We start from the raw sequence: 230,686 nt of genomic DNA on the forward strand, positions 1-230,686 counted from the left end.
AGCGCCACCCCGTCCACCTGGATGACCACCAGCATCCGCTCCACGCGCGGCAGCGAGTGCTCCACGCTCAGGCGGCGCGCCACGTCCAGCACGCACAGCGCCTCGCCGCGCACCTCCACGTATTCGCGCAGGTACGAGGGCGCCGTGGGCAACGGCCGCGTCGCCGGATGCAGCAGCACCTCGCGCACCGCGTCCAGCGGCACCGCGAACTCCAGCGTGCCCACCGTCACCCGCAACACCAGGAGCGAGCCGGTGCGCGCGCGGCGGCGCGAGTTGGCCAGCGCCTCCCCCACCGCGTGCAAGAGCTCATCCGCGCGGAAGGGCTTGGCCAGGAACGTCTCCGCGCCCAACCCCAGACACGCCTCCGCGCGCGACTTCTCCGAGGAGATGATGATGACCGGGATGTCCGACGTGGCCGGGTCCGCCTTCATCCGCTGGAGGACCTCGTCGCCGTCCATCTCCGGCATCGACAGGTCCAGCAGCACCGCGGCGGGCCTGAGGCGGGAGACCTTCTCCAGCGCCTCGCGGCCGTTGCTCGCGGTGTGGATGGTGTAGTGGCCGGAGAGGATGGCGCGCTCGAGCGCCAGGATGGCGTCGCTGTCGTCGACGAGCAGCAGGGACGGCAGGCTCACGGCATCAAGCCTTGGTCAAGAACTGACGGACGGTCTCCGTCAGCTCGTGGTGGGAGACCGGCTTCTGGATGAACGCGTTGGCGCCCGCCTCCGTGCCCCGCTGGCGCAGGGCAACGTCCTTCTCCGCCGTCAGCAGCAGGATGGGCACGGTGCGCAGCTGCGCGTTCTTGCTGGCCCGGACCTCCTTGACGAAGGTGATGCCGTCCATCCCGGGCATGTTGATGTCCGCGATGACCAGATTCACCGGGACGAGTTTGAGGAGTTGCAGCGCACGAGATGCATCTTCCGCCTCCACCGTCCCTACCTTGAGGTTCATGAGGTAGATCTTGACGATGTTCCGAACGGTCGGGCTGTCGTCCACCAGCAAGATGTTGGTGCTGTTGGTGCTCACGGTGCCACGGCTCCTGCGCAGGGGTTGGGCCAATGCGGCCGTCCCCTGCGAAACGTGGGAGGACTCTACCGTGAGCGCTCTCACGGGAGAAAGCGGGGGGACCTGTCCGCATTCACGGCGGGCGGGCAGGTGTCGGATGACCTCGACGCCGGGAGCGGGTGGCGCCTACTCGCTCGGAGGCTTGGTGCCTGCGGGCTGGGCTCCCGCCACGGACTCCGGGGGCACCGGTGGCGCACCCACGGCGTGATAACCACCGTCCACGTGGATCATTTCGCCCGTGGTGGAGGGCAGCCAGTCCGACAGCAGGGCACACGCCGTCCTGGACACCATGTCGTGGCTGTCCTTGGCGCTCCAGCCCAGTGGGGCCTGGGTACCCCACCCCGCCTCCAGCGCCTTGAAGCCCGGGATGCCCTTGGCGGCCATGGTGGACAAGGGACCCGCCGCCAGCGCGTTGACCCGGATGCCCTTGGGGCCCAGGTCCCTGGCCAGGTAGCGGACGGTGGACTCCAGCGCGGCCTTGCACACGCCCATCCAGTCGTAGATGGGCCACGCGACGCGGTTGTCGAAGTCCAGCGTCACGATGGAGCCGCCCGGCGGCATCAGCGGCACGCACGCCACCGCGAGCTCCTTGAGGGAGAACGCGGAGATGCGGAACGCCGTCTGGACACTCTCCCAGGGCGTGTTGAGGAAGTTGCCGCCCAGGGCGTCGTCCGGGGCGTAGGCGATGCCGTGGAGCACGCCGTCCACGCGGTCCCAGCGCTGCTTGAGCGACTCGGTGAGCGCCTTGAAGTGCTCGGGGTTCGTGACGTCCAGCTCCAGCACCTCGAGCCCCGGCTTGAGGCGCTTGGCGCTGCGCTCGGTGAGGGACTTGGCCCGACCGAAGCCCGTCAGGAGGATGTCCGCGCCCTGCTGGAGCGCGTGCTCGGCGATGCCATAGGCGAGGGACTGGGGGGTGAGCACCCCGGTGATGAGCAGCTTCTTGCCCTGGAGCAGCATGTGAGGCGGCCTCTTGGGAGGGAGAAGGGGTTGGGGGAGCGGGCTGTCTAGCACTCCTTTCGACCGAAACGGGACGAAACGGGTGCTGGGAGTCCCCGGGTGTCGGGGTGTTCCCAGGTGAAGCTGGGCTCAACAGCGGCATGACTTGGCCTGCTCCCCTGAACAGGCCCCTCCCCTGGGGTGCCGCCAGGGCCCAACAAAGACGCCTCGAAAAACCCCCAACGGGGCGGTCATCCAGTAAAAGACGACACCGCCATGGCGAACTTCCAGGACTCGTTCCTTTCCGGCGCCAACATCGACTTCATCGAGGGGCTCTACGCCCGCTACCTCGAGGACCCCGCCAGCGTGGATGCAAGCTGGCGAGAGATCTTCGAGCGAAACGATGGCGCCGGCCGTCCCATCTTCAGCACGAAGCTCTTGGAGGTGCCCGCGGCGGCCGTCGCGCCCGGCAAGGGCAACGGCAAGGCCGCGGGTGCCGCCCAGGCCCCCGCCGCCGCGCCGGCCGCGGCCCCCGTCGCCGCCCAGAGCACCGCCCAGGCCCAGGCGCTGGAGCTGCAGTCCAAGGTGGACCAGGCGCTCTTCGCGTTCCGGCTGCGCGGCCACCTGCGCGCCGACCTGGATCCGCTGAACCGTCCGCGTCCCGCGCTCGCCCACGTGGCGGACGTGAGCATGGTGGATGACGGCCACTTCTCGCCCAAGGAGCGCGAGCAGGAAGTGGAGACGCACAACGTCTTCCCGCAGCAGAAGGTGAAGCTGGACGAGCTGCTCGCGCGCCTGCACCGCACGTACACGGGCAGCGTCGGCGTGGAGTTCATGCAGATCCTCGACAGCGAGCGCCGCCGCTGGCTGATGCAGCGGATGGAGCACAGCGAGAACCGCACGGCGTTCTCCGTGGAGGACCAGCGGCACATCCTCACCAAGCTGTCCTACGCGGAGGGCTTCGAGAACTTCCTGCACACCAAGTACGTGGGCGCCAAGCGCTTCAGCCTGGACGGCGGCGAGGCCCTCATCCCCATGCTGGACGCCATCGCCGAGGTGGGCAGCGGCCTGGGGCTGAAGGAGGTCGTCATCGGCATGGCCCACCGCGGCCGCCTCAACGTGCTGACGAACATCCTGGGCAAGCAGCCGGGACAGATCTTCAGCGAGTTCGACGGCCCCAAGGACCCCCGGGCGTACCTGGGCCGCGGCGACGTGAAGTACCACATGGGCTTCTCGTCGGACCACACCACGCGCCAGGGCAAGAACGTGCACCTGTCGCTCGCGTTCAATCCCAGCCACCTGGAGGCCGTCAACCCGGTGGTCGAGGGCCGCGTGCGCGCCAAGCAGGAGCGCTTCGGCGACACCGAGCGCGTGGGCGTGATGCCCCTGCTCATCCACGGCGACGCGGCCTTCATGGGCCAGGGCGTCGTCGCGGAGACGCTCAACCTGTCGGGCCTCAAGGGCTACACGACGGGCGGCACGCTCCACGTCGTCATCAACAACCAGGTCGGCTTCACCACCGACCCCCACGACTCGCGCTCCTCCATCTACGCCACCGCCATCGCGCAGATGCTGGACATCCCCGTGTTCCACGTGAACGGCGATGACCCGGAGGCCTGCGTGCACGTGGCGCGGCTGGCGGCGGAGTACCGCCAGACGTTCCACAGCGACGTGGTCATCGACCTCATCTGCTACCGCCGCTACGGCCACAACGAGGGCGACGACCCCTCGTTCACCCAGCCGGCGATGTACGACATCATCCGCAAGCACCCGACGGTGCGCACGCGCTACGCGAAGGCGCTGGCGGACGCCAACCGCATCAGCGCGGAGGAGTCGGAGGCCATCAAGCAGCGCTGCCTGGCGGAGTTCGACGCGGCGCTGACCCGCGCGCGCCAGGAGAGCGAGTTCAAGGAGCCCAGCGCGCTGGAGGGCCTGTGGAAGGCCTACCAGGGCGGCTCGGTGAAGAACGCGCCCCAGGTGTCCACCGCCGTGGACAAGGCGAAGCTGCGCGACGCGCTCCAGCGGCTGTGCACGGTGCCCGAGGGCTTCCACGTGCACCGCGACGTGGAGCGCACCGTCATCAAGAAGCGCCTGGGCATGCTCGACAGCGAGGAGCTGCAGTGGAGCGAGGGCGAGTCGCTGGCGTACGCCACGCTGCTCTCCGAGGGCCACCCGGTGCGCCTGTCCGGCCAGGACTGCGAGCGCGGCACGTTCAGCCACCGCCACGCGGTGCTGCACGACGTGCAGACGGGCGCCAAGTACACGCCCCTGCAGCAGTTCTCCACCGGCCGCGCCAGCTTCCAGGTCGTCAACAGCGCCCTGTCGGAGATGGGCGTGCTCGGCTTCGAGTACGGCTACAGCCTGGACGTCCCGGACGGCCTCACCCTCTGGGAGGCCCAGTTCGGCGACTTCGCCAACGGCGCTCAAATCATCATCGACCAGTTCATCGCCGCCGCCGAGAGCAAGTGGCGCCGGCTGAGCGGAATCACGCTGCTGTTGCCACACAGCTACGAGGGCCAGGGCCCCGAGCACTCCAGCGCGCGCCTGGAGCGCTTCCTGGACCTGTCCGCCGAGGACAACATCCAGGTCTGCTACCCCACGACGCCCGCGCAGATCTTCCACCTCCTGCGCCGTCAGGTGGTGCGCCCGGTGCGCAAGCCCCTGGTCATCATGTCGCCCAAGAGCCTGCTGCGCCGGCCGGAGGCCACCAGCAAGGTGGACGAGCTGGCCACGGGCGGCTTCCAGGAGGTCATCCTGGACAGCGTGGCGCCCGCGGGCGTGACGCGGCTGCTCTTGTGCAGCGGCAAGGTGTACTACGACCTGGTGAAGGCGCGGAACGAGCGCAAGGACGACAGCATCGCCATCGTCCGGGTGGAGCAGCTCTACCCGTTCCCGGCGGACGAGCTGGCGAACCTGGTGGCGAAGCTGCCCAGGCTCGCGGAGGTCTACTGGGTGCAGGAGGAGCCCCGCAACGCGGGCGCGTGGCACTTCATGTTCCCGCGCCTGCATGACCTGGTGTCGTCGCGCTCGCAGCAACCCGTGAAGTTGGGCTACATCGGGCGCGCGGAGGCCGCCAGCCCCGCAACCGGCTTCCCGAAGACTCACGAAATCGAGCAGCAGCTCATCATCGAGGAAGCCATCTTCCGAGGGACCAAGAATGGCCGTTGAACTGAAAGTACCCCCCCTGGGCGAGTCCATCACCGAGGCCGTCGTCGGCAAGTGGAACAAGAAGCCGGGTGACGCGGTGTCCGCGGACGAGCCGCTCGTCGTCCTGGAGACCGACAAGGTCACCATCGACGTGCCCGCGCCCGCGGCCGGTTCCCTGGCGTCCGTCGCCTTCAAGGAAGGTGACAAGGTGCGCGTGGGCGACGTGCTCGGCCTCATCGAGGCCGGTGCCGGCGCCGCCGCCAAGCCCGCGGCGGCCGCCGCTCCCGCCGCTCCGGCGGCCGCGCCCGTCGCCGCCGCGCCCGCGCAGGACGCTGCGTCCGACGCGCGCATCACCCCCACCGCCAGGAAGATGGCGGAGGAGAACAAGGTCGACGTCAGCCAGCTGAAGGGCAGCGGCGCCGGCGGCCGCATCACCAAGGAGGACGTGCTCGGTCAGCTCAACCGCCCGGCCGCGCCCTCCCAGCCCGCCGCCCCGGCCCAGCCCGCGGGCCCCCGCCCCAACGCCGCGCGCGAGGAGCGCGTGCGCATGACGCCGCTTCGCAAGCGCGTCGCCGAGCGCCTGGTCCAGGCCCAGTCCAACGCCGCCCTGCTCACCACCTTCAACGAGGTGGACATGGGCGAGGTGATGGCGCTGCGCAAGAAGTACAACGACAAGTTCCAGGCCAGGCACGGCGTGAAGCTCGGCTTCATGAGCTTCTTCGTCCGCGCGTCCATCGAGGCCCTCAAGGCCTTCCCCCAGGTCAACGCGGAGATCGACGGCGAAGACGTCATCTTCAAGCACTACTACGACATCGGCGTGGCGGTGAGCGGCAGCCGCGGCCTGGTCGTGCCGGTCATCCGCAACGCGGACAAGCTGTCCCTGGCGGAGCTGGAGAAGGGCGTGGGCGACCTGGGCACCCGGGCGCGCAACGACAAGCTCACCCTGCCGGAGCTGCAGGGCGGCACCTTCACGATTACCAACGGCGGCATCTTCGGCTCCATGCTGTCCACGCCCATCATCAACCCGCCGCAGACGGGCATCCTGGGCATGCACAACATCGTCGAGCGCCCCGTCGCCCGCGACGGCCAGGTGGTCATCCGGCCCATCATGTACGTGGCCCTCACCTACGACCACCGCCTCATCGACGGCCGCGAGGCCGTCCAGTTCCTCGTGCGCGTGAAGGAGTGCATCGAGGACCCCGAGCGGCTCCTGCTCGACGTCTGAGGCCGCCAACGCGACGCGTCAGTATTGACTGAGATGCCCGGCCTCAATGCAAACCGGGCATTTCAGGTCGCTGGCTGGACTTCCAGGCAGGCGTTTCACTAAAACCGGACATGTCTCCCGGTCGTCGGGGGGCGGGAAGAACGGGCGACTCTCACGCGTCGCCCCGCGAGACTGAAGGAAGTGCAATGGCAACCGGTACCGTGAAGTGGTTCAACGACGCGAAGGGCTTCGGCTTCATCACCCAGGACGGCGGTGGTGAGGACGTGTTCTGCCACCACACCGCCATCAACATGGACGGCTTCCGCACCCTCGCCGAGGGTCAGAAGGTGGAGTTCGAAGTGACGCGTGGCCCCAAGGGCCTGCAGGCGCAGAACGTTCGCGCCGCCTGAGACGTCGTTGCGATGAGCCCTTCCCCGCGAGGGGCTCACGAACGGAGGCCCGGCCCCTGTCCCCAGGGAACCGGGCCTCTTGCTTTCCGGAGCGTCCCCCGGGCGCGCGGACGCGCCCGGGCCCGCGCCCGTCACAGGTTCTTCTTGAAGTGCTCCATCACGCGCTCCCACTGGCGCTGCTTCACCAGCGGGTCGGGCACCATGTGCGTCAGGCCGCTCAGCGGGAGCAGCTCGTGCGGCTTGCCGGCGCGGAACAGGGCGTCGCTCAGCTTCAGCGTGTGGAAGAAGTAGACGTTGTCATCCGCGGTGCCGTGGATGAGCAAGAGCTTGCCGATGGGCTTGTCCGCCTTGGCGTAGGTGAGCAGCGAGCTCTTCTCGTACGCCTCGGGGTGCTCCTGGGGCAGGCCCAGGTAGCGCTCGGTGTAGTGCGTGTCGTAGTCGAGCCAGTCCACCACGGGGGCGCCGGACACCGCGGCCTTGAAGACGTCCGGGCGCTTGAGGGCGGCCAGCGCGGCCATGTAGCCGCCGAAGCTCCAGCCCTGGATGCCCACGCGCTTGAGGTCCAGCTCGGGCAGTTCCTTGGCCAGCGCCTGGAGCGCGTCCACCTGGTCATCCAGGGTGACGGTGGCGAAGTCGTACTTCACCTCCCGCTCCCAGGCGGCGCCGCGCAGGGGGGTGCCGCGCACGTCGAACTTCACGACGAGGAAGCCCTGGTCCGCCATCCACTGGGACATCAGGTGCGCGGCCATGCTGTGGTGCACCACGGTGGTGGTGGGGCCGCCGTAGATGTCGACGATGACGGGCAGCTTCTTGCCGGGCTTGAAGTCGCGCGGGCGGGTGATGGACGCCCAGTAGCGCTTGGGGCCCACCTGCCTGAGCTCCGTGTTGGGGACGAAGGGCGGCTCCTGCGCCACCTCCGGCAGCTGGCCCACGCGCGTGCCGTCCGCGCGCAGCACCTCCGTGCGGCTCATGCTCTTGAGACTGGACGTGTTGACGACGAACACCCCGCCGTCGCGCGAGGCGGAGCCACCCTCGATGCCCTCGCCGTTCTTCGTCACGCGCTCGGGCACCCCGCCGTCCTTCACGCGCCAGAACACGCTCTGCGTGGGGTTGGGGCCGCCGTTGAAGAACAGCGTGCGGTCCTTCTGCACGAAGCGCGTCATGCCCCGGAAGCCCGCGTCCGGCTTGACGAAGCTCTTGTCGAGCGAGCCGTCCGCCTTTCGCAGCTCCACCTCCGGGCCGCCGTTGCGCTCGGTGTACCAGAGGAAGCCCGAGCCATCGTCCAGCCACAGCGGGAAGTCCTGGTCCAGGTTGAGCCAGGCCGAATCCTTCTCCACCAGCAGCTCCCGCGTCTTGCCCGTGGCCGGGTCGACGGCGAGCAGCTGCTGCTCCGTCTGGACGCGGTTCTGCACCAGGATGGTGAGCGGGCCGCCCTTGGGCCACACCACGGTGGCCAGGTACGGGTACTTCGCCGCGTCCCACTGCACCCACGTCGTCTTGCCACCGGTGACGGCCGTGACGCCCAGGCGCACCTTGGCGTTGGGCTTGCCGGGGCGCGGGTACGCGAAGATTTCGCCGCCGCGCTCGGGGTGCATCACGTCGACGATGGTGAGCTTCTCCACCTCCGAGGTGTCGGATTCGGTGTAGGCGACGCGCCTGGCGTCGGGGCTCCACCAGTAGCCGGAGAAGCGGCTCATCTCCTCCTGGGCGACGAACTCGGCCACGCCGTGCGTCTTCTCGGCGGTGCCTCCCTTCGTCACGCGCTGCTCCTTGTTCGCCGCGATGTCGATTCGGTAGACGTCGTTCTCGCGGACGTAGGCCACCTGCTTGCCGTCCTGGGAGAAGCGCGGGTCCAGCACGCCGGGGCCCGTCTTGAGCTCGGTCACCTTGCCGCTCGCGCGCTCGACGACATAGAGCCGGCCGGAGAGCGGGACGAGCAGGCGCGTGCCGTCGTCGGAGATCTGGTACGAGGTGAAGCCCCGGGCGCTGACGCGCATGCGCTCACGGCGGGCCTTCTCCTCGGGGGTGAGCGTCTCCTCGGTGCCCTTGAGCAGCGCCTCGGGGGTGAGCACCTCCTTCACCTCCCCGGTCGCCACGTCGAACGCATAGAGCGTCTGGACGTTGGAGGTGTCCTGGGTGCGCAGGAAGAGGACCTGCTTCTCGTCCGGGGTGACCCGTACGCTCACCGGGCGGCCGCTGGAGAAGTTGCGGGTCTCCGACAGCTGCCTCAAGAAGGGGTCTTGCGAGTGCGCCGTCTGGGGCATGGTGAGGGGCTTCATCTCCTGGGCGTATACGGGCGCGCTCACGAAAATGAGCGCTGCGGCGAGGACCTGGCGCATGCGTAGTCGAACTCCCGCCAGCGGCGGGGCTCCTTTCACGGAAAGGTGCGGGGAAGCCTACACTCGGCCGCCGCGCAAGCTGAGCAAACCCGCGACGGACGCGAGGATTCCCGAGGCATGAAGACCGACGACGACGCCCTGCTCCACCTGCGCCTGGCGGGCATCATCCGGCTGGGGCTGGGAGGCGGCCGGGGGCCGACGGACGCGTACGTCTTCGACCCCCACCGGCTCGCCCTGCCCTCCTGGGCCATGGCCCTGGGGGACACCGGGCCCGCCGCGCTGCTCGTCACGCTGGACCGTCACCTGGACGTGGTGGTGCCCCGGAGGCCGGAGGCGGTGCCGGACCGCTCGGCGGGCCTGCGAGCGCTGGATGAGCACGCCCGGTGGGAGTTGGACGTGCGCAACTACGACCACATCCTCGCGGCGATGGAGGCGGGGCTGGTGGCGGATGCGTTGTTCATCGCCCGGACGCGGCCCCGGGGCGCCTTCGCGGGGGACACCTACGTGGACACGCGAGGCCGCTCGCACCGACTGGTGGTGGTGCCCACGGTGGACCGCGCGTCCGAGGCGTGGAGCCACCCTGCTCCGGGTGACGCGGTGCGGGACGTGCTGGAGGACGCGGAGCGGGTGCTGCTGGACGTGGACCTGGACTGCTTCACCTCGCTGAGCGACGCGGACCCGACGACGGTGCTGCCCTGGCCGCGCGCCATCATCCGAGAGTTCCTCCTGCCCGACGGCTCCGAGCCCTTCTGGGACGCGGTGCTCCAGCGCGCGGTGGCGCTGACGCTCGCGAGGGAGCCGCACCACTGCGGCGGACTGCTCGCGTCCGGGGAGCTGTTCCGGGATGTCGCCGAGGTGTTGTTCCGGGAGCTCTTGCGCGTCGAGCCGCCGTGAGCGGCTACAGCGGTGAGTCGAGGAAGCTGGGGCGCAGGTCCGTCACCTGGCCGCCGGCGAACGTGAAGCGGCTGCCGATGGGAGGCCGGTCGCCGTTGAGCACGTAGCCGAAGTCGATTCGGAACGGGTTGACGTTGAACTGAGGGAAGAGCAGCCGCAGGCCCACGCCCACGGACGTCACCATGTCCGGCCTGTCGTTGAACGCGCTGCCCGAGTCGAGGAAGAGCACGCCGCCCACGTGCACGGTCTTGATGACCAGCGGCGCGGTGCGGTACTCCACGTTCACGAGCAACATCCGCTTGCCGGAGTACTCGTCCGCGGACGCGCCGCGAAGGCCGTTGCCTCCACCGAGGAGCGTCACCCGGTCGAACAGGTCGTCGATGTTGACGTCCAGCAGGCCGCGCGCGACGAAGCGTCCTCCGAGCACCTTGGGCGACACCTGCGTCAGCTCCGCGGCCCAGTGGCGGTTGTTCCAGGTCGCCGCGTCGCCCATCTGTCGACGGATGGAGCCGGAGGCGGCGACAGTGGTGAGCGCCTCGCCCCAGCGCAGGCGGTAGCGCGCGGCCAGCCCTGCCTCCGTGAAGTGCGTGTCGTCACCGAAGACGGGCGGCGCGTAGCGCAGCGTCGCGGAGAGCCAGTGCCCCATCTGGTAGTCCTCGGAGAGGACATAGGAGTCCACGTCGCGGAGGACTTCGTAGCGGGCCTCGAAGGCGCGCAGGGACATGGACACGTAGCCCGCGTCCTCGGCGCGCGGCAGGTAGTTGCGCCGGAACCAGGCGGACTGGTCCTCGGTCAACATCGACGACCTCGGCGGGTCGTAGGCGTAGTGGTACGCGCCCACGGAGCCGCTCAGGTTGAGCTTGTAGCGCAGGCCGAAGGAGCGCGTGTACGAGGCCGCGCCCGCGACCTCCTCCGTCCGGTACACGTAGGGCACCGTCGGGCCACCGGGGAACGGGAGCTGCCAGATGTCCGCGCCCCGGTAGACGCGATTGGTCTCCACGTTCCACGCCACGGATGAGCTGACGCTCCACGGCGTCGACAGCGAGTAGAGGGGCCGGCTCACGGAGACGCTGCCCCGCGAGCCCTCGGCCTGGCCGCTCTCGCGTCCGATGATGATGGCGGCGGACTCGGTGAACGACCAGCGACTGCCCAGCACGCGCGGGTCGGTGTAGCTCTGTCCGAGGCTGAGCGTGTCCAGGCGCAGGATGAAGTCCACCGCGAGCTTCTTGCCCCGGCCCAGGAAGTTCTGCTCCGTGCCCTGCAGCCGCAGGTACTGGAGCAGCGAGCCGACCGCGGAGAAGTCGCTGTTGAGTCGTAGCGACCAGATGTCCTTGGTGACGACGAGCAGCGACACCGTGCCGGGCGTCTTGCCGACGAGCGGGACGACTCGCACCACGGAGAACAGGCGCAGTGCGCGCAGGTTGCGCGCCGTCTCCTCCGCGAGGCGCGTGGAGTAGGGCTGACCGAGCGGCAGCAGCACCTCGCGCCGGACGACCTCGTCGCGCGTGCGCACGTGGAAGATGTTGAGGAAGTCAGGATACGGGTCGCTCTCGGCCACCACCTCCTCGGTGTCCACGAGCACATCCGAGAGCGGCTTTCCTTCCGGGGAGGGGGCCACCTGGCGGCCATGCCGGACGAGCGACTCGACGACGAGGGCCTCCTCGTAGTTCTCCTGCGTCAGCCCGGGTGCGCGCGCGGGTGGAGGCTCCACCGTGGCGCCCTCGGGCTGCTCACCCTGCTGTGTCGCGACGGGCGCGTCCGGCGGCGGAGTCGCGACGACGGGAGCCGGTGTCTCGGAGACGGGCTCCGCCAGTTCGCTTTGCTGCGTCACGCCCAGTAGCGGCGACGCAACGGCGGGAGTCGGGGTCTCCGAGACGGGCTCCGCCAGTTCGCTTTGCTGCGTCGCGACGAGCGCGACCCGTGGCGGAGACGCAACGACAGGCGCCCGCTTCTCGGGGCTGGGGGCCGCCTGCACGCCCTGTGGCGTCGCGACAAGCGCGGCAGGTGACAGCAACGCGACGACAGGCTCCGCCTGGAGTGGAGTCAGGGCAAGAGGAACGACGATGAGGGCAACCAGTGGTAGCGCCACCCCACCATCCTGGCATGCGCCGCATTCCTGGCGAGCATCTTCATCGCGGGAAGCTCGGATGGCGCGGTTCGTCGACGTCGGCCCCCTCCGTGATGTCCGGGCTATCGCTCGGGCGAGAACCGCCCAGGTCCAAGGACCCCAGACAGCACCACCACGTGCACGGAGCACCGCCTTCGGTGCGGCTCCTGGCGCGGGCCTCTCGGTGGTGGCTGTCGCCCGAGTCGCAGGACGACCAGGGCCCTGTGTCGGAACCGAATCCGCCGCGCGGAGCCTCCCGAGCAACGGGCCCGCTGGCAGCACGCTCGCCGTCGAAAACCCTCGGGAAATGCCGCTGTAATACCGCGCGAAAGGTGGCGTCTTCCTCGATGAACGGTGGGTCGCGGCTCGTGGGTCCTCGAGCGCTCGCCCCCGGAGCCATCTATTCCTGGAGGTCCCTTTCCCCATGTCGGGTTCACACAGCCACGCGCCCACGTCACACGGCCGAGCCTTCGCGCTCGGCGTCACGCTCAACCTGGCCTTCGTGGCCATCGAGGCGCTGTACGGCTTCCTCTCCGGCTCGCTGGCGCTGCTCGCGGACGCGGGCCACAACCTGAGCGACGTGCTGGGGCTCGTGCTCGCCTGGGGCGCCAGCATCCTCGCCCGACGCCAGCCCACCGAGCGGCGCAGCTACGGCCTGCGCGGTGCCTCCATCCTCGCGGCCCTCTTCAACGCGCTCATCCTGCTGGTCGCTGTCGGCGCCATCGGCTGGGAAGCCCTCCGCCGCTTCGGCGAGCCAGCGCCCGTCGCCAGCCTCACCGTCATGAGCGTCGCGGGCATCGGCGTCGTCATCAACACCGCCACGGCCCTGCTGTTCTGGAAGGGGCGCAGGAACGACCTCAACGTGCGGGGCGCGTTCCTGCACATGGCGGCCGACGCGGGCGTGTCGCTCGCCGTGGTGCTCAGCGGCGCGCTCATCTACTTCACGGGGCAGGCGTGGCTGGACCCGGTGGTGACGCTCGGCATCGCGCTGCTCATCCTCGTCAGCACGTGGAGGCTGCTGGTGGACTCCTTCAACCTCGCGCTGCAGGCCGTTCCCGCGAACATCGACCTGGGCGCGGTGCGAAGCCTCATGACGCAGGCGCCCGGCGTCACCGGCGTGCACGACCTCCACGTCTGGGCCTTGAGCACCACCGAGTCGGCCCTCACCGCCCACCTCGTGGTGGATGCGCCGTCCGGTGACGAGGCGCTCGCCCCCTCGCTGAAGGCCCGGCTGCACGACACGTTCGGCATCGAGCACGTCACACTCCAACTCGAACCCGCGCTCGCCGCGACCTGCCACCCCTGCGCCCCTGGTGACACCCGCCACGCCGCATGCGCCTGACGGCACCGTGCGAGTCCGGCCCCGCCGCCGACCTCGAGTCCCTCGCCCTGAAGATGCCCCCCTCGCCAGCGCCCCGCCGAGACCTCCGATGACCCCGACCCTGCGAACCCACTTCGACCTCGAGCTGCGCCGCGCCGAGCAAGCCCATGCACGCGGTGCCCATCAAGACGCCTGGCGCTTCCTGGAGCGCGCCCACATCCTGAGTCAGGCCCATGCGTGGCCCCACCTGCGCGTCCACGGCGCCATGTTCCGTTGGGCCGTTCGACACGGAGACTGGCGGGAGCTGCTCGGACAGTTGCCGCGACTCATCCTGGCCGCGCCGGGCTCGTGGCTCGGTCGCGCGCCGCTGGGCAACACGGGCGGCGCCAACGTGGGCATCTTCACACCCATGGACATCCCCGAGGACCTCCGCGCCATCCTGACCGCGCGATAACTCCCCGCGTCGAAGTGACATCCCGCGTCGAACGGCCTTCGACCAAGGCCCGTGACGAACGCGGCACGCGATGCGGGCACGGACTGACGCTAGGCTCCCGCGCGGGTGGAGTCACTCCACCTGGGGGGCACGCCGCATGACCACGTCGGACGCCGCGCACCGTCAGCCATCATCTCGCCTGCCGAAATCGCTTCCGGAGCTGCAGGCCCTGCGCGCATGGCGCGAGCCCATCTCCGGCCCCGCGCACTTCCACGTGGAGCCGACAGACATCTTCGTCGCCACCTATCCCAAGTGCGGAACCACGTGGACGCAGCAAATCGTCCACGGCCTGCGCACGCGCGGCGACATGGGCTTCGAGGAGATCTCCCTCGTCGTCCCGTGGCTGGAGAGCCCACCCCTCCCGGGCGTCGACCTCGCGGGGCCCCAGGTCGCCCGCCCCCGCGCGTTCAAGACGCACCTGCATTGGGAGCGGGTGCCGAAGGGCGGGCGCTACATCCACGTGATGCGAGACCCGGCGGACACGCTCACGTCCTTCTACCACTACGTGAACGGCTGGATGTTCGAGCCCGACTCCGTCAGCGTGGAGGAGTTCTGCTTCGGCATCTTCCTGAAGGACGCGCGCTTCGGCCGCTATTGGGAACACCTGCGCGCCTGGTGGAGCGTCCGCGAGCGCGACGACGTGCTGCTGCTCGCCTACGAGGACATGAAGGAGGACCTAGCGTCCGCGGTCCGACGCATCGGCGCCTTCATGGGCATCCCCCTGGACGACGCGCTCGTCGCTCTCGTGACGAAGCAGTCCACCTTCGAGTTCATGCACGCGCACGAGTCCCAGTTCGACGACCACCCGACGACCGAGGCCGTCAATCGACTCACCGCGCTCCCACCCGAGGTCCAGACCACCAAGGTCCGAGCCGGCCGCGTGGGAGACTCCTCGGAGCTGTCCGCGGCGGTGCACGACGCGCTCGCCGCGACCTGGCGCGCGGACATCGAGGTGCCACTCGGAATCCCCTCCTATGCACGGCTTCGCCAGCAACTGCGGTCATCCCCACCCGCTCAAGCCCGGACGAGGCGCTCGTAGCCCAGCGCCTCCAGCACGTCCTCATGACCCGCGAGCGCCGTGTTGATCTCCTCCAGGTCCGCGGCGCTCATGCGTCCGAGCGAGTCCCCGTTGAAGTCACGGATGGTGCTGCGCTCGCCCATGATGTCGAACGCGCGGCCGACATCCAGCCGCCCCAGCTCCGGGATGTACTCGAGGATTCTCGCGGCGATGGTCTCCGGGGACTGACAGAGGTCCTCGTACCGGAAGAAGAGCGAGCCTCGCAGCACGGCCCGGTTGCGGAGCTGCAGCCGGCTGGAGCGCACCCAATGCGCCGTCGCGACGGACAGCGGATAGCCGCGCTTGCGCCGCACGCCCTCGGCGAAGGCATACGGACTGCGCACCGAGACGATGAACCGCGCGGGCGCGAACTGCTCCTGCAACAGCGGCGCGGCCATCACCATGGGCGGGCTCTTCTCCACGAGCACCGCCTTGCCCAAATCCCACGCGCGATGCCAGACGGCCTTGATGCGCTCCCAGTGGTAGCGCTGGGGGTCCGCGAACTTCGCCTCGTTCGTCGTCCAGTTGCGAAGCTCGTCCGACTCGGTGTCGGGGATGGGCATCGCCTCCGGGTCATCCCGGTGCACCAGCCACTGTCCCTCGTGGTTCATCGAGTCGAAGACGGAGACCTGGTCCGACGTGGCCAGCAGCCGCACCAGCAACGTGCTGCCGCTGTTGTTCGGACAGATGACGAATGTGTACAGCGGCGACCTGCGCACCACCTGCTCCACGAATCACCCCCGGGACCGGAGGGCAGGCGTCTCACGAATCGAGCACCCACGTCATGACGAGACGCGGCGAACCCTCGCGAATCCCCGCTCCCGCGCCGCCAGTCGCGTGACGCCCCAGAACCCCAGCGCCACGGCGGCGATGGTCGCCCCCTGCACGCACACGCCCACCCAACCCGCGTGCGCGAACACCACCGTGGACGCGAGCGAGCCCGCGCCACTGCCGATGGAATAGAAGACCATGTAGCCCGCCACCAACCGGCTGCGCGCCTCCGGGCGAACCGCGTACAGCTCGCTTTGGTTCGTCACATGCAACGCCTGGATGGCCAGGTCCAGACCGATGATTCCCAACCCCAGCGCCCACAGCGACTGGTGCGTCTGCGTCAGCACGATGGGAACCCACGACACCAGCAGCAGCCCGAGCGCGAACAGCGTCGTCCGATTCCCGAAGCCCCGGTCCGCCAGCCGCCCCGCCCTCGACGCCCCCAGCGCGCCCGCGACCCCCGCGAGGCCGAACAGGCCCACCTGCGTGTGCGAGAGCGAGAACGGCGGCGCCGCCAGCAGCAGCACCATCGGCGTCCACAAGGTGCTGAACGCGGCGAAGCCCAACAGCGCGAGCACCGCGCGGACCCGCAGCACGGGCTCCTCCACGAACAGCGTGAGCACCGAGCGCAGCAGCTCCGGATAGGACAGCCGCGTGCGCGCACGCTCGCGAGGCAGCACCCGCAGCAGCGCCAGCGCCACGAGCAACGTCGCGCCCGCCGACACGAGATAGACGGAGCGCCACCCGGCGACATCGGACAGGAAGCCCGCCACGGTGCGCGCCATCAGGATGCCTATCACCACCCCGCTCGTCACCAGCCCCACCACGCGGCCCCGCTCGGCAGGCGACGCGAGCGACGCGGAGAACGCCACCAACACCTGCGTGACGACCGCGAGCAGCCCCACCACCGCCAGCGCGCCGAGCAACACCGCGCCCGAGGGCGCCAGCCCCGCCAGCGTCAACGCCGCCACCGACAGCAGCATCTGCAGGGCGACCAGCCGACGCCGCTCCACCAGGTCTCCCAGCGGCACCAGGAGCAACAGCCCCAACCCGTACCCCACCTGCGTGACAGTGACGACCACGCCCACCGTCGCGGGTTGCAACCCCAGCTCCCGCGCCATCGCATCCAACAACGGCTGCGCGTAATAGACGTTGGCGACGGCCAGCCCGCAGGCCACCGCCAACAACCCCGTCACCGCGCCCGACAGCCCGGGCGCCCCCCTGCCCGCAGGCTCCACCACCTTGGACTCCCGTCGCATCCACCACCTGCCCGCATCTGGTTTCAAAATGAAACCAGCGGGGAGTTAACGGGCCGGAGGGGATGTGGCAACCTCCGTTTCCGAATGGCGCAGCGAAAACCCCACAGCCAGGCCGAGTGCCCCGTCGAGCGGACCGTGGACATCCTCGGTGACGAGTGGTCCCTGCTCATCCTCCGGGACGTGTTCGACGGCCTGCGCCGCTTCGGAGAGCTCCAGAAGAACCTGGGCGTGGCGCGCAACATCCTCTCCGGCCGCCTGCGCAACCTGGTCGCGCACGGCATCCTGGAGACGGTGGCCGCGTCCGACGGGAGCGCGTTCCACGAGTACGCGCTGACGCCCAAGGGCAAGGACCTGTTCCAGGTCATCGTGGCCCTGCGGCAGTGGGGCGAGCACCACTGCTTCCAACCCGACGAGCCCCGCTCCCGACTGGTCGACACGGAGCACGGCAGGCCGGTGCGCCCCCTGGAGCTGCGCGCCGAGGACGGCCGGCCCCTGGCGTGCTCGGACGCCGTCGTGAAGAAGGTGTCCGAGCAGAAGCCGCGCAGGAAGCGCTGAGCGCTACGCCTCGGACTGCACCTCGATGGTCGGCTCCATCACCACCTCGGCGGTGATGCTCTGGCCGATGAAGCAGTACTTGTGCGCCTTCACGAACATCTCGCGCACCTTCTCCACGTCCGTGCCCGGCGCCACGCGGATGAGCGGCGCGAGGCGGACCTTGTTCACCCGCTTCACCTTCTCCACCGTGTCGAGGAACACCGTCACCTGGTCCTCGTACGAGCGCACATCCAGCCGCAGCTTCTTCGCCAGCGCCAGGAACGTGAGCAGGTGGCACTGCGCCACCGAGGCCCCTAGCAGGTCCTCCGGATTCCAGCGCGAGTCCTCACCGCCATACCCCGTCCCCGCGCTCACCAGGATGTCCGGCTTGCCATCCGTGCCAGCCACCGCGTTGCGGCTGTACTCGCTCGCGGTGGAGCCCTTCCACGTGAGCCTCAGCGGAAATCCTTCCACGTCCTGCCTCCTTGCGTTGCGTGTGTCCTCGGGCCCGAGCATAGGAGCCCCGCGTCGTTCCGGCTCGACTGTCGCACCGGCTCACTCCATCGAGGGAGCCCGTCCCCTACGCGGCGTCCGGACTTCCGTCATCCGCCGCGCAGGTCCGCGCCCTTCGGCACGGGCAGCTTCTCCCCGCGCGCAATCGCCGAGACGATGCGCGCGAGCTTCTCCACGCCGTCCGACAACGCCGCGGGGCCCGGCTGCAGGATGAGGCTGCTCTTCACCTCGTAGAGCTGGTCTTCCACCACCGCCGTCACCTTCTCCCAGCCCGGACGCGCGGCAATCTTGTCCCGCTTCGCCTTGCGGCCACACCAGCTGGCGATGACGCCGTCGGGGTTCCTGCGCGCCACCTCCTCGGGCTCGAAGATGCGCCCCTTCGCGCCCTGCGACGCGCGCGACTCGCGGCACACGTCCTCGCCGCCCACCAGCTCCACCAGCTCCGAGCACCAGCGGATGCCGGAGATGAGCGGCTCGTGCCACTCCTCGAAGAAGATGCGCGGCCGGCGCGGCAGCGCTTCCGCCGCGTCCGCGTGGCGCGTGAGGTTCGCCGTCAGCTCCTCCGCCAGCTTCTCCGCCGCCTCCGCGCGCCCCACCAGCGCGCCCGTCAGCCGCACCGACTGGAGGATCTCCGCCACCGAGCGCTGGTTGAACAGGTACACGGGCACGCCCCGCTTGCACAGCTCGCGGCCCAGGTCCGCCTGCAAGTCGGAGAAGCCCAACACCAGGTCCGGTTTGAGCTCCAAGATGCGCTCGAAGTTGGCGTCCAGGAACGACGACACCCGGGGCTTCTTGCGCGCCTCCGGCGGCCGCACCGTGAAGCCAGACACCCCCACCACCAGCTCCCCCGCGCCGATGCGGTAGAGCACCTCCGTCGTCTCCTCCGTCATGCACACCACCCGCCGGGGGTAGGCGGGCGCGCTGGAAAGCAACTCGGTCAGGTGGACGCTCATCCCGCCACCCTAACCGCGCGCACCCTCTTCGCGGAGGCTTCATGAAATCCCGAAAACCTTGTTCCACACTCCGAGTCGCTCACGCTCCCGCCCCCCAGTCCGCGTCTGCCGGCTGATCCACCGGCCGCGTGTCCGGTGCCGGACGTTGCGGCGCCCGGGCCGGTTTCTCGGCCGTTGATGCACTGCGCCAACCTGGCAGGTCGCTTGGGCAGTGGACGATTGCGGTGTTAGCATCCGCACGCATGTTCGACCGGAGCGTCGTGTGCCTTCCCGGTCGGTGGGGGCAGACATGATTGAAAACAACGCCCCGACGAATGGCGCGCCGCCCGACATGGTGGATCCGCTGCTGGGGCGCGTCCTCAACGAGCGCTTCCGCATCCTGGAGACCCTGGGCGCCGGAGGCATGGGCCGCGTCTACAAGGCGGTGCAGGCGCCGCTGGACCGGCTGGTCGCGCTGAAGGTCCTCAATCCCCACTACAACGACGAGGGCAAGGACCCGGGCTTCCAGAAGCGCTTCTTCCTGGAGGCCAGCGTCACCGCGAAGCTGCGCCACCCCAACACCGTCACCGTCATCGACTACGGCAAGACGGACGACGGCATCTACTACATCGCGATGGAGTACCTGGACGGGCTCACGCTCGGCCAGCTGCTCACGCAGGTGGGCCCGCTGCCGTGGGCGCGCGCGCTCAACATCACGCAGCAGATCGCCCGCTCGCTGCGCGAGGCGCACAAGGTCGGCCTCATCCACCGCGACCTGAAGCCCGCCAACGTGATGGTCCTCAACCAGGAGACGGACCACGACATCGTCAAGGTGCTCGACTTCGGCCTGGTGAAGTCCTTCATCGGCGACGCGGACGTGCCGCAGGACACGTCGCTCACCCAGGCGGGCATCATCCTGGGCTCGCCGCAGTACATGGCGCCGGAGCAGGCGCGCAACGTCGCCGACCCGCGCAGCGACGTGTACAGCATGGGCGTGGTGCTCTATCAGATGCTGATGGGCCAGCCGCCCTTCCTGGCCGCGCAGAGCATCGACGTCATCGTCAAGCACATCAACGAGCCCCCTCCCGCCTTCGGCGCCGTCTGGGCCAGCCATGGCGTGCCCGCGGAGGTGGAGGCGCTCGTCATGAAGTGCCTCGCCAAGATTCCCTCCGAGCGCTACCAGTCCATGGACGAGGTGCTGGAGGCCATGCGCCGCCTGTCGCACGTGGTGGGCGTCAGCGGCGTCTTCAGCGGCCCGCGCCTGACGGGCACCGGCAGCGGTCCTCGCAGCGGCCCCATCAGCGGGCCGGTGAACGCCGCCGGCTCCGGCCCCAGCACCATGGCGCTGGACATCGCCGTGGAGGAGCCGGCCGCGAAGTCCGGCAAGGGCCTGCTGCTGCCCCTGGCCATCCTCGGCGGCGCCATCGTGATTGGCGGCGGACTCTTCGCGGTGGCCATGATGATGCGCGAGCCCAAGCTCAAGCCGCTGCCGCCCGACTACGCCGCCACCCAGGCCGCCCTGCCCAAGGCGCCCGCCGCGCCCGCGAAGACGGCCCCGGGCCCGGCGGCCATCGCCGTGGACGACGAGCTGGCGCTGGCGCCGCTGGTGCCCGGCAACGTGCCCTCCGTGGTCTTCACCATCGAGAGCGAGCCCATGGGCGCCCGGGTGCGCGCGGGGAACAAGGACCTGGGTGTCACCCCCGTGAAGTACAAGGTCCGGCAGGACGGTGAGGGCCTTGCGAGCGCGGAGCTGACCTTCACGCTGGAGGGCTACCAGCCCCTCACGGTGAAGGCCGAGGGCACCGGCACCGAACAGACCATCCGCCACAGGCTCAAGAAGAAGCCGACTGCGCCGGCCCGCCCCCAACGGCCCGCTGAGTCGCGCGACAATTTCAAGGACAACCCCTACTAGTGAAACACTTCAAATCCCTTCGTCGAGTGGGCCTCGTGGCGCTGTGTCTTTGCGCGTCGCAGGCCCTGGCGGACGCACGCCTGGAAGCCCGTCGCCACTTCCGCACCGGCATGAGCCTCATCGCCCGGAAGGAGTACGACCAGGGCATCGCCGAGCTGGAGCAGGCGTACGCCATCAAGCCGCACCCCAACGTCCTCTTCAACATCGCGCGCGCGTACCAGGACGCGGGCCGCTCCGCGGAGGCGCTGGAGACCTACCGGCGCTACCTGGCGAGCAACCCGCCCGACGCGGCCACGGTGGAGACCACCGTCGCGGCGCTGGAGGCGAAGCAGCGCGAGGCGGAGGCCGCCGCCGGCGCGACGGACAACTCCGCGCTGCCCATGCCGCCGCCCCCCGCGAGCGTCCAGTCCCAGCAGCAGCTGGCGGGGCTCCTGGAGCGGCTGGAGAAGGCCATCGAGCGCGCGGAGTCCATGCCCTCGGGCCCCGCGACGCCCGCGCCCTCCACGTACGTGCCCTCCGTGCTGCCCGGCGTGTCCGAGGCGGCCACGGGCGACGACGGCGCGGTGCCCTACGAGGAGCGCGTGGTGACGGCCAGCCGCCGCGCCCAGTCCTCGCTGGAGGCGCCCAACGCCACCACCGTCATCACCGCGGAGGACATCCGCCTGTCGGGCGCCACCAGCCTGCCGGAGCTCCTGCGGCGCGTGCCGGGCGCGGACGTGATGTCGCTGGGCATCGGCAGCGCCAACGTGTCCATGCGCGGCTTCAACCAGCGCATCGCCAACAAGGTGCTCGTGCTCGTCGACGGCCGCACCGAGTACCAGGACTTCCTCGGCCTGACGCTCTGGTCGTCCATCCCCATCGGCCTGGATGAAATCGAGCGCATCGAGGTCATCCGCGGCCCGGGCAGCGCGCTCTACGGCGCCAACGCCATGTTGGGCGTCATCAACATCATCACCCAGGCCCCCGGCTCCGGCCCCCGCGCGCGCTTCACCGTGACGGGCGGCACCGGCCACAGCGTGGCGGGCTCGTTCCTGAGCCACGGCAGCTCCGGGGCGCTGCGCTACCGCGCGTCGGTGGCGTACTCGCAGGCGGACAAGTGGAGCCGCGACTACGCCAGCGACCGGCCGGACATCGTGCTCAGGGACCCGGACCCGGACATCGGCATGCGCGGGGCCCGGGCCACGCTGTCCACGGTGTACAGCTTCGCGGAGGGCCGCACGGTGGGCCTGTCCGGCGGCGTGCACCGCTACGCGACGGAAATCTACCCGCTGGGCCTTCTGCGCAACTACTTCATGGACGGCCTCAACGCGTACGCCAAGGGCGACGTGGAGCTGGGGCCGCTGAAGCTCAAGACGTTCTGGAACCACATCTCCGGCAGCGCCGGTCCCCAGTACGAGCCCATCGGTCAGCGCTCGCTGGGCACGGAGGTCAGCTCCAACCTGTTCAACGCGGAGCTGCTCTTCGCGCGCGCCTTCCACCTGGGCGGCGAGCACCAGCTCAACGTCGGCGTGGAGGGCCGCCTCAAGCGCGTGGGCTGGGACTACCTGGGCCCCTTGCGTGAGGAGGTCCACGCCGCCGCCTTCGTGCAGGACGAGTGGCGGCTGGCGGACCCGCTGCGCCTCATCGCCAGCTACCGCGTGGACCGCCACCCGCTGCTCGACGGGGGCTCGCCGGGCCTGGCGCACTCGCCTCGCGTGTCCGCGCTGTTCATGCCCGTGGAGGGCCACGCGTTCCGCATCAGCGCGGCGTCCGCCTTCCGCGAGCCCACGTTCCTGGAGAGCTACACGCGGCTGCTGGTCCCCGTGCAGGGCGTCAACGGCGCCAGCGCGCTGACGACGGGCAACACGGCCTTGCGCCCCGAGCGCCTCACCGCCTTCGAGCTGGGCTGGCGCGGCGAGTCCGCGGAGCTGGGCATGGACTGGGACGTGGCCCTGTACCAGAACCGGGTGAAGGACCTCATCGGCCTGTCCAACTTCGAGCGGCTGCCGGTGGGCGAGTCCTACGACGCGGCCACGGGCAACTACCTCATCGGCCGCTCGCGCTTCGTCAACGAGGACTCCATCTACACCGCGCGCGGCGCGGAAGCCGGCCTCACGCTGGCCCTCATCGACGGCCTGGGCCTCAAGGCGAGCGCCGCCTTCCAGACGGTCTCCTCGGACCTGGAGGACAAGGCGGAGTGCGGCCCGTGCAGCCAGGTGCCGCAGCTCAAGCTGTACGGCGGCGTCACCTACCGCACCCAGGCGGACCTCGAGTTCGGCGTGGACCTGGCCTACACCTCGTCCACGACCTGGATTGAGCGCGAGCCCGCGGCGGCGGACCCGACCCGCATCGAGCTGGCCTCCAACCCGCTGGGCGCCCACACCATCATCAACGCGCGCGTGGGCTACACGGCGGTGAAGAACCTGGTGGACGTGGCGCTCATCGGCAGCCAGCTGGGCGCCGCGCACTCCCAACACCCCTTCGGCAACCGCATCGAGCGGCGCGTCTACGCGACGCTGACGGTGACTCCATGAGCCGCACCTCCTCGTTCAAGCACTCCGCGCTCGTCGCGCTCGCCTCGTCCCTGCTCGTGCTGGGCTGTGAGTCCCCGTCCGTGGTCCCCACGGCGGACGGCCAGCAGGCCCTGCACACCGCCCGCATCGAGGGCAGCCTCGTCGTGCAGTCGGCCCTCCGGGGCAACGCGGTGGTGTTCCTCTACGACGTGGAGAAGCGCCCGCTGCCGCCGCCCCAGGGCAGCGGTCGTCCGGTGGCCTTCACCGTCATCCCCGCGGCGCAGCTGTTCGGCCCGGCGCTCGGCACCCACTCGCCCGGCCCCTTCACCGCGCCCTTCGCGTTCAGCCTGGTGGGCGCGGGCAAGTACATGCTGCGCGGCTTCATCGACGTGGACACCTGCGCGACGGGCGTCACGCCCTGCCACGTCCCCGACTTCAACCCCTGGTACGGCGTCACCAGCGAGCCCAACACGGGCGACATCGGCGGCGCCGCGGTGGACCTGACCAACGGCCAGCCGCTGGTCCTGGAGGTCACCAAGGACGAGGAGGGCCATCCGCAGCCGCTCACCAACGTCACGGTGAGCTTCTCGCAGGCCACCGCGCAGGTGCCGGTGGACCGGCCCGCCTTCCAGGTCACCGTCGCCGGCGGCGGAGACAACACCCTGGCGGCGGGCGGGCCCATGAAGGTGCTGCGGCTGACGCCGCAGGTGGTGGAGGCCAGCCCGGTGACGCAGCGGCCCAAGGCCTTCCTCGTCAGCTACGTGGACGCCAACCGCGACGGCGTGCCGGACGACGCCAACCGCGACGGGGTGCCGGATGTCTGGCCGCGCGTCGTGGTGCGCAAGCTGGCGGATGAGCCGGGCCTGCTCGAGGACAACGACAAGGACCGCGACAGCGTCCTCGACGCGGACGGCATCGACTACCTGCGCGCCGACGGCACCCGTGACGGCAGGCCGGACCTGGTGGTGCTCGCGGCGGGGCTGGTGATGGACCCCATCATCGCGGCGCTGACGGATGAGAACGGTCAGCCCCGGATGACGCCCGTCCCCCTGGCGGAGCTCCAGGTGGCCGTGCAGCCCATCGCCCTGGATGCCAGCGACGCGGCCGCCCCGGCCCGTCTGGACGGGCTGCCGAAGGGTCGCTACTCCGTGGTGCTGATCCAATCCACGGGGCAGACGTGGCGGGTCCCCAACGAGCTCGCCCCGCCGCTGGCGGCGAGCATCGGGATTCCGGGCGTCGAAAGTCAGGCCTTCGTGCTTGAGGTCCCCTGAGCCCCACCTCGTGGCGAGTAAGGGTGTGCGGCGCCCCACATCGGGAAAAAAGAGAGGAAGGACGGTGCTTTGACTTCGCCATGTCCTTCCGTCAACATGCTTGGGTCTGCAGGGGGACAGCCCCACCTGAGGTCGTGATCCGATGAAGGCCGGTACCCTTCCCTCCCCAGAGCCCGTTCCCAACCGCACCACGACGGACCCGGCGCGCCCTGGTGGAAGCCGGACCGCGACGGGCGGCGCGCCGCAGCGCGTGCTGCTGGTGGACGACAGCCGCTCCATCCGGACGCTGCTGAAGATCTACCTCATGGCGCGCAACTTCGAGTTCCTGGAGGCGGAGTCCGCCGAAGAGGGACTGAAGGTCGCCGAGGCGGAGGGCATCGACCTCATCCTCACCGACTTCCACATGGACGGGATGAACGGCGCCGACTTCGCGGCGCAGATTCGCGCCAACGCCAACCCCCGGCTGGCCAAGGTCCCCATCCTGATGATGACGGGTGACCCGAACGTCGCCGAGGTGCGCGCGCTGGGTCAGAAGGCCGGCATCAGCGCCTTCGTCCGCAAGCCGGTGAGCTGCGCACAGCTCATGACGCTGGTGGACACCATCCTCCCGCTGCCGCGCAAGTAGCACCTGGGGCCCCGTCCTCACGACGGAGCCCGAGCCGCAGAAGCAGCGCGAGCCCCTCGGCGGGTGGGCGCCTTCCTCCCGAGACCTCGCGAGCAGCACACCGGGCGAGCCGACCTTGCGTCAGGCTCCGAGCCACGGAAGCAGCGCGAATCCTTCAGCGGGTGGATGCCTTCCTCCCGAGACCTCGCGAGCAGCACGACGGGCGAGCCGCCCTTGCGTCAGGCTCCGAGCCACTGATGCAGCGCGAACCCTTCAGCGGGTGGAGGCCTTCCTCGCGAGGCCTCGCGAGCAGCACGACGGGCGAGCCGCCCTTGCGTCAGGCTCCGCGCCACTGAAGCAGCGCGAACCCTTCAGCGGGTGGAGGCCTTCCTCCCGAGACCTCGCGAGCAGCACGACGGGCGAGCCGCCCTCACCTCACGCCGGGGTACGGGCCGCCGCAGCGGCGCGGGCCCGGCGTTTTCGCATCGCCTCACCCACGCGCACCGCGAAGAGCAGCGCGAGCACCGCGCCGTAGATGAGCGGCTCGGTGACGTCCTGCTTCACCCGCCACACGAAGTGCACCACGCCCAGCACCGCGGCCACGTAGGCCAGCCGGTGCAAGCGCTGCCAGCGCGGGAAGCCGAGCCTCCTCACCCAGCGGTTCGTGGACGTGACGGCCAGCGGCACCAGCAGCACCCACGCGGTGAAGCCCACGGTGATGAAGGGCCGCTTCACCACGTCCTCCCCCAGCGCCCGCCACGCCAGCCCCTGGTCCAGCACCGCGTAGGTGAGCAGGTGCGCGCACGCGTACGTGAAGGCCAAAAGCCCCAGCGTGCGGCGCACGCGCGCGGGCCACGTCCACCGCGTGAGCAGCCGCACGGGCGTACACGCCAGCGACGCCAGCAACATCACCAGCGCGAGCAGCCCCGTCTGGTTGAGCGCCGCCTCGATGGCGTTGGGGCCCAGTTGTCCCAGCGGCCCCTGCACGGCCAGGAGCGCCAGGGGCAGCAGCCCGCCCACGGTGAGCGCGGGGTTCAGCCACGGATGGGGAGACGAGGCCATGGCGTCAGAAGTTCTCGCGCAGGTCCATGCCCGCGTAGAGGTGCGCCACCTGCTCGCCGTAGCCGTTGAAGGGCAGCGTGGGCCGGCGCTCGAAGTCGCCGATGCGCCGCTCGGAGGCCTGGCTCCAGCGCGGATGGGACACCGCGGGGTTCACGTTGGCGTAGAAGCCATACTCGTGCGGCGCCGCCATGTTCCAGGTGGTCATCGGCATGGTGCGCGTGAGCGAGATGCGCACGATGGACTTGCCCCCCTTGAACCCATACTTCCACGGCACCACCAGCCGCAGCGGCGCGCCGTTCTGCGCCGGCAGCTGCTTGCCGTACAACCCCATGGCCATGAACGTCAGCGGATGCATCGCCTCGTCCAGCCGCAGCCCCTCCAGGTAGGGCCAGTCCAGCACCGGCCGCTTCTGTCCGGGCAGCTGCTCCGGGTCCATCAGCGTGGTGAACGTCACGTAGCGCGCGTGGCTGGTGGGCTTCACCCGGGAGAGCAGCGCGGCCAGCGGAAAGCCCAGCCACGGAATCACCATGGACCAGGCCTCCACGCAGCGCATCCGGTAGACGCGCTCCTCCATGGTGAACCAGGACAACAGCTGGTCGATGTCCACCGTCTTCGGCTCGTGCACCTCCCCGTCCACGGTGACGGTCCACGGCCGGGGCTTCAAGGAGTGCGCGAGCCGGGCCGGGTCGTTCTTGTCCAGGCCCAGCTCGTAGAAGTTGTTGTACGTGGTGACGTCCTCGTACGGGGTGCGCGGCTCGTCCGTGTCGAACGCGCCCTTCGCCTTCACCACGGGCCCGGTGACGGCGCCCGCGTCCGGGACATACGCGTCCATGAAGCGGCGCTGCTTGCGGGTGAGCAGGTACAGGCCCCCCGCCACGGCGGCGGCCGTGCCCGTGAACAGGCCCGCGTTGCGCAGGAAGTCCCGGCGGCGCAGGTAGAGCCGTTCGGAGGTGATTTCGGAGCCGGGCGGCTCCACGGGCGGCTTGTCGCTCATGACCCTTTATAACGGCCCAGCGTCCCCGGCCGTTACATCGCCCGCCCGCTGCGGCACGGCGCGAGCATCCTTGACGCGCCACAGTCGCCACCAGGGCGTGCCGGGGGACTGGTGGTGCTCCCAGTGGTAGCCGAAGAAGTAGCAGGACAGCATGGCCCACGCGTGGTTGCGCGGCAGCGTGCGCGCGTGGTGCGGCGCCATGTCCGGCGTGTCCGGGCGCCGGTGCGGCAGGTAGGTGCCGAAGTAGAAGAGCTGCAACGTCCCCAGCACGGCCGGCACCACCCAGAACACCAGCACGCGCGGCTGGGACACGCCCAGGAAGACGAGGACGTTGAACTTGGCCGCCATCACCCCCAGCTGCGGCAGCGTGGTGTAACGAACCATGAACGTCCCCAGCCACGGCCAGAAGGACTGGGTACGGGTGGAGAAGTCGGGGTCGTCGTCGCCCGTGGGGTTCTGGTGGTGCGCGTGGTGGTTCAGCACCAGTCGCCGGTAGGACAGCCCGGCGAACAGGAAGCAGGCGAGCGTCCCCACCGTCTCGTTCACCCAGCCCTGCCGGGCCACCGTGCCGTGCATGGCGTCATGGCCGGTGATGAACAGCCCCGTGCACAGCCACGCCTGGAAGGCGACGTGCATCCACGTGAGGGGCGAGTCCAGGGGCAGCCACCCCGGGGACATCAGCATCCACGTCAGGTGCGCGCCCCACGCGCCGATGATGACGAGCGCGATGACGACGCCCCAGGGGCCGAGCGGTGGTGCGCGATGACGGGCCGTGGTCTCCATCTCACCTGACTCATGGGGATGACGGCGCCGCCGCGCACGGGAAAGCACCCCGGCGCGGCGAGCGGGCCGTCGGCCGTGGCTACTTCCGCACGCCGGCGTCGGCCGCGGGGGCGGAGGCCTCGCGCACCAGCTCCTCCGCGGTGACGTAGCGCGGCTCGATGTCCACCGGCACGTCCTTGAGCCGCTCGAGCACCTTGCGCACCGGCGGACGAATCACGCCCATCTTCGCCAGGAGCGCCTCGGCCGCCTTGCGGTCACCCCTGGCCTGAATCTCCATCAGCTGCTTCGTCAGCGCGGTGACGGACTTCTTCATCGTCTCCGGCACGACGGAGAAGGTGCCGTCGGCGGCGACCTTCACGGCGCCGGAGTCCAGGAAGTAGTTGAGCTGCAGCGCCACGCCCTTGCCGTGCGCCTCGTCGATGCCGAAGCGGATGGAGCGGAACGCGGAGGCCAGGAACGTCGTGTACATGGTGCGGCCCATCGCCTTGTCGATGACGCCCGTGTCCATCAGTCGCTGCAGCGCCCACAGGCCGGAGACGTCCGCCTTGGCCTCCTCGAGCGCGCTGGAGGACACCTGGAGCGCCTGGCGCACCGTCGTCGCCTTGCCGCTCACGGTGATGTTGTGCGGCCCCAGCCCGTGCATCAGCTCGTGCATCAGGATGTGCGTGAAGAACGCGTCGAAGGCCACGTCCTGCTGGTCCCTGGCGGACAGCGCCACCTTGGCGATGGGCACCAGCACGCGCTGGAACTTGGCCTCCTGCACGTTCTTGAGCATCACGCGCTTGGAGCCCATGGCCTCCGTGACGCGCTCGTCGTTGGGCAGGTTGTACGCGGCCGTCTGCACGCCCCGGTTGGCGTCACCGGCGGAGAACAGGCTGTTGACGACGCGGATGGGGGCCAGCGCGCCCAGCTTCGGGTTGCGCAGCTTCGCGTCGATGGGCAGGTGGTTCTCCAGGTCCTGCAGGTGGTCGCTGAACTTCGCGAGCTTCTGCGTCTCCGCGTCGTCGCGCAGGCCGACGAAGGCCTCGAACGCGGCCTTGTAGTTGAACCAGCCGTCCTCGTAGACCTCGTAGGGCCCCACGGTGGGCTCGATGCTCGCGTCCAGCTTCATCCACGCGACTTCGCTCGCGTAGTAGTCGTTCGAGCCGAACGCGTCCGCGCGCGACTCCAGGAACGCCTTGAGCGTGGGCTGCTTGGTCAGCTGCGCGGCCTCGCGGAACAGGCGCGCGGCCTCGGCCAGCTCCCCCTGGTACTCGATGCTGTACGGCACGGAGACGAACTTGCCGTCGGTGCCCCGGCGGATGGTGGTGTAGAAGCCCGTGGCCTCCTTCTGCTGGGCCTCCGGCAGCGACTTCACCCACGCCTCCACCTGCTCCTTGGTGGCGCCAGCCGGATAGAAGTTGCCGGCCTCCGGCTTCGCGGGCACACCCGGCAGGAACGGCCGCCCCTCGTCCAGGCTGTTCCACGGGCCCTTGTCCAACACGAACGCGTGCAGACGCGCGCGGCCCAGCGGCGAGTCGTCCCGCGTGAGCCCCAGCAGCACCGTCTCGCTGCCCGCCCAGCGCTGGCGCAGGAAGAGCGCGTCCATCAACTGCGAGGCCTGGACGATGCGCGCGAGCGCCTGCCGCTCGTTGGCGGGCAGCGCCTTCAAGTCCACCTTCAGCTCCACCGGAGCGAAGCGCGCGGTGAGGCGCTGCAATTCGGCGGCGTCGGGCAGGGCGACGGGGGCGGCGGCGTGCTCGGCGGCGAGGGCGGAGCCGGACAGCATCGCCGCACCGAGCACGGACAGGAGGGTTCGGTTCATGGCCCTTCCCTACCCCAACGTCGCGCCCCCTCCCAGCGCTCCCGTGCTCCTGTACGCATCGGAACATTCCAGCCAGGACGGTTTGGCGGCGCGCGTCGGAGCCGGCTGACAACATGCGCAAGCCTGGATTTCCCGGGCAACCCAGGTGCCCTTCAACCCGGGCACGCGAGGACTTCTCATGACGACGACTCGAACCGACCCCTTGGCCCGCCGGGGCGCGCTGCCGGGGCTGCTGGTGGCCCTGTGCGTGGGGCTGTTCTCCTCCTCCGCGCTGGCGGCGGACGAGGTGCGCCTGCTCAAGGCGGTGAGCACCGTGAGCAGCCGCTATGGGCAGACGTGGCAGGACGTCACCTACCTCCTGGTGGTGAAGAACCTGGCCTACGAGAAGCAGGTCGCCATCCATGACAAGCAGCCGGACGGGACGTGGCTCGATTTGGAGGCCAGCTACGCGGGCGACGCGGGCGCGGGCCACGAGCTGTGGAAGGTGACGCGGCAGTACCAGAGCTGGGGCACGTCCCCGCAGCCCACGCGCGATCTGGAGTTCGTGGCGAAGTACACGGTGAATGGCCAGACGTACTGGGACAACAACGGCGGGGCCAACTACCAGCTGGTGCGCACCAACGGGCCGCTGCTCCCGCGGGCCAACGTGCTGGTGGGCAGCAGCTACTGGCAGCCCACGGGTGAGGTGGACATCGGCATCGACGTGAAGAACCTCGCCTACACCAAGAGCGTCACGGTGGTGTACACGACGGACAACTGGGCCACGTCCCACGAGGTCGCCGCGTCCTTCGTCCCCGGCTACTCGGTGGGCTACGCGTACATCTCCAGCCCCAACGCGTACGGCGTGGAGCGCTGGCAGGCGCGCATCCCGGCCGTGTCCGGCACGCCGCTGTACTACATCCGGTACGAGGTGAACGGGCAGACGTACTGGGACAACAACTTCGGCTACAACTACCCGCCCATCTACCCTCCCCTCTAGCCCTCCCGAGGGCCGACCCGGGGGCCTGGCCGTCCAGCGCCGGGCCCGCCGGGGGGCATTCGGGCGACGGCCCTCGACAGGCCGGTTTGCATGGTTATGGGGAGACGACGCTTCGCGCCCACACGGGGCGCCCCGGAGGCCTTGAACCCATGACCGTCGACGCTTCCCCCCAGCGGGAAACCCACGCCTTCCAGGCGGAGATCAACCAGCTCCTCAGCCTGGTCATCAACTCGCTCTACAGCCACAAGGAGATCTTCCTCCGGGAGCTGGTCTCCAACGCCTCGGACGCGCTCGACAGGCTGCGCTTCCGCGCGATTACGGAGCCGGAGCTGCTCGCGGACGCGCCGGAGCTGGAGCTGCGCATCATCCCTGACGCCCAGAAGAACACCCTCACCATCGAGGACACCGGCGTCGGCATGTCGCACGACGAGCTGGTGAAGAACCTGGGCACCATCGCCCACTCCGGTTCGCGCGAGTTCATCCAGGCGATGACCCAGCGCGGCCAGAAGGACATGCAGCTCATCGGCCAGTTCGGCGTGGGCTTCTACAGCGCGTACCTCGTCGCCGACCGCGTGGAGGTCATCAGCCGCGCCGCCGGCAAGGACAGCCAGGCGTGGAAGTGGACGTCCGAGGCGCACGGCACCTTCACCGTGGAGCCCGCCGAGCGCGCGGCCCGGGGCACCTCCGTCATCCTCCACCTCAAGGAGGACCAGAAGGAGTTCCTGGACGAGTGGCGCGTGCGCTCGCTGATTACCCAGTACTCCGACTACGTCGGCCACCCCATCAAGCTCCAGGTGACCAAGACGACGGGCACGGGGGACGACGCGAAGACGGAGAGCTCGCTGGAGGTGGTGAACAAGGCGAGCGCCCTGTGGCAGCGCGCCAGGTCGGACATCACCGACGAGCAGTACCAGGAGTTCTACAAGCACCTGACGCACGACTGGGAGAAGCCGCTCGCGTGGACGCACTTCAAGGCGGACGGCAACCAGCAGTTCACCGGGCTGCTCTTCCTGCCGAAGAACCCGCCGTTCGACCTGAACGCGCAGCAGCAGCGCGGGGTGCGGCTGTTCGTCAAGCGAGTGTTCATCATGGACCGCTGCGAGGAGCTGGTGCCGCAGTGGCTGCGCTTCGTGCGCGGCGTCATCGACTCGGATGACCTGCCGCTCAACGTGTCGCGCGAGCTGCTGCAGGACTCGCAGGTGGTGCGCGCCATCCGCAAGCACGTGGTGAAGAAGTCGCTGGACCTGCTCGAGAAGCTCGCCAAGGACAAGCCCGAGGACTACACGACGTTCTGGAAGGCCTTCGGCACGGTGCTCAAGGAGGCGCTGGCCACCGAGGCCGAGCACAAGGACAAGGTGGGCGGCCTCTTGCGATACGAGAGCTCGCGCGACGAGGGGCTCACGTCCCTGGCGGACTACGTGTCGCGGATGAAGGAGGGCCAGGAGGCGCTCTATTACATCTACGGCGAGTCCCGGAAGGCGGTGGAGGACAGCCCGCACCTGGAGGCGCTCAAGCAGCGCGGCTACGAGGTCCTCTTCATGACGGACCCGGTGGACGAGTGGGCGGCGCAGGGCCTGCGCGAGTTCCAGGGCAAGCCGCTGGTGTCCGCGCTCCAGGCGGACCTGAAGCTGCAGTCCACGGACGAGCAGAAGAAGGAGCACGAGGAGAAGAGCGAGGGGCTCAAGGGGCTCACGTCGCGGATGAAGGACGTGCTGCAGGACTCGGTGCGCGAGGTGCGCGTGTCGGACCGGCTCACGGACTCGCCGGTGTGCCTGGTCGTCCCCGAGGGCGGCTCGCCCGCGTACCTGGAGCGGCTGCTGCAGCAGCGGGGTAAGGGAATGCCGAGGGTGAAGCGCATCCTCGAGGTCAATCCCAAGCATCCGGTCATCGAGCACCTGAAGACGCTCCACGCCCAGGACCCGGCCCAGGCGCAGGTGGCCGAGTGGATTGAGCTCTTGCATGACCAGGCGCTGCTCACCGAGGGCAGCACCATCTCCGACCCGAACCGCTTCGCGCGCCGGCTGACGACGCTGCTCACGCAGGTGGCGGGGCAGGCGGTGAAGGCGCCGGTGTCCGACGCGCCGAAGCCGGAGGCCCCGGCGCAGGCCGCGAGCTAGGGCACGGTACTGGGGTGAAAGGGCCTCCACTCGCGAGGGGTGGAGGTCCTCGTGCACCGGGCGCGGGAGGGGCCTTTCGCCGCCTTTCGCGCGATTCGCCGGCGCACAATTAGACAGCCTTGTGAGCGATAGGGAATGATGGCTGGATGTCCCAGACCTCCTTCGCCGTCTTCACTTGCGACATCCTCCCGACGGCGGACGCCTCTGTCCGCTCCGCCATCCAGGGAGTGGTCCGCGCGGAGCTCAGCAAGCCCCACCGTCGCGTGCGTCAGCCGCTCGGCAACCAGTGGCTGGTGCGCTTCGACGACGGTGGCTTCAATGCCTTCGTGCTGGTGCTGAGCACGCTGCGCGCGCGCTACCCGGAGTCCTTCCGCTACCTGGTCGTCGGCTGGAACGACATGGGCTCGGTGGCGCTCTATCCGTTGGGTGGGGCGACGCCCACGACGCTGAGCCTGGTCACCGCGATGGCCGCCGTGGCCTCGGGCGCGGACGAGCTGGCGGCGCCGCTGCTGCTCGCCTCGGGCCCGCTCACCGCGGACGACTTCCCGCTGCAGTGGGCGGACGAGGCCGGTGAGGCGCAGAGCCTCCTGGGCGCGTCGGCGCGGGCCCGGCGCGTGGCGACTCCCGGTCCTCGTCGGAGCGTGACTCGGAGGGCCCGCGCGGCAGCGCCCGTCATCAGCGCGGCGCCCGTGCAGGCCGAGGTGGTGGTGAGCGCGGTCGAGGTGGCGCCCGCGCCCGTGGTGAGCGAGGCCCCCGCGACGGAGGCCACCGAGGCCACGAGCGGCGGACGCAAGGGTGCGCGTCGCAAGGGCGCGCGCAAGGCTGGCACCGCGCGGGCGAAGAAGGCCGCGGGCGGCAAGGCGCGTGGGAAGCAGGCCGCCAAGGTGGCCCGGACGGAGCGCACGGAGGAGGCCGCGAAGCGTCGGCGTCCCACCGCGACGAGCAAGCGGACCGGTGGCAAGCGCCGGGGCACCGCGGTCAGCGCGAAGCGCTCCACGTCCGGCAAGCCCAAGGCGGCCAAGGCGAAGACCAAGACCGCTCGCGCGGCGACGAAGCGCAAGGGCAAGAAGGGCGCTCGCTGAAGCGAGGTCTGTGACGCCGCGCGCGGCTGACGTGCGCGGCGGCTTGCTTCACAACCGACGGTGGCTTCATGCGCTGGAGAGCCGGGCGCGCCTCCATGGTGTGCTCTCCGCGCGGCACCTTCGCGTTCACTCGCACCATTCGCGGCGCATCGCGCAGGGATGCTTCGCCGCGCGAGCCCACCCCATCACAACCCCATGTCGAGCAGCACCGCCTCCGCCGCGCGCCGCCCCGAGCCGAGCGCGCCATGGATGGACGCGCTGTCCCGGTGGTCACCACACACGTAGAGCCCCGGTGACAGTCGCACCGGCCGATGCGGCGGCTCCAGCGCGGCCATCGTCTGCGCCGGCAGCGCGAACGGCAGCGAGTACGTGCGCAGGTGCCGCCAGTCCGCCACCGCGGCGCCGAACCACTCCGCCAGCTCCACGCACACCTGCTCGCGCAACGCGGCCTCATCCGAGTGCACGCCCAGCACCGACACGGACACGAGCGCCTGTCCCGGGGGCGCATATGCGGGCGACACCTCGCTCATCACCGCGACGTTGTTCACCACGCCCTTCCCGTCACCATTGAGCAGCAGCCACGGCCCCTCCACCGGCGGCTCCGGCGCGGCGAAGTACAGACACGTCACCGCGTTCATCATCGGCACCGGCATCCCGGGGAGCAGCCGCGCCGCGGCCAACGGGTCCGTGGCCACCACCACCGCCTTCGCGCCCAGCATCTCCCCGTCCTCCAGTCGCACCCGGTGGCCCCACACATCGGCCACGGGTGCATGCCTGCGCAGCGCGACAGGAGGCAGCTTCGCGGCGAGCTGCTCCGCAATCACCCCCATCCCCTGCTCCGGCACCCCGGCCTCGCCCGAGGCGAACATCCGGAAGACGAACTCGAGGAAGCGACTGGACGTGTTCAGCGAGCGGTCCAGGAAGACGCCCGCGAGGAAGGGCCGCAGGAAGCCCTCCACCATCTCCTCCGTGAAGCCCAGCTCCTCCAGGTAGCGCCGCGAGGTGCGCTGGGGACGCAGCCACACGTCCTCGTCCTCGCCCGAGCGCGAGAGCTGCCGCAGCTCCAGCACACGCAGCTTGTCGCCGAACGTCCCGGGCACGTCGAGCAGGTGCGAGAGCGCCGTCACCGGCTGACGCAGCGGGTCCGCCACCGTGCACAGCCTCCCCTGTCGCCACACCTTCGCGCCCGGCATGAAGCGCCGCAGCCGCAGCGCCTCCAGGTCGAGCAGCTTCCGCCCCTCCGGGTAGGCCGTCAGGTACACCTGGAACCCACGGTCCAGCAGGAAGCCCTCATGAGCATCCGTGCGGACGCGGCCCCCGGGAGCATCCCCGGCTTCCAGGACCACCACTTTCAAGCGGGATTGGACGAGCGCTCGCGCGCACGCCAGCCCCGCGAGACCCGCGCCCACGACGATGACGTCCGGGTTCGACACGCGCTCTCCCACATCCACGCTGGCTCCCCTCCATGCTGGTGCGGCGAGCGCGCGGGCCGCAACCCGTACCGTCGTCCGGGTTGCTCGGGAGCGAACACTTGTGCAGAACTGGGAGGCGAGGCGCCACATGCAAGAGCCTCGAAACGCCGGGCTTCCCGGCGTCACCTGAGTGGAGAGAAGGCGGGTTACCCCATGTTGATCGTGATGCGACCAGACGCGACGGCCCAGGACATCGAGCGTGTGAACGACGAGATCCGCCGCCGTGGCTGGCAACCGCACGCGATTCCAGGGGGCACTCGCACGGCCATCGGCATCACCGGCAACCCCGGCGCGGTGGAGCCCGAACCCTTCCGAGTGCTGCCCGGCGTCGCGGACGCGGTCTCCATCTCCCAGCCGTTCAAGCTCGTCAGCCGTGAGGTGAAGCCGGACGACACGCAGCTGCGCGTGGGCAACCTCACCATCGGCGGCGCGTCCTTCCACGTCATCGCCGGGCCGTGCTCGGTGGAGTCGCGCGAGCAGATTCTGTCCACCGCCCACGCGGTGAAGAAGTCGGGCGCCACCATGCTGCGCGGCGGCGCGTTCAAGCCGCGCACCAGCCCCTACGAGTTCCAGGGCCTCAAGGGTGACGGCCTCGCGCTCTTGGCCGAGGCGCGCCAGGAGACGGGCCTGCTCGTCACCACCGAGGTGAAGGACACCGCGACGCTGGACGCGGTGGCGGACGCCACGGACATCCTCCAGATTGGCGCGCGCAACATGCAGAACTTCAGCCTGCTGGAGGCGGTGGGCGAGCGGCGCAAGCCCGTGCTGCTCAAGCGCGGCATGAGCGCGACCATCAAGGAGCTGTTGATGGCGGCCGAGTACATCGTCGCGCGCGGCAACACCCAGGTCATCCTCTGCGAGCGCGGCATCCGCACGTTCGAGACGATGACGCGCAACACGCTGGACCTGAACGCCGTGCCCATGCTCAAGCAGCTGTCGCACCTGCCTGTCTTCGTGGACCCCTCGCACGGCATCGGCGTGCGCAAGGCGGTGCCGGCGATGATGCGGGCGGCGGTGGCGGTGGGCGCCGACGGCATCATCGTGGAAGTGCACCCCGACCCGCCGCGCGCGAAGTCGGACGGCGCCCAGTCGTTGGACTTCTCCGAGTTCGACAAGTCCATGAACGAAGTACGGGCGATTGCACAGGCCATGGGCCGTGAAGTCGTGCGGTTGGGATAGCGCGCGATGACCCTCAAGGAAGCGCTGGGCAAGGTGGTGGGCCGGCGCGACCTCACCCGCGAGGAGATGGCCCGGGTCATGGGCCTGATGCTCGCGGGCGAGGCTTCGCCTGCTCAAGTGGGGGCGCTGGCGACGGCGCTCAAGATGAAGGGTGAGACCGAGGACGAAATCCTCGGCGCCGCGGAGGCCATGCGGGCCTGCGCGGCGAAGCTGTCTCCGCGCGCGCAGGTGGTGCTCGACACCTGCGGCACGGGCGGGGACGGCGCGCACACCTTCAACATCTCCACCGCGGTGGCCTTCGTGGCCGCCGGGGCGGGGGTGACGGTGGCCAAGCACGGCAACCGCGCGGTCTCCAGTCGGTGCGGCAGCGCGGACGTGCTCGCCGCGCTGGGTGTGTCCATGGAGCGGCCGCATGAGCGCGTCGCGCTCGACATCGACGAATACGGCGTGGGGTTCCTCTTCGCGCCCTCGCATCACAGCGCGCTCAAGCACGTGGCGCAGGCGCGGCGGGACATGGGCTTCCACAGCATGTTCAACCTGCTGGGACCGCTGACCAACCCGGCCGGCGCGCGCTATCAGCTGCTGGGCACCTTCGACGGCAAGCGCGTGGAGCAGACGGCGCGAGTGCTGGGGCGATTGGGCAGTCGGCGCGCGTGGGTGGTGCATGGCCACGACGGGCTGGACGAAATCTCGCCCTGCGCGCCCACCGAGGTGGCGGAGCTACGCGAGGACGGCACCGTGCACTGCTTCACGGTGCGGCCCGAGGACGCGGGGCTCGAAGTGGTGCCGCGCGAGGCCATCGCTGGCGGTGACGCGGACGAGAACGCGAAGCGGCTGCGCTCATTGCTCGACGGTGAGCGCTCCGGACTGCGCACGGCGGTGCTGCTCAACGCGGCGGCGGCGCTCGTCGTGGTCGGGCAAGCGAACGACTTGCGCGAGGGCGTGAAGAAGGCGGAGCACGCCATCGACTCGGGCGCGGCGTCGCGCAAGCTCGCCTCGCTCATCCATGGGGCCGTGTCGTGAGCGGGGGCCAGCACGGTAGCACGTCGTCTCCGGTCGCGCCGGGGACGCTGGACCTCATCATGGCGCGCAAGCGACGGGAGCTGGCGGAGCGGCCTCCCCTGTCGCCGCGCCCCCGTCCCGAGCCGCGTGACTTCGCGGGCGGCCTGCTGCGACGAGCACCGGGGCGCCCGGTGAGCGTCATCGCGGAGGTGAAGCGCAAGAGTCCGTCCGGCGGAGCGTTTCCACACGCGGACGTGGTGGCAGTGGCGAGGGCCTACGAGGCCGCAGGCGCCAGCGCCATCAGCGTGCTGACGGACGGGCCGGACTTCGGTGGCGCGCTGGAGGACCTCGTCGCGGTGCGAGCCGCGGTGTCGGTGCCGGTGCTGCGCAAGGACTTCCTCGTCGCGGCACGCGAGGTCGAGGAGAGCGCGCTGTGGGGCGCGGACGCGGTGCTGCTCATCGCGGATGCGCTGGAGGACGGAGAGCTGCGCGAGATGCTGGCCACGGCGCGCGCGGTGAACGTCGCCGCGCTGGTGGAGGCGCACACGGAGGCGCACGCCGAGCGGGCGCTGGCGGCGGGCGCGGAGCTGGTGGGCATCAACAACCGGGACCTGGCCACGTTGAAGACGGACGTGGGCACGGCGCTGCGGGTGATGCCCAGGCTGCGCTCGCGGGCCCGCGTGCTCGTGGCGGAGAGCGGGCTCAAGTCGGTGACGGAGCTGGTCGCCGCGCGAGAGGCCGGCGCCGACGCGGTGCTGGTGGGCGAGTCGCTCCTGCGCGACGCGGAGCCGGGACGGGCGCTCACGCGGCTGCTCGGACAGGAAGGCACGCCGCCGTGAGTGTCCGGGTGAAGGTGTGTGGGGTGACGCGGCTCGAGGATGCTCGGGCCGCGTGGGACGCGGGGGTGGACGCGCTGGGGCTCAACTTCTATCCGCCCTCCCCTCGATATCTGGACCTGGCCACGGCGGCGAAGCTCGCGCGCACGCGGCCGCCCCTGGGCGCGCTGATTGGGGTGTTCGTCAACGCGGCGGCGGAGGACATCCGGCGGGCGGTGACGGAGTGTGGCCTCACGGCCGTGCAGCTCCATGGGGACGAGCCACCGGAGGCCTGCTCGGGGTTCGGGGTGCCGGTCATCAAGGCGCTGCGGGTGCGCGGCGCGGATGACGTGGCGCGGACGCGGGCGTACGTGGGAGTGGGCGACGTGACGGGGTTGCTGCTGGACGGGGCGGCGCCTGGGTATGGCGGTGGGGGCGTGGGGTTCGACTGGTCGCTGGTGGCGGGAGTGTCGGGCAGCGGCGTGCCGGTGTTGGTGGCGGGAGGGCTGAAGCCCTCCAACGTGGCGGAGGCGGTGCGCGCGACGCGGCCTTACGGAGTGGATGTGGCCAGTGGGGTGGAGTCGGCCCCGGGCATCAAGGACATGGACGCGGTGCGCGCCTTCGTGCGGGCCGCGAAGTCCATCAACCTCTGGGAGTGACAGGGATGAACACGGAGACTTCCACCGGCCGCTTCGGCCGCTTCGGTGGGCGCTACGTGCCGGAGACGCTCGTCCCGGCGCTGATGGAGTTGGAAGAGGCGTATACGGCCGCCAGGGCGGACCCGACGTTCGACGCCGAGGTGGCGCGGGTGCTGCGTGAGTTCGTGGGTCGTCCCACGACGCTGACGCCGGCGCGCAGGCTCACCGAGGCGTGGGGCGGCGCGAACGTGTGGCTCAAGCGCGAGGACCTGGCGCACACGGGCGCGCACAAAATCAACAACACCGTGGGTCAGGTGCTGCTCGCGAAGCGGATGGGCAAGAAGCGCATCATCGCGGAGACGGGCGCGGGCCAGCACGGCGTCGCGACGGCCACCGCGTGTGCGCTCTTCGGGCTGCCGTGCGAGGTGTACATGGGCGCGCTGGACGTGGAGCGGCAGGCGCTCAACGTCTTCCGGATGCGGGCGCTCGGCGCGGTGGTGCGGCCGGTGGAGTCGGGCTCGCGGACGCTGAAGGACGCGATGAACGAGGCGATGCGCACGTGGGTGTCGCAGGTCTCGGACACGCACTACGTCATCGGCAGCGCGGCGGGGCCGCACCCGTATCCGTCGGTGGTGCGCGACTTCCAGTCCATCATCGGGAAGGAGCTGCGCACGCAGGCGATGGCGGCGTTCGGGCAGCTGCCGGATGCGATTGTCGCGTGCGTGGGGGGCGGCTCGAATGCGATTGGCGTGCTGCATCCGTTCATCGGCGATGCGAGCGTGCGGCTCATCGGCGTGGAGGCGGGTGGGCACGGGCTGGACTCGGGCCAGCACGGGGCGTCGTTGACGCTGGGGACGGAGGGCGTGTTGCACGGCTCGCGCTCGCTGGTGCTCCAGGACGCGGATGGACAGATTCAGGAGGCGCACAGCATCAGCGCGGGTCTGGACTATCCAGGCGTGGGGCCGGAGCTGGCGCACCTGGCGAAGATTGGGCGGATGGAGGTGCGCACGGCGACGGACGACGAGGCGTTGGCGTCGTTCTACGAGGTGGCGCGCATGGAGGGCATCCTCCCGGCGCTGGAGACGTCGCATGCGTTCGCGCGAGGCAGGGAGCTGGCGCGGGAGCTGGGCGCGGGCAAGTACCTGGTCATCAACTGCTCGGGTCGAGGGGACAAGGACGTCGCGACGATTTCGGCACGCGGGGTTCCGCCGGCGGTGGGGGTGAAGGCGTGAGCGGCGAAATCGCGAAGGCGTTCGCGCGGGCGAAGGCTCGGGGCGAGGGCGCGCTGGTGGCGTACGGGATGGCGGGAGACCCGGACCTGGCGCGCTCGGTGGAGGTCTTCACGGCGATGGTGGAGGGAGGCGCGGACATCCTCGAGGTGGGCGTGGCGTTCAGCGACCCCATCGCGGACGGGCCGGTCATCCAGGGTGCATCGGAGCGCGCGTTGAAGGCGGGCTCCACGCTCAAGCGGGTGCTCGACGAGGTGGTGCCGGAGGTGCATCGGCGCTGCCCGGAGACGCCGCTGGTCATCATGACGTATGTGAATGTCATCATGGCGATGGGCGAGGAGCGGTTCGCGAAGCTGGCGCGGGAGCGCGGCGTGTCGGGAGCCATCCTGCCGGACCTGCCGCCCGAGGAGAGCGGGGCCTTGCGCGCCACGTTCGACGCGGCGGGCGTGGACCTGATTCCGCTGTGCGCGCCGACGACCCCGCGTGCGCGAGCCGAGGCCATCGCGAAGGATGGGCGCGGCTTCGTGTACTGCGTGTCGGTAGCGGGAGTGACGGGCATGCGCGCGGAGCTGCCTCCGGACCTGTCGCAGCGGCTGGACCTGGTGCGCAAGGCGTCACCGGTGCCGGTGGTGGCGGGCTTCGGCATCTCCAGCGCGGAGCAGGCGCGGACGCTGTCGGCGCACGCGGATGGGGTGGTGGTGGGGAGCGCGCTCGTCCGGGCCGCACACTCGGATGGACCGCAGGCCGTCAAGGCGCTGTGCGCGGACATCAAGCGCGGATTGAAGCGCTGACGTCGACGGGACACGGGCACGGAAGCACCACTCCGTGCTCCGTGGCCCTTCTCACGAAGCTTCACGCGGTCGACGCACCACCGCGAACCCGAGCAGTCCCAGGAACGTCATCGCGGAGACGCCCAGTCCCCACCGCGCGGCAACATCCCGATAGGTCAATGTCACCCGATGTCGCCCAGCCTTCACGGGCACCGCGCGCACCGCGACGTTGGCCGGGAGAATCGGCGTCTCCACGCCATCCACCATCGCCGTCCACCCGGGGAACCACGCGTCGTTCACGATGAGCACCGCGTCGCGAGGACTCTCCACCTCGAAATCCAAGGTCTCCGCCTCGTAGCGCTCCACCTTCACCTGTCCCCCCACGGGAGACGTGTCTCCAGAGGCAAGCCCGGCCCCACCCTCGCCACACTCGACCAACGCCACCTGTCCGGCACGAACGAGCGGATCCGCCAGCCCCGGCATCGCGGCCTCGTACGACGCGACACAGCGCGCATTCGCCAGGAACACCCGAGGCAGCACCCCCGGGTGCTCCACCAACACCGCCTTGATGGACCGGTCCGTGACGGCGTTCTTCTTCCCAGCCGCCTCCAGCGCCTGCCACTCCACGAGCGGATGCACCGAGTACGCGACGGAGAACAGCGGCGCGCGCTCCAGGAACCACGGCGTCACATCCCAGACGACCGCACGCACCCGTCGACTCGTGGCGGGCAGGGTCCCATCCGCGCTCTCCATGCCCCACAGCCCCGGTGTGTCCGGCATGAGCGTCTGCGCCGCGACGAGCGTGCGCCACTGCCGAGCATCCATCCCCGGGATGAGCGACGTCACGCCAGCGACGTCGTAGTGCGAGGCCACCCGGATGGGCACCCGTGAATCCTCGCGAGGCTGCGAGAGGATGTGCTCGGCGAACGGAGGCGGCGTGGACAACACCTCCGGCGTGAGCAGCTCGTAGCTCCCGAACCCCACCACGAAGCCCGACACGAACTGCGTCACCAACAACACCCCGGCGCTCCCACGCGTCCACAGCACCCCACCCACACAGAGCACCGCGCTCACCAGCGCCACTCCACTGACGAGCACGAACTGCCGCGACAACAACTCGCGCAGCTCCCCGGGCATCTCCGGCCAGCGAGGCACCAGCAGCAACGCCGTGAACCCCCGCCCCAGGGACTCGCCCACGATGAGCACCAGACACCCCACGCCCACCGCCGCCGCGAGCCGGAGGAACACCCGCCGGCCCTCCCCCTCGAACACGTGCTTCCACCCCAGGGCCGCCAGGAAGCAGACCCCCAGCCCGAGGAACGGAACGAGCTTGGTCGGATAGCGAAACACACGCCACGGAGGCACCCACGTGTACAGGGCCTCGTAGAGCGGCAGCGCGGGCCCCAGCGACAGCCCCAAGACGAACAGCCACACGCCGCCCCAAAACCACAACATCCGGGAGCGGCGATTCAACCATGCCGCCACCCCCGCGAGCAGCAGCACGGGCACACCCAGATACAGAGAGCCAACCCAGAAGCTCGCGTATCCCGAGGGCGCAAGCTTGGTGACGATGGCCAGCGTCACGTCCGGCCGCTCGTCCGGAAGCTCCAGGTAGGCCCCCAGCAACGGCTCGAGCAGTCGAAGCGGATGCACCGCGTACTCCTGCGCGATGTCGAGCGTCCTGCCTCCCGCCTGAGCCGTCCCCATCAACGCCGCGGACGAGAACAACTGCGGCGAGGCCAGCAGCGTCGCCACCCCCAGCACTCCCAACACGGACACGAGCCGGGCCCGCCGCGACTCCACAGGCGACGAGAGCGCCAGCAACACCACCAACCCATACGTCACGCAGAACGCCTGCACGTCCCCCGCGAGCAGCACCAGCGCCAGCACCAGCCCCGCGAGCAACAACCTCCCCGCCCCCGGCGCGCGAAGCTGACGCTCCGTCGCCCACAGCGCCCACGGCACCGTGGCCGCGGCCATCAGGTAGCAGAGGTTGTTGGTGATGCAGACCAGGTAGCCGCTGAAGGCATACGCCATCCCCGCGAGGAACGTCCCCGCGCGAGGCACCTCCCACAACCGCGTCAACGCATACATCCCCAGCAGCGCGACCGGGAAGCACAGCAGGATGTTCGCGTTGAAGGCGTGGTTCAGCGAGAGCAGCAGGTACAGCAGCTTGCTCGGATGGAAGGGCGCGACGACCAGCGTGCCCGCGAAGGGCTGACCGAAGCCATCCAGCGTCAGCCACTCCGGAATCCGCCCGCCCAGCACCGCCTCGCGCCAGTAATGGAACGCCGGCAGGTAGACGTACAGTGAGTCGCGCGCGCTGAACATCTCGCCGGTGGCGAACACCCGGGAGAAGTAGAGCGCCGTCAGCGCCAACGCACAGGTCACCAGCAACAAGCACTGGGACACCCGCGCGTCACGCGGCGGAACACTCGGAGGCAGGGCGGGGGCAGGAGGCTCTGGAGAAGACACGCGAGCCACGAGCATACCCAACCCCGCTCACGGCGTGGCGGAGCGCGTCTTCTCCCAGATGGGCCGGTAATCGTACGTCGGGTAGAACTCCGTGCGGAACGCGCCCCACGCGCCCTTCTCGAACGCGAGGTTCACCTCGCGCAGCTTCTCGGGAGGCAGGCGCACCGTGACGACCTGCCCCACGCCCATCATCACGTACCAGGACACCACCTCCACGCCCGCGGGCGGGAAGCTCTTGCGAAAGCCCGTGCGGTCCAGGTGCGCGTTGATCTCCTCCAGCGTCTTGCCCTGGTCGTGCTTCATGAAGATGGTCAGCAACATCGTGCCGTCCGTACCGCCACCCTTCGCCGCGGCGGACTGCGCGTGTCCGGGCAGGGCCAGCGTCAGCGCCAGGAACGACGCGAGGACGAACGACACATGGGGAATCGAACGAAGGGAGTGCATGGCCGCGAGGCTACTGTCCGATCGCCACCGCGTGTTTCATGAAACGCGCGCCCTGCCCTCTCCGGGTGGCACAATCCGGCCCCTATGAAAACGCGCGGTCCCCAGGTGGTGCTCGTTCGTCACGGAGAGACGGCATGGAGCCGGGGTGGGCAGCACACGGGACGCACCGATGTCCCGCTGCTCGAGGCCGGCCGGACGATGGCGGCGAAGCTCGGCGAGCCCCTGCGCGCGTGGGACTTCGCCCAGGTGTGGACCAGCCCCTTGAGTCGCGCGTTCGAGACCTGCGCGCTCGCGGGCTACGGCGAAGGGGCCGTGCGCCGCGACGACTTGATGGAGTGGGACTACGGCGACCACGAGGGCCGCACCGGCGCGGAGATTCGCGTGGAGCATCCCGGCTGGACGGTGTGGAAGGACGGCGTCCCCAACGGCGAGACGGCACAGCAGGTGGGCGCTCGCGCGGACCGCGTCATCTCCGACCTGCGCCAGCAGACCGGCGACATCCTCATCTTCTCCCACGGCCACTTCCTGCGAGTGCTCGCGGCGCGGTGGCTGGGGCTCGCGCCCTCCGAGGGGCGCCTGTTCCTCTTGAGCACCGGCTCCATCAGCGTGCTCGGCGCGGACGGGCCGGATGCCGCCCAGCCGGCGCTCGCCGGCTGGAACGACACCACCCATCTCAAGCCATGAGGCTCAGCAGCCGCAGCTCAACACCCCGCCGCTGGTCTGCTCGTAGTCGGTGCACGACGCACCCGCCGGATTGAAGCAGACGCGGTAGCGCTCCTGCGTACCGATGAGCGCCGGGTTGGGCTCGCGATAGAGGATGCCGCAACACGGGGGCAGCAGCTCCTGGCCATCCTTGGACACGGTCGCCTCGGGAGCCACGCCGTTCGGACAGCCCCAGGGGTCCTCCTCGCAGACCCAGGTCGAGCCGCAGGTGCTGGCGTTGGCGCCGCAGTAGCTGCCACCCACCGCGTACCAGGGGGACCAGTTCGCGCAGGAGTCGTAGCCCGGGCACTGGCCCAGCGACGAGTCCACCGTGGTCAGCTCCGCCTCGTCCATCGGGACGCCCGCGCCGGCCTCGGCGGACGGCTCCCCACCACACGCGCCCAGCACCAGCGCGCCGAACATCGCGACCAGACCGCGAGACATCGCACTTCGCACGTTCATCGTGGGCTCCTCCCGGCGCCGACTCCTGGATGGAGCCTCGGTCGCCGGAAGGGCCCACGCTATGCGTGTGGTTTTTCCGTCAAGAACGTCGGAATTGTCAGGCTCCAGACAGTGTCGTCAGCCCGACAATCCCCTCGTACCCCAGGGCGATGTCCCCTCTCAGAGACGCCCCTCCAGGAAGTTGCGGACCAGGGTGGGGCCCTCGGGGGTGAGCACGCTCTCGGGGTGGAACTGGAAGCCCACGACGGGCCGCTCGCGGTGGCGCAGCGCCATGATGAGCCCGTCCTGACTCCACGCCGTGGCCTCCAGTGATGCGGGCAACGAGGACGCCTCCACCACCAGCGAGTGGTAGCGCGCGGCCAGGAAGCCCTGGCTCGCGCCGGTGAACACGCCCGAGCCCTCGTGCCGGATGCGCGCGGACTTGCCATGCACGGGCTCGGGCGCCCGGATGACGTTGCCGCCGAAGGCCGCGCCGATGGACTGGTGCCCCAGACACACGCCGAGCACCGGCACCTTCGATTGCGCGATGGCGGCCACGCTGACCCCGGCCTCGTGCGGCGTGCAAGGCCCCGGGGAAATCACCAGGTGCGACGCGCCCTCGGCGGCGATGGCCTCCACCGTGAGCGCGTCGTTGCGCACCACCTTCACCTCGGCGCCCAGCGTGTAGAGGAGCTGGACGAGGTTGAAGGTGAACGAGTCGTAGTTGTCGATGACGAGAATCATCGCCCACCTCCCTCGCGAGCCAGCCGGAGCGCGGCGGCCATGGCGCCGGCCTTGGCCTCCGTCTCATCGGCTTCCTTCGACGGCACCGAGTCCGCGACCAGCCCCGCGCCCGCGGTCCAGAACGTCTTGTCACCGTCGACGAAGAAGGTGCGCAGCGCGATGGCCACGTCCAGCGTGCCGCAGAAGGACAGGTAGCCCACCGCGCCCGAGTACGGCCCGCGTCGCTGCACCTCCAGCTCGTCGATGATCTGCATCGCGCGAATCTTCGGAGCCCCGGACACGGTGCCCGCGGGGAACGTGCTGGCCAGCGCGTCGAGCGCGTCGAACTTCGAGTCCAGCTTGCCGCGCACCTGCGAGACGATGTGCATCACGTGGCTGTAGCGCTCGATGACCATCAGGTCCTCGACGCGCACCGAGCCGGGCGCCGCCACGCGGCCGACATCGTTGCGGCCCAGGTCCACCAGCATGATGTGCTCGGCGCGCTCCTTCTCGTCCGCGAGCAGCTCCTTCTCCAGCGCCAGGTCCTCCGCCTCGGAGGCCCCGCGTCGACGCGTCCCCGCGATGGGCCGCACCACCACATCCCCATCTCGCACCTGCACCAGCAGCTCCGGGGAGGCGCCCACCAGCGCGCGCGCCTCGCCCATCTCCACCAGGAACAGGTACGGCGAGGGATTCACCCGTCGCAGCGCGCGGTAGAGCGACAGCGGCGGAGGCGCGCCGCGAGCCTCGAAGCGCCGGGCGAGCACCACCTGGAAGATGTCACCCGCGCGGATGTACTCCTTGGAGCGCTCCACCGCGGCCTCGTAACCGGCGCGGTCCCAACAGGCGATGGGCGCCGAGTCCCCCTTCATGCGAGGCGACGGCACGTAGGCCTCCGGAGGCAGCGGCTTGAGCAGCTTCTCCGCCATGGCCTGCGCGCGCTCCTCCGCGTCCTTCAGGGCGTGGGCCACGCTGCCATGGAGCGACGGCCGCGCAATCGCGGTGACCTTGAGCGTCCCGGTGCGCGAGTCGTGGGTGACGAAGTCCTCGCAGATGAGCCACTCGGAGTCCGGGAACGAGGTGTCGCGCGGGTGCCGGTCCGGGACGGTGGGCTCCATCCACGAGATGCAGTTGTAGCCCATGTACCCCACGAGCCCGCCCAGGAACGGGGCCTCGCCCGGCAGTCGCGCCACGGCGAGCTCTCGCCACAACGTGCGCAGGACGTCCAGCGGCTTGCCCTCGCGGCGCTCCTCGCGCGAGCCACGCCACAACGTGGCCCCCCGCGCGTCCAGCCGCACACGCCCCGCGGCGTGGGTGCCCACGTGGCTGTAGCGCCCGAAGCGCTCGCCGCCGTAGCACGACTCGAGGATGAAGCCGCGCGAGCCTCCGCCCAGCTTCAGATACGCCGACAGCGGCGTGTCGAGGTCCGCCGGCAACTCCACCGACACCGGCACCGACTCGCCCTGCTCCGCGCGTTGGCGATACGCCGCCTTCCGCTCCTGTGCATCCATCGTCATGACCTTTCCCCCGCGACCAGTATCACCCGTCCCGGACAGCGACGGGGAGCCGCGCCCGCGCCTCACTCCTCGCGAGCAGAAACCACGGTTCGCGACGGCCCCACCGGTGTAGCGCGGAGCCCCGCCCCGGGCGAGGGACATCGCGCCCTTTCACGACGACGGGATGTTTCCGTGCGCGGCAAGCCGGCTCGGGCGATGAGCGCCTGGCGAGCATGCCGGCGAGCGACCCAGGTGAGAGGCACGCGCACCCTGGGTGGTCACCCCTGGAAGCCCTCGTTATTTCAGAAGGACTGTGGACGCCTCCGTCTCCTTCAATCCTCGAAGGCCGCTCGTCACGGTGACGCCCCAGGGCCTCTTCTGTGAGCCCGGGGGCTTCCACATCGACCCCTGGCAGCCGGTGGAGCGGGCCCTCATCACCCATGCCCATGGCGACCACGCGCGCTCCGGTCATCAGCGCTACCTGGGCGCCCGAGCAGGCGAGTCCCTGCTGCGGCGTCGCGTGGGGGCCACTTCCGCCATCGACACCCTGGACTATGGCGAGCCGCTGAAGATTGGCGACGTCACCGTCAGCTTCCATCCCGCGGGCCATGTGCTGGGCAGCGCGCAGCTCCGCATGGAGCACCGGGGCGAGGTGTGGGTCGTCTCGGGCGACTACAAGCGCGCGGCGGACCCGACGTGTGCGCCGTTCGAGGTGGTGCGCTGCCACACGTTCATCACCGAGGCGACGTTCGGCCTGCCCATCTTCCGCTGGGACGACGCGCGGCTGGTGGCGGAGGACATCCTGCGGTGGTGGGACGCCAACCGCGCGGTGGGGCGCTCGGTGGTGTTGTTCTGCTACGCGCTGGGCAAGGCGCAGCGGATCCTCGCGGAGCTGGCGCGACTGACCGACCGCCCCGCCTTCATCCACGGGGCGATGCACGGCCTCGTGGATGCGTACCGGGAAGCGGGGGTGAAGATGATTCCCACGCAGCTCGTGTCGGAGGTGGAGAAGGGCACGTCCTTCGCGGGGGCGCTGGTGCTGGCGCCACCGAGCGCGGGCGGATCCACGTGGATGCGCCGCTTCGGGGAGATGGAGACGGGCTTCGCTTCGGGGTGGATGCGGGTGCGGGGCAACCGGCGCAGGCGCGGCTTCGACCGGGGTTTCGTGTTGTCGGACCACGCGGACTGGCCGGACCTGCTGCGCACGGTGGAAGACACTGGAGCGCAGCGCGTACTGACCACGCACGGCTCCGCGGAACCGTTGGCGCGATACCTCCGAGAGAAGGGTGTGGATGCCTCCCCGCTGGCCACGCCCTTCGAGGGCGAGGCGGAGGACTGACGCGTGCGAAGACTCGCGGACCTGTACGAGCGGCTGGACCAGACCATGTCCACCAACGCGAAGGTGGACGCGCTCACGCGCTACTTCACGGAGGCGCCCCCGGAGGACGCCGCGTGGGCGCTGTACTTCCTCACGGGACAGAAGCTGAAGCGGCTGCTCACCACGAAGCTGCTCGTCGGATGGACGCAGGAGCTGACGGGCATCCCCGACTGGCTCTTCGCGGAGGTGTACGCGTCCGTCGGGGATCTGGCCGAGGTCATCGCGCTGTTGCTGGACAACCTGGAGCGGCCCGCCGAGCCGGAGGAGCTGCCGCTCTCGGTGTGGCTCACCCAGCGACTGTTGCCCTTGCGCGAGTTGGACGTGGCCGAGCAGCGCGAACAGGTCGTGTCCTGGTGGCGCTCGATGCCCCGGCGCGAGGTGTTCCTCTTGAACAAGATGCTCACGGGCGAGCTGCGCGTGGGCGTGTCCTCCACGTTGGTGGTGCGCGCGGTGGCGAAGGTCGCGGGGCTGCCCGCGCCAGACGTCGCGCATCGACTGATGGGCACCTGGACGCCGTCGCGCGAGTTCTTCCAGCAGCTCATCTCGCCGGATGTCTCCGACGCGGAGAGCTCCAGGCCGTATCCGTTCTATCTGGCCTCTCCCCTGGAGCAGCCGCCCGACGCGTTGGGTGAACTCTCGGACTGGTTGGTCGAGTGGAAGTGGGACGGCATCCGGGGCCAGCTCATCCACCGCCACGGAGACGTGTACCTGTGGAGCCGGGGCGAGGAGTTGCTCACCGAGCGCTTCCCCGAAATCACCGAGGCCGCGAAGGCCCTGCCGGAAGGCACGGTGCTGGACGGCGAGGTGCTCGCGTACGAGGACGGCAAGCCCCTGCCGTTCGCGCGGCTCCAGCGTCGCATCGGCAGACAGAAGCTGACGGCCAAGGTGCTCGCGGAGGCCCCCGCGGCCTTCATCGTCTACGACCTGCTGGAGCACGAAGGACAGGACATCCGCTCGTTGCCGCTGCAGGAGCGCCGCGGGCGACTCGAGACCTTGCTGAAGACACATCCCCGCTTCCCCATCTCGCCCTCGGTGGAGGCGGAGTCGTGGGAGGCGCTGGCGCACACGCGAAGCGAGGCCCGCGAGCGCAACGTCGAGGGCTTCATGCTCAAGCGCAAGAGCTCCGCATACCTCACGGGCCGCAAGCGGGGCGACTGGTGGAAGTGGAAGATCGACCCGTTCACCGTGGACGCGGTGCTGCTCTACGCGCATCCGGGACACGGGCGACGCTCGTCGCTGTACACGGACTACACCTTCGCGGTGTGGAACGGGACGGACCTGCTGCCGGTGACGAAGGCGTACTCGGGGCTGACGGACGAGGAGATTGGCAGGCTGGACCGGTGGATTCGCTCGCACACGCGGGAGAAGTTCGGACCGGTGCGCTCGGTGGAGCCCGAGCAGGTCTTCGAGCTGCACTTCGAGGGCATCCAGTCTTCACCGCGTCACAAGTCCGGCGTCGCGCTGCGCTTCCCACGCATCGCCCGGTGGCGCACGGACAAGAAGCCCCAGGACGCCGACTCACTGGACTCGCTCAAGGAGCTGCTCCATGCCGGCGCGTAGGTCGCCTTCGCTGAAGGCGCAGCTCCAGGCCCGACGCAAGGCGCTCCGAGGCGAAACCGAGACACCCTCCCCTCCGAAGCGCCGCAAGCGGACGACCCCACGTGAGCGAGTCACCGGAGGCCCGCCGCCGATGGAGCGGCTGCGCGCCTGGTTCTCGTCGAAGGGTTGGACGCCCCATGCGTTCCAGGAGGAGTCCTGGGCCGCGTACGCGAGAGGCGACAGCGGGCTCATCCACGTCCCCACCGGCGCGGGGAAGACCTATGCCGCGTATCTCGGCCCGCTCGCGGACGTGGTGGAGCATGGCGAAACGGGGCTTCAGATTCTCTACGTGACGCCGCTGCGCGCGGTGTCGCGAGACGTGGAGCGGGCGCTCCTCGAACCCTTGAGCGTGCTGGACACGGACCTGGACGTGGAGAGCCGTACCGGTGACACCTCGTCATCCGTGCGTCAGCGCCAGCGCGAGCGGCTCCCCGAGGTGCTCATCACCACCCCGGAGTCCCTCTCCGTGATGCTGTCGAACGAGCGGGCACCGGAGCTGTTCTCCTCCCTGCGCGCCGTCATCGTCGACGAGTGGCACGAGCTGCTCGGCTCCAAGCGGGGAACACAGACGGAGCTTGCCCTGGCGCGGCTTCGGCACTTCGCGCCGAGACTTCGCACCTGGGCCCTGTCCGCGACGCTGGCCAACCTGGACGAGGCCGCGCGCCATGTCGTCGGCACCGGGCCCCCCCCCACGCTCATCAGCGCGAACATGGAGCGACCCGTGGAAGTGGAGACGCTCCTCCCGGAGACGGTCGACAGCTTCCCCTGGGCGGGGCACCTGGGCTTCACCATGCTGGCCGGCGTGGCGGCGAGGCTGGACCCGAAGCAGTCCACGCTCATCTTCACCAACACGCGCTCACAAGCGGAGCGCTGGTACGAGGGCCTCCGCTTCGCCCGTCCCGAGTGGGAGCACCTGCTCGCGCTGCACCACGGCTCCATCGACAAGGAGGAGCGCGAGCGCGTGGAGCGCGGCCTCAAGGACGGCACGCTGCGCTTCGTGGTGTGCACCTCCTCCCTGGACCTCGGCGTGGACTTCGGCCCCGTGGAGCGCGTGGTCCAGGTCGGAAGCCCCAAGGGCATCGGCAGGACGCTCCAGCGCGCGGGACGCGGAGCCCACCGTCCTGGCGCCACCTGCAACATCCTCTTCGTGCCCACGCACGCGCTGGAGCTGGTGGAGATGGCCGCTGCCAGGGACGCCCTCGCGCGCAAGGAGGTCGAGCCACGCCTTCCGCCCCGCAAGCCCCTGGACGTGCTCGCGCAGCACCTCGTCACGTGCGCGCTCGGCGGCGGCTTCACCCGCGAGGCCCTCCGAGAGGAAGTCCGGAGCGCCACCACCTACGCCAGCCTCACCGACGAGGAGTTCGACTGGACGCTCACGCTGGTGCGCGAGGGCGGCCCCACGCTGAGCGCCTACCCCGAGTTCCGCCGCGTGGAGGAGCACGACGGCCGCTTCGTCGTGAAGGACCCACGCGTCGCGCGGCTGCACCGGCTCAACATCGGCACCATCGCCTCGGACGCCATGGTGGAGCTTCGCTACTGGACCGGGGGCCGCCTGGGCAGCGTGGAGGAGTCCTATGTCAGCCGCCTGCGCCCGGGAGACACCTTCCAGTTCGGCGGCAAGAAGCTCGAGTTCAACCGACTCCAGGGGCTCACCGCCTATGTGCGCCCCGCGAAGGCGAAGGTGACGCGAACGCCGCGCTGGGGCGGGAGCCGACTGCCGCTGTCCACCTGCCTGGCGGCCGCGGTGCGCCGCACGCTCGATGCCGCGCGCCACGGCGACGTCACCTCCGATGAGCTGGCCGCCGCGTGGCCCGTGCTGGAGACCCAGGAGAAGCTGTCCCGCATCCCCGCGGCGAACGCGGTGCTCGCGGAGCTGTGTCACACGCGCGACGGCCACCACCTCTTCCTCTATCCCTTCGAGGGCCGACGGGTGCACGAGGGCCTGGCCGCCCTGCTCGCCCTGAGACTGACGCGGCTGCAGAAGGCCACCTTCAGCGTGTCGGTGAACGACTACGGCCTGGAGCTCGTCACCCCCGCGCCCTTCCCCTTCGAGGAGGCGCTGCGCCCCGCGCTCTTCACGCGCGAGCATCTGGAGGAGGACGTGCTGGAGAGCGTCAACGTGGGTGAGCTGACGAAGCGCCAGTTCCGCGACATCGCCCGCGTCGCCGGGTTGGTGCTCCCGGGCCTCCCCGGAGCCCGCAAGTCCACGCGCCAGGTCCAGACGAGCGCCGCCCTCCTCCACGACGTCTTCGCCCGCCATGACCCCGGACACCTGCTGCTGCTCCAGGCCCGACGCGAGGTGCTCGAACAGCAATTCGAGCAGGGCCGCCTGGAGCACGCCCTGGAGCGACTGGAGGCGGGCCCCGTGGAGCAGGTCCATGTCCGCAGGCCCACGCCCCTGGCCTTCCCCCTGGTCGTCGAGCGCATCAGCGCCAGCGTCTCCAATGAATCCCTGCTGGAGCGCGTGGAGCGAATGAAGGAGCGATGGACCCGCGACGATGCCAGGTCCGCGTAGGCGGCACCCCGTTGGAGCTCCTCCCGGAGCGGGCCCTCTTCTGGCCCGAAGCCCGCACGCTCGCCGTGGCCGACCTCCACTGGGGCAAGACGGAGAGCTTCCAGCGCCACGGCATCCCCCTCCCCCTGGGCGTGCTCGACGAGGACCTGGCCCGACTGTCCTCCGCGCTCAGCTCCACCGAAGCGCGCCGGCTGCTCGTCCTGGGCGACCTGGTCCACGCCCGCGAGGGCCTCACCCCCGCCCTCGTCCAAAGACTCGCCGCCTGGCGTGAGTCCCACGCCGACGTGACGATGGTCCTCATCCGGGGCAACCATGACCTCAGGGCCGGCCCGCCGCCGGACGCGTGGCGCCTGGACGTCCACGAGTCCCACCTGGATGAGGGGCCCTTCCGCTTCGCCCATCACCCCACCCCCGAGACAGGTCGCTACGTGTGGGCGGGGCATTTGCACCCCACGGTGCGGCTGTCGGCTGGCCGGGACAGGCTGCGTCTCCCATGCTTCCACCTGGGTCGGGATGTGGGAGTCCTCCCGGCCTTCAGCGCCTTCACCGGCGGCTTCGACATGACCCGCCGCCCCGGCGAGCGTGTCTTCGCCCTCGCCGGCCCTTCCGTGGTCGAGGTGTAGGATGAGTACCGCCAAGCGCCGCAGGATCCTGGGCATCATCGCCACGGACCTCACCTTCGAGCGCACCGAACACCGGGGACGCGAGGCCTGGCTGGGCAAGTGCCTGCACTGCAACGCCCACCTGTTGGTGGGCCTGGATGGGGAGCCCATCAGCCGGGCCACCATCGAGCACATCGTCCCGCGGACCGCCGGCGGCACCGACACCCTGGAGAACCTGGCCCTGGCGTGCGCCCGCTGCAACCAGGGCAAGGGCACCCGCCACGACCCCCACTACCACCGCGATGCCCGCGCCCGGGAGCTGGTCGAGAAGCTGCTCGCCCGCCGCCGCGAACGCTGGCGCGCACCGGATGGGGGCGACGAGGACTCCGACCCGGAGTGAGCCAGCCCACGCACCCGCGCGACACGACCTGTCTGTGAGGGCCGACACGCGCATCCGGGGGCGGCTGAAACAGGGGAGTTGATCCGTCTCAGACGGAAACGACTCAACGTCGCTTCCGCCCGCCAGAAGAGAGATTCATCGCTTCCGGACCGCGATTTCCCGCCTCCGCGCGAGGAAATGGTATCCCACGGCCACAACATCAGAATGGTTGACACTGCGGTGTCGATGGTCAATGGTCCCGCGCCGCGCTGGGTTGGACAGGAGGAGGGACCCGCCCGCGGCAACATCCATAGAGGTTTCGTTGGACGTGACTGCTTCGTCTTCCGCGCGCCAGGAGCCGCCCCCCCGCCCCCACGGGGCCGGGATCGTTCCGCCGCTGTTCGCGTCGAGTCACGCGTTGGCCTCTTCCTCCTCCTCGTTCACCGTAGTCGTTGAAGCCCCCTTGCCCATGGTCCTGGTATGAGCGGCCCTCTGTTTCCACGCTGGACGAACACGGTGTCTCGGCTCTCCGCCGCGGCGCTTCTTGCCGTGCCCGCCATCGGCATCGGCGGCCTCATGGCGTACGTACGGTCTCCGTACGTCACGAACCAGCAGATGCCCGTCGAACAGCCGATCGAATTCGACCACCGCCACCACGCGGGTGACGAGAAGATCGACTGTCAGTACTGCCACTGGTCCGTGGACAAGGCGCCCTCCGCGGGCATCCCGTCCACCACCGTGTGCATGTCCTGCCACGCACAGGTCTGGAACAAGAGCCCGTACCTGACCGAGGTGCGCAAGGCATTCTTCGCGGACATGCCCATCCAGTGGGTGCGCGTCCACAACCTGCCCGACTTCGTCTACTTCAACCACGCCATCCACGTGAACAAGGGCGTCGGTTGCGCCACGTGCCACGGCCGCGTGGACCAGATGGGCGCCATCGAGCAGGCCGCGCCGCTGACCATGGCCTGGTGCCTCGAGTGTCACCGCAACCCCGAGCCGAACCTGCGGCCCGCGGAGTTCATCACGTCGATGACGTGGACTCCGCCCAAGGACAAGGCCGAGGCCGCCGCGCTCGGCAAGAAGCTGAAGGAAGAGTACGACGTCCACTCGCGCGAGAGCTGCTCCACATGCCACCGATGAACACGAAGCGCGACGGCGCCCCGTCGCAGGAGTCCTCTTCCTTCGCGCTCCCGGTCGTCTCGGACCGGCCTGCCCCGGCGCCCGACGCCGTGGGTGAGGCGCTGGACCACGCCGCCCGGCACGCGAACTCCTCCGAGCACGGCTACGGCCAGACGTACTGGCGCAGCCTCGAGGAGAAGCTGGGCACCTCCGAGTACATGGAGGAGACCCGCCCCGAGTTCCCCGCGGGCGCGGACCTGCCCCCCTCCGGCTTCGTCCGCCGCGAGTTCATGCAGCTGCTCGGCGCGTCGCTCGCGCTGGCCGGCGCCACGGCCTGCAGCACCCGTCCCCAGGACGAGAAGCTGCTGCCGTACACGAAGACGCCGCCGGAGGTCACCCCCGGCAACCCGCTGCACTACGCGTCCGCGATGACGCTGTCGGGCCACACGTCCGGCCTGCTCATCACCGCCCGCGAGGGTCGCCCCGTGAAGATCGAGGGCAACCCGGACCACCCCATCAACCAGGGCGCCGCCTGCACCTTCGAGCAGGCGTGGCTGTTGTCCCTGTACGACCCCAGCCGCGCCCGCGTGCTGCGCCAGGGCAAGAGCCCCCGCGCCCTGCGCGTGCTCAACGAGACCCTGGCCGGGCTCTCGACCAAGGCGGCCAACGGCGGCTCGCGCGTGCGCTTCCTCACGGAGGCCGTGGGCTCCCCGCTGACGGGTGACCTGCGCAACCGCATCCTGAAGAAGCTGCCCAACGCGCGCTTCTTCAGCGCGTCCTCCAACCAGGACAACAGCGCGGACGCCCTGCGCACGCTGTTCGGCGGCCAGCACGTCACCGCGCTGTACGACTTCGCCAACGCGGACGTCGTGCTGTCGCTGGACGCGGACTTCCTGGAGAGCTGCCCGGGCAACCTGCGCCACATCCGCGAGTTCGCGGACCGCCGCGACCCGCGCAAGGGCAAGCTCAACCGCCTCTACATGGCGGAGGCCCGCTTCTCCATCACCGGCGGCATGGCCGACCACCGCAAGCGCCTGAAGTCCCGCGAGATCCTGGGACTGGCCGCCGCCGTGGCCCAGGCCGTGGGTGGCAGCGCCGCGTCGCTCGCCGGTCCCGCCGCCGCCAAGTCGGAGCTGCGCGGGGACATGGGCAACTGGGTGCAGGCGGTCGCCGCCGACCTGCGCGCCGCCGGTCCGGGCCGCTCGCTCGTCATCGCGGGTGAGCGTCAGCCGGCCGCCGTGCACGCGCTGGCCCACGCCATCAACGACGCGCTCGGCAACGCCAACAAGACCGTCCGCTACGTCCAGGCGTCCATCGCGGAGGCCACCGGCCTGTCGCAGGCGCGCGCCCTGGTCGAGGACATCGAGGCGGGCCGCGTCGACACGCTGGTCATCACCGCCTACAACCCCGTCTACACGCTCCCCGCGGACGTGGGCCTGGCCAAGGTGCTCAGCAAGGACCACCCCAACCGCGCCAAGCTGAACGTCATCTACACGGGCCTCTACGAGGACGAGACCAGCGCGCACGTCGACTGGTTCATCCCCGCGGCGCACCCGCTGGAGACGTGGAGCGACGGCCGCTCGGTGGACGGCACCGTCTCCATCGCGCAGCCGCTCATCCAGCCGCTCTTCGCGGGCGTGCCGGAGGCGGAGCTGCTCGCCATGTTCCTGGACGAGCCCTTCCGCCCCGCCTACCAGCTCTTGCGCGACTACTGGCGCGGCCAGTCCGCCAACGCGGCGGACTTCGAGGCGCGCTGGGAGACGTGGGTGTCCCAGGGCTTCATCGAGAACACCGCGTCCGCCGCCGTGGCCACCGCCCCGGACTTCGGCGCCGCGGCCTCGCTGGTCGCGGGCTACACGCCCCCGGCCACCGGTGACCTCGAGCTGAACTTCATCACGGACTACAAGGTCTACGATGGCCGCTTCGGCAACAACTCCTGGCTGCAGGAGCTGCCCGAGCCCATCACCAAGATGACCTGGGACAACGCCGCGCTCGTCGGCCCCGACACGGCCAAGAAGCTGAGCCTGTCCCCTGGCGACCTGGCGGAGCTGTCCTACGCCGGCCAGAAGCTGACGGTCCCGGTGTGGGTGGTCCCCGGTCACGAGGACGACACCGTCACGGTGGCGCTGGGCTACGGCCGCGACGGCCTGCACGAGCAGGTCGCCAAGGGCGTGGGCTTCAACGCCAACCTGATTCGCACCAGCAAGAACCCCTGGTTCGACGGCGGCGCCACGCTCACCAAGGTGCGAGGCACCCACAAGTTCAGCCTGACCCAGACGCACTGGCGCATGGAGAACCGCCCCATCGCGCTGGACATGCCGCTGTCCGAGCTGGAGAACCCCTCGGTCGCCACCCAGCACACCCTGCACCGCGTGAAGGGTGAGCTGAAGCTGGGCATCCAGGACAACCTCGAGCCCTTCGAGTACAACGGCTACAAGTGGGCGATGGCCATCGACCTGTCGCGCTGCACGGGCTGCAGCGCCTGTGTCATCGCCTGCCAGGCCGAGAACAACATCCCCGTGGTGGGCAAGGCCCAGGTGGCCGTCAGCCGCGAGATGAACTGGCTGCGCATCGACCGGTACTTCGAGGGTCCGGAGAACGACCCGAAGATGGTCATGCAGCCCGTCGCGTGCGTGCACTGCGAGAAGGCGCCTTGCGAGTACGTGTGCCCGGTGAACGCCACGGTGCACTCGGACGAGGGCCTGAACGACATGGTGTACAACCGCTGCGTCGGCACGCGGTACTGCTCCAACAACTGCCCCTACAAGGTCCGCCGCTTCAACTACCTGCACTACACCGCGGACAAGACGGCCACCGAGAAGATGCTGATGAACCCGGACGTCACGGTGCGCAACCGCGGCGTCATGGAGAAGTGCACGTACTGCGTCCAGCGCATCGAGCGCGTTCGCATCGACGCGCGCGTCAAGAAGGAGCTCATCAAGGAGGCCGACCTCAAGACGGCCTGCCAGCAGACGTGCGCCGCCCAGGCCATCGTCTTCGGCTCCCTCCACGACGAGAAGCAGCTCGTCTCGCAGCTCCATGAGGACGTGCGCGCCTACAAGCTCCTCCACGAGCTGGGCACCCGTCCGCGCACCGCGCACCTCATCCGCGTGCGCAACCCGAATACCGCCCTCGAGCCGGCCAAGGCCGCGCCGCAGGAAGGGAGCCACTAAGCCATGGCCGAGACCGCTGCCCACCACCCGCTCGACCCGCTCGAGCCACGGGACCTCGTCGCGCCGCACCACGACGACAAGTCACTCAACGAGACGCTGCTGGACCATGTCTGGCGCAAGCCGGGCAAGGGCTGGTTCATGCTCTTCGGCCTGTCGCTCAGCGCGCTGGGTCTGCTCGTCATCGGTGTCACCTACACGCTGGCCCGCGGTATCGGCGTGTGGGGCAACAACCAGCCGGTCGGCTGGGCGTTCGACATCATCAACTTCGTCTGGTGGGTCGGTATCGGCCACGCCGGTACGCTCATCTCCGCCATCCTCCTGCTCTTCCAGCAGAAGTGGCGCACGAGCATCAACCGCTTCGCCGAAGCCATGACGCTGTTCGCCGTCATGTGCGCGGGTCTGTTCCCGCTGCTCCACACGGGCCGTCCCTGGTTCGCCTTCTGGCTGTTCCCGTACCCCAGCACCCTGGGCGCGTGGCCGCAGTTCCGCTCGCCGCTGGTGTGGGACGTGTTCGCCATCTCCACGTACCTCACGGTGTCCGCGCTGTTCTGGTTCGTGGGCCTCATCCCGGACCTGGCCGCGCTGCGTGACTCGTCCAAGACGAAGCTGCAGCGGACCATCTACGGCCTGTTCGCGCTCGGCTGGCGCGGCTCCGGTCGTCACTGGCACAACTACAAGATTGCGTACCTGCTCCTGGCCGGCCTCTCCACGCCGCTGGTCGTGTCGGTGCACACCATCGTTTCGTTCGACTTCGCCGTCTCCCTGCTGCCCGGCTGGCACGCGACCATCTTCCCGCCCTACTTCGTGGCCGGCGCCGTGTTCAGCGGCTTCGCGATGGTCATCACGCTCATCGTCCCGGCGCGCAAGTACCTGGGCCTGCGGGACGTGATCACGGACCGGCACCTGGAGAACATGAACAAGGTCATCCTGGCGACGGGCCTGCTCGTCTCCTACGGGTACCTGATGGAGCACTTCATCGCGTGGTACTCGCAGAACCAGTACGAGTTCTGGACGTTCTACGTGAACCGCGCGACGGGCCCCTACGCCGGCGTGTACTGGCTGATGATCGCCTGCAACGTCATCACGCCGAACATCTTCTGGTTCAAGAAGTGCCGGACCAGCATCCCCATCATGTGGGTCGCCTCCATCGCCGTGAACATCGGCATGTGGTGCGAGCGCTTCATCATCATCGTCACGTCGCTGAGCCAGGACTTCCTGCCGTCGTCCTGGGGCATCTACTCGCCGACGTGGGTGGACTGGAGCATCTACGTGGGGACGCTGGGCCTGTTCGGCACCCTGTTCCTGCTGTTCCTGAAGTTCGTGCCCGCGGTGGCCATCAGCGAGGTGAAGGAGCTCCAGCTCGAGCTCAAGCACGCCGCCCACCACAACAGCCACGGAGCGCACTAGAGTCATGGAAGCCAAGGTCCTCGATTCCTGGGTGCTGGCCGAGTTCGCGACGCCAGACATCCTCGTGGATGCCACCCGCCAGATGCGGGAGAAGGGCTTCCAGGGGATGGATACGTACTCCCCCTATCCGTTGCACGGCGGCTCGGAGGCCCTGGGCCTCCCGCCGTCCCGCGTGCCCTTCATCGCCCTGTGCGGCGGCCTGACGGGCCTGGTGACGGCGCTCTCCATGCAGACGTGGATGAACACCATCGACTACAAGCTGAACATCGGCGGTCGCCCGCTGCTGTCGCTGCCGGCGTGGGTGCCCATCACCTTCGAGCTGTCGGTGCTGTTCGCGGCGTTCGGCATCTTCTTCGGCCTGTTGGGGCTGAGCCGGCTGCCGCAGCCGTACCACCCCGTCTTCGAGTCCGAGGAGTTCCGCACGGCGTCCACGCACGGCTACTGGCTGAGCGTGCCGCACGCGACGGGCCAGGACTCCACCGCCGTCATCGACCAGCTCAAGGCCCTGGGTGCCACCCAGGTGACCGTCGTCACGGGAGAGAAGGAATGAGGTGGCTCATCCCCGCCGCCGGACTCGTCGCGCTGTCGGGCTGCGACGTCCCCTCGGAGTTCCTGCAGCGCATGGAGCACCAGGCCAAGTACGAGTACTACGAGGCCTCGGACTTCTGGGCGGATGGCCGCGCCATGCGCCAGCCCCCGGCGAACACCATTCCGCGTGAGCGCTTCGCGAGCGTGTCCGAAATCAAGGACCCCATCGCCCGCCAGACGGCCGTCACCGGCCGCGCCAACGGCCAGCCCACGGCCACCATCCCCGTGACGGTGGATCAGGCGCTGCTGACGCTGGGCCAGCGCAAGTACAACATCGTCTGCTCGCAGTGCCACGGCGTGCTCGGCGACGGCAACAGCGTGGTGGCGGAGAACATGGCCCTGCGCCTGCCTCCGTCGCTGCTGGAGCTGGAGACCAAGCCGGCGGGTCACTTCTACACGGCCATCAACGAGGGCTACGGCGTGATGCCGTCCTTCTCCGGCGAGCTCGACGTGCGCGAGCGCTGGGCCGTGGTCGCCTACGTGCGAGCCCTCCAGGAAGCCCGAAACATCCGGACGGCCGGTCAGCAGCCCGTCCCGCAGGAGAACCGATGAGCCCCGCAGCCGAAGCCTCCGTTCCCCTCGAGCGTTACACCGGCACGCCGAAGTACATGGTGCCGGCGTTCGGCGTGGGCGTCCTGGGCATCCTGGCCACCCTGGCCATCTTCTTCGCCACCGACGCGAAGGGCATCGCCGCCCACAGCTACCTGCTCGCGTTCACCTACTGGGTGGGCATCAGCGTGGCGTTCATCATCATGATCGCCATCTTCCACACGGCCAAGGCCAAGTGGCTCATCCTGCTGCGCCGCACGATGGAGACGGGTGCGTCCACCATCCCCGTCTTCGTGGCGCTCATCATCCCGCTGGTCTTCATGGCGGGCTACCTGTACCCCTGGTGGCCGGGCTCGCCGCTGGCCGCGAGCATCACCGGCCTGGAAGCCGAGCACCTGTCGCACAAGATCCACTGGTACCTGCGCCCGGACTTCATGGGCATCCGTCACGTCATCTACTTCGCGGTGTGGATCTTCGCCGCGTGGAAGCTGCGCAAGCTGAGCGTGCAGCAGGACACCGAGGGTGGCCTGGACTTCACCCGGCGGCTGCGCCGCTTCTCCCCGGGCATGCTCCCTCCCCTGGCGCTGACCATCACCTTCGCGTCCTTCGACTGGCTGATGAGCCTGACGCCGCTGTGGCAGTCCACCATCTTCGGCGTGTACTACTTCGCGGGCAGCTTCCTGTCGGCGTTCTGCATCCTGACCATCGTCGCGACGTACGCCCGGGGCCAGGGCCTGTTCGGCAACCTGGTGACGACGGCCCACTTCCACAACCTGGGCAAGCTGATGCTGGCCTTCACGGCGTTCTGGGCCTACATCGCCTTCTCCCAGTTCATGCTGGTGTGGATCGCCAACATCCCGGAAGAGGCGCCCTGGTACGGCCTGCGCATCTTCGGAGCGTGGAAGCCGGCCTCCATCGCCCTGTTCTTCCTGCACTTCGTGCTGCCGTTCTTCACGCTGCTGTCGCGAAATCTGAAGCTGCAGCCCCGCAAGCTGTCGCTGGTGGCCTTCTACCTGCTGGCGGTCCACGCGTTCGACCTGTACTGGCTCATCTGGCCGGCGCTGACGGGCAATGCCGGGCCTCAGCTGCTGGCCAACCCGCTCAGCATCATCACGCTCGTCACCTCGTTCGTGGGCGTGGGTGGCATCGCGGTGGGGTTCGCGCTGAAGAACGCGAGCAACAGCTACACGATGCCGGTGAAGGACCCCTACATCGCGGAGTCCCTGAGGTACGTGCAGCCATGAAGAAGACCCAGGTTGAGCTCGAGTCGCGTGTCATCGTCGGCGCCCACGGTGTGGCCGCCGAGGAAGACCACATCGTCATGAGCAAGGTGGTGGGCATCGGTGTCGGCTCGCTCGTCATCTTCGCGGTGGGCATCGTCTGGGCCTACGCCATCCAGGTGCGCACCATGAAGGAGGCCCAGCCGGACGGTCCTCCTCCGATTCCCGCGGCCATGGGGCAGTACGAGGTGGGCATCGTCAACCAGCGCCTGTTCGAGCAGGACTGGCACGCCGAGGAGAAGATCGGCGGCCAGCAGCAGGCGCTCAAGGCCGGCTGGGGTGACCAGCCGGGTGTCAAGGCCCATCCGTCCCTGGACGAGGCCATGAAGACGGTCATCACGAAGCAGAACGCCCCGCCTCCGCCCGCCCCGGCGCCGGCCCCCGAGCAGCCCCAGGAGCCGACCCCGGCTCCTCGGCAGTAGCTTCCGCCGCCAGCATCACGTAAGAGCCGCTCGCGATGATGTCCCTCTTCTCCCACATCCCCCAGTGCGCCCCCCGCCTGGGGATGCTCGTCGCGGTGGCCCTGGTGCTGGGCACGGCGACCCCGGCCCCGGCGATGCCCGGCGGTGGCAAGACGCCCCGCTCCATCGTCGAGGCCCAGCAGGACGCCCCGCCCCAGTTGAAGGGCGTGGACGTGGAGGAGCACCTGGGTGACCCGGTTCCTCCCCTCACCCGCTTCCTGGACTCCAATGGCCAGGAGGTGACGCTGGGGACGGTGCTGCCCAAGACGCTGCCCACGCTGCTGACGCTCGTCTATTACAACTGCCCCATGCTCTGTAACCTGGTGCTCAACGCCCAGGTGAAGACGATGCGGGAGCTGGGTCTGGAGCTGGGCCGCGACTACGAGGCGGTCACCATCAGCGTGGACCCCGAGGACACCCCGGCGATGAGCAGCGAGCGCCGGCGCAAGCACCTTCAGTCCATGGGCAAGCCCGAGAGCGCGCCCTGGCACTTCCTCACCGGGACGGACGCGGAGATCCGCCGCCTCGCGGACGCGGTGGGCTTCAAGTACACGTACGACGAGAGCACCAGGCAGTACGCCCACCCCGCGGTGGTGATGGTGCTCACGCCGGAAGGGACGCTGTCGCGGTACCTGTACGGGACGGACTTCCCTCCCAAGGACATGAAGCTGGCGTTGCTGGAGGCGGCCGGCGGCCGCGTGGGTACCAGCTTCGACCGCGTGGTGATGTCCTGCTTCAAGTATGACACCGCCACCCGGCGGTATGGCTTCTACATCTTCGGGTTCATCCGCCTGGGCGCACTGGCCGTCTTCTTCGCCCTGGCGACGATGCTGATCTATTTCTGGAGGCGCGAGCTGAAGAAAGGCGCGGCGGCATGAGCGAGCTTCTCAACAACCTTCTGTTCCTCCCGGAGAGCGCGTCCACGTTCGCGGAACGGGTCGACCTGCTGCACCACTTCGTCGTGGGAACGACGATGGTGATGTCCACGGGTGTCGGCCTCGCGGCGCTGTTCATGTTCTTCCGGTACCGCCGGCGGCTCCCCGCCCAGGCGACGGAGTACGTCGTCCCCACGCTGAAGACGGAGTTCCTCTTCGTCTCCGTGCCGCTGGTGTTCTTCCTGGCCTGGTTCGGTATCGGCTTCCGGGACTTCACCTGGGTCACCACCCCGCCCAAGGACGCGATGGACGTCTACGTCATGGGCAAGCAGTGGATGTGGAAGTTCTCCTACCCGGAGGGCCCCAACGGCGTGAACGTGATGCACGTCCCCGCCAACCGTCCCGTGCGCCTGCTCATCACGTCCCGTGACGTGCTGCACTCGTTCTACGTGCCGGCGTTCCGCATCAAGATGGACGCGCTGCCGGGTCGCTACACGCAGATCTGGTTCGAGGCGACCAAGCCCGGCACGTACCAGGTGCTCTGCACCGAGTACTGCGGCCTGTCGCACTCGAAGATGCTGGCCGAGGTCGTCGTGCTCCCCGAGGAGGAGTACGAGGACTGGATCAAGGAGCAGCGCCGCGGCCGGCTGCAGGACCGTCAGGACGCGCTCGCGGACACCTCGCTGGTGCCGCCGGTCGCCCGGATGGTCGAGCAGGGGCAGATCCTGGCCGGTACGCAGGGCTGCCTCAAGTGCCACTCGGTGGACGGCTCGGCGCACATCGGCCCCACCTTCCTCGGCATGTATGACCGCGTGGAGAAGCTCGACGACGGTCAGGACATCCGGGTGGACGAGGCCTACATCACCCAGTCGATGATGGACCCGGGAGCCCACCTGGTGGCGGGCTACCAGAACGTGATGCCGACGTACCAGGGCAAGCTGCAGGGCCCCGAGACGGCCGCCATCGTCGAATACATCAAGTCGCTTCGCACTCCGAACGTCCGCGAGGGCGCCTCCGAGGGACCCGCCTATGACCCCATCCAGTAGCATCGACACGGCGGGGGCCGCCCCGCACGACGAGCACCACGACCACCACCCGAGCTATCTGGTGGACGGCACCACCATCAAGAGCTGGCTCTTGACGGTGGACCACAAGCGCATCGGCCTGATGTTCCTGTTCTGGGTCCTGCTCTTCTTCCTCGTGGGCGGCATCTTCGCGCTGCTCATCCGGGTGGAGCTGCTCACCCCGGGCCCGACCATCATGGACGCGATGACGTACAACCGTACGTTCACGCTCCACGGCCTGGTCATGATCTTCCTGTTCATGATTCCGGCGATTCCGGCCGTCTTCGGCAACTTCATGCTGCCGCTGATGCTGGGCGCCAAGGACGTGGCCTTCCCGCGACTGAACCTGGCCTCGCTCTACATCTACCTGGCGGGCGCGGTGCTGGCGCTGTGGGGCATGCTCAACGGCGGCCTGGACACGGGCTGGACGTTCTACACGCCGTACAGCACGCACACGACGACGACGGTGGCGCCCGTGCTGTTCGGCGCGTTCATCATCGGCTTCAGCTCCATCGCCACGGGCATCAACTTCATCGTCACCTGCCACACCATGCGGGCGCCGGGCATCACCTGGTTCAAGATGCCGCTGTTCGTGTGGGCCATCTACGCGACGAGCTGCATCCAGGTGCTCGCGACGCCGGTCATCGGCCTGTTGCTGGTCCTGGTGACGGTGGAGAACCTGTTCAGCTTCGGCATGTTCGACCCGGCGCGCGGCGGCGACCCGGTGCTCTTCCAGCACCTGTTCTGGTTCTACAGCCACCCGGCCGTGTACATCATGGTGCTGCCGGCCTTCGGCGTGATGAGCGAGATCGTCAGCACGTACAGCCGCAAGAACATCTTCGGCTACCGCGCGGTGGCGTACTCGTCCCTGGGCATCGCCTTCGTGGGCTTCTTCGCCTGGGGCCACCACATGTTCGTGTCCGGCCAGTCCACCTTCGACGCCGGCGTGTTCGGCGTGCTGACCATGCTGGTGGGTGTGTTCACCGCCATCAAGGTCTTCAACTGGGTGGGCACCGTCTACAAGGGCGCGGTCGACTTCAAGACGCCCTTCGCCTACTTCTGCGGCTTCCTGTTCTTCACCGTGTTCGGTGGCATGACGGGCATCGCGCTGGGCACGGTGTCGCTGGACGTGGCGTGGCACGACACGTACTTCGTCGTGGCGCACTTCCACTTCATCATGGTGGGCGCGACCATCATGGCCTTCCTGGCCGCCCTGCACTACTGGTTCCCGAAGATGTTCGGGCGCACGTACCACGAGGGATGGGGCCTGGTGTCCGCGGCGCTCATCATCCTGGGGTTCAACGCCACGTTCATCCCCCAGTTCCTCTTGGGCAACAACGGCATGCCGCGCCGGTACTATGACTACCCGGAGCGCTTCCAGGCGCTGAACGTCGCCTCCACCGCGGGCGCGACGCTCTTGGCCTTCGGGTTCATCATCATCGCCATGTACCTGGCGTACGCGCTGGTGTACGGCAAGGCCGCTGGCAAGAACCCGTGGCGCAGCAAGGGCTACGAGTGGCTGAGCGAGTCTCCTCCGCCGACGCACAACTTCGTGGGTCCTCAGCCGACGTTCCCCGAGGAGCCCCACTTCTACGTCGACCCGAAGAAGGCCGAGGTTCCCGATGCAGTCTAGCGCTCACACCGCCGACGGCGCGGCCAACACGCCGCGCCTGGCGATGCACTTCGCGTCGCTCGAGGTGCAGAACCACGCCGCCCGTCTGGGGATGTGGCTGTTCCTGGCGACGGAAATCCTGCTCTTCGCCGGCCTCTTCGTCTGCTACGGCTGCTACCGCTTCCTCTTCCCGGAGGCGTGGGCGGCGGGCAGCCGCAGCCTGGACCTGACGATGGGCACGGTGAACACCGTGGTCCTCATCACGTCCTCGCTGACGGCGGCGCTCGCGGTGCATCATGCGAAGCACGGCGAGAACAAGAAGGTGGGCGTGATGCTGGCGCTCACCCTCCTGATGGCCGTCGCCTTCCTCGTCATCAAGTACTTCGAGTACAGCCACAAGTTCCACGTCGGGACGCTGCCGGGCCGCTACTACAGCTACCCGGACATCCAGCTGCCGGGCATCTCGCTGTACTTCACGGTCTACTTCTGCTCGACGGCGCTGCACGGCCTGCACGTCCTCATCGGAATGGGCGTGCTGACGGTGGCGATGATTCGCGCCTTCAAGAAGGGCGACTTCGGTCCGAAGAACTACACGATGGTCGAGCTGGGCAGCATGTACTGGCACCTCGTCGACCTGGTGTGGATCTTCCTGTTCCCCATGCTGTACCTGGTCTGAGGGCGACACCACCATGGCCATCGCCAACGAATCCCATCAGGAAGAGAAGAACATGACGGAGCACCACGGAGCGGGCCGCTACTGGCTCATCTGGGGTGTCCTCCTGGTGCTGACGGTCGTCACCGTCGTCACCGGCCGCATGCACCTGCCGTCGTTCGGCCTGCTGCTCGCCATCGTCATCGCGACGGTGAAGGGCACGCTGGTGACGCTGTACTTCATGCACCTCGCGGAGCACCAGGGCGTCAACCGGCTCATCTTCGCCGTGTCCATCGTCTTCGTGATTCTCGCGCTCGTCATCCCCATGGCGGACCTGGGCACGCGCTTCCGCGGCGCCAACCCGCCGGGCTCGCAGTACAGCGACCTGCAGCCGCCGGACATCGGCACGGGTGAGCAGCGCGGCCGCTTCGGCGGCGGCATCCGCTCGACGGACGTGAAGGACTCGCCGCCTCCGGCGCCGAGCCACTGAGAACCACCGGGGGCAGCAGCAGCCCCTCGTATCAAGCCGCGGCGCCGAGGACCCTCCCCGGCGCCGCGTTGCTTTTGCGGGCTACAGCGCGACCTGGACGTTGAAGGCCAGCGCGGTGTCGGTGGGCACCTTGCCCTCGGGCGGCTTGCTGTCGTGCTTCACCAGGAAGCTGACGCCCAAGGAGAGCGCCTCCGTCAGGTTCACCGCCAGCTGCGTCTGGCTGTTCACCAGCACGCGCGAGTCGCCGATGACGCTCAGGAGCACCTCCGCGTCCTCCTTGAAGAGCACGTCCTTGGTGATGCCGTAGCGGAAGGCGACACCGAAGCGGGGGCCGCCGATGTCCACGTCCGGCAGGTCCAGGCGCGAGGGGTAGTACTGGAAGCGCGTCTCGCGCGCGTAGCGGAAGGCCAGGTCCGTGCGCAGGTAGGACTCGCGCTCGTCCTTCTTCTTCTCGTCCCACCACAGCACGCCCAGACCGCCTTCGCCGATGGTCCGCGACTCCACGCTCTTGACGTGGTCCGTCTCGGCGCCCGTCAGCAGGTAGCCGCTGAGCATCTGCGTGAAGCGGCGGTCTCCGCGCAGCTCCAGGCCCGCGTTGAGGGCGACGAGCTGCGACTCCTGCTCCTCCCCGGCCACCTCGGGCGGGCGGCTGCGGCCGTAGTTGCCGTAGCCCCGGATGCCGACAATCCAGTGCTCCGTCGTGCGCTGCGCGCTGGCCAGGCCGCTGAAGGTGAGCGTGGAGGCGTTGCCCGTCAGCGAGATGAGGCCCAGGCCCAGGGTGATGTCCCACTCCTCCTTCTTCTTGTCGTCCGCGGGGGCGGCGGCGCCCGGGGCGGCCGGGGTGCCGGCGATGACCCCCGCGGCGCGCTCGGCGGCCTCGGCGGCGCGGACGCTGGCCTCCGCGGCGCGCTCGGCGGCGGCGGCGGCGCGCTCGGCGGCGACGGCGGCGCGCTCCTCGGGCGTGGTGGCCTGCGCGGCCGCGACGGGGGCGGCGGGCTCCTGCGCGGCGGGCGTGGGCGCAGGCGTCTGGGCCTGCAGGGAGGTGGCAATCAGAAGGGCGGCGGAAAGCATCGGTTCTCCAGTCGTCTCGGTGCCGCCGGACCTGGATTCGGGGCGACGCGAGACGTCCTCGGCTCCCCCCGGGCCGGCGCGCCTCCTTCCTGCTCCAAACACGCTCGGTGCGGCAATGGTTGATTCGCGGGTTGTGCTTAATTCCGGGGCGGGGCTGGCTTCACCCAGGAGGACTCCCACCATGCACCTCGCCCGCATCGCGTCGCTGTGCCTGCTCTTGTCCCCCGTGGTGGCCGCCGCGCGGAACGTCACGGTGCCCGTGGACGTGGGCGTGGGGCCCGCCGCGTTCCTGTTCTTCGGGCCTGTCTTCGACGACCAGCCCATCCACACCGGGCTGAAGCTCTCCGTCGAGGCGGTGCTGGACAAGGACTGGCTGAAGAAGAACCAGCGCGCCATCCCGTCCCGCTACCGCAAGTACGCCAAGAGCGTGGACGAGGTGCGCATCTCCCCGTCCATCTTCATCCCCGACGCCCTCATCATCTCCCCCAAGGTGCGCGACACCGGCATGTATGGCATCACCTGGAAGCCCCTGGGGCTGGGGCTGCCGTTGACGTCCGGCCCGGTGCGGCTGGCGGTGGGTGGCGGGGTGCTCTTGACGTATGCGTACCTGCACTCGGACACGCTGGCGGACACGCACTTCGTGAGGCCGGGCGCGGAGCTGGGCGTGGACCTGGAGCTGCAGCTCTCCAAGAGCTTCCTCATCAGCCTGGGCTGGGAGTCCGCGCTCTACGTGCCGCAGGAGCTGGGCGGGCTGGGGCTGCCGGACCGGGTGCGCGACGGCATCTTCCACGTGGGCCAGGCCTACCTCCAGTTCCACGTGCGCTTCCCGTACAGCACGCGCCTGTGAGGCGGACGGACGGCCTCGCGGGAACCGGGTGATGCACGGGATGGCCGGGTGGCGATACCCTGGCGTGACATGCCCTTGGTCCTCGCCACCGACGCCCAGAAAGCCGAGCGCGACCGCGTCACCCATGCCGCCTGGGGCTCGCCCCTCACCGTGGAGCAGTTCCACCAGCGCGAGGTGCGGCTGCGCGCGCATCCCTGGTGCCGCGAGGGCATGCGCACCTGGCTGCTCGTCGACGACGGCGGACAGGTGCTGGCCTCGTGCGAGACGTTCCGCACCGACAGCCACCTGCGCGGCCCGGACGGCGTGGCCACGCCCGGCGTCAGCGAGGCCATCGCCAGCGTCTTCACGGTGCCCGAGCTGCGCGGCCACGGACACGCCACGCGGCTGATGGACCAGGTCGCCGAGCACGTCGCCCAGGAGGGCCCGGACCGGCACGCGGCCCTGCTCTTCTCGGACGTGGGCGCGCCGCTCTACCGGCGCTCGGGCTATCGCGAGGCGCCCGCGTGGGACTGGAACCTGCCCGCCATGGGTGGCCTGTCCACGCACGCGGTGGACGCGCTCCTGTGCGACGGGGACGTGCCGGAGGTGATGGGGCGCCTGCCGCGTCCGGACGTGCCCTTCCTGCTGTGGCCGAGCCCGGCGCAGGTGGACTGGCACCTGGAGCGGGAGCGGGTCTACGCGGAGCTCTTGCGTCGCCCCCGGCCGGAGGCCTGCGGCGCGGTGGTGGGCCGCTCGTTCGCGCTGTGGGCGATGATGGCCCGCTACGGCGAGCTGGTGGTGCTGCTGTTCGACGCGGAGTCGCTCGAGGACTCCATGGCCCTGATGGAGGCCGCGCGGGGCGTGGCGCACCGGGCGGGCCTGTCCCGCGTGGTCGTCTGGGAGGAGCCGGGCACCCTGCCCTGGCTGGCGCGCATTCCGGGCGCCACGCGCGTGGCCCGGGAGGGCTCGCTGCCCATGCTGCGTCCGCTGAGGGACGGGCTGCCGCCCGCCGAGCGGGTGACCTTCTCGCGCGCCCTCTGGGTGTGACGCGCGGCTAGGATGTCCCGACATGGCCAAGCGCACGCGCATCATCGAAGGCACCTGGAACTGCACCTCGTGCGACGCCAAGGACATCCTCGCGCGGCACAAGCGCTGCCCCACCTGCAACAACCCGCGGGAGCTGTCGGGCGACGAGTCGGACTTCGACTTCGGCGACGTGGACGCGGCGAGCGGCAGGTCCCTGCGCGAGGGCGTGACGGACGAGAAGGCCGTGGAGATGGCGAACGCGGGCGAGGACTGGTTCTGCGCCTTCTGCGGCGCCGCCAACCGGGGTGACCATCCCCGCTGCAAGCACTGCAACGCCGAGCGCGAGTCGGACTCGAAGGTGGGGCCCCGGAAGGATTTGTCCGGTCCCGCGCCCGCTCCCGCCCCTCCCCCGAAGAAGAAGCCCCGGCTGGGGTTGTGGCTGTTGCTGGGCGCGCTGCTGTCGTGCTGCTTCGGGACCTGTGTGTACTCGGGCTGGTCGAACCAGACGCACGACTACCCGGGTGAAGTGACGGGCACGTCGTGGAAGGTGGCGGTGGTGCAGGAGCGCTTCACCCGCGTGGAGAAGGAGGGCTGGGCGGACGAGCTGCGCCAGGCGAGCGCGCGCATGCCCGTCAACGGCGCGGGAGAAATCGCCGGCGTGGAGAACGTGCGCGGCTGCGTGGAGCGCCAGCGCGGCACGCGCAAGGTGGCGGACGGCACCGAGCGCGTGTGCCGCTCCAAGACGCGCAAGGTGGCGTGTGGCACCGAGGAGAAGTGCCGCCGACGCGACAAGGGCAACGGCTTCGCGGAGGAGGTCTGCGAGGACGTGACGAAGTACTGCAACGAGTCCTACGAGGACTGTCAGAACCAGACGCGCTACCGCAACGAGCCCGTCTACGCGCGGCGGTGCACCTATGACACGCACGAGTGGCGCAAGGTGGACCGGCGCGAGGCCTCCGGCCAGGACGGCGCCCCGCGCTGGCCCACGCTCCAGGTGGGACCGCAGGACCGTCAGCGGCGCGAGGAGGCGTACGTGGTGAACGTGCGCTACGAGGACGACGGGGTGAAGGAGCAGGTGCTGGAGCCGAAGACGGAGGCCGAGTTCCTGTCGTGGAAGAAGGGCCAGGGCGTGGTCCTCACGGTGACGAACGGCGGGGAAGTGAAGAAGGCCGTCCCACGTTGAGCCCACGAGGCTGAGGCCCCCATGGAATGCACCCTCTGTGGCGCCTGCTGCGTGGCGCCGGACATCGCGGCGCTCGACAAGCCGCTCGGGCTCAGGTGCCCGCACCTGCTGCCCGACAACCTCTGCGCCATCTACGAGCAGCGGCCGAGCATCTGCCGCGACTACCAGGCCGACGAGGTGTGCCGCCTCATCGAGGCGCCCACCCTGGACGAGCGCGTGCACAAGTACCTGGCCCTCTTCGATTTGACGGAGGAGGCCCGCGCCGTGAAGGAGCAGGGCTGCCCCTCCATGAAGCGCGCCCGGCAGGCCGCCGCCAGGCTTCAGGCCGGAGCGCCCGGTGGAGAACGCCCGGACGAGCCGGCCTGACACGGCCCCTTGTCCCCCGCGAGCCGGGGCGCTATCCCCCGGCCGTGAGCTTCCAGCCGACCGAGCCCTTCGTCGCCGCGCCGGGCCTGACGAACGAACACGCGCAGACCATCTACGCGAACTTCGTGCGTCCCCGTCACGCCCCTCCGCTGAAGCGCCAGCGGCGCGAGCTGCCCGACGGCGACTTCGTCGATCTGGACACCTTCGACGGCCCCAGCGGCGCGCCGCACGTGGTGGCCCTGCATGGGCTGGAGAGCTCCTCCCAGGCGGGCTACATCACCGCCATCCTCCGGGGCGCGGCCCAGCGCGGCTGGGGCGCCACCGCGCTCAACTTCCGCTCCTGCAGCGGCGAGCCCAACCGGCTGGCGCGCACGTACCACTCGGGCCACATCGACGACGCGCTCGGGCTGCTCCGGGACTTGCGCGCCCGCGTCACCGGGCCACTCTTCGCCGTGGGCTTCTCCCTGGGCGCCAACGTGCTCTGCCGACTGCTCGAGGACCAGGGCGAGGAGGCCCCCGTCCGCGCCGCCGCGTCCATCAGCGCGCCGTACGACCTGGACGCGTGCTGCGCCAAGCTGGATGGTCCCGGCCCGTTCCACCGCATCTACCGCGAGCGCTTCCTGCGCACGCTCAAGAGCAAGGCGCGAGCGAAGCTCAAGCGCTTCCCCAACGCCTTCGACGGCCGGGCCATGGAGGCGGCGCGCACGGTGCGCCAGTTCGACCACGCCGTCACCGCGCCCCTGCACGGCTTCAACAGCGCGGAGCATTACTACGCCGAGTCCTCGTCGGGCCCCAGGCTGCACGCCATCCGCAAGCCCACGCTGCTCATCAGCGCCGAGGATGACCCGATGCTGCAGGCGCCCGTCATCCCGCCGGACGCGAAGGACAACCCGCACCTGAGCGTGGTGTTGACCCCGCACGGCGGACACGTGGGCTTCGTCGCCGGCAAGCTGCACCGTCCCCGCTTCTGGGCGGAAGACCAGGCGCTGGCCTTCTTCGACACCTTCCGCTAGCCGAAGTTCAGGATGAAGCCGAGCTTCGCCGTGGGGCGCACGGTGCGCAGCATCCACGACCGGTCCTCCGCGGGCCCGACGGTGCCCCGGAGCGGCTCGTCCAGGTCCTTCAAGCTGGGGCCATACAGCTCCATGAAGCTCACCCCGCCGCGCACGAAGAAGGTGATGCTCCGGGGCATGCTGACCTCGAAGCCCACCAGTCCGCTCGCGTACGTGTAGCCCACGCGCTCGAGCGACGGCAGCGGCGGCAGTGACAGGTCCGCCAGCCTGCGCTCCAGGGCGCGCACGTCCGCGGGCTGCGCGTGGCCAATCTCCACGCTGAAGGCGGGCGACACCCGGCTTCGCAGCGGCAACAGCGTGAGCCCCGCCCGCGCGCCGGCGCGAACTCCGTTGTGCGTGGCGCCCAGATGCAGCCGCACCACCCGCGCGGGACGGAACGAGATGGACAACCCCGCGCCTTCCGTCACCCCCGCGTCCAGCATCAACCCGAAGGGCGCGACCCGCTCGGGGTCCTGTGTCGCCCGACGGCGAATATCCCCTGCCTCGAATGCGCTCGCCATCGGTGCCACGAGCAGCACCACCAACGCGAGCAGCGTGGACCGCGTCCCCATGCGTCGAATCCCCACCCCAAGCCGCCGCGACGCTCCGCGGCCCCTGACCTTGCCAACCGTCGTCATCGGGGCAACCCACCCCCGCCGACCAACGGTGCGCATGGCCTCGCCACCCTTCAACGAGGTGGACCAGGCTCCGGCGGATGCCTGCTTCGTTCCACCGGAGCCCGCCTCCTCGCCCCCCGCCCTTCCCCCTCCACCCGCCACGCCGCTCGCGTCGCCCGAAGCTCCGCCGCGCTTGACGTCCTGCTCCCCCCGACCGGCCCCCATCCCTCGTCCCACCGACAAGCCCTGCCTCCCCACTCCAGGCACCGACTCGTCCCCGCCCTTCCCCTCGCGACGACGCGCTCGCGTCCCCCCCAGCGCCCCCCACCGACCCGCCCCCATCGCCCCCACCGACCCGCGTCATCCCCCGCGGCGCGTGGCCATAGCATCCGCCGTGCCGTCCCTCGGACGCCGCTCGAAACCAATGACTTCGAGGGGTTGCGAAGGAGCCCCCGTCCCGCGGGATGGCCTGGGGGACCGAAACCGGAAAAATCTCCGGACCTCCGGGGAGGGCGTCCTAACGTGCGCGACTTCGCAGCCGAAGGGGAGGGAGCGCCTTGCGCCTGACAGCCATCGCCACCGCCGTGCTCGTGCTCGGTGGGTGCTCGCGAACGACGGAGGGACCCACGCCCGCCGTGGAGCGGGTGGTCAATCCGCGAGCCCGCGTGGGCGAGCTCACCCGACTCTGCAACGCCCAGGGAGGGGCCACGGGCTGGAGGCTGGAGCTCCAGGGCCGGCGCTTCTCCCCCGTGCCGGGCGAGGTGCTCACCGACGCGCCCACGGTGGAGCTGCCGGAGGTCACCCTGCGCGGCCCGTCCACGTACACGCTGACGCGCGAGCAGGTCTTCTATGTGCGGCCGGAGCTGCTGCTGCTCGACGTGCCCACGCGCGACAGCTCGCCGCCGGTGGAGCTCTCCCCGGGCAGCTACGCGGTGGAGGTGGCCAATCCCCTGGGCGGCACGGGCCGGCTGCCGGACGCGCTGCTGGTGGTGGAGCCGCCCTCGGTGGCGCGGGTGATGCCGCCCGCGGATGGCTACTCGGCCGCGGACTCCAACCCCATCGTCATCGAGGGCCAGGGCTTCCAGCCGGGCACCAGCCCGCTGCTCTCCCTGCGCCGCGAGGGCGTGGAGGATCAACCGCTCTTCTTCGTCACCGTCGTCTCGCCCACGCGCGTGGAGTCCGAGCTGCCGCCGGGCACGCCCGAGGGTGTCTACAGCCTGGTGGTCGCGCATGGAGACGGGTGTGAGGCCGTGGCGACGGGCGCCCTCGACGTGCGCTACCCTCGCCTGGGCACCCTCACCGTGTCACCGCGCTCCGGCGCGGAGCGTGGCGACACCACCGTCCTCATCCGCAACACACCCACCGGCGCCCAGCGCGCGTTCAGCGCCGTGCCCGAGGTCTACATCGTGGCCCCGGTGAAGTCGGCGCCGTCCCAGACGCAGCGAATCCCCCTGCGCTCGGTGGAGCTGGTGTCGCCGCAGGAGCTGCGCGCGGTGGTGCCCACGTGCTCGGGGTTCGACGAGCCCGGAGGTGACCCCACCTGCCCTGGCGGCATCGTCGTGGGCGGCCCCTATGCGCTGGAGGTCCTGGACCCCGCGGGCGCGCTGGGCGAGGTGCCCGCGACGGAGGGCTTCACGGTGGTGGGCGGACCTGGCTTCACCTCGGAGCAGGCCGCGCCCCTCGACGTCCCTGGAGCCGTGCAGCCATGAATGCCCTCGTGCTCGTCGCGCTCGCGGCGCTCACCTCCGGCGCGAAGCCCGCCCCCACGGAGGGAGGCAACGTGCTGCTCGCGCCCAAGGTGGGCTTCTTCAAGTCCACCACGTCGCTGGGCGGAGACCTCTACCTGGGGCTGGAGCTGGGCTACGTCACGCCCTGGCTCGAGCGACGGTTGGCCGTGACGCTGGAGGTGGGCTACCACCGCCCGCAGACGTCCGGCGTCCTCACGGACCCGCAGCTCGGAGGCTTCGGCGCGCCGCCGCCGGATGGCCGCTACACGCTCGCGGTGCGCGAGGTGGCCTTCCTGCTGTCGGCCGTCTATCGCTTCGAGCGGGCCTTCGGCTCGCTGACGCCGTACGTGGGCGGAGGCCCCGGGCTGTACCTGCACCGCGCCACGTCGGACCTGTTCGGCGCCACGGCGTCGGAGAGCGGCGGCGGACTGGGGCTCCAGGCCCTGCTCGGCGTGGAGCTGCCGCTGGGTCCAGGGGGCCTCTTCCTGGAGGCGCACTACCACCTGGCGCCGCTCGACTTCGTCACCACGGGCGACGTGAATGTCGGCGGCGTCCTCGCGGGCGGACTGGGCTACCGGCTGCGCCTGTGACGGGCGCTCAGGCCCGCCCCACCGGCGTGCGCAGGACGCGCAGCAAATCCTGCGCGACCAGCTCGCGCACCGCCGTACGCAGCGACTCCAGGAGCTGGTGGAGGGACTCGGCGGACTCACCGGGCGCGTCCACGACGCGCTCGCGGACGCCATCGAAGATTCTCATCCGTCCGGGCACCAGGGCGATGACGGGCAGCGTGGGGTAGCGCTTGCGCAACAGCCCCAGGAAGAGCGGGTGGTCCTCGTCCTGCCGGCGCAGGTCCACCACCACGAGCGCGGGCTGCGAGGACGCGATGGCGGCGAGCGCGTCGTCCGTGTCGCCGGTGGCGGAGATGGACAGGCTCTCGTCGCCGACGGCGAGCACGCGGCGGAGCAGCTCCCGCGACGCGGCATGGGGACTGGCGATGAGGACGCGACGCATCTGCCTGGGAAGCTAACCCTTCCAGACCGCGATGGCCGCACCCGCGAAGGCGACCGCCGAGCCCAACACCCGGGCGGCCGTCGCCGGGCGCCCTTCCACCATCGCATCCCAGATGAGGCTGGTGACGAGTTGGGCGGCCATGAGCAGCAGCACGGACTGCACCGCGCCCAGCCGGCCGATGGCCCACGGCATGCCCACGACGATGACCACGCCGCACAGGCCGGGCAGCAGGTGCCAGGGGGTGAAGCCGGAGAAGCGCCCCTCGGCGGCGGCGGCCTCGGGCCAGAGCCCGGGCACGGTGCGCGCCACCGCGTACACGGCGAAGGTGGCCACCGTCGCCACCACCATGTTCATGAGGACCGCGCTCAGCAGGCCCCACTGGCCGGCGAAGCGCTTGTTGAGACCACCTTGGGCGACGACCGCCAGCCCACACAGCAGGGGAACGAGCGAGACAAAACGCATGGGCGCGGGTGGGTACCCCGAACGCCGGGCCGGCCGCAAGGTGGCACGCTCGGACTCGCGGGGGCTCTCGACTTCTCAAGAGGCTGGCGAAAGGGGAATCGACCGGCTACGTCCAACGCTCGCGCCATGGACGCCCCCCTCGAGCTCCACTTCGACTGCGGCACGCTGGTGGCACCCACGCTGCCGGACGACGTACGACTGGGCGCCCTCTTCCAGAAGGACGGGCGCACGGGGGTGTACCGCGCCGCCGCCCGGCACTACCGCGAGGTGGTGCTGCGGTTGCGCGAGCTGGGGGTGGCGTACGAGGACCGCGCGAAGCGCTTCGAACCGCTCGAGGCGGAGCTGACGGTGCCCATCCAGCCGTTCCCCCACCAGCGCGCGGCGCTCGATGCCTGGACGCGCGCGGGGGGCAAGGGGCTGGTGGAGCTGCCGACAGGCGCGGGCAAGACGCTGCTCGCGGTGCTGGCCATCGCGCACGTGAGGCGGCCCACGTTGGTGGTGGTGCCCACGCTGGACCTGATGACGCAGTGGCAGGGAGTGCTGGCGCGCCACTTCTCGCTCCCGGTGGGGATGCTGGGGGGCGGGGTGAACGACCGGCAGGCGTTGACGGTGACGACATACGACTCGGCGGCGATGCAGACGGAGTTCCACGGCAACCGCTTCGGGCTGCTCGTGTGTGACGAGTGTCACCATCTGCCGGCGCCCAGCTATCGGTTCATCGCGGAGGGCTCGCTGGCGCCGTACCGGCTGGGGCTCACCGCGACGCTGGAGCGCACGGACGGCGGAGAGCGGGTGGTCGAGGAACTGCTGGGGCCGCTGGTGCACCGCACCGACATCCGCGAGCTCCAGGGGGAGTACCTGGCGCCCTACGAAGTGAAGCGGGTGGAGGTGCCGCTGACGGCGGAGGAGAAGGCGCGCTACGACGAGGCCCGGGCGTTGTATCTGGGCTTCGTGCGGAAGCTGGGCGTGCGGCTGTCGGCGCCCGAGGGCTGGGCGCGCTTCCTGGCGCAGAGTCAGCGCAGCGACGAGGGACGCGCGGCGTACCGGGCGTATCGCGAGCAGCGCCGCATCGCGCTCACCTCCAGCGGCAAGCAGGAGGTGCTGTGGCGAATCCTGCTGGAGCACCGCGAGGACCGGGTGCTCGTCTTCACGGACGACAACGAGACGGTGTACACGCTGGCGCGACGGCTGCTGCTGCCCGCGCTCACGCACCACACGCCGATACCGGAGCGCAAGGCGCTGCTCGCGGCGTTCGCCTCGGGGGAGCTGCCGGTGCTGCTCACCTCACGCGTGTTGAACGAGGGCGTCGACGTCCCGGAGGCGCGTGTGGGCGTGGTGCTCAGTGGCAGCGGGAGCGTGCGCGAGCATGTGCAGCGGCTGGGGCGCATCCTGCGCAAGCGCCCCGGGAAGAGGGCGATGTTGTACGAGGTCTGCTCCGCGCAGACGGCGGAGAGCGGCATCAGCGAGCGGCGCAGGCAGCACGACGCCTACCTGGAGGAGGGCTAGATGCGACGTCAGCGCTCCGGCAGCATGCACCCAGCCACCATGCCCGGACTCCCGGGTGGTGACGCGCGTCCCTGGGCCTTCACCTGTGGAGTCCCGCGACATGCGAGCCACCGCCGTCCCGTTCGTCGATGGGCCTCCATTTCCCCAGGCGCTCTTCGCAGGGCGCGCCGTGCCGCCCCGGGAGTTGCTCGCATACCGCGCGCAGAAGCGCATCCTCCGTCCTGCGTTCGTGAAGCGCGACGTCCCCGCGTCCCTCGCGCGCTCCAGGGGAGGCGCGCCGTGCAGACCCGGCTCACGTGCCGCACGCAGGAGGGCATCCGCCGTCTGGCCTTCGTGAGGCATGACGCCCCCCGCGCCCTCCACGGGAAGTGCGCCATGCCGCCCCGGCTCGCGTACCGCGTGCAGAAGGGCATCCTCCGGCTCGCGTTCGTGAAGCGTGACGCCCCCGCGCTCTCCACGGGAGGCGCGCCATGCTGACGCGGGAGCTGCTCGCGTACCGCACGCAGAAGGGCATCCTCCGTCCCGCCTTCGTGAAGCGCGATGACCCGGCGCTCCTCGCACTCGCGGCCGAGCTGCTCGCCTCCGTCGAGGCCTCGCGAGGCGCCATCTGTGACGATGTGGAGGAAGGCCTCGGCCTGCTCGCGGGCGCCTGGTCGCGTCCGAAGATCGCGCGCGGTCTCGTGAAGCTGCTCGTGGACCGGCTCACGTTCGAGGAGCCCGCGCCCGATGTCTCCGAGACCCGCTGGGCCCGGCTGAAGACCGCCGCCCAGGTGCTCCGCGCCCTCACGCCCGACACCACGGTGGAAGCCTACGAGGCCCGCCTCGAGCAGGCCCTCTCCACACCGCTCCAGGATGCGCGCGCGGCACTCTACGCGGACCTGCCCGGAAACCGGAAGCTGCTCGGCTGGGACGGCGAGGCACCCACGGCGCAGGCGCTGGTGGACCGCTACAACCTCGCCCTCGCCCAGGGGCCGCTGCTGTCCGCGCGGCGGCTGACGCTGCGGGCTCGCGCACCGGAGCTCTTGCGCGTGCGCAAGGTGCTGCGCTGGCTGAAGTTCTGCCGGCTCGTCGCCGAGGTCCGACGCGATGGCCCGGACTGGGAGCTGGAGGTCGAAGGCCCCGGCGCCATGCTCGCCCTGCAGAAGAAGTACGGCCTGCAGCTCGCCTCGTTCCTGTCCGTGGTGCCGGTGCTGGAGCGCTGGGAGCTCAAGGCCACGGTGGAGCCCTCGCGCCGCCAGGCCACGCTGATGTTGAGCGACAAGGACCCGCTCGTCTCTCCCCTACCCGCCGCGTTGGGTCATGTCCCCGAGGAGGTCGCCTCCCTGTCCTCCAGCTTCGAGGATGACGCGTGGGAGCTGGACCTGACGCCGCTGCCCCGCCATGTGGGCGCCGCCAGCCTCTGCGTGCCGGACCTCACCTTCCGCCACCGCGGCTCGCGTCAGGAGGTCGCCCTGGAGCTGTTCCACGCCTGGCACGCGAGCGCCCTCACCCGCCGCCTCGCGGAGCTGCGCACCCGACCCGACGCGGGCCTGCTCCTGGGCGTCGACCGGGCCCTGCTCGCGAAGGAACCCTCGGAGCGCGAGACGCTGGAGGGCCATCCCCAGGTCGTGCTCTTCCACGGCTTCCCCTCCGCGAAGAAGCTCAAGGACCGGCTGTCGAAGCTCTCCACGACGAGCCCCAAGAAGTAGCGGGGCGGGCCGCGGCTCAGGTGCCCTTGGGCTTGAACTGCGCGGCCAGCACGCTCAACAGGCGGATGGCGCCGCGGTCCAGCTGCTTGGCCCGGCGCAACAGCCGGCGCAGCTCACCCGACTCGCCATACTCGCTGGGAGGCTCAGCGGCCCACTTCACCTCCTGCGAGGGCTTGAGCCCCAGCGCCTCGTCCGCGGAGATGGAGAGCACCACGCACAGCCGCCGGAAGGTCTGGATGCTCGGCAACATGTGGCCGCGCTCCAGCCGCCCGTAGACTTCGCTCGCGATACCGATGCGCTCCGCGACGTCGGCCTGCGTCAGGTTCAGCCGGGTGCGGGCCAGGCGCGCAGCTCCTCCGAGGCGGGATGCGAGGGTCTTTTCCATGTTCGTTAACCTAACGGGTTCGTCCATGTCGATATGACTTGAGAGGTTGGCATCCAAGAACTTCCCAGGTAGTCTTATGGGAAGCAGACCTGATGCGTCACCTCACCCGCGCCACGTCGAAGCCATGAGCACGCAGCCCTTCGTCACCTTCCTGTTCGTGGATGAAGACCCCCTCGCGCTGTCGGCGTGGCGTCGGCTCGTCCGGGACCTCCCCGGCGCCAAGCGCTTCGCGCGCGACATGGCGGAGGCCCTCGCGCTCGTGCACGAGCAGCCGCCGCGCGTGGTCGTCTGCGGAGACCTGCTGCCGGATGGAGACGGGCTGCACCTGCTCCAGGCGGTGCGCGCGCGTCACCCGCACACCGCCTGCGCGCTCCACGCGGTGCGCCCACCTCCCAGGTCGTGTCCGCGCGAAATCACCTGGGTGGACCGCGCCGCGCATCCCCGGGAGCTCCACTCGCGGCTCCGTGCCCTGGGACAGGCCACCACCCACCCCTGGGCCTGAGCCGTGGCGGCGCATGCCCCCCGGGCACGTTAAGGTGACGCACGCCCCCATGAAGCTCTACGCCATCAGCGACTTGCACCTGCGCCACGCCGACAACAAGCAGGCCCTGCAGACCCTGCCCGCCTTCCCGGACGACTGGCTCATCGTCGCCGGCGACGTGGGCGAGACGCTGTCCGAGATGGACTTCATGCTGCGCACGCTGACGGCGCGCTTCCGCCAGGTCATCTGGGTGCCGGGCAACCACGAGCTGTGGACCATGCCCTCCGAGCAACCCTCCCTGCGCGGCGACGCGCGCTACCAGCGACTGGTGGCGCTGTGCCGCGGCCACGGCGCGCTCACGCCGGAGGACCCCTACCCGCGCTGGCCCGGCGAGGGCCCCCACCGCGTCATCGTCCCCATGTTCCTGGGCTACGACTACTCGTTCCGCCCGGACCACGTGCCGGAGGACAAGGCGCTGGAGTGGGCGTTCGAGGACGACCTCTTGTGCACCGACGAGGTGCTCCTGCATCCGGACCCGTACCCCAGCCGCTCCGCGTGGTGCGCCGCGCGCGTGGAGTCCACCCGGGCCCGGCTGGACGCCCTGCCACCGGGCTGCAGCACCATCCTCGTCAACCACTACCCGCTCCGGCACGAGCACGTGCGGCTGCCGCGCATCCCCCGCTTCTCCATCTGGTGCGGCACCAGGCGCACCGAGGACTGGCACACGCGCTACCGCGCCGAGGTCGTGGTGACGGGCCACCTGCACATCCCGCTCACGCAGTGGCGCGACGGGGTGCGCTTCGAGGAGGTGTCGCTGGGCTACCCCATGCAGTGGAAGCACCGGGGCGGAATCGAGCGGTGCCTGCGCGAAATCCTCCCCGGCCCCGCCACCCGCCCGCTCTGAGGGCTTCGCGCCGCTGGAAATGAATCGGCCCCGGACGTCCGTGAGGAAACGGACGACCGGGGCCTTGGAGCGGCGCGGCCTCGGGGCCGCGCCGTCTACATCAGGTGATTACTTGTGCGACGCGATGAACGCGATGCCCTCGTAGCCACCCTTCGCGCCGTAGATCTCGATGTAGTACTTGCCGGCCGGCACGTTGATGAGGTTGCACACCTCGGACTGGTGCTCCTTCACGCTGCGGCAGTCGTAGTCGAACTTCGTCGGCGCCGAGCCGCGCTTCACGTAGATGTCCGGGTTGCCCTCACCCTCGCCCGTCTGGATGTACAGGCTGTTGATGCCGGTGCCGGGCTTACGCTCCGGAACCTCGATGGTGTACACGTTCGAGGAGCCCGCCGCGCCGGAGAGGTTCTTCAGCGCGATGCCGGACTGCACGGGGATGTAGCCACCCTTCCAGGTCACCGTCAGCGTCACGCCGGAGAAGGTGCTGTAGGCGTTGAGCATGACGACCCAGCGGCCCTGGCTCGGCGTCGCGAACGCGCAGGACTCGGCGTTGCCCGCGCGGTACGGACGGCAGTCGTACAGGCTGGTGGTGGGGACGTTGTTGTAGCGAACGTACAGGTCCGCGTCGCCCGTGCCGCCGGCGATGGAGACGTTCAGGTCGTACGCGCCCTCGGGCAGGTTGAACTCGTAGTACTTCTTCTGGCCGCTGGTGGAGCCGATGCCGGTGATGGGCACGTCCTTCTGGATGGGGGTCGTGTCCACGATGATGGGCACGCCCACGCCCACGGCCTTCCAGGCGTTGGTCACCGAGGCAATCTCATCCGCGGTGTAGCCCAGCAGCGCGGCGGCCTGCTCGGTGGCGACCTTCGCGTCCTCGAACGTGGCGTCCGACTCGAGGATGGTGTTGTTCGCGCGGTAGAAGATCTGCGCGGCCTTCTCGATGCCGATGCCGGTGACCGAGATGGTGGTCTTGCCCGTCGGGTGCGTGCCGCCCTGCGACAGCAGGTAGAACGCCAGGTTGGAGATACCCGAGCTGTAGTGCACGTCCACGCTGTCGTCGTAGTCGTGGAAGTAGTCGAGCGAGTCCCCGTCCTGCGTGGGGTTCGCCATGTAGCGCAGGGCGTCGTTCGGGATGTTCGGCGTCCACACGTCGTCGCCGACCAGCCACGTGCGCGCGCTGACGACGTTGCCGTCGCCGTACCACTCGCACACCGCGCCGAAGATGTCGGAGAAGGACTCGTTCAGACCACCCGACTGGTTGTCGTAGATGAGGTCGGAGGAGAACTCCGTCACGGCGTGCGTCAGCTCGTGCGCCGTCACGTCCAGGGAGTTGGCCAGGTTGCTGGCGTTCACGCCGTCGCCATCGCCGTACACCATCTGGGTGCCGTTCCAGAAGGCGTTCACGTACGCAACGCGGTGGTGGACCGTGCTGACCAGCGTGGCGCCGGCGTTGTCGTACGAGTCACGACCGAACAGCTCGCTGTAGCAGTCGTACACCGTGCCCAGGTGGTCGTAGTTCGTGTTGACGACCGGGTCGGCGACCTCGGGCTGCCCCTCGGTGCGAACCACCGCGCCAGGGAGCGTCGTGGTGTTGTTGCCGTTGTGCATCCGGCGGGCCAGGCCCTCCTTGATCTGCGGGTGGCGGGCAATCACGTCGCCGTTGGTCGCGTTGACCAGGACGACATCGCGCACGGGCGTCCCGTCGCGGCGCTCACCCGACTGGATGAGCTTGTAGACGAGCACCAGCTCGTCGCCGTCACGGAAATAGACCAGCTCGTGGCCGTCCTCGATCTTCAGGCCGTCGAACGTGGAGCGGTCCGCCTGCAGGGCGTCCTTCGCCACCGACACGTCCACGCTCGCCTTGGCCGTGGCCTTCAGGTCGCTGCGGGTGTTGGTGGACGCCGCGATGACCTTGCCACCGCGGGTCGTCAGACGCAGCTGGCCGTACAGCACGGGGATGTTGTTGACCTTCACGCCGTAGACGACGTGGCCGTCGCCCTGGCGGTCCGTGAACGTCTTCTTCAGGACCAGGTCCGCCGGGTTCAGGTTCAGCTGGGGCGCGATGAGCGCCGCCACCGGAGCCAGGTCCGCCTGGCCCAGGGCCGAGAAGCCCGCGGCCGCCTGCGGTGCGGGGCCGAGGTCGCCGGTGATGAACTTGGCGACACCGGAGGAATCCGTAGCAACAACCTTCTTCCCGGTCAGCTGCAGGGCCGCCGCGCTCTTCGTCGCGGTGTCCTGGGGCTTGGCCTCGGGAGCAGGGGTGGACTCGTTGCAACCAACGAGGAAGGACAGCGCCGCTACACCAAGAACACCGCGTACTCGCTGATTCACCATGTAATCCTCCTAAACGGAAAGATTAGAAAGCACAGTGTCACAGGATGGTTGTGCATTTCAAGGTTGCGCGATAATTTTACTAAGTAGCTTATTCTCACATTGCGAGTTTCAGCCAGAAGCCCCAACTATTTCAGCAACTTATCGGAGCCCTACCCGCCGCTTCCGCCGAGTCGCCCGACGTAGTGGGTAACCCTGGTGTGAACAGAATTTCGCGAAAATGCGTGGCCGAAAGGGCCTTCACGGGGTCCGCGCGCGGACCGCATTTCTCGCGGCATTTTCGGGGAATTTTGGGAGGAAGGAAATCCGGCGTCCGAGTGGCGCGGCCATGGTTTTCAGGCTCGTGCTCTACCGCTGAGCTATCTCCCGATTGAAGTCGGGAGAGCTGGAGTCGAACCAGCGCCCCCAAGCACCCAAGTGCGTGTCGGGCCACACCGGACGGACGCCGGAAATCCTCACGGTGGACGCGCCCTTCAGGGCGAAGCTGACAGCGGCGCGCGCGTGGAGTTGCTTTGCGGAAGCGGACGGGTGCGCGAGGCTTGCGTCCCGGGAGGAAGGCACATGCGCGCACTTCAGCTGCAGCGACTGGACGGACCCGACGGGCTGGCGTTGGTGGAGCTTGCCGAGCCCGAGGCGCAGGACGCGGTGCTCATCGACGTGGTGGCGGCGGGGGTGAGCTTCCCCGACTTGCTGCTGACGAAGGGGCAGTACCAGTTGAAGCCGCCCTTGCCCTTCGTGCCGGGCGTGGAGGTGGCGGGCGTGGTGCGCTCGGCGCCCGAGGGCGCGTCGGTGAAGGCGGGAGACCGGGTGATGGCCTTCAGCTTCGGGCTGGGAGGCTTCGCGGAGGTGGCGGCGATTCCCGCGGAGATGGTGTTCCGCATCCCCCGGCGCTGGAGCTTCGAGGCCGCCGCGGGCGTGGTGATGAACTACCACACGGCGCACTTCGCGCTGCACCGCCGGGGCCGGCTGAAGGCGGGAGAGACGGTGGTGGTGCACGGCGCCGCGGGCGGCGTGGGCACGGCGTCCATCCAGGTGGCGCGAGGCGCGGGCGCGCGCGTGGTGGCGGTGGTGAGCGACGAGCGCAAGGCGGAGGTGGCCCGCAAGGCGGGTGCGCACGAGGTGCTGCTGTCCTCGGGCCCCTGGCTCACGCAGCTCAAGGAGCTGACGGACGGCCTGGGCGCCAACGTGGTGTTGGACCCGGTGGGTGGGGACATCTTCGACAAGAGCCTCAAGGCGCTGGCGCCGGAGGGACGGCTGCTGGTGGTGGGCTTCGCCGGAGGCCGCATCCCCGAGGTGGCGGTGAACAAGCTGCTGCTGCGCAACATCGACGTCGTGGGCGTGGCGTGGGGCGGCTTCCTCATCCACGAGCCTTCGCTGACACCCACCATCGCCAAGGACCTGGAGGCGATGGCGGACCAGGGGGTGCTCGAGCCCGTCGTCGGGCCCGTCTTCCCCCTGGAGCAGGGCGCGCAGGCGCTGCGCGAGCTGGACGCCCGGCGCGCGACCGGCAAGGTCGTCCTGCGCGTGCGCGAAGGCTGACGTCTCGGAGGGTGACGGTGCACTCCGGCCGCCCTCCGAGCATGCGACCCACCGGGCCCTGGCGTCGCTTCGCTGCGGCGCTCATCCCTCGTCCGCAGGTTTGGAGCCAGGAGGTGACGGCGCCATGGCGGATGACTCCATCCTCGAGCGACAGCATCAACGGGAGCGGGAGCAGGAGCGACAACGGCTCCGCGAGCAGGAGCAGCGGGACCTGGAGGTGGAGGCCCATCGCGGGCCGCGGCCCCTGGAGGGTTACGCCGGCGGGCACACCACCTGGGCCAGCGCCCAGGATGACGCGGAGGCCGCCATCGTCCATGCGAACGACGCGGAGGCGTCGTGGGAGGCCAGCCAGCGGCAGGCGCGCCTGGAGCCGGAGCCCGAGGACCCCGACGCGCGCGAGCGCGACTGACGCGGTCCCCGTGGCCCACCTCCGAGCCATGGGGTTACACGAGCAAGGAGGTTGCACGGTACATTCGGGGCCATGTCCGCTCCGTCCTTCCGTGCCGACCTCCGGGTGTTCGTCGAGCAGCGGTGGGTGGGGCTCGCGGACCTCCAGGGCCTGGAGCGGGAGTACCTCGACGAGGTGCTCCGTCGTCCCCGCGTGAGCTGCTGCAGCTTCGTCGGAGGCTTCTTCATCGACGTGGGCGGCGTGGCCTTCAGCGACGAGGACTCGGTCGACGAGCTCTGGATGACGTGGAGCTGGTTCTTCGCGTTGGACAAGCTCCTCGACGGTGCCGACGAGGCACGGGCCGCCCCTTGGGAGGAGTCCGCCATGAAGCTCTGGCGCCACGGGGACACGCTGGTCCTGGAGGACCGGAGCGCGAGCGGCACGCCCATCACCCCACGCGTCGAGGTGGAGCTCCGCCCGTTCTCCCGGAGCCTCGCGCGACAGGGGCTCGAGTTCCTCGCGCTGGGGGAGCGGCTGCTCGCGCAGCTCGACGCGCGCTCGCCTCCCGTGCCTGCTCCGGTGCGCCTGGAGTTCGAGCGGGCCCTCCGACTGCCCAGGGACATCGTGGAGCGCGTCGCCGAGAAATCCGGCCCCTGAGCCCACATGGCCCCGGCAAGCGGCCGTGGCGACGTTAGAGTCCACACCGTGCCCTCGCATCCTCCCGCCACCGTGCTTCCGCCAGACGAGGCCCGACGCTTCCTCGTCGCGCACCTCGGGCTCGCGCGCCCCTTCCCGCTGCAGGGGGCCCGGGGTGCGCGCGCGCTCCTGAAGCGCCTGCGCTGCATCCAGTTGGACCCGCTGGATGTCATCGGCACCAACGCGGACCTGGTGGCGCTCGCGCGCGTGGACGGGCTGGCGCGCGGCGACGTGTACCGACACCTGCTGCCGGGGCACGCCTTCGAGCACTTCGCCAAGGAGCGCTGCCTGCTGCCCGCCAGCGCGTTCCCCTACTACCGCGAGCGCGCGGCCCAGGCGCCCTGGTGGCGACTGGAGGAGCGACTCAAGCGGGTGCCGGAGGCGGTGCTGCACGCGGTGCTCGAGGAGGTGACGGCGCGCGGTCGCTCCTCGTCGCGCGAGCTGAAGGACCATGGCGCGGTGGTGCCCATCGACTGGAGTGGTTGGAAGGGCACGGCCCGCGCCACGGCGATGGCGCTGGAAATCCTGTGGACGCGCTGTCAGGTGGTGGTGTGTGGCCGAGGCCCGGGCGGCAAGCTGTACGACGTCCCGCATCGCGCCCTGCCCCGGATGGCCGAGGCGCGGGTGACGCAGACGTTCGAGCGCTGGGGGCTGACCGAGCGTGTGGAGGCCGCGGGCCTGCTCAGCCGCGCGAGCGGTCCCCACTGGTCCACGCTGACCGAGGTGCGCACCTCCTCGCTCCCCGACACGCTGGTCGACGAGGGCGTGCTGGAGGCGGTCAGCATTCCCGGCTCGCCCCGGCGCTACCTGGCGCCCGTGGGCTTCCGGGAGCGGGAGCAGCCGGAGCCCGACGCGAGGATGCGCATCCTCGGGCCCCTGGACCCGGTGCTGTGGGACCGGGAGCTGGTGCGCGTGGCGTTCGGCTTCGACTACACGTGGGAGGTCTACAAGCCCGCCGCGCAGCGTGAGTGGGGGTGGTACGTCTGTCCGCTGCTCCATCGAGGGAAGCTGGTGGGACGGCTGGAGGCGCGCGTGCGCGAGGGCGTGCTCCAGGTGGACAACCTGTGGCGGCAGAAGGGCGTGAAGCTGGACGACGCCGCGCTCGACGAGGCGCTCGCGCGTCATGCGGCCGCGTGCGGCGCCGAGAGGGTGCGCAGGCCCCGGGCGCGCGTCACGGGTCGCGCCTCCTGAGTCGAATCAGGGCGCAGGCTTGGGCAGCTCGCGCTCCAGCGCGGCGGCGGCGCCAGCGTCCTTGTGGACACCGAAGCGCTGGCGCGAGCACATGAGCAACTGCCCCGCGTAGACGGTGTCCGAGAGGGCGCCCACGAAGTCGCCGTGCTCGGCGAGCGTGCGTGCCCGCTCGTCCATCAGGTGGGCGAGGATGCGCGCCTGCTCGGCGTGCCCGAACAACCGCACGACGGAGCGCGCGTCGAACAGGATGAGCGTCTCCAGCTCCATGCCGAGCGTCGTCTGACAGGCCTCGCTCAGGCTGCGCAGGCTGTCCTCCAACGAGCGGTTGGCGCGGACGCGGGCGAGGTCTGGAGCCAGTCGACCGAGCTCGCGGAGGGCTTGGAGCGCGTGGGCCTGACGCAGGATGGGCATGCGAAAGCCAAGTACAGCCTGAGACAGGGGAATCATCCAGTCCCCCGGGTGATTCCCCGCGTCCGCCCGGAGGACCGGGTCACACTCCGTGAACTGTACGAGGACCCCGGGAGGCTGCGAGACTCGCCCCTGGTGGCCGAATCCCCTCCCCTCGCCTCGGACGCGCCCGCGATGCCCGACGCCCGTGTCGCGAGCCGACGCGAGCGGGGTGTCGTCTTCGCCGCGTCCTTCCTGTTCCTGCTCGTGCTGGAGGCGGGGCTGCGCCGCTTCACCCAAGACGGGCTGCGCTTCCAGGCGTGGAGCTCCGAGCGGATGATGCAGACGCTGTCACTGCGCGAGCTGCGCGACGAGCCGCTGCGCTCCCTCTGGTATCTGCACATCCAGCCGCCCCTGCTGGACGTGCTCCGCGCCGCGCTGGCCTTGTTCCAGGGCCCGCTCGAGGACCTGGCCCTGGTCGACGCCGTGGACCGCTGGACCTATGTCGTCTGGGCGCTCGTGTTCGCTGGCACGGTGACGCTCGTGCATGCCTGGGTCTTCCAGGTGGCGGGGCGGCGTTTCGCCCGCGTCGCCGCGGTGCTGATGGCGCTGCATCCGGGGACCCTCGCCTTCGCGACCCTCCTGGACAGCACCGCCGCCAGCGCCCTCGCCTTCCTGTGGTTCTGCTTCGAGCTGTGGCGCCCCCCACGTGAGGACGGCTCCATCGCCCGGCTCGCCGCCGCGTCGCTCGTCCTCTTCTTCCTGCGCTCCATCTTCCAGTGGCCGTTCTTCCCACTGGTGGCCCTGTGTCTCGCGCTCCGGGGGGCCTCGGCCCGGAGCGTGGGTCGCTATCTCGTCGTCGTCGCGCTCTTCGCGGGCCCCTACGTCGCCAAGCAGCTCGCCCTGTTCAACACGTCCATGACGTCCAGCTTCGACGGGCTCAACTTCTGTCGGGCCATCGGCCTGGGCGAGCCGGACCTCGGCGCGGTGCGGCTGCCCGACAACGTGCTGCCCAGGTCCCTGCCGCCACCGTCCAGCGCCGCGGTGCTGCGCACGGACGAAAAGCTCGGGGGCTACTACAACTACAACCACCTGGATGCCCTGCGGTACTCGGTGGGGCTGAAGTACGTGTGCCGTCGGGCCCTCTTCGAGCGGCCCCTCTCCGCGACGCTCGCTTCGTTCGCGGAGAACGCGGTGATGTATGGCGTGCCGTCCAGCCGCTACCAGCCCAACGTCCTGGTGGACCGGCTGCCGTGGCGAGCGCCGCTCGACTTCGTCTTCTCGTCGCCCGTGCTCTGGGTGCTGGTGCTCCTCGCGGGAGCGCGGGCCGCGCGGGAGCTGAAGCGTCGTGTGGACTGGCTCCAGGTAGCAGGGCTGGTGTTGCCGGTGATGTTCGTCGTCTCGGTGAGCGTGCTCTTCGAGAAGGGCGAGAACATGCGGTTCAAGTACTTCATCGAGCCGGTGTTGCTCGTGTTCCTCTGCGCCCAGGCCGCGCGACTCGCCGCGCGAGTCCCTGCCCGGTCTCCAACACACGCGGTCTCCCCCGGGCCGGGTGACGGCTCGGTGGCGCGGTGACGTCAGCGGCCGTCTGCTAGGCTCGGGGCCAACATGAAGGACCTGGACGCCATCCTCCGCGCTCGCGCGCGCTCCCGTGGGCCCTGGGTACTGGCCACGGTGGTCGCCGTGTCGGGTTCATCGTACCGCAAGCCGGGTGCCCGGATGTTGATGGGTGAGGACGGCTGGCTCGCCGGAGGCGTGAGCGGCGGGTGCCTGGAGGCCGACATCGTCCGCAAGGCGTTCTTCTGGACGAGCACCGGGCCTCGCGTGCTCCGCTACGACTCCACGGGAGAGGGCATCGAGGACGAGGGGAGCCTGTCCTTCGCGCTCGGCTGCAATGGTGTCGTGGACGTGCTGCTGGAGCGCTGCGAGCCCGGCCCGGCCGATGCCCTGGTCTTCGCGGACGAGGCCCGGAACCTGGGACGTCGCGCCGTCATCGCCACCGTGTACCAGGGCCCCGCGCAGGCCGTGGGGACGCGGTGGATGGTGCGTGACGATGGCGTGGAGGCGGGACACATCGCGGGCGCACTGGGCGATGCCGTCCGCGTCGCGGCCCGCGAGGCGATGGAGCAGGGCCGCACGTGGAGCGGGCCGTGTGGCGGCGCGGACGTGCTGGTGGAGGTGGTGGAGCCACCCCATGAGCTGGTGTTGTTCGGCAGCGGCTTCGACGTCGCGCCCGTGGTGACGCAGGCCGCGAGCCTGGGCTGGCGTGTCACGGTGGTCGCGGACCGCCCCGCGCAGACGCTGCGACGGAGGTTCCCCCTCGCGCACGCGGTGGTCTCGGCGAAGACGGGTGAGGCGGCGACGTCGGTTCCGGTGTCACCTCGCTCGCTGGTGGTGTTGATGACGCACAGCCTGCCGCAGGACCAGGAGCTGCTCGCGGGATTGCTCCCGCGTCCGCTGCGGTATCTGGGCGTGTTGGGTCCGCGCTCCCGCACGGAGCGGCTGCTCGCGGGGCTCGCCACCGCGCCGAGCGCGACGATGCTGGAGAAGCTGCATGCCCCGGTGGGGCTGGACCTTGGCGCGGAGGGCGCGGAGGAGATTGCCCTGTCCATCGTCGCCGAGCTGCAGGCCGTGGTGTCGGAGCGGGAGGGCGGCAAGCTGCGCGAGCGCCGCGCGCCCATCCACACGGTGGCGCCGCCCCCCGTACGGAAGCTCGCGTGAGGGCGGGCCGTGCGCGAGCAGGCGTGGTGTTGCTCGCGGCGGGAGGCTCGTCTCGGCTCGGACATCCCAAGCAGCTCGTCGTCCACGAGGGGAAGACGCTCATCCGACGCGCCGCCGAAGCGGCCCTGTCCCTCGGCGAAGGTCCCGTGCTCGTGGTCCTCGGCGCCCATCGGGACATCATCGCCCCCGAGCTCGTCGACCTCCCCCTGCGAATCATCGAGCATCCCGACTGGGCGCGCGGTCCCGGCGGCTCCCTGACGAGGGGGCTCTCGGCGATGTCCTCGGGTACCCCCGACGTGGACGCGGTGCTCTTCATGCTCTGTGACCAGGTCCGCGTCACGGCATCACATCTCCGAGCCCTCGTGGACACCTGGCGGACCACCGGTGCGCCCATCGTGGCCTCTGGATACGACGGCACGCACGGCGTCCCCGCGCTGTTCTCCCGCGCCGTGTTCCCGGAGCTGGAGGCCCTGTCTCCCGCCCAGGGCGCACGTGGGGTGATTGCCCGCGAGCCGACCCGCGTCGCCATCGTGCCGCTCCCCGGAGGCGGCGAGGACGTGGACACACCCGCGGACCTGGACCGGCTCGACCCTCGGCGGCCCGTGTAACCCCATTGCATCTCGATGCTCGTCCCATGAGCGGACAGCGCATCGGATTGCCCGCGTCACCGGGATGGGCTCGCCCAGGCCCTGTAACCGGTATGAATCCCTGGCGACGCCTGTAACCGGTATGAGCCCGGGACACCGCCGCTCGCGCTTGTCCGTACTGTCCGTCGAACGGCATCCCTCCTATGCTGAGTCACACGCGGTCGCGTCAGTCAGGCCCAGGTCGGGGGATTCTCATGGAGTCTCAGCAGCCCACCCTCATCCAGAAGGAGCAGGCGTCCCCTGACACGACAGGCTCGGACGAGCGCGAGTCCTCGTGGAGCACCGCCGAGGTCCTCGTCATCGGCGGCCTCGGCCTGCTCGTCGCCATCGCCGTGGTCGGCCTCTTCATCGGCGTGGCGAAGTGGCTGCTCAAGTACAGCATGCTGGCGCTCGGCATCTACGTCCTCTTCTCGCTGACACGGCGCTGGCTGCGCGGCTCGAAGCAGCAGGCCTCCTCGGAGCTCACGCCGTACACATCGCCCCAGAAGACCCGGGCCGAGCAGCTCCAGGAGATCGACCCCGCGCAGGCCCTGGCCCGCTTCAAGGCCGAACACATGTCGGAGGCCCCGCCTCCCGCGCGGCCCCACCGCAAGCCGTGAGCGCGCCCTTCCTCCACCCGGCCGGAGCCCGCCCACATCCGGTCCCCGCTTCATGATGCGCCGTTCGCGCTGGCACCTCGGCTGGGTGCTGCTGCTCGTCGCGGCCGCGCTGCTCGTGCTCTTCCCGCGCGCCATCGACGCGCTCAAGTCCCTGGAGCAGCTGCCCGCGGCGCCGCTCCGTGCGGGCTCGCTGCTCGTCGCGCGCCCTGGCCGCGTCTCCGAGAACTTCGACGAGACCGTGGTGCTGCTCCTCGACGCGGGCGCCCAGCGCAGGACGTGGGGCGTGGTGCTCAATCGCGTGCGCACCCGTCAGGGCGAGCGCCTCCCCGAGGGCGTGGACCGCTGGGGCGGGCCGGTGAACCCCGCGCTCCACATCACCCTCACGCTGCGCCGCCCGGCCCCCGAGGGAGCACAGCCCCTCCTCGAGGGCATCGCCTGGTACGAAGGACGCCGCGAGGCGCACCTGCCCGTCGGTGAATCCCTCACCTTCGAGGGCATCTCCGCATGGTCCCCCGGACAGCTCGAGGAGGAGGTGGCCCGAGGCGCCTGGTGGGTCCTCGAAGGCCAGCCCGCCGACGTGTTCACCGCGCCGGGCTCGCTGTGGGAGGAGCACGCCGTCCGCCACCTCTGAGCGCGCCGCGCCAGCAGCACGCCTCATGGAGCACATGGGCTCCCAAGCCCCTCCATCCGTCGGATACCCGACAGCGCCGCAATAGCGCGGGGCCGCCACGCCTTTGGAAGAGCCTGGGCGGTGACTACCTCCCCAGGACCCCACGTCTTCCCGGCGGACTCCCCATGCGACGACTCCCTGCACTCCGTTCCTCTCACGCCCTTCGAGGGCTCGCGCTCGCCGTGGCCTTCCTTGGCGCCTCCGCGAGCGCCCAGCCCACGGCGACTCCGCTGGAGGACAACCAGCGCATCACCGAGGGCTACATCGCCATCGCCTACGAGCTGGGCGCGGTGCTGGACCCAGCCCTGCAACCCGGTGGCGTCAGCGCCGTGCGCCCCACCTGGTTCACCTTCGCGCCCAATGCCTCGCGCACCGGTGGCGAGGGCATGCTCGGCACCGCCATCGCCAGGCGCATCATCGCCGCCGCGCGGGGACAGCCCTCGCTGTCGGTGCTCCATGCGCTCCAGCGCGTGGGGCTCGACCTCCAGCTGCTCGCCACGCCGGAGAAGCTGGGCCTGGAGCTGGTGCTGCGCGGAGTGCCCACGGACGCGGCGGCCTCGCTCGGCGCGCTCATCACCTCGCTCAACACCGCGGCGCTCCTGGACGCGCGCACGCTGAGCATCACCGCCGCGCGCTTCGCCGCGCTCTACCAGTCCTCGCCGGGCTTCTGGCCGCTCGACAAGGTCGAGAACCTGGTGCTGACGCTGGAGCGCACCCTGCACGAGGGCAACCTCGCCATCTTCTCGGACATCGGCGGCTCGGGGCAGCTCTACCTGGCGTGGCGCCGGAGCGCCGTCGGCGCGGTGACGCCCGAGCGCGTGCTCACGGAGTTCACGCTGGTGGACGCAGTGCCCGCCCAGGCCGTGCAGGCCTACGACTACGCGCTGGCGCACACGTTCGACACGCCGCGCCCCTATCAGTTCGACCAGCTCTTCCCGGACATGCACTACAAGAGCCTGCTGGTCGCGGCCTTCGCACTCTACGAGCAGGCCCGCCTGTCCACGAGCCCCGCCACCCGCGACGCGCTCATCGCCGTGGCCAACAACTACATCGCCTGGCGCGAGCAGCACGACATGGCGCAGCCCGTCTTCTCGCCCGCCTCACCCCGCTCGGACGAGGTGTCCCGCGTCGCGCTGCTGCGGGCCCTCACCCCGCTGCTGCGCACCGAGTTCGGCACGGTCATCTGGAACTACGCCGACTATGCGAACAGCCAGCCGGACCGCGACGGCAACCCGTTGACGTCGCCGCCCACCGAGTACAACTGGGCCGACTTCTGGGACCGCTGGAACGGCATCCTCTACGCCTTCGACCAGGCGTACCTGGACCCCACCGGGACGTGGGTCATGCCGGAACCCATCGTGGACCCGACCGCGCCGACGGGCGGGTCCTGAGTCGCATGTCCCGCCCTCGACGCGGGGCCGGCCTGTGGAGGGGCCGAGGTCGGGGCTGGTGGATGTCCCGTCGTGCGGACGCCGCGCCGCAGCGTGATTCCCCAGGCGGAGCGGATGACTTGACGCATTTGGAGGGCCAGGGGACGGTTCAGGTCTACATGAGCCCCTCGCCGTCCACCGTGTCCTTCCCTCCCACGGACACCCCTGTCATCCCCACGGGAGCCATGCCCGCCGCGCCCGCCGACGAAGCTGCGCTCTCCGCCGAGGCCCGCCTGTGTGTGTTGCGGGAGATGATGAGCGAGGCGTTCCTCTGCCTGGATGCCCAGGGGCGCATCCGCGAGGTGAATGGCCGCGCCGCCGCGCTGCTCGGCGTGCCCGCCCAGGAGCTGCAGGGGCAGGAGCCCTGGACAGCCGAGCCCGCGCTCGCGGGCACCGTACTGCACGAGCGCTTGATGGCCGCGCTCTCCACTCGCGAGGGCGGACGCTTCCTGGCGGAGCTGCCCTCGCGTGTCTGGCTGGACGTCAATGTCCGCGTGGTGGGCGAGGAGACGTGGGTGCTCGCCGCGGACATCACCCGGAGGCAGCGCGCGGAGAGCGAGGTGGCCAGGACCGAGGAGCGCTTCCGTCAGCTCGGCGAGCGCTTCCAGGTGGCGCTGGACTCCGCGCAGATGGCCGTCTGGGAGACCAACGTCGCCACCGGTCAGGTGTTCCGCTCGGAGGGACATGACCGCCTCTACGGCTATCCCCATCCGCTGGCGGAGTGGACGCACGAGCGGTTCATCGAGTCGCTCCACCCCGACGACCGCCCGGCCGTGCAGACGCAGCTGAATGACATCGCCGCGGGCAAGACGGACTCATACGTCTCCACCTTCAGGACCCACTGGCCGGATGGCTCCTGGCACTGGCTCACCAGCCGCGCGCGGGTGCTGCGCGACGCGACGGGCAAGGTGATGGTGGTGCGAGGCGCGCTGCTGGACATCACCGCGCTGAAGGAGACGGAGTTCGCGCTGCAGGAGGCGGTGCGCACGCGCGACGACTTCCTCTCGCTGGCGAGCCACGAGCTGCGCACGCCGCTGACGTCCCTGCGCCTGCAGGCCCAGCTGCTGCGGAGGCTCGCCGAGGGCCAACCGCAGGAGACGCTCGGCTCACCCAAGGTCCAGGGGAAGCTGGACACCACCGAGCGCCAGCTGCGCAGGCTGGGCGCGCTCGTGGACAACCTGCTCGACGTCAGCCGCATCCGCACGGGCAAGCTGGACTTCCACTTCGCCGATGGAGACCTGGCCGCCGTCGTGGCGGACCTGGTGGCGCGCTTCGGCGACGAGGCCCGGCACACCGGCGTGCCGCTGAGCGCGAAGGTGGACGGGCCGATGGAAGGCCGCTTCGACCGGCTGCGCCTGGAGCAGGTGGTGAGCAACCTGCTGTCCAATGCCCTGCGCTACGGCGCGGGCAACCCCGTGTCACTGTCGCTCACGCGGCACGGCGACAAGGCGAAGCTGACGGTGTGCGACAGCGGCCCGGGCGTGCCCGTGAAGGACCGCGAGCGCATCTTCGAGCGCTTCACCCAGGGCGACAACGCGCGGCGACAGGGCGGGATGGGCCTGGGCCTCTACATCGTCCGGCAGATTGTCGAGGCGCACGGCGGCCACATCCACGTGGAGGACACGCCCGGCGGCGGCGCCACCTTCGCGGTGGAGCTGCCGCTCTAAGTAGGTCGCCACAAGTTCCGAGACAAATGCAGGGACCTTGCCCGTTCCCGCTCCGCCTCGGATTCGCTCAGGAACATTTGGCGACCTACTTAGGACGCGCCGGGCTCATCGCGGACGAAGGCGAAGCCCGGTGGCACGTCGAGGCGATAGCCCGGGTCCTCGAACACCAGCCGCGCGCCGGTGCCCTCCAGCATCTCCCGCAGGTGACGCACGTGCACGCGCAGCGCGTTGTCGTGCAGCCTCGGGTCATAGGCCGCCTCCCACATGGCCCGCACACAGTCCTCCTTCGGCAGCGTGCGGCCCGGACGTCGGGCCAGCGCGTAGAGCAGCCTTCGCGGGAGCACGCGTTTGGCGAGTGAGACGGAGCGAGCCCCCGCGCGCAGCGCGTGGTGGCGCGCGTCGAGCACCACCGCGTCCGACGCGGCGACGGGCGCCTCGACGGCCAGGCGCGCGCCGGTGGAGGTCACCACCCGCAGCGAGGCGAGCGTGCGCGCCAGCTCGGGAATCAGCTCCGGGTCCGCCTCGCCCTCCGCCGCGGAGCGCGCCGCGGCCTCCAGCGAGGCACGCGACTCCGCCGCGCGCTCGGCCAGCCGGTGCAGCAGCGCCCGCGCCAGGTGCGCCAGCGCGCGCTCCAGGGCGAAGTCCTCGCCGCGCGCCAGCGGCTCCAGCGAGGCCAGGAGTCCCTCGGCGCGCACGCTGTCCCCCGCCGTCGCCGAGGCCAGCGCCGCCAGCGCCCGCTGCCGCGCCGCCATGCCCGGACGCACCTCGCGAGGCTCCACCACCGACGGGCGCTCCACCTGTCTCAGCACGTCGGCGGAACGGGCGGACTCGGCGGCGCGGGCCAGTCCCTCGGCGCCTCGGGCCCTCGCGTCCGCCGCGGCCTCGTCGAGCAGCGCGAGCCCCTCCGCGCGCCGCCCCAGCTCCAGCAGCATGCGCCCGGCGCTGACGCGCGAGAGGTGGTGGATGAAGAGATAGCCGCCCTGCTGCGCGCGGGCCGACGTCTCCCGCAGGCCCGCGAGCGAGGCCCCGCGCTCTCCGCGCTCGCCCCGGACGAGGGCGGCGATGCAGTCGAGCTCCAGCGCCAGCCTGGGCGCGCCCAGCTGGCCCAGCTTCTCCCGCGCGCCCGCGAGCGCGGCCTCTGCTTGAGCGAAGCGGCCGAGCCTGCTGAGGATGCCCGCGGACATGGCGGCCACCAGCGGCCCGCGCGAGTTGAGCGGCGCGTCCTCCAGCAAGGACAGACACTGGTTGAGCGGCTCCTCCAGCCCGTCGTCCCGGCCTTCAATCCAACACATCAGCGCGCGGGCATAGGCCCCCCAGCCGAGCACGCGCCGGTCCTCGGACGCGGAGCACGCCGCGTCCAGCATCTCCAGGGACTCATCCAGTCGCCCCTGGAAGAAGCGCAGCGCGGCCCACGCCAGGAGCTGCTGGAGGAACACCTCCGCGTCGCGCGGCATGGGCATCGACTGCAGCGTCCGCTCACACGCGTCCAGTTGCAGCGAGAAGAGCGCCACGCGCACCAGCACCGTGCCCACCTGCTCGCGCAGGTCCGCGTCCCCGTCCTCACCGAGCGACGCGCGCAGCGCCGAGAGCTCCTCGTAGGCACGGCGCAGGTCCAACAGGCGCACCTGGGCACGGGCCCGCGCCAGCCCCACGTCGGGCGTGCACAGCGCGGGCGGCAGCGAGCCCAGGAGCGTGAGCAGCTCCCCGGCCGCGCCCTGGCGCACGAGCGCCTCCGCCTCCCCGACGATGAAGGCCCGACGCTCCTCGTGCCGCCCCAGGGCCTGCAGGTGTCGGGACATCGCACGCACCCGCACCACTTCTGGCAGCGGCTCGCGTGACAGCAGCGCGAGCAGCGCCTCGTGTGCGGCCCGCGACTCCTCGGCGCCGAGCAGCGACTGGAACGCCTCGCGCACCAGGTCGTGCACGCCATGGCGGCCGCGCGCGTCCGTCTCCACGAGGAGCCGGGCCGACAGCCTTCGCAGCGCCTCGCCGGCGCCACCGTCCGGCAGCACGTCGGCGAGCGCGGAGGCGGGCAGCGGCAGCTCCGACAGCGCGAGCACCGCGGCCACGCGCCGCTCATCCGGCGGCAGCGACGAGAGCGCCGCGCGCACCGGCTCCTCCACGTCCGCGTCGTTCGCGTGCGCGCGGCGAAGGAGGAACGGCACACCCCGGGAGCGGGCCCAGGCCGCGGCGAAGCCCTCGCGCGCGCCATACAGCGCGTCCAGCTGACGCCACAGCAGCTTCGCGGCGGACTCCGGCAGCCCATCCAGTCGCAGCTCGATGCGGTCCGGGCTCGTCGCCAGGCGCGGGAGCTCCTCGCGCGAGGTGGCCAGGAGCGCGCCCTTTCGCAGCCGCCCGCCGAGCCCCTCCACCAACGCCACGCGCTCCTCGCGCGCGAGCACGTGCAGGTCATCCACCACGAACAGCGCCCCGCGAGCATCCAGCTCCCGGGCCAGGTCCTCCAGGCGCGCGTCGTCCGACAACGCCTGCGCCACGGGCGCCTCGCGCAAGAGCCGGCGCGCGTCGTCCACCACCGAGTCCAGCGCGTCCCCCGGAGCGATGCGCCGGTGGACCACCGGCCCCCGATGGCGCGCCGCCACCGCGGCCACCAGCGCGGACTTGCCCACCCCGGGCAGGCCGTACACCACGCCGGTGCGCACGCGGCGCAGCAGGCCGCTCAGCCGCTGGAGCTCCTGCTTGCGTCCGACGAAGACCGCGGGCGGCCCCACCCCTCGCGGCGTGGATGTCCGCGCCACCGCCTCGCGAGGCTCCCGCTTCCCTCGCGAGGCCGTGCCCTGGGCACGTCGACGACCACGGGGAGGAGGCGTCGTGCCGGCGCGCATGCTCACCTCGTCACGACCTGACGCGGGTCACCGGCCCGGGACGCTCGCCTCCCCTCACCCTGTGTGAGGGACGGCGGGAACAACGTCTCGAACTCCAGCGCGCGGCCAGGTCTCATGTGCCCCAGCCTGACACACCCTCCTGTCCCATTCGTATGTCCCCCCTTGGACACCTGGGGTGTGCGCCCCACGCGAGCCGCACCTACCCGGTGAGTCCCCACCCGACATCGTGGGTTCCAATATCACTCCGATTTTTCACATTTTGTCGCCCGTCGAGAAGGAATTGGCGCCCGGACGAAAACAACCGGAAGTGAAATCGCGCATCATTCCCCGGTTACCTGAGGGCCAGGGAGCAAGCAGCCGTACCCGGTCAGCGAGCCCCCAGGTCTTACGTCCGGAGGGCGCTCCGATGTGGATCGAGACCATCATCATGCCCCGGGAGGAGCGCGAGCCACGTCCGGCTCCGCCTCCCCGAGACAGGCGCGCCGCCCTCGTCGCAGCAGGCGAGGAGAGCCGTGCCTTGCGGGATGACGTGATGCGGTTCCTGAGCGCGAACCACCTGCTGGGCGCGGTGAAGTGGATGAGCGAGCCGGGCTTCCTGCCGCTCATCACCCTGCACTGCACCGAGCGCGCGCTGGAGAAGCTGCGAAGCGCCGCGGAGTTCGTCGTGGGACGCGCGTCACCGGTGGATGCCTACCCGCCGCTGACCTCCACGGAGCCGGAGCTCTCCTCGGAGCCGGTGCCCATGGCCGCGTCCGCCTTCGCGCGCTACTCCTGACGCCACGCGGGCAACTCCACCCCGGCCCCGTCCCGGGCATTCGCCGCCTCGGACTCCAGCAGGAAGGCCCCCAGCTCCAAGAGATGCTCGGCGATGCGGGCCGCGTCGTCGGTGGAGGTGACGAGCCCCCGGAGGGCCTCCTCCGCGGACTCAGCGTCGGCCACGTGAGACACCCACTCCGGGCACCCCTCGTCCCCGGTGGCCGCGCACCAGTCCCGCGCGCCCTGGCGAAGCTGCTCCGCCTCCTCCGCCGTGAAGACGAGCACCGCCGTGTCACCGTGCGCCGCGCACCGCGCATGCACCCGCCGCAGCGCACGCACGAGCAGCTGAGCCACGCCCCGGAGCGTGACGTCGTAGACGTGGCGCTCGGGCGCGTCCACCTCGCCCCGGATGCCCAGCACGACGTCGCCGAGCAGCAGCGTGTAGTGGAAGTCCTCCCGGCCCGTGCGAGCATCCTGGGTGAAGACGCTCAGCTCCCGGCCCCGCCCTGCCAGGCCCGTGGCCACGCGCATGGGCTGGAGGCCGCCCCGGCCCATGAGCTGCGCGTACGACGCGCGCCCCAGTGCCTCGGTGGCATCGACATCCAGCCGCCAGCCTCGCCAGCTCGCGCAGACGCCGGGCTCGAGCACCTCCGCCGCGGCGCCCCCCACGCCGCGCGCGAAGTCCTCCAGCACCGTCAACATCTCCCGGGGGCCGCCGAGGACGCGAACGGTGCGAGCATCCAGCCGCCGGAACACGAGTGACGTCTCTTCCCGCGAGCCCCCAACACTGCGCCAGTCCCCATGCATCGGCTTCCCCCTCGAGCGGCTGCTCCAGGGAGTTGTCGTCCAAATCGGGACGGGCGTGGGATTAAACGGAGTTAAATCCGCGCCCCTCCGTCGCCGAAGTGCGCCTGGAAGGCGCGCAGGTTCGGCCCGTCCCCGCCCCGCTCGTACACGGCGAAGACCACGCGCGAGAAGGCTCCGTACAGTTGCGTCAGCGCGCTCGAGAACGCCTGCGCCACCTCCGCCGGCTCGTTTCGGAAGACGCCGCAGCCCCACGCCCCCAGCACCAGGACCTCATGCCCCTGATGCGCGGCGACCTGGAGCACCTTCAAGGCGCGCGCCCGCAGCACCGCGTGGAGCTGACGTCGCTGACGCGGGTCCTCTCGCAGCACCACCCCCGCGTTGGGCCCGGGCGCGGTGAGCATCGAGAGGAGGAAGGGCCGCTCCAACAGCTCCAGCGAGTCGTCGCGGAAGAACGGCACGTCCGGCGAATAGATGAGGTGGTCCGTGTAGAGCGCCGAGCGCTCCTCGCGGTTGGCGTCGTAGTACTCGCGCTGCGTGAGCAGGCAGGGATAGAGCGCCGAGCAGCGCGCCAGGTCCTCCTCCTGCGCCTTGGCGCCGCCCAGGAAGCCGCCGCCCGGGTTCCTCGCGGAGGCGAAGTTGAGCGCCGCGACACGCGTCAGCCCCTCCTCCTCCACCAGCCTGCGTGCCGCCTGCCCCGTCTTCTCGCCCGTCACCTCGATGCGCGGCGCCGTGCCGGCCGCCAGCCCCCGAGGCGTCAGTCCCGAGAAGTCCTCGGGGCGGTAGAGCACCGTCCCCCGCACCGCTCGCTCCACCAGGTCGCCCACCTGGACCACCCGGCCCGAGGGCGCCACGTACTGTCCTTGCTCCGTGATGCGCACCGTCTGGCGCGCAAGCTCCTTCAACGACATGACCCGCTGCCTTTCGATGCCAGCCCCGTGGTGAGCACGAAGCTTCGTGTCACACAAACACGAAGCAGCGGCCTCCATCCTGACAAAGCGAAGGCCCCGGGCCCCGGAGCGGGAGGGGGCCCGGAGGCGCGGGGGCGCTACTCGCAGCCGATGCGCTGGGTGCTGCTCACCGCGACGTTGTCGATCCACGTCTCGGAGGCGGACGGCCCCTGCGGATGGACGAAGCCGTAGCCCACCATGAAGGTGTTGAACGAGCGCATGCCAATCTCGGTGAACTCGTGCGCCTTCGCGCCATCCACGTACACCGTGGTGGTGCCGTGCGTGCTGGACGCGGTGGGGCGGCGGACCTCCCACTCCAGACACACCCAGCGGCCGGTGGACATGCCCAGGTTGACCGGCGGCCCCTGGCGGTTCCAGCCCTGTCCGTTGCGCGCGGACCAGTCATCCAGCGCGAAGCCCGTGTCCTGGATGACCTGCAGCTCGAAGCCGCCGAAGTCATTGCCCGCGTCCGAGAAGAGGACGAAGAAGGTCCCCATCTGCCCGAAGTCTCCCGGCAGCGAGGTCATGAACACGTGCGCGCGCACGAACAACTGCGTGCTGAACGTGGGGCTCAACGAGCGGATCCACCGGGCGATGGCCTCGCCCTCGCCCTGCTTCTCGTCGATGCCGTCCTCCGTCACCACGTGCAGCGAGCGCGAGCCGGTATGTGGCTTCGTGCCATCCGCGGTGATGGTGGCGTGCGTCTTCTGCTCATCCCAGCTGCCCTGGCCGCTCTCGAACGTCTCACAGAACAGCGCATGGGACGGACACGACGCGGTGCCCGTGCCGCCATCACCGCCACCCGGCGTGCCGGAGTCGGGCGTACCGGAGTCGGGGGTGCCGGAGTCGGGAGTGCCGGAGTCTGGTGAACCGCCAGCGTCGGGCTTCTTGTCGTCGTCGGAGTCGCCGGAGCACGCCGGCATCGCACCCAACGCCAGGAGGGCGAGGGGCAGCAACAGAGTGGCTTTGAAGCGCATAGGGTCCTTCCAGGCCGGGGTGGACGCCGGCCATGTCTGCCTGATGGAGCGCACGCGAGGCCGCGGCTTGCTCGGGGGTCAGGGAGGCAGAGAACTACCACCGCGCGCGCCCCCCGGGCAGCGGGGCCCGGTGGACCCAGGAGCCCACGTCGTCACCCGAGCGACACCCGTCCGACCGACGAGGCAGGCCGTGGGAGCACCACGGAAACGGTGGCATCCCACCTCGGGAAGGTGCACAACTGCGCGCCGCGAATCCCACACGCGAGGTCTTGCACCATGAAGCTCTACTACACGAATGGCGCCTGTTCCCTGTCCCCGCACATCGTCCTGCGTGAGGCGGGCCTGAAGTTCGACGTCGAGAAGGTCGACCTGCGCTCCAAGAAGACGGAGACGGGCGCGGACTTCCTCGCGGTCAACCCCAAGGGCTATGTCCCCGCGCTCGTGCTCGACGACGGCAACGTGCTGACCGAGGGCCCCGCCATCGTCCAGTACATCGCGGACCAGGCGCCCCAGTCCAAGCTGGCCCCGGCCAACGGCACGCTGCCGCGCTACCAGCTCCAGGAGACGCTCAACTTCATCTCCACCGAGCTGCACAAGGCCTTCAGCCCCCTGTTCAACCCGGCGTTCCCCGAGGACGGCAAGGCCATCTACAAGGAGCGCATCGCGCAGCGCCTGAAGACGCTGGACGGCGTGCTGGCGAAGCAGTCGTTCCTGATGGGTGAGCAGTTCACCGTCGCGGATGCGTACCTGTTCACCGTGCTGAACTGGGCGGCGCCCATGAAGGTGGACCTGGAGCCGTTCCCGGCCGTGCGCGCCTTCCAGGCCCGCGTCGCCGAGCGTCCCCATGTGCAGGCGGCCCTGGTGGCCGAAGGCCTCAAGAAGTGAGCACGGCGTTCGTCAAGCTGCTCGTCACGGACCTGCCGCGCTCGCTCGCGTTCTACGAGGCGCTCGGCTTCGAGCGCACCCAGTCCGAGCCGCCCTTCGTCCGCCTCCAGTGGGCGGGCGCGGTGGACGTCTACCTCGTCGCCCCTCCGGCGCAGCTCCAGCTGGAAGGACGGCGGGGGCTGGGCGTGCTCGTGGGCATCCGTGTCGAGGGCCCCAGCGGACTGGACGAGCTGCTCCTGCGCGCCCAGGCCCAGGGGGCCCCGGTGGAAGGTCCCGCCGTGCAGCCCTGGCACACCCGGGAGGTCGTCGTCACCGACCCGGATGGCTACCGGCTCAACTTCATCGAGCCCGCTTGAGCCCCGCCGGGCTGGAGGGCTTCTTCGCGAGGCCCTCCAGCAGCAGCTCCACCATCAGCTCCGCCGCGCGCGGCAGCGGGCGCAGGTCCACCCACGGGTCCTCCTGGGTCTTGACCAGATGCAGGGCCACCAGCCCATGCACCCCGCCCCACACCACCTGGCTCACCAGCTCCACGTCCTGGTGCTCGGGCTTGAAGCAGCCCGCGTCCTTCGCCTCCTGCACCGTCTTGCGCAGGAAGGCATAGGCGTCCTGCTCCGGGTTGTCCTGCTCGAGGGACTCCTCCGACTTGGACCCCACCTCGGCGGGGAGGCGGTCCATGAAGAGCAGCCGGTAGGTGGTGGGGTGCTCGCGGGCGAAGTCGACGTACGCGCGCCCCATCTTCCTGAGCCGCTCCAGCGGGTCCTTCACCCGGGCGACCTTGTTGAGCACTTCCGCGAAGCGCAGGAAGTCGTGCGTGCACAGCTCCCGCACGAGCGCGGCCTTGTCCTTGAAGTGGACGTAGATGGCGGTGGGGCTGTACTCGATGCGCTCGGCGACCCGGCGCATGGTCATCGCCTCGTAGCCCTCCTGGCCATAGAGCTCGCGCGCCGCGTCCAGGATGCGCTGCCGCGTCGCCTGCTTCTCCCGCTCTCGCCGCTCCTTGATGCCCATGATGCCTCGCTCGTGCCGCTACACCGCGCCTCCGGGGGACAGGACGCTACCGCCGGACACGGCCGGCTCGCGAGCCTCGGCTTCGGGCTCCACCTCCGGGGCCAGCAGCTTGTACACCACGGGCGTCACCACGCGGGTGAGCACGGTGGAGGAAATCAACCCGCCGATGATGACCCACGCCAGGGGTGAGTAGAGGCTGCTGTTCTCCAGCGCCAGGGGCAACAGGCCGCCGAGCGCCGTGAGGGTGGTGAGCAGGATGGGCAAGAAGCGCGTCTCGCCCGCCTGCTCGATGGCCGCGTCCACCGACAGACCCCGGGCCCTCAGCTGGTTCGTGAAGTCCACCAGCAGGATGCTGTTCTTCACCTCGATGCCCACCAGCGCGATGAAGCCGATGGACGCGGTGAAGGACAGCGTGTTGCCGGTGAGCCACAGCGCGGCGATGCCGCCCACCAGGCCCAGCGGAATCACCGACGCCACGATGAGCGCGCCCCGGAACGTGCGGAACTCCAGCACCAGCACCGCCAGCACGCCGAACGCCGCGATGATGCCGGCGGCGGACACGCCGTCGAAGCTCTCCTGACGACTCTTCAGCTCTCCCGCCATCTCCAGGCGATAGCCCGCGGGCGGCTTCACCTCCGCGTCCAACCGGCGCATCGCCTCCTGGATGACGTTGTCGTTGATGAAGCCGGTGGCCACGCTCGCGGAGACGGTGACGGAGCGCTCGCCCTCGTGATGGGTGATGCGATTGGGGCCCGCCTCCAGTCGCACCCGCGTCACCTGTCCGAGCGGCACCTGGGCGCCGGTGACGCTCGCCACGTGCAGCCGCTCCAGCGCGCCGAGCGCGGGCCACGCGCCCGACTCCAGGGGCAGCCGCACCAGGATGGGGTGGTCGTCGCCCTCCTCGTCCCGGAAGGAGCCCGCGGGCAGCCCCGCGAGCCCGAAGCGCACCGCGCGCGCCACCTCCGCCGCGGGCACGCCCAGCCGGCCCGCCTTCTCCCGATCCACCTCCACCTGCAGGTCCGTGCGGCGCGTCTGCACCGGGTTCTTCACGTAGAGGGTGCCCGGGGTGCTCTCCAATACGCGCTGCGTCCGGTCCGCCAGCTCGCGCAGCGGCTCCAGCTCCGGCCCCACCAGCCGCACCGCCACCGGCGCCTCGATGGGCGGCCCCTGCTCGAACTCGCGCACCTCGATGCGCGCGCCCGGGTACGTGGACAGCTCCGCGCGCAGCAGGTCGAGCAGCGCGGGGGTCTGGCGCGCGTCATACGACTCCAGCTGCGCGAAGACCTCGCCCACGTTGGGGCGCTCGGGGCTGGGCTGCACGTTGTAGTAGACGGAGGGCTGCCCCCGGCCCGCGTTGGCGGACACGGAGCGGACCTCCGGACGGCGGCGCAGCACGTCCTCCACGAAGCGCACCGCGCGGTCGGTCTCCGTGAGGCTGGTGCCCTCGGGCGTCTCCACCTGGACGTAGAACATGGGCGCGCCGGCCTTGGGGAAGAGGCTGAAGCCCACCACAGGCACCAGCGCGAGGCTGCCCGCGAAGAGCCCCGCCGCCACCCCCAGCGTCAGCACGGGACGCGCCAGCGCGCGGTGCAGCACGGGCCGGTACACCCGCTCGATGCCGTGGTGGAGCCAGCGCAGCACCCGGTTGCCCTCCGGGTGCTCGTCCTTCGAGAGGACCAGGCTCGACAGCAGCGGAATCACGGTGAGCGACACCAGCAGCGACGCGAGGATGGTGAACACCACCGCCATGGGCAGGCCCCGGATGAACTGGCCGGAGGTGCCGGGCAGGAACACCAGCGGCACGAAGGCCAGCACCAGCGTGGCGGTGCAGCCGAGCACGGCCAGGCCAATCTGGGACGTCCCCTCGATGGCGGCCTGGACCCGGGTGCGCCCCATGCGCAGGAAGCGCGCGATGTTCTCCACCACCACGATGCTGTCATCCACCAGCAGGCCCAGCGCGATGACGAAGCCGACGATGGAGAGCTGGTTGAGCGTGAAGCCCGCGTGGTGCAGCGCGGCCAGCCCCAGGGCCAGGGACAATGGAATCGAGACCATCACGACGAGGCTCGCCCGGAAGCCCAGCGGCAGGAGCGTCACCAGCACCAGCGCCAACGCCAGCGCGAAGTCCACCGCGAAGCCGCCCAGCCGCCTCTTCACCTGGAGCGACTGGTCGAAGCCCGTCTCCAGGCGCATCCCCGACGGCAGCTCCTCCGCCCAGGCCCGGGCCACCTCCAGCACCGCGTCGCGCACCGCGAAGACGTTGCCTCCGTCCTTCTGCGTGACGCCCACGAAGGCCGCGCGCTCCCCGTTGTAGCGGCCCAGGTGCACGGCGTCCTGGTCGCGGAAGGACACCTCGGCCACGTCCGACACCCGGACCACGCCGGACGCACCGCCGGCCACCACCGTGGCGCGCACCTGCTCGAGCGAGGTGAACTCGCTGCCTGTCTTCACGTTGAAGCGGCGCGTGCCCACGTCCACGCTGCCCGCGGGGATGTTGAGGTTGGCGCCCGTGAGCGCCTGGAGCACCTGGTCCAGGGACACGCCCACGCGCGCCAGGCGCTCGGGGTCCAGGGACACGCGCACCTCCTGCTTCGCCGCCGCGAAGACCTCCGCCTTCTTCACGCCCGCCACGCGCCCCAGCCGGTCCGAGAGGTCATCCGCGCGCCGCTCCAGCTCGCGCGCCGGGACGTGCGGCCCCACCAACGCCAGCTGCACCACGCTCACGTTCGACGCGCTGTGGCGGATGACCTCCAGGCGCACCAGCCCCGACGGGAGCCTGGGCCGGGTGGCGGTGACCTGCCGCAGCACCTCCGCGTGCTTGTCGTCCACGTCGGAGGACGACTCGAATTCAATCTCCACCTGCGCCAGCCCGTCCTCCATCTGGCTGGACACCTCCTTCACGTCGTCGAGCTCCTCGAACGCGTCCTCCAGTGGGTCCACCACCAGTTGCTCGAGGTCCGAGGGGCTCGCGCCGGGGTAGACGGCGACGACCGTGAAGCTCGCCATCGGGAAGACGGGGTCTTCCGCGCGAGGAATGGAGAGCGCGCTGGAGACGCCCAGCGCCACCAACATGGCGAACACCACCAGGGTGAGCTGGGGATTCTTCACCGCCGCCGTGGACAGCCTCATCGCGCCTCCACCACCGCCACCGGCTGGCCCTCGCGCAGGAAGGACACTCCATCGGTGACGACCTGGGCGCCCGCCTCGACGCCCTCGGACAACGCCGCGCGGCCGGTTTCGGAGGAGAGGAACGCCACGCGCACCCGCCGCCGCGTCGCGCGCTGGCCGTCCTGGGCCAGGACGAAGACGCTGGCCGTGTCGCCGTCCCCCTCCAGCAGCGCCTCCACGGGGACGAAGCGCAGCGCCCGCCGCTCCGAGGGGAAGACGCGCGCCTTGGCGGAGAGCCCGGACAACAACCTCGGCGCGGCGTCCGACGGGGACATGAGCAGCTCCAGCTCCACCTCGGCCGTGCCGAGTCCCTGCGTGGCGGCGCTGGCGATCTCCCGCACCCGCGCCTGGAAGGTCCGCCCCGGATAGGCATCCAGGAACACCTCCGCGGAGTCCCCTTCCCTCACGCGCACCACGTCACGGTCCGCGAGCTCCACGCGGACGACCCAGCCGTCCTCCTCGCTGGCGAACAGGAAGAGCGCCTGTCCGGGCGCCACCACCTCGCCGGGCTCCACCATCCGCCGGAGGATGCGGCCGGCGGCGGGCGCGACGAGGCTCGTCTGACGCTGCTGGAAGGTGGCGACCTTCAGGCCCGCCTCCGCGACCTCGAACGCGGTGGTGGCGTCCTGGAGCTGCACGCGGGTGGCGACCTGGGCCTCGAACAGACTCCGGGCCCGCTCCAAGTCCCGCGCGGCCTTGTCCCGAGCCTCGCGCGCCTGCGCCACCTGCGGGCCCACCTCCGAGGGGTCCAGCGCCGCCAGCACCTGCCCGCGCGTCACCGCGCGGCCCTCCTCGACGGAGACCTGCCGGACGATGCCGCCCAGCTTGAAGGACAGCCGCGACTCCTGCTTCGCGGCCAGCGCGCCGCTGGCCCGCACGGGCTGGGCGACCTCCTCCTCCATCACCACCGCCGAGCGGACCCGCACCGGAGCCTCTTCACGGGAGGCGCGCTCCGACGCCGCGGTGGCGGGAGCAGAGCACCCCGCCACCGACTGCAGACCCAACAGGAGGACGGCGAAACCGCTCACCCACGCGGCGCACAGGCTCAACGACGGGGCACGCATCATGACGCGACTCCCGCCCGCACCGGCTCGGGCGGGCCAAGGCCCGGCCCTCTCGTGGGCGCGGGTTTACATCGGCCACTCACTTAACGTCGTTAACCCATCGAGACAAGTTGCCTGACAAAACTTCACAAACCCAGGGACACACGTTCCGAAACGGAGCCTGGTTGCACGGCGCCGCTCGCCCACTCGCCAGGGTGGTGCCGGGCGGCTCGCCCCACACCCAGGCATGACGCGGCCGGCGCGGCCATTCCCCCACCGCCTCCAGCGAGGTGTACGGTGTCCCGTCCGGCGCCCGTGGCGCCGTGCGCCTCCGCACCATGTCTTCCCGCATCGCCACGCTCCTCGACCACGTCCGCGCGCACGCCGAGAACCGGCCCGGCGTCTACCGGATGCTGGGCCCGTCGAGCGAGGTGCTGTACGTGGGCAAGTCGGTGCGCGTGCGCTCGCGGCTGCTCTCCTACTTCCGCGCGGAGCCGGGCGAGAAGGCCGCGGACATCATCGGCCACGCTCACCACGTCGAGTGGGAGCACACGCCCAGCGAGTTCGCCGCGCTCTTGCGCGAGCTGCGCCTCATCAAGCAGCACCGCCCCCTCTACAACGTGGAGCACAAGCGGGACCGGGGACACTGCTTCCTGCACCTCACGAAGGAGGCCGTCCCGCGCCTGCACGTGGTGGGGCGCGTCAACGGCGCCAGCGGCGACTACTACGGCCCCTTCCACGGCCCGGGCGCGGTGTCCGAGGTGGTCCGCGCGGTGAACGACCTGCTCGAGCTGCGCGACTGCGCGGCGGACACGCCGATGCGGCTGGCGGACCAGGGGCAGCTCTTCCCGGTGAAGCTGGAGCCCTTGTGCATGCGCGGTCAGCTCTCGCGGTGCCTGTCTCCCTGCGCCGCGGGCTGCACGCATGCGGAGTACCACGCGCGCGTCACCCAGGCCCGGGCCTTCCTGGAGGGGACGTCCGACGCGCCGCTCGTGCTCCTGCGCGAGCGCATGGCACTGGCCGCGCGCCGCCTCCAGTTCGAGTACGCCGCGGAGCTGAGGGACCGCGCGGAGCGGCTCGAGGCGCTGCGCGGGTGGATGGTCTCCCTGGGACGGACGATGAAGCGCCTGTCCTTCGTGTACACCGTGCCCGGCTACGCCGGAGAGGACCGCGTCTACATCCTGCGACGAGGCAGCGTGCGCGATGAGCGCCCCGCGCCCCGCACACCCCAGGAACACGAAGCGCTCGCCGCGCGCGCGCGGGAGGTCTTCGAGCGCCCCGAGCCCGAGACGCTCGGCCTCAAGGCCCACGAGGCGCAGGAGGTGATGCTCATCGCGCGCTGGTTCCACCTGCACCCCGAGGAGTTGGAGCACGGCGCCGCGCCTGGGGCCTGAGCACCGCCCATCGCGCCACGTCGGTTCGTATGTCCCCGTAGGACTCCACCCGCGGGAGGGTGAGCACCGCCATCCCGGGTGTGGCGTTCACACGTCACGAGCGCGCGTCAGTCCCAGCGGCTATGACTGCGCCACTCCACACCCCTTGGGGGACTCATGAAGGCCCGACTCTCGATTGCCACCCTCGTGGCCGGCTTGCTGGTGTCGTCCACCGCCTCGGCGGCCATCACCGTGCGCTACTCCAACCGCGACTCGCGCGACTACACGTGGAGCGCGGTGTGCAGCGGCGTGAAGACCCACGTGTCCTTCGGCAAGAACCAGACGGCCTCCCTCACCATCCCGGGCTCCGGCCCCTGCACCGTCCAGACGGACAAGGGCAAGGTCGTCCTCAAGGGCGGCGAGGACCTGGAAATCAAGGACGGCGGCATCGTCGTGAAGTAGCCAGGCCTGTCTCGGAGGCCCAAGTTCCATAGTTTTAGCTTAAACATCCGCATATTTATCCTCCAGAACCCACAATTAATCCATGGGGAATTGAAATCAGCGACCGCCCTACCCATACTGCATCGCGTCAGTCCTTGCTGGGGAGGCGCGATGAAGAAGTGGTTGGCAGTGGCCCTGCTGGTGGGTGTGGGCGTGGCGGGCATGCTGGTGACGCCGGCGGCGCAGACCCGGCAAGGGGGGCCCATCAACCCGGCGGACACGGCGTGGATCCTCACCGCCACGGCGCTGGTGCTGCTGATGACGCCGGGGTTGTCGTTCTTCTACGGCGGCATGGTGCGGCTGAAGAACGTCGTGTCCACGCTCCTGCAGAGCTACATCGCGATGGCGGTCATCAGCCTGCTCTGGGTGGTGGTGGGCTTCAGCCTCTGCTTCGGTGACAGCTTCCACGGCCTCATCGGCGACCCGCGCACCTTCTTCATGTTCAGCGGCGTGGGGGGCGAGACGCATCCGGACCTGGCGCCCACCATCCCCCTGCTGCTGTTCGCGCTGTTCCAGCTCAAGTTCGCCATCATCACCCCGGCGCTCATCACGGGCGCCTTCGCGGAGCGGGTGCGCTTCAAGGCGTACGTGCTCTTCATGGTGCTCTTCACGCTCTTCATCTACGCGCCGCTGGCGCACTGGACGTGGCATCCGGAGGGCTTCCTGCGCACGTGGGGGGTGCTGGACTTCGCGGGCGGCACGGTGGTGCACATGTCCGCGGGCTTCGCGGCGCTGGCGGGCGCGCTGGTGCTGGGCCGCCGGCACACGCACCTGGAGAACGCCGCGCACACGCCGGCCAACCTGCCCTTCGTGATGCTGGGCACGGGCATGCTGTGGTTCGGCTGGTTCGGCTTCAACGCGGGCTCGGCGCTGTCGGCCTCGTCGCTCGCCACGCTGGCCTTCGCCACCACCAACACGGCGTCCGCGGCGGCGATGCTTGGGTGGATTGCGTTCGATTGGCTGCGCGGCCGGAAGCCCAGCGCCCTGGGCGCGTGCGTGGGCGCGGTGGTGGGCCTGGTGGCGGTGACGCCCGCGGCGGGCTTCATCACCGTGGGCCAGAGCATCATGGTGGGCCTGGTCTCCAGTTTCGTGAGCAACTGGGCGGTGCACGTCAAGAACCGCACCTCGCTCGATGACACGCTGGACGTCTTCCCCTGCCACGGGCTGGGCGGCGTGGTAGGCATGGTGCTCACGGGCGTGCTGGCCAAGGACGTGGGCCTGGTGCACGGCGAGACGACGACGTTCCTCAAGCACCTGGCCGCGCTGGTGCTGGTGTCCGTCTTCTCCTTCGTCGGCTCGTACGTGCTCTACAAGCTGGTGGACCGCATCGTCCCTCTGCGGGTCCCCCGTGAGCACGAGGAGCTGGGCCTGGACCTGAGCCAGCACGGCGAGACGATGGGCGAGTCCACCGGCTTCGCCGCGCCGCACGCCGCCCCCCCGAGCACGCCGGCCGTCGTGGAGCCCGCGCCGACGACCCCGGACTCGACACAGCCGCTGCCCGCCTGACGGCCCCACCGGGGCACCGGGTCTTCGCGCCTGGTGCCCGACGGGATTGTTGACCACCGGCTGCGCCGGCACGCGGGTGTCCACCGCCGACCACGCATCCGTACGCTGTCCGACGCTCCCCACGCCCGCCTCGCGATGTGGCCCGAGCGCGGCTCCTAGTCTCCCCGCCGTTCGCGCGCGCCCCTCGTGAGTCGGGAGCCGCCAGTCCCGGGGGGACACCATGCGCCGAGGTATCGCGGTCCACGCCGCTCGAGTGCTACTGCTCGTGGGACTCGTCACGGGTCCCTCGGGCGCGAGCGCCTCCGGCCCGCCGACGCGCGAGGAGTACTTCCGCTTCGTCCCGCTCTCCTACCCGCGCATCGTCCGCCAGACGAGCGCGAGCCAGGCGCTCGCGCTCTACGGTGACCCGGCGGACCCGGGCTACCGCGACGAGGCGCCGCGCGACGGCATCGACGACGAGCGCTTCCGGGTGCTGCAAGCGCTGGCGGTGCGCTTCGCGCCCATCCTGGTGAAGAACACGTACACCTTCCCCATGGACCACAAGGTGTTCCGGGACCTGCCGGGGGGCCTCCTGCTGAGCCTGGACACGTGGGACCTCGCCAAGCCCGGCTCGGTGCTGATGCGCAGCGACTCCATCAACTTCTCCACGCTCGGCCACCCGTGTCCCGAGGACGGCGCGCCGGAGAGCCTGTTGAGGACCGAGTCGTCCGGCCGTGACGCGCGCGACGACTGCCGCCTCATCGCGCTCCTGAAGGAGTTCCACCCGGACCACCCCACCATCCCCCGACTGCGCCAGGACGCGGTGGCCGCCGAGCAGGCGCCCTTCACCGTCATGTACCTGGACTTCCCCGGGTATGACCCGGACACGTGGCACGAGGCCTACGCGAGCCCGCAGCCGGGACAGATGGCACGGCGCTACCTGGGCACGGAGAAGGTCTACGCCCACCCGTTCCTCGCGGAGGTCCGCGACGCGGAGCGCGGCCTGCTCGGCTACGAGCTGTTCATCCAGTACTGGTTCTTCTACCCATTCAACGCGGGCGGCAACAACCACGAGGGCGACTGGGAGCACGTGAGCGCCGTCGTCACGCCGCTGTCCGCCGTGGAGCGCGTGCTCACCGAGGAGGAGCTGCAGCGCATCCTCTCGGGAGGCTGGCCGGCCGACGGCGCGGACCCGCTGGTGCTCAAGCGCACCGAGTACTTCTTCCACCACAACGCGATGGTCTTCGACTTCGCCCGCCCCAACGCCTACCTGCCCCGAAAGCGCTGGGAGGAGCTGATGGAGCTGCGCGGCGAGGACCGGCCCGGCGAGAAGAAGCTGCTGGCGCGGGTGCGCAGCTACGTCTGGGCGGACGAGGCGGAGACGCGCATCAACACGCACCCCATCGGCTACATCGGCGCGGACTCGAAGGGCCTGGAGCAGCTGCTCGCCTCGCCCGGCCCGCATGCGCGCGAGTCTCACGCCACCTATCCCTTGCCCGGCGTGTTCAAGGGCGTGGGGCCCGCGGGCTCCACGGAGGCGGTGCCCAAGCGCTTCGACCACCAGGAGTACCTCGGCGACCCGAAGCGGCCGCTCCCCGAGGGCGTGGTGCGCTACGACATGGCCGAGCGCATCGACCTGGTGCCCGACTGGGAGCGCGTCTACGACCTGGCCATCGAGGACCCGTCCGTGCGCCGCGAGTGGTCCTGGCTCATCCTCCCGCTGCGCTGGGGCTACCCGTCCGCGAAGTCGCCGCTGGCGGGAATCGTCTCGCACTCGGACATGGGCAACCTGTCCATCACCGGCCCGGCCTTCAGCGAGGGCTGGAACCGGCCCGCGCCCAACGCGGGCTTCATCGGCTACGCGCCCGGAGAGCTGCCCTGGTTCTTCCCGCTCGACGTGCAGGACAACTTCTCCAACAACCTGGGCTTCCTCAACGGGCCGGTGGCCGTGCTCATCAGCCTGCCGCCGTTCGACTTCGTCTACCGCGTGCTGGGGTTGCCCGTGCGCGCGGTGGTGGAGAAGCACGAGCCCGTCTACACGCCCCAGGCGAAGCTGCCCCGGCGGCGCGCGAGCGTGGAGGCCGGCGTCAGCGTGGGCCTGCTCGACAAGGACTTCGCGGGCCTGCTCCTCAATGACCGCCAGCTCGCCGAGTGGGCCCCGCAGCTGCTCGCCCTGGACCCGAGCATCGAGAACGCCTCGTCCGACTTCATCCAGCCGGTGGTGGACACGGCCGTGTCCGCCACGCTGAAGGTGAGCTTCTATCTGGGCGACCGCTTCACGTCGGAGAACACGCTGCTGCACTCGCGCAGCACGGTGGGACTCGACGTCCCGCTGGCGGACCGGCAGACCCTCTTCCAGCTGCGCTCCAAGCTGAACATGTGGGAGTACGCGGGCAGCATCCGCTACAACATCCTGCCCGGCGGCTTCCAGCCGTACGTCAAGCTGGGCTACGGGTTGACGTGGTACCGGCTCGAGGACGGCGCCATCAACGGCGAGCGGATGGCCAACCCCAACTCCTATTGGGTCCGCCTGCCCGGCTTCTTCCGCAACCTGTGGCCCAACACGTTCCACCTGGGCGCGGGCCTGGACATCATCCTGGTGCGAGGCTTCTTCCCCGGGCTGCGAGGCCTGGACGGTGGCATCCGCGCGGGCTACGTGCTGTCGCGCCACGAGCTGGGCATCCGGGACCTCGCGCCCCCCGTCGCGCTCGCAGGCCCCCTGAACGAGCCCGTGCACGTGCTGCGCAACACCTTCGAGCTGCTCGGCACGCTGAGCTTCTGAGCGCCGCGCGCGACTAGGGGAGCTCGGCCTCCGCATCGGAACGCGTGGAGGTGTCCTCGGTGTTCCGCCCGAGGCCCAGCGTGATTCCGACGATGAGGGTGGCGTGGAAGACGTGCAGTCGCTGCGTCTCGCTCGGAGGGGGCAGCCCCGTCAGCGCCAGCAACTCCGAGAAGCGCTGCGTGGACTGACGGCCCCACCCCAGGTCGGTGCCCACGGTGACGCGCGTGGTTCGCACGGGGAAATGCAGGCCGGTGGCCACGTGGTACAGGTCACTGGTCGCAAGCAACGTGCTGGTGTTGGGCAGCTTGATGGCGGCGCTGAAGTCGGTGTGGACGCTCAGGAAGATGCGCAGCCGGTCCCCCACGCGGTGCTCGACGCCCAGCGCCGTGTTCACCACCGGCTCGGAGCCGTAGAAGATGTCGCTGTCGAGCACACGCTCCGGTCCCTCCACGGGGATGGGGTCGCTGTCGAGCAGGCGGAACACCGGCACGCGCGCGAACACCTCCACCGCCGCGTGCAGCGTGGTGCCGCCGAGCAGGACGTTGCCGCCCAGGCCCACCGACAGCGGGCTCTGGAAGCGCGCGCGGACGCTCGACTGGAAGTCGGAGATGCGCGCGGGTCCCTGGATGGGGAGCCCCTGCTGGCTCAGCGCGCGCTCCAGCCCCACCTCGCCCTTGCCCAATAGGCCCAGCCCTGGCGTCGTCACCGTCAGGCCCAGGGCCCAGCGCTCACGCTGGTAGCACACGCCCACCTTGGCGAGCAGGCGCAGGTGCTGGACGCGATAGTCGCGGTTCACCGCGGCGAGCACGGAGCCACCGTCCGCGCCGCTGCCCTGGGAGATGGCCAGGAAGTCCCCATGCTGCTGACGCCCGGCGAGGAACGGGGTGATTCCCACGCCCAGCGTCTTGCTCAACGGATAGGCCCAGCTCACGCCGGCCCACAGCTCCTTCACGCCGTGCTCCAGCCGCACGTCGGAGGACAGCTGCTCCAGCCCCTGGACGCCCAGCAGGTTGCTCCCGGAGAAGTCGTCACGACGCGTGAGCAGCGTCTCGAAGCCCTGGCGCGTCAGCAGCGCGTAGCCCATGCGCGCGCGGCCCAGCCACTTGAAGCGCAGGGGGCCCGCGATGAAGGCAGGCAGCGCGTCGAAGCGCGACGTCGTCAAATCACGGCCGGGCCCCAGGCCGTTGACCAGCGCCAGGCGCGAGTACTCGAAGACGTTCCCCGTCAGCTCCAGCTCCAGGTTGCTGACGAGCACCAGCGCGCCGGGGTTGTAGTAGACGGCGCTGATGTCCGCGGGGTCACCCAGCAGCGCGCCGCCGAGCAGCCACGCGCGGTTGCCGAACTGCCGCGTCCAGTAGTGCGCGTCCTGCGCCCACACAGGGCTCGCGAGGAGGAAGGCGATGAGCAGCCATCCCCCACGCCATCGCGTCTTCATCCGAGCAAGCCCCGAGGTCCGCTCCCGCGAAGGGGAGACACGGCCCGCGAGCATGCGGTCCACGTGGGCCCGGGCCCATGGCCCCCGGGTCCCACGCACCTGTCATCCAGCGGGGCTCAGCCCTTCTTCGCGGCGGCGCGGCCCTTGCGCGCACCACCCCCACGCGCCGACGTGGCCGCGGGCGCGGGGCCGGTCGTGGGAGAGGTCGGCTCCTCGCCCTCCGCCGCCTTCACGCGGCGCTTGAGTCGGCGAGGAGGCAAGAGGTCCGGCTCTCCCGGCACCTTCTGCGCGAGGAAGATGGCGGCATCCAGCTTGTAGAACGTCCTCGCCCGGTACCACGCCAGCGCGGACTCGTTGTTCTCCGCCACCTCCAGCACCAGGTGCGTGCAGCCCCGCGTGCGCGCCAGGTGCTGGAGTTGATCCAACATGAAGCTGCCCACGCCGCGGCCCTGGTAGTCCGGGTGCACCGCGAGCTCCTCCACGAAGAGCGGCCGCATGCCGCGCTTCTCGAACCAGCGCGGGTTCACCCAGTTGTCGTCGCCGGTGGCCTCGAAGGCGCACTCGGAGTAGCCGACAATCTCGCCGTCCACCTCATAGAGGAGCTGTTCGATCCACTCGGAGGTGTAGACCTCCATGAAGCGGCGCTTGGAGCGGGGACGCTGGTACTCCACCGTCTCGCGATTGACGTCGCGGAAGACGAGCTTGAGGAACTCCCAGGTCCGGTTGAGGTCACGGCGGTGGATGCGGCGGACCCGGACCTCGAGCGACTGCTGGGGCGCGACTTTCGTCATACAGGCTGCTTCCTTAGCAGGCTGGCGGAAAGCCACCAGTGCTTCTCATGGGCCGAGAGGCCCTCCGTCCGGAATCACGCCCCGGGAGGGTTGCCTCGCGGTGGGGTGGGAGGATGGAATGGGGTGGAAACTCCCCATTGAATCCCGTGCGAGCCACAACCCCATGAACCGACCGTCCGACGGTGACCTGTCCATCGATACGGTCCTGCGCAACACCTACAAGGTCGTCTCCATCCTCGGACGCGGCGGAATGGGCTCGGTGTACCTGGCCCAACACCTGCGACTGCCCGGCAAGCAGGTCGCGGTGAAGGTGCTGCGCGGCGGAGACCACCTGACCCCGGAGATCTTCGCGCGCTTCCGCCGCGAGGCCGAAATCGCCTCCCGGCTGGGTCACCCCAACATCGTCGAGGTGCTCGACTACGACACGCTGGAGGACGACACCCCGTTCCTGGTGCTCGAGTTCCTGCGCGGCGAGAGCCTCCAGGCCCGACTGGAGCGGGGGCGGCTGCCGTTGTCGGACGTCTACTCGTTCACGCGGCAGATGGGCTCGGCGCTCCAGGCCGCGCACGGCGCGGGCATCGTCCACCGCGACCTGAAGCCCGCCAACGTCTTCCTGGTCCCCACCGACTCGGGCGGCGTGGTGGGCGAGCGGCTCAAGCTGCTCGACTTCGGCATCTCCAAGGTCCTCGACTCCGGCACGGTGCAGACCCAGGAGGCGATGCTCATCGGCACGCCGCAGTACATGTCGCCGGAACAGGCCCAGGGGCGCAACAGTGAGATCGACGCGCGCACGGACATCTTCGCGCTGGGCGCCATCGTCTACGAGATGATGACGGGCACCCCCGCCTTCGGCGCGGGGGGCATCGCGCAGATGATCTTCCGCGTCGTCTACGAGCCGCCCCCGCCGCTCGCTCCGCTGTGTCCGGAGGCCCCGCCCCACGCCATCGCCGCGGTGGACAAGGCCCTGGCCAAGCGCGCCCAGGACCGCTTCCAGGACGTCGCGTCCTTCGTGGAGGCGCTCACCGGCAGCCCGCTGCACACGCTCTCCTCCGCCACCGGCTCCCACGCCGCGCTGCCGCGTCCCTCCGGCACGCCCTCCGGCGTCGCGCTGCCCTCGGAGGGGCCGCCGTCGCTGTCCAACACCCTGCCGCCGGGCAGCCTCCAGAAGGGCCCCGATACGGGCCGCCTCGCCTTCGACGACACCCTGGCCCCGGGCTCCTCGGGGAACCAGGGCGTGGTGCAGCCCGTGCGCGGCTTCGCGTCCGGAGGCACCGGCCAGATGGGCGTCGCCCAGGCGCAGGCCGGCTTCGCCAGCGGCGGCACCGGGCAGGTGGGCGTCGCCCAGGCGCAGGCTCCCGCTGGAGGCTTCGCGGCGGGCGGCACCGGACAGATGGGCGTCGCCCAGGCGCAGGCTCCCTCTGGAGGCTTCGCGGCGGGTGGCACCGGACAGATGGGCGTCGCCCAGGCGCAGGCCGCCACGCCCAAGGTCCCGCTGATGGACCCGCCGGGCCTGGACCCCACGCTCATCTCCCAGCAGGCCCCGTCGCTCCCTCCGCCCGTCGCGGGTCAGAGCCTGGTCGCCCCCGCGCCGGTGCCCTCCGCTGTGGCCCCGAGCACTGCGAGCCAGCCCGCGAAGAGTCGCGCGCCCCTGGCCGCCATCGCCGTGGCGGCGCTCGTCGTCGTCATCGCGGGCGGCTGGTGGGTGACCCGCCCCAAGGACGGCCCTCAGCCCACGCCGCCCGTCGCCACGGGCACGCAGGCCGTCACGCCGACGGCGAACACCGGCGCGCAGGGCACCACCCCGACGTCCCCGAACACGGGCACGCAGGGCACCACCCCGACACCTCCGCCCAACACCGGCACGCTAGCCCAGGGCACCGACACGCCCACCGGGACGACTCCCGTGCCGACGGGCACCACCCCGACGCCGGTGGACCCGCCTCCGGACGACCCCACGGGGGTGGCGACGAAGAACCCGCCCCCCTCCACACGTCCTTCCACCCGACCCGAGACTCCCGAAAAGCTGTCGGACGAGCTTCGCCAGCTTTTGGCGGACGCGGAGCGTGCTTTAAACGGGGGAGACACCGCGGAGGCCATCCGTCTGGCTCGGAGCAGCCAGCGGCGGGAACCCAAGGTCATCCCACTGGCGTCCTACTCGCTGCTCACCCGGGCCTTCTGCCGTCAGGGAGACCTCAGCAACGCCAAGGCCCAGTGGCCGAAGGTCTCCCGGGCGGAGCAGGCCCGGGTCCGGAAGTTCTGCAAGCAGCACGACATCGAGCTCTGACACACGGCGCCGTCCAGGAGACGGCCCCTTGATTCCCGAGGTGAATTTCTTGAGAAACCTGGTCGCGGTATTCGTCACCACGCTCGTGCTGGGGTCCACCGCCAGCCTCGCGGCGTCCCCCGTGGAGGCCGGCAAGGTGTTCGTCGGCCCCGAGGGCGAGGAGGTCGCCGTCGTTCCCCTCGCCCCGCGCTCGAACAAGAAGTACCTGCTGCGCGTGCAGGGCACCGGCTCCGAGATTGACGGCAAGGTGCTGCCGTTCGAGCTGAACGACAGCAGCTCCATGAGCAGCGAGCAGCACAGCTACAAGACCCAGTGGCGCGGCCGTGGCTACACGGTGCTGTACATGCGCAACTCCAAGTACGAGCTCTACGTCCCGGGCCGCTCCAAGGAGATTCGCGTCACCTTCGACGAGAAGCGCAGCAAGGCGCTCGACGCCGAGGACGTCTATGACCTGCACCAGAAGCAGAAGAAGGACGGCACCGTCGCGAAGCTGATGGCGTTCGACCGCAAGGGGGAGATCGCCAAGCAGGAGAAGGACTACGTCACCCACGTGCAGGACGCGAACACCGCGTGCGGCACGTCGCTCTCCGCCGCCATCGACTGGACGTCCATCAACGACGAGCAGCTCAAGGAGCTGAGCATCAGCAGCTACTGTGAGGCGCCGCTCGCGTCGCTCAAGCAGCTGTGCACCGTCTCCAACGTCGCGAAGCAGACCGTCAAGGAGAAGCTCAAGCAGGTCAGCTGCCGCTTCGGCGATGCCCTGGAGCCGAAGGTGGAGGGCGACAAGCTCATCTGGACCACCTCCCGCGACGCGTCGAATCAGCAGGAATTCGCCACGAAGTTCTTCAAGACGAACCTTTAGTCCATGAGATTTGAGATGAACTTCCAGCGTATCGCCGCCGTGGCGGTGTCCTTCGCCTGTAGCGCGTCCCTGGCCTCCGAGAGCATCCAGCCCCCCTGGGGCAAGGAGGAGAACCTGGGCCAGAAGATGGTCATGGAGTCCACCGCCGTCTGCACCGACGGCAAGGGCCACTACGTCGTCGTCACCCCCGAGGAGGAGCGCGGCGGAGACCAGCTCTTCTACGGCGACGGCAAGCAGTTCGTGCAGGTCCCGTCCATGCCCTGGACCTCCGGCACCAGCTTCGTGGACCCGCGCTTCTTCAACAAGTCCGCCAACCCGAACTTCCGCGGCCAGGACTGGCGCGTGGTGTCGGAGGTGGAGTTCGACCGCAAGGAGAAGAAGTGCACCATGCGGTGTGGTGAGAAGAACATCCCGCTCACCGTGGTGGAGACGGCCCAGGGCGCGGACATCCTGCGCAAGGCCAGCTACGCCCCCAACCCGCAGGAGTTCGCCCCGTACGCGCTCCTGCGCGACACCAAGGGCAACTACTACTTCGTCGACAAGGGCATCAAGACGCCGGAGCAGAAGAACTACCGCGTCTTCATCGGTCCTCGCGGCGGCCTGAAGGCGCAGAAGATGACCAACGTCATCGCCGACTCCGAGGGCGAGATCTTCTCCACCAAGAAGGGCGACCTCCGCCTGGTGTTGGACAAGGCGAAGAGCTCGGTGTGGATCGAGAACAAGAAGAAGTCGCTGGAGCTGCGCCAGGTGCCCGTCGAGGAGAACCTGCCGCTCATCTACAACGACCTGGGTGTGTACGAGGGCATCCGCCTGGGCACGCCCTGCGACGACCAGTAGTCGTGCCTTCGGGGCCTGGACTCGTTCGGAGCCCAGGCCCCGGCAGCACCCCGGGTCGAGCGGCGGACATCCCGCCATCCCCGAGGAACCGTGGCGCCCCACGTGACGCGTCGTTAGGTTGCCGGCCCCGAACAGGAGGCCGCCCATGCGTCCGGATGAGATTCGATTCCTTCAGCAGTCCATCGAGGCCGCGCGTCGCGCGAGCAGCCGGGGTGACCAGCCGTTCGGAGCGGTGCTGGTGGATGCCCAGGGCCAGGTGCTGCTCGAGGGTGAGAACACCGTGGTGACGCAGCGCGACTGCACGGGGCACGCGGAGTCGAACCTGATGCGGGACGCGACGAAGCGCTTCACGCCGGAGGTGCTCGCGGGCTGCACGATGTACGCGAGCACGGAGCCATGCGCGATGTGCGCGGGCGCCATCTTCTGGGGCGGCGTGCGGCGGGTGGTGTTCTCGCTGTCGTCGGCGGAGTTCGCGCAGCTGGTGGGCACGGCCCGGGGAGGGCTGGCCATGTCGTGCCGCGAGGTGTTCGAGCGCGGCAGCAGCCCCACGCAGGTGGAGGGTCCCATCCCCCTGCAGGAGGCTCGCGACGTGCACACGGCCTTCTGGCGCTGAGCCGGGGCGCTTGCGTGGCTCGTGGGGTTTGCGCGAGCCTCACGCCACCCTCGTGATACTGCCCCGCTACTTCGTTCCCCATGCCACCACGCCGCCGGTGCCAGTCCTGTCGGACGCGGCCTCGGTGGTCCACGTGGTGGACACGTTCCTGTTGGACTTCCACCACATGGCGCGGTCGGAGTGGGTCGTCGGACTCGACGCGTTGGGGGCGGTGCACTTCATCCCCGCGAGCGAGCGGAGCCGGCTGCCCGCCTCGGCGCTCGCGCAGCTCGCGCACCATGAGGTCGCCACCGGTCGCACGCCCCACAGCATCGCGGCGTCGACGGTGTACTTCTTCGAGGTGGAGCTCGTCGAACACCCCGCCGACGCGGAGGGGTTCAACGACCCGGTGTACCTGTATGGACACCTGTCCGGTCCCTGGCCGAACACGTCGCCCAAGCGCGTGCCGGGGCAGCTCACCGTGACGCGCGGGGATGTGCTCGCAGGGCTGACGCGGCAGGCCCCGTACGCCTTCGAGTACGCGCAGACGCCGGAGAGCCCCGCAGCGCCGCGTGGCTATCACGCGCTGTTGCCGGGAGACCGTCCTGAGGAGCTCGAGGAGGGCGGCGGAGCGGTGCTCGCGTGGCCCGTGGTGCCGCCGGAGCTGCAGGTGGGCAACGCCTCCAACGGGCCGATGGTGGCGCGCATCCTCCATGACGTGCTCACGCAGCTGAAGGAGGACGCGGAGGCGAACGGAGGGCCCGCGGCGCTGGCGAAGCTGGAGCTGCCGGTGCCGAGTCGGGCCATGGCCGTCGCGGAGCTGGAGCTGCGCGGCTACGAGGTGAAGGGCGACGTGGCGGTGCTGCGCCGTCAGCACCCGGGAGTGCTCACGCGCATGGCCGAGTGGCTGCGCGCGGAGAAGGTGCGGATTCCTCCCGAGGCGGGCGCGCCCGAGTTCCTGGAGCTGGCGAGCCAGGCGCTGGCGGTGCTTCCCGGCTGGCCCACGAAGACGGAGCGAGTGCTGCGCTCACAGGTCGGCGCGGGGGACCGGCTGCCCCCGGTCTCCGCGCCGGTGCCGGTGGCTCCGGTGCCCTCACGTCCCCTGCCCCCTCGGGCTCCGTCGCCGCCCGCGCGCCCGGATGAGTGGATGCGGGACTTCCTGTCCGCGCATGCCGCGCAGAAGCCCCAGGCGGCGAAGCCTCGGCTGACGAGGACCCGGCCCGTGGCGCCGCCGCCCGCGCGGGCTGGGACGCCTGCCTGGATGGAGGACTTCGGAGCTGCTTCGGCGCCGTCCGCCGCGCAAGGTTTGCGTGAGCCGGGCGAGCCCTCCGCGACGGCGAAGAAGCCCGACTGGATGACCGACTTCGAGGACTGAGCCCCCGCTTGCGCTGGACCTTCCGGCCCTTTGGAAGGTGATAGCGTTCGGCGCATCCAGCAGGGGGAACGATGGGTCACGAGAAGCCGGTCGAGCCGTTTTCGGATCTCCACGTCGAAGAGGGGAAGGTCCGCGCGGTGTTGCTGCATGACCCGACGGTGGAGGGTCTGGACGTCGCCATCTACATGGACGCGTCCGGCAGCATGGAGGAGGAGTACAAGTACGAGCGCCCCAGGCGCTCCTTCCTGGAGTGGCTGCAAGACGCGCCGCTGAAGGACCCGGCCAACCAGGTGGAGCCGCAGGTCCGGTGGATGCTGGAGTACCTGGCCACGAAGGACCGCAACGGCCTCTTGCGCGTCGCGTACTGGGCGGCGGGCGCGTCGGGCAAGGACGTGGAGGTGGTGGGCGAGCTCAAGGGCGTGGACGTCCAGCAGTACCGGTTCCCGGGCGCGAAGAAGCCCGGTGGGCACACCTTCATGACGCCGGCGCTGAAGGACTACGTGCGCTATTTGCGCGAGCAGGTGCAGCACGGGGCGCGGCGCGGCTGTGCGGTCATCGTCACGGACGGCAAGCTGCATGACGCGGAGGAAGTGGAGCGCTTCTCCGCGCAGGTGGCGAAGGACATCGTCGCGGGGCGACTGCCCCGGATGAACTTCGTGCTGGTGGGCGTGGGGGACGGCGTGGACGAGGAGCAGCTCGAGCGGATTGCCCATCTGGAGTACCCGGGCGTGGGGCACCTGTGGTGCCACCGCATCGCCGAGGAGATTGGCCAGGTCGCCGAGCTGGTCGCGGTGCTGGTGGACGAGAACATGACGGTGGCCGCGGGCGGCACGGTGTACGACGACCAGGGCCGGGTGCTGAAGACGTACGAGGGCCGGCTGCCGGCGGTGCTGGAGTTCGACGTGCCGGAGGGCGCGGAGAGCTTCACGCTGGAGGTGAATGGCCAGCGCTTCACGCAGCCGTTGCCGGACGAGGACCACCACGAGGACGAGGACCACCACTGATGGCCGGGCACGAGGTGGTGGTGCGTCCGTTCTCGGACGTGCATCGGATGGGGAACAAGGTGGTGGCCACGCTGCTGCATGACCCGACGGTGGAGGGGCTGGACGTCGCCCTCTACATGGATGGCTCGGCCAGCATGGAGGACGAGTACGGTCCTCGGGGTGTGCTGGCGAAGCTGGCGCCGGTGAAGAACCTGGTCGAGCCGCAGATGCGGTGGATGCTGGAGTACCTGGCGAGCAAGGACCGGGACGGGCAGGTGCGCGTGGCGTACTGGGCCACGGGGGACGGCAGCCAGTTGGAGGAGGTGGGGCTGTTGTCGGCGGTGCAGGCGAAGGACTTCCGCTTCCCGGGGCCGCGCGCCTACGGCAAGGCGACGGTGATGCTGCCGGTGCTGCGGGACTTCGTCGCGCACATGAAGCAGCAGGTGGCGAAGGGGGCGCGGCGGGGGCTGGCGGTCATCATCACGGACTCGCAGCTCTCGGACGGGGACGACGTGCGGGCGTATGCGACGCAGGTGGCGAAGGAAATTGCCGCGGGTCGCCTGCCGAGGATGAGCTTCGTCTTCGTGGGAGTGGGCGACCAGGTGGACGAGGAGCAGATGGAGGAGATCTCCCACGAGACGTACCCGGGCGTGGGCCATCTGTGGTGTCACCGCATCGCGGACCGCATGGAGGAGATGGCGGAGCTGGTGGCGGTGCTGGTGGACGAGACGATGACGGTGGCCGCGGGCGGCACGGTGTACGACGAGCAGGGCCGCACGCTGAAGTCGTACGAGGGACGGCTGCCGGCGGTGCTCGAGTTCGAGGTGCCAGCGGAGTGCAAGGCGTTCACCCTGGAGGTCGCGGGGCAGCGCTTCACGCAGCCGATTCCGGAGGAGCACGGGGACGAGGAGCACCACGAAGACGAGGCGCCCGAGCCGGTACGCGCGCCCGAGCCGGCTCCCCGGCGCAAGCACGGTGGTCATCGTCACTAGGGTTTCGAGTTTCAGGTTTCAGGTTTCACGGTTCAGGAAGAACACGCCATGTCCGAGCAGAAGAAGAGCGGTGAGCCACGCGAGCACGTCCACGGTCCGGGCTGCGAGCACGACGCCGGACATGGCGACGCACCGTCCCGCGCGGTGGGCAAGCCCGCCGCGAAGCCCGTGTTCAAGTCGCTGAAGCTCGTGGGGACGAAGGACCCGGGCAAGCACGTCCACGGGCCCGGGTGTGCGCATGACCACGCTCCCACCCATGAGCATGGTCCTGGATGCACGCATGACCACGGGCACGCACAAGAAGGACATGCACACGAGAGTGCACACGCCCCTGTCCATGAGCACGGCACTGGTGGCGCGCATGACCATGGCTCCGCGCAAGGCGGGCACGAGCATGGAGCAGGTTGCACGCATGACCACGGCCACCAGCAGGGAGCGAGCAGCCAGCACAGCGACGGCCCTGCGCACACGCACGGGGACAAGCATCAACACGGCCCGGGCTGCGACCACGCGCACGGCGGGGACGGCCACGCGCATGGCGGCAGCCACGCGCATTCAGACGGCGCCGCGTGCGACCACGACCACGGTGACGGGCATCATCACCACCACCCGAAGCCGAAGAAGATCCGCCCGCCGGGCTATCGCGCGGCGGAGGGTGGTGGCGTCGCGCTCCAGCTCGACCTGGAGGGAGCGCTGCCGGGAGAGACGAACGACCACGGCCGCTTCCAGAAGTTGGAGGAGGCGCTGGAGGCCCACCACGGCGTCCTCGACGTGCACATCCGTCGCGACCAGGGCTACGCGGAGGTCTGCCTCCACTACAACCCGAAGCTGGTGAACTCAGCGGCGCTGCTCGCGACGGCGCAGCGCACGAGCGCGCAGGTGGCGCGGCGGTACAAGGACCACACATGGTTTGTGAGAGGGATGAGCTCGGCGGACTCGGCCACGGCCATCGAGCACGGGCTCACCAAGGTGAAGGGTGTGCTGTCCGCGAACGTGGCGTACGCGAGTGAGCGGCTCGTCGTCGAGTACGACAGCGAAGAGGTCTCGCTGAGGGACATCGAGTCCCGCGCGAAGTCACTGGGATACACGCTGGAGGTCCCGAGTCACGGGCACGCGTGCTCACACCACGCGCACGGAGGTGGACTGGCGCCACTCCTGGAGATGCCGCTGGTGGTGGCCTCGGGAGTGCTGCTGGTCGCGGGCTGGTTGCTCGGGCGCTTCGCCCCTGTGCACGAGGTGGTGCCGACGGTGCTGTGGGCACTGTCCATCCTGAGTGGCGGGTTCTTCGCCATCAAAGGCTCGGTGAAGTCGCTGCTCCAACTGCGCATCGACATCGAGACGATGATGGTGGTGGCGGCGCTGGGAGCTGCGGTGTTGGGCTCCTGGTTCGAGGGAGCGTTCCTGCTCTTCCTCTTCAGCGCGGGCCATGCACTGGAGCACCGGGCGATGGACCGGGCGCGACGCTCCATCGAGTCACTCGGGGCCCTGCGTCCCGAAGTGGCGCGAGTACGCCGAGGCGCGGAGCTGGTCGAGGTCCCCGTGGCGCAGGTGCAGCGAGGAGACCGCGTCGTGGTGCGCCCGGGAGACCGGGTGCCACTGGACGGCATCATTCGGGAAGGAAAGAGCTCACTGGAGCAGGCGGCCATCACAGGCGAGTCGATGCCAGTCGCCAAGGTGCCAGGGGACGAGGTGTTCTCAGGCACGGTGAACTGCGAGGCCTTGCTGGAGGTAGAGGTCACCCGGTTGTCGTCGGAGTCCGTGCTCGCGCGAGTGGTGGACATGGTGGCGGAGGCCGAGGCGCAGAAAGGGCCGAACCAGCGCTTCGCGCAGCGACTGGAGCGCACCGTCGCGCCGCTGGTGATGATTGGCGCGGTGGTGTTCCCGGTGGTGCTGGTGTTGATGGGCACACCGCTGAAGGAAGCCATCCTCCGCGCGGTGTCCCTGCTGGTCGCCGCATCGCCGTGTGCCTTGGCCATCTCGACACCGTCGGCGGTGCTGTCCGCAGTGGCGGCCGCGGCGCGAGGCGGTGTGCTCATCAAGGGAGGCATCTACCTGGAGCTGCTCGGCAAGGTGAACGCCATCGCCTTCGACAAGACGGGCACGCTGACGATGGGCAAACCAAAGCTGCTGAGCACGGCGCCCGTGGCCGGAGTGACGGAGGAAGAACTGCTCGGCACGGCGGCGGCGGTGGAAGCCCTCTCAGCACATCCCCTGGCGCACGCGGTGGTGGAAGCGGCGGCTTCCCGAAACATCAAGCCACCGGCCGGCAGTGACATGGAGGCCATCCACGGCAAGGGATTGCGTGCCCGGATTGGCACTGATTGGGTAGACGTGGGTAGCCTCGCGCTCTTCGCGGGAGACGCCGTGCCGGCCGAAATCCAGACATGGGTGAACCGACTGGAGGAGGCGGGCCAGACGACGATGGTGGTGCGCAAGGCGAGCCGATACCTCGGCGTGCTCGGGGTGGCGGATACGGTGCGCGCCGGAGCACGGCACGTCATCTCCACGCTCAAGCAGCAGGGCATCAATCGCACGGTGATGCTGTCGGGAGACAACGCGAGGGTGGCGAAGTCCATCGCGGAGCAAGTGGGGCTCGACGAGGCGCGGGCGCCACTGATGCCGGCAGACAAGGTGACAGCGGTCCGAGAGATGGGGCGCACGGGCTCCGTGGCGATGGTGGGCGACGGTGTCAACGATGCGCCCGCGCTGGCAGCGGCATCGGTGGGCGTGGCGATGGGCGGAGCAGGCTCCGACGCGGCACTGGAGACGGCGGACGTGGTGCTGATGAGCGACGACCTGTCTCGCCTGCCCTTCGCGCTGAGCCTCGCCCGTCAGGCGACCTCGGTGATGAAGCAGAACCTGGTCATCTCACTGGGTATCAGCGCGGTGCTCATCGTCGCCTCGATCTTCGGACTGACGAGCATCAGCTCCGCGGTGGTCCTGCACGAAGGCAGCACCCTGCTCGTCGTGGCGAACGGCCTCAGGCTGCTCGCCGTTCGCCCCAAGATCCTGGGCTCCACGCCCCTGCCCTCGATGGGAATCGAGCCGGCGCCCCGTTGAAGCGCCGGAGGCAGCATCAGAAGAAATCCAGAGCCTTGCCAAACTTCTCGTCGAAGACCTCAACGGTCACGTGATGCATGACCGCGGGGTCTCCAAGCTCGACACCTCGAGGAATCGTTTCAGGCTGCTCGAGGACACTCGCGTAGAAGTCCCGCCCCTGGGCAACCACCCAGTACGCGATGTCCATCAAGCCATCCTCTGAGACCTCCTGTCCCAGTATCTGGTCGAACGGCTCTCCGCGGAGCACAGAGGAGGTCCTGACGAACTCCTCATGGAATCGAGCAACATCCGATTTACCCATCTCCCAGAGAATCTCTCGCAACGCGCTCGCCTGACCATTGGCGCGCCGGAGGATGTCCCAGAACCACGCAGAACCCCCATCCTCGCCAGTCAACAAAACAGCCATATTCAGTACCTCCAAAACATTCAGGCCAACGCTATCCCGTTTCCCCAAGCGGAATCGGAGCCCCCCCCGGCATAATGAACCCGGCCAACTCCTTTACGCACACCCAAGGCAACGATTGGCCCAACAAAGGTCGACGAACCATCCGTCGAGGACAGTTGAGCTTGCGGTGCGACGAGCGCGGAGATGTTCCGGAGTACCACGCGTCCAGGAGTCCTGGGTGGTATGCTCGACGCGGCACAACGCTAGGATGAAGTCGAGCGCCGTCTTGGACTCGGGCGCAGTGGAAAGCGCGTCGAAGAATTTGCGGCACACGTGCGCCCAACACTCCACTCGCACGTGCCCTCTGGCGCCGTCGCATCCTGAAGAGAACCGGCGTGCCCGCCTCTGCCCAGCACGCCGGCCCTCGGCCGGATACCATCAAGAAGCGCACTGGAATTATATCCAGAGCGCCAGACCTCCCGAGTCACACTTCACGAGCAGACAAGACCCGATCGAAAAGCGAATGAGCATATCGAACCACTTCATTCAAGTCCGAGAAAGCCACCTCATCCTGCCCCAATCCATGACTCCCACTGAGAATCATCCAGCGGCCATCGAGATGGCGCAGCACAAAAGACTCTCTCCACCCACGCACCCCATCACCTCTCTCAAAGCGAAGATCCTGCCTACTCACAAAAACAGCCGTCTCGTAGTCAAAAGGAGTAGGCCGCGCATGCAAACCCCGCTCAGTCAAAACCTGCACCACTTCATCCAAATCCATAAACACCTCCAATCCCATAAAAAGCAAAGACCTCGCGACTCCCTCCAATACACTCAATCTACTTCAAGTCCCATGGCGGACAAGTCGACCTTCTTGCCTCTAAGGTAGAAGCTCGACTTATCTTGGAAATACGTCGCGGCCTGATAAAACTCCCAATTGGTAATATTCTTCGATCCAATACCATCCCGGCCTGCCGCATAAACATCCCGGAGCGTTGTCCTCCCGAGCATCATGCCATCGAGATTGAAGTGAATCTCCTTCGAGTCCTTCATGAGGTTCCCCAACCGGACGCCCAGTTCCGTAAAATTATCAGGATCCTCTGGATAAAAATCCCAATACGTTTTCCCCTTTACGTGCTTCGCAAAACGCTGAACCAACCCATCGCGAAGGTGGTCCGGATGCTGCCCCAATCCCAGCGCAAGCCGATACCCCTCTCCTGTCTTGGAGGATGTTTTTAGAGCAGCGACTTTTCCGGCAGTGGCCCCACTTATGGCCAACACCCCCTCTATAGCTTTGCCCTTCAGATACCCTTCTCCAGCATTCAATGCGAGGCGGGTCTCGACCTCCGCCGCCTCCCCCATTGCGCTCGCGAACCTATCTCCAATGCGAGAGGCCTGCTTTGAGGCAATGGCGTCAGTAACAGCAAACTTGGCAGTCTCACCGGCGCTCTGCTTGAAGGATTCAACGACCTCTTCCACTTGGTTTCCAGCAGACCTTAGCTTTCGGACGACTGGTAGCCCAGACAGGTATTCACTCGTCCGCCCTCCAGCAACGCCAAGAGCGCGTCTCACCTGCTCAACACGCCACTCCGTCGCGCTCGTATTGCAGGCCAGATAACCGCAGACAGTCGACTCCAGTTGCCCGCGATCCTGCATGAGCCCCTGCAGTTTCGACGCAGCTGACTCACCCCTGTACTGATAAGCACTCTCATGAAGAACGCCAGCGAGCTGTTCGTCGCTGAGTTGAGCAAGTTCGGCACTATAGAACTGTCCCTGAGATTGCTTTCCGAAGTCCGTCAGCTCGACTGCCTCATATCCATTCAGATCGACATAACCCAGAGGATTTGCGCGAGCGTACACGTTTCGATGCAGACTTGGAGCATCGCTCACATCACCCTCAAAGTTATCTCGACTGATGAACCTCCCCACCTTGCCGTTGTAGTACCGGGCCCGCGCATAGGTAAGCCCCGTCTCCACGTCGTACTGATGCCCCGTGAAGCCAAGCTTGAACTCACCGGCAATGGGCGTCGAGTCTGCTCGGTAATTGCCCCATGCGTCGTACCGTCGGACTGCGGTAACAAAGCCCCCCGGCCTGGCAGAGACGCCATCTGTCACGCTGCCCAGAACATCTGAGAGCAAGAAGGTCGGGATCCCATTCGAAGTATCACTGTCTTTGACCGCCAGCGGCCCCTTTGCATAGTGATAACGGCGCTGCGGCACCCACGGGCTCTGGCTCCCATCGACCTCCTGCAAAACGAACCCGTCATCCAGGACGTATGAGACATTCTCGGAAGCCGTCTTCCGCCTGATGCGCTGAAGGTCGCTGTCGTAGTCGTACCGTCCGAGTTCCACCCCATTGTCGAACACCGCCGTCAACGTGTTCCGGACGTCCCACGCGAAGGTGCGCTCATTGTCCGGAATCTGCCCCTCAGCGGGACGCGTTGTCATTTTCGCCAGGTTGCCCGCCAGGTCGTACTCGTGCAGGACATCCAGCGCGGAGTTCTTCAAGTCCACGGACCAGCGTGGCCAGTCGACCCGATTGAACGTTGTGGCTACATTCCGAGTCAGCACCGATTCCGGCACCGACTCGAATGCATCGGGCCCAAGTCCGAGGCTCACCACTGCCGACGTCGGAGCCTCGCGCTCGCCCGTGCGGTTTCCCACGAAATCCAACTGATAGAGCGTGGTCTTCCCGTCTGGCCCTGCAACCCCCGTGAGGCGGTTCAAGACGTCATAGCCATAGGACGTCAACTCAACAGGACCGCTCGTGTTCGTTTGAAGCGACCGGCGCGACTCGGCCTGTGTAATGCGGTTCCCATTCGCGTCATACGTATACGCATAGTGACTGATCGTTCCCGACGAGCAGTCCCCGCTACCAAAGCCACGCACCACCGACATCTGGGTGAGCCGCCCAGCCACGTCATAGCAGCGGTGTTCGGTCACACCACTGGACCATTCAGTCCTCTTCAACAAGGAGTCGGGCCAGTAGTAGTAGTACACACCTCCGCTCGAAGGGAGCCCCGCGCTCGTCAACCGCCCCAGAGCGTCGTACTCGTACACCGTAGCGACTCCATCCGGGTCCACCACACGTGTGCGGTGCCCCATGGCGTCGTACTCATACGCAACCTGCTTCCCGTCGAACTGGCGCAGCCGTGTCTTGACCCGGTCAAGCGCATCGAACGTAAACGTCGTCACTTCACTGACGTCACCATTCGACGTCTTCTTGAGCTGATTCACCTGCGTCGTATTGCCCTCGCCGTCGTACAGGAAGCTCTCGGCCTCCAACGAGGGTAGTTCTCGAGGCAACGTATGCTGCGAGTAGGCCTTTTCTGTCAGCCGATTCAGCAACCCATGCGTGTAGACTGTCCGCTGCCCCTTAGGGTCAACCGTTGACGCCAGGTTCCCGTTCGCATCGTACGTGTACCGCCAGGTGAGGGTTCCCACATTGCTGAAGGGCGCGGCTCCGGCCTCGAACAGAGGAATGACGTTCTGGCGCCCACCCGTGATGGGCCTGTGGAGGTCGAGATGCTGATGCTCTGCCGTACGGAGATTCCGCGCATCATACTCGTAGGTCGTGAGATGCCCGTTGGCATCTTGCTTCGCTATGAGATTTCGCGCGGGATCATACATGAAAATATGGACAAGCGAGTTCTCGTCGTAGACCGTCAGCCTCTTTCCGAACTCGTCGCTCGAGAAAAGAGCAGACGGCACGCTCGATCGGCATTCCTCGAACAGCGAGTCAATACTCATGCCTGCTGCGCCACCATGAGGCAGCGTGGGCTGAGCATTAGGCTTCACCTCGCATTCCAGGTTGCCCATCCCATCGAAGGTACGGATGGTGACTTCGTTGAGCGCATTCTCCTCACGAACCCGACGACCCAGGTCATCGTAGGAGTAACGCATATCGAAGGCGAACCCGATCACACGGGGGCCCTTCTTCTCAATCAACTGCCCAGCAGCGTCATACTGGAATGTCGACGTCGCCGAATCCGCAGTCCCCGCGCCTGTCGTCTCAGCGAGCACACGCCCCGCGCCGTCATGGAGGCGCTCCGTCGCGTATCCGTTCGCATCCACGGAGCGCACGACATTGCTCCCCGCGTCATAGTTCCAGGACTCCTCGGCAACCGCGTCCCCTTGCCCTCGGACCACGCGAACCTTGCGACCAAGGCCATCGGAATGACTCACCGTGGGCACGTTCCGACGATTCACATACGTCTGCTTGCGCTCCGCGTCGCTGTAGCTCCAGGACTGGCTGTAGGCCGCGGACTGTCCGACGGACTCGTGATCGGTTTGGCTCACCAATCGCCCCACAGCATCGTACGAGAACCGCGTCACCTGCCCCTTCGCGTCCTTCTCCTGTCGCTTGTAGAGCGCGTCGAAGCGCGTCTCCCAGGCGTACCCTCCCGCGTCGATTCGGCGAACCTCTCGCTTGAGTCCATCCCGGTGAAGCACGGTCAGATTGTTCCGCGCATCCAACACCTCCTCTTGGACAAGACCGTCGAGCCCTGGGACATCCTGGTAGGCCCGCTGACTCCAAGTGAGCCAAATGCTCTGTTTGGAGAACTTCTCCTTGATCTCCTCGGTCCGCACACGTCCCAGCGCATCAAAGTTGAAGCGCCGCTCCAGACCGCGCGGGTCCGACGAGCCAATGACGTTTCCTTCGCCGTCGAAGGTCTGGGACTCCGACACATCCATCGGGCGAAGCACCATCGTCCGACGCCCCAGGGCATCATGAACCGTCTCTGTACGGCGCCCGAGCGCGTCGACCTGCGCCGCCACACGCCCGTAGGAGTCGTACTCCACCGTGCTCGTTAGATTGAGCGCGGGCCCAATCCCAGTCACGTCAGGCTGGCGAGACAACGGACCGCCGCTCGCGTCCACCACCGTCTGGATGACTCGGCCCAATCCATCGAAGTACCTGGCCTGAAGGAAGCCTCGAGCATTGCGCGTCCACTCGACATGCGCGCCGTCGTCGTGGACCGTCTGGGTCGTGTAGACGTGCTGGCCCGACTCCTTCGCCACCGTCTCCACCGTCGAGAGCACGCGGCCCAGACCATCATACGTCGCGCTTCGCATGCGGTGCTGGACGCCACCGGCCTCCCACCGCACCTCCGTCACATTGCCCCGCCCGTCATGGCGCCGGCGCTCCACGCGCCCGGCCGCATCCGTCAGGACCGTGGCACGCCCCAACAGGTCGTAGTCGACCGTGCTCGCGTGCCCGTTCCCATCCGCCTGCCGAACCCGCTGGCCCTTCAGGTCATACGCGGACGTCAGCGTATACCGCACCGCCCCCGAGGACTCCGCCGCCCCCGGCACCTCGGGCGTCTTCTCCTCGATGACCCGATAGAGCGAGTCCAGCAGGTACGTCCGGTCATGGCCAGACAGGTCCGACTCCCACACCTTGTTGCCCACGGCGTCGTAAGCGAACCGAGCCACCGTCCGCGTACGCCCCACCTCGTCGGCACTCCCTCGATTGGCGAGAAATCGAGGCGCATCCTCGACCGACACCCTGACCCTCACCGGACGGTCTGCGAAGTCGTACTCCGTGGACGTCTGGACACCTCGTCTGTCCGTCACCGACGTGCGATTTCCCGCCTCGTCGTAGGCGAACCAGGTCTCCAGTGGAGCCGTCAGCCCACCACCGGACTCCCGCGTGACCACCCGTCGACCTGCCGCATCCAGATCGTGCGTCCGGACAAAGTCTTCTCCAATCTCCTCCCGCCAGAGCACGCCCCCCGGAGTGAACGACATCGCGCGAACCGTCCCCGGTCCCTGGGTGTTGAGCTGCTCCTCCCGCACCACGCGGTCAAGCCCATCCCATTCCTGGGTCCGATGGCGCCCCAGTCCGTCCCACTCCGCCAGCAAGCGCCCCCGGGCGTCGTGCGAATACTCCACCGACACCGTGGAGGCGCCATTCACCTGGAGCGTCTTCGACTGCACCTGCCCATAGACGTCGTAGGCGGTTGCGCGCTCCACGTGTCCATCCGCGCCAACCGATTCGACCCAGTCACCCGTGAGCGCGCGTGTCGGACACGACGCGTTCTCGACACCGCAATACTTCCACCGCAACACCACATCCTGAGGAGACTCCGACAGCGAGGACACCGCGTCCGCACACGTCCCCACGGAGGACAGGACCTGGCGCGAAACCCGATTCACATAGCGACGCGTCTCCAGGATTCGCCCCGTGCCGAACGGCAGGAGGTCCTCGGGTGCATCCCCTGTGGAGTCGACGCGAGACACCGTCGCATACCCCTCTGGATCCACATGACAGACGAGCACATTGAAGCTCGCTTCATAGCCCCACTTCTCCACCACTTCGGAGACCACCTGCCCCTGTGCATCCTTCACGCCCGCCGTGGCCGCCACACCGGCAGAAGACGCGAGAGCACTCCCCTCGATACGACGGGCAATCAGGTTGCCCTTCTCGTCATAAGCAAAGCGCGTCACCCGCCCCCGAGCGTCTTGCTCCACTTCTCGCGTCCGATGCTGGCGGTCCCACAGCGAAGCCGTCGTGGCCACCACGCCGTCGGACACCGGCCGCTCCAGCTCCGCGACACCACCCGTGGCAATCATCCGATATCGCGTCGCGGGCACCTCCGGTCGAGGCCCCTTCACCTCGGTGGCGAAGGTGGTGAGCGACTGCCCCAGCACGGTTCGCGACTCGGGCGCGATGCTGTACGTGAACAGGGTCGTGGCCTCCTGCGGCGGCTGCGTTGAGAGCGTCTCCTGCACGGCCCTCACCCGCGTGTCCTTGTTCGTCAGGAACAGGTAGTCGCTCTCACCCGCCATCGGGGCGCTGGCATCATGGTAGGTGTAGCGAACCACCTGACCATCCGGCCCCGTGTATTGAGACATCCGCGTCCGCCCCACCTCGGAAACGCCGGTCTCGTAGGCATATGACTCCACCCTGGCCGGCGAGAAAGCCCCACAGCCCTCGTCGTAGCGCGCCACCTCAGTCAGCCGCTGCTGGTCGTCGTATTTGTACTGGACACAGACATTCAACGAGGTCAGCGCCGTGGCGTCCACGCTGGTCGCGTGATGCAACTGCACGCGATGGAGCTGAATGCGGCCCGACTGCCGCTGATGGCTCAACTGGAGCAAGCGGCCACTCGACTCGTCGTAGATGCGAGTCAGCGCCCTGTCCACGGAAGCATCGCCGTAGCGCAACGAGACCTTGTGTCCCGTCGGAGCGACGATGGACGTCAGCCGGTACCTGGCCGGGAACACCGAGGTGTCGAAGTAGCCATGCCGATACTCCACGCCCGTCTTCGAGCGGAAGATGAACTCGCGACCAGCCCCCATCCCCTCGACACGCAAGGTTCCGTGGAAGCCGCGCTGGGGCACACACCCCACGCCCTCCCCCGTGCAGTTGAACGTTTGACCGCTGCCTTCACCTCCCACGACCACGTAGCGGAATCCGCCCCCCACGGGCAGCACGGCGCCCTCGTAGCCGTGAGACCAGCCCGGCCCCAGCAGCCCCTCCTCGGCCACACCCGAGGAGTACGTTCGCGTCCACGCCAGCCCGACACCTCGGCTTGGGGACTCGACATCCGTTGCCTGTCGCACCAGATGCCCATCCACGACACTGACGCCCTTGACGAAGGTATGGGAGACGGGAAGCTTGCCCATGCTCCCCACGAGCGTCGTCAGCGGCACGGCTTTGTGGAGGGGCTCCTGATTCGGATTCTCCGGAGCCAGTGTGACGTCCACGTCCTCGGTCCCCACCGAGCCCGGAGGCACATCCACCCATGCGAAGCCATCGAGCCCCTGGGTCACAGAACCGCTCAGGGGAATCACCTCGGTGATGCCCGAGAAATTCGTGCGCACCCTCGCCGAGGCCAGTTCCGTCCCCATCCGAGAAACCACGAGGCGCCCATCGATGTAGACCTTCACCCCCAGTTTCGCGGGGAAGGCCATGGGGGACTGTGCATCCTCATCGGGAGGCTGACCCGGCGCGGGCTTCTGGGCCGAGACGAAATCCCAGGCGGGCAACATCCATTTCGCCGCCAGCGGAAGGCCCGCGACAATGAGGTCGGAGTCGGGCCGATGGACTTCGACCTCCTCGCTGGACTGCAGAACCTTCACGGGTTGAGCTCCGACGTAGTCCTTCGCGAAGACCTCGAAGCGAACCCGTCCACCTTGAGTTCCGGTCAAGATTGGAAGAATGAACTGAAAATTGCTCGCCTCGGGCAGCACGATGTCGTTGTCGGCATCTCGCTCATAACTCCCGACAGCCAACACAGCGTCTCCAGCAGCATGAGGCTGCACCGAAACTCGGACATAGACTCGGTCGGAGGTGCGATTCACTACCAACGCCCCCAAACCCGAGTCCGAGGTCAGCGACAGTCCCCCCGTCGGAACAATCTGGCCGCCAGGAAGGACGCGACGCGATGCGAGCGAGGGAGTCGTGGACGAGTTGACGCCATAGAGCGGACGGTTGCAGCACACCTGCTCAACCTGATTGTTGGCACGACGCTCGTAGACGAACCCATACGAGATGACCCGCTGCCAACCCTCAGGCAGCAGGTAGCGCTGACGAAAGACCACCGTCTTGTCGTCATCCAATGGATCCGAACCGACCTGACTGGGCGGCACGTCAACCGATGCCACCTGGACACTGCCCAGTTCGTCCAAGGTCTGGATGCGAACCATGACACCGAGCAGGTCGGGCTCATTGCCGGTCACAGGGACCCAGTCAGGAGTATTCAAGGGCCTCCGCAGGATCTGACTGACCATCTTCAGAGGAGAAGTCGTTTCGTAGGCTCCGTTGAAGTGGTGGTTGCTCGTGACCCGGTATGTATACGTCGCAGTGCTATTGACGTTGATCGAGATGGTCTTGCTGAGGGTGCCCACGGCCGCGGTGACGTAGTAGATCCCCCGGGTGGGCCCTGGGATGTAGCCGGGCCCCGCCAAACCATCGATGTCTGCCCAGTCATCCATCGCCATGAGCTGTAGCGGGCTGGTGGTATCCAGCATCTGGGGGCTCATCACCCCCTGAAACCGGAAGAAGCGCCCCGTCGTCATCGATTGGGTCCAGGACACCTTCTGATTCGTGCAGGGATTTCCGTAGCGATCGAGGATGCGCGCGAAGAGCGGCGTCCAAAGCTGAATCGCGGTTTCATGCAGGTCATTGAGGTTCGCCAGGCGATCGATGACCGCCGGAACGTCGGGCCGACCGACATGACCGAAGGGGGTTGACAGAGCGAAGGTCTCGGTGCCGTTCGTGGTCTCCGCCGTCACCAGGGTGTACCCAAGCCGCTGCATGTGGGGCGTACCCTGTCGACGAATGTGGTACCGGGCGATGTTCGTATCCGGGAGGACCCGGACCGATGCCAGGCCGTTCTCATCGGTGAGGACCGTGAGTTGCGTGGCAGGGGTCGTTCCCCCCGACACCGAGAGGAACCCTGGCACCGAAGGAGCGCCCCCCTTGAACGTCACCGGAGCCCCCAACACCGGCTCTCCGTTGGCGGTCGTCACGCGCACAGTGACGGGCTGCGGAAGTGGCTGACCGACAACACCTTCCTGAAAGTCGGTGGCGGAGAGCTTCTCGATGCGAGCGACCTGGCTCACATCATCGACAGTGAGTTGGGTCTCCCAGGCCAAGGACTTCGACCTCAACTCAAGAACTCCATCATGCGGATCTCCGTCCCGCAGCAGGAGCCATGCACGTGCGTAGCCGCCTTGCATGCGCTTCTCGAGGTCGTGGAGCCGCCGCTCGATCGACGCTTGAACGTCCGCGCGATAGGCACGCGTGGCCGCATCTCCGTCGCGCTTGGAATGGAGCTGCTGCAGGACCTCCTGCAACACTTCGCGCGACTTCTCGAGCGCACTCCTCTCGGAGTCCGACGGCCATGGAGAGTGCCAGAATCGCGTCCACCAAGGAGCCCGTTCGCCAAGGGCGTCATGGGACCTGGTCAATGCTTCGGAGAGTTCGGATTGAGCAACGTCTCGCTGCGACTCCCATACCGCACGAGCATCTTCATAGGCTCGCGTCCCGTCTTCCCCCAACTCCCTCGCTTCGGACCGCAGAAGCGGACTGGAAAGCTCGAACGGCGCGTCCTCTGCGACCGGCGGATAGGTCTTCACCCACGTCGGAGCCCTCTGCTCGGCGCGTGCGGTCATTCCCCCAAGGAGCACCAACGCTACAAGTACCCAGAGACCCGACATCATCGAGCCCCCCTGCCTATCTCTCGGTCCCAATGTCCACCCCAATCACTGACGTCTAGATTTCACACACCAGGTCCAGGCGGGCCATTCCGCACACACACCGATAGAGGCCCTGTCCTGGGTCATCAATTCGCGAAGGCGCAGAGAAGTGCGGAGCACTCCCAAGCTGACGCCCCCCTTGCAATTGGCTTTCCAGGGAAGCAGAGGCATGTCGCCTCCAATCCCACACACAAGATAGGGGTCTTGCCCCTTGCTGCCGAGAGGCCCGGTCCAGCTCCGCACGCGCTCAATCGCCAGAGTGAGCAGCCACCGAATCGGTGTCCCGCAGCATGGACAGCCGTCTACCGCGAGAGACTTCGAACCAAGGCTCCTGGACGGATGGGGCCTCCCGCCTCATCCCCCCAGGGGTGGGGACGCATACAGTTCGATGCTCATGGTGGACGGGATTCATAGGCCCCTACGAGGGACCCGCATCCTTCCCACTCAGGACTGCAGGGCCTGGAGGATGGCCTCCCGCGAGCAGTGCGCATCACAGAGCTCTCGAAACGCAGCCGGGTCGGGAACCGCGCGGACGTAGACCTCCTCGGCAACGGGACTGAGGGTGTTGTACTGGGCGGAGAGAATCGTCGGCTCCACATCCGTGAGCAGGTCGGTCCCTCGCTCGAAGACTCGGATCTGGGGAGCATGACGGAAGCGGGCTTCCACGGTGGCATTGGGGAATACCACCCGGGTGTGATTCCCCTGGTCGTCCCACAGGCGCACAGTGGGTCACCTCCGCGGACCTTGGACGCGGGGACTTCACGGGGGATACCTGTATGCAGCCTGTCGTCTGGGTCCTGGCACTCTCGAGCCTGTTGTCCCTGGGGCTCCTGGTTCGCACCGCGCTGCGCCTGCGTGCCCTCCAGGCGCGCTTCAAGCCCATTCTCGACGTGGAGGCCGAGCGCCAGCGTGTCCTCTCCGCGCTGGAGCGCACCCAGGCCGAGTCCGAGCACATGCTCGCCACCGAGCGGACCCGCGTGGCGGCGGAGCTGGCCCGGGAGCGAGAGCTCGCGGACACCGCCATCCGTGACGCCAGGGAGGAGGTGGAGCGCATCAACTCCTCCACGAACCACGCCATCCGGCTGGAGCGCACGCGCCTCGATGCCGAGGTCACCCAGGTCCGCGAGGAGAAGGCACGCCTGGAGACCCTCATCGTCACGCTACGGGCCGAGCTGCAACCGCTCGAGGAAGAAGCTGTCCTGCGCTCCTACGGCCTCTACAAGCCCATCTACAACCTCTCCTCCTCGGAGAAGTACGAGCAGCGACTCGACCGCCTCCGCGAGGAACAGAAAGCCCTGCTCAAGAACAAACAGGCCGCGTCCTGTCGCATCCAATGGGAGGTCAATGGCAGCAAGGCCGAAGGCAAGAAACAGACGGACCGCACCCTCAGGCTCATCCTGCGAGCCTTCAACGGCGAGGCCGACGCCTGTGTCGCCAAGGTCACCTACAAGAACATCAAGGCCATGGAGGCCCGCATCCAGAAGTCCGCAGAGGCCATCAACGCCCTCACCGAGATTCAGCAGTGCTCCATCGCCGAGCCCTACGTGAAGCTGAAGCTCGCGGAGCTCCGCCTCGCCCACGAGTACGAGGAGAAGCGCCAGGAGGAGAAGGAGGAGCAGCGCCGCATCCGCGAGCAGATGCGCGAGGAGGAGGCCGCCCAGCGAGAGCTGGAGCGCGAAAAGCTGGAGGCGGAACGCGAGGCCCAGCGCGACGAAGAGGCCCTGCGCAAGGCCCGCGAGGAGCTGGAGAAGAGCCAGGGCTCGGCGCAAGCGAAGCTCCTGGAGCGCATCGCCGAGCTGGAGCGGCGCGTCGTCGAGGACCAGGAGCGCCAGCGCGCCATCTCCCAGGCCCAGCTCACCCGCACCGGCCACGTCTACGTCATCTCCAACATCGGCTCCTTCGGCGAAAACATCTACAAGGTCGGCATGACTCGACGGCTCGTCCCCCAGGACCGCATCGACGAGCTCGGCGACGCCTCCGTCCCCTTCGAGTTCGACGTCCACGCCATCATCCGCACCGCGGATGCGCCCTCGCTCGAAGCCGCCCTGCACAAGACCTTCGCCCAACGCCGCGTCAACCGCGTCAACGAGCGCAAGGAGTTCTTCCGCGCCACCCTCGACGAAATCGCCCAGGCCGTGCGCAAGCACCACGGCGACTTCGAGCTGACCCGACTCGCAGAGGCCGCCGAGTACCGCAAGTCACTCGCCATGAACGAAGAGGAGCGCGGCGGTGAAGCCACCGTCATCGCCCTCCCCGAACGCTCCGTCGCCTGACGCCCGACACGCGGGTTCCAGTCCCCCAGGAACACTCCGTCCACCACAGCCGCCGCACAGCCCGCAGTCGCGACGCAGTGCGTCCTCCACGGTGACGCGCGTCATTCCACCGCGCATGCCTGCTCGGTGTCCCGACAACCCTGTTCTCCTTGGCACGCCAAGAAGTCACGCGCCTCACAGGGAACCGCGACGTCACGGTGGGACGGAAGTGGAAACGTGGCATGTTGCGCCCGCGATGGCTGTCAGCGTCTTCGACCTCTTCAAGATTGGTATCGGTCCCTCGAGCTCCCACACGGTGGGGCCCATGCGCGCGGCGCGCTCGTTCGTCGTGCGCCTGGCGGAAGGGGGGCATCTGGAAAAACTCACCCGCCTGAAGGTCGAGCTGTTCGGCTCGCTCGGCGCCACCGGCAAGGGCCACGGCAGCGACAAGGCCGTGGTGCTCGGCCTCCGCGGTGACACCCCCGAGGCCGTCGACGTCGAGGGCATTCCCGCCATCGTCGCCCGCTGGCGCACCGAGGGCCGCATCAGCGTGCTCGGCCAGCGCGACATCACCTTCCGCGACGGCGAACACCTGGTCATGCACCGCCGCCGCACCCTGCCCTTCCACCCCAACGGCATGCGCTTCTCCGCGTTCGGCGCCGACGGAGTGGAGCTGGCCTCGCGCGTCTACTACTCCGTCGGCGGCGGCTTCGTCGTCGACGAGACCGCCACCTCCGGACAGGACCCCCTCCGCCCGGACGCCACCCCGCTGCCCTTTCCCTTCCAGTCCGCCGCCACCCTGCTGGAGCTGTGCGAGCGCGAGCGCATGCCCATCAGCGCCCTCATGATGGCCAACGAGAAGACCTGGCGCTCCGAGGCGGACATCCGCTCGGGCCTCCTGCGCATCTGGGAGGTCATGCAGGCCTGCGTGCGCCGCGGCTGCGCGTCCACCGGCATCCTCCCCGGGGGACTCAAGGTCGAGCGCCGCGCGGGCTCCATGTACCAGCGCCTGCTCAGCCGCCCCGAGGCCGGCCTCACCAACCCGCTCACCGTGCTCGACTGGGTCAACCTCTACGCGCTCGCCGTCAACGAGGAGAACGCCGCCGGAGGCCGCGTCGTCACCGCCCCCACCAACGGCGCCGCCGGCATCATCCCCGCCGTGCTCCACTACTACTGGCGCTTCTCCCCCGGCGCGAACGAGGACGGCGTCGTGCGCTTCCTCCTCACCGCCGGCGCCATCGGCGTGCTCTACAAGGAGAACGCCTCCATCAGCGGCGCTGAGGTCGGCTGCCAGGGCGAGGTCGGCAGCGCCTGCTCCATGGCCGCCGGCGCCCTCACCGAGGTGCTCGGCGGCACCCCGCTCCAGGTCGAGAACGCCGCCGAGATCGCCATGGAGCACAACCTGGGCCTCACGTGCGACCCCATCGGCGGGCTCGTCCAGGTGCCCTGCATCGAGCGCAACGCCATGGCCTCCGTGAAGGCCATCAACGCCGCCCGCATGGCCCTCTCCGGCGACGGCCGCCACTTCGTCAGCCTGGACAAGGTCATCAAGACCATGCGCGACACCGGCCGCGACATGAAGGACAAGTACAAGGAGACCGCCCGCGGCGGCCTCGCCGTCAACGTGCTCGAGGTGGCCAACCTCAGCGTCGGCCTCCCCGAGTGCTGATCCACGCCCCCTGGTGAGGCCGAACATCGGCCTGATGTCTGCCGTCACCAGGGCGTGAGCCGCCCGCGCTCGCGCCTCCCAGCAACATCCAGGGTTTGCCCGCCGCCCTCCTCCCCGGAGGCGCTGGCACACGCGCTGCTATGGCCTCCCGGGTCGCCACACTCATTCCCCCGAGGCCTCCGCCATGAGCATCGCGCCCCTGCAGAAGACCGCCGTGTCCGCCCCCCAGACCTCCGCGCTGCGCGGCGCGGAGACTGGCGGCTGCATCCGCCCCACCACGCCCCAGCGGTGCGGCACGGGCGGCCCCGGGCTCCAGCAGGACGGCTTCGACCTGGGCTCCCCCAACAAGGCCCACCTGGGCAAGCTGCTCGAGAGCACCCTCTCGGTGATGAACACGCTGGTCCAGGTCGTCTCCCAGCTGTCCGCCCAGGGCGGCGCGCAGGGACTCCAGGGGGGACTGCAAGGCACCAAGCCCGGCACGTCCCCGTTCGACACCAGCGGCTTCTCCGCCGCGCCCGCGTCGAGCGGCCGTCCCCCGCTGGACCTCAACCCCACGCCGACGGGCGCGCCGTGCCTCCCGCCGCCTCCCCCCAGCATCGGCGACGCCTCCACGCCGCCCTCCAGCTTCGGCACTTCCCCGCTGACGCCGCCCACCAGCACGGATTCGGTGCCCACCGAGGGCTCGGGCAAGCTCGGCGGCAACCTGCCCCCGGGCCTGGAGAAGTTCCGGAGCGCCATCGAGTCCGCCGCCGCCAAGACGGGCGTGCCCGCGGAGATGCTCGCCGCGCAGATCTGGCAGGAGTCGCGCGGTGACCTCGCCGCCGTCACCACCAACGGCGGCAACGGGCTGACGGACACCGGCCTGATGCAGGTCAACCCCAACACCTTCAAGGAGCTGCAGGCGAAGCACCCGGAGCTGGCCGGCAAGGACCTGTCCGACCCCGCCACCAACATCCTCGCGGGCGCCTGCTACATGAAGGACATGAAGGAGCAGTTCGGCGGCTGGGACCTGGCGCTGCGCGCCTACAACTCCGGCCCCAACGGCGTGGACAAGAGCAACCCGGATGCAATCCCCGCCGGCACCGGTGACGCCACCTACGTGCGCAAGGTGAAGGACTTCATGAACATCCTCTCCACCGGCGAGGGCTCGCTGCCGGCCTGATTCCACGCGGCTCCCCGAGCGACCCGAGACACACGGGTCGCTCGTCACCAGGTTGAGACACGGCTCGGGGCCGCTCGTTCTACAGCAAGCGTCTGACATGCCCTGAGACACCCACCTGGAGCACCCCGCACCTCCATTGTCCGACGTGGTTTCCCATCTCAGCGCGCGCTCGATACAGACGAAAAATCGCGCGAGATGGCAATGAATCGCGAACGTTCAGTCAGCGACTTCGATTGGAAATGAGCACGATGTCTGGGTTAGACATGGCGCCGCCGTGCCTGCCTTGCCCTGTCGTGCCATCCCCCCAAGGAGAAGTCCGAATGACACCCCCGAAGTCACGACCCGCGCGGGTCGCGAGCGTGCCGCGTGTCCCCACGCTGGCGCTCCTGGCCGCGGTGCTGCTCGTGCTGCCCGCCGCCGCCCGAGCCCAGCCGACCTTCACCCTGTTCACGCCCGGCTCCACCCCCGCCGTCGCGTCCGTCACCAATGACTTCTCCGCCGTGGAGCTCGGCGTGAAGTTCCGCTCGGATGTCGAGGGAGACATCCTGGGCATCCGCTTCTTCAAGGGCACCACCAACACCGGCACCCACGTGGGCAGCCTGTGGAGCGCCACCGGTCAGCGCCTGGCCTTCGCCACCTTCACGGGTGAGACGGCCACCGGCTGGCAGCAGGTGCTCTTCTCCACGCCGGTGCGCATCAGCGCCAACACGACGTACGTGGCCTCGTACCACGCGCCCAACGGCGCCTACGCGTTCAACAACGGCGGCCTGGCCGCGGGCCACGACGCCCCGCCGCTGCACGCGCTCGCCGGCCCCGCGAACGGCGGCAACGGCGTGTTCACCTACGGCGCCGCGGGCTCCTTCCCCGCCACCGCGTTCGGCAACTCCAACTACTGGGTGGACGTGGTCTTCCGCCCGGCCGAGCCCGTCACGCTCTGGCCCTCCAACCCCACGCCTCCCGTCGCCTCCGTCACCAATGACTCCGCCCCGGTGGAGCTGGGCGTGAAGTTCAAGACGAACATCACCGGCGACGTGCTGGGTGTGCGCTTCTACAAGGGCGCGGGCAACACCGGCACCCACGTGGGCAGCCTGTGGAGCGTCAATGGCCAGCGCCTGGCGTTCGCCACCTTCACCGGTGAGACGGCCACCGGCTGGCAGCAGGTCCTCTTCTCCACGCCGGTCACCATCGCCGCGGACACGACGTACATCGCGTCCTACCACGCGCCCGTGGGCGCCTACGCCTTCGAGCAGGGCGGCCTCTCCACCGGGCAGGACACCCCGCCCCTGTTCGCCCTGCCGGGCGCCACCAGCGGCGGCAACGGCATCTTCGCCTACGGCGCCGCGGGCACCTTCCCCGTCAACAGCTTCGAGAACTCGAACTACTGGGTGGACGTGGTCTTCCAGGCCACCGGCGCGCCGCCCCCGACGCAGCCGCAGGACGACGCCTACCGCATCTTCCCGCCCAACGCGCTGCCCGCCAACGCCACCTCCACCGAGACGCTGCCCGTGGAGCTGGGCGTGAAGTTCCGCTCGGACGTGGATGGACAGGTCAAGGGCGTGCGCTTCTACAAGGGCGCCGGCAACAACGGCACCCACGTGGGCAACCTGTGGAGCGCCACCGGCCTGAACCTGGCCACCGCCACCTTCACCAACGAGACGGCGGTGGGCTGGCAGGAGGTGACGTTCGCCTCGCCCGTGGCCATCACCGCCGGCACCACCTATGTGGCGTCGTACTTCGCGCCGCTCGGCGGCTACTCGTTCAACAACAACGGCCTGGCCAACGGTGTGGACGCGCCTCCCCTGCACGCCCTGCCCGGCGCCACCACCTCCGGCGGCAACGGCGTCTACACCTACGCCTCCGCGTCCACCTTCCCCAGCGGCAGCCACCAGAACACCAACTACTGGGTGGACGTCATCTTCGAGTCCTACGGCCCGCCGCCCCGTCCGGGCGTCCAGGGCGCCGGCCCCGTGCTCGTGGCCACCGCGCCGGGCAATCCCTTCACGGACTACCTGCGCGAAATCCTGGAGGCCGAGGGCATCGCGTCCTTCGCCACCACCGACGCGGGCAACCTGGGCGTCAGCGTGTCGCTCAATGACTACAAGGTCCTCATCCTCGGCGAGCAGACGCTGGGCGCCGCCCAGGTGACGCTCATCACGAACTGGGTGAACGCGGGCGGCAGCCTCATCGCGCTGCGCCCCGCCGCCAACCTCCAGTCGCTGCTCGGGCTCAATGCCTCGCAGGGCACGCTGAGCAATGGCTACCTCCTGGTGAACGCCACCCAGGCGCCGGGCACGGGCATCACCGCGGAGACGATGCAGTACCACGGCCCCGCGGACCGCCGCACCGTCACCACCGGCACGCGCACCGTGGCCACGCTCTACTCGGACGCCGCCACCCCGACGACGTACACCGCCATCAGCCAGCGCACCGTGGGCAGCGGCACCGCCACCGCCTTCATGTACGACCTGGCGAAGTCCGTGGTCCTCACCCGCCAGGGCAACCCGGCGTGGCAGGGGCAGAACCGGGACGGCTCCACCATCGGCCCGGGCGCTCGCGCCAACGACATGTTCTACGGCAACGCGGCGTTCGACCCGCAGCCGGACTGGGTGAACATGGACAAGGTCCAGATTCCCCAGGCGGACGAGCAGCAGCGCCTGTTGGCCAACGTGCTGCATCAGACGAGCTCCGTGCCGCTGCCGCGCCTGTGGTACTTCCCTCGCTCGCACAAGGCCGTGGTGGTGATGACGGGCGACGGACACCCCAGCGGCCTCACCACCACGCGGTGGAACCAGTACCTGACCGACAGCGCCCCGGGCTGCAGCGTGGCGGATTGGGAGTGCATCCGCGGCACCGTCTACGACTACGTCGGCGGGCTGACGGCCACCCAGGCCAACAGCTACGTGGCCCAGGGCTTCGAGTACGCCCTGCATGTGAACACCGGCTGCGCGGACTACACGGCCAACACGCTGGACCCGGCCTTCTTCACCCCGCAGCTCCAGGGCTTCTCGCAGGCCTATCCGCTGGTGCCCGCGCCCACCACCAATCGCACGCACTGCATCGCGTTCAGCGACTGGTCCACCCAGCCCAAGGTGTCGCGCCTGCACGGCATCCGCCTGGACACGAACTACTACTACTGGCCCCACGAGTGGGTGCTCGACCGGCCGGGCCTCTTCACCGGCACCGGTCTGCCCATGCGCTTCGCGGACCTGGACGGCACGCCGCTGGACGTCTACCAGCTCGCCACGCAGCTGACGGATGAGTCCGGGCAGACGCTCTCCACGCACATCGACACGCTGCTGGCCAACGCGCTCGGCACCAAGGGCTACTACGCCGCCATCAACGCCAACATGCACGTGGACTCGCACTCGTCGGCGGGGGCCTCCGGCTCGGCGACCATCATCGCCGCCGCCAAGCGTGACGGCGTGCCCGTCATCACCGCGCGCCAGCTGCTCGACTGGGTCGACGCGCGCGAGGCGACGCAGGTGTCGTCGCTGGCCTTCACCGGGACGCAGCTGACGTTCAACGTCATCAACCCGGCGCGCAACCTGTCGCTGATGGTGCCCACGCGCGCCGCCAACGGCCGCAACCTGACGTCCGTCACCCGCGCCGGCGCCCCCGTCACCACCGTGATTCGCACCATCAAGGGCGTGAGCTTCGCGTTCATCGACGCCGCTCCCGCCGGCACGTACACGGCCACCTACAACTAGCCCTTCGCGCCCTCCAAGGCGCCCGGGGCATGCGGGGCTCGACACGGCACGTCCGGGTCGGGCCCCGCTTCGTTTCCACCCCAGAGAAGCCCTGCGTTCGACACGGGGTGCCTTGTGCCGGCCGGCGGGGAGCCTCTATGACGCGCCCCGGGTCGGCGCCCTGCTGGCGGCCGCCCGGACACAAGGACCGCACACCCCATGCTCAAGAAGCTGCTCGTCGGCCTCGCCGCCACCATCCTCATCCTGGTGGGCGTCATCGCCTCCCGCCCCGCCGAGTTCACCATCCAGCGCACCGCGACGCTGCCCGGCCCCTCGGACGTGGCCTTCGCGCAGGTGAACGACTTCCACCAGTGGAACGCGTGGTCGCCCTGGGCGGCGCTGGACCCGAACATGAAGACCACCTACTCCGGCCCCCAGAGCGGCGTCGGCGCGGGCTACGCGTGGACCGGCAACGAGCAGGTGGGCGAGGGCCGGATGACCATCGAGCAGAGCCGCGCCCCCGAGCACGTGCGCGTCAAGCTGGAGTTCATCAAGCCCTGGGCGGCCACGAACCTCACGGACTTCCACTTCAAGCCGGTGGCCGGCGGCACCGAGGTCACCTGGGCCATGAGCGGCACCAACGACTTCATGGGCAAGGCCTTCGGCCTGCTCATGGACATGGATGCGATGGTGGGGAAGGACTTCGAGAAGGGGCTCGCCAACCTGAAGGGCGTCGTGGAGGCGGAGGTGAAGAAGCGCGCCGAGGCCGAGACCGCGCGCGTGGCCGCCGTGAAGGCCGCCGAGGAGAAGGCCGCCGCCGAGGCCGCTGCCGCCGCGCCGGTCGTCGCCCAGCCCACACCGTGAACGGCGAGGGCCGAGCGCGCCTCGGCCACGCTGACTCCCGACGCCTCCGTGCCCCCATCGCGGGGGCGTCGTCGCGTCTGGCGTCCGGAGTGTCGACCTCTCGGCCCTCCTGAAGGCAGACATGGCGGGTGGTGAACGCTCGCGTGCCACGGGGCACGCGCCGTTCCCCTCTCATGCGGCGCGAGGCGTAGACCGCGAGCGCGCCAGGTGCCGGCGCGTTCCTCGCCGTCCGGGAGTTCTCATGCCGCCGCGAAAGACTCCGTCGAAGCCGAAACCGCCGCCTCCCAGCAAGAACGAGCAGTTGGAGCCCTACCGCATGCACCAGGAGGACACGGTGCTGACGACGGACCAGGGCATCCCCATCTCGGAGACGGACAACTCGCTGAAGGCGGGCCTGCGCGGCCCCACGCTCCTGGAGGACTTCCACTTCCGCGAGAAGATGATGCGCTTCGACCACGAGCGCATCCCCGAGCGCGCCGTGCATGCCCGGGGCGCCGGCGCGCATGGCTACTTCCAGGTCTATGAGTCCCTGGAGCGCTACACCCAGGCGCGCTTCCTCACGGACCCCAGCCTCAAGACGCCCGTCTTCGTGCGCTTCTCCACCGTGGGCGGCTCGCGCGGCTCGGCGGACACCGTGCGCGACGTGCGCGGCTTCGCCACCAAGTTCTACACGCCCGAGGGGAACTACGACCTGGTCGGCAACAACATGCCCGTCTTCTTCATCCAGGACGGCATCAAGTTCCCCGACTTCGTCCACTCGGTGAAGCCCGAGCCGCACAACGAGATTCCGCAGGCGTCCTCGGCGCATGACTCGCTGTGGGACTTCGTGTCGCTCGTCCCGGAGACGGCGCACATGGTGATGTGGCTGATGTCGGACCGGGCCATCCCCCGCTCCTTCCGACACATGGAGGGCTTCGGCGTCCACACCTACCGGCTGGTCAACGCCAAGGGGAAGGCGACGCTGGTGAAGTTCCATTGGAAGCCGGTGCTGGGGACGCACTCGCTCGTCTGGGACGAGGCGCAGAAGGTGTCCGGCAAGGACCCGGACTTCCACCGGCGTGACTTGTGGGACACCATCGAGTCCGGGAACTTCCCCGAGTACGAGCTGGGCCTGCAGCTCATCCCCGAGGGCGACGAGCTGAAGTACGGCTTCGACCTGCTGGACGCGACGAAGCTGCTGCCCGAGGAGCTGGTGCCGGTGCAGAAGGTCGGCAAGCTGGTGCTGGACCGCAACCCGGACAACTTCTTCGCCGAGACGGAGCAGGTGGCCTTCTGCGTGTCCAACGTCGTGCCGGGCATCGACTTCACCAATGACCCGCTGCTGCAGGCGCGCATCTTCTCGTACCTGGACACGCAGCTGACACGCCTGGGTGGACCCAACTTCGCGGAGCTGCCCATCAACAAGCCCGTCTGCCCGGTGAACAACCACCAGCAGGACGGCTTCGGGCGCCAGAGCATCAACACCAGCCGCGCGAACTACCACCCCAACTCGCTGGGCGGCGGCTGCCCCATGCTGGCCAACCCCAAGTCCGCCTTCGTCCACCGCCAGGAGCGCGTGGAGGGGCACAAGATTCGCGCGCGCAGCGGCAGCTTCGCGGACCACTTCAGCCAGGCCACGCTCTTCTACAACAGCCTGTCCAAGCCCGAGCGCGAGCACCTGGTGGCCGCGCTCGAGTTCGAGCTTGGCAAGGTGGAGCGCGAGGAGATTCGCGAGCGCGTGGTGAACAAGGTCCTGGTGAACATCGACCGGGACATGGCCGTGCGCGTGGCGAACGCGGTGGGCGTCGCGCCGCCCAAGCTCGGCAAGCAGCCGGAGAGCAAGCCCGTCTCCAAGCTGACGGCGTCACCGGCGTTGAGCCAGCTGAACACGCCGCATGACTCCATCATGACGCGCAAGGTGGCGGTGCTCGTCGCGGACGGGTTCGCCGGACGGGAGCTGTCGCAGGTGCGCAAGACGCTCGAGGGGCTGGGCGCCATCGTGGAGGTGGTGGGCCCCACGCTCGGCCCCGTCGCCAGCGCGGACGGCGGCGAGGAGAAGCCGGTGAAGACGTACCTGACGGCGTCCTCCGTGCTGTACGACGCCGTCTACGTGCCCGGCGGCGAGCGCAGCGTGGCCACGCTGAAGAAGGTGCCGCTCGCGGTGGACTTCGTGCGCGAGGCGTACGTGCACTGCAAGGCGCTGGCGCTGTCGGGCGCGGCCACCTCCATGCTGGACGCCGCGGGGTTCTCCACGCCGATGGCGAAGGGGCTGGATGACGCGCTGGGCGTCATCCGCAGCGCGAAGAACGAGACGCGGGGCTTCGGGCAGATGTTCGCCAAGGCCATCGCCGCGCACCGCCACTGGGCGCGCGAGGCGCCGCCGCCGGCCTGACGCGGGCTTCAGCCCGGCGTCTTCCCGACGAACAGGCCGAGCGCGAAGGCGAGCCCCATGAGCACGAGCACCAGCACCATGGGGACGCCGCCCTTCGCGCGGGCCTGGACGGCCGGAGCCACCATCCGGGCTCCGGCCTGCTCCTCGGGGACGATGAGGCGGACCTTGATGACGGCCTTGGCGAGCACCTCCTCGACGTCGTTGAGGAAGCGCTCGTACTCCTCGGCCACCAGCTCCAGCGGCTCGCCGTGGTGGGACTCGTAGCGCTTCGCCACGGCGTCGTGGTTGCGCAGCTGGGCCTCGCGCTTGGAGACGTCCACCCAGCCGCAGACCAGGGACGGGCCGGAGCCCTTGCGCGGCACCAGGGAGATGTTCTGCCGGGCCAGCTTGCCGCCCGCGGTGCTGGGGCCCTCGGGCTCGTCGATGCGCAGCACGCGGTGCGGTCCGCGCCCGTACATCTTCTTGGACAGGGCCTCGCGCAGCTGCTCTGCGAGCAGCGCGGAGTGGTTGGCGAACATCGTCCGCAGCGCGGGGCCCTCCTCGGCCGCCGCGGCCACCTTGCCCGCCGCGGGCTCCAGGGGACTGAGACGTACGACGCCCGCCGCGAGCCCGCCGGAGGCCTGCGGCTTCTCGCTCCCGCGTGACAGCCAGTTGCTCGCGGGGACCTTCACCCGCTCCACGCGGGGCGGGCCACCAGGCACCTCTGTCGCGGGGGCTGGACCTCCGCGCACCTCCGTCGCGGGTGCCGAGCCTCCGCGCACTTCCGTCGCTGGCGCCGAGCCACCTCGCCCCTCCCCCGTCGAGCTTCCGCGCATCCCCGCGGGAGCCGAGCCACCTCGCACCGCCGGGGCCGCGCCATCTCGCACTTCCGTCGCCGAGCCTCCTCGCATCCCCGCCGCCGGGGCCGAGCCTCCGCCTCGAAGCTCCGTGGCGAAGGGCAGGTGCTCGTCCTCGACACCGCCGCTGGTGAAGAGCTGGAACTCCTCGTCGTCACCTCCGGCGTGAGCGGCGGACGCGTTGGTGTCCTCGTCCTCATCCAGGTCCAACTCCTGGATGCGCTCCTGGGCGCCGCGTGCACCAGCGCGGCCCCTGGGGTCCTCCGGTGGGGCGCGGCCAGCGGTGCGTCCCTTCGGTGGCAGGTCACTCTCCGCGCCTCCTCGCGCGGGAGGTCGGCTGGGCCGGGCCTCGGTGACGATGGCCTCCTGGCCCCGGCCCGCGCGTGCATCGCCCGTGGAGGGGCTCCGAGGGGAGCGGGCCTCGGTGACGATGACCTCCTGGCCCCGGGCCGCGCCACGGGCCTCGGGGCCTCGACCGGCGACACCTCGCGGCGGCGGTACGCTCTGCCCCTTGCGCGCCTCGGTGACGATGTCCTCCTGCTCGTCGACCAGGTCCTGGGGACCGATTCGAGTCTCGGAAGCGGGCGGATCCGGAGGCGCCACGCGGGTCTCCTCCGGGGCGTAGGACATCGGGATGTCGCGCGTCGCGTCCTCGTCCTCGGGCGCGATGCGGGGCTCCTCGTTCCGGCCGGGCCCCGCGCCCCGCCTCTGTCCATTCGCCATGGGCCGCTCCTCGTCCGGGCGAAGATAGCCCGGCCGGGGCCGCTTGCGTCAGCGCGCGTCCTGCTTCTTTCGTCGATACACGTCCGGGTCCACGCGCTCCATGATTCGCTCCGGTGCCGTCAGCGCCGTGAAACCGTATTGCGCGTACAGCCCATGTGCATCTCTCGTCGCCAGCATGAAACGGCGCAGCCCCTGGAGGTCCGGGTGGGAGAAGACGACCCGCATCAGCCACTTGCTCAAGCCCTTGCCACGCTGTGACTCCAGGACGAACACGTCGGCCAGGTAGGCAAAGGTCGCCCGGTCCGTCACCACGCGGCAGCCGCCCACCTGCGCGCCATCCGCCGCGTACAGACCGAAGGCCAGCGAGTGACGCCAGGCCCGCTCCACCGTCTCCCGGGGAATCTCCGGGCTCCAGTACGTCTTCGTCAGGAAGCCGTGCACCAGATCCAGGTCGAGGCGGGAGAAGTCGTCGGAGATGACATGGCCATCCTCGCCCTTCACTTCGAAGACAGCGGAAGAGGACGGTACGGCGGAGTCCAACATGGGAAACGTGCCTCCCTGCGCGCGGGCAGCGCGTGCGACGGCGGTGGGAGCGCAGACCTAACGCATTCGCGTGCGCGCGACCATGTTTCACACTCGCGCCATGGCTGACCTGCACAGTTGGGTGCGAGGTGTTGCGACACAGATTGTCCAGCCGGCGGCAGGAGGACAAACCGCCCGGGACGCCCGGGATGTCATGCCATTGGCGTCCCTGGGAGGCCACATCCGGTTGACGTGGGAGACCGGGGTGGGGACACTGCGTGCTTTCGTCCCACACCCTTCAGAGACAGGAACACACCATGGGTCTCGCAGAGCGTCGTCGCATCGTGGCCATCCGGGATTCTCATTCCCCGCGCTTCCAGTCGGAGCTCAATGCCGCCATCGGCTTCGAGATGCCATTCGAGATCGACACCGCCAGCTTCCCCGAGGACAAGATCATCCTCGATTGCTACGACTACTATTACGAGTCGTACGGCCCGGGCCTCGTCGTCACCGTGATGAAGAGCATCTGCGCGGATGACCTCGGGAAGGAGGCCGCGAAGGCGAAGTTCAGCAAGATCGTCTTCCAGAACGTCGCCAAGAGCGCGGAGAACCCGGGCGACAAGAGCGTGGAGATCAAGGACAACACCCTCTTCGTGCGCGAGAGCTTCTACGGCTACTCGGACAAGCTCTACGGAGAGGACGACCTGCGCGGCGCCATCGAGGCGATTCTCTAGGCCCCGCCCATGACCGAGGACGAACGAAAGCTGCGTGCGCTGTCGGCGCGGCCGCTCGCGGAGGTGCTGGATGACCTCGCGGCGCTCCAGAAGCGCGAGCTGCGCGGGGAGCAGGTCCGGCTGCCCCGCGTCACCCTGCATCTGCGCAGCGGGCGGGAGCTGAGCGGCACCATCCTGGCGCTCGCGCAGCTGCGCCAGGAGGTGTTCGTCCTCGTTCGCGGCGGCGCACCGTCGCGGAATGACGCGGGCACGGATGCGACGTACGTCGCGCTGGGGTCCATCGAGGCGCTCACCGTGCATGACGCCGCGGGCTTCGTCGGGACGCTGGCGCCCGAGGGCCTGTCCCCGCTCGCCGAGCCCGCACCCACGCGCCTTGGAGCGCGCCGATTGATGGAGGCCCAGCGCAAGGAGCTGGTGGCCCTGTTGGGCGGCGAGCTGAGCTGGGAGCCCGCCATCGACAAGACCGCGGACGGTGAGCCGCTCCGGGGGCTGGTCTTGCTCGCCAATGCCGTGGCTGGGGCGCTCAAGGCGACAGCGCAGGCCGAGCTCGGCCGCGAGACAGTGAAGGCGGGCATCCAGCGCGTCATCATCGAGGGAGGGGCCAGGCGCCTGGGGCTCGAAGGCGGCACCCTCCACGTCAGCGCGCCGCTCGAGGAGGACGACGTGCCCTCCGTGGAGGCGTTGACGACCGAAATCGAGACGTTGCTCTGACGTCGCGCTGACGCGGCACGCCAATCCACCTGGGACTGCGGGTGTGTCAGGCCATTGGCGTCCTGTCGGAGGACTGCGTGAAGATGTCGCCATGACTCCACCTACCGTGCATCCCGCGCAGCGAATCGTCGACCTGGGTTTTGGCTTCATCCTCTCCGGCGCGCTGTCCACGGCGGCGGAGCTGGGCGTCGCGGACCGCCTGGTCCAGGGGCCTCGGAGCGCGGCATCGCTCGCGGAGGAGCTGGGCGTGCATGCGCAGTCGCTCTATCGGGTCCTCCGGCTGCTCGCGAGCGTGGAGGTCTTCGCCGAGGATGAAGCAGGACGCTTCTCGCTGACGCCCGCCGCGGAGTACCTGCGCACGGATGCGCCCGGCTCCCTGCACAGCGCGGTGCGCATGCTGACGCAGAGAATCTTCTGGGCCCCCACCGGCGAGCTGACGCAGACGGTGCGCACGGGGCAGACGCCGTTCGACCGTATCTTCGGCAAGCCCTTCTTCGACTACCTGACGAGCGACCCGGTCCAGGGCGACATCTTCCACCAGGGCATGTCCAGCCTCTCCGACATGGAGAACAAGGCCATCGCGGGCAGCTACGACTTCACGCCGCTGCGGCGCGTGGTCGACGTGGGCGGTGGGCACGGCGGATTCCTCATCGAGGTGCTCCAGGCGGCGCCCCAGGTGCGAGGTGTGCTCTTCGACCATGCGCACGTGCTCTCGGGATCGCGAGTCGCGCGGGCGGGGCTCGCGGAGCGGTGCGAGTTGGTGGAGGGGGACTTCTTCCAGTCCGTGCCCGCGGGGGCGGATGCGTACGTGCTCAAGCGCATCCTCCACGACTGGAACGACGAGACGTGCGTCACGCTGCTGCGCCACTGCCGGGCGGCGATGGCGGAGGGTGGACGCGTGCTCGTGGTGGACACCGTCATTCCTCCGGGCAATGGGCCGCACGGGGGCAAGGTGCTGGACGTGATGATGCTGGCCTCGCTTCCGGGGCGCGAGCGGACGGAAGAGGACTTCCGCGAGCTCTTCGCCCAGGCGGACTTGAAGCTCTCGCGCATCCTGGCCACGCCGACGGCGATGAGCATCACGGAGGCCGTGGCGGCTTGAGCCGACTCCGCGGACCGCGACGGCTCAGCGAGTGCGCAGCTCGCGGAACGCGAGGCCGTCCAGTTCCAGGGGATGTCTTCTATTGAAAGCCCGTTGCGCTCGAATGCATCCATCCGGATAGGCTCACGCCATGCCCCGGTCCACACAGGTCCACCCATGAGCCAACGGCCTTGGCTTCTCATCGCCATCCTGAGCAGCGCGGTCTTCGGAGTGGCCTACGTCGGCTTCGCGGACATCGGCACCGTGTGCGCCTGTCACGACGGAACCTTCTCGGATGGCCTGCGACTCCCGCTCGACGACAAGGACGCCTTCTGCGCCAGCAGATGCAAGGGCCCGGGCGGAGGCCGCTGGCTCCGCGATGGAGGTACGTCCCTCGCGGAAATCGAGGCAACCCGGGCCGCGCTCGGCGACGCGCCGTAGCCCGCGCCCTGCTCAGGCCCCCGGAGCCGGAGCGGCCTCCGGTCCACGCGGCAGCACCGACTGCGCCACCAGACTCAGCGCCACGACGAGCGCGCAGCCAATGACGTTGTACCAGAGGTAGCCGATGTCACTGAGCATGAAGAGCCCAATCACTGTCGCCTGCGAGATGACCGCCGCGGTGAACACCGCATGCCCTCGCACGAACTTGAGGAAGAACGCGACCAGGAAGATGCCCAGCACCGTCCCATAGAAAATCGAGCCCAGGATGTTCACCGCCTGGATGAGGTTGTCGAGCAGCGACGCGAAGGTCGCGAACCCCACCGCCACCAATCCCCAGAACACCGTGAACAACTTCGACGCGATGAGCACGTGCCGGTCCGACGCCTCCGGACGGAACACCCGCCGGTAGAAGTCCACCGTCGTCGTCGCCCCCAGCGCGGTGAGCTCACTCGCGATGGAGCTCATCGCCGCGGACAGGATGACCGCGATGAGCAGACCGAACAGCCCGCTGGGCAGCCACCGCTTCACGAAGCTGATGAAGATGTAGTCAGAGTCCTTCGTCTCCGCCCCCGGCAGCGCCCGCGTCACCAGCGCCTTGGCGTCCTTGCGGACCTGGCTCGCCTCTCCCGCCGCGGCACGCAGCGCCTCACGCACACCCGTGCGCGAAGCCTCGTCCTCCGCCGACAGGTACCGCTCCACCTGCGCGCGCTTGCTCGACTGCACCTCTTCCCACTTCGTCTCCAGCGCCGCGTACTCCGCCGCCTGCCCGGAGCCTCGCATCCGCTCGCCCAGCGTCTCGTTGAACAGCAGGGGCGGCGTGCTGAACTGGTAGAAGACGAAGACGAGGATTCCGACGAAGAGAATCAGGAACTGCATCGGAATCTTCAGCACGCCGTTGAACAACAACCCCAGCCGGCTCTCCGTGATGGAGCGCCCCGTGAGATAGCGGCCCACCTGAGACTGGTCCGTGCCGAAGTACGACAGCGCCAGGAAGAAGCCGCCCGTGAGTCCGGACCAGAAGTTGTAACGGTCCTGCACGTTGAAGTCGAAGCTCACCACGTTCATCCGACCGAACGCGCCCGCCACGTCCACCGCGTCACCGAACGACACGTGCGAGGGCAGCCGCCAGAGGATGACCAGCGCGGCCACCACCATGCCGCCCATCATCACCACCATCTGCTGCTTCTGCGTCTGGCTGACGGCGGTGGAGCCGCCCGTCACCGTGTAGAGGATGACCAGCGCCCCCATCGCCACCACCGTGGGCTCCAGCGCCCAGCCCAGAATCGTGGAGAGGATGATGGACGGCGCGTAGATGGTGATGCCCGCCGCCAGCCCCCGCTGCACCAGGAACAGGAAGGCGCCGAACAGGCGCGTCTTCAGGTCGAAGCGCGACTCCAGGTACTGGTACGCCGTGATGACGTTCAGCCGGTAGTAGATGGGGACGAAGACCGCGCTGATGAGAATCATCGCGAACGGCAGCCCGAAGTAGAACTGCACGAAGCGCATGCCGTCTTCGTAGGCCTGTCCCGGAACGGAGAGGAACGTGATGGCGCTGGCCTGCGTGGCCATCACCGCCAGGCCGATGGTGGGCCACTTCAGCTCACGAGTCCCCCGCAGGTACTCCTCCGTGCTCTTCGAGCCCCGCGACTTCCACAACCCCCACGAGACGATGAACACAATCGTCCCGACCAACACCCCCCAGTCGAGCAAGGTCACGAGTACACCCAGGTGAGCGCCGCCGACAGGACGACGAAGAGGACGAAGGAGCCGACCACCAGCAGGTAGATGTTGCGCCACGAGCCGAGCAGCGGCGGCGCGTCATCCAGCTCCGGCCGCTTCTCGACGGGCGCGGGAGACGAGGAGGGATTCACGGGAGGGCTCATTGCGCGAGGACGTTCGCCAGGAGGCGGTAGGCGCCGGGGACCCCGGCGGGAAGCTGACGGAAGAAGGCCAGGCCCGTGTAGACGAACACGCCCTTGCCATGACGCGCGACGAGCAACGAGCCCTTCAGCGGCTCCTCGCCCGCGTCGTTCATCGCAAACACCGGGCGGTACTTGTCGTCCCACTTCGACGCGAAGTACAGCCCGCGCTCCTGCACCCAGCCGTCGAAGTCCGCGGACGTCAGCCGGTTGGGCGCGCGCAAGAGCGGCTCGTCCGCCGACACCGGCGTCATCACCGCCGTCTCGTCCGTCACACGCTCGCGGCCAATCTCCAGCGGGTACGGCCCGACGAACGCCGACAGCGGTCCCACGCGGCTGTTGGTGTTGTACTGCACCACCAGGTGCCCACCCTGCTTCACGTAGTCGAGCAGTCGCTCGCGGTGCACCGCGAGGCGCGGGTTCGCGTTGAAGGCCCGCACGCCGACGAGGATGGCGTCGAAGCGCTCCAGCTTCTCCGCGTCCAGCCGCTCCTCGGGCAGCACCGTCACCTCGTAGCCCACCGCCGCCAGGCTCTCGGCCACCTTGTCCCCGGGGCCGGGGATGTAGCCCAGCCGCTTCACCTTCGTCGCCAGCGAGAAGGGAACCAGCGTGGCCTCCGAGTCCTGCCGCACCGCCAGGGGAGGCAGGTGCTCGTACGACACGGTCCGCACCCGCCACGACTCGGCGCGCCCGCCCACGTCGACGACGACGCGCAGGCGCCCCTTCTCCGTCGCGCCCTTGGGCGGCGTCACCTTGAAGTGCACGGTGCGCGCATCACCGCGCGTGGCGAACTGGAACGCATGCTCCGCGGGCTCCGAGCGCCAGCCCTTCGGCAGCTCCAGCCGTGCCTTGCCGCTCACGTCCCCACGCCCCGCGCCCAGGACCACGGCCACCGACTGCGCCGCGCCGTTGGGGAACATCACCCGGTCCCGCTCCAGCGTCGCGGTGACGGCGGGGACGACCTCGAACGCGCGGTACAGCTCCCCGCGCACCGGGTCCGTCCACACGTGCACCACCGGCCGCGTCACCGTGAGGCGACGCCCCGCGGCCTCGTACACGAACGACACCGACAACGCCGGCCCCGCCTCGGGCAGCCCCGTCAGCGCGCGGTCCGAGTCGTCCAGCGCGAACAGGCCGCCAGAGGCGGGCTTGCGCAGCCAGTACGGCGTGGTGACGGCCGCGTCCTGTGGCAGGGCCAGCTTCTTCTCCAGCTTGAGCGGCGCGTGCTCCGCGAGCACCGAGTCCACCGCCACGCGCTCCCCACCCGGCAGCGTCACGCTCACCAGCTTCAGCGCCGCGGGCGAGCGGTTCAGCGCGTGCAGCGTCACCGCCACCGACGTGCCCGGCGTGCCCGTGGCCTCGGCGGCCCGCGCCTCCAGGAACAGTCCCGCGCACGCGGCCACCAGCGCCTCCGTCTCGCGCAGCTTCACGGCCTTCCACGGGTGCTCGTCCGGCAGCGAGGACAGCGCCTCGTGCACCTTCAGCAGCGCGGGCACCGAGCGATACGGCGCGCGCGCGTCGAAGCCCCTCTGCGCTTCCTCCACCGCGCGGGCCACGCTCTCCGTGCCCTTCCAGCGGCGCCAGGACAGCTCCAGCCCCTCGAAGACGTCGGCCTTGGGGCGCGTGCCGTCCAGCGGCTGGAAGTACTCGAGCAGCGGACCGCGCTCGGTGGGGACCCCGAAGCCCTGGCTCTTGTGCTGGCTTCGGCTCTCCGCCGAAATCTCTCCCCACGAGCGCCCGAGCAGCGCGTCGTACCCGCCCACGTCCACCTTGAGATAGGCGGACATGTCCGCGTCCGGCTTCAGGCTCCACGTGGAGACGTTGTGCAGCAGCCGGTCCGCCTTCCACGGCTTCACCAGCGACAGCTGCTCCGGGAAGCGCGACGGGTCCGCGGCGGCCGCGAAGGCCTCGGCGGCGAGCAGCGCGGACGCGGTGTGGTGTCCGTGGTTGGGCGGCTTCGTGTTGAAGCGCGTGACGATGACGTCCGGCTGGAAGCGGCGGATGGCGAGCACCACGTCCGCCAGCACCGCGTCATGGCCCCAGATGCGCAGCGCCTCGTCGGCGGACTTCGTGTAGCCGAAGTCCCGCGCGCGGGTGAAGTACTGCTCGGCGCCGTCCACGCGGCGCGCGGCGAGCAGCTCATAGGTGCGGATGAGCCCGAGGAGTTCGTCCTGCTCGGTGCCGATGAGGTTCTGTCCGCCATCGCCGCGCGTGAGCGAGAGATAGCCCGCGCGCAGGCCGCGCTCTCCGACGAGCCAGGCGAGCAAGCGCGTGTTCTCGTCGTCCGGGTGGGCCGCCACGTAGAGCACGCTGCCCGTCACGCCGAGGCGCCGCAGGCCCGCCGCGATTTCTCCCGCGTGCGGTTGTCGAGGTGTCTGCGCGAAGGCCGTGGTCCCGATTCCAAGGCTCATGGCCAGCGTCATGCCGAAGGTGAGCAGGGTTCGCATCCGCCGCGGACCCTACAACAAGGACCCGCCTCACGCGCGCGCGGCCTTCATCCGCGATGACGCGGCCAGCCACGCTGGCACGTCGAGTGTGCGCCACGGTCCTTCTGCGTGCCGGAGCAAAGGCGACCTGTTATCACCGCGCACCGTGACGCCCTCGTTTCCCACCGCGTGGCTCCAGGGAGACCCACGCGCGCTCGCCTTCCTGCCCGACCGCTTCCGCCACCGCGCCGCTCGCGCGGAGGCCGCGGCCGCTGCCTCCACCCGCTCCGTCCCGCCCGCGCTGCTCGAGGTGCTGCGAGCCCAGAACGCCCGGCTGGCACCGAGCCCCGCCAGGACCCGGCATCTGGAGGAGCTCGCCCAGCCCGGCACCATCGTCGTGGTGACGGGACAACAGATGGGGCTGTTCCTCGGCCCGCTCTTCACGCTCTACAAGGCCGCCGCCGCCATCGTCGCCGCGCGAAAACTCCGGGAAGAAACCGGCCGCCCCTGTGTTCCCGTCTTCTGGCTCCAGACCGAGGACCATGACCTGCCGGAGGTCGACCACTGTTTCGTCGCGAGCCCGAGGGGCGCGCGCTGTCGCGTGTCGCTCGACCTCCCCGACGCGGCCCTCTCTCGCGCGCCCATCGCCCACCAGAAGCTGGGCCCCGGGGTCCTCAAGGCCCTGGAGGCGCTGCGCGCGGAGCTGGGCGCGGAGCCCCAGGCCGAGGAGCACCTCTCCCTGCTCGAGTGGGCCTACCGCCCCGAAGCGACGCTCGCGGAGGCCTTCACCGAGGTGCTCTCCACCCTCTTCGCCGAAGAGGGGTTGGTGTTCCTCGACCCGAGGGACGCGCGCCTCGCGCCGCTGGCCGCGCCCATCCACCGGCTCTCGCTCGAGCACGCGGCCACCCTCTCCACCGCGCTCACCCAGCGCGTGGAGGAGCTGACCCGCGCGGGCTTCTCCGAGCAGGTCTACATCCGCCCTGGCTCGCCGCTGGGCTTCTTCTCCCCGGACGAGGTCGACGGCGCGCGCTACCGGCTGGACCCCGCGGGGCCCCAGACGTGGAGCCTCGTGGGCCACCCGCGCGGCGCCACCGTCACCACAGAGGAGCTGCTGCGCGCGCTGGAGCAGGAGCCTTTGCGCTTCACCACCTCCGCGCTCCTGCGCCCGCTGCTCCAGGACACGTGGCTGCCCACCGCCGCGTACGTCGGCGGCCCGGGCGAGGTCTCCTACTTCGCGCAGCTGGCGCCGCTCTACGCGCACGCGGGCCTGCCCATGCCGCTCGTGGTGCCGCGCGCGCGCTTCCGGGTGCTCGATGACCGCGCGCGCAGGCTGCTCCACAAGCTGGGCCTCACCGCGGACGAGGCGAGCCAGCCGCGTGAAGCGCTCCTGACGAAGCTGGCCACGCGCGACGCGGCCGAGCCCTACGAGCCCGCGGGCGCCGTGGAGGCGCGGCTGTTCGGCGCGTTCTCCGCCGAGCTGGACACGCTGGGCGAGTCGATGCTGAAGCTGGACCCGCGGCTGTTGGACGCGCTCAAGCGCACGCGCGGCACCGTGCGCGCGGCGGTGTCACGCTTGTCGGCCCGCTACGGCCGGGCGCTCGCGCTGCGCGACGAGGTCACCACCGAGCGCGTGGACCGGCTGCGCGCCATGCTGCTGCCGGAGGGCGCGCCGCAGGAGCGCATCCACGGCATGGCCTACCACGCGTGTCGCTTCGGCACGCGGGCCTTCACCCGCCAGGTGCTCGACGCCTGCATCCCCTTCTCCGGCGACCTCCAGGACCTGACGCCATGAGCGCGAGCGGCGCGACGTACGGGCTGGAGGCGCTGGCCTTCGGTCCCCACCCGGACGACGTGGAGCTGTTCTGCGGCGGGCTGATGGCGCGGCTCGCGAGCCAGGGCCACCGCACGGGCATCATCGACCTGTCGCGAGGGGAGAAGAGCTCGCGCGGCACGCTCGAGTCGCGCGCGGAGGAGACCCAGGCCGCCTCGCGGGTGCTGGGCCTGGCCGTGCGCGAGAACCTGGAGCTGCCCGACGGCTGGCTCAGCCCGTGGGCCGGCTTCGAGGCGCCCGAGGCCGAGCGCGTGCGCGCGTCCGCCGTCGCGCGCGTGGTGGAGGTGCTGCGCAGGCTGCGCCCGGAGCTGGTCATCGTGCCGTGGGAGGAGGAGCGCCACCCGGACCACGAGGCCGCGAGCGCCCTGGTGACACGCGCGCTGTTCTTCTCCGGCGTGCGCAAGTTCGAGACCGAGCCCCCCGGCGCGGCCTTCACGCCCCGACAGGTCCTCTACTATCCGCTGCGCCACCTGGCCGAGCCGAGCTTCGTGGTGGACGTGTCCTCCGTCTACGAGACCAAGACGGCGGCCGTGCGCTGCTACGCGAGTCAGGTGGAACCCCGCCCGGGCGCGCCCGCGACGCTGGTGGGCTCCCCGCTGTCGCTCTCCTCCCTGGAGGCGAGGGACCGCTTCTACGGCGCCCAGGTCGGCGTGGCCCACGGCGAGCCGTACGTGGTGCGGGAGACGCTGGGGCTCGTCGACCCGGTGGAGCACTTCCGCCGGAATAGCTTCGAGAAGCCCCTGTTCTTCCCTCACCGCCGATGAGCCCTCCCCTCCGCATCGCCATCACCTGCTTCTCGACATTCGGTGGCAGCGGCATGGTCGCCACCGGCATCGGCCTGGCCATGGCCGAGCGGGGCCACCAGGTCCACTTCATCGCGCGCGAGCCGCCGGTGCGGCTGGCCGCCCTGCCCAGGGGCGTGTCGTTCCACGAGGTGAAGGAGAGCGACTACCCCGCGCTCCAGCGCTCCGGTACGTACCCGATTGCGCTGGCGTCCAAGATGATTGAAGTCGCCACCCAGGCGCACCTGGATGTGCTGCACGTGCACTACGCGGTGCCCCACGCCACGGCGGCGTGGATGGCGCGCGAGGTGTTGGGTGACCAGGCGCCGCGCGTCGTCACCACGCTGCACGGCACGGACACGACGCTCGTCGGCGTGCACCCCAGCTACCTGCCGATGACGCGCTTCTCCATCCTGAAGAGCGACGCGGTGACGACGCCGTCCGCCTTCCTGCGCGACGCGACGTGGAGCGGCTTCGGCATCCCCGACAGCTTCCCCATCGAGGTCATCGCCAACTTCGTGGACACGGAGGCGTACGCCCCCGCGCGCGAGCGCGCACAGCTCAAGGCCCTCTTCCCGGACCTGGGCGACGACGAGCCCGTGCTCGTGCACGTCTCCAACTTCCGCCCCGTCAAGCGCATCACCGACGTGGTGGCCGTCTTCGCCCAGGTGCACCGAGAGCGGCCGTGCCGGCTGGTGATGGTGGGCGACGGGCCGGAGCGCGAGCCCGCGGAGCGGATGCTGCGCGAGCTGGGGCTCGCCCACCGCGTGGCCTTCCCCGGCAAGCAGGAGCGCTTCGTGCGGGTGCTCGCCGCGTCCGACGTGTTCCTGCTGCCCAGTGAGCAGGAGAGCTTCGGGCTCGCGGCGCTGGAGGCGCTCAGCTGCGGGGTGCCCGTGGTGGCCAGCGACGTGGGCGGCATCCCGGAGGTGGTGCGCCACGGCGAGACGGGCCTGCTGGCGCCGCTGGGGGACGTGCGCGCCATGGCGGGCCACGTGCTGGGCCTCTTGCGTGACACGGCGAGGTGGCGGGCCTTCTCCCTCCGGGCGCGCGCCGACGTCGTCGAGCGCTTCAGGCAGGCGCCGGCCATCGACCGGTACGAGTCGCTCTACCGGCGACTCGCGGGCGGAGCCCCCCGACGCTGAAGGAGGGCTCCACCAGGACGGAGGACTACTTGTTCTTCCAGTCCGCCAGGGCCTTGGAGACCTGGTCCTTGTAGAAGAAGTTCGGGGCCTTCTGGCCCAGGTCCCACGAAATCTGCGCGGCCTTGCGGGCCTCCGCGTACTTGCCGCTCTTGGCCAGGATGTCCGCGCGAATCCACTGGTTGTACCAGTTGGAGTCGATGGCCACGGACGCGTCCGCCAGCTTCAGCGCCGCCGCGTAGTCCTTGGTGGACTCCGCCACGTAGCGGGCCGCCTGCGCGTGCTCACTGGCGCTCTGCGCCACCGCCTTCTCGATGTTCGCCTTGGCCAGCGTCGCGGTGTCCGCCTTGATGGGGACGGAGACGCGCAGCTTCTCCCACTCCAGGTCCAGCGACGTGGTGTCCTCGGTGGTGTTGCTGAACACGTACGTCAGGCGCTCGCGGCTGGGAATCGCCGCCGTGGTGCCGGCGACGGTGACGATGTCGTTGGCGGGCGAGTACTGGGCGGGCGTGGAGAACAGGCCCAGCTCCTTGTTCAGCATCACCTTCCAGCCCTTCTGCGAGGGCAGCGTGACGATGGAGTACGTGCCCGCGGGCACGGCCTTGCCACCGAAGGTGACGTCGTGGCTGAAGGTAATCTTGGTGGCCGCGTTCGCACCCGAGCGCCACGGCTTGTCCCAGGGCACCAGGTCACCCCAGACCTTGCGGCCCTTCACCGCCGGGCTGGAATAGTCGACGGAGATGGACGTGACGCCCACCTCCTGCGTCACCTTGGCGGAGGGGCTGGCCGCGGGCAGCTCCAGCTGGGCGGAGGCGGGGGCCGCGACGAGGGCCACCAGCGCAGAGAACAGACAACCGAGGGCAACGTTCTTCATCGTCCTCACTTCATCCTTTCTGGATTCTGCATCCAGGGTTCTTGAGGGGTGCGAAAGCGCGCGGAGTGTATAGACGAGTCCGGAGCCCACCAAACGCTTCGCGCATGCCCGGACGCGTCATGCTCCGGGCGGCACACCAGACACTCCGGTGGGTGGAGTATTCCCGTCGGACCCCGGGAGCACGAAGCTGCCGGGTGAGGACCTCGCATGAAGCTCACCCGGCTCACCGTCCACCACTACCGCGGCGTCGCCCCCGGCACCGAGCTGACCCCCGGGCCCACGCTCAACCTCATCCTGGGTGAGAACGGCACCGGCCGCACCACGCTGCTGGAGCTGCTGTCCACCGTGCTCGGCTCGGACTTCTCCGGCCTCATCCACGAGCGCTTCGCGCTGGAGTACGAGCTGGCCTTCCCGGGCATGAAGCTGCACGTCTTCGCGCGCAACGACACGCGGGTGCCCGAGCGCGCGGACGCGACGCCCCGGCAGGGCGCGGGGCTGTTGCCGCTGCGCGTGCCCACGCACGAGTCGGGGCTGCAGCCGCTCATCGAGGTGGAGCTCTTGCTGACGTCGCCGTCGACGCGGCTGGTGCTGCGCGCGGACTCGGAGGGGCTCGACTGCAAGGTGGATGGGGAGAGCGCGTGGTCTCGCACCATGCACTGGTCGCTCTTGGACCGCTCGGTGTGGACGCTGCTGTTCATGACGGCGCAGTACATCGACGCGGGGCTCAAGGAGCGGCTCAAGACGCTGCTGCGCCGCACCTTCCTGCTCGCGCCGCAGCGCTTCGACGAGGCGCTCGGGATGTACGAGCGGCTGGGCGCCATCCGCTACGCGATGGAGGCGCACGACGGCGAAATCTTCCCGCTGGGGTTGATGGCGCTGCCGTCCTGGATGCCGGGGTGGCTCAAGGAGCGCGTGGAGCTGGAGCCCCTGGTGGACGCGCTGGAGCTGCGCCATGACGCGCTGGAGCGCTCGTTCCTCGCGCGCTTCGTGGAGATGGCGGGGATGGCCTCCGGACGGCTGCGCGTGGAGGTGCTGGAGAAGCGCTCGTACGACAACGGCGGGCGCGTGGGCTTCGGCGGCTTCACCTTCCACTTCGTCCGCCGCGACGGGGGCGAGGTGTCTCAGGCGGAGCTGGGCTTCGGCCAGAAGCGGCTGCTGTCGCTCCTGTACTACCTGGACGTCAACGAGGACTTCGCCATCCTGGACGAGCCCGCCAATGGACTGCACCCGCGCTGGGTGGAGGCCGCGCTCGGGGAGCTGGGCGGGCGGCAGGTGTTCCTCGCCAGTCAGAGCCCGCTGCCCCTGGAGCACGCGGTGTTCACTTCCGACGAGGAACTGCGCGCCTCCCTCATCCACTGCGGCCCGGTGGCTCACGAGGGGCAGCAGCGCATCGGCTGGGCCCACCCCACCCGGCAGCTCGCCGCGAGCCTCTTCGAGTCCCACCGCGGCGGCGCGCGGCCCCTGGGGACCCTGCTGCGAGAGCAGGGCGTGTGGTGAGCCCCAGGTCATTCATGGACAGGTGCGGCGAATTGTCGCGGCACCCTCCGGTCTCCGGATGATTGTCGCTGGCAAGTGATTGGGGTGCCCCCGGGGCTGCGGCAAAAGGCCACATCGGTGGCGCGCGGGCCGTCTGTTAACCCGGGTCTCCAGCGCAATCCCTTCCACTGGAGGCCCTGCTTGAAGACCTCACTCCCACTCCTGCTCGCGTCCGCGGGCCTGCTGGTCGGCACGGCCGCCCAGGCGCACATCGGCACCTCCGGCGCCGGCCCCGCCATCGAAGGCACGTCCTATGAGGTGCAGTTCACCGTCGGCCACGGCTGCAGCGGCGCGGACACCTGGCGGCTCCAGATTCGCATCCCCGAGGGTGTCACCTCCGTGCGGCCGCTGGACTCGCAGTTCGGCAAGGCGGTGGTGGAGAAGGACGCGAGCGGCAACGTGAAGTCCATCACCTGGACACGCGCCTCCGCATCCGAGGTGCTGGCCGCGGACACGCATGCGCACCGCGTCTCCTTGCGCGCGCGCATGCCGAACACGCCGTTCGCGAACGTGTACTTCCCCACCACGCAGACCTGCCGCGACGCCCAGGGCCAGGAGACGACGGTGGAGTGGGTGGGCACGTCCGGGGACCACCAGCACGGCGCCACGGACGCCGGCAGCGAGCCGCAGGCCGAGCCCGCGCCCGCCGTCTTCATCTACCCCGCGCGCACGCCGGGCTGGAACAATTACACCGTGCAGGAGCACGTGCATGACCTGAGCGTGTTCAAGGACGCGCTCATCGTCTGGTCGGGCAAGAGCGCGTACAGCGCCAACCCGGTGACGAAGGAGCTCATCGCCTCCGAGCCGGACACGACGCCGCTGACGGAGATTCATCCCGGCACGGAAATCTGGGTCAAGTACTGAGACGGGGAGGAGGAACGATGACTCGCCATCTATGCGCCGTCATCGCCGCGTGCGCCGTGCTCGGCGCGTGCTCGGACGATGACAAGAAGCCCTCGCAGCAGGACGCGGGCCCCCTCTCCACCCAGGGGCTCACGCCCTCCGCGCTGGAGCGCCCGCCGACGTCGGGGGGACTGCCCGCGGACCTGAAGCCGCCGGGACGCTGAACCAGACGGACCGTTGGAAAAAGAACTGGCGCGAGTCCACCGGGCTCGCGCCAGTTTTCTTTTGTGCGACCTGACCGCCTCGATGCCCACCCCGCGAGGCCACGCGCCTCCTCGCAGGGCGATTGCAAACCAGCACCTTGCCTGGATTTCCAGCCCGCCAGGACAAAGCCACCCCCCGCAGAATCAATGAATGGCAAACTTGGAACTTGACCTCACACCCCATTCAAGTCCAAACAACAGACGTCGCCACAAGGGCAAACACCCTGCGGCGACGTCACCTCCAACAGGAGAGGCACACCATGCGATTGAATTCACTCGTGGTTGCACTTGCATTCACACTCAGCGGCATCGCCCTGCTCCTTCCCACCCAGGCCAAGGCCCAGGAGTGCATCGAAGCCCAGGCGTGGGTGGAGGCCCATGCGAAGCAACTGCCCACGCAGTATGACGAGTTCGCCCGCTTCTCGTTGGCCTACCGCAAGGCCATCTTCGCGAAGCTCTCTCCCGAGGCCCAGAGCAATCTCTGGAAGCAGCACTATCAGCAGTACCTCGAGACGCATCCCAACCTGGACAAGGCCCAGGTCGAGTTCATCCAGAAGCTCCTGGGCGTCTTCACTCCGTCCCTCTTCGCGCAGGGCTCCAGCGTGAGCACGGTGGGCGCGGACCTTGCCCGAATCAAGGAGCAGGCCACGTCTCTGTTTGGCCAGACCGAGGCGACGCTGCTCCTCGCCACCCTCGGGCCGCAAGAGCAGGCCAGCGCCGCCGGCAACAAAGCCAACTGCAGCTGCAGCACGGCCTCGGACTATTGCCCCATCCTGACGTTCTGCACGACCGGAACGGCCTGTAGCTACACCCCCACGGGGTGCGGCACTGGCTGGGTCTACGCGTGCAATGGTGACTGCTTCTACTGAGCCGCCCGAGTCCCACGCCGGTTGAACGAGGCGTCTGGCTCCTGCCTCTCGGGGCGAGCATGCCACGGCATGCCCCTCCGAGGGGCGCCCCGCTGGATTGACGCACCCATTCGAGGTTGCTATTGCCGGGCGCACTCCACCCGCTCACTCCGGCGCATGTCCCCGAGCCCACAACACCGCCTCCGGCCATGGCTCAAGAAACTGGGTGCGCTGCTCCTCTTCATCCTCGTCCTCCACGCCATCGCAGCCATGGACTGGTGGTGCCCGGCGCCCTCGTCCGAGAGCCCACGCGTCGTGGCCGCCGCCGCGTTCAAGGGGCCGCTCCAGGCTGGCGCGGGAGTGGAGGACATCATCGTTCCATTGCCCGTCGCCTCCGCCGGCTATGGCCCCTTGCGCCCCTCGGCCACGGAAGCAACCACTCCACTGGCCATCAGGGCCCTGGTGCTCCAGTCAGGCGACGTCCGGGTGGCCATCGTCTCGGCGGAGCTGTTGACCCCCCCGTCCGCGATGCGACGCTCTCTGGCGGGCCTCCTCCAGGAGTTGAAGGTCACCGAGCTGTTGGTGACGGCCACCCACACCCATTCCTCGATGGGGAGCTACGAACCGTCCTCTCTCTTCCAGCTCGGTGGAGTCGGGCGGTTCCGCCCGGCCGCGAGTCAGGCCGTCATCGCGGCGACAAGCAGCGCCTTGCGGCGAGCGGTGGAAGCCCTCACCCCGGTCTCCGTCGAGCTGGGTGAGGGCAGCGTCCCCGACCTCATCGTCTCTCGCGGTCGCGACGAACCCCAGGCCGATGCCCGGTTGACACGTCTGGTCTTCCGACACGAGCAGCGGAAGGTCGCGGAACTCTCCATCTTCTCGGCGCATCCGACGCTCGCGCCCCACAAGTCCCGGACCCTCTCGGGAGACTATCCAGGGCGGTACAGCCGCACGATGGAGGAGGAAGGTGGGGTGGTTCTCTTCCTCCAGGGCATGGTCGGGAATGCTCGAGCAGCCCTTCCCCCACGGGAGGGCGACGCTTCCTCCCGGGATGCGCTCTTCGCAACGCTCCTGACGCACGCGGCTCGCGGCATCCATCCCACGCCTGTCCCGGCGGAGGGACTGGCCTACACGCGAGTCCAGGTGAAGCTCCCGCGTCCCGATGCCAGCCGACTGGTGCCCGTTGGCCTGCACGGCATCACCGAGAACGCCCTGTGCCACCTGGGTCCTCGCCAAGCCGAGGCATCTCGACTGAGCCTGGGGTCCGCGAGCCTGCTGTTCATGCCCGCCGAAGTGACGCTTCCAGCGGGTCGCCTGATCGAGGACGCGGGCGGCGCAACCCGCGTCATCTCGCTCACCGGGGATTACATCGGCTATCTGGATTCGCCCGAGCACGTCCGGAATCAGAGCGGTGAGAGCCAGCTTCAGTATTTTGGCCCCGAGCTCCTCGAGACCTTCGTCCGGGCCGCCGCGTTGACGACCTCCAGCCTCGAAGGCCCCCGCCCCCCGTGACGTCGGCTGTCCGAGGGACGCCACGCACGGGTCGCGACGCCCTCGGCCGGCATCCTCGAAGCCACCCGGGACACACCTGCAAGCCAGGACCCGATGCTATGACAGACGCATGACGACGCTAAAGGAGTGGGGCCTGAAGGAGTGGGGCCTGGCGGTCCTGCCGTTCACGGCGCTGGTCCTGCTCTGGCGCTTCTCCGTCTCTCGCGAGAAGCGCCAGACCCAGCCGCTCTACCGCGCCGTCGACGAGGGGGCCGTGGGCGAGGTCCAGGCCATCCTCTCGAAGCAGGCCTTCCCGAACCTGCGCTCGGTGGTCGTCGCGAGCGCCGTGGTCAGGGCCGTCGAAGCCAGACAGCTGGCGGTGCTCGACTTCCTGCTCAGCCCCGAGCTGAAGCCCGTGTCGCTCACCCAGAAGCTCGATGCCTTCCTTCACGAGCAGGCGATGAAGGGCGGCTGGAGGGGCGTGGTGCTCTGGCGCGCACGGAGATCACCCCTTTTCCTGCCCTGGAGGGACCTGAGCAAGAAGGACAAGCTGCGGCTGAGGTCCCTGGCCACTCGCGGCGTCGAGGCGGAGCCCGCGAAGGTCATGCTTCGCCACGACGTCCGAGGCTGGACGCTCGCCTGAATCGGCATAGGGGGCAGGAGGTTCAGTCCGCCTGCTCCCCTGCCACACCACCGGACATGCGGGTCCGCATCCGGCGGTTCGGTCGGTTGAGGTTAGCTGGCAAGTCGGGGGACTCCCAGGTCGTCGTAGTAGCGGGTCGGCAGAGCCAGTTGCACCTTCCCGCCCGCGTTCTTCCACCAGCAGCGGGAGATGGCGGCCACCTGTCGGGCGACGTCCTCCGGCGCACCTCGGCGCCGCAGCTCCCGATAGATGGTCGTGCCTCGCTTCCATTGCTTGAGTTGCACCTGGCGCAGGCGGCGACGGACCCACTGGTCCAGCGTCTCGAAGATGCCTGGAGTCTCCGCCCGCCGGAAGTACTGCTTCCAGCCGGTGAGGTACTCCTTTAGCTCCCTCATCACGGCGGCCATGCTTCGGCCTGCGTTTCGGGCCGTTATCTCTCGCACCCGCGCTTTCATCGCCTCCAGCGCCTTGGGGGCCACTCGGCGTTTCACCTGACGTCCCGGAGCCACCCAGAAGCTGTAGCCCAGAAACTTCCGGTTCCACGGCCGGTCCACCGCGCTCTTCTCCTCGTTGATTCGCAGCCGCAGCCGCGCGTACAGCTCGCGCAGCGTCTGGAGCACTCGCTGCCCGGCCCGTTTGGAACGCACGTACACGTTGCAGTCGTCGGCGTACCGCACGAAGCACAGGCCCCGCTTCTCCAACTGCTTATCCACTTCGTCGAGCAGCACGTTGGCCAGCAGCGGTGACAAGGGACCGCCCTGCGGCGTCCCCTCGTACCGCTCCACTACCACCCCGTTCACCATGACGCCGGCTTCGAGGTAGCGGCGAATCAGCCCCAGCACCCGCTTGTCTCCGAGTCGCTTCGCCATTCTTCCCATCAGCACGTCGTGGTGCACCCGGTCGAAGAACTTCTCCAGGTCCACGTCCACCACCACTCGGCGCCCCTCCTGGATGTAGCGCTGCGCGGCGCATACCGCGTCGTGCGCGCTCCTTCCGGGCCGGAAGCCATAGCTGTGCTGCGAGAAGCTCGCGTCGAAACCGGGTTGCAACACTTGCAACAGGCACTGCTGGATGAGCCGGTCGAGCACCGTCGGAATGCCCAGCTTTCGCACCCCGCCGCCGCTCTTGGGAATCTGCTGCTCGCGGACCGGCTTGGGACGGTAGCTGCCCGAGAGCAACAGCTCGCGGACGTCGCCCCATCCGGTCACCAGCCACATGGGCAACTCTTCCACCGTCATCCCGTCGATGCCGGGACTGCCCCCATTCTGCTTCACCCGTCGCAACGCCGCCTTGACGTTGCCAGCTTCGAGCGCCCGCTCCATCAGCCGGGCGTCGTTTCCCAGATGCGCGTTTCGGCTCGCCACCGTCGGCATTTCGTCACTCCGCTCTACCCTCGGGGCTTCACCCCTACCCTGAAGCGGGAGCTCCGCTTGCGCGGACTTCTGACGCCCGGTGCCTTCGAGACTCACCGTCGTTTCACCCTTCCTTCCGTTCGGCCCTTCGCGGCCACTCTGGCTCGTCCCGGCTCGGTGAGGCTGCCACGCCATCCCTGCCGACGCTGAGTGCCACTACTACGGCTTCTGCTGACTCCTCGCTCCGGCCTGCTTCTCAGCGGCCGTCGCCCTTTCAGGCATGAGGCGAGGTCTCCCCAGGTAAGAGTCGTGGGTTTCCACGCGCAGCCGTCGGATTTACGCCGTCCGTCCTTGGTCGCGAGAGCTTCGCGGTGCATTGCCCGCTCGCCCTGACTCGCAGCGCCTCGTATCCGTTTCCTGTGCGTCGGCTCGCGCTTTCGCTCCCCGCTTCCTCCAGAACCTCCCTCGCGGTCGGCCCCTTGCGGTTCGCTCGGGCTCGCTGCGACCAGTTCGCCCAGAGGACTTTCACCTCCAACCCACGCCCATGCTGGGCGCACAACGACGAAGGGCCCGTGCGTGTGCACGAGCCCTCGTGGACTTCACCTGCGTGCGGGGGTGCGCGTCAGAACTGGCCGGCGCGCGCCTGCTCGAAGGGCACGCGGTGCTTGACGTACATCGTGTCCATCATGTGGTTGCCGATGAGGTTCAGGTTGCCGTCGGTGAAGCGGTGCACCACGGCGCCCTTGCCCGCGTCCTTGGCGAAGGCGATGGGGTCGAAGCTGCCGCCCAGGCCGGTGAGGGTGGGGACGGCATCCGCGTTGTTGATGTAGTGCACGTACTGGGGGCCGTCCGGGTAGCGGGTGGACGCCGCGCCGAAGGTCTCCACGCTCAGCTTGCCCATCAGCTTCTCGACCTGCGCGGAGGACATGCCGTCCTCGATGCGCAGCCGGCGCTCCACGTCGAACAGGGCGCGCGCGGTGATGAGGCCGCCCTGGCTGTAGCCCATGAGGTGGACCTCGCGGCCCGCCTTCAGCTCGCCGTAGACGGTGTCCGCCAGGGTGTCCACGGCGGGGTTCTTGCCCTTGTCCAGCTTGTCGCCCACGCACTGGGCCAGGTCCGCGACGAAGCCCTCGGTGGCGTTGTGGATGCCGATGACGCGCGCGTCGGTCTTCTCCGCGATGGCCCGCATCTCGCTGAGCTGGTTGGCGGCCGGCGTGAGGATGCCGTTGATGTAGAGGACCGTCTTGTCGGGGTTCGGGTTGTTCTGCGGCGTGACGCCGGGGATGTCCTTGAGCGGCGTGCCGGGCGGGAACGTCTGTCCCTTGGCGCCCATCAGCTTGCCGTCCAGCGTCTTGTCCGGCCTGGCGTCGCCGCCGAACAGGCGCTTGACCTCGCTCAGGTGCGTGGCCTCGAAGACATCCTTGCCCTGCTCCAGGAAGCGCGGGACCTCCTTCAGCCCGTTCTTCGCGGCCTCCACCAGTCCGCCCAGCGGGTTCTTCAGCGACGCGCGCTGGGTCTGCGACGGGGCGACGGGCGTGGAGACGGGGCGGTTGCGGTCGATGGGGCTCATGAAGGGCTCCGGCCCATGGGGGTGCTGGGCGTTCCCACCATTTTCTCACACGGGCATCGGGAAGTTGCGTCGGGGCCCCACCTGCTGGGAACCGCGCCAGCACCCAGGGTGTCCGGGGACGGCATCGAGCCTGGCCAACCCTGGAGAATCCATGACGATGCGACCCGCCGTCGGCGCCCTGCTGCTGCTCTGGGGGTGCGCGACGTCCTCGACCACGACGCAGCGCGCCACGCTCCCTCCTGCACCGCCCGTCTTCCTGGAGGACGACTGGGAGGGGGCGCTGCGCGAGGCGAAGGAGGGCGGGCGGCCGCTCTTCGTGGAGGCGTGGGCGCCCTGGTGTCAGTCGTGTCGCTCCCTGCGCGCGACGGTGCTGACGGCCCCCGCGCTGGGCGCGTGGGCGGAGCGCTTCGTGTGGCTGACGATGAACACGGATGCGCAGAGCAGCCTGCCCTTCCTCCAGCGCTACCCGGTGGACACGTGGCCGACCCTGTTGGTGCTGGAGCCGGAGCATGGCGCGGTCATCACCCGCTCGCTGGGCGCGGTGTCCGAGCCCCAGTTGCTGGGCCTGCTGGCCCAGGCCGAGCGGACCTTCCAGCGCGGCCATGGGGGCACGGAGCTGCTGGCGCGGGCGGATGAGCTCGCGCTCCAGGGTCGGCACGCCGAGGCGGCCCAGGGCTATGGGAAGGCGCTGACGGGGCTGGCGGCGGAGGACGCGCGGCGGGCGGGCACGGTGGTGTCGTGGCTCAAGTCCCTGTCGGCCTCGGGGTCGGCCGAGGAGTGCGTGCGGGTGGCGGGGAGGGAGCTGCCGGGACTTGCGCGCGCGGATGACCGCACGCGGCTGTTGTACGTGGGCATGGGCTGCGCGCTGGATGCCGACACCGAGGAGGCGCGAGCGGCGCGAGACCGCTTCGCCGAGGAGGCCCGGTGGGGCCTCGACGCGCCCGAGGACGCGTTGAGCCCGCTGCAGCGCTCGTCGCTCTTCGAGCTGGCCTGTGAGGCGTACGAGCTGGCCGGGGACACGGCGGGCCTGCGGGGGATGACGGAGCGGTGGTGGACGTTCCTGGGGGCCCAAGCCCGGCACGCGAGGAACGCCGAGGAGCGCGCCGCGCTCGACTCGCATCGGGTGATGGCGGCGGCGTTGAGGGACAGGCCCGACGAGGCGCTGGCGCTGCTGGAGCGCAGCGCGCGGGAGCTCCCCGGGGACTACAACCCGCCGGCCCGGCTGGCGACGTTGTACGCGATGGCCGGACGCCATGACGAGGCGCTGGCCGCGAGCGAGCGGGCCCTCGCGCTGGCGCCGCGAATCGCGCGGGGCACCGTGCTCGCAGGGCACGCGCGCATCCTCCTGGCCCGGGGAGAGGGAGCCCGCGCGGAGCGGCTGCTCACCGAGGCCCTGGAGGAGCTGGACAGCACCCCCGGCATGCCCCGGGAGCATCTGCAGCGAAGGGCCCTCGAGCACGCGCTCCAGCGGGTCCGCGCGAGCAACGCCGCGCCGGCGAAGTGAGCCCCCTGGGGCGCCGCGGAGCCGACGCGTCCGCGGGCTATGTCGTCGCCTTGCCCGTCGCGTGTCTGCCCATGCGCTCCAGCAGGACCCACGCGAGCAGCGTGCCCAGGGCGACGAGGAGCCCCAGGCGCAGCCCGGGTGTCCTGTAGCGCAGCTCCACCTGGTGCTGGCCGGCGGGGACCGCCACCGCGCGGACCGCGACATTGGCGGGGAGGATGGCCGTCTCCCGTCCATCCACCCACGCCGTCCATCCGGGCTGCCAGGCATCATTGATGACGAGCACCGCGGGCTCGGAGGCCTCTACTTCGGCGAGCAGGTGCTCGGGTGAGGGACGCTCCACGCGCACGGTGCCCGTCAGCCGCTCGGAGGCCTCGGGCAGGGGGCCGCCGGCGCACTCCACGACGGCGACATCGCGAGGCGGAAGCGGCCCCGTCAGCAGGAGACCCAGCGCCTCATCCTTCCCCGCGACACATCGGGGCCGGGCGAGCAGCACCCTCGCCAGCGCCTCCGGATGCTCCACCAGCTTTGTCTCGAACAAGGGGTCCTCGGCGAGCACCCGGACCGTGGGGGGCAACACCACGCCGGAGCCCGCGCGCGTGCTGTGCACCGAGAAGGGCGTGCCCAATCTGGGCGCGAGCTCCCCGTACCAGCGCGACACATCCCGCCTCAGCCCGCGCACCCGCACGCTCTCCCCGGGCATGTAGCCATTGGCGCTCTCCAATCCCCAGAGCGTCGCCGTGTCCGGGAGCAGCCCCGTCGTGAAGCCGAGGCTCAGCCGGCCATGATGGTCGAGCCCCGGAACCGCCCTCGCGTTGCCGATGGCGCGGACCGACGACCCCACCCGCACCGGCTCGCCAGCGGGCACCCGCTCACGAATCCGGTCCGCGAAGGGCGGCGACAACTCCAGCAACTCCGCCGGCGCGAGCACGTACAGCGGCTCGTGCGCCCACACCAACGCGCCCAGCTCCAGCGCCACGAAGAGCCCGGCTCGCAGCCTGGCCGCCCCCCACGGCCAGGCCAGGGCCGCGCACGCCAGCGCGAGCACCGCCGTCACCGCGCCCGCCCACACGACGTTGCCCGACAGCCCCCCCACGACGACCGGGGGAACCTCCGGCCAGCGAGGCGTCAGCACGCCGCGCGTCCACCACCCGCCCGCCGCCTCCCCCAATGCCACCACGCCCCCCAGCGCGCCCAGCACCAGCCCCGCGCCCACGACGGCGCGGCGCGTGCCGTCCTCCACCAGGCAGTGCTTCCAGCCGAGCCCCGCCGCCACCGCCAGACCCAGCGTGACGAGCGGCACCAGCTTCTCCGGGTAGCGGAAGGGGCGCCACAAGGGCAGCACCTGGTAGACCCAGCCATAGAGAGGGAGCGAGTCTCCCAGGCAGAGCGCGAGCAGGAGCACCCACGCCCCCGCGAGCACCCACGCCCTCGGCCGCCGCGCACAGGCCCAGAGCCCCGCCAGCGCCAGCACACACGCGGGCGTGCCCACGTAGATGGAATCCACCCAGACCCGGCCGAAGCCTCCCGAGGGAACGAGGTTCCAGACGACGACGTCCGGGACGCCGCGCAGCCCGTGCTTGTCCGCCAGGTACGGCCCCATCAACAGCTCCCCCAGCCGCAAGGGGTGGAGCGAGAAGCGCTGGGCCTCCACCACCGAGCGCGCCCCCGGCTCGCCGGACAACACGAGCCCCGCGGCCGGGAACAGCTGCGGCGCGGACAGCAGCGCGCCCGTCACCACCAGCGCCGCACACGTCGTCACCCGACGCCGCCAGCCGCCCGCCTCGGGGTCCACCAGCGCCACCAGCACGACGAGCGCGTTCGTCATCGCGAAGCCCTGCGCGTCCCCCGCGAAGGCCACCAGCGCCAACAGCCCCGCCCCCACCGCCAGCCGCCGCGCCGAGGGCGCGCGCAGGAACCGGACCGCGCCCCAGAGCGCCGCGGGCACGGTGCTCGCCGCCAGCAGATAGGTGGGGTTGTTGGTGATGCACACCAGGTAGCCACTGAAGGCGAAGCAGCACGCGCCGAAGAGCGCGCCCGGTCGCGGCACGCCGTACTCGCGCAGGAGCGCCCAGACCCCGAGCATGGCCACCGGGTAGCAGGACAACACGGTGAGCTTCACCGCCGCGCCCAGGGGCAGCACCAGGTGGAAGAGCGACGTGGGGTGGAATGCGCCCGACAGGAAGATGCCCAGGAAGGACTGCCCGAAGCCGTCGTACGCGTACCACTCGGGCAGGTCGAACGTGGACACGCGCTCGGCCCAGAAGGCCCGCATCGGATAGAAGGCGCGCAGCGTGTCGCCCGCGATGAAGACGTCGCTCGAGAAGGCGGCCCGGGCGAAGAACCCCAGCGCCACCACCACCATCCCCGCGAACACCACCCAGGCGCGCCCGCTCGGGACGGCCGCCTGCTTCGATTCGTCCGTCATCGAGCCCCTGGCTTCAAGTCGTCCTCCGGACGCCAGACGGGCTCCTTCTTCTCATGACGCCCGGGCCACGGGTAGCCCCGCGCCTCAGTGCGGTGATGGAGGCAGCGGCTCTGGGGGTTCACCCGAGACCTTCTGCTCCACCTGTCTTCGCACCAGCCGCTTCGTCGCCGTCTCCTCGTCCTCGGTGCGCTGACGCCGGCGCACCAGTCCCTGGCTCTCGTCCACGAACCAGAAGAGCACCCGGTAGAAGGCCGCGATGACGGTGACGAGCAACGCGGAGAGAAACCACCTCAAGCCCCACCCCACCCAGCCACCCACCACCACGTCGATGGCGTACGTCCCCGTCAACGGCACCAGCACGAAGGCCACGTAGTGCGACACGCAGTAGGGACACGACACCAGATACCCCCACCACGTCTCCTTGCCCCCCAGCCGCGCCCGGAGCGGCGCGAAGATGCGCTCGCGCGCGATGGTCTGCGACACCCCCATCACCACCGCCGACACCGCGAAGAGCTGGAACAGGTCCACCATGCCCTCAAGGTGGCGACGATCCACCCCGCCCCAGCCCCCCCGCGCACAGTCGCCCCCCTGCTCGCCCGCGCTCCTCCCGACACCGACTCCCAGGCTTCGTCGACTGGAAGACAATCGGAAGAGTCTTCGGATCAGCCCCCTGTAAAAACGAAAGAGGTCCGCCCTTAAGCACCCCTGGGCCTCGATGCAAACCCCTGGACTCCTTGGGAAATGGCGCAAGTGGCCCGTGGCATGCGCATTGCGAAGGACCCCACCCGTGCCGCCGAGGCGCGGCTCCCAACGGCCCCCTTCCCCGAGAGACGCCATGCAGGATTCTTCCCACTTCTCCTCCCCGGACTCCCTCTCCACGTACCTCTCGGAGATCAACCAGTACCCGCTGCTGACGCAGCCCCAGGAGCAGGAGCTGTCGCGGCGCTTCCGCAAGGGCGACCTGATGGCGGGCCACCAGCTGGTCACCAGCAACCTGCGCTTCGTGGTGAAGGTGGCCTACGAGTACCGCTCCTACGGCCTGAAGATGTCGGACCTCATCCAGGAGGCGAACATCGGCCTGATGAAGGCCGTGCAGAAGTTCGACCCGGACAAGGGCATCCGCCTCATCTCCTACGCGGTGTGGTGGATTCGCGCGTACATCCAGAACTGCATCCTGCGCAACTGGAGCCTGGTGAAGCTGGGCACCACGCAGGCGCAGCGCCGCCTCTTCTTCAGCCTGGCGCGCACCCGCCGCGAGCTGGAGCGCATGGGCGCCGGCGACGCGAACATCGTCAACGCGGAGGAGATCGCCCGCAAGCTGAACGTGAAGGCCTCCGAGGTGCGCGAGATGGAGCAGCGCATGGGCGGCCGGGACCTGTCGCTCGACGCCCCCGTGGGCGAGGACGGCGACGCCACGCACCTGGACTTCGTCGAGTCCGCCACCGCCTCGCACGAGGACGAGGTGGCCGACCGCCAGCAGGCGGGCCTCACCCGGGAGCTGGTGCAGCGCGCCCTGCGCCGCCTGGACCCGCGCGAGCGCTTCATCATCGAGAACCGGGTGATGGGCGACTCCGAGATGACGCTCAGCGAGCTGGGCGAGCACTTCGGCTTCTCCCGCGAGCGCGCCCGCCAGCTGGAGATTCGCGCCAAGGACAAGCTCAAGGCGGAGCTGGCGCTGCTCATGGCCGACGCCGGCCTGGACGCCGCGTCGCTCGCCTGAGTCCTTCCCATCGGCCCCTTCACCGGGGACGCTGAACCACACCGAGTCCGTCCTTCGAAAGAAGGACGGACTCATTCGTTTGTGGGGCCCTACCTCCGTCCCACCCCCGCCCGAACGCGCGCGAGGCCGACAATCCGGCCCGGGCGGCGCTGACTCACCCTCCCCCGTCGACGCCCGGGCCGCCCCACCCGACCCGCGCTGTCCGGGAGCCCCCGCCGCCCGGACCCTCCAGGTGCGCCCCGGCTGACGGGCCGTTGGCCCCGCCCGTCCCTCGGGCATGGGAATGCCGCGCGTCGGAATCACCGCGCCGCCCCAACCCTCCCCGCGCGGCCTCCTTCCCCAGCCATCAAAGACAGACACGACGGGTTTCAACAGACATCCTCCCCGCCACGTCTGCCCAATCCCCCTCGTTTGACACACAGGTTTTACCTGTTACTGTGACTTCACTCCGCGAGCAGAACCCTCGCGTGAGCGCATTCAGCGGCAACGACGTCGCGCCCTCTTCCGGTGCGCCCTCGTGAAGAAGCCCGGCGGCCCTCCGGGTCTCACTCCACCTTTGAAGACAGACGTGCCCCGGGGGCGCGCTGAGAGAGGTATGTCTTGGGCAAGATTGGAGGCACCTTGGAGCTCATCCGCGCGCGGCTGGATGAGTTCATCCGCAACGCGGAGCTCGCACCCCGGCAGGAGCCCTGGGTGGTGCTCTCCAACCTGACGGACCCCGAGGGCCGTCCGGCCGCGCCCGCACGTGACGCGGTGGTGATGTACCTGGCCAACCTCCAGCACGAGACCATCATCAGCACGTACAACCGCAACGCCCCCGTGTCGCAGGACACGTACGGCATCGTCTCTCCGCCGCTCTACATCGACCTCTTCGTCCTCCTGTACGCCAACTTCGAGGACCAGGCGTACGCGGTGGGCCTGGAGGCCATCTCGCAGGTCATCAGCTACTTCCAGCAGACGCCCTGGTTCACCCAGCAGAGCCTGCCCGGGCTGGACCCGGACATCGACAAGCTCACCTTCGAGTTCGTCAACCTGGACCTCCTGGGCCTCAACCACCTGATGGGGCTGGCGGGGGTGAAGTACCTGCCGTCCGTCTTCTACAAGGTCCGGATGATTCCCTACCGGGGCACGGCCATGCAGGCCCAGGTGCCGGCGGCCAAGGGTGTCGAGGCGCCAGGGCAGCCCCGGGAGCAGGAGCCATGAGCCGCGCCCGCCGCGCCTACGAGCGCGCCCTGGACGGCCCCTCGCGGCTGAGGCCCGGCCCCCGGCAACAGCCCGGCCCCGCGCCCCACGGCAACGACGGGCCCGCCCGCCGCTACGCCTACGAGCGGCTGGTGACGGTGGACCTGCGCCACACCTACTTCAACGGCTCGGATGACCGCTGCCCCGTGCTGCGCTGCCAGCCCACGCCCGACACGCGGGTGAGGATGCGCGACTGGGGCCTGCTCTTCCTCGACGAGGGCACGGACTTCTCCGTGCTCTTCGACTCCAACCGCCTGGACGCCTTCTTCTCCGCGGTGGAGCGCAGGAGCCAGCAGGGCCAGTGGACGTGGCTGTCCTTCGTGCTCGTCTCCGACACGCCCTACTTCGTCAACTTCACCGACCTGCCCAGCGACTTCCAGCCCAACCTCTACAACCTCTACTTCAACAACCTGGGCGCGCACTTCGTGGGCAGCCCCCCGTCCCCCACGGACCAGCCGCTCCACTGCGAGGGCGCCCTCACCCCGCCCATCCTGCTCAACCCCGGTGAGCACGTCACCGCCGACAGCCGGCAGCGCGTGGTGGGCACCCAGGTGCAGGTGGTGCTGGTGAGCGACGCGGTGGACCGCGTCGTGGTGATGGACGTGTCCGGGGAGCAGGTCCTCTGCAAGCCGTGCAGCATCCCCAGGTCCCTGCTGGCCCAGCGAACGCCCTACCTCATCACCTGCGCGCAGGTGGCGCAGGCGCGCGCGAAGGGGCCGGGGGAGGAGCAGCGCGTGGGCTCGGTCCTCTACCTGGACCTGGTCGCCGTACCAGAGGGGCTCTACACCCTGCGGCAGCTCGCCGCCGACGGACAGGTGCTGGACCAGGAGGTCGTCCTCTACACGCAGGCGTACCCCGCGCCGCTGGGCTTCATCGACCTGGTGCTGGCGAAGCCCTCGCCGCAGGACACGGGGCTGTATCCCCTGTGCGACGTGCCTCCGCAGGGAGAGGGCGCGCGCGTGGTCCCGCTGGAGCTGCAGCTGCGCTTCGAGCGGCGCAGCACGCGCTGGTGCTACTTCGTCGTCCCGCCCAAGGGTGTCACCTACGAGCAGCTGCGCCTGGTCGACACGGACACGTCCCAGCCCGTCACCTTCTCCGGCCCCGTCCCCGTCCCCGTCCCGGGCGCGGGGGTGACCCAGTGCTTCATCGCGGACCAGGACCTGCCGCTGCAGGAGCTCTCCAGCTTCATCTTCGAGCTCAAGGGGCTGAGGACCCAGGGCCTCTTCGAGAACACGCTGATGTCGCGCGTGCCCGTCGCCACGCCCGCGCTGGTGCTGCCCCGGAGCGGACCTGCGCCCGGCAGGCCCCGGAGCACGCGCCCCACCCGGCGCTCCGGTGACTCGCGGGCCGCGCCGGAAGCAACGCGCGACTACTCGGACATCTTCCTGAACCTCTGAAACCCCAGAGCAGCAGCAGCGCCACCCACGAAACGAGGACCCGATGGCCACCCGACCCGCACGCAAGACTCCCGGCGTCTATGTCACCGAGCTGGACGCCTTCCCACCCTCCGTCGTCGGCATCCAGACGGCGGTGCCCGCCTTCATCGGCTACACCCAGACGGCCCAGCTGAGCGGCAAGCCCGTGCTCAACAAGCCCATCCTCATCAACTCGCTGGCGGACTACCAGCAGGTGTTCGGCGGCGCGCCGGACCCGCTCTTCCGGCTGGAGGAGGTCACCGACACCGCCAAGCAGAAGGCCGGTGACTACGACTTCAAGGTGTACGACGCGGCCACGCCCACCTGGAAGTACTACAACCTGGTCAACTCCACCGGCACCCAGTTCAACCTCTTCAACAGCCTGCGGCTGTTCTACGCGAACGGCGGCGGCACCGCGTACATCGTCTCCGTGGGCGACTACACGGCCACGCTGGGCGCCGACGCGCTCAAGGGCGGCCTGGACGTCATCGCCGAGCAGGTGGGCCCGACGATGCTCGTCGTCCCGGACGCGGTGAACCTCACCACCCTGGCCGACTACCAGAAGGTCTCCTCGAAGATGCTCGACCAGTGCGGGCAGCTCAAGGACCGCGTGGCGCTCCTGGACGTGTGGGGCTCCGCCACCGTCACCAAGGACACCCTCACGCAGGTCATCACCGACTACCGCGGCATCCTCGGGGACAAGTTCCTCAACTACGGCATGGCGTACTTCCCCTTCCTGCACACCTCCGTGCAGGAGGTGAGCGACTTCGACTACCGGAACATCACCCTGGAGGCGACGCTCAAGGACATCCTCAAGCTGGAGAGCGCCAACCTCTACGCCACCAACCCCACGCGCAAGACGGCGGTGGACGCGGACATCGACAAGATTGGCACCGTCACGCTCGAGGAGGAGGTGCTGGCGCTCAACCAGAACCTCACTGCCGCGCTGCCCCTGCTCACGGACATGCTGCGCGTCATCACCGGCAAGGACGACGTGCTGCCGTCCAGCGGCGCCATGGCGGGCATCTACACGTGGAACGACACCAACCGGGGCGTGTGGAACGCGCCGGCCAACGTCAGCCTGACGTCCGTCACCAGCACCACCTTCAAGCTCAACAACGACCAGCAGGCGGACCTCAACGTCCCGGTGGACGGCAAGGCCATCAACGCCGTGCGCGAGTTCGTGGGCCGAGGCTCCGTGGTGTGGGGCGCGCGCACGCTGGACGGCAACAGCAACGACTGGCGCTACATCCAGGTGCGCCGCACGCTCGTCTACGTGGAGCAGTCCATCAAGAGCTCGCTGGACCGCTTCGTCTTCTCCGCCAACGACGGCAGCACCTGGGCGTCGGTGACGTCCATGGTGTCCAGCTTCCTGCAGGGGCTCTGGTCGCAGGGCGGCCTGCTCGGCGCCACCGCGTCGGATGCCTTCAGCGTGGAGTGCGGTCTGGGCAGCACCATGACGGCCCAGGACGTGCTCGAGGGCTACATGGTCGTGCAGGTCACCCTGCAGATGATCCGCCCGGCGGAGTTCATCGAGCTGACCTTCAAGCAGAAGATGGAAGGCGCCAGCGCGTAGCGCCTTCGTGCCGTTCCACGACTGATTCCACCCGATTCAAGCCGAACGAGGAGCCGCCATGGCAGGAGAAGTTCAGAACGACATCTGGCCGTTGCCGAAATTCTATTTCTCCGTGCAGCTCGGGGACGACACCTCCGTGAGCTTCCAGGAAGTGGATGGCCTGGAGACGGAGACGCAGGTCATCGAGTACCGGCACGGCAACAACCCCAGCTTCTATCCCATCAAGATGCCCGGCCTGGCCAAGGTGGGGAACGTGAGGATGCGCAAGGGCATCTTCGTGAACGATGCCCGCTTCTGGGACTGGTACAACGAAATCAAGATGAACACGATTGCCCGGCGGACGGTCATCATCAGTCTGCTGGATGAGCAGGGCGCGCCGAAGATGACGTGGACGCTGAACAACGCGTGGCCCACGAAGCTCTCCGGCACGGACCTCAAGTCCGAGGGCAACGAGGTGGCCGTGGAGACGCTCGAGCTCGCCTTCGAGACGCTGGTCGTCGCCGCGCCTTAATCCCCTCTCATCGCCATGTCCGAACCCTACTATCCGCCAGGCGCGTTCTACTTCAGCGTCTCCGTGCTCGGCTCCGCGACGCTGCTCGCGGCGGCGAGCGATCTGGACGCGTCGTTCCAGGAGATCTCCGGCATCGAGGCGCGCTGGGACACCGAGGACGTCACCGAGGGCGGCGAGAACCGCTTCATCCACAAGCTGCCCAAGGCGGCCCGGTACTCCAACCTGGTGCTCAAGCGGGGCGTGGTGACGCGGGACTCGTTCCTGGCGGAGTGGTTCGGACAGAGCGTGGGCTCGGGGCTGTCCCTGCCCCTGCTCCCGCAGAACATCCTGGTGCTGCTGCTCAACGAGGAAGGCCTGCCGCTGGTGGCGTGGGGCTTCGTCAACGCGTGGCCGCTGCGCTGGCAGGTCTCCCCCATGAGCTCGCAGGAGAACCGCATCCTCACCGAGTCCTTGGAGCTGTCCTACAACTACTTCGAGCGGGTGAACCTGGGCAGCCCGGCCTCCGTGGCCATCAAGCTGGCCCAGCTCACCTCTCGGTTGATGTGAGGCGCGCATGCCGCTCGAGGTCAACGAGGTGGGCATCCAGGTCAGCGTGAAGGGCGGCTCGGGCGAGGACGGCCTGGAGGTGTCCAGCACGCCGGTGGCGGACTGCAACCACGCGGAGGAGAAGGCGGAGAAGGAGCGGATGATGGAGGAGTGCGTGCGGCGCGTGCTCCAGGTGCTCAAGGCCCAGCGGGAGCGTTGACCATGGGGTTCTCCGGCAGCCTCGAGAAGATGATGGTCTTCGCCTACCAGAAGTCCGACTTCACGTCGGAGGTGGGCCGCTACACCGTGTACATCAACCCGGCGTCGTACTCGCACACGTACTGCGTCAAGTACAACGACGTGCAGCCGCAGGGCAGCAGCGGGGGCTCGCCGGAGTTCAACCGGATTCCCTCCGACACGGTGGAGCTGGAGCTGGTGTTCGACGGCACGGGCGTGGTGCCCAGCCCGCTGCCGGGGCTGATGCCCTTCACCGACGACGGCATCTCCGAGCAGGTGTCGAAGTTCAAGAACCTGGTCTTCACCTACAACGGGAACATCCACAGCCCCAACTACCTGAAGCTGTCGTGGGGCACGTTCCTGTTCAAGTGCCGGCTGTCGAAGCTGAGCATGACGTACACGCTGTTCAAGCCGGACGGCACGCCGCTGCGCGCCCGGGCCAAGGGGACGTTCCTCGGCTACAACGACGAGGTGGAGCTGGCGCTCCAGGCCCGGATGAGCTCTCCGGACCTGACCCACGTGCGCACGGTGAAGGCGGGGGACACGCTGCCGTTGATGTGCTTCCGCATCTACGGCACCAGCACGCTCTACCTGGAGGTGGCCCGGGTCAACGGCCTGGTCGACTTCCGGCGGCTCACGGTGGGCTCGCAGCTCATCTTCCCGCCGCTGAAGGAAGGCCAGACATGAGCACGCCCACTCCGGCGAAGGACGCGGGCGCCCTGACGACGTTCGCCATCCAGGCGAACGGGGCGCTCATCCCCTCCACGTTCCGCGTCGTCTCTGTGGACACGTGGCTGGGGGTCAACAAGCTGCCGCGCGCGAAGCTGGTGCTGTTCGACGGGGATGCGTCCACGGGCACCTTCCCCATCAGCGCGACGTCCACCTTCCTGCCCGGCGCGCGCGTCACCATCTCCGCGGGCTACGACGGGGACAACACGCGCATCTTCGAGGGCGTGGTGTGCCGGCAGGGGCTGGACATCGACGCGGCGTCGGGCTCGAAGCTGGTGGTGGAGCTGAGCGACGAGGCGCTGAAGATGACGCTGGAGCGCAAGAGCGGCTTCTTCGAGAAGGTGAAGGACAGCGCGCTCATCCAGACGCTGCTGTCGCGCAACGGGCTGTCCGGGAGCGTGGAGGCCACCACCGGCGTGCACGACGAAATCGTCCAGTACTACGCCACGGACTGGGACCTGATGGTGACGCGGGCGCAGCTCAACGGCCTGGTCGTCATGGCGGACGGCGGGAAGGTGACGGTGGCGGAGCCGGACACGCGCCAGGCGCCGGTGCTCGCGGTGGCGTACGGCACCACGCTGCTGGACCTGCAGGCGGAGCTGGACGCGACGACGCAGTTCGATGCGTCCTCCATCAAGGGCTACACCTGGGACGCGGGCGCGCAGAAGCTCATCGAGTCGGGGCCTCGCGCGGTGTCGGTGAAGGAGCAGGGCAACGTCTCCTCGGCGGAGCTGGCCAAGGTCTTCGGCGCGAAGAAGGTGGTGGTGCAGACGGGCGCGGAGCTGACGTCCACGGACCTCCAGGACTGGGCCTCGGCGGAGCTGCTCCTGTCGAAGCTGTCGAAGATTCGCGGCACGGCGCGCTTCCAGGGCAGCGCGCTCGCCAAGGTGGGCAAGACGCTGGAGCTGGGCGGGCTGGGGCCGCGCTTCAACGGCACGGCCTTCATCAGCGGCGTGCAGCACCACATCGAGGACGGGCGGTGGCTGACGACGGTGGACTTCGGGCTGTCCTCGCGCTGGTTCACGTCGGAGGCCCCGGACATCGCGGCGCCCGGGGCGTCCGGGCAGCTTCCTCCGGTCAAGGGGCTGCAGACGGGCGTGGTGAAGCAGGTGGCCAAGGACCCCGGCGGGGAGCTGCGCGTGCTGGTGGGGCTGCCGCTCTTCCAGGACCCGAGCCAGGGCGTGTGGGCGCGGCTGGGGATGTTCTACGCGTCCAAGGGCGTGGGCGCGCTGTTCTATCCGGAGGTCGGCGACGAGGTGGTGGTGGGCTTCATGAACGAGGACCCGAGAGACCCCATCATCCTGGGCTCCGTGTACAGCAAGCAGCGCGCGCCCGCGACGGCGCCGGACGAGCAGAACACGAAGAAGGCCGTGGTGACGCGCTCCAAGCTGGAGCTGTCGTTCGACGACGAGAAGAAGGTCATCCTCATCAAGACGCCCGGCGGCCACACGGTGAAGCTGGACGACACGTCCGGGGCCCTCTCGCTCCAGGACAGCAACGGCAACACCGTGTCGCTGTCCAAGGGGGGCATCGCGCTGGACAGCGCGTCCGACGTGAAGATTACGGCGAAGCGCAACGTGGCGGTGAAGGCGGGTGGGAACCTGACGCTCGAGGCCACGGGGAATGTCTCCGTGAGCGGCGCGCAGGTGACGAACAAGGCCTCGATGAAGTTCGCGGCCAGCGGCAACGCGCAGGCCGAGGTGACGTCCAGCGGCGTCCTCACGGTGCGCGGCACGCTGGTCAAAATCAACTGAGTGCCGTGCCTGAAAGGAGTGCCTCATGCCTCCCGCAGCCCGACTCACCGACTTCCATCAGTGCCCCATGACGACGCCCGTGGGGCCCGTGCAGGTGCCGCACGTCGGGGGCCCCATCGCGGGCCCTGGCGCCGTCACCGTGCTCATCGGCGGGCTGCCCGCGGCGAAGGTGGGCGACATCGCCATCTGCGTGGGGCCTCCGGACGCCATCGTGAAGGGCTCCATGACGGTGAAGGTGATGGGGCTGCCCGCGGCGCGGCTGGGGGACAAGACGGCCCATGGCGGCACCGTGCTCGTGGGCCTGCCCACGGTGATGATTGGAGGGTGAGGCGCCATGGAGACCAAGGCCCCTTCGTTCCTCGGCACCGGCTGGAGCTTCCCGCCCACGTTCTCCCGGAGCACCGGCGGCGTGATGATGGCCAGCGGCGAGCTGGACATCCGCGAGAGCCTCTGGGTGCTCCTGTCCACGTCGCTGGGCGAGCGCACCATGCTGCCCAACTACGGCTGTGAGCTGCGGCAGATGGTGTTCCGCGGCGTGAACACCACGCTGACGCGGCAGATACAGGACTACGTCCAGCAGGCCATCCTCTACTGGGAGCCGCGCATCGTCGTGGACGCGGTGACGGTGCAGAAGGACGCCTCGGTGGACGGGCTGCTCTCCATCACCGTGTCCTATGTCGTCACGCAGACGAACTCGCGCAGCAACCTCGTCTATCCCTTCTATCTGCAGGAGGGGAGCATCCCGGTCACGGGGCCCTAGACCATGGCTCCGCTCGACAACAAGGTCGCCCTCAACGACGCGCCCAGTCAGCTCACGCGGTGGCTGCGCGCGCTGGAGGACGGGTATGCGCCGGTGGACGGGCGCACGCGCTCGGAGCTGCTCGACTTCGCGCCGCGCTTCGGGGCGCTCGTCTACTTCTATGACTTGAAGAACCAGCGCGACGGGAACTGGTCGGAGTTCTTCCTCGCGGACCCGGTGATGGTGCTCGCGTCCATCGACGCGCTGGACACGGGCTCGGTGGAGGAGCAGTTCCTGCGCACGACGCGGGAGGTGGACCTGTCGCGGACGCCGGAGCGCGCCTTCCAGACGCTCTCGGAGGGCTTCGAGCTCATCCTCGGGCTCGCGCGTCGGTTCGACCTCTGGCTGCGCGGCGCGGGGCTGGGCGCGCAGGGCGAGGCGGCGCGGCTCCTGGGGCAGGACCTGGTGAAGGCCGTCGAGGGGCCGCTGTCGGGGGCGCTGCGCTCGCTGGTGAGCCTGGCGAAGGGCGCGGCCGGGCCGCAGGCCTTGGGGCGGCTCATCCGCTTGGACGTCGCTGGGATGTCGCCGCTCTGGGGGCTGGAGGACCTGCCGGCGGATGGCTCGGCGTATCGCGGCGCGACGAAGGAGGCGCGGGCGCGCTCGGCGATGGCGAAGCTGGAGCCGCTGCTGGGGGCCTTCCTGGATTCGCTCTCGCAGCTCCAGGGGCTCGCGCGGCAGGTGCTGCCCTCGGTGCTGGCGAATGGAGACCATCCTCCGCACCTGGCGCTCTACATGGCGTTCGTGCGGCTCTTCCGCACCGCGCAGGACACCGTCAACTCGGTGTCGGGGCGGTATGCGTCGTTCTATTACCGCGACGTGCTGCGCCTGCGACCTCGCGGCGCGCTGCCGGACAGCACGTACCTCACCTTCACGCTCGCCGATGACGAGGCGGTGCGAAGTGAGGTCGTTCCCCGAGGCACCCTGTTCCCCGCGGGGAAGCGTCCGGATGGCCAGGACATCCTCTTCGCCTCGGACACCGCGGTGGGCGTCTCGCGCGCCACCGTGGCCCGACGCCTCGCGCTGCGGGTGCTGAGCGGACCGCTGGTTCCGGAAGTCGCGGCGCCCGTCGAGGGCGCGACGCCACTCACCGTCGTCAAGCAGGTGCTCGTCTCGGAGATGCCGCTCGAGCCGGATGCAACGCCGGACCCGGCGGTGGAGCCCCTTGCCGGCTGGGCGACGTTCGGCGCCGTGCGGGAGGGCGTCACCGCCACCACCGTCACCGGCCCCGCGACGCTCGGCTTCGCGCTCGCATCCGGCTACCTGAGCCTGACGGGCGGCAGCCGCGTGGTGACGTTGAACGTGCCCCTCTCGCCCGAGTCCGCTCGCCTCCTGAGCTCCCGACTGGAGGCGCTCGCCGAGGCCACCGGCCTCGATGCGAGCACCGTGTTCCTGCAGGTGCTGCGCGAGTCGTTCACCCTCCAGGTCTCCATCGAGGAGGGCTGGCTGACGGTGGAGCGCTACGAGCCCATCCTCCCTGCGAATCTCGGGCCCGTGGGCGTGGTGCCCGTGGTCACGTTCTTCGGGCTCTGGTTCGAGCTGCCCCCGTCCGCGCCCGCCGTGGTGCCCAACGGCGCCGCGCCCGCGCCGGACCTGCCCATGCTGCGCGCCTTGCTGAACCCCGAGCCCGTCGCCCTGCGAAACGGCGTCGAGGTCCATCCCGTGTCGCTGCTCGACGCGGTGGCCTTCCAGAACCTGGAGCTGCAGGTCCACGTGCGCGAGCTGACGGGCGTGAGCATCGAGAACACCCAGGGCGAGGTGGACCCGAGCACCCCGTGGGCCCTCTTCGGTGCGTCGCCCGTGGTGGGCTCGTACGCGCGCCTGCGTCACACCGAGCTGTTCGTCAAACGCCTCGACACGCTCTCGCTCGCGCTCGACTGGTTCAACATCCCCTCGGACACGGAGGGCTTCGCGGGCTACTACCGCGACTATCGCGTGGGGCCGGACGGGCTGCCGACGGAGGACCTCTTCGACAACACGAGCTTCAGCGCGGACCTGCGCGTGCTCCGCCCCGGCGCCTGGACGCTCCAGCCCCTCGTGCTGCCCGACGCGCCGCGGTGCCCCGGCTCTCCCCCGAGCGAGGACGCCCCCCGGGAGGGCGTGCGCTGCTGCCTCTTCCGCACGAAGCCGGACTGCGACACGCCCCCGCCCGAGCCGCGCGGCACGCTGTGCCAGGGCACCGTGCTGAAGCAGTTCGACGTGGCCCCCGGCACTCCACCCGACTACTACGACCCGGCGACGAGCGCGCTCGAGCTGCGGCTGGCCACCCCGTCGTATGCCTTCGGTGACTCGCTCTACACCGTCAACGTGCTGAACGCGGTGCTGGCGGAGCTGCCCGACGGCTCGCAGACCTCCTCGCGGGAGTCGCGGCTCCTCAAGGACATCAAGTACCCGAATCCCCCCTGGCTGCCCCAGGTGCGGACGCTGGCCGTGCACTACTCCGCGCACTGCCTGCTCGACGAGGCGCGCTTCTTCCACCTGCTGCCCTTCGAGGGCTTCAAGCAGGTGACCGCCGACGCCCAGCGGCCCGTCGCGCTGCTCCCCCACTTCAAGGCGCCCGCGAACCTGTACCTCGGCTTCACCGGCCTGGACGAAGCCCAGGGCCTCACGATGCTGTTCCAGCTGAGCGGCACCTTCACCGGGACGGGCGAGGTCCCCACCGTGCAGTGGGAGTGGCTCACGGCGACACGATGGAACCAGCTGCCTCCGGACCAGGTCCTCTCGGACTCGACGCGGGGACTGCAGGGCACGGGCATCCTCACCCTGGGCCTGCCCACCTTCACCTCGCGAGGCAGCACGCTGATGCCGAAGGTCGCCGACGAGGGCGACTACCAGTGGCTGCGCGCCTCCGTCCCACAGGAGGCGGACGATTTCCCCCGGACGCTCGCGCTCACGCCGCACGCGGTGACGGCGACGCGCAGCGCGCCCGGCGTCGATGTGGACACGCCCGTGCCCGCCGGGAGCATCACCCAGTCCGTGCAGGCGCTGCCCGACATCGGCGGCATCTCCCAGCCGATGGCGTCGTTCGGAGGACGTCCGCCGGAGACGGCGCACACGTTCGAGGTCCGCGCCTCGGAGCGCCTGCGCCACAAGGAGCGCGCGGTGCTGGCGTGGGACTACGAGCGGCTGGCCCTGGAGCGCTTCCCGTCCCTCTGGAAGGTGAAGGCCCTGCCCGCGCACGCGCCCCGTCAGTCCGGCGTGCCGGGCGCGGTGCTCGTGGTGGTGGTGCCCGGGCGCGACGCGTCGGCGTCGGCGGACCCGACGGTGCCCCAGGCCACGTCCGAGCTGCTCGAGCAGGTCGAGCAGTTCCTCGCGGAGCGCGCCAGCGGCTTCGCGCAGGTCCGCGCCGTCAATCCCCTCTACGTCCGCGTGAAGGTGGACGCGGCGGTGCGCTTCCGCGCCGGAGAGGAGACGGGCGCGAGCCTGGAGCGGCTCGACCGCGAGCTCGTGGAGTACCTGTCCCCCTGGTACTTCGATGCGTCCCGCGCGACACGGCAGGGCGAGTACGGCTCGAGCGCGGACGTCTCCGACTTCATCCAGACGCGCCCCTATGTCGAGGAGCTGCTCTCGCTGGAGCTGGAGCACTCGCCGCGTCCCGAGACGCTGGAGTCCGACTGGTACTTCCTCACCTCGGAGACCCGGCACGCGCTGAGCGCCGCGGACGCGCCCGCCGCCCTGCTGGCCGCGGATGGCTACTGAGCCCTTTCGGAGCACACCATGGCAGAGCCCGTCACCGTCACCGCCACGCCGCCCACGAACGTGGGCCTGGACTACGCCGCGCTCGAGAAGGCGGGCACCGCGCTCCTCCAGGAGCTCTCGGGGAAGATATGGACGGACTACAACGCGAGTGACTCCGGCGTCACCACGCTGCAGCAGCTCTGCTATGCGCTCACGGAGCTGTCCTACCGCGCGACGTTCCCGCTCGCCGACCTGCTGGTGGACCCCGTCACGGGCGTCATCGAGCCCGCGCGACAGGGGCTCTTCCCCGCGCTCGACATCCTCCCGTGCGACCCGGTGACGGAGCGCGACTACCGCAAGCTGCTCATCGACCGCGTTCCCCAGGTCGCCAATGTCTGGCTCACCCCCGTCACCACCGGAGAGGTCCAGGGGCTCTACGACGTGAGGATTCTCGCGCCGGGGCGCGACGACTGCGCCACCGACGAGCGCTCCCCCGACGCCATCATCGACGCCGTCCGCCGCGTCTACAGCCGGCACCGCGCCCTGTGCGAGGACCTCCGCGACGTCTCGCTCCTGGAGCCGCTCGACGCCGTCGTCACCGCCGAGGCCAGCATCGACGAGCGTCGGACGCCCGAGGACATCCTCGCCGCGCTGTTCTTCCGCGTCGGCAACCTCCTCGCGCCCGAGCCGCGTCGCGAGTCACTCAAGTCCCTGCTCGACGCGGGCCGGACCCCGGATGAAATCCTGGAGGGGCCGCTGCTGCGCAACGGCTTCATCGCGGACGCGCAGCTGCAGCCCAAGGCGGCGTCCATCGCGCTCCAGGACCTCATCCGCGTCATGGCGCAGACGCCCGGCGTCTCCAGTGTCCGAGGGGTGAGCCTGCGCGCGGGTGGCCAGGTCGCCACCGGACCTGACGGCGCGCTGCCGGTGGCGCCGGAGCAGGTGCTGCGGCTCGACACGCGCACGGACGCGAAGCGGGGCGGGTTTTCGATTCGGCTCTTGCGCAACGGCGTGGAGGTGAAGCCCCATCCCGCGCGCGTGCGCCGTGAGCTGGAGCGCCTGTGGGCCGAGCAGCGCCGCACCTATCCGCTGGGGAGCCAATACGAGGAGTACCTCGGCATGCCCCGAGGTCAGCGCCAGGACTTCCGCGCGTACACCTCCATCCAGACGCAGTACCCCATGGTCTACGGCATCGGGTCCGCGGGCCTCCCCGAGGGCGCACCGCCGCTGCGTCAGGCCCAGGCGCGCCAGCTCAAGGGCTACCTGCTCGTGTTCGAGCAGCTCCTCACGGACTTCTTCGCGCAGCTCGCGCACGTGCGGGACCTGTTCTCCGGCGACCCGGACCTGCAGCGGACGTACTTCTTCCAGCTGCTCACCGACGCGGTTCCGGATGTGGAGCCGTTGCTCGCGGAGCCTTCGGAGGGAGGGGACTCGCCGGGCTATGCGCTCGGACTGGAGGAGCTGGTCGCAAGCCAGGACCCCGTCACCGCGCGCCGCAACCGGTTCCTCGATGTGCTGCTGGCGCTCTGCGGGGAGCAACTGGACGAGGACTCCGTCGCGGGCACGTCGTGGGACGGCACTCCGGACGCGCTCCAGGCCGAGCGGGTGCTGCGCGCGAAGCTCGCGCTGTTCGAGCACCTGGTCGAGAGCACGCATTCGCGTGGACGCGGTATCGACGCGCTGGAGCGCCCCGGGCCGCGGAACGTCGCGGGCATGGCCATCAAGAGCCGCATCCAGCTGGGGATGCCCGTCGCGGACTCGCGCACGCTCATCGATGGGCTGGATGAGCATGGGTTGAATCTCTCGGACTCGGCGAGCACGGCGCCGGAGAGCCGCGCGCTGGCTCGATATGAGGACATGCTCGAGGAGCGCTTCACGCCCGTCGCCTCGCTGCCCGCGCCGGAGAGTCCTCCCGCGCCGCCCCTGCGCTCCCAGATGCTGGGGGGCGAGTTCCTGAGCGCGGCGGGCGCGGTGGAGCACTTCCGCGTGGGGACGCTGCCGGGGGAGTCCTCGTTGTCCCTGGTGTGCAAGGCGCCTTCCGAGGCGGGCTGGCACCTGGCGGGGAAGTTTCCGACTGTGGAGAGCGCGGTGGCGCGGGCGCATGCGCTCGTGGAGCAGGCGCGCCAGCTCAACCGGCAACGCTCGCAGCTCTACATCGTGGAGCACCTGCTGCTGCGGTCCGCCCGGCGCGAGGGCGAGGACGCCTTCCCCTACAGCTTCACGGTGACGGCGGTCATCTCCACGGCGACGGGCGAGTGGCGTGAGCCGGAGTTCCAGTCGTTCGCGCGCGAGGTCATCCGGAGCAACGCGCCCGCGCTGATGGTCGCGGAGTGTCTGTTCCTCGGGTCCTCGCGCATGGCGGCCTTCGAGCGGCTCTACTGGGCCTGGAGGAATGCGCTCCGGCAGGCAGATGAGCCCGGGCTCTCGCTGGCCTCGGCGCGGCTGAGGGACTTCCTGGAAGCGGCGGCCCGTGAGTCCGGGGCGGACACCGCATGACGGGCTCGCGGCATCATCTCCGCAAGCAGACGCTGCGGGTGACCTTGGCGTCGGAGGAGCAGGCGCTGGCGCTCCAGCCCCGGCTGAGTGACTTCAACCGGCGTCGGCTGCTCGCCATCATCGAGAAGGTGTTCGACGCGGTGGATGTCCCCGGGCTGCACCTGCGCCTCGACCGACTCGATGTGGATTTGGGGACGGTGCCGTTCGACGACTTCGAGCAGGTGGTGGAGGAGCGGCTCTCCCTGCGACTCCAGGAGGCCGTGGAGCAGGCGGTGCGGGAGCGGCGCTCGTCGACACGGGCGGAGGACCGGCCTCGGACCGAGGAGGAGCTTCGGCTGGAGTTGCTGGAGCATTACCTGCTGCATGGCACCCTGCCCTTCTGGGCACCGCATGGCGTGGCGTTCTCGTTCGGCGCGCTCTTCGCCGAGCTTGCCCGGAGCTCTCCGGCCTCGCTGGTGCGGCTGGTGGGCAAGCACGCCACGCTCGGGCGGGTGTTGGACCGGTTGGTGTTGCAGCTCGACCAGCGGCAGTTGGAGCAGCTCGTGATGCTCCTGGAGCCGAAGCACGCGGCGCTGCTCATCGACTACATCGTCAGCCTCCAGGCGCTCCATCGCATCGAGCCGGTGTTGCCGCTGAGTGACCGGGCGCTGTCACGGCTGCTCTGGTCGCTGACGCTGACGTACCTGGTGAAGGACGCGGGCTCGCAGTTCAACCGCAAGAGCGCGTTGAAGCTCCTGCTCGAGGGGGTCTCGGAGAGCCAGGGCCTGGACTATCCGGAGCTGCTGACGACGCTGGACTCCGGGTTGGAGCAGGTGCGGAAGCGGCACCCGGTGCTGGCGTCGCTGTCGTCCGTCATCGGGGAGCTGGTGCGCGAGCTTCCGCTCCCCGAGGTCGAGGAGGTGGAGACTCCGGTGCTCGATGAGGAGCTGGCGACCACGGAGTCGGCGTCGGCGCGGTATGAGCTGGCGGAGGCGCTTCGGTATTACCTCCGCCATGGGGAGCTGCCGTGGGCCACGCTCGTGCGCATGCCGGAGCTGACGGCGGAGCGGGTCGTCGCGACGCTGCCGGAGCTGCCTCGCTCGCTGCAACGGCGGGTGCTCGGTTGGGAGCAATCGGGTGGCTCGTTGGCGCGGCTGGTCCGGGCGGTGCGGCGGATTCCCGAGGAGGTGCTGTCGAAGCTGCTGGTGCGGCTGATGCCGCGCCCCGGAGATGAAGGGAGTCCGCTGCGCTCGGCGCTGCCCGTGTTCGCGGCGCGCGCCGAGGACAAGCCGTTGTTCTTCGCGCGCCTGCTCGCGGCGCTGCTGGATGGGAAGCCGGTGGTTCTGGAGGAGCTCTCGGCGACGCGGGTTCCGGGAGGCACGGAGGACTGGGGAGTTCGTGACGCGGACCTGTCGCGGTGGGAGGCACATGCGCTCAAGTCCGCGCTGGTGAGCCGACTTCGCTTCGGGACGAAGGCAGGGCCGACGGTGGAGGAGTTGCTCGGCGCGCTGCTGACGTCGTTTCCCGAGGACAGTCGGCACTTCCTCCTGGCGCTGCGGGACACGGAGGACTTGCGGACGGTGCTCGTCGACCGGAGTGGGGAGGATGTTCTCGGCAGGGCGATGGACTTGCTGCGTCCGCGCGAGTCCCGGTCGATGCGGGCGTTGCTCCGGGCGATGAGCGAGCTTCCGGAGCGGGTGCTGCCGGGCGGCATCGAGGGTGCGCGGAAGACGGTGTTCCATGAGCTGCTGTTGCTGGGAGAGACGGCTCCGCTTTCCCGGAGCACCGTGAGCCGACTGCTGCGGAGAGTGTTCGGGGCGGAGATGCCCCTGGAAGCCCAGGGGTTCTTGTCGCGCGTCATCGCGGACTGGGGCGCATCGGGAGGAGTGCTCCAGAAACATGCGGAGGTCTTCGGTGCGGCGCTCGAACACCTTCGTGAGCGAGGTGGCACGTCACCTTCCGGAGACGTTGATGGTCCGCGCAGGGGGGCTCCTCGCGACGAGGATGGCGACGTACGGTGGCACGCGGGCGAACGAGCTCCGCACGTTCATGCGGACACGAGTTCGCGCACGCCGGACGGCATCCGTACCGACCACGGAGACTCGGCCCCTCGCGTGCAGATTGTTGAATCCGGCACCCACAGCCACTCGGTCGCTCTCTGGCGAGACGCGGCATCCTTCGACCGCGGCGACGCATCCTCGCTCGGAAAGAGCAGTGTCTCCGTCCACCACGCTCCGCATGGACAAGACGAAGCAGCCTTCAACCAAGGCGGCCCCACATCACGCGAAGAAGACACCGTTCCTCTGGGCCTCGGCCATGCGGCCTCGCGCAGACAGGACAGAGAATCCGTTGCCCAAGGAGCTCCAGCCGCAAACGAGCAGGCGGAGGAAGGTCTCGACCACGGCGACTCCGCTTCACGCGAGCACGGCAAGGTACCTATCGGCCACGAGTCCGACTCTCATGAACGAGCAGGGAGTTCTGACAGCCGCAGCGACGCACCTTCGCGTCCAGGCGACGCGGCAGCTATCGGCCACGAATCCGAATCGCACGAACGAACAGGGGCATCTGGCGATACACCTTCGCTCGCTGGAGACGAGGCATCCCTCGGCCACGAGTCCGACTCGTATGAACGAACCGGACGTTCTCGTAGCCGCAACGACGCACCTTCGCTCTTGAGCGACGCGGCATCCCCCGGCCACGACGTATCAGGCTCACGTGCTTATCTCAGCTGCAGCGACGCCGATTCGCTCGCTCGGGACGAGGCATCACTCAGTCATGACAGCTCAGACTCTCGTGGACTCGCCGGGACATCCCCCAGCTACACCGACGCAGCTTCGCGCGTGCCAAGCGAGGTACCCCTCCACGTCGAGGGTGCAGACTCGGGCGGACGAGCCGGCCCTCTTCTCAGCCACACCGACGCGGCTTCGCGAGCACCAAGCGGGGTACCCCTCCACTTCGAGGGTGCAGACTCGGGCGGACGAGCTGGCCCCCTTCCCAGTCACACCGACGCGGCTTCGCGAGCACCAAGCGGGGTACCCCTCCACTTCGAGGGTGCAGACTCGGGCGGACGAGCTGGCCCCCTTCCCAGTCACACCGACGCAGCTTCGCGAGCACCAAGCGGGGTGCCCCTCCACTTCGAGGGCGCTGCCCCAGGCGGACGGGCTGGCCCCCTTCCCAGTCACACCGACGCGGCTTCGCGAGCACCAAGCGGGGTGCCCCTCCACTTCGAGGGCGCTGCCCCAGGCGGACGGGCCGGAACACCCCTCAGTCACACCGACGCAGCTTCGCAAGCACCAAGCGGGGTGCCCCTCCGCTTCGAGGGCGCAGACTCGGGCGGACGGGCCGGGGCATCCCTCAGTCGCACCGACTCGGTTTCCCGTGCCCAAGTCGCGCCCGCTCCTGGCGATGACAGCGTCCGCTCGCACGAACAAACCCAGGAACTCCTCAGTCGCAGCGACTCAGCTCCGCATGCTCACGACGAGGCACCTTTCGGCCACGACGACCCCAGTTCGCACGAACGAACCCAGGAACTCCTCCGTCGCAGCGAGGCGTCCGCACGTGCGCGGACCGATGCGCTCGCCGTTCACAGCGACTCGGTCCCACCGGCGCGGGACTCGGCACCTTTCAGCAACGACGGCGCAAGTCGGCACGCACAAAGCGAAGTCCCCTCCAGCCTCAGTGCCCTCGATGCGCGCGTGAGCGACTCAGCGCCTCCCAACGTCGACACGGGAGGTGCCGCGCATTCCGGGCCTGCGACACGTCCAACGGTGCACCACACGGATGCACCACCTCCCGCGGCACACGCATCACTCCCCACAGAGCACTTCGCGCATGGCCACACGGACTCGCTCACCGCGACCGTGAAGCACGTCCATCACGAACGTGGCGACCTCCACGCAAGAGACACACAGCCCTCCGACACAGCCCCACGGGCGCGGGCCACACCTCTTCAACCCGGTGACACCTCCTCGCGCGCGGAGTCAGCCCCCCTCCATCGCCCCACCGCATCGCCAGCAAGCGGTCATCGGCCATCCACCGCGCGAGTCGCCCACCCGCTCGATGCGCCGCTGAGCCCCTCCGAGTCCGCCCCACTGCCTCCACGCCCTGGCACGCACGACAGTCCGGAAGCACGCGCAGCCCTCTTCGCCTTCCTGCTCGCCGAGAGCGCGGACCGCTACGCGGGACTCTCCGACGACGCCCTGCTCCGCCTGCTCCAGTCACTCCTCGACGAATCCCCGGACGTGCTCCACGGCTTCATCCGCCGTCACGTGCACCGCCGCCACCTCCAGGAACACTGGGCGCGCATCCTCCCTGACCCGCTCCTCGCGCGCTTCTCCGCGGTGCTCGCGCCCCGCCTCCACACCGCGCTCCTGTCCACCGTCGAAATCCTCATCGCCGCATGGCAGGACGTGGCGCCCTCCGACGTGCCCTCCCTCACGGAGCGCTCCGCGTTCTGGCGCTTCGTCCTGGAGTTGCTCGGCAAACGCCCCGGAGCAAGCCTCGGACTCGAGCAGCTCATCGCCGCGTTCCTCGAGCACTTCTCCACCCGCCTGCGCGGCGCCCACCCCACGCACCGGGACTCACGCGGCGTCGCCGAGCGACTCCTGGAGCGCGCCATCGAACTGGCCCACCACGAGTCCCTCCCCCGCCTGGCCTCCGTGCTCCACCAGCGGCGCTCCACCTTCCTCGCCGCCTGGACCACACCACCCCGCCCGCCCGCGCGCGCCACGAAACCCTCGCGTCAGCGCACCTCCTTCCAACTCGGCGCGGACGAGCACGGCGCCAACGACGGCAACCCCATCTACATCGAGAACGCGGGCCTCATCCTCACCAGCCCCTTCCTGCCCCACCTCTTCCGCGAGCTGGGCCTCACGCACGTGGATGACCAGGGCAAGACACGCCTGGACCCCGAGCCCGCCACGCGCGCCGTGCACCTGCTCCAGTACCTCGTCGACGGCCGCACCAGCGCCCCCGAGCCCCTGCTCGTCCTCAACAAGATTCTCTGCGGCCTCTCCGTCCCCACCCCCATCCCCAGCGGCATCGAGATGACCCCACAGGAACAGTCCCTCTGCGACCGGCTCCTCAAGGCCCTCATCGCGAACTGGACCATCCTCTCCGGCACGTCCGTCGCGGGCCTGCGAGAGACCTTCCTCCAACGCGAAGGACGCCTCGAACAACTCGAGGACCGCTGGAAGCTCCAGGTGCAACGCAAGACGCTCGACGTGCTCGTCGACCAGGTCCCCTGGAGCCTCTCCATCCTCACCCACCCCTGGATGCCCCAACCCCTCTACGTCTCCTGGTAGCGCCATGGACCTCCGCTCGCCCTCCACCAACGCCGAGTGCCTCCGGGCCGAGGTCGCCTGGCTCACCCAGTGGCTGGACCTCCGACTCCAACAACACGCCGGGAGCACCCTCCCCGCGCCGCTCCTCGACACCCTCCCGCCGCCACCCCTCCCCACCCTCGAGGCCCCCTACGCCGAGCTGCTCCGCGAACTCCACTGCACCCCCGCCGAGCGACTGCTCCTCATCCTCGCCGCCCTGCCCCACCTCCAGCCCGCCGCGCTGGACCCGCTCTTCCTGCGCAACCAGGCCCTGGACCGCCGCTTCACCGAGTTCGGCGGCGTCGTGGGCCAGTCCCACGGCGGCATCCTCCCCACCGGCGAGACTGCGCTGTTCCTCCTCGCCGGAGACGACCTCCAGGCGCGACTGACGCACCTGCCCCTCTTCCACCCCGACCACCCGCTGTTCGCGCGCCGCGTGCTGCGACTGGAGCGCCGTCACCCGGAGGAGCCCCCGCTGTCCGCCGCGCTCCAGCTCACCCCCGAGGCCCTCGAGCGCCTCACCACCGGCGCCCACTACCAGCCGCCCTTCGGCCCGGAGTTCCCCGCGCAGCGCATCACCACGATGCAGGGCTGGGAGGACCTGGTGCTCGACGCGCCCCTGCGCGACGACGTCGAGGACATCATCACCTGGGCCCGCCACCAGGGGACGCTCCTGGAGGACTGGGGCCTGAAGAAGCAGCTCAAGCCCGGCTACCGCACGCTCTTCCACGGCCCTCCCGGCACCGGCAAGACCCTCACCGCGACCCTGCTCGGCAAGGCCACCGGCCTGCCCGTCTACCGCGTCGACCTGTCCAAGGTGGTGTCCAAGTACATCGGCGAGACGGAGAAGAACCTCGCCAGCCTCTTCGACCACGCGCAGCTCCAACGTTGGATCCTCTTCTTCGACGAGGCCGACGCCCTCTTCGGCAAGCGCACCGAGTCACGCAACGCCAATGACCACGCGGCCAATCAACAAATCTCCTACCTGCTCCAGCGCATCGAGGACTTCCCTGGCATCGCCATCCTCGCCAGCAACCAGCGCGCGCACTTCGACGAGGCCTTCGCCCGCCGCTTCCAGTCGATGATCCACTTCCCCATGCCCGGCCCCGCGCAGCGCCTGCGGCTGTGGGAGGCGTGCTTCAAGGACAAGCCCTTCCCGCTGGCCCCCGACGTGGACCTCGCGAAGCTCGCCCGCGAGCACGAGCTGTCCGGCGGCGCCATCATCAACGTGCTCCGCCACGCGTGTCTCAAAGCCGTCATCCGCATGCCCCAACAGCTGCGCGCCGCGGACCTCCTCCACGGCATCCACCGCGAGCTCCACAAGGAAGGCCGCTACACCCTCCCCTCGCGATGAAACCTGCTCAACACGCCGTGTCAGGGAACCTTGATTGACGAATCAATCCCTCTCTACCGTGACCGACCCCTCGCAGTCCGGTGAGGTGCTCCATGGCGCAGCGTCTGCTCTCGCGGTGGTTCCCCCGTTCGTCCCTGTTCGTCGCATTGTTGATACCCGTCCTCGCGACGGCGGCGGTGCCCTCGCCGCTCCCGGTTGCCCACGGCGTGCTCACGGCCGCGGCGACGACGGGCTTCAAGTTCGTGGACATCCCGGTGGGCGACGGGGTGGTGCTCAAGGCCAACCACATCGCCCCGACGACGCCCGGTCCCCACCCGGCCGTCGTGTTCATCTCCAGTTGGGGACTCAACGACCTGGAGTACCTGGCCCAGGCCAAGGCGCTGGCCGAGCGGGGCTACGTGGTGCTGTCGTACACGCCTCGGGGCTTCTGGGCGTCGGGGGGTGGAATCGACACGGCGGGCCCGGCGGACATCGCGGACACCTCGCGCGTGCTCGACTGGCTGGTGGCGAACACGCCGACGAACGCGGCGCGCATCGGCCTCGCGGGCGTGTCGTACGGCGCGGGCATCTCCCTCATCGCCTCCGGCTTCGACTCGCGCGTGAAGGCCGTGGCCGCGCTCTCCGGATGGACGGACCTGGTGGCGTCGCTGTACGGCGGTGACACGCGCAGGCCCCAGGCGGTGGCGCTGCTGGACCTGGCCGCGCGCTTCCTCGGCCGTCCCAGCCCCGAGCTGCGGACCCGCATCGACGACTACTTCGCCAACCGGGACATCGAGGGCCTCAAGCAGTGGGGGCGCCTCCGCTCCGCCTCCACCTACGTGGACCGCATCAACGCCAACGCGCCCGCCATCCTCATCGCCAACGCGTACGGCGACAGCATGTTCCCTCCCAACCAGCTCGTCTCCTTCTTCAGCCAGCTCACCGGCCCCAAGCGATTGGAGCTCGCGCCCGGGGACCACGCCGTCGTCGAGGCCACGGGCCTGGTCGGCCTGCCCAACCCCGTGTGGACCAGCGTGACGCGGTGGCTGGACCAGCACGTCGCCGGCATCGACACGGGCATCGCCAACGAGCCGCCGCTCGTCCTGCGCACCTACGACGGCGACGTGGAGGGTTATTCCACCTGGGCCGCTGTCTCCTCCAGCACCCAGCGCCTCGGCCTGGGCGCCATCCGGCTGCTCGATGGCACCGGCACGCTCGGAGGCGCCCCATCCACGAGCGGCGCGCGGACCCTCTGGGGCGGCGTCGATACCATCGCCGACGCGGGGGTGCCGCTGCTGACCAACGGTCTGCAGGCGCTGACGGGAATCCCTCCCATCGTGTGGCTGCCGGGCGTCAACCGGCTGCGCGCGGGCGTGTGGACCTCGCCGCCGTCCTCGCGCGAGCTGTCCCTGCGCGGCACCGCCACGCTGCGGCTGCGCATCACCCCGACGACGGCCTCCGGTACCGTGGTCGCCTATCTCTATGACGCCGTGGGGGACTTCGGCGGCCTCGTCACCCACGTGCCGCTGAGCTGGCACGGCGCCACGCCAGGCACGCCGCTCGACCTGGACCTGGTGTTCCCCGCCACCGCGTATGACGTCCCGGCCTGGCATCAGCTCGCGCTCGTGGTCGACACCGAGGACCCGCTCTACCTCGGCGCCAACACCCTCAACGCCACGCTGACCGTGGGCGGACCCTCCTGGTTGGATTTGCCGCTGCGCTAGCGTGAGGTGTTCCCACCCTCTCGGAGGGGGAGACTCCGGGAGGGTATGCCAGCACCCGCCCCCTTTCGCTGACACGTCAATGGCGCGTCGGTGCGGGCCAATGGACCTCCTGACACGTCAGCAAAGCCTCGCAGGTCCTCACGTCCCATTCGGTGACGCGATGGCCCGTGCCATGCAGCTGTCCATACCCACACAGTCGTGGCAGAAGGCCGTGCGCGCGCTCAGTGCGACGCCCGGACGTGGAGGAACCCTTGAATTCTCGAAGTCATCATTCCCTGCTCGGAGGGCTGGCCGTTCTCTGGGCCCTCTCCGCTCAAGCGCAGGTCCAGCGGATTCCCAACCTGGAGCTGGAGCGGTTGCAGCTCAACCCCGGCGCCAAGGACAGCCTGGTGCTGTCCACCGGTGACTTGCTCCCGGACGGCACCTTCCGGCTGGGGCTCACGGCCCACTACGAGCGCAAGCCGCTGGTGCTGCTGCGCAACGACGATGAAGTGGGCACCATCATCTCGGACCGCGTGACGGTGCACCTGAGCGGCGCCTACGCCGTGACGGACTGGTTGGAGTTGGGTCTTCAAGTTCCCATCGTCTCGCAGTGGGGCCCGGACACGACGGCGCTCGGCTTCCAGACGCCGTCCACGCTCGCGCTGGGCACGCCGTGGGCGCAGGCGCGCGCGGGGCTGTTGTCCGAGGCGCGCGGTGGCCCGCTGGACGTGGGCCTGCACCTGGGCGCGGCGCTGCCTTTGGGCAGCAAGGACACGCTCACGCGGGACCAGGGCTTCGTCTTCACCCCCCGCCTGGGCCTGGGCAAGAAGGTGGGCGACGGCTGGCGCGTGGGCGCGGACGTGGGCGCGCTGGTGCGCACCAAGAAGTACGCGCTGACGCCCAACGCGGACCCGCTGCAGGACGAGCTGGGCGTGGAGATGAACGGCGGCGTCAACGTGACGGCCCACCTGTTCGGCCTGCGCGAGGAGCTGGTGGTGCGCGGCACCCTGCCGTTCGCGGACGCGCCCGAGTCGATGGAGGTGCTGCTGGGCCTGCGCTCGCCGGTCAAGGCGGGCACCGAGTTCTACGTCATGGGCGGCCCGGGCTTCGGCCGGACGCCCGGCACGCCCGAGTTCCGCGTGCTGGCGGGCGTCAACTTCGGCCCCCGCGACGATGCGCCCGCATGTGTCGCGGGCCAGCCCCACGAGCCCGCGCGCTGTCCCAACCTGGACGCGGACGGCGACGGCGTGACGAACGCGCAGGACCGCTGCCCCACCACGCCCGGCCTCGCCGAGCTCAACGGCTGCCCGGACGGGGACGACGACAAGGACGGCATCCCCAACCTGGCCGACAAGTGCCCCGCCCAGCCGGAGAACATCAACGGCTTCCAGGACGAGGACGGCTGCCCGGATGACCCGGACTCCGACAACGACGGCGTCACCGACTCCAAGGACGCGTGCCCGAAGGAGCCCGAGGACAAGGACGGCTTCCAGGACGAGGACGGCTGCCCGGACCCGGACAACGACAACGACGGCGTGCTCGACGCCAAGGACGCCTGCATGAACGAGGCGGGCCCGAAGGAGAACCGCGGCTGCCCGGACAAGGACCGCGACAACGACGGTCTGGTGGACCGGCTGGACAACTGCCCGGACGAGCCGGGACCGGTGAAGAACCACGGCTGCAAGCAGAAGCAGCTCGCGCAGATTGGCGAGGGCCAGATTCGCATCCTCGAGGCCGTCTTCTTCGAGAACAACAAGGACCTCATCAGCCCGCGCAGCTTCAAGCTGCTCGACGGCGTGGCCGCCATCCTCGTGTCGCACCCCGAAATCGAGAAGGTGCGCGTCGAGGGCCACACCGACAACACTGGCAAGGCCGACTACAACCTGGACCTGTCGCAGCGCCGCGCCGAGGCGGTGGTGAAGTACCTGGAGGGCAAGGGCGTCAAGCGCGAGCGGCTGGAGCCGCGCGGCTTCGGTCCCCAGAAGCCCATCGCGGAGAACACCACCAAGGCCGGCCGCGCCAAGAACCGCCGCGTGGAGTTCCGCATCGTCGGTGACGCCGATGGCGTCGAGACGAAGAGCGGCGAGCCCACCGACACCCTCGAGAAGTGAGGAAAGACCTTCCATGCCATCATCAGACACGCATCCCATCGCCATGAAGCGGGCCCGGACGGGCCCGTCCGTGGCCGCGCTCGCCCTGGCGCTCATCACCACCCTCACCGGCTGCCAGGAGCAGCAGCCCACCGCGCTCGTCTCGACCGAGGCGCCCGGCGCGCAGCGCTCCGAGCTGGCCGCCCCCGTCGTGGGTGACGGGCGCATCCAGCCCGGAGAGGAGTGCGACGACGGCAACACGGTGAGCGGCGACGGCTGTTCCGCCACCGGCACCATCGAGGCAGGCTACCTGTGTCACGTCCCCGGACGGGCCTGTTCGCTCGCGTCGCTGTGCGGCAACAACGAGGTCAACCCGGGCGAGGCCTGCGACGACGGCAACACGACGCAGGAGGGCAACGGCTGCTCGACGACGTGTGATTTGTCCCTGTGCGGCAACGGCGCGTTCAACAACCGCCAGTGGCCCAACTTCGACCAGGAGGTCTGCGACGACGGCAACCGCACCGAGGGCGACGGCTGCAACCGGATGTGCGAGGTGGAGCCCGGCTTCGCCTGCTCCGGCACGCCCAGCCGCTGCGTGAGGGCGGGCATCGCCTTCTTCAACACGGGCGTGGACCAGAACAACCGCCGCCTGGAATCCGGCGCGGACCCGCACTGGTTCTACTCCGGCACCACGACGGGCGCGGCCGTCGGCGCGCGCAGCGCCGAGGACTGGCCGCAGGAGATCCAGACCGCCACCTTCATGGTGGCCCCGCTGGGTGCCCCCACGTGCGTCTACCAGGACTTCATCATCCCCTCGACGACGAACGTCGCGCAGTTCCGCATGCGCATCGCCACGTTCAACGACAACTCGTTCGACGGCGCCACCGTCAACGGGCAGCCCTTCACGCCCGTCACCGTGAGCGAGCCCCCGGGCTCGCCGTGGCAGAAGAGCATCATCCGTGAGTTCGGCACCACGGCGGCCTGGAAGACGGGCCTCAACCGGCTGGAGCTGTGCAACGAGAACGAGGCGTCGCCCCCCAACGCCTTCCGCTACCTCTTCGTGGACGCCTACGACGACCGCTGCGGCGACGGCGTGGTGTCCCCCCGCGAGGAGTGCGACGACGGCGACACGTCCAGCGGCGACGGCTGCAGCGCCACGTGCGGCATCGAGCCCGGCTACGGCTGCAGCGGCCAGCCCAGCTCCTGCGCGGCCACGTGCGGCAACGGCCTGCTCAACTCCGGCGAGCAGTGCGACGACGGCAACCTCACGCCGAACGACGGCTGCAACGCGTCCTGCCGCGTGGAGTCCGGCTACGCGTGCCCCACCCCCGGCCAGGCCTGCGTCGCCACGTGCGGCAACGGCGCGGTGGACCCGGGCGAGCTGTGCGACGACGGCAACAACATGTCCGGCGACGGCTGCTCCAACGCGTGCCGCGTCGAGAACGGCTACGAGTGCTCGGGCGCGCCCTCCAACTGCGCGCCCACGTGCGGCAACGGCGTGCTCAACCCGGGCGAGCTGTGCGACGACGGCAACACGAACCTGGGCGACGGCTGCTCCAACGCCTGCACCCTGGAGCTGGGCTACACCTGCCCCACCGTGGGCCAGCCGTGCGTGAAGACGTGCGGCAACGGCACCGTGGACCCGGGCGAGACGTGCGACGACGGCAACCTGAACCCGGGTGACGGCTGCGCCACCGAGTGCAAGCCGGAGCCGGGCTACTCGTGCAGCCGCCCCGCGAGCGGCCCGTCCGTCTGTGTCGCCACCTGCGGCAACGGCGCGGTGGACGCCAACGAGGAGTGCGACGACAACAACACCTCCAACGGCGACGGCTGCAGCCAGGGCTGCGCGGTGGAGTCGGGCTACCAGTGCTCCGGCGCGCCCTCCACGTGCACCACCGTCTGCGGCGACGGCATCCGCGCCGGCGCGGAGACGTGCGATGACGGCAACACCGTCGCGGGTGACGGCTGCTCGGCCACCTGCGCCGTGGAGCCGGGCTACAGCTGCCCGCCCCCGGGCAACGTGTGCAGCCAGACGTGCGGCAACGGCGTCGTGAACCCCGGCGAGACGTGCGACGACAACAACACCACCTCCGGCGACGGCTGCTCCAACACGTGCGCCCAGGAGCCGGGCTACACGTGCAGCGGTCAGCCCAGCACCTGCGCCACCACCTGCGGCGACGGCACGGTGGCCGGCGGCGAGGTGTGCGACGACGGCAATCTGGAGTCCGGTGACACCTGCTCGCCGCGCTGCCTGTGGTCCAACGGCCAGCCCTGCGCCGCGTCCGGCGTCTGCGACAGCGGCCTGTGCAACCCCTACTCGAACGTCTGCATCAGCGCCAACGTCTGCGGCAACGGGCTGTTGGACGAGGGTGAGCAGTGCGACGACGGTGACACCACCGCCAACGACGGCTGCTCGGCCACGTGCACCGTCGAGACGGGCTACAGCTGCGCGGGCCAGCCCTCCGCGTGCGCGGTGACGTGCGGCGACGGCATCAAGGCCGCCGCCGAGGCGTGCGACGACGGCAACACCACCGCGGGCGACGGCTGCTCGGCCACCTGCACCATCGAGGCGGGCCACGGCTGCAAGAACACCGACGTGCACGCCCTCTACACGCGGCTGGGTCGCTCGCAGTGCACCAACGTGTCGGACATCGCCCAGCCGGACCTGGCGGCGCTCGCCGCCGAGGCGGCGCTCACCGTGCCGGGCCGCTACCGCGCGGCCTATGTCTCCGGCGCGGTGAGCTACTCGGGCACCGACAACTGGTACCCGGGCCTGTTCGGCTTCAACCACGTCACGGGCGCGGGGACCCAGCGCTTCACGCTGGGCCGCCTGCCGCTGTCGGGCCCGGCCTCCGCCACCCGCGACGCGGCGATGGGCCTGGGCTTCGGGCATCACCAGGACTTCGACGCGCTCTCGGGCGAGGTGCGCCTGGCGCTCGTCGACACCGACTGCGCCGACAACAACAACACGGAGACGCAGGTGGCCTACCGGGTGGACTCGCTGTCCATCTGCCAGCTCATCCCCGTGCTGACGGACCCGGCGCCGGGCGGTGTGACGGACCCGGTCATCGGCGGCACCGGCTCGCCGGGCTCCACCATCGACGTCTACGTCGACGGTGGCACCACGCCGGTGTGCACCGTGGTGGTGGACGCCGCCGGCCGCTGGACGTGCGATCTGGGCAACATCCCCGAGGGCACGCACTCGGTGGTCCTCACCTCCACGGAGGTGGGCGCCACGGAGACGGCTCCGCCGGCCACCATCATCGTCGAGCTGACCCCGCCGACGACGCCCGTCATCACGGGTCCGGCCAATGGCTCCACGGTGTCCACCGGCACGCCGCCCATCAGCGGCACGTCCGACCCGGGCACCACCGTCACGGTGCGCGAGGGCAGCACCGTGGTGTGCACGGCCACCACCGACGCCAGCGGCAACTGGAGCTGCACGCCGACGACGCCGCTGCCGGACGGCTCGCACACCCTCACCGCTACGGCCGTCACCCCGGAGGGCAGCCCCAGCGAGACCTCCGCTCCGACGACGTTCATCGTGGACACCACCGCCCCGGGCGCGCCGGTCATCTCGGGCCCCGCGGGTGGCTCCACGGTGTCCACCGGCACGCCGCCCATCAGCGGCACCTCGGAGCCCGGCGCCACGGTGACGGTGCGCGAGGGTGGCACCGTGGTGTGCACGGCCACCGCCGACGCCAGCGGCAACTGGAGCTGCACGCCGACGACGCCGCTGTCCGAGGGTCCGCACACCCTCACCGCCACGGCCACCGACGGCGCGGGCAACACCAGCCCGCCCTCGGCGCCGGTGACTTTCACCGTCAGCACCACCGTGCCCGGCGCGCCCGTCATCACGGGGCCCGCCAACGGCTCGGTGCTGGCCGACGCCACGCCCGCCATCTCCGGCACCGCCACGCCGGGCGCCACGGTGACGGTGCGCGAGGGCACCACCGTGGTGTGCACGGCCACCGCCGACGCCAGCGGCAACTGGAGCTGCACGCCGACGACGCCGCTGGCGGATGGCTCGCACGCCGTCACCGCCACGGCCACGGACCCGACCTCGGGCAACGAGAGCGGGCCCTCCAACGTCGACACGTTCCGCATCGACACGCAGGCGCCGGACACGTCCTTCAGCCGCACGCCGGGCGCAAGCTCCGGGAACACCGAGTCCCCGTTCGCCTACGCCTCCAACGAGGAGGGCGTGACGTTCGAGTGCAGCCTGGACAACGGGCCCTACGTCGCCTGCCAGGACACCTACGACGTCCGCGAGGGTGAGCACGTCCTGCGCGTGCGCGCCATCGACAGCGCGGGCAACGTGGACCCGACGCCCGCCGAGCACCGGTGGACGGTGCTCAACTCGCGCGCCTTCGCGGGCGGCGGTTGCAGCGCGGCGCCGGCCTCGTCGGCGGGCCTGGCCCTGCTGGCCCTGCTGGGCCTGCGCCGCCGCAAGGCGCGTCGGTAGTCCGTCTTCCACCGCCGGGGGGTCCACATCCCTTCCCCCAGTCCCCTGCCCCGGGGACTCGTGGACCTCCCGGCGGGTCTCCCCGCCTCGTCGCGCAACCCCGTATGCTGGGGGCCGTGGACAAGGCGGGGAAGACGCAGGAGAGGTACGAGGAGGAGCTGCTCCTCGCGCTGGACTACGGGCTCGTCTCCGCCCAGGAGGCGACCGCCCTGCGCGAGGAGGCGCTCGGCCTGGGCAGAAGCCCGCTGGAGCTGCTGCGCGCTCGCGGCGGGGTGAGCGAGCACACGCTGAGCACCCTGCGCGAGGAGCTGGGCCCCCCGTTGGAGGACACGGCCAGTGGGGGCGCCCCGCTGGAGGCCACCACGCTGGACCCGCGCACGCCCCCGGTGGCGCCCCCCGTCGCCGCCCTGGAGGATGACGCGAGCGAGGCCCCCGTCTTCCCGGTGCCGGACTGGAACCGCTACCAGCCGGTGCGCTTCCTGGGTCAGGGAGGCATGGGGCAGGTGTTCCTGGCGTATGACCCGCTGTTGCGCCGCAACGTCGCGCTCAAGTTCGTGAAGGGCGGAGACCCGGAGCTGGCCAGGCGCTTCCTGTCGGAGGCGCGGGCCCAGGCCCGGGTGCGCCACGAGCGGGTGTGCGAGGTGTACGAGGTCGGCGAGGTGCAGGGGCGCGGCTACATCGCCATGCGCTACGTGGACGGCCAGCCGCTCGGGCAGCTCGCCGCCACGCTCACGCCGGAGCAGAAGGTGCTCGTGCTGCGGCAGGCCGCCGAGGGCGTGCACGCCGCCCACCGCGCGGGCCTGGTGCACCGGGACATCAAGCCCGGCAACATCCTGGTGGAGCGCACCGAGGACGGGGGTTACGCGCCCTTCGTCATGGACTTCGGCCTGGCGCGCGACTGGCGCGAGGAGGCGGGCCAGAGCGGCGTGGTGATGGGCACGCCGCACTACATGGCCCCCGAGCAGGCCCGCGGGGATACGTCCCGGCTGGACCGGCGCGTGGACGTCTACGGGCTGGGCGCCACGCTGTACGTGCTGCTCACCGGCCAGACGCCCTTCGCGGGGAGCGGACAGGACGTCATCACCCGCCTGCAGACGCAGGAGCCGCTGCCGCCGCGCGCGGTGGACCGGGACATCCCCGAGGACCTGGAGGCGGTGGTCCTCAAGTGCCTGGAGAAGGAGCGCTCGGCCCGGTACGACTCGGCGCGCGCGCTGGCGGACGACCTGGAGCGCTTCCTGGGCGGGGAGCCGGTGCAGGCGCGGCGGGGCGTGGGCTACCGGCTGCGCAAGAAGGCGCGCAAGCACCGCGTGGCCTTGAGCCTGGTGGTGGCGGCGCTGACGGTGGTGGCGCTGGCGCTGGGGCAGGCGGTGGTGGCGCGCAAGGAGGTGGCCGAGCGCGAGCGGCTCACGCGCAGCTTCACCGAGCGGGTGGAGCGCATCGAGGCGGCCGCGCGCTACTCCTTCCTGTCGCGCCTGCACGACACGCGCGAGGACCAGCAGGCCCTGCGCGCCAGCATGGACGCGCTGGAGGTCGAGGTGCGCGAGGCGGGCGAGCACGCGGTGGGCCCCGGGCACTACGCGCTGGGCCGCGCGCTCCTGGCCCTGGGCGACGTGGAGGGCGCCCGGGCGCGGCTGGAGTCGGCGTGGCGCCACGGCTACCGCGAGCCCCGCGCGGCCTGGGCGCTGGCGCTGGTGCTGGGAGACCAGTACCGGGAGAAGCTGCTGTTGGACGTCGAGCGGAGGAGCCAGGAGCAGCGCGAGGCGCGCCGGCGCGAGCTGGAGCAGCGCTACCGCGACCCGGCGCTGGCCTACCTGCGCCAGGCCGAGGGGCCGGACGTGCCCGCGCCGCCCTTGTACGTGAAGGCCCTGTTCGCCTTCCATGAAGGCCGTCACGAGGAGGCCCTGGCGCACCTGGACGCCATGGGCAACACCTGGCCCTGGTTCTACGAGGCGCCCCTGTTGCGCGGCGACGTGCACCTGGCCCGCGCCACCGCGCGCTGGCACCAGGGCGACAGCGCGGGCTCCCAGGCGGACCTGGAGGCGGGGCGGCGCGCGTATGCCCAGGCCATCTCCACCGCGGAGAGCCAGCCGGACACGCACTACGCCCTGGGGCGCCTGGAGCTGGCGGCGCTCGTGATGGAGCTGTACGGCTCCGGCGAGGTGCAGCCCCCGTACGAGCGGGGCCTCGCCGCCCTGGGACGCGCGCTCCAGGCCGCGCCCGGACACCACCGCTCGCTCATCGTGCTGTCGCGGCTGCACCGCCGGCTGGGAGAGCAGCACGCCAACCAGAACGCGACGGACGTGGAGGCGCTCTTCGGCAAGGCCATCGACGCGGCCAGGGCCGCGCTGAAGCTCGCGCCCCCCGCCGAGCGCGTCACGCTGGACCTGGCCATCATCCACCGGCTGTGGGCGCGCCACCTGCAGCGGCTCTCCCAGGACCCGCGCGAGCAGCTGGGCCACTCCATCGAGGCCTTCGAGCAGCTGGGGCCCGAGGAGCGCGACTACGCCTTCCACGCCAACCTGGGCGTGACGCATCAGGTGTGGGCCGACTACGAGAGCGGGCTCGGGCTGGACTCGCTGGAGCACCAGGGCAAGGCCATCGACGCCTACCTGGCCGCCATCCGCCTGCGCGACACCCAGGCCGACGCGTGGATCAACCTGGGCAACGCCTACCGCGCGAGGGCGGGCCTCACCCGGGCGCCGGACGCGCAGGGGGACCTCACCCGCGCGCTGGAGGCCATCCAGCGCGCGCTCGCCCTCAACCCGCGCAACGTCATCGCCTGCTACCAGGGCGCGGACGTGTCCGAGCAGCTGGCGCGCTGGCGCCAGGAGCACGGCCAGGACCCGAGGCCCGACCTGGAGCGGGCGCTCGCGCTCTACCGTCAGGGCCGCGACATCAACCCCAAGCTGCCCCAGCTCGCCAACGGCCTGGGCGCGGCCCTGCTGTGGTGGGCCGAGCAGCGCTGGGAGGAGGGCGAGGACGTGGAGGCGCTCCTGACGGAGGCGCGCGAGGCCTTCGAGCAGGCGCGCGAGGCGGCCCCCCAGCAGAGCTACGCCTACAACAACCTGGGCGAGGTGGAGGCGGTGCGCGCGGGCTTCCTCCTGGCGCGCGGGCAGGACCCGTCCTTCGGCCTGAAGACGGCGGAGGCCGCCTACCGCAAGACGCTGGAGATGATGCCCGGCGACGCGGACATCTGGACCAACCTGGCCCGCGTGCACGTGCTCGCGGCCACGCACGCGCTGCAGGAGCGGCGCGACGTGGCGCCCCGGCTCACCCGCGCGCAGGAGGCGCTGGACCGCGCCCGGCAGCTCAACCCGCGCCTGGGCTACGCGTGGCGCTACCAGGGCGCCCTCCTCGACGTGCACGCGCGCGAGCGGGTGCGCCTGGGCACCGCGAAGGAGGAGGACTTCCGACGGACCGAGGACGCGCTCGCCCAGGCGGTGGAGCTGTCCCCCCGGCGCCAGGAGTACGTGCTGGCGTCGAGCGAGCTGGCGCTGGCCTGGGGGCGCTGGAAGTCGCGCCAGGGCGGGAACGCAACCGGGAAGCTGACGCGCGCCCTGGAGGGCGTCGAGCGAATCCTCGCCGCCCGGCCGAAGTGGGCCCGGGCACGGCTGCTGCGCGCCGGGCTCCTGTGGGCGCTGGCGGAGGGCACCGCCGTCCCGGAGCAGCGTCAGGCGTGGACGGCGCGCGCCCGCGAGGACGCGGAGCAGGCGCTGGCGAGCAACCCGCACCTGGCCTCGACGTGGAAGGCGCGGCTGGCACCGGACCTGGAGCTCTCCGTCCGGCCCGCCGCGCCCTGAGACCCACGCCCGATTACTTCTTCGGGTCCTCGGGCGGGTCCGTCGTCACGTCCAGGCCGCCCTTCTTCGTCTCCGCGTTGGAGCCGATGAAGCTCGCGGCCTGGGACGGCGGGGGCGCGGGAACCACGACGTCGAACGGGTAGAGGCGCTTGAGGCACGTCTGCGTCACCTGCTGGTCGCTCTCCTGCGCCAGCGGATTGGACGTGTCCAGGGTGAAGGAGCCCGGCCCCGAGAGGCAGGTGGTCCCGTCCTTGAAGACCACCAGGGCGGAGGAGATGCCTTGCAGCTTGAACTCCACCTCCTCGCCGTGCTTCACGATGTTCGAAGGGCTGTAGATGATGTCGTCGGACGTGATGGTGACGGTGACAGTCATGGGCCGTGACTCCTTCCGGGTTGGAACCGCAGATGCGCGGTGTGGGTTGCAGGCACCGTACCAGAGGCGACCGACGTGTCCGACCCTCGGAGCGGGTGCTTCACCCGCGCACGGCGCGCGCACGCGGACACGTCAACGACGTGTCACCCCCGGGGACTGACGTGTCCGGCGCGCTCACGCGTCCGACAGGCCCAGCTCGCGCACGCGGCGCTGGAGCGCGCGGCGGGAGACCTCCAGCCGCTGCACCATCTTGTCCAGGTCTCCCGCGCACTCCTGGAAGCAGCGGGTGATCTCCTCCGGGCTCAAGTCCCGCGCGGTGCGGATGAGCGAGCTCTTGTCGATGAGCACGTAGACAGACGGACGGGGGATGCCGAGGAAGTCCGCGGTGGCCTTGAGGTCCCACGAGCACGCGCGCAGCGCCTCGAGCAGCTCGTCCTCCCCCACCTCCGAGGGCTTGCGGCGCGAGGACTTCGCCTCCCCCGCCGGCTCGGGGACACCCGCGCCGGCCGGGGCCAGCACCCGCCCGGGCACCGGCAGCGACTCGGCGTCCAGCGTCTGCTCCAGCCGCGAGTCCACGCGCAGGCCGGGCAGGCCGCGGCTGCCGATGACGAGCTGCCGGGTGATGTTGCGCAATTGCCGCACGTTGCCGGGCCACGCGTAGCGCAAGAGCCGCACCGCGACGGACGCGGGCAGCCAGGGCGCCGCGCGCGGGTCCGTGGGCGACAGCCGCCAGCCCTCGCCCGTCGTCTCCAGCTCCTGCCGGGCGAAGTGGAGGAACAGCGGGCCGATGTCCTCGCGCCGCTCGCGCAGGGCAGGCACGCGCAGCTCGAAGCCCGCCAGCCGGTGGAGCAGCGGCGCCTTGAACAGGCGCTCCTCGATGCGCGCCTCCAGGTTGGAGTCCGTGGCGGCCACCAGCCGCACGTCCACCGGCACCGGCGTGTGCCCGCCCACCGGGTACACCTCGCCCGTCTCCAGCACGCGCAGGAGCGCGGCCTGCACCTCGGCGGGCGCCTCGCCCACCTCGTCCAGGAACAGCGTGCCGCCATGCGCCGCGCGGAAGAAGCCGTCCCGGTCGCGGCTGGCGCCCGTGTACGCGCCGCGCTGCGCGCCGAACAGCTCCGCGGCCACCAGCTCCTTGGAGAGCGCGCCCAGGTTCACGCTGACGAACGGCCCCGAGCGGCGCGGCCCCTGCTCGTGGATGGCGCGCGCCACCAGCTCCTTGCCCGTGCCCGTCTCGCCGCGGATGAGCACCGGCACCGCCAGGTCCGCCACCCGCAGGATGTCGTCGCGAAGCTGCTGGATGGACTGGCTCTGCCCCACCAGCCCCAAATCCCGGTGGACCGACGGGGCGGCCGTGGACGCCAGGTGCAGCAGCAGCACCACGCGCTCGGCGAGCACCAGCGGCACCCCGGCCACCAGCTCCTCCTGGGTGAACTCCCGGCCCCCGGCCACCGACTCGCCGGCCACGCACACCTGGGTGCCATCCTCCGGCACCCGCAGGCGCAGCCCCCCCTGAGCCGCGGGCTCGAAGAGCACCGGCGTCCGGCTGAGGAAGGGGTCTCCCAACGGCAGCGCCAGCAGCCCCCCGGGCCGCGAGAAGTCCGGGGCGTTGCGCGACAAGGCCGCCGTCCGGCCCACGCTGGCGAGCACCTCCAAGAGGAGCTGCTCTCCGATGCGCTGGGGGTGGGGATGAGACACGACAGTCAGCGCTGGCACACTCCGCGGGGCCGTCGCGGGTGGGCCTTTCGTCTGCACGGCGGTCGTCGACATGTCGGCGGCGAGCTTCTGCTGCATGGGGCTGAGTTCGGTTTACAGGCGCTTCCAACCTATCAGCCTACACCGGCTCGACAGGGGTTGTTCGCCTGGACCGCTTTCACCGGACAACCCTGCGCCTGTCCGCCTCATGCCTCCCGCCGCGCCACCTCATTCCAGGGAGACTGGAAGAGGACCGGCGCGGCCCGGGAGCGTCTCCCCTACGCGGTGGAGGTCATCCACCGCGTGCGGGGCGTCTTCTTCAGGGGGTGGTGCCCGCCGGGGTGGACGCGGGTGCGGACGCGTTCTCCTCGGTGGTGGTGCTGGTGCTCGCCGCGGCGGGCGCGGCGGGCGTCTCGGCGGCGGGCTTCTCGGCGGAAGGCTTCTCCGCGGCGGCCTTCTCGCCGGGCGGCGGGCCGCGCTTGGCCTCGGCCGCGGCGGCGCGGACCTGCTCGCGGGCGCGCTGGGCCACCTTCGGGTTGGGCGCCAGAATCATGAACATCAAGCGCCCTTCCATCCGCGGCGGCTGCTCCACCACGGCGACATCCTTCAGGTCCTTCGCCACGTCGTCGAGGATGGCGGTGCCCTGCTCCTTGTGCGTGATTTCACGCCCGCGGAACTGGATGACGACCTTCGCCTTGTCGCCCTCTTCGATGAAGCGGCGCGTGTTGCGGACCTTGAAGTCGTAGTCGTGGTCCTCCGTCTTCGGACGGAGCTTCACTTCCTTCAGGTGGACCACGACCTGGGCGCGCTTGGCTTCCGAGGCCTTCTTCTTCTCCTCGTACTTGAACTTGCCGTAGTCCATGATCTTGCAGACTGGCGGCGAAGCCATCGGGCTGATCTCGACGAGGTCCAGCCCCTCGGAGCGCGACTTCTCGAGCGCGGCCTCGAGCGGCATGACGCCGAGCTGCTCGCCGCCCGAGCCGATGACGCGGACTTCGCGGGCGCGGATGCGGCGGTTGGTCCTCTGGTCGCGGCTCTGGCCGCGGCTGCTTCTCTGATCACGAAGAATGTTGCGCTCCTTCGAAGGGGTGTAGGACCTGCTACCCAAGGGTGTGGCAGGTCGCGAAGTTACGGCATGGCTCGGGTGAACCGAACCTCGAATCTAATCGCTCCCTTGCCCGGTGAGAAAGGGAGCTGGCGGGGTGAACACGCCCCCGGGGCGAGGACTAGCCCACCGGCGGACATAACACCAGGGCCCCCGTCGTGCCCTGGAATCCCACGCGTGGGGTCAGCCAATGGACGGAGCCGCGCGGCGGGCCCGCCACTCCTCGCGGGTCTGCCCCCACAGCTCCACCGTGGCGGCCTCGAAGGGGGCGGGGAGTCTGCCGGGCCCCCTCAGGCGCGAGCCCAGCCGGAGCGCCACCTGCTGGGAGGGGGCGTTCTCCGGGGCGATGGAGTGGATGATGTCCGTCCAGCCCAGGTGGTCCACCGCCCAGTCCATGGCGGCGCTGGCGGCCTCGGTGGCGTAGCCACGGCCCCACGTCTCCTTCAGCAGGGACCAGCCGACCTCGGTGCCGGGCCAGCCCTCCGGGCACCAGGGCCCCACCCGGCCAATCCACCGGCCCGTGGAGCGCTCCAGGACGGAGAACATGGAGAAGCCCTGGAGGGCCCAGCCTCCGGCCATCCCGCACATGCCGCGCCAGACGACGGAGCGCGGCTGCACCCCGCCGATGTGCCGCGCCGAGTCCGGGTCGGACATCAGGGCGACGAAGCCCTCGAAGTCCTCGAGCGCCGTGGGGCGCAGGATGAGGCGCGCGGTTTCAATCCTCGGTCCGGGTGCTTGCATGGTGTCCCTCGCGAAGAGCCAAGGCGCGGGAGGGTGGCACCCGCCCCCCACCGGGGCAAGCGCCGTGGCGGCCTGCTCCCACAAGGCGGGCTTCTTCGCGCCTTTATTGGAAAGGGGGCATGGCGGGCCGTCTACCCGGACAGGGCGGGGGCGCCTCGCTACGACAGGGCACCTGGAACGACGACGAGGGCTTTTCCATGTGGACCGACACGCGCGTGGCACGGAAGCTGGGGACCCGGCTCCCCCTGGTGCAGGGGCCGTTTGGCGGAGGGATGTCCTCGACGCGGCTGGCGGCGGCCGTGTCCGAGGCGGGGGGGCTCGGCTCGTTCGGTGCCCATCACCTGAGCGCCGAGAACATCGAGGCCACCGTCCGCGAGCTGCGGGGGCTCACCTCGCGCCCGTTCGCCATCAACCTGTGGGTGCCGCTGGAGGGTGAGAAGGCGCTGCGCCCGACGCCCGCGGAGTTCCAGGCGGCCGTCGACCGGCTGAAGCCCTGGTACGACGAGCTGGGGCTGGCGCAGCCCACGTACCCGAGCGCGTTCTCCCAGGACTACGAGGCGCAGGTGGAGGCGGTGCTCGCGCTCAAGCCGCCGGTGTTCAGCTTCATCTTCGGCATCCCCTCGGCGCGGGTGCTGGAGGCGTGCCGGGCGGCGGGCATCCTCACGGCGGGCACGGCGACGAACGTGGACGAGGGGCTGGCGCTGGAGGCCGCGGGGGTGGACCTCATCGTCGCCTCGGGCAGTGAGGCGGGAGGCCACCGGGCCTCGTTCCTCCGGCCGGCGGAGGAGTCCCCGGCGACGACGGCGCTGGTGCCCCAGCTGGCGGACCGGGTGAAGACGCCGCTCATCGCCTCGGGTGGCATCGCGGATGGGCGCACGGTGGCCACGGCGCTGGCGCTGGGGGCCGAGGGCGTGCAGGTGGGCACGGCCTTCCTCGCGTGCGAGGAGTCCAACGCGAGCGACGTCTACCGGCAGGCGCTGCGCCAGGAGTCCGCTCGGGGCACGGTGCTCACGCGCGTGTTCTCCGGACGCTACGCGCGCGGCATCAAGAACCGCTTCCTGCGGGAGATGACGCCGCACGAGCGGGAGGTGCCGCCCTACCCCATCCAGAACTGGCTCACCCAGCCGCTGCGCCAGGCGGCGGCCCGGCAAGGACGCGAGGACCTGCTGTCGCTGTGGGCGGGACAGAACGCGCCCCTCATCCGGCACACGCGCGCGGCGGCGCTGGTCGACTTCCTCGAGAAGGACACCACGCGTGTGCTGGGACGGCTCGCGGGACTGTAGAGGCCGGGCGCTCACGCCTCCGTCACCCGCGCCGGACGACGGGCCGTCAAGCCTCGTCACGACGACAGCGCCCGAGGTGGAGCGCTCCGCTGCCCGCCCCGCCTTGACGGGGCGGGAAGTCCCGTGCTCAAGCACCGCCCATGTCGGACGCGAGTGACTCCAGCACCGCCCTGTCCCCCGCCGCCCCTGCGTCCCCGTCCCCGGAGACGTCGCGCCGACCCCCCTTCGTCCGGTGGTGCGACGAGCAGCAGGGACCACTCCTGGCAGCGCTCGCGGGGCTGCTCACGTTCCTGGCGACCCTCGGCGCCGGAGCGCTCCAGCCTGGGAAAATCGGCTGGCTCATCCGCGACGACTTCAGCCAGCACCTGATGGGGTGGCTCTACTTCCGGCAGGCCCCGCTGGGCTTCCCGCTGGGGTCGACCCCCCATTACATCCATCCGCTGGGGACCTCACTCGGGTACACGGACTCGATACCCTGGGTGGGCCTGCTGCTGCGGCCCCTCTCCCCGCTGCTGCCCACGACCTTCCAGTACGTCGGCCCGTGGCTGTGCCTGTGTCTCATGCTGCAGGGCGCGGCCGCGGCCTGGGTCGCCCAGCGCCTGGGCGCCTCCAAGCAACAGCAGGCGTGTGTCGGCGCGCTGCTGGTGCTGTCCCCCACGCTGCTGTCGCGGATGGCCCTGTCGCACGTCGCGCTCTGCACCCACTGGCCCCTGGTCCTGCTCGTGGGGTTGCACCTCATCCCCCAGCCAGACGCGCGCGCGGCACGCCAGGCCCTCTGGCTCGCGCTGGCGCTCTGCGTGTTCACCGCGGGCATCCACCCCGTCATCGCGGTGATGACGCTGCCGCTCGCCATCTCCCTCTGCGTGCGCACCGCGCTGGAGCGACAGCTGCCCGTGAAGGTGCCGCTGCTCGCGGCCGTGGCGTGTGTCGCGGCCATGCTGGGGCTCTTCTTCGTGTTCGGCTACCTGGGCACCCGAACTCCCGTGGGCGCGGGCGGCTTCGGTGAGTTCTCCGCGGACCTCAACACGCTCTTCAACCCGCACGGCCACCACTACAACTGGTCGCGCCTGCTGCCCTTGTTGCCTCGGCTCGGGGGACAGTACGAGGGGTTCGGCTACCTCGGCGCCGGAGGGCTGCTCGGGGCCCTGCTCGCGGCCGTCCTGCTCGCGCGCCAGCCCACGCCGCACCTCGCGCTGTGGCGACGCTGGCTCCCCGTGAGCGTCTTGTCCGTGGGGCTCGCCTTCTTCGCCCTGTCCTCGCGGGTGACCTTCCTGGGCAAGGACGTCGCCGACCTGTCCGCGCTCTATCGGCCCGTGCTGCCGTGGGTCGAGGCGTTCCGCTCCTCGGGGCGCTTCATCTGGCCGCTCTACTACCTGGTGCTCCTGGGCGGAGCGCTGGTCCTCGCCAGGAGGCTGAGCCCCGCGCGCGCCACCCTGCTCGCGGGCCTGCTGCTCGGCCTCCAGGTGATGGACCTCAACCTGGGCGACGGGCGACAGGCGAACCAGGGCGCGGGCCGCTGGGGCACGCCCCCCTCTCCCGAGCTCACCGCGGCGTCGAAGGGACGCGAGCACCTGGTCCTCTACCCACCGCAGATGCATGACAGCTCCGGCCGTGGCTGCCGCGCGGGCCCCATGGACTACCACCGCTGGGCCTACCGCGCGTACCTGCTGGGCCTCACCTTCAACAGCGGCTACGTGACACGGCTCGACGACGCTCGCGCCCAGGAGTACTGCCTGGGACTGGACGCGGACATCGCGGCGGGCCGGTTGGACTCGCGCACCGTCTACCTGTCCATCCCCGCGCGCGTGGCCCAGCTCCAGCAAATCCCGGGCACACGCTGCACGCCCGAGGATGGCCTCTGGCTGTGTGTCCGCGACATGCCCTCGGACGCGGCGCCCGTGACGGGCCGCTGAGGGCTCACGTCGTCGGGGGCGGCTGCGTCGGCTGCGGCTGCGCGGGGATGATGGCCGTCAGGTTGGCGTAGATGGTGGAGCAGATGAGGTCCAGCGGCAGGTCGTTGTCGTCGTGGCCGAAGGGGTCCTCGATCTCGACGCCAATCTCCTCGATGCCGAAGAACACGTACGCGACGCAGAACGTGGCCAGCACCGTCAGCCCGCCCAGCGCGTCCAGCAAGGCGAAGGGCAGCGTGTAGCAATACACGAGCAGCGCGCGGCGCAGGTGCATGACGTACGCGAAGGGGATGGGCGTCTTGCGGATGCGCTCACAGCCGCCGAGGTAGTCGAGGAGGAGCTGGACGTTCTGGTCCAGCTGCATCTGCACGTACTCGGAATAGCGTCCCTCGCGGCGGCCGGCGTCGAGCAGCGAGCTCAGCTTGCGTGTCACCGCGAAGGGCACGTGCTGGGCGCCCATCACCTGGGCCACCTCGTCCGCGGGCAGCTCCTGCGCCAGCGGGCCCAGCGACGCCTTGCCTCGCAGCGACGACGCGGAGGCGAAGGGGAAGGCCGCGGTCCACCTCAGAATCGCGGTGTAGAGGGTGGGCTGGGACTGGAGGAAGACGCCCGAGGCGCGCGCCAGGTTGCGCGTCTCGTTGACGATGCCGCCCCAGAGCTTCCGGCCCTCCCAGAAGCGGTCGTAGGAGGAGTTGGTGCGGAAGACGAGCAGGAGGCTCAGCGAGATTCCGGCCAGGGTGTGCACCGTGGCGGGGATGGCCACCGAGCGGACGTGGGTGTGGAAGAGGGCGACGCCCAGGGACCACAGGACGCAGACCATGACTCGGGCCACGATTTCGCGGACCATCGAGCCCTTGAGGTAGTGGAAGTAACTCCACCAACGATGCGGGTCGTACTCAACCATGGTGTCGGTGGGCGTAACCTGCCACGCCCTCGTCATGAGGCCGCAACCTTTTTCGGAAGGGGTGTCGCGCCAACTACTCCGGCGGCTGTGCGATGAGGCGGGAGAGGAGCGCGAACCCCGGCCCCTCCAGGGGCACGCGCCCCCGGAGTGCGGCGAACAGCGACCACCCGTGGTCCGCCAGCAGCACCACGCCCGTATCCGCCGTGGGCGCCAGGCCGATGAAGCCCACATAGCCCCCCATGACCGACGAGCACCACGCCACGGTGTGGCCCCTCACCTGGGAGAGCGACCAGCCCAGCCCCATGCGCACCTTGCCCGCTTCCGCGCGGGGAACCCAGGTCATCGAGAGCGCACGCGCCAGGCCCGCGTCCTCGCGGCCGAGGCACGCGTCGAGAAACTTCAGCAGGTCGAGCGTCGTGGAGTGGAGCGCGCCGGCGCCGGGGAGCGCGGGGAAGGTCCATCCGGGCACGGGGCGGCCTCGCGCGGTGTGGCCCGGCAGGAGCCTGGGCGCCAGCTCCTCCGTCACGCGCGTCGAGGTGTCGTTCATCTTCAGCGGCTTGAAGAGCCAGTCGCGGAGCGCGTGCCCGTAGTTGACGCCCGCGCGGCGTGAGAGCGCATGTCCCAGCACGCCCATGCCGAGCAGGGACTCGGAGAAGGGGCGCGGGGGTGGAGAGGTCGGGTGGTAGCCGCGCAGGAAGTCGCCGAAGCGCTGGGCGGAGTAGTGACCGAACGGGTCCTCCGGTCGCGACTCGGGCGCGTCCAGGTTGGGCGGCAGGTGGGGCATCCCGGCGGTGTGGGTGGCCAGTTGCTCCAGGGTGATGCGCCCCGCGTCGGCGTCGGGAAGCAGCGCGCGGGGAATCACCTCGCCGAGCGTCATGTCCAGCCGCGCCTGGCCCTTGTCCACGAGCAGGGCGAGCAGCGCGCCGGTGAAGACCTGCGTGAGGCCGCCCAGGCCGAAGACCGCCTCGTAGGCGGGAGCGTTGCCCTGCTTCCGGTAGGTCTGGACATGCCACTCACCGCGCCAGGTGACGCCGGCGCACAGCGATGCCGAGCGGTAGCTCCGCACATAGCGGCGGGTCTCCTCCTCGATGAAGTCGACGGCGATGGACGGGGGTGGGGTCACCAGGCTCCTCTACACCAAGGCCGCGGGGGTCCGCAGCGTCACTTCCCGGTTGCCCGGACGTGCGCGCCTGTCCATCGTGGGCGGCAAAGGAGATGGAGAATGCTCGCAGGTCTCGCGGCGGATGGAACGTATGCGGCAGGGGCTCGCCACACGATGGACATGAGCGCCGAGGACGCTTGGAGGAACTGGGCCGAGGGCTCGGGCCTGGGGCGGTGGCTCTCCTCGCCGCGCGCGGCGTTGAAGGAGGGTGAGCGGACGACGCTGAAGGATGGGACGGAGGTCCTGGCGGTCCGGGTGCGTGCGCCGGCCCTGCTGCGCATCCGCCTGACGCGCGCGGACTGGCCGCGACCGAGGACCGCGCAGCTCCGCGTCCTCCCGGCCGCGCGAGGGCACACCGTCGCGTTGCACATGGAAGGGCTCCCCGACGCGGCGTCGCGCGCCGAGTACATCCAACAGTGGAAGAAGGCGCTGAGCGGCCTGGAGACGACGCCCGCGAAGAAGTCGGCGGCGAAGAAGACTGGCGCCAAGGCGGCCTCGAAGCAGAAGACAGGCGTCAGGAAGGCCCCGGCGAAGAAGGCCAGCGCGCGCAAAGTGGCGTCGAAGAAGACCGGCACCAAGGCGACCTCGAAACAGAAGGCAGGCGCCAGGAAGACCCCGGCGAAGAAGAAGGCGAGCACCTGAGCCGCTTCCCTCGCGGACGTCTCAGTCCTCGCCCGACCCGGGCACGGTCCTCACGCGCACCTCATCTGCCCAGCTTGAGCGTCACGCTCGCGGTGTCCTGCTCCCGCCCCGCGAGCGTGAAGCGCAGCTCCCACGTCCCCGGCATGAACAGGTCGAGCTCCGACACCTCGAACACGCCATCCGAGCGCGACGTGACGCGCGGGGCCTCATCGATGCCATGTCCCATGGACGGCATCCACGGCTGCACGCGCAACTCCAGTCCCTGAGCGAGCTTCCCGTTCGCCGCATCCGAGACGCGAACGGTGAAGCGCTGTGGCCCGCGTTTGAGCGGCGTCGCCGTGGACAGCACCTTCACGTGCCACCGTCCCGAGGCACTCTGCGTCATCCCCACCACGGACTCCGCGGTGCTCGCCTCGGCCTGCGCGCGCGGCGTCGCGAACGCCGGCGCTCCCGACAACATCATCCACACGACCCATGTCCTCACGTCGACGCTCCATGGACGCGTGTCTTCATCACGCCCCACGGTGACTGTAGCCAGACAAATCCTCCGTCCCCTTGCGACATGTTGCCGCAACCAGGCATGCGTCCCGCGCCCTGCGACAATTCACCGCGTTCGCCACGACAGAGCTTGAGTCAATGTCGTCAGCACGATGTCCGCGCCCGCTCATCCGCCGACGCATCGTCGCCCGTCCTCGGCGATGCTCTGGTTCCTCACGCTGCTGGAGTGGCTGGGCATCCTCCTCTTCGTGCTGACGTGCGCCGCGCTCGTCGGCGTCATCGGGAAGACGCTGCACGAAGGACGTCCAGCGACGACCCATCCCACGGTCCTCCCCGACTACGGCCCCCTGCCCGCCTTCTCACTGAGCGACGACGCGGGCCGCCCGCTCGAGAACAAACACCTCCGAGGCCGCGTCACCCTGCTCCACTTCCTCTCCGAGTCCGAACTCCAGCCCGCTGGCCTGCTCGCGGTGCACACGAGCCTGGAGGCCTCCGGGCTCGGCGTGGACGTCCTCCTCGTCACACGGGACGAACCACCCGTCCCCATCCCCAGTCCCCTGCCCCGCGGCTGGCGCAGGCTGTGGCGGGGAGACGCCCTGGAGCAGGCGATGCGCGCGGTGACGCGGGGACATCCCGCCGAGGACGCCACGTCACTGCTGCTCCTGGTCGACCCCCTGGGCTCCGTGCGCGGCATCTACACGAACGCCCTCACCCACCCCGAAACCGCTCGTCAGGTGGAAGAGGACGCTCGATGCCTCGACACCTGCGGGCTCCAGCACTGAGCACCCCGCCCATGAACACCAGGCCCCGCCGTCGCCTCCTCCCCGTGCTCGCCATTGGTGCGAGCCTCAGCCTGCTCGTCGTGGGCGCGTGGCCCTGGCTCCAATCACGGACCCTCGAGGCGAAAGCCCGAAGCCTTCCCGACTTCGGTCCCCTGCCCCACTTCGAGCTGCGGGACCAGGAGGCCCGCGCCTTCACCCAGGCCCAGCTGGAGCGCCGCGTCGTCGTCGCGGACTTCTTCTTCACCCGCTGCCCCACCGTCTGCCCCCTGCTCACCGAGCGCATGGCCCGGCTCCAGCGACGCGCCCGCGAGCAGGACGTCCCGGTGCACTTCGTGTCCTTCAGCGTGGACCCACGCTACGACACGCCCGAACGGCTCGCTGCCTACGCCCGGGACCACGCCCTCGACACCGCCAACTGGAGCCTCGTCACGGGCCCCCTGGAACAGGTGGAGACCACCGTCCTGAAGGGCTTCCGCGTCATGATGGGCCGTGCCGAGGAAGCCGACGAGGACGACTTCCTCTCCCTCTTCCACGGCGAGCACTTCGTCCTCGTGGACGCCGCGGGCCGGCTCCGCGGCTACTACCGCGTGACGGAGGACCCCCAGGGGCTGGAGCAGCTCCTGGAGGACGCCTCCGCCCTCGCCCACGCCGCGCGCTGACGGACCGCTACGCCTCACGCCACCCGCTCACCGTCCCGAGGCCGCCTGACGGACCTCACCGCGCGCGCGGAACGGCGCGAACAGCTCCACCGCCCAGTCCACGAAGGCGCGCAGCTTGGCGTTCATGTGCCGGTTCTGCGGATACACGATGAAGACCGGGAACGGCTCGCATCGCCACTCGGGCATCAGCCGCACCAGCGCGCCGCTCGCCAGATGCGGGCGCACGACGAACTCCGGCAGCTGCGTCACGCCCAGCCCCGCAAGCACCGCCGTCAGATGCGCCGTGCTCTCGTTCACCGCCACGCTGGCGCGCCCCAGCACCTCCAGCCGCTCCTCGCCCTGGAGGAACGACAACGGAATCACCCGCCCCGTCCGCGTGGAGAAGTAGCTCACGATGTCGTGGCCATCCTGCAAGTCGGTGGGCTGCGCCGGAGTGCCCCTTCGCTTCAGGTAGCCCGGCGTGGCGCAGGACACGAACTCCAGCTCACCGATGCGCCGACCGACCAGGGCCGGGTCCGGCAACACGCCGCCGCGAATCACGCAGTCCACGCCATCCCCCACCAGGTCCACCGAGCGGTCCCCCACCCCCAGCTCCAGCTGGATGTCCGGGAACTTCTCCCGGAACGACGGCAGCGCGGGGATGAGCAGGAAGTTGGACACCGACGAGCCCGCATCCACCCGCAGACGTCCCCGGGGCCGGGTCCGCGCGCTCGACACGTCCGCCTCGATGTCCTCCAGGTCCGCCAGCAGCCGGGACGTCCGCGCGTAGTAGGCCGCGCCCTCCGGCGTCACCGTCACCCGCCGCGTGGTGCGCTGGAGCAGCTTCACTTGAAGGTGCGCCTCCAACCCCTGCACCAGCTTCGTCACGGAGGGCTTGGGCATCTTCAAGGTGTCCGCGGCCCGGGTGAAGGTGCCGGCCTCGACCACCCGGGCGAACACCCGCATCGCGGTGAGCTGGTCCATGACGTCGTCCTCGAAGTGTCCAGGGAGGGAGTCCCGGGGACCCCATGATTCTTACCCGAATGAAAACATCCGTGTCCCCAGCCATCGCCTGTCGACAAGGCTGGAACAGCCGCCACCCTGAAACCCATGTCACCGGATGATGTTAGTCTTTGGGCTTCCCTTCACGAAAAGGCGGTCCCCATGAAGACGTGGCTCGCGGTGACGTTGGGCGCAGTGGTCGGACTCGCGGCGGCGGTGGTTCCTCCGGCGGCCGTCGCGGGCGCCTCGGAGCAGGAGCACGAGCAGAAGGACCCCTCGGCCTATCCCGGCCCGTGCTTCCTGGAGCTCATCTGCGAGAACGGCTCGGTGCTCCGGTGCAACGGCACCTGGGAGTGCGACTACGGGAGCAACTGGATTCGCTGCGACGGCGCCGCCTGGGGCTGTGACGGCTCCAGCACCTGACCCACCGGAGTGCTCCCGGGAGCCCGTGGCGGCGCCCGGGAGCACCCCTCCCGCGACTGACGGGCGACGCGCTCGAGCCGGAACGGCGTCCCCGACTCGCTCATGGTGAAGCAGCCCGAGCCGTTCGGCGCGTACTCGAGGGCCTCGCCCTGACCCTCCACCGTGTCCGTGAGGGCAACGGGGTGGCCGCGAAGGCCGTCTCGAAGGCCGCGCCCGGAGACACCGTCTGGAAGGCTCACGGCCTGCTCACGGCGCGACGTCGAGGAGCCCCACGCCCTTCGTGTGCCACTCGGTGCCGGGGGCGGTGCGCAGGTCATCGGCGGGGGGCGGCAGCAGCTCCCAGAGGGCGGCGTTCTGGGGCGGCACCTTGTTGGTGTTCTGCGCGCGCGCCCGGTAGAGCTGGCCGTCGTGCATCACCAGCGCGCCCGCGGCGTACGTCACCTCCGGTGAGTTGGGGGCACGGATGGCGCGGTCCGTCCACATCTCCAGCGCGCGCGTCGCGGTCCCCGCCGGCAGGCCGGTGTTCACGAAGGTGAGCGCGGGGACGGCGCCGTTCACGTTGCCGGTGGCCGTCACGGTGCCCACGGTGCCGGTGCCGCCCGTGAGCCCCGCGATGAGCCGGCGACCGCCCTCCCAGCGGTTGTCCTTGAAGGTGATGGGCGAGGTGACGGTGTTCGCCTTGCTGAGCACCACGCCCGGGTCCGAGGAGGTCGGATAGACGCTCTGGTAGCCGAACTCCAGCCCGCGGAAGGCGTTGCGCTCCCAGAGGAACCTCGAGCCCGTCCCCACGGTGCCACCGAACCAGATGCCCAAAGACAGCGTGTCCGCGAAGTAGTTGTCGGTGAAGTCCACGTCGAGCGGCCCGTCGCCCGACTCGGGCTGGGCGAAGAAGTTGAGCAGCGCGCCCGCGCCTCCCACGAAGACGTTGTGGTGGAAGCGGATGCGGCCCGAGCGCACCGTGGCCTGGGAGTTGTTGTCCTGGTACTGCTGGAAGACGGCGCGCCAGTCGATGGCCCCGAAGGCGAAGACGTTGTGGTGCACCTCCGCCCCGTCGCCCAGGCTCTGGACCTGGAGCGCCTCGCTGCCGGTGCGCACCAGCCGGTTGTTGTAGACCTTGAGGTTCGTGGCGAGCGGCGTGGGCGCGCCCTGCGTGGAGCCGAAGTAGATGGCCTCGCTCGCGGTGTCGTGGATGTAGAGGTCGTGCAGCTTGATGTCGTTGAGCGGCGGCGCCACGCCCCCGCTCGCCGCGCGGTTGATGCGCACGCCGGCGAAGCCCGAGCGGGTGATTTCCAGGTACTCCAGCTCGAAGCTGTGCGCGTCCCCGATGCCCACACCCATGTGGCCTTCACTCAGGAAGATGCCATCGCTCAGGATGCCGTAGCGGTTGCGCGACGTGGCGTACTGGCCGCAGCGGTGGCCCGGGAAGTCCGCGTGGCCGGTGCCCGAGTCCGGGTCATACCGGCCGGTGAGCACCCAGTTCGAGCCGCCGCCCATGGACCAGATGTAGCCCTGCGTGCTGCCCGCCTTGGGACGGATGACCACCTGGCCGCCCTTGTTGGTGATGACCAGCGGCCGGCTCGCCGGGCGCTGCGGCAGGTTGCCCAGGTTGATGAGCGTGTAGTTGCCCGCGGGGATGTAGAGCCGGTCCAGCGTGCTCCAGTCCACGTCGGGGTAACGCGTCTGCACGTTGGGGATGTACATCTCCCCGTTGGTGGCGTTGGGCCCCGGCAGCGTGAGGGTGTTGCCCGGCGGGCCGAAGCGGCCGAACGGCTCGCACGCGGCCTCGGTGACGCCGCCACCATCCGGGTTGCCCGCACCGCCGTCCGCGGGAGGGTTGCCACCGTCCGGCGTCAGCCCACCATCCGCCGTCCCCGCGTCCCCCAGCGAGTCGGGGCCCTCATCGGGCGGGTCCTCCGAGGAGCAGGCCGACGTGAGGCAGACGACGAGACACAGCGCCCAGAGACTCCGAATCATGAGGTGGCTCCTGAGGGGAAAGGAGGCCACCAGCCTAGCCCGACTCCACGCGGAGTCCGCGCGACCTGCACGCGGACCCGCGGGTCAGTTCTTGTCACACAGTGACATCTTCAACGAAATGGAGGGTTTACCTCCTCCCGCGTCGGGCGGACGGCTCACGCCACCTTGCCCACGATGATGGAGTACGGGCCCTGGGTGGGGACGACGCGGTCCAGCTTGAAGCCGCCCTCGGCGAAGAGCACGTCGTACTGGACCTGGGTGCGCTCGCGTCCGCCCGCCAGCGACAGCATGACGATGTCCATCACCAGCGCGGGGTGCAGCTCCGGCCCCTCCGGCAGCATCATCTCCAGCACGAGCAGCTCCGCGTGGGCCGGCGCCGCCTGGCGGATGTTGCGCAGGATGGAGATGGCCTGCGGGTCCGCCCAGTCGTGGAGGATGTTGCTGACGATGTACGCGTCCGCGCGCGGCAGCGGCCCGACGAAGAAGTCACCGCCCTGCTTCTGCATGCGGGCATGCGCCTGCGCGTGCTCCACGACGTGGGGCAGGTCGAACAGCGTGCCGCGCGAGCGGGGCGTCGCGTCGAGCACCGCCGACAGCACGTGGCCGCGGCCACCCGCGATGTCCGCGATGTGCTCGTAGCGGTGGAACTCCATCGCCTGGAGCATGGCCGCGATGGCCATGTGCGACTTGCCCGTCATCGCCGCGTCGAAGATGCGCGCGTCCTCCGGGTGGGACTGGAGATACGGCCACAGGCCGCCGGGCGTCACCGTGTCGCACGCCGTCTGCCCCGTGCGCGCGGACACCGTCAGCGCCTGGGCGCTGCGCCAGTTGATGTCGTCGTTGAACATCATGACCAGCGCCTTGAGCGAGTGCGGGTGGTTGGCCTTGAGGTGCTCGGAGTAGTCCGTGTGCGCCCAGCCCTGCGCGCGCCGCTCGAACACCCCCTGCGCCGACAGCAGGCGCAGCATCCGGTGCAGCGAGTCCGCGTGCGCCCCCGTCGCCTTCGCCAGCTCCTCCGTGCTCATCGGCGTCGTCCCCAGCACGTCCGCCACGCCGAGCTGTGCAACCGCATACAGACACCGCGGGGCCAGATACGACGTGGTGAGGTTGAAGATGAACGCTGGGGCGGGAAGTCGTTGCATGTGCGCTCCTGGTCGGCAGGCCTTCAATTGCCTGCAAGCTGAAATTCTACCTGGACCCGGGAACGACCCAGACACTCCCGCATACCGCCCTGCCTTCAAATGAACACAGATGCTGTATCCCATGACAATGACTGACATGGCGCACTCCGTCACGGAGCGTTGACTAAGGGGTTGTCGCCAGCCCCGCGGGGAGGGGCCATTCCAACACCGGGGGCGCCGAGGTGCCCGGCCCGGGGCGCCCTTTCATGCGTCCCGCCGGCCCCTTCGCCAAGGTGGCTCCCGGAGCGCCCCGCGCGGGACGGCGCTGGTATTGCCAGGAGGGCGCGGGCACTCGTGGCCTGATGGCAGCACAGGCGCTGGACGCATGGGGACCCCGGGGGTTCTTGAGCCACATCGCGCGAGGGTCCATCGTCGACGAGGCGGCGCTCATCCGCGCGCTCCAGGAGGGCGCATCGCCGACGCCAGCCAGGGTGTCTTCGAGCACGCGCCGGACGTCCCTCCCACCCTCGCGGCCTGTGGGAAGGTCGTCCTGACGTCCCATGCGGCCAGCGCCACCGGCGCCGCGCGCGGACCAGGTCTTCGCCAGCGTGCGAGACCATTTCAGCAGCAAGCTCTGACAGCGCTCAGCTGTCTCGAATCTCGGGGTTCGAGAGGGATTTATCATCCAGACATGTCACTGAGGACTTGGGGTGGGGGCACGCTATGAGACCTGGCGCGAAGCCCACGCCGGGCGGCGCATTCCCCGTTGTCAGATAGACGAGCATCCATGTTCAAGCAGGCAGCAGTCCTCGCCGCGACCGGTGTCGCATGGCTGGCCGGTTGTGGCGGTGTCGAGCCTCAGATGGAGCAGGAGGAGATCATCGCCAACCTCATCGAGGCGGGCTACCCGGCCCGGGACATCCAGGTCATCGACGAGGCGGTGTTCGTGGGCGGCGACGCGCACGTGACGCTCCAGGCGTCCCGCGAGATGCTTCAGGCGACCGAGGGGAGCCAGGAGCAGTTCCGCACGACCAACCTCGTCGGCGCCCACGTGACGAAGATCTGCATCAACCCCGCGCCTGGGTACGACGACTACATCTTCCTGCGCCAGGGGCTCGACCTGGCCATCGAGAACTACAACGCGCTGGGGCTGCGCTTCACCCTCGCGCGCGGTCCGACCGACGGCTGCACCGCGAACATCACCATCGCGCCCACCTCCGAGAACGTGAGCAGGGCGGGCTTCCCTGATCTCGGGCTGCCCTACGCGAACATCACGATGACGACCCAGCTGGGCGAGTTCTCCCTCGACGTCACCGAGCACACCATCACCCACGAGATTGGCCACGCGCTCGGCCTGCGCCACTCGGACTACTACAACATCTACATCAGCTGCCTGCAGTACTACGGCCACAACGAGGGCGACATGGGCGTGGGCGCCATCCCCATCTCGGGGACGCCGGAGGCCGCCACGTGGGACGGCTCCGTCATGAACACCTGCCCTCACGTCAACAGCAGCGGCGAGTTCACCAGCTCGGACGCCGACGCGCTGTTCGCGCTCTATGGAAAGCCCTGCGGGAGCGTCAACGTCGCGGAGTATCGCGGACAGACAGGGAAGCAGCTTCGCTGCGCCTGCTCCTCGGGGGGCTCGGGCTCGGTCTGGGGGACGAACAACTACACCGATGACTCGGACATCTGTCGCGCCGCGGTGCACGCGGGGGTGATGCCCCCCAGCGGGGGGAAGGTGACCGTCGAGGTGCAGCCGGCCCAGAGCACGTTCATCGGAACCACCCGCAACGGCGTCACCTCGTCCTCCTACGGCTACTGGGGCGGGAGCTACCGCTTCATCGGGGCGCAGATTCCACAGCCCCAGACGACGCCGCTCTGCTCGACCTACAACTTGACGTCCTATCGCGGGCAGACCGGGAGGGCCATCCGCTGCGGCTGCCCGACGGTGAGCCTGGGCGCGTCGATCTGGGGCACGGACCTGTACACCGATGACTCGGATGTTTGCGCGGCCGCCGTGCACGCGGGCGCGATTCCCGCCTCCGGTGGAGATGTCACGGTCACCATCCAGCCGGGCCAGAGCAGCTACACGAGCACCAGCCGCTACGGCGTCACCTCGTCCTCCTACGGCTCCTGGGCGGGGAGCATCTCCCTGAGCCCGTAGTCCTCCTCGCGGCAACGGGCGGCCCGGAGGAGAATGCTCCGGGCCGTCTCACCCAATCACAGACGCCGCGAGGGACTCGGGGCCGCGTGGTGCCTCCATCGGCGAGCACCTGTCTGCCAATACGGCGCGCCCCCGGGGCACCACCCTGACGGGATGACGCGCCTGGAGTCAGGAGCAGACCTTGGCGCACGGGGAGGTCATGCGGGCATGGGGTTTGAAATGCCACCGCGCCCATGAAT

At 69.8% G+C, this 230,686-nt stretch carries 184 protein-coding genes (1 of these 184 only partly in view); 124 read left to right on the forward strand and 60 right to left on the reverse strand.

The annotated features are described in order from the left end of the window. From AC6JA9_RS34335 to fabI, 3 genes are all read right to left on the reverse strand, one after another. Positions 1-632, reverse strand: the 5' portion of a protein-coding gene (locus AC6JA9_RS34335) for a response regulator (protein ID WP_141330176.1). Its footprint begins 235 nt before the window's first position; only the first 632 of its 867 coding nucleotides appear in the window; the start codon lies at positions 630-632; the stop codon falls past the left edge of the window. 4 nt (positions 633-636) lie between these two features. Beyond that, positions 637-1,023: a response regulator gene (locus AC6JA9_RS34340; RefSeq protein ID WP_141330178.1), complete on the reverse strand. Its 387-nt coding sequence runs from the start codon at positions 1,021-1,023 to the stop codon at positions 637-639. A gap of 165 nt (positions 1,024-1,188) precedes the next feature. Beyond that, entirely contained in the window at positions 1,189-2,019 is an 831-nt protein-coding gene (gene fabI / locus AC6JA9_RS34345) for an enoyl-ACP reductase FabI (RefSeq protein WP_223748416.1), read from the reverse strand. A 255-nt stretch (positions 2,020-2,274) separates the two neighbouring features. On the opposite strand from fabI, the gene AC6JA9_RS34350 reads away from it, so the two are divergent. The 3 genes from AC6JA9_RS34350 (at position 2,275) to AC6JA9_RS34360 (ending at position 6,759) form a co-directional block, all read left to right on the forward strand. Next, positions 2,275-5,166, forward strand: coding sequence for a 2-oxoglutarate dehydrogenase E1 component (locus AC6JA9_RS34350; protein ID WP_497958410.1), 2,892 nt, complete (start codon positions 2,275-2,277; stop codon positions 5,164-5,166). Further along, complete coding sequence (gene odhB, locus AC6JA9_RS34355) at positions 5,156-6,370, forward strand: 2-oxoglutarate dehydrogenase complex dihydrolipoyllysine-residue succinyltransferase (protein WP_473571290.1); 1,215 nt, start codon at positions 5,156-5,158, stop codon at positions 6,368-6,370. Before AC6JA9_RS34350 ends, odhB begins: the two co-directional genes overlap by 11 nt. A 185-nt stretch (positions 6,371-6,555) precedes the next feature. Then, positions 6,556-6,759 carry a cold-shock protein gene (locus tag AC6JA9_RS34360; RefSeq protein WP_141332297.1) on the forward strand — a complete coding sequence of 68 codons (204 nt, stop codon included), beginning with the start codon at positions 6,556-6,558 and terminating at the stop codon, positions 6,757-6,759. Between the two features lie 131 nt (positions 6,760-6,890). Here AC6JA9_RS34360 and AC6JA9_RS34365 read toward each other — a convergent pair whose 3' ends face one another. Next, entirely contained in the window at positions 6,891-9,098 is a 2,208-nt protein-coding gene (locus AC6JA9_RS34365) for an alpha/beta fold hydrolase (protein ID WP_223748413.1), read from the reverse strand. Positions 9,099-9,215: 117 nt separating this feature from the next. Between AC6JA9_RS34365 and AC6JA9_RS34370 the strand changes: the two genes are divergently transcribed. Then, positions 9,216-9,992: a hypothetical protein gene (locus tag AC6JA9_RS34370; RefSeq protein ID WP_408889326.1), complete on the forward strand. Its 777-nt coding sequence runs from the start codon at positions 9,216-9,218 to the stop codon at positions 9,990-9,992. Between the two features lie 4 nt (positions 9,993-9,996). Here the strand turns inward: AC6JA9_RS34370 and AC6JA9_RS34375 are convergent, their stop codons facing one another. After that, the gene (locus tag AC6JA9_RS34375) at positions 9,997-11,823 is read right to left on the reverse strand and encodes a BamA/TamA family outer membrane protein (RefSeq protein WP_497958411.1); all 1,827 of its coding nucleotides are present in this window, start codon (positions 11,821-11,823) and stop codon (positions 9,997-9,999) included. Between the two features lie 700 nt (positions 11,824-12,523). Between AC6JA9_RS34375 and AC6JA9_RS34380 the strand changes: the two genes are divergently transcribed. The 3 genes from AC6JA9_RS34380 to AC6JA9_RS34390 all read left to right on the forward strand — a co-directional run bounded on the left by AC6JA9_RS34380 (position 12,524) and on the right by AC6JA9_RS34390 (position 14,952). Next, a complete protein-coding gene (locus AC6JA9_RS34380; protein WP_497958412.1) occupies positions 12,524-13,441 on the forward strand; it encodes a cation diffusion facilitator family transporter in 918 nt (305 codons plus the stop codon). 88 nt (positions 13,442-13,529) lie between these two features. Then, positions 13,530-13,874, forward strand: coding sequence for a DUF3703 domain-containing protein (locus tag AC6JA9_RS34385; protein WP_473571284.1), 345 nt, complete (start codon positions 13,530-13,532; stop codon positions 13,872-13,874). A gap of 136 nt (positions 13,875-14,010) precedes the next feature. Next, the gene (locus tag AC6JA9_RS34390; protein WP_473571282.1) at positions 14,011-14,952 is read left to right on the forward strand and encodes a sulfotransferase domain-containing protein; all 942 of its coding nucleotides are present in this window, start codon (positions 14,011-14,013) and stop codon (positions 14,950-14,952) included. On the opposite strand, the gene AC6JA9_RS34395 is transcribed toward AC6JA9_RS34390, so the two are convergent. Together AC6JA9_RS34395 and AC6JA9_RS34400 are read right to left on the reverse strand one after the other, a co-directional pair. Next, positions 14,928-15,689 carry a sulfotransferase gene (locus tag AC6JA9_RS34395; RefSeq protein ID WP_223748408.1) on the reverse strand — a complete coding sequence of 254 codons (762 nt, stop codon included), beginning with the start codon at positions 15,687-15,689 and terminating at the stop codon, positions 14,928-14,930. The two genes, AC6JA9_RS34390 and AC6JA9_RS34395, sit on opposite strands and share 25 nt — an antisense overlap. Before the next feature lie 63 nt (positions 15,690-15,752). Then, positions 15,753-17,000 carry an MFS transporter gene (locus tag AC6JA9_RS34400; RefSeq protein ID WP_497958413.1) on the reverse strand — a complete coding sequence of 416 codons (1,248 nt, stop codon included), beginning with the start codon at positions 16,998-17,000 and terminating at the stop codon, positions 15,753-15,755. 135 nt (positions 17,001-17,135) lie between these two features. Here AC6JA9_RS34400 and AC6JA9_RS34405 point away from each other — a divergent pair, with 135 nt between their 5' ends. Then, positions 17,136-17,555 carry a winged helix-turn-helix transcriptional regulator gene (locus AC6JA9_RS34405; RefSeq protein WP_223748406.1) on the forward strand — a complete coding sequence of 140 codons (420 nt, stop codon included), beginning with the start codon at positions 17,136-17,138 and terminating at the stop codon, positions 17,553-17,555. A gap of 3 nt (positions 17,556-17,558) precedes the next feature. Here the strand turns inward: AC6JA9_RS34405 and AC6JA9_RS34410 are convergent, their stop codons facing one another. Together AC6JA9_RS34410 and AC6JA9_RS34415 are read right to left on the reverse strand one after the other, a co-directional pair. After that, on the reverse strand, positions 17,559-18,008 hold the full coding sequence (locus tag AC6JA9_RS34410) for an OsmC family protein (protein WP_223748405.1): 450 nt from the start codon (positions 18,006-18,008) through the stop codon (positions 17,559-17,561). Positions 18,009-18,136: 128 nt separating this feature from the next. Then, positions 18,137-19,000, reverse strand: a complete 864-nt coding sequence (locus AC6JA9_RS34415; protein ID WP_223748404.1) for an ABC transporter substrate-binding protein — start codon at positions 18,998-19,000, stop codon at positions 18,137-18,139. Positions 19,001-19,289: 289 nt separating this feature from the next. On the opposite strand from AC6JA9_RS34415, the gene AC6JA9_RS34420 reads away from it, so the two are divergent. The 4 genes from AC6JA9_RS34420 (at position 19,290) to AC6JA9_RS34435 (ending at position 25,279) form a co-directional block, all read left to right on the forward strand. Continuing rightward, entirely contained in the window at positions 19,290-20,891 is a 1,602-nt protein-coding gene (locus tag AC6JA9_RS34420; protein ID WP_223781619.1) for a serine/threonine protein kinase, read from the forward strand. 35 nt (positions 20,892-20,926) lie between these two features. Further along, the gene (locus AC6JA9_RS34425) at positions 20,927-23,404 is read left to right on the forward strand and encodes a TonB-dependent receptor domain-containing protein (RefSeq protein WP_491630665.1); all 2,478 of its coding nucleotides are present in this window, start codon (positions 20,927-20,929) and stop codon (positions 23,402-23,404) included. After that, positions 23,401-24,654, forward strand: coding sequence for a hypothetical protein (locus tag AC6JA9_RS34430; RefSeq protein WP_223748402.1), 1,254 nt, complete (start codon positions 23,401-23,403; stop codon positions 24,652-24,654). The genes AC6JA9_RS34425 and AC6JA9_RS34430 overlap by 4 nt, the downstream gene beginning before the upstream one ends. 142 nt (positions 24,655-24,796) lie before the next feature. Then, the gene (locus AC6JA9_RS34435; RefSeq protein WP_046715893.1) at positions 24,797-25,279 is read left to right on the forward strand and encodes a response regulator; all 483 of its coding nucleotides are present in this window, start codon (positions 24,797-24,799) and stop codon (positions 25,277-25,279) included. A 414-nt stretch (positions 25,280-25,693) separates the two neighbouring features. Here AC6JA9_RS34435 and msrQ read toward each other — a convergent pair whose 3' ends face one another. The 4 genes from msrQ to AC6JA9_RS34455 form a co-directional block, all read right to left on the reverse strand. After that, a complete protein-coding gene (msrQ, locus tag AC6JA9_RS34440; RefSeq protein ID WP_426745199.1) occupies positions 25,694-26,320 on the reverse strand; it encodes a protein-methionine-sulfoxide reductase heme-binding subunit MsrQ in 627 nt (208 codons plus the stop codon). 4 nt (positions 26,321-26,324) lie between these two features. Continuing rightward, a complete protein-coding gene (gene msrP, locus AC6JA9_RS34445; RefSeq protein ID WP_223748400.1) occupies positions 26,325-27,314 on the reverse strand; it encodes a protein-methionine-sulfoxide reductase catalytic subunit MsrP in 990 nt (329 codons plus the stop codon). A gap of 6 nt (positions 27,315-27,320) precedes the next feature. Next, complete coding sequence (locus AC6JA9_RS34450; RefSeq protein WP_497958414.1) at positions 27,321-28,097, reverse strand: fatty acid desaturase; 777 nt, start codon at positions 28,095-28,097, stop codon at positions 27,321-27,323. 79 nt (positions 28,098-28,176) lie between these two features. After that, the gene (locus AC6JA9_RS34455) at positions 28,177-29,901 is read right to left on the reverse strand and encodes a DUF8614 domain-containing protein (protein ID WP_497958415.1); all 1,725 of its coding nucleotides are present in this window, start codon (positions 29,899-29,901) and stop codon (positions 28,177-28,179) included. A 178-nt stretch (positions 29,902-30,079) separates the two neighbouring features. On the opposite strand from AC6JA9_RS34455, the gene AC6JA9_RS34460 reads away from it, so the two are divergent. The 3 genes from AC6JA9_RS34460 (at position 30,080) to AC6JA9_RS34470 (ending at position 34,079) form a co-directional block, all read left to right on the forward strand. Then, a complete protein-coding gene (locus AC6JA9_RS34460) occupies positions 30,080-30,880 on the forward strand; it encodes a carbohydrate-binding protein (RefSeq protein ID WP_223781614.1) in 801 nt (266 codons plus the stop codon). Positions 30,881-31,029: 149 nt separating this feature from the next. Continuing rightward, complete coding sequence (gene htpG / locus AC6JA9_RS34465; protein ID WP_497958416.1) at positions 31,030-32,997, forward strand: molecular chaperone HtpG; 1,968 nt, start codon at positions 31,030-31,032, stop codon at positions 32,995-32,997. A gap of 146 nt (positions 32,998-33,143) precedes the next feature. Next, entirely contained in the window at positions 33,144-34,079 is a 936-nt protein-coding gene (locus tag AC6JA9_RS34470) for a hypothetical protein (protein ID WP_223748395.1), read from the forward strand. A 185-nt stretch (positions 34,080-34,264) separates the two neighbouring features. Here AC6JA9_RS34470 and AC6JA9_RS34475 read toward each other — a convergent pair whose 3' ends face one another. Next, entirely contained in the window at positions 34,265-35,530 is a 1,266-nt protein-coding gene (locus AC6JA9_RS34475; protein ID WP_370641866.1) for an NAD(P)/FAD-dependent oxidoreductase, read from the reverse strand. A 174-nt stretch (positions 35,531-35,704) separates the two neighbouring features. On the opposite strand from AC6JA9_RS34475, the gene aroF reads away from it, so the two are divergent. From aroF to trpA, 6 genes are read left to right on the forward strand one after another with little or no spacing between them, the layout of a single operon-like run. Beyond that, positions 35,705-36,730, forward strand: coding sequence for a 3-deoxy-7-phosphoheptulonate synthase (gene aroF, locus AC6JA9_RS34480; RefSeq protein ID WP_046715901.1), 1,026 nt, complete (start codon positions 35,705-35,707; stop codon positions 36,728-36,730). Between the two features lie 6 nt (positions 36,731-36,736). Next, a complete protein-coding gene (gene trpD, locus AC6JA9_RS34485) occupies positions 36,737-37,753 on the forward strand; it encodes an anthranilate phosphoribosyltransferase (protein WP_497958417.1) in 1,017 nt (338 codons plus the stop codon). A gap of 59 nt (positions 37,754-37,812) precedes the next feature. Further along, a complete protein-coding gene (locus AC6JA9_RS34490) occupies positions 37,813-38,571 on the forward strand; it encodes an indole-3-glycerol-phosphate synthase (protein ID WP_223781612.1) in 759 nt (252 codons plus the stop codon). Then, positions 38,568-39,206 (forward strand): phosphoribosylanthranilate isomerase, encoded by a 639-nt coding sequence (locus AC6JA9_RS34495; protein ID WP_223781611.1) that lies wholly within the window; start codon positions 38,568-38,570, stop codon positions 39,204-39,206. Before AC6JA9_RS34490 ends, AC6JA9_RS34495 begins: the two co-directional genes overlap by 4 nt. A 5-nt stretch (positions 39,207-39,211) precedes the next feature. Then, positions 39,212-40,417 (forward strand): tryptophan synthase subunit beta, encoded by a 1,206-nt coding sequence (gene trpB, locus AC6JA9_RS34500; protein WP_141333160.1) that lies wholly within the window; start codon positions 39,212-39,214, stop codon positions 40,415-40,417. Then, positions 40,414-41,205, forward strand: coding sequence for a tryptophan synthase subunit alpha (gene trpA / locus AC6JA9_RS34505; RefSeq protein ID WP_223748392.1), 792 nt, complete (start codon positions 40,414-40,416; stop codon positions 41,203-41,205). The genes trpB and trpA overlap by 4 nt, the downstream gene beginning before the upstream one ends. Before the next feature lie 51 nt (positions 41,206-41,256). On the opposite strand, the gene AC6JA9_RS34510 is transcribed toward trpA, so the two are convergent. Both AC6JA9_RS34510 and AC6JA9_RS34515 read right to left on the reverse strand, forming a co-directional pair. Further along, positions 41,257-43,584 (reverse strand): putative glycosyltransferase family protein, encoded by a 2,328-nt coding sequence (locus tag AC6JA9_RS34510; protein ID WP_497958418.1) that lies wholly within the window; start codon positions 43,582-43,584, stop codon positions 41,257-41,259. A 102-nt stretch (positions 43,585-43,686) separates the two neighbouring features. Beyond that, complete coding sequence (locus AC6JA9_RS34515; RefSeq protein WP_483578634.1) at positions 43,687-44,103, reverse strand: hypothetical protein; 417 nt, start codon at positions 44,101-44,103, stop codon at positions 43,687-43,689. 84 nt (positions 44,104-44,187) lie between these two features. Between AC6JA9_RS34515 and AC6JA9_RS34520 the strand changes: the two genes are divergently transcribed. Continuing rightward, a complete protein-coding gene (locus tag AC6JA9_RS34520) occupies positions 44,188-44,787 on the forward strand; it encodes a histidine phosphatase family protein (RefSeq protein ID WP_223748387.1) in 600 nt (199 codons plus the stop codon). A 3-nt stretch (positions 44,788-44,790) separates the two neighbouring features. On the opposite strand, the gene AC6JA9_RS34525 is transcribed toward AC6JA9_RS34520, so the two are convergent. The 3 genes from AC6JA9_RS34525 to AC6JA9_RS34535 all read right to left on the reverse strand — a co-directional run bounded on the left by AC6JA9_RS34525 (position 44,791) and on the right by AC6JA9_RS34535 (position 47,480). Further along, entirely contained in the window at positions 44,791-45,267 is a 477-nt protein-coding gene (locus AC6JA9_RS34525; RefSeq protein WP_223781607.1) for a hypothetical protein, read from the reverse strand. Positions 45,268-45,426: 159 nt separating this feature from the next. Continuing rightward, positions 45,427-45,990: an anthranilate synthase component II gene (locus AC6JA9_RS34530; RefSeq protein ID WP_473571269.1), complete on the reverse strand. Its 564-nt coding sequence runs from the start codon at positions 45,988-45,990 to the stop codon at positions 45,427-45,429. Next, positions 45,987-47,480, reverse strand: coding sequence for an anthranilate synthase component I family protein (locus AC6JA9_RS34535; protein ID WP_426736518.1), 1,494 nt, complete (start codon positions 47,478-47,480; stop codon positions 45,987-45,989). Before AC6JA9_RS34535 ends, AC6JA9_RS34530 begins: the two co-directional genes overlap by 4 nt. 259 nt (positions 47,481-47,739) lie before the next feature. Between AC6JA9_RS34535 and AC6JA9_RS34540 the strand changes: the two genes are divergently transcribed. The 17 genes from AC6JA9_RS34540 (at position 47,740) to AC6JA9_RS34620 (ending at position 67,211) form a co-directional block, all read left to right on the forward strand. After that, entirely contained in the window at positions 47,740-48,804 is a 1,065-nt protein-coding gene (locus AC6JA9_RS34540) for a ligase-associated DNA damage response exonuclease (RefSeq protein WP_473571267.1), read from the forward strand. Positions 48,805-48,807: 3 nt separating this feature from the next. Further along, positions 48,808-50,403 (forward strand): ATP-dependent DNA ligase, encoded by a 1,596-nt coding sequence (locus AC6JA9_RS34545; RefSeq protein ID WP_473571265.1) that lies wholly within the window; start codon positions 48,808-48,810, stop codon positions 50,401-50,403. Further along, complete coding sequence (locus AC6JA9_RS34550) at positions 50,390-52,957, forward strand: ligase-associated DNA damage response DEXH box helicase (protein ID WP_497958419.1); 2,568 nt, start codon at positions 50,390-50,392, stop codon at positions 52,955-52,957. The genes AC6JA9_RS34545 and AC6JA9_RS34550 overlap by 14 nt, the downstream gene beginning before the upstream one ends. Further along, on the forward strand, positions 52,927-53,580 hold the full coding sequence (gene pdeM / locus AC6JA9_RS34555; RefSeq protein ID WP_223748382.1) for a ligase-associated DNA damage response endonuclease PdeM: 654 nt from the start codon (positions 52,927-52,929) through the stop codon (positions 53,578-53,580). The genes AC6JA9_RS34550 and pdeM overlap by 31 nt, the downstream gene beginning before the upstream one ends. A 1-nt stretch (position 53,581) precedes the next feature. Next, a complete protein-coding gene (locus tag AC6JA9_RS34560) occupies positions 53,582-53,959 on the forward strand; it encodes an HNH endonuclease (RefSeq protein ID WP_223781601.1) in 378 nt (125 codons plus the stop codon). A gap of 459 nt (positions 53,960-54,418) precedes the next feature. Then, complete coding sequence (locus AC6JA9_RS34565; RefSeq protein ID WP_141329433.1) at positions 54,419-55,081, forward strand: cytochrome c3 family protein; 663 nt, start codon at positions 54,419-54,421, stop codon at positions 55,079-55,081. Further along, the gene (locus AC6JA9_RS34570; protein ID WP_497960805.1) at positions 55,078-58,233 is read left to right on the forward strand and encodes a TAT-variant-translocated molybdopterin oxidoreductase; all 3,156 of its coding nucleotides are present in this window, start codon (positions 55,078-55,080) and stop codon (positions 58,231-58,233) included. Before AC6JA9_RS34565 ends, AC6JA9_RS34570 begins: the two co-directional genes overlap by 4 nt. A 3-nt stretch (positions 58,234-58,236) precedes the next feature. Further along, positions 58,237-59,640: an NrfD/PsrC family molybdoenzyme membrane anchor subunit gene (nrfD, locus tag AC6JA9_RS34575; RefSeq protein ID WP_223748381.1), complete on the forward strand. Its 1,404-nt coding sequence runs from the start codon at positions 58,237-58,239 to the stop codon at positions 59,638-59,640. A gap of 4 nt (positions 59,641-59,644) precedes the next feature. Continuing rightward, a complete protein-coding gene (locus AC6JA9_RS34580; protein WP_223748380.1) occupies positions 59,645-60,190 on the forward strand; it encodes a DUF3341 domain-containing protein in 546 nt (181 codons plus the stop codon). Continuing rightward, positions 60,187-60,780, forward strand: coding sequence for a c-type cytochrome (locus tag AC6JA9_RS34585; protein ID WP_223748379.1), 594 nt, complete (start codon positions 60,187-60,189; stop codon positions 60,778-60,780). Before AC6JA9_RS34580 ends, AC6JA9_RS34585 begins: the two co-directional genes overlap by 4 nt. After that, entirely contained in the window at positions 60,777-62,021 is a 1,245-nt protein-coding gene (locus AC6JA9_RS34590) for a hypothetical protein (RefSeq protein WP_223748378.1), read from the forward strand. Before AC6JA9_RS34585 ends, AC6JA9_RS34590 begins: the two co-directional genes overlap by 4 nt. After that, on the forward strand, positions 62,018-62,479 hold the full coding sequence (locus tag AC6JA9_RS34595; RefSeq protein WP_074951071.1) for a hypothetical protein: 462 nt from the start codon (positions 62,018-62,020) through the stop codon (positions 62,477-62,479). Before AC6JA9_RS34590 ends, AC6JA9_RS34595 begins: the two co-directional genes overlap by 4 nt. A gap of 35 nt (positions 62,480-62,514) precedes the next feature. Next, positions 62,515-63,396 (forward strand): SCO family protein, encoded by an 882-nt coding sequence (locus AC6JA9_RS34600; protein ID WP_141332230.1) that lies wholly within the window; start codon positions 62,515-62,517, stop codon positions 63,394-63,396. Next, the gene (gene coxB / locus AC6JA9_RS34605) at positions 63,393-64,439 is read left to right on the forward strand and encodes a cytochrome c oxidase subunit II (RefSeq protein ID WP_223748377.1); all 1,047 of its coding nucleotides are present in this window, start codon (positions 63,393-63,395) and stop codon (positions 64,437-64,439) included. Before AC6JA9_RS34600 ends, coxB begins: the two co-directional genes overlap by 4 nt. Next, the gene (gene ctaD, locus AC6JA9_RS34610) at positions 64,423-66,090 is read left to right on the forward strand and encodes a cytochrome c oxidase subunit I (RefSeq protein WP_046715924.1); all 1,668 of its coding nucleotides are present in this window, start codon (positions 64,423-64,425) and stop codon (positions 66,088-66,090) included. The genes coxB and ctaD overlap by 17 nt, the downstream gene beginning before the upstream one ends. Then, entirely contained in the window at positions 66,080-66,745 is a 666-nt protein-coding gene (locus AC6JA9_RS34615; protein ID WP_141332232.1) for a cytochrome c oxidase subunit 3 family protein, read from the forward strand. The genes ctaD and AC6JA9_RS34615 overlap by 11 nt, the downstream gene beginning before the upstream one ends. 13 nt (positions 66,746-66,758) lie before the next feature. Next, positions 66,759-67,211 carry a cytochrome C oxidase subunit IV family protein gene (locus AC6JA9_RS34620; RefSeq protein WP_223748376.1) on the forward strand — a complete coding sequence of 151 codons (453 nt, stop codon included), beginning with the start codon at positions 66,759-66,761 and terminating at the stop codon, positions 67,209-67,211. Between the two features lie 81 nt (positions 67,212-67,292). On the opposite strand, the gene AC6JA9_RS34625 is transcribed toward AC6JA9_RS34620, so the two are convergent. Next, on the reverse strand, positions 67,293-68,282 hold the full coding sequence (locus AC6JA9_RS34625; protein WP_497958420.1) for a DUF481 domain-containing protein: 990 nt from the start codon (positions 68,280-68,282) through the stop codon (positions 67,293-67,295). A 181-nt stretch (positions 68,283-68,463) separates the two neighbouring features. On the opposite strand from AC6JA9_RS34625, the gene AC6JA9_RS34630 reads away from it, so the two are divergent. From AC6JA9_RS34630 to AC6JA9_RS34650, 5 genes are all read left to right on the forward strand, one after another. After that, positions 68,464-69,129, forward strand: a complete 666-nt coding sequence (locus AC6JA9_RS34630) for a hypothetical protein (protein WP_223748374.1) — start codon at positions 68,464-68,466, stop codon at positions 69,127-69,129. 69 nt (positions 69,130-69,198) lie between these two features. Further along, positions 69,199-70,155, forward strand: coding sequence for a GNAT family N-acetyltransferase (locus tag AC6JA9_RS34635; protein ID WP_497958421.1), 957 nt, complete (start codon positions 69,199-69,201; stop codon positions 70,153-70,155). Positions 70,156-70,177: 22 nt separating this feature from the next. Continuing rightward, entirely contained in the window at positions 70,178-71,317 is a 1,140-nt protein-coding gene (locus tag AC6JA9_RS34640; protein WP_497958422.1) for a hypothetical protein, read from the forward strand. 21 nt (positions 71,318-71,338) lie between these two features. After that, on the forward strand, positions 71,339-71,683 hold the full coding sequence (locus AC6JA9_RS34645) for a YkgJ family cysteine cluster protein (RefSeq protein ID WP_141332238.1): 345 nt from the start codon (positions 71,339-71,341) through the stop codon (positions 71,681-71,683). A gap of 44 nt (positions 71,684-71,727) precedes the next feature. Then, the gene (locus AC6JA9_RS34650; RefSeq protein ID WP_426745181.1) at positions 71,728-72,696 is read left to right on the forward strand and encodes a hydrolase; all 969 of its coding nucleotides are present in this window, start codon (positions 71,728-71,730) and stop codon (positions 72,694-72,696) included. On the opposite strand, the gene AC6JA9_RS34655 is transcribed toward AC6JA9_RS34650, so the two are convergent. Continuing rightward, positions 72,693-73,307 carry a hypothetical protein gene (locus AC6JA9_RS34655; protein WP_223748369.1) on the reverse strand — a complete coding sequence of 205 codons (615 nt, stop codon included), beginning with the start codon at positions 73,305-73,307 and terminating at the stop codon, positions 72,693-72,695. The two genes, AC6JA9_RS34650 and AC6JA9_RS34655, sit on opposite strands and share 4 nt — an antisense overlap. Positions 73,308-73,909: 602 nt before the next feature. On the opposite strand from AC6JA9_RS34655, the gene AC6JA9_RS34660 reads away from it, so the two are divergent. Beyond that, positions 73,910-75,061: a hypothetical protein gene (locus AC6JA9_RS34660; protein ID WP_223781595.1), complete on the forward strand. Its 1,152-nt coding sequence runs from the start codon at positions 73,910-73,912 to the stop codon at positions 75,059-75,061. Further along, positions 75,058-75,669, forward strand: a complete 612-nt coding sequence (locus tag AC6JA9_RS34665) for an outer membrane beta-barrel protein (RefSeq protein WP_223781594.1) — start codon at positions 75,058-75,060, stop codon at positions 75,667-75,669. Before AC6JA9_RS34660 ends, AC6JA9_RS34665 begins: the two co-directional genes overlap by 4 nt. A gap of 7 nt (positions 75,670-75,676) precedes the next feature. Here AC6JA9_RS34665 and AC6JA9_RS34670 read toward each other — a convergent pair whose 3' ends face one another. Further along, a complete protein-coding gene (locus tag AC6JA9_RS34670; RefSeq protein WP_223781593.1) occupies positions 75,677-76,090 on the reverse strand; it encodes a response regulator in 414 nt (137 codons plus the stop codon). A 12-nt stretch (positions 76,091-76,102) separates the two neighbouring features. Beyond that, entirely contained in the window at positions 76,103-76,552 is a 450-nt protein-coding gene (locus AC6JA9_RS34675) for a DMT family transporter (protein ID WP_141325312.1), read from the reverse strand. 126 nt (positions 76,553-76,678) lie between these two features. On the opposite strand from AC6JA9_RS34675, the gene AC6JA9_RS34680 reads away from it, so the two are divergent. From AC6JA9_RS34680 to AC6JA9_RS34690, 3 genes are all read left to right on the forward strand, one after another. Then, positions 76,679-78,058, forward strand: a complete 1,380-nt coding sequence (locus AC6JA9_RS34680; protein WP_497958423.1) for a DEAD/DEAH box helicase — start codon at positions 76,679-76,681, stop codon at positions 78,056-78,058. Positions 78,059-78,337: 279 nt separating this feature from the next. Next, a complete protein-coding gene (locus tag AC6JA9_RS34685; RefSeq protein ID WP_497958424.1) occupies positions 78,338-78,535 on the forward strand; it encodes a hypothetical protein in 198 nt (65 codons plus the stop codon). Beyond that, positions 78,529-79,746 (forward strand): DUF790 family protein, encoded by a 1,218-nt coding sequence (locus AC6JA9_RS34690; RefSeq protein ID WP_497958425.1) that lies wholly within the window; start codon positions 78,529-78,531, stop codon positions 79,744-79,746. Before AC6JA9_RS34685 ends, AC6JA9_RS34690 begins: the two co-directional genes overlap by 7 nt. A gap of 16 nt (positions 79,747-79,762) precedes the next feature. On the opposite strand, the gene AC6JA9_RS34695 is transcribed toward AC6JA9_RS34690, so the two are convergent. After that, positions 79,763-80,131, reverse strand: coding sequence for a helix-turn-helix transcriptional regulator (locus tag AC6JA9_RS34695; protein WP_473571432.1), 369 nt, complete (start codon positions 80,129-80,131; stop codon positions 79,763-79,765). 124 nt (positions 80,132-80,255) lie between these two features. Between AC6JA9_RS34695 and AC6JA9_RS34700 the strand changes: the two genes are divergently transcribed. Beyond that, positions 80,256-80,633, forward strand: coding sequence for a response regulator (locus tag AC6JA9_RS34700; RefSeq protein WP_426745177.1), 378 nt, complete (start codon positions 80,256-80,258; stop codon positions 80,631-80,633). Between the two features lie 49 nt (positions 80,634-80,682). Next, the gene (locus AC6JA9_RS34705) at positions 80,683-81,516 is read left to right on the forward strand and encodes a metallophosphoesterase family protein (RefSeq protein WP_223781590.1); all 834 of its coding nucleotides are present in this window, start codon (positions 80,683-80,685) and stop codon (positions 81,514-81,516) included. A 108-nt stretch (positions 81,517-81,624) separates the two neighbouring features. Here the strand turns inward: AC6JA9_RS34705 and AC6JA9_RS34710 are convergent, their stop codons facing one another. Beyond that, entirely contained in the window at positions 81,625-83,847 is a 2,223-nt protein-coding gene (locus tag AC6JA9_RS34710; RefSeq protein ID WP_223748362.1) for a M4 family metallopeptidase, read from the reverse strand. Positions 83,848-84,405: 558 nt separating this feature from the next. Here AC6JA9_RS34710 and AC6JA9_RS34715 point away from each other — a divergent pair. From AC6JA9_RS34715 to AC6JA9_RS34730, 4 genes are all read left to right on the forward strand, one after another. Further along, positions 84,406-85,383: an NADPH:quinone oxidoreductase family protein gene (locus AC6JA9_RS34715; protein ID WP_223748361.1), complete on the forward strand. Its 978-nt coding sequence runs from the start codon at positions 84,406-84,408 to the stop codon at positions 85,381-85,383. A 124-nt stretch (positions 85,384-85,507) separates the two neighbouring features. After that, positions 85,508-85,792 carry a hypothetical protein gene (locus tag AC6JA9_RS34720; RefSeq protein WP_223781589.1) on the forward strand — a complete coding sequence of 95 codons (285 nt, stop codon included), beginning with the start codon at positions 85,508-85,510 and terminating at the stop codon, positions 85,790-85,792. Between the two features lie 72 nt (positions 85,793-85,864). Beyond that, positions 85,865-86,428 carry a hypothetical protein gene (locus AC6JA9_RS34725; RefSeq protein WP_408889312.1) on the forward strand — a complete coding sequence of 188 codons (564 nt, stop codon included), beginning with the start codon at positions 85,865-85,867 and terminating at the stop codon, positions 86,426-86,428. 48 nt (positions 86,429-86,476) lie between these two features. After that, positions 86,477-87,658 carry a DNA glycosylase AlkZ-like family protein gene (locus AC6JA9_RS34730; protein WP_267699635.1) on the forward strand — a complete coding sequence of 394 codons (1,182 nt, stop codon included), beginning with the start codon at positions 86,477-86,479 and terminating at the stop codon, positions 87,656-87,658. A 6-nt stretch (positions 87,659-87,664) separates the two neighbouring features. Here the strand turns inward: AC6JA9_RS34730 and AC6JA9_RS34735 are convergent, their stop codons facing one another. Beyond that, on the reverse strand, positions 87,665-88,069 hold the full coding sequence (locus AC6JA9_RS34735) for a hypothetical protein (protein WP_497958426.1): 405 nt from the start codon (positions 88,067-88,069) through the stop codon (positions 87,665-87,667). Positions 88,070-88,240: 171 nt separating this feature from the next. On the opposite strand from AC6JA9_RS34735, the gene AC6JA9_RS34740 reads away from it, so the two are divergent. From AC6JA9_RS34740 to AC6JA9_RS34770, 7 genes are all read left to right on the forward strand, one after another. Further along, positions 88,241-89,620 (forward strand): hypothetical protein, encoded by a 1,380-nt coding sequence (locus tag AC6JA9_RS34740; protein ID WP_497958427.1) that lies wholly within the window; start codon positions 88,241-88,243, stop codon positions 89,618-89,620. 33 nt (positions 89,621-89,653) lie between these two features. Beyond that, a complete protein-coding gene (locus AC6JA9_RS34745; protein WP_497958428.1) occupies positions 89,654-90,766 on the forward strand; it encodes an XdhC family protein in 1,113 nt (370 codons plus the stop codon). After that, complete coding sequence (locus AC6JA9_RS34750; RefSeq protein WP_497958429.1) at positions 90,763-91,374, forward strand: nucleotidyltransferase family protein; 612 nt, start codon at positions 90,763-90,765, stop codon at positions 91,372-91,374. Before AC6JA9_RS34745 ends, AC6JA9_RS34750 begins: the two co-directional genes overlap by 4 nt. Before the next feature lie 233 nt (positions 91,375-91,607). Beyond that, positions 91,608-92,012: a hypothetical protein gene (locus tag AC6JA9_RS34755; RefSeq protein ID WP_497958430.1), complete on the forward strand. Its 405-nt coding sequence runs from the start codon at positions 91,608-91,610 to the stop codon at positions 92,010-92,012. Between the two features lie 52 nt (positions 92,013-92,064). After that, complete coding sequence (locus AC6JA9_RS34760) at positions 92,065-92,643, forward strand: YqgE/AlgH family protein (protein ID WP_223781585.1); 579 nt, start codon at positions 92,065-92,067, stop codon at positions 92,641-92,643. 164 nt (positions 92,644-92,807) lie between these two features. Then, complete coding sequence (locus tag AC6JA9_RS34765; protein ID WP_408889310.1) at positions 92,808-94,073, forward strand: hypothetical protein; 1,266 nt, start codon at positions 92,808-92,810, stop codon at positions 94,071-94,073. A 62-nt stretch (positions 94,074-94,135) separates the two neighbouring features. Continuing rightward, complete coding sequence (locus tag AC6JA9_RS34770) at positions 94,136-95,779, forward strand: sensor histidine kinase (RefSeq protein WP_370640362.1); 1,644 nt, start codon at positions 94,136-94,138, stop codon at positions 95,777-95,779. A gap of 89 nt (positions 95,780-95,868) precedes the next feature. On the opposite strand, the gene AC6JA9_RS34775 is transcribed toward AC6JA9_RS34770, so the two are convergent. Beyond that, the gene (locus tag AC6JA9_RS34775; protein ID WP_267699627.1) at positions 95,869-98,622 is read right to left on the reverse strand and encodes a winged helix-turn-helix domain-containing protein; all 2,754 of its coding nucleotides are present in this window, start codon (positions 98,620-98,622) and stop codon (positions 95,869-95,871) included. Between the two features lie 406 nt (positions 98,623-99,028). Between AC6JA9_RS34775 and AC6JA9_RS34780 the strand changes: the two genes are divergently transcribed. After that, positions 99,029-99,397 carry a hypothetical protein gene (locus tag AC6JA9_RS34780; protein WP_223748348.1) on the forward strand — a complete coding sequence of 123 codons (369 nt, stop codon included), beginning with the start codon at positions 99,029-99,031 and terminating at the stop codon, positions 99,395-99,397. On the opposite strand, the gene AC6JA9_RS34785 is transcribed toward AC6JA9_RS34780, so the two are convergent. The 3 genes from AC6JA9_RS34785 to AC6JA9_RS34795 all read right to left on the reverse strand — a co-directional run bounded on the left by AC6JA9_RS34785 (position 99,388) and on the right by AC6JA9_RS34795 (position 102,109). Further along, positions 99,388-100,134, reverse strand: a complete 747-nt coding sequence (locus AC6JA9_RS34785; protein ID WP_497958431.1) for a hypothetical protein — start codon at positions 100,132-100,134, stop codon at positions 99,388-99,390. The genes AC6JA9_RS34780 and AC6JA9_RS34785 overlap by 10 nt on opposite strands. A 122-nt stretch (positions 100,135-100,256) precedes the next feature. Next, positions 100,257-101,093, reverse strand: a complete 837-nt coding sequence (locus AC6JA9_RS34790; RefSeq protein WP_483578643.1) for a TIGR02452 family protein — start codon at positions 101,091-101,093, stop codon at positions 100,257-100,259. A 137-nt stretch (positions 101,094-101,230) separates the two neighbouring features. After that, a complete protein-coding gene (locus tag AC6JA9_RS34795) occupies positions 101,231-102,109 on the reverse strand; it encodes a hypothetical protein (protein ID WP_223748345.1) in 879 nt (292 codons plus the stop codon). Positions 102,110-102,385: 276 nt separating this feature from the next. Between AC6JA9_RS34795 and gstA the strand changes: the two genes are divergently transcribed. Beyond that, entirely contained in the window at positions 102,386-102,994 is a 609-nt protein-coding gene (gene gstA / locus AC6JA9_RS34800) for a glutathione transferase GstA (RefSeq protein WP_223781581.1), read from the forward strand. Further along, complete coding sequence (locus AC6JA9_RS34805; RefSeq protein WP_046715961.1) at positions 102,991-103,350, forward strand: VOC family protein; 360 nt, start codon at positions 102,991-102,993, stop codon at positions 103,348-103,350. Before gstA ends, AC6JA9_RS34805 begins: the two co-directional genes overlap by 4 nt. On the opposite strand, the gene AC6JA9_RS34810 is transcribed toward AC6JA9_RS34805, so the two are convergent. From AC6JA9_RS34810 to AC6JA9_RS34820, 3 genes are read right to left on the reverse strand one after another with little or no spacing between them, the layout of a single operon-like run. Continuing rightward, positions 103,334-104,002 carry a TetR/AcrR family transcriptional regulator gene (locus AC6JA9_RS34810; protein WP_223748343.1) on the reverse strand — a complete coding sequence of 223 codons (669 nt, stop codon included), beginning with the start codon at positions 104,000-104,002 and terminating at the stop codon, positions 103,334-103,336. The genes AC6JA9_RS34805 and AC6JA9_RS34810 overlap by 17 nt on opposite strands. Positions 104,003-104,020: 18 nt before the next feature. After that, on the reverse strand, positions 104,021-107,131 hold the full coding sequence (locus AC6JA9_RS34815; RefSeq protein ID WP_497958432.1) for an efflux RND transporter permease subunit: 3,111 nt from the start codon (positions 107,129-107,131) through the stop codon (positions 104,021-104,023). After that, positions 107,128-108,237, reverse strand: a complete 1,110-nt coding sequence (locus AC6JA9_RS34820; protein ID WP_497958433.1) for an efflux RND transporter periplasmic adaptor subunit — start codon at positions 108,235-108,237, stop codon at positions 107,128-107,130. The genes AC6JA9_RS34815 and AC6JA9_RS34820 overlap by 4 nt, the downstream gene beginning before the upstream one ends. Before the next feature lie 314 nt (positions 108,238-108,551). On the opposite strand from AC6JA9_RS34820, the gene AC6JA9_RS34825 reads away from it, so the two are divergent. From AC6JA9_RS34825 to AC6JA9_RS34840, 4 genes are all read left to right on the forward strand, one after another. Then, positions 108,552-109,607 (forward strand): GIY-YIG nuclease family protein, encoded by a 1,056-nt coding sequence (locus tag AC6JA9_RS34825; protein WP_223748340.1) that lies wholly within the window; start codon positions 108,552-108,554, stop codon positions 109,605-109,607. Positions 109,608-109,763: 156 nt separating this feature from the next. After that, complete coding sequence (locus tag AC6JA9_RS34830; protein WP_223748339.1) at positions 109,764-110,048, forward strand: hypothetical protein; 285 nt, start codon at positions 109,764-109,766, stop codon at positions 110,046-110,048. 150 nt (positions 110,049-110,198) lie between these two features. Beyond that, complete coding sequence (locus AC6JA9_RS34835; RefSeq protein ID WP_497958434.1) at positions 110,199-111,593, forward strand: ammonium transporter; 1,395 nt, start codon at positions 110,199-110,201, stop codon at positions 111,591-111,593. A 265-nt stretch (positions 111,594-111,858) separates the two neighbouring features. Then, on the forward strand, positions 111,859-114,354 hold the full coding sequence (locus AC6JA9_RS34840; RefSeq protein WP_497958435.1) for a hypothetical protein: 2,496 nt from the start codon (positions 111,859-111,861) through the stop codon (positions 114,352-114,354). A gap of 13 nt (positions 114,355-114,367) precedes the next feature. Here AC6JA9_RS34840 and AC6JA9_RS34845 read toward each other — a convergent pair whose 3' ends face one another. Then, positions 114,368-115,789 carry a hypothetical protein gene (locus AC6JA9_RS34845; RefSeq protein WP_223781575.1) on the reverse strand — a complete coding sequence of 474 codons (1,422 nt, stop codon included), beginning with the start codon at positions 115,787-115,789 and terminating at the stop codon, positions 114,368-114,370. A gap of 116 nt (positions 115,790-115,905) precedes the next feature. Continuing rightward, positions 115,906-116,580 carry a GNAT family N-acetyltransferase gene (locus AC6JA9_RS34850; protein ID WP_223748335.1) on the reverse strand — a complete coding sequence of 225 codons (675 nt, stop codon included), beginning with the start codon at positions 116,578-116,580 and terminating at the stop codon, positions 115,906-115,908. A gap of 163 nt (positions 116,581-116,743) precedes the next feature. On the opposite strand from AC6JA9_RS34850, the gene AC6JA9_RS34855 reads away from it, so the two are divergent. From AC6JA9_RS34855 to AC6JA9_RS34890, 8 genes are all read left to right on the forward strand, one after another. Next, a complete protein-coding gene (locus tag AC6JA9_RS34855; protein WP_497958436.1) occupies positions 116,744-118,864 on the forward strand; it encodes a serine/threonine-protein kinase in 2,121 nt (706 codons plus the stop codon). Between the two features lie 40 nt (positions 118,865-118,904). Beyond that, positions 118,905-119,726, forward strand: a complete 822-nt coding sequence (locus AC6JA9_RS34860) for a hypothetical protein (protein WP_223748333.1) — start codon at positions 118,905-118,907, stop codon at positions 119,724-119,726. A 15-nt stretch (positions 119,727-119,741) separates the two neighbouring features. Further along, positions 119,742-120,563 carry a hypothetical protein gene (locus AC6JA9_RS34865; RefSeq protein ID WP_223748332.1) on the forward strand — a complete coding sequence of 274 codons (822 nt, stop codon included), beginning with the start codon at positions 119,742-119,744 and terminating at the stop codon, positions 120,561-120,563. 145 nt (positions 120,564-120,708) lie between these two features. Beyond that, complete coding sequence (locus tag AC6JA9_RS34870) at positions 120,709-121,176, forward strand: nucleoside deaminase (RefSeq protein WP_141328066.1); 468 nt, start codon at positions 120,709-120,711, stop codon at positions 121,174-121,176. Positions 121,177-121,228: 52 nt separating this feature from the next. Continuing rightward, positions 121,229-122,530 carry a hypothetical protein gene (locus AC6JA9_RS34875; protein ID WP_497958437.1) on the forward strand — a complete coding sequence of 434 codons (1,302 nt, stop codon included), beginning with the start codon at positions 121,229-121,231 and terminating at the stop codon, positions 122,528-122,530. A 71-nt stretch (positions 122,531-122,601) separates the two neighbouring features. Beyond that, entirely contained in the window at positions 122,602-123,534 is a 933-nt protein-coding gene (locus AC6JA9_RS34880) for a vWA domain-containing protein (RefSeq protein WP_497958438.1), read from the forward strand. Further along, positions 123,534-124,505: a vWA domain-containing protein gene (locus tag AC6JA9_RS34885; RefSeq protein ID WP_141328060.1), complete on the forward strand. Its 972-nt coding sequence runs from the start codon at positions 123,534-123,536 to the stop codon at positions 124,503-124,505. The genes AC6JA9_RS34880 and AC6JA9_RS34885 overlap by 1 nt, the downstream gene beginning before the upstream one ends. A gap of 48 nt (positions 124,506-124,553) precedes the next feature. Beyond that, positions 124,554-127,565, forward strand: a complete 3,012-nt coding sequence (locus AC6JA9_RS34890) for a heavy metal translocating P-type ATPase (protein WP_223748329.1) — start codon at positions 124,554-124,556, stop codon at positions 127,563-127,565. Positions 127,566-127,581: 16 nt separating this feature from the next. Here the strand turns inward: AC6JA9_RS34890 and AC6JA9_RS34895 are convergent, their stop codons facing one another. The 5 genes from AC6JA9_RS34895 to AC6JA9_RS34915 all read right to left on the reverse strand — a co-directional run bounded on the left by AC6JA9_RS34895 (position 127,582) and on the right by AC6JA9_RS34915 (position 138,846). Then, the gene (locus AC6JA9_RS34895) at positions 127,582-127,971 is read right to left on the reverse strand and encodes a DUF4240 domain-containing protein (protein WP_141328058.1); all 390 of its coding nucleotides are present in this window, start codon (positions 127,969-127,971) and stop codon (positions 127,582-127,584) included. Positions 127,972-128,064: 93 nt separating this feature from the next. Then, positions 128,065-128,307: an IS66 family transposase gene (locus tag AC6JA9_RS34900; protein WP_425537639.1), complete on the reverse strand. Its 243-nt coding sequence runs from the start codon at positions 128,305-128,307 to the stop codon at positions 128,065-128,067. A 127-nt stretch (positions 128,308-128,434) separates the two neighbouring features. Next, on the reverse strand, positions 128,435-128,731 hold the full coding sequence (locus AC6JA9_RS34905; RefSeq protein WP_141328054.1) for a hypothetical protein: 297 nt from the start codon (positions 128,729-128,731) through the stop codon (positions 128,435-128,437). A 53-nt stretch (positions 128,732-128,784) separates the two neighbouring features. Further along, positions 128,785-137,760, reverse strand: a complete 8,976-nt coding sequence (locus AC6JA9_RS34910; RefSeq protein WP_228557020.1) for an RHS repeat-associated core domain-containing protein — start codon at positions 137,758-137,760, stop codon at positions 128,785-128,787. Positions 137,761-138,603: 843 nt separating this feature from the next. Then, the gene (locus AC6JA9_RS34915; RefSeq protein ID WP_141328052.1) at positions 138,604-138,846 is read right to left on the reverse strand and encodes a hypothetical protein; all 243 of its coding nucleotides are present in this window, start codon (positions 138,844-138,846) and stop codon (positions 138,604-138,606) included. An 89-nt stretch (positions 138,847-138,935) separates the two neighbouring features. Between AC6JA9_RS34915 and AC6JA9_RS34920 the strand changes: the two genes are divergently transcribed. From AC6JA9_RS34920 to AC6JA9_RS34945, 6 genes are all read left to right on the forward strand, one after another. After that, positions 138,936-140,432, forward strand: coding sequence for an SNIPE associated domain-containing protein (locus AC6JA9_RS34920; protein ID WP_497958439.1), 1,497 nt, complete (start codon positions 138,936-138,938; stop codon positions 140,430-140,432). A gap of 235 nt (positions 140,433-140,667) precedes the next feature. Continuing rightward, positions 140,668-142,080 (forward strand): L-serine ammonia-lyase, encoded by a 1,413-nt coding sequence (locus tag AC6JA9_RS34925; RefSeq protein ID WP_223781566.1) that lies wholly within the window; start codon positions 140,668-140,670, stop codon positions 142,078-142,080. A gap of 184 nt (positions 142,081-142,264) precedes the next feature. Beyond that, positions 142,265-143,242: a lytic transglycosylase domain-containing protein gene (locus tag AC6JA9_RS34930; protein ID WP_408889292.1), complete on the forward strand. Its 978-nt coding sequence runs from the start codon at positions 142,265-142,267 to the stop codon at positions 143,240-143,242. 320 nt (positions 143,243-143,562) lie between these two features. Beyond that, positions 143,563-146,949, forward strand: a complete 3,387-nt coding sequence (locus AC6JA9_RS34935) for a DUF4082 domain-containing protein (RefSeq protein ID WP_497958440.1) — start codon at positions 143,563-143,565, stop codon at positions 146,947-146,949. Between the two features lie 198 nt (positions 146,950-147,147). Continuing rightward, positions 147,148-147,792 carry an SRPBCC family protein gene (locus AC6JA9_RS34940; RefSeq protein ID WP_223781563.1) on the forward strand — a complete coding sequence of 215 codons (645 nt, stop codon included), beginning with the start codon at positions 147,148-147,150 and terminating at the stop codon, positions 147,790-147,792. A gap of 241 nt (positions 147,793-148,033) precedes the next feature. Beyond that, on the forward strand, positions 148,034-150,163 hold the full coding sequence (locus AC6JA9_RS34945; RefSeq protein WP_426736046.1) for a catalase: 2,130 nt from the start codon (positions 148,034-148,036) through the stop codon (positions 150,161-150,163). A gap of 8 nt (positions 150,164-150,171) precedes the next feature. Here AC6JA9_RS34945 and AC6JA9_RS34950 read toward each other — a convergent pair whose 3' ends face one another. Next, positions 150,172-151,722 carry a hypothetical protein gene (locus AC6JA9_RS34950; protein ID WP_497958441.1) on the reverse strand — a complete coding sequence of 517 codons (1,551 nt, stop codon included), beginning with the start codon at positions 151,720-151,722 and terminating at the stop codon, positions 150,172-150,174. A gap of 48 nt (positions 151,723-151,770) precedes the next feature. Further along, positions 151,771-152,265: a GNAT family N-acetyltransferase gene (locus AC6JA9_RS34955; RefSeq protein WP_223748321.1), complete on the reverse strand. Its 495-nt coding sequence runs from the start codon at positions 152,263-152,265 to the stop codon at positions 151,771-151,773. A gap of 296 nt (positions 152,266-152,561) precedes the next feature. Between AC6JA9_RS34955 and AC6JA9_RS34960 the strand changes: the two genes are divergently transcribed. The 4 genes from AC6JA9_RS34960 to AC6JA9_RS34975 all read left to right on the forward strand — a co-directional run bounded on the left by AC6JA9_RS34960 (position 152,562) and on the right by AC6JA9_RS34975 (position 155,211). After that, positions 152,562-152,978, forward strand: a complete 417-nt coding sequence (locus tag AC6JA9_RS34960) for a hypothetical protein (protein WP_497958442.1) — start codon at positions 152,562-152,564, stop codon at positions 152,976-152,978. 9 nt (positions 152,979-152,987) lie between these two features. Continuing rightward, positions 152,988-153,689 carry a hypothetical protein gene (locus tag AC6JA9_RS34965; protein ID WP_248546856.1) on the forward strand — a complete coding sequence of 234 codons (702 nt, stop codon included), beginning with the start codon at positions 152,988-152,990 and terminating at the stop codon, positions 153,687-153,689. A gap of 91 nt (positions 153,690-153,780) precedes the next feature. Next, positions 153,781-154,791, forward strand: coding sequence for a methyltransferase (locus AC6JA9_RS34970; protein WP_483578658.1), 1,011 nt, complete (start codon positions 153,781-153,783; stop codon positions 154,789-154,791). Positions 154,792-154,947: 156 nt separating this feature from the next. After that, complete coding sequence (locus AC6JA9_RS34975) at positions 154,948-155,211, forward strand: hypothetical protein (protein ID WP_497958443.1); 264 nt, start codon at positions 154,948-154,950, stop codon at positions 155,209-155,211. A 12-nt stretch (positions 155,212-155,223) separates the two neighbouring features. Here the strand turns inward: AC6JA9_RS34975 and AC6JA9_RS34980 are convergent, their stop codons facing one another. From AC6JA9_RS34980 to AC6JA9_RS34990, 3 genes are read right to left on the reverse strand one after another with little or no spacing between them, the layout of a single operon-like run. Then, the gene (locus tag AC6JA9_RS34980) at positions 155,224-156,927 is read right to left on the reverse strand and encodes a sodium:solute symporter family protein (RefSeq protein ID WP_223781558.1); all 1,704 of its coding nucleotides are present in this window, start codon (positions 156,925-156,927) and stop codon (positions 155,224-155,226) included. Then, on the reverse strand, positions 156,924-157,082 hold the full coding sequence (locus AC6JA9_RS34985) for a hypothetical protein (protein WP_223748556.1): 159 nt from the start codon (positions 157,080-157,082) through the stop codon (positions 156,924-156,926). Before AC6JA9_RS34985 ends, AC6JA9_RS34980 begins: the two co-directional genes overlap by 4 nt. An 8-nt stretch (positions 157,083-157,090) precedes the next feature. Beyond that, positions 157,091-159,577 (reverse strand): PIG-L family deacetylase, encoded by a 2,487-nt coding sequence (locus AC6JA9_RS34990; protein WP_497958444.1) that lies wholly within the window; start codon positions 159,575-159,577, stop codon positions 157,091-157,093. A gap of 145 nt (positions 159,578-159,722) precedes the next feature. Here AC6JA9_RS34990 and bshC point away from each other — a divergent pair, with 145 nt between their 5' ends. The 3 genes from bshC to bshA are packed head-to-tail and all read left to right on the forward strand — an operon-like array spanning position 159,723 to position 163,311. Next, positions 159,723-161,348 (forward strand): bacillithiol biosynthesis cysteine-adding enzyme BshC, encoded by a 1,626-nt coding sequence (bshC, locus tag AC6JA9_RS34995; RefSeq protein WP_497958445.1) that lies wholly within the window; start codon positions 159,723-159,725, stop codon positions 161,346-161,348. Then, the gene (gene bshB1, locus AC6JA9_RS35000; RefSeq protein ID WP_223748313.1) at positions 161,345-162,151 is read left to right on the forward strand and encodes a bacillithiol biosynthesis deacetylase BshB1; all 807 of its coding nucleotides are present in this window, start codon (positions 161,345-161,347) and stop codon (positions 162,149-162,151) included. Before bshC ends, bshB1 begins: the two co-directional genes overlap by 4 nt. Then, a complete protein-coding gene (gene bshA / locus AC6JA9_RS35005) occupies positions 162,148-163,311 on the forward strand; it encodes an N-acetyl-alpha-D-glucosaminyl L-malate synthase BshA (RefSeq protein WP_141326300.1) in 1,164 nt (387 codons plus the stop codon). Before bshB1 ends, bshA begins: the two co-directional genes overlap by 4 nt. A gap of 25 nt (positions 163,312-163,336) precedes the next feature. Here the strand turns inward: bshA and AC6JA9_RS35010 are convergent, their stop codons facing one another. Then, positions 163,337-164,182, reverse strand: a complete 846-nt coding sequence (locus tag AC6JA9_RS35010; RefSeq protein ID WP_194869242.1) for a DUF2911 domain-containing protein — start codon at positions 164,180-164,182, stop codon at positions 163,337-163,339. 207 nt (positions 164,183-164,389) lie between these two features. Here AC6JA9_RS35010 and AC6JA9_RS35015 point away from each other — a divergent pair, with 207 nt between their 5' ends. The 6 genes from AC6JA9_RS35015 to AC6JA9_RS35040 all read left to right on the forward strand — a co-directional run bounded on the left by AC6JA9_RS35015 (position 164,390) and on the right by AC6JA9_RS35040 (position 169,803). Further along, a complete protein-coding gene (locus AC6JA9_RS35015; RefSeq protein WP_141326304.1) occupies positions 164,390-165,679 on the forward strand; it encodes an AAA family ATPase in 1,290 nt (429 codons plus the stop codon). A 180-nt stretch (positions 165,680-165,859) separates the two neighbouring features. Beyond that, complete coding sequence (locus AC6JA9_RS35020; RefSeq protein WP_497958446.1) at positions 165,860-166,582, forward strand: DUF1775 domain-containing protein; 723 nt, start codon at positions 165,860-165,862, stop codon at positions 166,580-166,582. A gap of 17 nt (positions 166,583-166,599) precedes the next feature. Beyond that, positions 166,600-166,785, forward strand: coding sequence for a hypothetical protein (locus AC6JA9_RS35025; RefSeq protein ID WP_141326308.1), 186 nt, complete (start codon positions 166,600-166,602; stop codon positions 166,783-166,785). Between the two features lie 299 nt (positions 166,786-167,084). After that, positions 167,085-167,693, forward strand: a complete 609-nt coding sequence (locus AC6JA9_RS35030; RefSeq protein WP_223748309.1) for a bacteriocin fulvocin C-related protein — start codon at positions 167,085-167,087, stop codon at positions 167,691-167,693. 339 nt (positions 167,694-168,032) lie between these two features. After that, positions 168,033-169,181, forward strand: coding sequence for a neutral/alkaline non-lysosomal ceramidase N-terminal domain-containing protein (locus tag AC6JA9_RS35035; RefSeq protein WP_408889274.1), 1,149 nt, complete (start codon positions 168,033-168,035; stop codon positions 169,179-169,181). 109 nt (positions 169,182-169,290) lie between these two features. After that, on the forward strand, positions 169,291-169,803 hold the full coding sequence (locus tag AC6JA9_RS35040) for a hypothetical protein (protein ID WP_473571031.1): 513 nt from the start codon (positions 169,291-169,293) through the stop codon (positions 169,801-169,803). 92 nt (positions 169,804-169,895) lie between these two features. Here the strand turns inward: AC6JA9_RS35040 and ltrA are convergent, their stop codons facing one another. Next, positions 169,896-171,167 carry a group II intron reverse transcriptase/maturase gene (gene ltrA / locus AC6JA9_RS35045; protein WP_426736026.1) on the reverse strand — a complete coding sequence of 424 codons (1,272 nt, stop codon included), beginning with the start codon at positions 171,165-171,167 and terminating at the stop codon, positions 169,896-169,898. A 610-nt stretch (positions 171,168-171,777) separates the two neighbouring features. Continuing rightward, positions 171,778-172,725: a hypothetical protein gene (locus tag AC6JA9_RS35050; RefSeq protein WP_483578661.1), complete on the reverse strand. Its 948-nt coding sequence runs from the start codon at positions 172,723-172,725 to the stop codon at positions 171,778-171,780. Between the two features lie 151 nt (positions 172,726-172,876). On the opposite strand from AC6JA9_RS35050, the gene AC6JA9_RS35055 reads away from it, so the two are divergent. Beyond that, the gene (locus AC6JA9_RS35055) at positions 172,877-174,229 is read left to right on the forward strand and encodes a thioredoxin family protein (protein ID WP_483578662.1); all 1,353 of its coding nucleotides are present in this window, start codon (positions 172,877-172,879) and stop codon (positions 174,227-174,229) included. Positions 174,230-174,266: 37 nt separating this feature from the next. Here AC6JA9_RS35055 and AC6JA9_RS35060 read toward each other — a convergent pair whose 3' ends face one another. Further along, a complete protein-coding gene (locus AC6JA9_RS35060; protein WP_483578663.1) occupies positions 174,267-176,654 on the reverse strand; it encodes a YfhO family protein in 2,388 nt (795 codons plus the stop codon). Between the two features lie 84 nt (positions 176,655-176,738). Next, positions 176,739-177,185: a hypothetical protein gene (locus tag AC6JA9_RS35065; RefSeq protein WP_483578664.1), complete on the reverse strand. Its 447-nt coding sequence runs from the start codon at positions 177,183-177,185 to the stop codon at positions 176,739-176,741. A 304-nt stretch (positions 177,186-177,489) separates the two neighbouring features. On the opposite strand from AC6JA9_RS35065, the gene AC6JA9_RS35070 reads away from it, so the two are divergent. The 19 genes from AC6JA9_RS35070 to AC6JA9_RS35160 all read left to right on the forward strand — a co-directional run bounded on the left by AC6JA9_RS35070 (position 177,490) and on the right by AC6JA9_RS35160 (position 212,027). After that, positions 177,490-178,374, forward strand: a complete 885-nt coding sequence (locus tag AC6JA9_RS35070) for an RNA polymerase factor sigma-32 (RefSeq protein WP_141333508.1) — start codon at positions 177,490-177,492, stop codon at positions 178,372-178,374. Between the two features lie 600 nt (positions 178,375-178,974). After that, positions 178,975-179,577, forward strand: coding sequence for a Pvc16 family protein (locus AC6JA9_RS35075; RefSeq protein WP_426745137.1), 603 nt, complete (start codon positions 178,975-178,977; stop codon positions 179,575-179,577). Beyond that, positions 179,574-181,013, forward strand: coding sequence for a hypothetical protein (locus AC6JA9_RS35080; protein ID WP_223781547.1), 1,440 nt, complete (start codon positions 179,574-179,576; stop codon positions 181,011-181,013). Before AC6JA9_RS35075 ends, AC6JA9_RS35080 begins: the two co-directional genes overlap by 4 nt. 43 nt (positions 181,014-181,056) lie before the next feature. Beyond that, positions 181,057-182,607: a phage tail sheath family protein gene (locus tag AC6JA9_RS35085; protein WP_223748301.1), complete on the forward strand. Its 1,551-nt coding sequence runs from the start codon at positions 181,057-181,059 to the stop codon at positions 182,605-182,607. 58 nt (positions 182,608-182,665) lie between these two features. Next, on the forward strand, positions 182,666-183,118 hold the full coding sequence (locus tag AC6JA9_RS35090; RefSeq protein WP_046716005.1) for a phage tail protein: 453 nt from the start codon (positions 182,666-182,668) through the stop codon (positions 183,116-183,118). 15 nt (positions 183,119-183,133) lie between these two features. Beyond that, the gene (locus AC6JA9_RS35095) at positions 183,134-183,664 is read left to right on the forward strand and encodes a phage tail protein (RefSeq protein ID WP_046716006.1); all 531 of its coding nucleotides are present in this window, start codon (positions 183,134-183,136) and stop codon (positions 183,662-183,664) included. A gap of 7 nt (positions 183,665-183,671) precedes the next feature. Then, positions 183,672-183,863 carry a DUF5908 family protein gene (locus AC6JA9_RS35100; RefSeq protein WP_223748300.1) on the forward strand — a complete coding sequence of 64 codons (192 nt, stop codon included), beginning with the start codon at positions 183,672-183,674 and terminating at the stop codon, positions 183,861-183,863. Between the two features lie 2 nt (positions 183,864-183,865). Further along, the gene (locus AC6JA9_RS35105) at positions 183,866-184,567 is read left to right on the forward strand and encodes a CIS tube protein (protein ID WP_141329741.1); all 702 of its coding nucleotides are present in this window, start codon (positions 183,866-183,868) and stop codon (positions 184,565-184,567) included. After that, positions 184,564-186,363, forward strand: a complete 1,800-nt coding sequence (vgrG, locus tag AC6JA9_RS35110) for a type VI secretion system tip protein VgrG (RefSeq protein ID WP_426745135.1) — start codon at positions 184,564-184,566, stop codon at positions 186,361-186,363. Before AC6JA9_RS35105 ends, vgrG begins: the two co-directional genes overlap by 4 nt. Before the next feature lie 25 nt (positions 186,364-186,388). Continuing rightward, complete coding sequence (locus AC6JA9_RS35115; protein WP_046716010.1) at positions 186,389-186,691, forward strand: PAAR domain-containing protein; 303 nt, start codon at positions 186,389-186,391, stop codon at positions 186,689-186,691. A gap of 6 nt (positions 186,692-186,697) precedes the next feature. Further along, on the forward strand, positions 186,698-187,123 hold the full coding sequence (locus AC6JA9_RS35120; protein WP_223748298.1) for a GPW/gp25 family protein: 426 nt from the start codon (positions 186,698-186,700) through the stop codon (positions 187,121-187,123). A gap of 3 nt (positions 187,124-187,126) precedes the next feature. Beyond that, a complete protein-coding gene (locus AC6JA9_RS35125) occupies positions 187,127-190,858 on the forward strand; it encodes a baseplate J/gp47 family protein (protein ID WP_497958447.1) in 3,732 nt (1,243 codons plus the stop codon). An 18-nt stretch (positions 190,859-190,876) separates the two neighbouring features. Beyond that, on the forward strand, positions 190,877-193,333 hold the full coding sequence (locus AC6JA9_RS35130; RefSeq protein WP_497958448.1) for a baseplate wedge protein: 2,457 nt from the start codon (positions 190,877-190,879) through the stop codon (positions 193,331-193,333). Continuing rightward, positions 193,330-198,615, forward strand: a complete 5,286-nt coding sequence (locus tag AC6JA9_RS35135) for a contractile injection system tape measure protein (RefSeq protein WP_497958449.1) — start codon at positions 193,330-193,332, stop codon at positions 198,613-198,615. Before AC6JA9_RS35130 ends, AC6JA9_RS35135 begins: the two co-directional genes overlap by 4 nt. A gap of 4 nt (positions 198,616-198,619) precedes the next feature. Beyond that, positions 198,620-199,987: an ATP-binding protein gene (locus tag AC6JA9_RS35140; RefSeq protein WP_497958450.1), complete on the forward strand. Its 1,368-nt coding sequence runs from the start codon at positions 198,620-198,622 to the stop codon at positions 199,985-199,987. A 92-nt stretch (positions 199,988-200,079) separates the two neighbouring features. Then, complete coding sequence (locus tag AC6JA9_RS35145; RefSeq protein WP_267699584.1) at positions 200,080-201,690, forward strand: CocE/NonD family hydrolase; 1,611 nt, start codon at positions 200,080-200,082, stop codon at positions 201,688-201,690. Between the two features lie 251 nt (positions 201,691-201,941). Continuing rightward, entirely contained in the window at positions 201,942-203,783 is a 1,842-nt protein-coding gene (locus AC6JA9_RS35150; protein WP_408889260.1) for an OmpA family protein, read from the forward strand. A gap of 13 nt (positions 203,784-203,796) precedes the next feature. Then, positions 203,797-208,227, forward strand: a complete 4,431-nt coding sequence (locus tag AC6JA9_RS35155) for a DUF4215 domain-containing protein (RefSeq protein ID WP_497958451.1) — start codon at positions 203,797-203,799, stop codon at positions 208,225-208,227. A 104-nt stretch (positions 208,228-208,331) separates the two neighbouring features. Continuing rightward, positions 208,332-212,027, forward strand: a complete 3,696-nt coding sequence (locus AC6JA9_RS35160) for a serine/threonine-protein kinase (protein WP_497958452.1) — start codon at positions 208,332-208,334, stop codon at positions 212,025-212,027. A gap of 13 nt (positions 212,028-212,040) precedes the next feature. On the opposite strand, the gene AC6JA9_RS35165 is transcribed toward AC6JA9_RS35160, so the two are convergent. The 4 genes from AC6JA9_RS35165 to AC6JA9_RS35180 form a co-directional block, all read right to left on the reverse strand. Next, a complete protein-coding gene (locus AC6JA9_RS35165) occupies positions 212,041-212,400 on the reverse strand; it encodes a hypothetical protein (RefSeq protein ID WP_223751397.1) in 360 nt (119 codons plus the stop codon). 174 nt (positions 212,401-212,574) lie between these two features. After that, on the reverse strand, positions 212,575-214,194 hold the full coding sequence (locus tag AC6JA9_RS35170) for a sigma 54-interacting transcriptional regulator (protein WP_408889257.1): 1,620 nt from the start codon (positions 214,192-214,194) through the stop codon (positions 212,575-212,577). Positions 214,195-214,414: 220 nt separating this feature from the next. Continuing rightward, entirely contained in the window at positions 214,415-215,164 is a 750-nt protein-coding gene (gene infC / locus AC6JA9_RS35175; RefSeq protein WP_223751407.1) for a translation initiation factor IF-3, read from the reverse strand. 219 nt (positions 215,165-215,383) lie between these two features. Continuing rightward, entirely contained in the window at positions 215,384-215,941 is a 558-nt protein-coding gene (locus AC6JA9_RS35180; RefSeq protein ID WP_223751395.1) for a GNAT family N-acetyltransferase, read from the reverse strand. Between the two features lie 119 nt (positions 215,942-216,060). On the opposite strand from AC6JA9_RS35180, the gene AC6JA9_RS35185 reads away from it, so the two are divergent. Together AC6JA9_RS35185 and AC6JA9_RS35190 are read left to right on the forward strand one after the other, a co-directional pair. Beyond that, positions 216,061-217,224, forward strand: coding sequence for an NAD(P)H-dependent flavin oxidoreductase (locus AC6JA9_RS35185; protein ID WP_497958453.1), 1,164 nt, complete (start codon positions 216,061-216,063; stop codon positions 217,222-217,224). 140 nt (positions 217,225-217,364) lie between these two features. Then, the gene (locus AC6JA9_RS35190; protein ID WP_497958454.1) at positions 217,365-219,137 is read left to right on the forward strand and encodes a DUF6311 domain-containing protein; all 1,773 of its coding nucleotides are present in this window, start codon (positions 217,365-217,367) and stop codon (positions 219,135-219,137) included. Between the two features lie 4 nt (positions 219,138-219,141). Here the strand turns inward: AC6JA9_RS35190 and AC6JA9_RS35195 are convergent, their stop codons facing one another. After that, entirely contained in the window at positions 219,142-220,038 is an 897-nt protein-coding gene (locus tag AC6JA9_RS35195) for a bestrophin family protein (RefSeq protein WP_497958455.1), read from the reverse strand. A 73-nt stretch (positions 220,039-220,111) separates the two neighbouring features. Continuing rightward, complete coding sequence (locus AC6JA9_RS35200) at positions 220,112-221,161, reverse strand: serine hydrolase domain-containing protein (RefSeq protein ID WP_483578672.1); 1,050 nt, start codon at positions 221,159-221,161, stop codon at positions 220,112-220,114. 99 nt (positions 221,162-221,260) lie between these two features. Between AC6JA9_RS35200 and AC6JA9_RS35205 the strand changes: the two genes are divergently transcribed. Further along, on the forward strand, positions 221,261-221,842 hold the full coding sequence (locus AC6JA9_RS35205) for a hypothetical protein (RefSeq protein WP_223781534.1): 582 nt from the start codon (positions 221,261-221,263) through the stop codon (positions 221,840-221,842). Positions 221,843-221,903: 61 nt separating this feature from the next. Here AC6JA9_RS35205 and AC6JA9_RS35210 read toward each other — a convergent pair whose 3' ends face one another. Further along, the gene (locus AC6JA9_RS35210; protein ID WP_223751389.1) at positions 221,904-222,326 is read right to left on the reverse strand and encodes a FixH family protein; all 423 of its coding nucleotides are present in this window, start codon (positions 222,324-222,326) and stop codon (positions 221,904-221,906) included. Positions 222,327-222,492: 166 nt separating this feature from the next. Here AC6JA9_RS35210 and AC6JA9_RS35215 point away from each other — a divergent pair, with 166 nt between their 5' ends. Together AC6JA9_RS35215 and AC6JA9_RS35220 are read left to right on the forward strand one after the other, a co-directional pair. Next, positions 222,493-223,122, forward strand: a complete 630-nt coding sequence (locus tag AC6JA9_RS35215; protein WP_497958456.1) for a hypothetical protein — start codon at positions 222,493-222,495, stop codon at positions 223,120-223,122. 11 nt (positions 223,123-223,133) lie between these two features. Then, positions 223,134-223,781, forward strand: a complete 648-nt coding sequence (locus AC6JA9_RS35220) for an SCO family protein (RefSeq protein WP_223751387.1) — start codon at positions 223,134-223,136, stop codon at positions 223,779-223,781. A gap of 27 nt (positions 223,782-223,808) precedes the next feature. Here the strand turns inward: AC6JA9_RS35220 and AC6JA9_RS35225 are convergent, their stop codons facing one another. Then, positions 223,809-224,744 carry a LysR family transcriptional regulator gene (locus AC6JA9_RS35225; RefSeq protein ID WP_408889248.1) on the reverse strand — a complete coding sequence of 312 codons (936 nt, stop codon included), beginning with the start codon at positions 224,742-224,744 and terminating at the stop codon, positions 223,809-223,811. Positions 224,745-224,924: 180 nt separating this feature from the next. Between AC6JA9_RS35225 and AC6JA9_RS35230 the strand changes: the two genes are divergently transcribed. Further along, positions 224,925-225,185 carry a hypothetical protein gene (locus AC6JA9_RS35230; RefSeq protein WP_223751385.1) on the forward strand — a complete coding sequence of 87 codons (261 nt, stop codon included), beginning with the start codon at positions 224,925-224,927 and terminating at the stop codon, positions 225,183-225,185. A gap of 246 nt (positions 225,186-225,431) precedes the next feature. Here the strand turns inward: AC6JA9_RS35230 and AC6JA9_RS35235 are convergent, their stop codons facing one another. Together AC6JA9_RS35235 and AC6JA9_RS35240 are read right to left on the reverse strand one after the other, a co-directional pair. Beyond that, positions 225,432-227,159: a right-handed parallel beta-helix repeat-containing protein gene (locus AC6JA9_RS35235; protein ID WP_223751384.1), complete on the reverse strand. Its 1,728-nt coding sequence runs from the start codon at positions 227,157-227,159 to the stop codon at positions 225,432-225,434. Between the two features lie 155 nt (positions 227,160-227,314). Beyond that, positions 227,315-228,301, reverse strand: coding sequence for a methyltransferase (locus AC6JA9_RS35240; protein ID WP_223751383.1), 987 nt, complete (start codon positions 228,299-228,301; stop codon positions 227,315-227,317). 245 nt (positions 228,302-228,546) lie between these two features. Here AC6JA9_RS35240 and AC6JA9_RS35245 point away from each other — a divergent pair, with 245 nt between their 5' ends. Both AC6JA9_RS35245 and AC6JA9_RS35250 read left to right on the forward strand, forming a co-directional pair. Continuing rightward, positions 228,547-228,834, forward strand: a complete 288-nt coding sequence (locus AC6JA9_RS35245; RefSeq protein WP_223751382.1) for an NAD(P)-dependent oxidoreductase — start codon at positions 228,547-228,549, stop codon at positions 228,832-228,834. Between the two features lie 233 nt (positions 228,835-229,067). Beyond that, a complete protein-coding gene (locus AC6JA9_RS35250) occupies positions 229,068-230,447 on the forward strand; it encodes a M57 family metalloprotease (RefSeq protein ID WP_305070844.1) in 1,380 nt (459 codons plus the stop codon). Positions 230,448-230,686 lie beyond the last annotated feature (239 nt).

This window comes from Myxococcus sp. MH1, from assembly GCF_059738865.1.

What these genes read in the sequence shown, in the direction of transcription:
- coxB (WP_223748377.1), top strand. Translation starts at nt 63,393, where the DNA reads ATGAGCGAGCTTCTCAACAACCTTCTGTTCCTCCCGGAGAGCGCGTCC.
- AC6JA9_RS34775 (WP_267699627.1), bottom strand. Translation starts at nt 98,622, where the DNA reads ATGCGCGCCGGCACGACGCCTCCTCCCCGTGGTCGTCGACGTGCCCAG.
- AC6JA9_RS34640 (WP_497958422.1), top strand. Translation starts at nt 70,178, where the DNA reads ATGGCCAAGCGCACGCGCATCATCGAAGGCACCTGGAACTGCACCTCG.
- AC6JA9_RS34680 (WP_497958423.1), top strand. Translation starts at nt 76,679, where the DNA reads ATGGACGCCCCCCTCGAGCTCCACTTCGACTGCGGCACGCTGGTGGCA.
- gstA (WP_223781581.1), top strand. Translation starts at nt 102,386, where the DNA reads ATGAAGCTCTACTACACGAATGGCGCCTGTTCCCTGTCCCCGCACATC.
- AC6JA9_RS35250 (WP_305070844.1), top strand. Translation starts at nt 229,068, where the DNA reads ATGTTCAAGCAGGCAGCAGTCCTCGCCGCGACCGGTGTCGCATGGCTG.
- AC6JA9_RS34470 (WP_223748395.1), top strand. Translation starts at nt 33,144, where the DNA reads ATGTCCCAGACCTCCTTCGCCGTCTTCACTTGCGACATCCTCCCGACG.
- AC6JA9_RS34720 (WP_223781589.1), top strand. Translation starts at nt 85,508, where the DNA reads ATGGCGGATGACTCCATCCTCGAGCGACAGCATCAACGGGAGCGGGAG.
- AC6JA9_RS34565 (WP_141329433.1), top strand. Translation starts at nt 54,419, where the DNA reads ATGAGCGGCCCTCTGTTTCCACGCTGGACGAACACGGTGTCTCGGCTC.
- AC6JA9_RS35025 (WP_141326308.1), top strand. Translation starts at nt 166,600, where the DNA reads ATGACTCGCCATCTATGCGCCGTCATCGCCGCGTGCGCCGTGCTCGGC.
- AC6JA9_RS34385 (WP_473571284.1), top strand. Translation starts at nt 13,530, where the DNA reads ATGACCCCGACCCTGCGAACCCACTTCGACCTCGAGCTGCGCCGCGCC.
- AC6JA9_RS34460 (WP_223781614.1), top strand. Translation starts at nt 30,080, where the DNA reads ATGACGACGACTCGAACCGACCCCTTGGCCCGCCGGGGCGCGCTGCCG.
- AC6JA9_RS34380 (WP_497958412.1), top strand. Translation starts at nt 12,524, where the DNA reads ATGTCGGGTTCACACAGCCACGCGCCCACGTCACACGGCCGAGCCTTC.
- AC6JA9_RS34400 (WP_497958413.1), bottom strand. Translation starts at nt 17,000, where the DNA reads ATGCGACGGGAGTCCAAGGTGGTGGAGCCTGCGGGCAGGGGGGCGCCC.
- AC6JA9_RS34390 (WP_473571282.1), top strand. Translation starts at nt 14,011, where the DNA reads ATGACCACGTCGGACGCCGCGCACCGTCAGCCATCATCTCGCCTGCCG.
- AC6JA9_RS34450 (WP_497958414.1), bottom strand. Translation starts at nt 28,097, where the DNA reads ATGGAGACCACGGCCCGTCATCGCGCACCACCGCTCGGCCCCTGGGGC.
- AC6JA9_RS35145 (WP_267699584.1), top strand. Translation starts at nt 200,080, where the DNA reads ATGGCGCAGCGTCTGCTCTCGCGGTGGTTCCCCCGTTCGTCCCTGTTC.
- AC6JA9_RS34420 (WP_223781619.1), top strand. Translation starts at nt 19,290, where the DNA reads ATGATTGAAAACAACGCCCCGACGAATGGCGCGCCGCCCGACATGGTG.
- AC6JA9_RS35225 (WP_408889248.1), bottom strand. Translation starts at nt 224,744, where the DNA reads ATGGACCAGCTCACCGCGATGCGGGTGTTCGCCCGGGTGGTCGAGGCC.
- AC6JA9_RS34700 (WP_426745177.1), top strand. Translation starts at nt 80,256, where the DNA reads ATGAGCACGCAGCCCTTCGTCACCTTCCTGTTCGTGGATGAAGACCCC.
- AC6JA9_RS34430 (WP_223748402.1), top strand. Translation starts at nt 23,401, where the DNA reads ATGAGCCGCACCTCCTCGTTCAAGCACTCCGCGCTCGTCGCGCTCGCC.
- AC6JA9_RS34760 (WP_223781585.1), top strand. Translation starts at nt 92,065, where the DNA reads ATGATGCGCCGTTCGCGCTGGCACCTCGGCTGGGTGCTGCTGCTCGTC.
- AC6JA9_RS34415 (WP_223748404.1), bottom strand. Translation starts at nt 19,000, where the DNA reads ATGAGCGTCCACCTGACCGAGTTGCTTTCCAGCGCGCCCGCCTACCCC.
- AC6JA9_RS35105 (WP_141329741.1), top strand. Translation starts at nt 183,866, where the DNA reads ATGGGGTTCTCCGGCAGCCTCGAGAAGATGATGGTCTTCGCCTACCAG.
- AC6JA9_RS34455 (WP_497958415.1), bottom strand. Translation starts at nt 29,901, where the DNA reads ATGAACCGAACCCTCCTGTCCGTGCTCGGTGCGGCGATGCTGTCCGGC.
- AC6JA9_RS34835 (WP_497958434.1), top strand. Translation starts at nt 110,199, where the DNA reads ATGAAGAAGTGGTTGGCAGTGGCCCTGCTGGTGGGTGTGGGCGTGGCG.
- AC6JA9_RS34435 (WP_046715893.1), top strand. Translation starts at nt 24,797, where the DNA reads ATGAAGGCCGGTACCCTTCCCTCCCCAGAGCCCGTTCCCAACCGCACC.
- AC6JA9_RS35215 (WP_497958456.1), top strand. Translation starts at nt 222,493, where the DNA reads ATGTCCGCGCCCGCTCATCCGCCGACGCATCGTCGCCCGTCCTCGGCG.
- AC6JA9_RS35135 (WP_497958449.1), top strand. Translation starts at nt 193,330, where the DNA reads ATGACGGGCTCGCGGCATCATCTCCGCAAGCAGACGCTGCGGGTGACC.
- AC6JA9_RS35125 (WP_497958447.1), top strand. Translation starts at nt 187,127, where the DNA reads ATGGCTCCGCTCGACAACAAGGTCGCCCTCAACGACGCGCCCAGTCAG.
- AC6JA9_RS35055 (WP_483578662.1), top strand. Translation starts at nt 172,877, where the DNA reads ATGACGATGCGACCCGCCGTCGGCGCCCTGCTGCTGCTCTGGGGGTGC.
- AC6JA9_RS34845 (WP_223781575.1), bottom strand. Translation starts at nt 115,789, where the DNA reads ATGAAGACGCGATGGCGTGGGGGATGGCTGCTCATCGCCTTCCTCCTC.
- AC6JA9_RS34770 (WP_370640362.1), top strand. Translation starts at nt 94,136, where the DNA reads ATGTCCCGTCGTGCGGACGCCGCGCCGCAGCGTGATTCCCCAGGCGGA.
- AC6JA9_RS35185 (WP_497958453.1), top strand. Translation starts at nt 216,061, where the DNA reads ATGGCGGGCCGTCTACCCGGACAGGGCGGGGGCGCCTCGCTACGACAG.
- AC6JA9_RS35245 (WP_223751382.1), top strand. Translation starts at nt 228,547, where the DNA reads ATGCGTCCCGCCGGCCCCTTCGCCAAGGTGGCTCCCGGAGCGCCCCGC.
- AC6JA9_RS34755 (WP_497958430.1), top strand. Translation starts at nt 91,608, where the DNA reads ATGGAGTCTCAGCAGCCCACCCTCATCCAGAAGGAGCAGGCGTCCCCT.
- AC6JA9_RS34370 (WP_408889326.1), top strand. Translation starts at nt 9,216, where the DNA reads ATGAAGACCGACGACGACGCCCTGCTCCACCTGCGCCTGGCGGGCATC.
- AC6JA9_RS35070 (WP_141333508.1), top strand. Translation starts at nt 177,490, where the DNA reads ATGCAGGATTCTTCCCACTTCTCCTCCCCGGACTCCCTCTCCACGTAC.
- AC6JA9_RS35220 (WP_223751387.1), top strand. Translation starts at nt 223,134, where the DNA reads ATGAACACCAGGCCCCGCCGTCGCCTCCTCCCCGTGCTCGCCATTGGT.
- AC6JA9_RS35100 (WP_223748300.1), top strand. Translation starts at nt 183,672, where the DNA reads ATGCCGCTCGAGGTCAACGAGGTGGGCATCCAGGTCAGCGTGAAGGGC.
- AC6JA9_RS34810 (WP_223748343.1), bottom strand. Translation starts at nt 104,002, where the DNA reads ATGGGCATCAAGGAGCGGCGAGAGCGGGAGAAGCAGGCGACGCGGCAG.
- AC6JA9_RS35120 (WP_223748298.1), top strand. Translation starts at nt 186,698, where the DNA reads ATGGAGACCAAGGCCCCTTCGTTCCTCGGCACCGGCTGGAGCTTCCCG.
- AC6JA9_RS34365 (WP_223748413.1), bottom strand. Translation starts at nt 9,098, where the DNA reads ATGCGCCAGGTCCTCGCCGCAGCGCTCATTTTCGTGAGCGCGCCCGTA.
- AC6JA9_RS35160 (WP_497958452.1), top strand. Translation starts at nt 208,332, where the DNA reads ATGCTGGGGGCCGTGGACAAGGCGGGGAAGACGCAGGAGAGGTACGAG.
- AC6JA9_RS34625 (WP_497958420.1), bottom strand. Translation starts at nt 68,282, where the DNA reads ATGCTTTCCGCCGCCCTTCTGATTGCCACCTCCCTGCAGGCCCAGACG.
- AC6JA9_RS34515 (WP_483578634.1), bottom strand. Translation starts at nt 44,103, where the DNA reads ATGCACTCCCTTCGTTCGATTCCCCATGTGTCGTTCGTCCTCGCGTCG.
- AC6JA9_RS34815 (WP_497958432.1), bottom strand. Translation starts at nt 107,131, where the DNA reads ATGAGGCTGTCCACGGCGGCGGTGAAGAATCCCCAGCTCACCCTGGTG.
- bshB1 (WP_223748313.1), top strand. Translation starts at nt 161,345, where the DNA reads ATGAGCGCGAGCGGCGCGACGTACGGGCTGGAGGCGCTGGCCTTCGGT.
- fabI (WP_223748416.1), bottom strand. Translation starts at nt 2,019, where the DNA reads ATGCTGCTCCAGGGCAAGAAGCTGCTCATCACCGGGGTGCTCACCCCC.
- AC6JA9_RS34530 (WP_473571269.1), bottom strand. Translation starts at nt 45,990, where the DNA reads ATGATTCTCGTCATCGACAACTACGACTCGTTCACCTTCAACCTCGTC.
- AC6JA9_RS34520 (WP_223748387.1), top strand. Translation starts at nt 44,188, where the DNA reads ATGAAAACGCGCGGTCCCCAGGTGGTGCTCGTTCGTCACGGAGAGACG.
- AC6JA9_RS34585 (WP_223748379.1), top strand. Translation starts at nt 60,187, where the DNA reads ATGAGGTGGCTCATCCCCGCCGCCGGACTCGTCGCGCTGTCGGGCTGC.
- AC6JA9_RS34925 (WP_223781566.1), top strand. Translation starts at nt 140,668, where the DNA reads ATGGCTGTCAGCGTCTTCGACCTCTTCAAGATTGGTATCGGTCCCTCG.
- AC6JA9_RS34975 (WP_497958443.1), top strand. Translation starts at nt 154,948, where the DNA reads ATGAGCCAACGGCCTTGGCTTCTCATCGCCATCCTGAGCAGCGCGGTC.
- AC6JA9_RS34830 (WP_223748339.1), top strand. Translation starts at nt 109,764, where the DNA reads ATGAAGGCCCGACTCTCGATTGCCACCCTCGTGGCCGGCTTGCTGGTG.
- AC6JA9_RS35090 (WP_046716005.1), top strand. Translation starts at nt 182,666, where the DNA reads ATGGCAGGAGAAGTTCAGAACGACATCTGGCCGTTGCCGAAATTCTAT.
- AC6JA9_RS34675 (WP_141325312.1), bottom strand. Translation starts at nt 76,552, where the DNA reads ATGCGTTTTGTCTCGCTCGTTCCCCTGCTGTGTGGGCTGGCGGTCGTC.
- AC6JA9_RS35115 (WP_046716010.1), top strand. Translation starts at nt 186,389, where the DNA reads ATGCCTCCCGCAGCCCGACTCACCGACTTCCATCAGTGCCCCATGACG.
- AC6JA9_RS34965 (WP_248546856.1), top strand. Translation starts at nt 152,988, where the DNA reads ATGACCGAGGACGAACGAAAGCTGCGTGCGCTGTCGGCGCGGCCGCTC.
- AC6JA9_RS34630 (WP_223748374.1), top strand. Translation starts at nt 68,464, where the DNA reads ATGCACCTCGCCCGCATCGCGTCGCTGTGCCTGCTCTTGTCCCCCGTG.
- AC6JA9_RS34550 (WP_497958419.1), top strand. Translation starts at nt 50,390, where the DNA reads ATGCCGGCGCGTAGGTCGCCTTCGCTGAAGGCGCAGCTCCAGGCCCGA.
- AC6JA9_RS35080 (WP_223781547.1), top strand. Translation starts at nt 179,574, where the DNA reads ATGAGCCGCGCCCGCCGCGCCTACGAGCGCGCCCTGGACGGCCCCTCG.
- AC6JA9_RS34745 (WP_497958428.1), top strand. Translation starts at nt 89,654, where the DNA reads ATGAAGGACCTGGACGCCATCCTCCGCGCTCGCGCGCGCTCCCGTGGG.
- AC6JA9_RS34885 (WP_141328060.1), top strand. Translation starts at nt 123,534, where the DNA reads ATGGCCGGGCACGAGGTGGTGGTGCGTCCGTTCTCGGACGTGCATCGG.
- AC6JA9_RS34850 (WP_223748335.1), bottom strand. Translation starts at nt 116,580, where the DNA reads ATGACGAAAGTCGCGCCCCAGCAGTCGCTCGAGGTCCGGGTCCGCCGC.
- AC6JA9_RS34695 (WP_473571432.1), bottom strand. Translation starts at nt 80,131, where the DNA reads ATGGAAAAGACCCTCGCATCCCGCCTCGGAGGAGCTGCGCGCCTGGCC.
- AC6JA9_RS35205 (WP_223781534.1), top strand. Translation starts at nt 221,261, where the DNA reads ATGCTCGCAGGTCTCGCGGCGGATGGAACGTATGCGGCAGGGGCTCGC.
- AC6JA9_RS34920 (WP_497958439.1), top strand. Translation starts at nt 138,936, where the DNA reads ATGCAGCCTGTCGTCTGGGTCCTGGCACTCTCGAGCCTGTTGTCCCTG.
- AC6JA9_RS34560 (WP_223781601.1), top strand. Translation starts at nt 53,582, where the DNA reads ATGAGTACCGCCAAGCGCCGCAGGATCCTGGGCATCATCGCCACGGAC.
- AC6JA9_RS34710 (WP_223748362.1), bottom strand. Translation starts at nt 83,847, where the DNA reads ATGGTGAATCAGCGAGTACGCGGTGTTCTTGGTGTAGCGGCGCTGTCC.
- AC6JA9_RS35170 (WP_408889257.1), bottom strand. Translation starts at nt 214,194, where the DNA reads ATGCAGCAGAAGCTCGCCGCCGACATGTCGACGACCGCCGTGCAGACG.
- AC6JA9_RS34855 (WP_497958436.1), top strand. Translation starts at nt 116,744, where the DNA reads ATGAACCGACCGTCCGACGGTGACCTGTCCATCGATACGGTCCTGCGC.
- AC6JA9_RS34765 (WP_408889310.1), top strand. Translation starts at nt 92,808, where the DNA reads ATGCGACGACTCCCTGCACTCCGTTCCTCTCACGCCCTTCGAGGGCTC.
- AC6JA9_RS34580 (WP_223748380.1), top strand. Translation starts at nt 59,645, where the DNA reads ATGGAAGCCAAGGTCCTCGATTCCTGGGTGCTGGCCGAGTTCGCGACG.
- AC6JA9_RS35180 (WP_223751395.1), bottom strand. Translation starts at nt 215,941, where the DNA reads ATGCAAGCACCCGGACCGAGGATTGAAACCGCGCGCCTCATCCTGCGC.
- AC6JA9_RS34895 (WP_141328058.1), bottom strand. Translation starts at nt 127,971, where the DNA reads ATGGCTGTTTTGTTGACTGGCGAGGATGGGGGTTCTGCGTGGTTCTGG.
- pdeM (WP_223748382.1), top strand. Translation starts at nt 52,927, where the DNA reads ATGGACCCGCGACGATGCCAGGTCCGCGTAGGCGGCACCCCGTTGGAG.
- AC6JA9_RS34790 (WP_483578643.1), bottom strand. Translation starts at nt 101,093, where the DNA reads ATGTCGTTGAAGGAGCTTGCGCGCCAGACGGTGCGCATCACGGAGCAA.
- AC6JA9_RS35010 (WP_194869242.1), bottom strand. Translation starts at nt 164,182, where the DNA reads ATGAAGAACGTTGCCCTCGGTTGTCTGTTCTCTGCGCTGGTGGCCCTC.
- AC6JA9_RS34690 (WP_497958425.1), top strand. Translation starts at nt 78,529, where the DNA reads ATGCTGACGCGGGAGCTGCTCGCGTACCGCACGCAGAAGGGCATCCTC.
- aroF (WP_046715901.1), top strand. Translation starts at nt 35,705, where the DNA reads ATGTTGATCGTGATGCGACCAGACGCGACGGCCCAGGACATCGAGCGT.
- AC6JA9_RS34735 (WP_497958426.1), bottom strand. Translation starts at nt 88,069, where the DNA reads ATGCCCATCCTGCGTCAGGCCCACGCGCTCCAAGCCCTCCGCGAGCTC.
- msrP (WP_223748400.1), bottom strand. Translation starts at nt 27,314, where the DNA reads ATGAGCGACAAGCCGCCCGTGGAGCCGCCCGGCTCCGAAATCACCTCC.
- bshA (WP_141326300.1), top strand. Translation starts at nt 162,148, where the DNA reads ATGAGCCCTCCCCTCCGCATCGCCATCACCTGCTTCTCGACATTCGGT.
- AC6JA9_RS35140 (WP_497958450.1), top strand. Translation starts at nt 198,620, where the DNA reads ATGGACCTCCGCTCGCCCTCCACCAACGCCGAGTGCCTCCGGGCCGAG.
- AC6JA9_RS34620 (WP_223748376.1), top strand. Translation starts at nt 66,759, where the DNA reads ATGGCCATCGCCAACGAATCCCATCAGGAAGAGAAGAACATGACGGAG.
- AC6JA9_RS34795 (WP_223748345.1), bottom strand. Translation starts at nt 102,109, where the DNA reads ATGCGCTTCAAAGCCACTCTGTTGCTGCCCCTCGCCCTCCTGGCGTTG.
- AC6JA9_RS34870 (WP_141328066.1), top strand. Translation starts at nt 120,709, where the DNA reads ATGCGTCCGGATGAGATTCGATTCCTTCAGCAGTCCATCGAGGCCGCG.
- nrfD (WP_223748381.1), top strand. Translation starts at nt 58,237, where the DNA reads ATGGCCGAGACCGCTGCCCACCACCCGCTCGACCCGCTCGAGCCACGG.
- AC6JA9_RS34930 (WP_408889292.1), top strand. Translation starts at nt 142,265, where the DNA reads ATGAGCATCGCGCCCCTGCAGAAGACCGCCGTGTCCGCCCCCCAGACC.
- AC6JA9_RS34705 (WP_223781590.1), top strand. Translation starts at nt 80,683, where the DNA reads ATGAAGCTCTACGCCATCAGCGACTTGCACCTGCGCCACGCCGACAAC.
- AC6JA9_RS35165 (WP_223751397.1), bottom strand. Translation starts at nt 212,400, where the DNA reads ATGACTGTCACCGTCACCATCACGTCCGACGACATCATCTACAGCCCT.
- AC6JA9_RS34360 (WP_141332297.1), top strand. Translation starts at nt 6,556, where the DNA reads ATGGCAACCGGTACCGTGAAGTGGTTCAACGACGCGAAGGGCTTCGGC.
- AC6JA9_RS35015 (WP_141326304.1), top strand. Translation starts at nt 164,390, where the DNA reads ATGAAGCTCACCCGGCTCACCGTCCACCACTACCGCGGCGTCGCCCCC.
- msrQ (WP_426745199.1), bottom strand. Translation starts at nt 26,320, where the DNA reads ATGGCCTCGTCTCCCCATCCGTGGCTGAACCCCGCGCTCACCGTGGGC.
- ctaD (WP_046715924.1), top strand. Translation starts at nt 64,423, where the DNA reads ATGACCCCATCCAGTAGCATCGACACGGCGGGGGCCGCCCCGCACGAC.
- AC6JA9_RS34655 (WP_223748369.1), bottom strand. Translation starts at nt 73,307, where the DNA reads ATGGGGACGCGGTCCACGCTGCTCGCGTTGGTGGTGCTGCTCGTGGCA.
- AC6JA9_RS34950 (WP_497958441.1), bottom strand. Translation starts at nt 151,722, where the DNA reads ATGGCGAATGGACAGAGGCGGGGCGCGGGGCCCGGCCGGAACGAGGAG.
- AC6JA9_RS34970 (WP_483578658.1), top strand. Translation starts at nt 153,781, where the DNA reads ATGACTCCACCTACCGTGCATCCCGCGCAGCGAATCGTCGACCTGGGT.
- AC6JA9_RS35030 (WP_223748309.1), top strand. Translation starts at nt 167,085, where the DNA reads ATGCGATTGAATTCACTCGTGGTTGCACTTGCATTCACACTCAGCGGC.
- AC6JA9_RS34615 (WP_141332232.1), top strand. Translation starts at nt 66,080, where the DNA reads ATGCAGTCTAGCGCTCACACCGCCGACGGCGCGGCCAACACGCCGCGC.
- AC6JA9_RS34595 (WP_074951071.1), top strand. Translation starts at nt 62,018, where the DNA reads ATGAAGAAGACCCAGGTTGAGCTCGAGTCGCGTGTCATCGTCGGCGCC.
- AC6JA9_RS35195 (WP_497958455.1), bottom strand. Translation starts at nt 220,038, where the DNA reads ATGGTTGAGTACGACCCGCATCGTTGGTGGAGTTACTTCCACTACCTC.
- AC6JA9_RS34960 (WP_497958442.1), top strand. Translation starts at nt 152,562, where the DNA reads ATGGGTCTCGCAGAGCGTCGTCGCATCGTGGCCATCCGGGATTCTCAT.
- AC6JA9_RS34350 (WP_497958410.1), top strand. Translation starts at nt 2,275, where the DNA reads ATGGCGAACTTCCAGGACTCGTTCCTTTCCGGCGCCAACATCGACTTC.
- AC6JA9_RS34990 (WP_497958444.1), bottom strand. Translation starts at nt 159,577, where the DNA reads ATGCGAACCCTGCTCACCTTCGGCATGACGCTGGCCATGAGCCTTGGA.
- AC6JA9_RS34935 (WP_497958440.1), top strand. Translation starts at nt 143,563, where the DNA reads ATGACACCCCCGAAGTCACGACCCGCGCGGGTCGCGAGCGTGCCGCGT.
- AC6JA9_RS34525 (WP_223781607.1), bottom strand. Translation starts at nt 45,267, where the DNA reads ATGAACGTGCGAAGTGCGATGTCTCGCGGTCTGGTCGCGATGTTCGGC.
- AC6JA9_RS34955 (WP_223748321.1), bottom strand. Translation starts at nt 152,265, where the DNA reads ATGTTGGACTCCGCCGTACCGTCCTCTTCCGCTGTCTTCGAAGTGAAG.
- AC6JA9_RS35065 (WP_483578664.1), bottom strand. Translation starts at nt 177,185, where the DNA reads ATGGTGGACCTGTTCCAGCTCTTCGCGGTGTCGGCGGTGGTGATGGGG.
- AC6JA9_RS35230 (WP_223751385.1), top strand. Translation starts at nt 224,925, where the DNA reads ATGAAGACGTGGCTCGCGGTGACGTTGGGCGCAGTGGTCGGACTCGCG.
- AC6JA9_RS35095 (WP_046716006.1), top strand. Translation starts at nt 183,134, where the DNA reads ATGTCCGAACCCTACTATCCGCCAGGCGCGTTCTACTTCAGCGTCTCC.
- AC6JA9_RS34670 (WP_223781593.1), bottom strand. Translation starts at nt 76,090, where the DNA reads ATGCGTCGCGTCCTCATCGCCAGTCCCCATGCCGCGTCGCGGGAGCTG.
- AC6JA9_RS35060 (WP_483578663.1), bottom strand. Translation starts at nt 176,654, where the DNA reads ATGACGGACGAATCGAAGCAGGCGGCCGTCCCGAGCGGGCGCGCCTGG.
- AC6JA9_RS34940 (WP_223781563.1), top strand. Translation starts at nt 147,148, where the DNA reads ATGCTCAAGAAGCTGCTCGTCGGCCTCGCCGCCACCATCCTCATCCTG.
- htpG (WP_497958416.1), top strand. Translation starts at nt 31,030, where the DNA reads ATGACCGTCGACGCTTCCCCCCAGCGGGAAACCCACGCCTTCCAGGCG.
- trpD (WP_497958417.1), top strand. Translation starts at nt 36,737, where the DNA reads ATGACCCTCAAGGAAGCGCTGGGCAAGGTGGTGGGCCGGCGCGACCTC.
- AC6JA9_RS35130 (WP_497958448.1), top strand. Translation starts at nt 190,877, where the DNA reads ATGGCAGAGCCCGTCACCGTCACCGCCACGCCGCCCACGAACGTGGGC.
- AC6JA9_RS34820 (WP_497958433.1), bottom strand. Translation starts at nt 108,237, where the DNA reads ATGATGCGTGCCCCGTCGTTGAGCCTGTGCGCCGCGTGGGTGAGCGGT.
- AC6JA9_RS34645 (WP_141332238.1), top strand. Translation starts at nt 71,339, where the DNA reads ATGGAATGCACCCTCTGTGGCGCCTGCTGCGTGGCGCCGGACATCGCG.
- AC6JA9_RS34780 (WP_223748348.1), top strand. Translation starts at nt 99,029, where the DNA reads ATGTGGATCGAGACCATCATCATGCCCCGGGAGGAGCGCGAGCCACGT.
- AC6JA9_RS35240 (WP_223751383.1), bottom strand. Translation starts at nt 228,301, where the DNA reads ATGCAACGACTTCCCGCCCCAGCGTTCATCTTCAACCTCACCACGTCG.
- AC6JA9_RS34825 (WP_223748340.1), top strand. Translation starts at nt 108,552, where the DNA reads ATGTCTTCCCGCATCGCCACGCTCCTCGACCACGTCCGCGCGCACGCC.
- AC6JA9_RS34880 (WP_497958438.1), top strand. Translation starts at nt 122,602, where the DNA reads ATGGGTCACGAGAAGCCGGTCGAGCCGTTTTCGGATCTCCACGTCGAA.
- AC6JA9_RS34665 (WP_223781594.1), top strand. Translation starts at nt 75,058, where the DNA reads ATGAATGCCCTCGTGCTCGTCGCGCTCGCGGCGCTCACCTCCGGCGCG.
- AC6JA9_RS35235 (WP_223751384.1), bottom strand. Translation starts at nt 227,159, where the DNA reads ATGATTCGGAGTCTCTGGGCGCTGTGTCTCGTCGTCTGCCTCACGTCG.
- AC6JA9_RS34535 (WP_426736518.1), bottom strand. Translation starts at nt 47,480, where the DNA reads ATGGATGCACAGGAGCGGAAGGCGGCGTATCGCCAACGCGCGGAGCAG.
- AC6JA9_RS35155 (WP_497958451.1), top strand. Translation starts at nt 203,797, where the DNA reads ATGCCATCATCAGACACGCATCCCATCGCCATGAAGCGGGCCCGGACG.
- AC6JA9_RS34945 (WP_426736046.1), top strand. Translation starts at nt 148,034, where the DNA reads ATGCCGCCGCGAAAGACTCCGTCGAAGCCGAAACCGCCGCCTCCCAGC.
- AC6JA9_RS34905 (WP_141328054.1), bottom strand. Translation starts at nt 128,731, where the DNA reads ATGGATTTGGATGAAGTGGTGCAGGTTTTGACTGAGCGGGGTTTGCAT.
- AC6JA9_RS34490 (WP_223781612.1), top strand. Translation starts at nt 37,813, where the DNA reads ATGGCGCGCAAGCGACGGGAGCTGGCGGAGCGGCCTCCCCTGTCGCCG.
- AC6JA9_RS35050 (WP_483578661.1), bottom strand. Translation starts at nt 172,725, where the DNA reads ATGAGCCCCATCGACCGCAACCGCCCCGTCTCCACGCCCGTCGCCCCG.
- AC6JA9_RS35040 (WP_473571031.1), top strand. Translation starts at nt 169,291, where the DNA reads ATGACGACGCTAAAGGAGTGGGGCCTGAAGGAGTGGGGCCTGGCGGTC.
- AC6JA9_RS34635 (WP_497958421.1), top strand. Translation starts at nt 69,199, where the DNA reads ATGCCCTTGGTCCTCGCCACCGACGCCCAGAAAGCCGAGCGCGACCGC.
- AC6JA9_RS34890 (WP_223748329.1), top strand. Translation starts at nt 124,554, where the DNA reads ATGTCCGAGCAGAAGAAGAGCGGTGAGCCACGCGAGCACGTCCACGGT.
- AC6JA9_RS34590 (WP_223748378.1), top strand. Translation starts at nt 60,777, where the DNA reads ATGAGCCCCGCAGCCGAAGCCTCCGTTCCCCTCGAGCGTTACACCGGC.
- AC6JA9_RS34725 (WP_408889312.1), top strand. Translation starts at nt 85,865, where the DNA reads ATGTCCGCTCCGTCCTTCCGTGCCGACCTCCGGGTGTTCGTCGAGCAG.
- AC6JA9_RS35085 (WP_223748301.1), top strand. Translation starts at nt 181,057, where the DNA reads ATGGCCACCCGACCCGCACGCAAGACTCCCGGCGTCTATGTCACCGAG.
- AC6JA9_RS35190 (WP_497958454.1), top strand. Translation starts at nt 217,365, where the DNA reads ATGTCGGACGCGAGTGACTCCAGCACCGCCCTGTCCCCCGCCGCCCCT.
- AC6JA9_RS34715 (WP_223748361.1), top strand. Translation starts at nt 84,406, where the DNA reads ATGCGCGCACTTCAGCTGCAGCGACTGGACGGACCCGACGGGCTGGCG.
- AC6JA9_RS34740 (WP_497958427.1), top strand. Translation starts at nt 88,241, where the DNA reads ATGCCCGACGCCCGTGTCGCGAGCCGACGCGAGCGGGGTGTCGTCTTC.
- AC6JA9_RS34570 (WP_497960805.1), top strand. Translation starts at nt 55,078, where the DNA reads ATGAACACGAAGCGCGACGGCGCCCCGTCGCAGGAGTCCTCTTCCTTC.
- odhB (WP_473571290.1), top strand. Translation starts at nt 5,156, where the DNA reads ATGGCCGTTGAACTGAAAGTACCCCCCCTGGGCGAGTCCATCACCGAG.
- vgrG (WP_426745135.1), top strand. Translation starts at nt 184,564, where the DNA reads ATGAGCACGCCCACTCCGGCGAAGGACGCGGGCGCCCTGACGACGTTC.
- AC6JA9_RS34600 (WP_141332230.1), top strand. Translation starts at nt 62,515, where the DNA reads ATGATGTCCCTCTTCTCCCACATCCCCCAGTGCGCCCCCCGCCTGGGG.
- AC6JA9_RS34865 (WP_223748332.1), top strand. Translation starts at nt 119,742, where the DNA reads ATGAACTTCCAGCGTATCGCCGCCGTGGCGGTGTCCTTCGCCTGTAGC.
- trpB (WP_141333160.1), top strand. Translation starts at nt 39,212, where the DNA reads ATGAACACGGAGACTTCCACCGGCCGCTTCGGCCGCTTCGGTGGGCGC.